Genomic DNA, 230142 nt, shown 5'->3' with positions numbered 1-230142 from the left:
CGCCGATGCGTCCAGGCCTGGCGCATATCGAGCTCGACGCCGGCAATCATCACAAACAGCATCACCGCCCACCATGCGACCCCGTTGAGCGCATGGGTGACTTCCGGTGTGAACACAAAGGCGTGGTACGCGGGGAACCACTGTCCCAGCACGCCGGGTCCCAGCACAATACCCGCCAGAATTTGCACCACCACCAGGGGAGCCCAACGCTCGGTGCGACCCCATCGCCAGACCAGCCATGGGATGGTGAAGACGATGAGCAGGGCAATCAGGAATCGCTCAACCGTGCTCACGGCCGCGTTCCCGTGTACTCACGGAAAATGCCGAGGGTCACCCGGCAACGGACGTTGTCGAACCCCGCCCGCCGAAGGGCGTCCATCACCTGCGCCGGGTCAATGGCAGCCTCGATGGTGTCTCCGTAATAGGCCCAAAGGCGCTTCACATCCGCATGCCGGCCGCTCAGCCGGGCCAGCAGCGGTACCAGCACCCCGATGTGGAACTTCAGGGCCATGCGGCCGAGCCGGTTGCCGGGCCGGCTGATTTCCATGATGCAGGCACGACCGCCGGGCTTGAGCACACGCAGGTATTCGCCGAAGGCCCGGTGGATGTCGCCCACATGGCGCAGGGCATAGCCCATCGACAGGAAGTCCACCTGTGCGTCGGGCAGGGGAATGGATTCGGCATAGGCTTCGATCGTCTCGCAACGCAACTTGCGGCGCAGCTCTGACAGCATGCCGGGTGAGGGGTCCAGTGCCGTGACCTGGCCCTCAGGGCCGGCAAGCGCCAGCGCGGCTTCAGTCACCAGACCCGTGCCCGCTGCCACGTCCAGCACCCTCATGCCGGGCTGCAGACCCTCGCGCCGCAGCACCTCACGACGGTACCAACGCCCGCTGCCCAGGGCGGTGAGCGCCTCGGCCCGGTCATAGCCGGAGGCGGCCTCGTTGAACATGGTGCGCGTGACGGACTGCCGCTCGGCCTCACCATGAAAATAGTCCTCCAGCCGCTCACTGGCATTCATGGCGGCTTGTGCTGGTTTTGTTTGATCGGTCATGTCGGGATGTTTCAGGTGCTCAGCCCCGCAGGCGGCGCCACAGCAGGACAGGAAGACGCAGCAGGAAACCGAGGAACAGCCGCGTGTGCATCCAGGTCAGCAGGGTGTTGTCCCGCAGATACCGGAAGTGCGACACGCCGCCTTCATCGGCGCTGAGGTAGCGCACAGGGGCGTCGAGGTTGACGGGTTTGACGCCCGCCCAGCACAGCCGGACGACGGCTTCGGGGTCAAAGTCGAAGCGGCGCATGAAGCGTTGCGATTGCATCACGCGCATCAGGGGCTCGATCGGGTACACCCGAAAGCCATACAGCGAGTCGCCAATGCCCGCCCACAGGGTCTCCAGGTTGGCCCAGCCATTGGACACCTTTCGGCCGTTGACCCGCAGGGCCGGTGCTTCCGGGCCGAAGACCGGTTTGCCCAGCACCATGGACCCGGGTTCGGCCTGCGACGCAGCCATGAATGCCGGAATTCGATCCGCCGGGTGCTGACCGTCGGAGTCCATGGTCAGGGCGTGGGTGAAGCCTTGCGCTCGCGCCTGACGGATGCCTTCGAGCACGGCGGCACCTTTGCCCTGGTTGATGGGCAACACGACCACTGTCAGGCCCGGGTCCTGCCCGGCCATCTCTTGCAGCCAGACATCGCTGCCGTCGGTGCTGCCGTCCACCACGACCCAGACCGGGTTCCATTGACCTCGGGCGGCCCGGACCGTGTCGATCACGGCGCGACCGGGGTTGTAGCTGGGGATCAGCACCAGATGGGTGCCGGAGCGGACGGGTTCGGTCATGCGCGAGAGGCGGCCAGTTCGGTCCGCAGGTGGTCGTCCAGCAGGCGGGTGAAGGCCAGGTGGTCATCGGGGGGATTGAAGCGCTGGCCCAGGCGTGCCTTGCAGCGCAAGGGCAGGCAGGGCGCACGCCAGAGTGGCCAGGCTTTACCGAGGTAGGGTGTCGAGAATTCGAGCAACACCGTCTGGACAGGCGCGCGTGAGCGCTTGGCCATCAGACCCAGGGTCGGACCCAGGGGGTCCATCGGAAAGTCTCTGGTGCGTGAGCCCTCGGGAAACAGCACCACCTGGCTGCCCTCGTCCAGGCTCAGGCAGCCGCGTTTGACCAGACGGTGAGCGCCATCGTTGCGGACATAGCGGGCCAGTCGGGCGGCAGCGCCGAACAGCAGGTTGTCCATGAGGCTGGCCTTCATCACGCAGACCGCATTGGGCAGGCAGGACACCAGCAGCACCGCATCGAGCAGGGACGGGTGGTTGGCGGCGATGATCAAGCCCCGTTCGTGACGCAGGCTGTCGAGTTCCGAGAGGTCGAACCGGCAGGCGCACAGCAGGCTCAGGACGCGCAGGTAGTGACGAAAGCCGACCATGATCATGCGGCGCCCCAGGCGCTGTCCCAGTGGCCGCGGCAGCAGGGGGTGCAGCACCGCCGCAAACGGCAGCCAGGTCAGACACAGGATCGCCAGTGTGCCCAGCCCGATCACCATCGCCAGATGCTCATACAGGCGCCACAGGAAGCGATGGATGGGAGGCGACTCAGTCATCGACACTCACGCGTGTGGACGATTCACCCAGGATCCAGGACACGGCGATGCCGCCCGCCCAGTAGTCACGCGTGCGCACCAGCGGGCTGTCGGCAAAGCTGGCCCCCCGCAGGTTGTCGTAGCGCAGAAAGGCCCCGATCCAGTAACGGTCAAAGCGGCGGGATACCGCCGCCAGGTACTGCATCCCCGCATAGCCACCACTCGCACGGTACGTCGGTCGTTCGGCGGTGGCAAAGGCGGGGTCGACACCATAGAAGTACTGGTGCTGGCGCCGGTCTCCGAACAGCGGGCCCGCCTGCAGGCCCACATTCCATCGTTCCAGCCCTGGCACATCGCGCAGGTCGAGGTTGAGCTTCGGATGGAAGACCCAGCCGATGTTCTGCACATCCCGTGTCAGGGTGTGGGCCACCCGCAGGGGAAGGTACAGACGCAGCAGGCGTTCGCGGTCGGCCGAACGCCAAAGGGTCAGATCCAGTTCGGGGCCCACCTCGAAGTTGGCGTCGAGGTCGGGCATGCCTTCACGGGCCCTGATCCTGCGGCTGGGGGCTGGCGGGGACAGGGCGGCCGAGATGGTCAGGTCCACCCGGTCGGATTCGAACAGCTGCCCGCGCACGCCCTGCCGGTCGGCTTTCAGAAAGCGGCCGTGGTAGGTGACATACGGTGTCGGCAGGACGAACTGGCTGGACTGGTCGGATCCCCGGTAGGCCGGAAAGCTGACCGCACCCACCCCCAGCCCGACTTCCCACAGTGGCTTGTCGCCGGCATGACCGGGCAAGGGGCAGGTTGCCAGCATGCCGGCAACGGACAGGGCAAGTCGGGTGCGATGGATGGCCTTCACATGATGCCCCTCAGGCCTGGTAGAGCGCAGGATCGTCCACCTTGCGGATGTTGAAGCGCCGCTTCTGCCAGGCCATGAAGGCACGGCGCGGTTGCAGGATGTTGGCCGCGTAGTAGATGACCTTGAAGATGAACAGCGAGCGCCAGATGGGGGTCTTGCCGAAGACATCGCCCGCCAGCACCGACAGCAGCGCCTCTTTCACGCGGAACACATTTTTCGGGTACATGAAGAAGTCGCGCATGATCGGATTGGTGACCCGGTAGATGAACCAGGAGAACTCCTTCGGTCCGTGTCGCATCGCCCGGTCAAAGCGAGCGAGTGCGGATTTGGCCCGGGCCGGTTGCCGCAGGCAGGTGTCCACCGTGTCGGCACCGATGACGCCGCTGTGCATGGCCAGCCAGACGCCAGAAGAAAACACCGGATCGATGAAGGCGAACGCGTCGCCCAGCATGAGGTAGTTGGCGCCGTGGTTTCGCTGCGAAACGTAAGAGAAGTTGCCGGTGGCTTCCACCGGGGTGATGCGCTCGGCATTCACCAGCCGCTCCTGCAATTTGGGACAGGTGGCGATGTTGTCCATCAGGAACTGCTCCAGGGGGCGTCCTGCCCGTGTTTTCATGTGGTACGGCCAGGTCACCATGCCCACACTGGTGGTGTCATTGCTCATGGGAATGAACCAGAACCAGCCGTGGTCGAACCAGAAGATCGAGATGTTTCCCTCGGCGTCCCCCTCATGCCGGCGTGCGTGGCGAAAGTGGGCGTACACCGCCGAGCTGTTGTGGCGCGGGTTGCGCTCCTTGATGCGAAACCGGTTGGCCAGGAAGGTGTCCCGTCCCGACGCATCCACCAGGAAGCGGGCGTGCCACCGCTGTTCGGCGCCATCGTCCAGGCGCGCCGTCACCCGCACGCTGCCGTCGTCTTCAAAGACAACCCCCGTGGCCTTGCAGCCCTCGTGCACCCGTGCACCCAGGCGGGCGGCGTTGCGCAGCAGAACCTGGTCAAACTCGGCCCGCTTGACCTGGTAGGCATGGGGCATGGACTTGTCCCAGGCTTCGGCGAAGTGGAAGGTTTGCGTATGGTCATGGTGCGGGGAGACGAACTCGGCGCCCGGTTTGTACATGCCGATGGCCCGTATCTCTTCAGCCACCCCCAGTCGCTCGAACAGCGGCAGGTTGGCCGGCAGCAGCGACTCGCCGATGTGGAAGCGGGGATGCCGGTCCTTGTCCAGCACGACGACATGGTGTCCGCGTTCGGCCAGCAGGGAGGCCACGGTAGACCCCGCCGGACCGCCACCGATCACCAGCACATCGCAAGTGGACTCAGGGGCGGCGGACAGCGGGGTTTCGTTGGAGACCATGTGGGCGGGCGTGTCATGAAGAAAGTGTGATGCGATCATACCGGTGGTGACGGGCGTGTCGGGGTCATTCCCGCATCCCGGGATGTACCGGTGGCATGATCCCGGGATGTTTGTTCACTTGCGCCTGCACACCGAATTTTCTGTCGTCGACGGTACCACCCGCATCGATGACGTCGTCTCTGCCGCCGCCGCCGATGGCCAGCCGGCGCTGGCGATCACCGACCTGCACAACCTGTTTGGCGGCATCAAGTTCTACAAGGCCGCCAGGGGCGCCGGGCTCAAACCCGTGATCGGCGCCGAGGTGGCTCTGCAGGGATTCTCAGAAGAGGCGGCCGCCGGTGCCATGGGGCCCCACCAGCCACCCATGCCCAGGGTCCTGCTGCTGGTGCAGGACCGGCAGGGTTACCTCAACCTGAGCGAGCTGCTGGCACGGGCCTGGACGAAGAACGTGGTGCGTGAGCAGCCGCTGGTCAAGCGTGAGTGGTTGCAGGAACTCAACGCCGGTCTGATCATGTTGTCCGGCGCCCATGCAGGTCCCGTCGGCCAGGCCCTTTTGGCCGGTGACGACCAGCGTGCGGCCGATGTGGCGCTGCAGCTGGCGGGCATGTTTCCCCACCGCTTCTACCTGGAGCTGCAACGGGCGGGCAGGCCCGACGATGAGCGCCACGTGGTCGCCGCGGTGCGCCTGGCGGCCCGCTTGCGGCTGCCGGTGGTGGCCACGCACCCGGTGCAGTTCCTGGAGCCCGACGACTACGAGGCGCATGAGGCACGGGTGTGCATTGCCGAAGGCGAGATTCTGGGCAACAACCGCCGGGTGCGGCGCTTCACGCGCGAGCAGTATTTCAAACCTGCGGCCGAGATGGAGGCGCTGTTTGCCGACGTGCCCTCGGCCTTGGCCAACTCGCTGGAGATTGCCCGGCGCTGCAACCTGACCCTGGTGCTGGGCAAACCGCAACTGCCCAACTTCCCGATCCCGCCGGTCGACGGCCGCACCATGTCGGTGGAGGAGTATTTCCGCCACGTGTCCTACGAGGGGCTGGAAGGGCGCCTGAAGCACCTGTTCCCGGATGAGGCCCGGCGCGAGGAGCAGCGTCCCCGCTATGTCGAGCGCCTGGAGTTCGAGCTCAACACCATCCTCAAGATGGGTTTCCCGGGCTACTTCCTCATCGTGTCCGACTTCATCAAGTGGGCCAAGGAAAACGGCTGTCCGGTCGGCCCGGGTCGCGGCTCGGGTGCCGGCTCGCTGGTGGCCTATGCGCTGCTCATCACCGACCTGGATCCGTTGCAGTACAACCTGCTGTTCGAGCGCTTCCTGAACCCGGAGCGGGTGTCCATGCCCGACTTCGACATCGACTTCTGCCAGGCCAACCGCGACCGTGTCATTGACTATGTCAAGGACCGCTATGGCAAGGATGCAGTGAGCCAGATCGCCACCTTCGGCACCATGGCCGCGCGAGCCGCCATCCGCGACGTGGGTCGTGTGCTCGACTTCTCCTACGGTTTCTGTGACGGCATCTCCAAGCTCATCCCCAACAAGCCGGGCATGAGCGTGACGCTGCAGTATCCGCCGGTGCCGAAGAAGGAGGGCGACAAGAACAACTACGCCATCGAGATGGAGCCGGTGCTGGCCGAGCGCATCCAGAAGGAAGAGGACGTCAAGACCCTGATCGAGATGGCGCAGAAGCTCGAAGGCATGACCCGCAACATCGGCATGCATGCCGGCGGTGTGCTGATCGCCCCGGGCAAGCTGACCGACTTCTGCCCGCTGTACATGCAGCCGGGCAGCGAATCGGCGGTCAGCCAGTACGACAAGGACGACGTCGAGGCCATCGGGCTGGTGAAGTTCGACTTCCTGGGCCTGGCCACGCTGACCATCCTGGAGATCGCGCGCGAATTCATCATGAAGCGCCACAAGGGTCAGGAGAACTTCGACTTCGCCAACGTGCCGCTGGACGATCCCAAGGTCTACGCGCTGTTTTCCAAGGGCATGACCGAGGCCGTGTTCCAGTTTGAAAGCCGTGGCATGCAGGGCATGCTGCGCGATGCCAAGCCTTCCCGTCTGGAAGACCTGATCGCCCTGAACGCGCTGTACCGACCAGGTCCGATGGACCTGATTCCCAGCTTCGTGGCGCGAAAGCACGGTCGCGAGGTGGTCGAGTACCCGCACCCGCTGGTCGAGCCCGTGCTGGCCGAGACCTACGGGATCATGGTCTACCAGGAGCAGGTGATGCAGACCGCCCAGGTGCTCGGCGGCTACAGCCTCGGTGGCGCGGACATGCTGCGCCGGGCCATGGGCAAGAAAAAACCCGAGGAGATGGCCGAGCACCGCGTCATCTTCCGCAAGGGCGCGGCCGAGAAAGGCATCAGCCAGGAGAAGGCCGACGAGGTCTTCGACCTGATGGAGAAGTTCGCCGGCTACGGCTTCAACAAGTCGCATGCCGCCGCGTACTCCCTGCTGGCCTATCACACCGCCTGGCTCAAGGTCCACTACACGGCCGAGTTCTTCTGCGCCAACATGACGGTGGAAATGGACAACACCGACAAGCTCAAGGTGTTGTGGGAAGACGCGCAGAAGATGGGCATGGCCTTCGAGCCGCCCGATGTCAACCGCGGTGCCTACCGCTTCGAGCCGGTGACCGACAAGCTCATCCGTTACGGACTTGGTGCGGTCAAGGGCACCGGACAGGCAGCCATCGAGGCCATTGTGGCGGCCCGCGAAGGTCGGGGCGAAGGCCTCAACGGTGACCAGACGGGACCATTCACGAGCCTGTTCAATTTCTGCTTGCGGGTCGATCGCTCACGCATCAACAAGCGCACGGTCGAGGCCTTGATCAAGGCCGGCGCATTCGATGCCATCCACCTCAACCGGGCCGAGCTGCTGGCGTCACTGGACGTGGCTTTCGAGTACGCCGCCACCACGCAGGCCAACGCCAACCAGGGTGGCCTGTTCGACATGCTCGGCGGAGATGACCATGGCTCCAGCGCCCAGGAGCCCGATCTGGTCGCCACCTTGCCCTGGGGCGTCAAGGAGCGTCTGACCCACGAAAAGACCGCCATCGGTTTCTACTTTTCGGGGCATCTGTTCGACGAGGTCGAGCGGGAGGTGCGCCGTTTTGCCCGCACGCCGGTGGCCGATGTGGTCGACAGCCGCGATCCGGTGCTGCTGGCCGGCATCGTGGGCGATCTGCGCATCATCAATGGCCAACGGGGCAAGGTGGCCATCTTCAAGCTGGACGACAAGTCAGGGGTTATCGAGGCGACGGCCGACGAGAACCTGATCAACCAGCACCGCAACCTGCTCAAGGACGACGAATTGATCATCGTGCAGGCCCTGGCGCAGCCGGATCGCTTCTCTGGAGGATTGCGCCTGAAGATGCAGCACATCTGGGACCTGGCGGCAGCGCGTTGCCGCTTCGGCAAGTACCTGCGGGTGGCCGTCAATGGCCAGGCCACGGCGGTGTCGAGCCTGGTCAGGGACTTCCCGCCGAAAAGAGAGCAGACCGAGCAGGGCGAACTGGTGCGGGGTCTGCCGGTGCGGCTGCTGGTGCAGCGCCCTGGTGCCCGTTGTGAACTTCAGTTGGACGACCGCGCCTTGTTCTACCCCACGGATGCCGCGCTGGCCAGCTGGATGGCCCAGTCGCATGGACAGCAGGTCGAGATTGTGTTCGACTGACCGGAACAATCTCACGCTGTCCGGTTATTCACATTCTTTTGGGAGTTTTGTCATTTAATTGGGCGGCAAAAGTGACGATACTGCCTTGATATGAAACTCCAGCACAAAGCGTGGCTGCTGATCCTGGCGGCGGTCGGTGTCGTCACCCTGCTGGCCATCGTCGTGACGGGGCAGACCATCTCCCGTTCCTTTGCCGCCCTGGAGGACGAGAGGGCCTTGCACGAGGGGGAGCGCGCCAGACGCATCCTGTCCCAGCAGGCGCAGGAACTGCTGACGACCACCATCGACTACGCATACTGGGACGATGCGGTCCGCTTCGTTCGCGGCCAGGACGATGCCTTCCTCGATGACAACATCACCGAGGACAACATGAAATACCTTCGGCTGTCCGAGGTGCTGGTGCTGGATGGCACAGGACAGCCCAAGGCCGCCGCGAGGCTGGTGGATGGCGAAGAGCTGCAACTGGTGTCCTCCGGGCTGCTGCCCAAGCTCCTTCAGCTGGGGCAGCCACTGCTCGCTGACGCCAGCGGGATGAGCACCCTGCGGACCTTTGTGCAGCACGAGCAGCAACTCTACGTGGTGGCCGCCGCGGTGATCCGGGATCCGGGCGTGGTGGCCCAGGCACCATCCGGTGTCTTGCTGATGGTTCGCGCGATCAGCCACGCCGAGCTCGTCCGCATGAGCGATCTCATGCTGACGCAGGTTTCGTTGAGTTTCGACGGCATCGCCAAAGCGGGTGTCAAGGTCTGGACCCGCGAGTTGAGCGACCGCCGCATCGGCGTCCAGGCCGTGATCGATGACCATGACGGACAACCCGTCGCCACCCTGGACTTGAACCTGGTCCGGGAAATGGACGACGAGGCGCGGTCCCTGGCGGTCACCACCGGGCTTCAGGTGCTGTTGGCCGGACTGATCGTCGGCGCGACGCTGGTGTTCCTGCTCGATCGATGGGTCCTGCGGCGCCTCAGTCGCATGCATGACCAGTTGGGTGCCATCACGGCCGAAGGCCTGGCGGGTACCGAGCGCATTCGCATGGGGGGGCAGGACGAACTGACCGCAGTGGCCAACGGCATCAATTCCCTGCTCGATCGGGTGCGCATGGACGCCATCGAACAGAAAAACGCGCACGCCCGGCAGGAAGCCCTGCAGCTGCAGCTCATGCAGAGCCAGAAGATGGAGGCCCTGGGTCGCTTCACCGGCGGCATTGCCCATGACTTCAATAACTCCCTGGCGGGCATTTCCGGCTGGATGCGTTTGGCGCAGGAGGATCTGGCGGCCGATCATCCCAGCCGTGAGGCCGTGGACCAGGCGATCAAGGGCGCCCAGTACGCACAGGGGCTCATGCGCCAGCTGCTGACGTTCAGTCGTCAGTCCAAGCTCAATCTGGAGCCGGTGCATGTCGGCGCTCTGGTTGAGCAGACACGCAAGTTTGTGTCTTCCGGGCTGGTGCGCTCGACGCAGGTGCAGGTGGAGCAACTGTGTGAAGACGACCTGATCCAGGCCGACCCGACGCAGCTTCAGCAGGTCCTGGTCAACCTGATCATCAATGCCTCGGACGCCATGGACGGTGTCGGGCGGGTCCGTTTGCGCGTGGACCGTCTCAGCTTGCCGCTGCCGGCGGGACAGGCGTCGTGGCCGGGCGTGGCCGAGCTGCCTGAGGGGGACTATCTCCATGTGCAGGTTTGCGACGATGGGCCTGGCATCGCTCCGGAGAACATCGACAGGATCTTCGATCCGTTTTTCACCACCAAGAGCGTGGGCAAAGGGACGGGCCTGGGGCTGTCGGTGGCCCACGGTGTCATGGGGCGTCATGGCGGCAGCATCGGCGTGGTCAGCCAGCCCGGTCACGGCGCCTGCTTCCATCTCCTGCTGCCCGCTCAGGCCAGGCCCGAAGCGTCGGGCCAGACGCCGCTGGGCGCCTCCGGCGCTTCGTCGGGCACCCTTCGCATGCTGTTTGCCGATGACGACCAGTTGGTGCGTCACTCCTGGGGCAGCCTGCTGGAGCGTCAGGGTTGGGACGTGATCCGCGCCCGCGACGGCGAGGAGGCCTGGCAGCTGTATCAGGGCAGCGATCAGCGTTGGGACGTGGTCCTCACCGACCTGACCATGCCCAAGCTCGACGGTCGCAGCCTCATGCAGCGCATTCGCCAGACACCCGACGCACCGCCGGTGGTGCTGGTCAGCGGGCACGTGGGCGACGCCCAGCGCCAGGCCCTGCTGGACGACGGATTTGCCGAGGTGCTGTTCAAGCCGGTGTCCTTTGATGACCTCGGCCAGATCCTGCGGCAGGTGGCCGCCAAGGGTCGACCCGCTGATTGACAGACTGGCCCGGACTGGCCAGAACTGGTCAGTCGGTCGGTCGCACCACGATCACGATGGGCGAGGGCACCCGGCCGTCGGTGTCGCGCGGCAGCTTGGCGGTCCGGTCGATCGCCCGTAGCGCCGCGTCGTCCCAGTTGCGGTTGCCGCTGCTGCGCACGACCCGCCGGTCGGTGATGGTGCCGTCGGTCATGGCGCGCACCTCCACCTCGGTGCGCAAGCTGGCCGGGAAGTCTTCGCTGTAGATGATGTTGGGCCGAATGGCCGAAGCGACACGGCCCGCGTAACTCGACGACGGACCACTGGAACGCAACGCAGTGCCGGTGGCGTTGGGGCCACCGGTGGCGCCGGCCAGACCCTGGATGCGCCGCATCTGGTCTTCACGCGCCGCCCTCTGGGCTTCCGCGAGTTGACGCGCCTCTCGCTGTGCCTCTTCCTTCCGCCTCTGCTCCGCCAGTTTCTTCTGCTCGGCTTCCTTTTTCTTCTTCTCTTCCGCCAGCCTCTTCTCGCGCTCCTTCTTCTCCAGTTCGGCCTTGGCTTTTTTCTCCTGCTCGGCCTTCGCCTTCTTCGCACGCTCGTCGGCCGCCTTCTTCTCTTCGGCTTCCTTGCGCTTCCTGGCCTGCTCGGTCGCAATATCCGGCGCCTTTTTCACAGGCTCGGGCTCCGCCTTCGGGGTTGGCTGGGGACGGGGCTCCGGCTTGGTTTCTGGTTCCGGCGGCGGTGGGGGCGGGGGTTCCACCGCGCGTGGTGCTGCCTGCTGGGCCGTGGCGGACCAGAGCTCGGCTTCAAAAGTCGGGATCGAATCCTGCTGCCAGCTCACCCCCCAGGTGAGCGCAGCGATGAGCAGCGCATGGACCACCAGCGCCAGCCCCATCGGGCCCTGCCAGCGACCGGCCTGCGGGGGCTTGAAGTCAATCGTATCGACGCTTGGGTTCATGCCGGTGTTAGCGGGATGACTGCACCGACAGGCCCACGCGCTCCACACCGGCACGCTGCAAGGTGTCCATCACCTTCACCACGGTCTCGTACTTGATCGACTTGTCCGCACTGATGACCACCGGCACCTTGCTGCCTTCGCCGGCCGCCGTCTGCAACTGCTGGACCTGGGCCGCCAACTGGCCGATCGTCACCGTCTGGCCCTCCTTGCTGCTGTTGCCCTGGCTCACGCGGATGCGTTCTTCCTTGTCCACCACCACCTGCACATAAGTCTTGGGCGGCGCGCTGGCCTGACCGACGCTGGGCAGATCGATCTGGCTCGGCGTGATCAATGGCGCGGTCACCATGAAGATGATGAGCAGCACCAGCATCACATCGATGAACGGGACCATGTTGATCTCGTTCTTGGTACGGCGGGTGCGTCCGCGGGATGACATGGCAGCCATGCTTGTCGATCCTCAGTGACCCGACGGCGTGGCCTGCGCAGGCTGGTGACCCAGGTTGCGCTGCAGGATGTTGGAGAACTCTTCCATGAAGGTCTCCAGCCGGTTGGCCACGCGGTCGATGTCGGTCGCAAAACGGTTGTAGGCCACCACCGCCGGGATGGCGGCAAACAGGCCGATGGCCGTGGCCACCAGGGCCTCGGCGATGCCGGGTGCCACCGTGGCCAGGGTCACCTGGGCCAGCGATGCCAGGCCGGTGAAGGCGTGCATGATGCCCCAGACCGTACCGAACAGACCCACATAAGGGGCGACCGAACCCACCGTGCCCAGGAAGGAGAGGTTCACTTCCAGCGCATCCACCTCGCGCTGAAAGCTCGCCCGCATGGCTCGCCGGGCGCCATCCATCAGGGTGCCACTGTCGGTGATGCGCCGCTCGCGCAGCTTCTGGTATTCGCGCATGCCGCTGGCGAAGATGCGCTCCATCGGTCCACCGTGGCGGGCGTTTTGCGCAGCGGCTGCATACAGGTCGTTCAGGTTGGCACCTGACCAGAACTCACGCTCGAAGTCTTCGTTGTGCGTCTTCACCCGCTTGATGGCAAACACCTTGCGGAAGATGGCGGCCCAGCTGATGACGGACATCAGCACCAGCATGAGCACCACGGCCTGCACCACCCAACTGGCGTGCAACATCAACTGGACGATGGAGAGATCTTGCGGCATGGGGTCTCAGAGATGAAATGAAAAGGAAAGTTCGTGATCGACGCGCATCAGGCAGCAGAAGGAGCCAGCACCGCGAGGACGGCGGCGGGGATCCGCTGGGGGCGCAGGGTTTGTGCGTCCACCCAGCCGATGCGGATGCTGCCTTCGCACAGAAGCGTCGAGTCCTGATCTTCCTGCTGCGGTTTCAGGAGTGCCTGCTGTCGGATGGTAAGCGAGGCGCGGCCGGCTTCTTCGATACGTGCCGTAACCAGAAGCAAATCGTCCAGGCGCGCCGGGCGGTGGTACTGCACCTGGGTGGCGCTCACCACAAACATGCCGCCGACCTCGTCGCGCAGCTGCTGCTGCGCCACGCCCAGGTGCCGCAGCCATTCCGTGCGGGCACGCTCGAAGAACTTCAGGTAGTTGGCATAGAACACGATGCCACCGGCATCGGTGTCTTCCCAGTAGACGCGCACTGGCCAGGTGAAGGGCTCCCCCTTGCTCACAGCGCCGCCTCCAGCCGCGCAATCGCTTCCTGCAACTGCGCCATCGAATTGGCGGTGGAAAAGCGCAGGTAGCGGCCGGGCTCCGCCACCCCGAAATCCCGTCCGGGCGTCGCTGCCAGCTGGCAGCGCTTCATCAGCTCAAACGCCAGCGCCCAGCTGCCGCCGGGATGATCGGGTGTGCCCTGCATGGCGATGCCCCAGCGATCGCAAAGACGGGTCACATCGGCCCATGCATAGAACGCTCCGTCGGGCATCACCGGCACGTCCAGACCCAGCCTCTGCAACTGGGGAATGAACCAGTTGCGGCGCGCCTTGAACTCGGCGCGACGCCGTTCGTATTCGGTCAGGCTCTCGGGCGCAAAGCAGGCCAGGGCGGCATGCTGGGCGATCGTGCTGGCGCAAATGAAGAGGTTCTGGGCCAGCCGCTCCACGGCGGGCACCAGCGCCGGCGGCAACACCAGCCAGCCCAGGCGCCAGCCGGTCATGTTGAAGTACTTGCTGAAGCTGTTGATGCTGATGATGTCATCGCCCAGGCCATCGGGCAGTCCCAGCGCACTGTGACCATACTCGTCCTCGTAGCTCAGGCCCAGGTAGATCTCGTCGACCATCGTCACGCCACCGCGCGATTTCACCAGCCGGGCAATCCGCTCCAGCTCATCCCGCGCAATCGAGGTGCCGGTGGGGTTGGAGGGCGACGCGAGCAGAACGCCTCGGGTGGCGGGGGTCCAGGCCGCTTCCACCTGTGCCGCGCTCAGCTGGAATCGCTGATCCGGACCCGACGGAATCATCACGGCACGCGCCTCGGCCGCCTGCACGAACTGGCGGTTGCAGGGGTAACTCGGATCGGGCATCAGCACCTCGTCGCCCGCTTCGATCAAGGCCAGGCAGGCCAGGTGCAGGGCCATCGACGCGCCGGCGGTCACCACGATGCGGCCGGGGTCGATCGACAGGCCAAAGCGCTGCGCATACCAGCCGCTGATGGCTTCGCGCAGGGCCGGCAGACCCGTGGCCTGGGTGTACTGGCTGCGCCCTTCGCGGATGGCCCGCTCGGCGGCCGCCTGCACCAGGGGCGGCGCGGTGAAATCGGGCTCGCCGATGTTCAGGTAGATCATGCGCCGGGCGTCCGGCCCGGCCTGCTCGGCCATGGTCTGTGCCGCTTTGGCCAGTTCCATGACATAGAAAGGTTCGACCCGCTGGGCCCGCTGCGTGATGCGCATCGGCGACACCCTCAGGCAGCGTCGCTGCCGCCCTTGCGGGCACCGCTGCGGGCTGAGTCACGCGCCGGGGAGGCGGCTACCTCGACAGGGCGCAGTTGCGGCGCCAGCTGGTGCAGCACGCCATTGACGTACTTGTGGCCGTCCGTGCCGCCAAAGCTCTTGGCCAGCTCGATGCATTCGTTGAGCACCACCCGCCACGGCACGTCCGGGCAATGTCTCAGCTCATACACCCCTATCCACATGATGGCGCGTTCGATGGGCGAAATCTCGGCCAGCGACCGATCCAGGAAGGGTTTGATCAGTTCGTCGGCCTCGGCGGTCTGCGCCACGCAGCCGTGGAGCAGGGCGTCGTAATGGACGCTGTCGGCCTTGTGGAAGCCACTCAGATCGCGGGTGAACGCGTCCACCTCGCCGGCATCATTGCGTCCGACGATGAACTGGTAGAGGGCCTGCAGGGCAAACTCGCGTGCCCGGGTGCGGGCCGACTTGTCCGAGGCCTTGCGGCTCTTGGCGCCGTCCGGATTGGCTGTGGTCATAAGTCCCGCGTCCTTCAGCCGATCTGTTCGACCAGATGCGCCATCTCGATGGCCACACGGGCCGCGTCGCGCCCCTTTTCTTCCTGGCGGGCCACGGCCTGGGCCACGTTCTCCACCGTCAGGATGGCATTGGCAATCGGGGTGTTTGTGTCCAGCGACACGCGCGTCACGCCAGCGCCCGACTCATTGCACACCAGTTCAAAGTGGTAGGTCTCGCCGCGGATCACACAGCCCAGGGCGATGAGAGCGTCGTACTCGTCGCGCTCGGCCATGGCCTGCAGCACCAGGGGCACCTCCAGGGCGCCCGGCACCGTCACGCGGGTGATGTGCTTTTCCTGCACGCCCAAGGCCAGCAACTCGGCATGACAGGCCTCGTACAGGGCATTGGTGATACCTTCATTGAACCGGGCCTGGACGATGCCGATGACCATTTTCTTGCCATCGAGCAGGTTCGATGAGCCTTTGTCTGCGCCAAACATGGGGAATCCGTTTCTTCTGTTCGTTTGTGGGGCTCAGGCGTTGCGGCCGAGGAACCCGGTGATTTCCAGGCCGTACCCGGTCATGCTGGGCATGCGGCGCGGGTTGCCCATCAGCCGCATCTTCTGCACACCGCATTCGCGCAGGATCTGCGCGCCAATGCCGTAGGTGCGCAGGTCCATGCGCCCGCGTTCGGGCGCCTGGGCGGAGCGCGCTGTGCCCTCGAACTGCGCCAGCAGTTGCTCGGCCGATTCACCGCAGTTGAGCAGCACGGCCACGCCAGCGCCGCTGTCGCTGATGTGGCGCAGGCTCGCCTCCAGGCTCCAGCTGTGCATCGAGCGGCCCACCTCCAGCGCGTCCAGCACCGACAGTGGTTCGTGCACGCGCACATCCACGCTCTGCTCGGCATTCCACTGTCCCTTGACCAGGGCCAGATGCAGCGAGCCACTGGGACCGTCGCGGAAAGCATGCGCCGTGAACTCGCCAAAGGCGGTGTTCAGCGCCCGTGTGCCCACCTTCTGCACCAGGCTTTCAGTGCGGCTGCGGTGTTCAATCAGGTCGGCAATGGTGCCGATCTTCAGGCCATGCTCGGCCGCAAACAGCTGCAGGTCCGGCAGACGGGCCATCGTGCCGTCATCCTTCATGATTTCGCAGATGACAGCGGCCGGTGTGCAACCGGCCATGGCCGCCAGATCGCAGCCCGCTTCGGTGTGGCCGGCGCGCATCAGCACGCCACCTTCCACGGCCTGCAGGGGAAAGATGTGTCCGGGCTGCACCAGGTCATCGGCCTTCGCTTGGGCGGCTACCGCCACTTGCACGGTGCGGGCACGGTCGGCGGCCGAGATGCCGGTGGTCACGCCTTCGGCCGCCTCGATCGACACCGTGAAAGCGGTGCCCATCTTGGTACCGTTGCGCGGCACCATGGGCGGCAGCTTCAGCCGCTCGCAGCGCTCCTTGGTCAGCGTCAGGCAGATCAGGCCGCGACCGAAGCGTGCCATGAAGTTGATGGCTTCTGGGGTGACATGGTCGGCGGCCAGCACCAGGTCGCCTTCGTTCTCGCGGTCTTCCTCGTCCACCAGGATCACAATGCGGCCGGCCCGCATGTCGGCAACGATGTCCTCCACGGGGGAGATGGCCACCGGGGCCAGGGCTTGGGGCGCGTTCATGCGGTTTCCTTGGTTGGTGTCTGACCCGCCGTGAGCATGCGCTCCACGTAGCGGGCCACGGTGTCGATTTCAAGATTCACGGCAGCGCCCGCCAACAGGTCGCCCAGCGCGGTGCTCTGCACCGTGTGCGGAATCAGGTTGATGCTGAACTCGGTGCCGTCGGCGCTGTCCGCCACGCGGTTGACGGTCAGGCTCACGCCATTGACCGTGATTGAGCCCTTGTAAGCCAGGTACTTGCCCAGCGACAGCGGGGCCTGAATGCACAGTTCCCAGCTTTCGCCCACCTGGGCAAAGCGGGTGACGTGGCCGATGCCGTCCACGTGCCCGGAGACGATGTGACCGCCCAGGCGATCGTTGGCCCGCAGCGCCTTCTCCAGGTTGATCCTGCGCCCACTCTCGGCCAGGCCCGTGGTACGGGCCAGCGACTCGGCGGATATGTCGATGGTGAAACGGGAAGAGGGCAGGTCCAGCGTGGTGACCGTCATGCAGGCACCATTGAGGGCAATACTGTCGCCCAGGCCCACATCGTCCAGATAGCCGGGCGGCACCTCGATGGTCAGGCGCTTGCCGTGGTCCGGTGTGGACCCCAGGGGTTGGAAGGCGGCGATACGCCCTACCGCGGTGATGATGCCGGTGAACATCCTGCTATTGTCGCAGGGTTTGCCATCACCCCGCGGTCTGCACGTTCATCGGTGAGTCCAGGAACGCATCCCGCCCCTGCACCCGGGCCAATATGCGCAGGTCGTCCCCCACCTGGTTCACGCTTTGAAACCGCAACCGGATGCCTTGATCCAGCTGCTCCAGCGGCCCCAGGCTGGAGAGGCCGGCACCCGATCCCAGCAACAAGGGCGCCTGGTACAGCAAAACCTCATCGACCAGGCCTTCGCGCAGGAAGGAGCCATTGAGCTTGTGCCCCGCCTCCAGATGCAGTTCATTGACCTCCCGCTGCGCCAGATCGCGCAACATGGCAGCCAGATCCACCTTGCCACCCGAACCGGGCAGGGCCACCAAGGTAGCACCGCGTGCCTCCAGCGCAGGCGTCCGTGCCCTGGCCTGGTCTTCCGTCAGGGCGTGATAGATCAGGATGCGGCGCGACAGGCCACCAGCCGGTGCGGCCCACAGACGGGCATCCAGCGGCGTCTCCAGCCGGCTGTCCACGATGACCAGATGCGGCTGCCGGGTGGCCGGCACGGCCCGCACGTCCAGCATCGGGTCGTCTTCCAGCACCGTGCCAATGCCGGTCAGCACCGCACAGGCGCGCAGGCGCCAGGCATGTCCATCGGCCCGTGCGGCCTCCCCGGTGATCCACTGGCTGGCCCCATTGGGCAGGGCGGTCGTGCCATCCAGCGACGCCGCCATTTTCATGCGTACCCAGGGTGTGCGACGAATCATCCGGCTGAAGAAGCCGATGTTCAACTCCCGCACCGACCGCGCCACCTCGTGATCGTGCGGCAGCACCTCCACCTCAATCCCTGCCGCCCGCAGCCGCTCAACCCCTCGTCCGGCCACCAGTGGGTTCGGATCCAGCGTGGCCACCACCACCCGGGCCACCCCGGCAGCAATCAGGGCGTCGCAACAGGGTGGGGTGCGGCCGTGGTGAGAGCAGGGCTCCAGCGTGACGTAGGCAGTGCCGCCCCGCACATCGAGGCCCTGGTCTCGCGCTGCACGCAAGGCCATGACCTCAGCGTGAGGGCCGCCGGCTTGTTGGGTGTGGCCGTGTGCTTGGACGCTTTGAAGGTCACTTTGCAGCAGGCATCCCACCCTGGGATTGGGTTCGCTCAAACCGATAGATTGAGCTGATAGCGCAACCAGGCGCGACCAGATAGGGGTGGGGGACTCGGCTCGAGCGGCAAGCATGGGCATTCATTCGTGTATCTGCCCAGTATTCTGCCCTTGCTGCAGGGGGCCATGTTGGCAGTTGGCGTGTGCCACACTGTCAAACAATGCGAGGGTAGTGCTTGCCTGTTGGCTGCCGCCCGTCTGCGCCCCGCTCCCATTCGTCTTGATGACGTCCCTGGGTGTGCTTCGACGTCATATAGTCCAACCTAAGTAGTATTGAGGTATCTCCCCTATGCAACCTGTCAGTCATCCGGACGCCTCGCTCAATTGCAAGGGGTTCACGCTCATCGAGATGATGGTCGTTGTGTCTCTCTTGGGGATACTGGTGGCGGTCGGAGTGCCCTCGTTCAGGGCCATGATTCTCCAGAATCGGGTCACCGCCGTGACCAATGAACTTGTTGCCGCTTTACAGTTCGCTCGCAGTGAGTCGATCAGAACGGGAGCGAATGTCATGGTTTGCTCAACCAACGACCAGGCCACCTGTTCTGGGGTATGGACCAACGGGTGGGTTGTCAGAAATGCGGGTGGGCCTTTGAGGGTATGGCCCCCTGCAAGGGAAGGGGTGGCTATCGCTGTTCCCGGCACGGTGACATACACGCCGCTGGGCAATGTGACCGCGGCTAGGTGCTTCCAGCTGACGCTGGATGTTTATCAGCGTTTCGTTGGGGTATCCGCCGGTGGTCGCGTGGCTACCTCGGCAAATGCCTGCCCATGATTTAACGGATATGAAACCTGTGGGAAATCGCATATTCACAAGCAGGCGCCGGGCTGGGCATTCCTGCCGTGGCCAGCGGGGGGCGACTCTTGTAGAGATACTGGTCGCGGTTGTGTTGCTGTCTTTCGGCTTGGTTGGGTTGGCTGGGCTGCAATACAACGGTTCCAAGTTCAACCACGGCGCCTATCTTCGCTCTCAGGGAACGGCACTTGCCTACGACCAGCTTGATCGGATGAGATCAAATCTGGCCGCTTGCCCGACGCCAGACCTACCCGGACCTTGCGGCTACGCCACCACCTTTGCCAACGCATACGATGGGGCCTTGGGTGCTGCCGCCGTCGCTTGCCAGGTCGCCCTGCCTGCGCAGGCGAATGCTGTTGCCAATGCGGTGGCAGAGACCAATCAGTGGAAGAGCTGTATTGAGAACGTGCTGCCTGCTGGTCAAGGTCAGGTATCCCGGGTCGCGGCCGGCACGGCTTACGTCGATCAGTGCGGCGTAAATCATGCGGGGAGTCCGTTTTCAACCTTCGTGATTGAAGTCAACTGGGCCGAGGCGCGTTTAGCGACCGGAGGCGTCAATCAACGTGACTGCGTCGTGGTACGTGCTGAGGTGAATCCCCAATGAAAATGCAACGTTCCTCGCGGCCAGGATCCCTTGGTCTGTTGCCCACTCGGCAACGTGGTTTGACACTGGTCGAGCTGATGGTGGCCATGGCCTTGGGGCTCGTTATCTTGATTGCGGTGGTATATGTTTTCGCAGGTAGCAGAGCCTCACATCGTCATCAGGAGTCGTACTCGACCGTTCAAGAGTCTGGTCGCATCGCATTGGAACTGATGGGGCGAGACCTTCGTATGGCTGGTCATACCGGGTGCGGGAATCTTGGATTCCTTCAGCACATTTCCGCACCAATCAACAATCCACCCTTGCAGATGGACGTATCGTTTGACGACGCGACGACCATCACGGGAACTGATAATGCTGCGGGGACACCAGATCTCGTGACTCTTGTCGCGGGTAGCGCAGAGTCCACCGCCTTGTTATCCATGCCGGCCCCAAACGAAATGGAGCTTACATCTGTTGCAGCATTGGGGACGGTTAATCCCGGGGACTTGCTGCTGGTCAGCGACTGCGTGTTCACTGAAGTGGTGGCTGTGCAAGCTGTTGCGGGAAACACCCTTACATTGAACCCGCCACCGACCAGGCAATATCGTCCTGGGTCTGTGGTGATGCGACGCCAATGGACTCAATACACGGTCAACCCGGCAACACGCGAACTGCAGCGTAACGGAGTGGCGATCGCTGGTGGTGTGACCGATATGCAGCTTCGCTACGGTGTTGGTGATGCGACACGCTCTGCAACCAACTACGTGACTGATCCCTCCACTGTAGCTCCTACCAGCATTGTGGCCATCAAGGTGGATCTGACGATTGCTGATGGCAATGTGAATCGTCCGTTCTCTTCGACGGTCACCCTGCGAAATAGGGCGCCTTGAGGTCTTCAATTTCTCATGTCAAGGTTATGAGCTCAACATCTAGGCGAAACCGCTCGTTATCCGGATCCAGATCGGCCCGGGATCAGCGAGGGGCTGTGTTGATAGTCGGTCTGATTATTCTTGTGGTTCTCACAATGTTGGGTATTCAGGCCATGAGGACCAATCTGGCGCAGGAACGAATGGCTTCGAACATGCGGGAGCGGAATCTTGCCTTTCAAACCGCTGAATCTGCCCTTCGCGTGGCTGAGCGGCAGGGGCCCTACGACTCTGAGCGTGTTGAAATCGTCGGAGATTTGCGTGACTGGGATGGGGTAGTCAATCAAACAGGTGTTCTGGTTGGATTTGATGCCCTGTTGGCTCAAGATCCTTCATTTCACATCGGTCCACCGCAATATGTGCGCATTGGTCTTGAAATTCCACCCAAGTTTCGTCTGATCTATCCTGTGACATCGCGATCTGTTGGTGGGCAGGCCTCGAGTCCCATTGTCCTTCAAACTGGTTTTGAACCTCCAAACTAAGTGCGTTTCATCGTGTTTGATTCGTGGTGGCATGCGAGTTGTCCTTAATACGGTCAAGGTGAGAACATGATTAAAGAAAAAAATTATTTCAGGGTATGGTCGATCATGATCCGGAAGATGGCTTTCGGGTTGTCGACCGGCTTGTGTCTGGGTTCGGCTGTTGCTCAGGTAAATATGGCGCAAACTCCCTTGTTCCTGACGTCAAGCGCCGACCCCAACATCATGTTCGTTCTGGATGATTCCGGATCAATGCACTGGGAGGTCACGCCCGACGAGGCGATTGGTAACACGGGTTATTACATATTTCCGCGGGTTGCTGGCAACTACGGCGGGACGGATTACAACAACCGTGTGCCCAGTTTCAGGTCGGAGGCGGCTGATGGCGGAACTGCTGCAGAGCAGGCATTTGCCGCAATGATGCGCTCTCCGCGAATCAATAAAAGCTACTACGATCCCTCGGTCACCTACAAACCCTGGGCCAAACCCTCTGGAATGGCCATTGCCGCCACACCGGCAGTGGTCACGGCCAAAGGAGAGTTTGAGGCGGCCTCCATCACGGCGGCGCCGCACCACCCGGTTCGTAACACCGGTGTACGCAACTTGACGGCCAACAACAACGAGAACGCCACCTGGGTGTATTGCGGCAACTACAACAACGGCGCCGGTTGGACGACATGCAACGCGGTAACTGCCACCCGCAGCTTCTATCCAGCGGTGTACTTCCGTTACAACGCGGGCGCTGTCAATGTCAGGGCCAGTTACACCCGCATCGAAATTCGTCCCGAGGCGTCCCGTCCAGCGCCTTTCACCGGATTGCCATACACGGGTGAGGGTCGGACCAAACGGACCGATTGCGCATTGGCTGCTTTGGGCTCCTGCACTTACGCCGAAGAGATCCAGAACTTTGCCAATTGGTACACCTACTACCGTTCCCGTATGCTTGCCTCGCAGGCGGGTATTGGCAGAGCCTTCGTCACACAAGCGGAAAGCATGCGGGTGGGCTTCGGCGCCATCAACAGGGCATCTTCCACCATCGACGGTGTCGCCACCCGGACCGTCATCCGTGGTGTGAGACCATTCTCTGGTACGGACAGGAACGAGTTTTTCAATCAACTCTACACGGGTGTTTGGACGCCAGCCAACACCCCGTTGCGACGGGCTTTGGATGATGTGGGGCAGTACTTTTCACGAGCCGATAATGCCGGCCCTTGGGGTGCGATCCCTGGCACGAACAACACCACGGCTCACCTGACTTGTCGTCAGAGTTATTCCATTTTGATGACGGACGGCTACTGGAACTCTGATGCCGCCAGCACAACGGGCGCTAGAGCCAACGTCGACGGGAGCAACGGGCCGACCATCACCGGCCCAAACAGTCAGACCTTTACCTACAGTGCAGTCACGCCGTTTACCGATAACCGAAGTGACACACTGGCGGACGTAGCGATGTACTACTGGAAGAGGGACTTGCGTCCCGGCTTGGACAACAAGGTTCCGGTGTCACCTCGAAACCCTGCTTTCTGGCAGCATATGGTGACTTACGGCGTCGGGCTGGGGGTGTCGGGAAGTGTCGATCCGGCCACTGCCTTTGGTGCCATCGACGCGGTGCCCGCAGTGAACATCAACTGGGCCGACCCCAGTGCGACCAATCCAGCCAAGATTGATGACCTGCTGCATGCGGCGGTCAATGCAAGGGGGGGATTCTTTTCAGCCGCCGACCCGGACACCTTTGCCAAGCAACTGTCCGACGTTCTGAAGGACATTGTCGCGAGGGTTGCTGGGTCCGGAACCTCGGCGGCGACGAGTTCGGCCGTTCTCCAGACAGATACCTTGCTTTACAACGCATCGTTCCGCAGCAGTGACTGGTCAGGAACGATCGTGGCTCGCGAGGTTCAGAGCGATGGAAATCCCGGAGCCAAGAAATGGGACGCGGAAGAGAAGCTTGCAGGCTTGTCCGAGAGCAGTCGCAAGATCTTCACCCTGAAGTCGAGTGATGACTCTGCAGTTGCCCTGCAATTGGCCAACCTGAGTACTGCGCAGCAGGCTGCCCTGGCGATCAACCCAACAGGTGCCGCTGCGACGGCTGCCACGGCGGATGACCGTGTTGCATGGTTGCGTGGTGTGGAGAACCCCGGGCTCCGTTCGCGCGCATCGGCGGGTACGCCTTCAATTACCCAGAAGATTGGTGACATTATTGGATCGGACCCGCTTTTTGTGTCGAGAAGGGACTACGGATACAGCCTGATCCAGGGGCCAGAAAAATCCACTTACAACGCTTTCCGTGCCACATCTGCCTACAAAAATCGGCCCGATGTGATCTACGTGGGAACCAACGGCGGCATGCTGCATGCGTTTCATGCAGGAACGCCGTATGTCGGCACCCCGCCCTCAACATCGATGGATCCGGACGGCGGTTCCGAGTTGTTTGCCTATGTGCCGAGTGAATTGCTCTTGCCTGGGGCATCGGGATCTCATGCGCAGATCAACGAACTGATGCGATCCGATTACAACCATCGCTACTTTGTCGATGGTTCGGCAGAAACTTCGGACGCCCATTGGGATGGCTCGTGGAAGACGGTCTTGGTCGGTGCCATGGGTGCAGGCGGGCGGACCGTGTTCGCTCTGGACGTGACTGATCCGGAAAACTTCAATGCATCCAAGGTGTTGTGGGAGTTCCGATATGCGAATGTTCCTTGTGTTGCTGATCCGACTGGCGCGGCAGGCAGCAAGGCCTGTCGTGACATGGGCTACGGCGTCACCAAGCCGAAAGTCGTGCGTTTGCCGACAGGGCGCTGGGCGGCCGTGTTCGGCAACGGCTACAACAGTGCGGATCACCGTGCCAAGTTGATGGTGGTGGACATGAAGACGGGTCGGTTGCTTTATGTCGTGGACACAGCACAGGGTGCTGCAGCGACGCCCAATGGCATGGGGCCCGTGGAGACGACTGATTGGCCGGTCAACAACCTGAACCTGAGTCGTGTCTATGCAGGGGACCTCCTGGGAAACCTTTGGCGCGTGCAGTTTCCTTCCAACGGAGCGGCCCCCGTGCTCGCACGTGTGTTTACCGCCACTGATGGAAGTGGTAACCGCCAGCCGATCACGTCCAAGCCAAAGTTGGCGTTGAAACCCGGTTCCACCAGCGAGTTGGTGGTCACGGTCGGTACCGGAAGCTTCTTCCGGGTGGGTGATGACTCCATCATTTCTCCCCAGGTCCAGACTTTCTACGGCGTTTTCGACGACTCTGCAGCGACTGTTGCCAATGTGATCCGCAGTCAACTGCGCTCCCAAACCATTACATCGAACGCAGGTGATGTGGTTGTGGGATCAAAGACATGGTCAGCCGGCAGTCTCAGGTATGTGACCCAGAACAGCCTTGCACCCTCCGATAGGGGATGGAGGCTGGACTTGCCAGTAGCGGGGGAAAGGGTCATCAGTGAGGCAACGTTTCCTTCGGGGGCTTATCAGGAGCGTGTGAGATTCACCACCTTGATCCCTGACGATGACCCCTGCGGCAGTGGACGCAATGGCTTTGTGATGGATATATGCCTGGTCAATGGTGGTCGCTGCCTTGAACCCAACCTTGACCTGAACAATGATGGCAATATCGACAGCTCGGACACCACAGGGGCTGGTACACCGAGTGGCCTGGGCGGTACGACCGGTGAGACCTTGACCACCATCAGGGCTGGTGACAAGGCGACCGATTACATGTATGGCGGTGACGGCAACAAGGTGGGCGATAGCCGAAACACCGCGGGTCCCGCAGGGCGTCAGTCTTGGCGTCAGCTACGTTGAGGGTAACTGTCATGAGCATTTTTGGGCGGATTTCGGTCGGTGCACTTGTTTTGTGCACCGGAGCTATTGCATGGTCAAACGAGGGGCCGGAGGAGGATCTGCGGGCCACCATCGAACAATGGTCAGTTGGAGGGCAAACTCTCAGAGCATCAGGAAAGACCTATGTGGTGGCGCCTGATGTCCAAATCGTTGACCGAAATGCGCGGTTCGTCAGTGCTTTGCAACTGAAGCCTGGTGTACCGGTGCTGCTTACATTGTCTGGCAATGCTGTGACTCATGTGATCGTCAATCCAGGGCCCAGCAATCCTTTTGAGCGACCAGGTCAACGTTGACCTAGAAAACCGCAGGAGTATCAGTTCATGTCACGCAGACAAGCCGGTTTCACCTTGGTGGAACTGATGATCACTGTCGCCATCGTCGGGATTCTTGCCGCAGTGGCCTATCCCTCCTACGCAGAGTACGTCCGGAGAACCGCCCGTGCAGATGCGCAGTCGGACATGGCTGAGAACGTACAGTTTCTTGAGCGTGTTTACACCAATAACAACCGATACGATCGAACCATGAACGGTGGTGCGTGGGTAACACTCCCGGTAACTCAGAGCCCGCGCTCCGGTACCGCGAAGTACAACTTCGCAATTGTTTTCGGTGCGGGGGGGACTACCTATACGTTGACTGCTCTTCCGCAGGGATCTCAAGCGTTGGATAAATGCGCAGCGATGAGCGTCAACCAGGCGGGCGTCCAAGCACCTTTGGTGGGGACAGATGGTCGCCCGTGTTGGTGATGCGTCTCTTTTGTATTAGTTTTTTTGGGATTGAGTTGCCTGAAAGCCGATCCTATATTCCTCTTCCAGATCACCAGTTCTGGCGGAGGGCGAGTTGGAAGAGCGCAAACGGTTGTCAGGTGTAACGCTGATTGAAATGGTGGTGACGGTGAGTATCGTCGCCTTCATGAGTTTTCTTGCTATTCCTTCAGTGGGTCTTTGGATAGATGATCTGCGATCAAAGGCATTGGCTAACTCTTTGCTCGTTGACCTGAACCTCGCACGAAGCGAGGCTATCCGTCGAGGTCATCCTGTCGTTGCGTGTATAGCAGTCGGGTCAGCATGTCACCCAATTGGTAGATGGGAGCAAGGGTGGCTATTATTTGCGGACATCAATAACAACGCATTAAGGGACACCGGTGAGGAGGTGATCCGACAGACCAAGATCGAGTCGGACGGTTGGCGGCTCTGGGGTAATGGTCCTGTGCGATCTTATGTGTCCTACCACCCACTTGGTCAGACGAGGTTGGTCAACGGCGCGTTTCAGGCTGGTACCCTTACCATCTGCCTCCCTTCTCGGCCAAACGCCATGTCCCGGCGCATTATCATCAATAGTCGCGGCCGTCCTCGAATTGAGCGCGTCGATCAAGCAATCGCAGGTTGTGACTGAAAGCAAACCCTTGGTATTGACCGCTTTCTACTTTCTTACCTCATCGACAAGCGCCCGGAACTCATCGATGTCTTCAAAGCTGCGGTAGACGCTGGCAAAGCGGATGTAGGCCACCTTGTCCATCTTCTTGAGTTCGCGCATCACCATCTCGCCCAGCTTGTTGGCCGGGACCTCGCGCGCGCCCAGGTTGAGCAGTTTTTCTTCGATGCGTTCGATCGCCGCATCCACCTGTTCGGTGCTGACCGGGCGCTTGCGCAGGGCCAGGGTGAACGAGGCGCGGAGTTTGGCCGGCACGTAATCCACGCGCCGACCGTCTTTCTTCACCACCGCCGGGAAGCTGACTTCCGGCCGCTCGTAGGTGGTGAAGCGTTTTTCGCAGTGGCCACACTGGCGGCGGCGGCGGATGAAGTCCGCGTCTTCGGAGACCCGGGTCTCGACGACCTGGGTTTCCAGATGACCGCAGAAGGGGCACTTCATCGGATGCAGCCGCCGTGTGTCATCACTTGTAGACCGGGAAGCGAGCGGTCAGGGCGTTGACCTTGGCGCGCACCGCTTCGATGTTCGCCGGGTCGCGCGGGTTGTCCAGCACGTCGGCAATCAGATTGGCGGTCAGGCGGGCTTCCTCGTCCTTGAAGCCGCGGGTGGTCATGGCCGGGGTGCCGATGCGCACGCCGCTGGTGACCATCGGCTTCTCCGGGTCATTGGGGATGGCGTTCTTGTTGATGGTCATGTGGGCCTGGCCCAGCACTGCCTCGGCTTCCTTGCCGGTGATGCCCTTGGCGCGCAGGTCGACCAGCATGACGTGGCTTTCGGTGCGGCCCGACACGATGCGCAGGCCGCGCTGGGTCAGGGTCTCGGCCACGATCTGGGCGTTCTTGACCACCTGTTGCTGGTAAACCTTGAACTCGGGCGTCAGCGCTTCCTTGAAGGCGACCGCCTTGGCCGCAATGACGTGCATCAGCGGACCACCCTGCAGGCCGGGGAAGATGGCGCTGTTGATGGCCTTTTCGTGCTCGGCCTTCATCAGGATGATGCCGCCGCGCGGGCCTCGCAGGCTCTTGTGGGTGGTGGAGGTCACCACGTCGGCGAACGGCACCGGATTGGGGTACACGCCCGCGGCGATCAGGCCGGCGTAGTGGGCCATGTCGACCATGAAGATGGCGCCGATTTCCTTGGCGATCCTGGCAAAACGTTCGAAATCGATGCGCAGGCTGTAGGCCGAGGCGCCGGCCACGATCAGCTTGGGCTTGTGCTCGCGCGCCTTGGCTTCCATGGCGTCGTAGTCGATGGCTTCGTTCTTGTCCAGTCCGTAGCTGACGACGTTGAACCACTTGCCCGACATGTTCAGCGGCATGCCGTGCGTCAGGTGACCGCCTTCGGCCAGGCTCATGCCCATGATGGTGTCACCTGGCTTGAGGAAGGCGAGGAACACGGCCTCGTTGGCCGAGGCGCCGCAGTGGGGCTGCACGTTGGCGGCGTCGGCGCCGAAGAGTTGCTTGACGCGGTCGATGGCCAGCTGTTCGGCGACGTCCACATATTCGCAGCCACCGTAGTAACGCTTGCCGGGGTAACCCTCGGCGTATTTGTTGGTCAGCTGCGTGCCTTGGGCGGCCATCACGGCCGGGGAGGCGTAGTTCTCGCTGGCGATCAGCTCGATGTGGTGTTCCTGGCGGGCGTTCTCGGCCTGGATGGCGGCGAACAGCTCGGGATCAGTTTGCTCGATGAGGATGTTGCGGTCGTACATGGTTTGGCAGTCTCTGGTGACATGGACCCCGCGCACCGGAAAATGGTGGCAGGGACTGCCCAGGCGAACGGCTGAACACCCGCAATTCCGGGCGGTGCGCTTCCCAGTGGTTGTCCCGGTGTTCCAGAGGGCCGGGGGGCCACGTCAGCCCGTCGGCATCCGACCCAGTCGGACAACGGACCTATCGCCAGTCGCGCACAAGCCGGATTCTATCGGACGCGACTGACCAGAACCGGGGTCAAGGTCTCTTCAGGAGGCACGAAAGGAGCGCACCTCACCCGGTACGGGCGCGCCCGGTGCGGTGATGGGCGCCAGCGCTTCCTGCTCCTGGGGCACGGCCGGGACATTGTCGACCGGCGCGGTATCGGTCACCGGCAAGGGGGTGGGCGCGAAGTTGGGAAAGTCGCGGGGCATGGGCTTGCCCAGGGCCACACTCTGAATGCGCAGGTGTTCGGCCATCACCTTGTTGATGTAGTCGGCGCCGTCGGTGGTGACCGCGCCCACGTACAGGCGCAGCCCGCCCTCGATTGAGCCGGCACGGCGGATGCAGTCTTGCAGCACCTGGGCGCCCACCCTCAGGTTGGCCACCGGATCGAACGCCGCCAGCTTGCCGCCGAAGTCCTCATATTTGTCGGTATGGACCTTGGTGAGGACCTGCATGAGCCCCTGGGCGCCCACCGGACTCTGTGCGAATGGGTTGAAGCGCGATTCGATCGCCATGACCGCGAGAATGAGCGTGGGGTCGATCTTGACGGCTCGACCCACTTCGAATGCCTCGGACACCAGCACGCTCAGCGGCTCGGGGGCCACGCGGTACTTGCGGCTGAGCCAGTGCGCGACCTTGGCCTGTTCTGCGGGCAGGGTATGGGGCAGGGTGGCGGTGGCTCTTTCCGCTGCCTGCGGCTCCACCGGCAACTCGGGCTCGGCCGGGGACTGGGTTTGCTGGCGTTGCAGCAGCCAGCCCAGGGCGTGGTGCTCGACCTCCTGGCGCAGATCGGGTCTGGCCATCAACGTCACCAGGCCGATGGCGGTGGCCAGGCCAAGCATGGCCGCACCGCTGTGGGTGACCTTGAACAGTCCGAGCGCCATGTCGGACAGGATGGTGCGGATGATTGGTGTGGCCCGGTGCGAAGCCGGGTTGTTCTTGTTGTGCGCTGTCATGTCGTCGCTCCTTTCATGGCCTTTGCAGTGGTACACCGCGCGGGTTGGATTGGGACGCCATCGGTGGCAGTCGTCGTGGTTCTGCGCACCGACTTAGCCGAAGTCGGCAGCGTGTCGGGTTTACCCTAGTGGGCAAAGCTGGCGGATGTTAGGCACGAACTAATGTCAAGTCAAATATAGAAAACGACTTTTTATCTATTAATAGATATATAAAAATCGGGTTTCTTCGATCAGACTAGCAGCAACCTCAGGAATCATGCTGGTTGTCGGGAGGCGGGCGTGATCTCAGGAGGGTGGTCGTCCGTCTGTCGGCAAAAAGCACTCATCCGCTGTGCGGTCAGCGCTTTCGTGCGGCATTGCAGGAACAGAGCGCTGAGTGGCAATTCATAGAAATTTCCCATCGCTGACCGACGAAGGGGACTTGCCTGCACCACTTGCCAAGGCTAACCTAAAGGCGCTTGCTCTTCGCAAGCATCTTCGCCAGAAGGCCAACGTTGGCCGCCTGGCATTCATGGGAGCAATCTCTTGCTTCCAGGCCGGAAGGACATCAAACTCCCTCCGTCCAGCCCGACGGCCAGTGCAGATTGCCCGCCGTCAACAACCCCGGTGGGTTCAGCCCGCCGGGGTTTCTTGCTTTTGAGCCCACAACAGTGGCTGGTGGTGATCGGCGGCCGCCCGGGACGGGTGACAATACGGGTTGGATGTGCCGGTCAACTTGCCGGCCCACGCTGACCTTCCGTTCGGATTGCCCATCCCATGTCCCTGCTGCCCTGGCGCAAGAATGCGCCCCAGTCCCCAGTCAACGAGCCCGCTGTGAATCCTTCCTCCGCCAGTGCCAAGACCGCCCAGACCCAACACCCGCTGGATGCCGCCACGGGGGGGGTGTTCTCTGCCGCCACGTCGGGCGAGCGCCTGAGCCGTGTGAAGGAGTGGCTGGCTTCCGAACCTGCATGGGAGCTCATGAATGAGGTGTTCAAGGAACTGTCACACCGTGATCGTGGTGCGGCCAAACCCCTCAAGGAGAAGATGGACGAGGTACGGCGCCTTCGTACCCAGGAGCAGGCGGCTGTCGAATGGGCGGCCAAGGCGGAGTCGATGCTGGCGCAGCCCCGCATCAACCTGGCCGATGCCATGGCATGGCAGCGCGATGCGGCCCGGGCAGGTGCTCCCTTGTCCCGTGAACCACTGGCCAGTCTCAAGCAGGCTCTGGCCGAGCGGGTGAAGGCGATCGAGGATCTGCAGCATCAGGTGCAGGTGGAACGCGAGGCGGCGGTGCTTCTGGCCCAGCGCATCGAAGTCCTTTCGACCAAACCCTGGCGCGAAGCATTGGCCGCTGCGGATGCGTTGCGCGGCGATGTGCAGCAGTGGCAGGCGCAGTCCGGCACGTTGGTCAACCAGGCGCATTGGTCAAGTGTCGAGCCCAAGTTCCCGCCCATGCTCGAGGCGTCGCGCCAGCAGTTGCTGCTGGTGTGGGACGCCTTCGAGGCGGCGCTGGCACAGGCGGTGGCGGCCGAACAGGATGCCAGCGCACCGTTGCCCGCGGTGCCTGTTTGGGCCGATGAGCTGCGTGCCGCCCGAGGCGAATCGGCTCCGGCACCGGCTGTAGATCCTGCGGAGCGCGAAGCGATGCGTGCACGCGCTGTGGCGGAACTGGAGGCCCTGCTCAAGGTGCTGGCCACCGATCTGGAACAAGGTCACGGCAAGGCCACGCCCAAGGCGGCGGCCGATGTCAGGCAGTACCTCAAATCTCACGCACGACTCCTGCCCGCGGATGTGGAAGGCAAGGCCCAGGCCTTGCTGGCCCAGGCGGGCGAGATGGAAGGCTGGCAGCGCTGGCGTGCCGATCAGCTGCGGGAGGAACTGGTCAAGAAGGCTGAGGCGCTGACCCAGGTGCCCGAAGGCCAGCGGCTGGGGGGACGCAAGCTGCAGGAAACCCTGCGCCAGCTGCGCGCCCAGTGGAAGACCACCGATCAGGGTGGGGCACCCAACCATGCGCTGTGGAAGCGGTTTGACGAGGCGTGTAACGAGGCCCACAAAGTGGTCGAGGCCTGGCTCACCCAGGTCCGTCAGCAGGGCGAAGCCCATCGGGCGGCGCGATTGGCGCTGATCGAAGAAGTCAAGGCTTGGACATTGGCCCATGCGTCTGACAGCGACTGGAAAGCCCAGATCCGGGCTCTGCATGCGTTCTCCGAGCGTTGGCGCGAAGCCGGGCACCTGAGTGAAAAGCAGTTTGCGGAGCTTCAGCCGATGTGGAAGGCGGCCATGCACGATGCCCACGTCCGTCTGGAGACGGAACAGGCCGCCAGTGTGGCCCGCCGCAAGGCATTGATTGAGGAAGCACAAGCCTTGTCCACGGCGCCACAGTGGCGCATTGACGACGTCAAGGCGTTGCAGCAGCGCTGGCAGGCCGAGGCCCATGCGGTGCCGCTGGAGCGCAAGCAGGAGCAGAAACTCTGGGATGCGTTCCGCAAACCGATCGACGAGGCGTTTGCCCGCAAGAGTGTCGAGCGTGAGAAGGCGGCGTCGGCGGTGAGCGCCCACGATCAGCGTGTGCTGGCGGCCGCCAAGGCGCTGGATGAGGCGGTGGCTGCCGCCGATGCCGGACGAATCCACGACGCCCGTCGCGCGCTGGAGGAGGCCATGCGCGCTCCGGCAGAGGTGGCCGCCTCGGTGGCGGCACCTGTGGCGACCGAGGCTCCTGCCGACTCAGAGGAAGCCACGGCGGCGGATGCCTCTGTTGCCGCACCTGCGCCGCGCAAGCTGGTGGCCGTGCGTGGGGATGACCGACCGGGCCAGGCGCGCACGGTGGCGCCTTCCCGCGATGATCGGAGGCCCGGACGTGATGTGCGCGGCGGCCGCGAGCCTCAGGGCGCTGACCGCGGCCGGCGCGAGTCGCGTGACTGGCGCGAGGGCCGTGAGCCGCGCGTGCTCGGCCCCCGTCTCGGAGACGCGGCCTTCCGTGCCCAGCGACAGGCCATCGAGCACGCCGAGGCCGCCTTGCGGCGCCTGGCGGCACAGGCCCACGGCGAGGTCCTGACGCAGTTGCTGGCGGCCTGGGAATCGAGGGATGCCGCCGCCATGCCGGCCGCACAGGCGCTGGGGTCAAAGGTGCCCGCCAGCGCACGCACCGCGTGGACGCAAGCCTTGGGGAATGCGCCAGCAGGGCATGCGTCGGAGGCCTTGCTGCGGCTGGAGATGGCCGCTGAGTTGCCCACACCGGCGGAGCATCTGGACGCTCGCCGTGCCTTGCAGTTGCAGCTGCTCACACGTCGCAACGATCCGGCTCCTGCTCAAACCTGGGCCCAGGATGTGGGACGGGTGCTGGCATCGGCGCACGATGCCGCGGCGGCACGGCGACTGCTGGCGGCCTTGAAGGTGCTGGTACGGCGCTGATCAGGCCGGTGGTGCCGCCTGGCGTATGGCCGCGCTGCGGTAGAACCCGTCATACAGCGGCAGGAGTTCCGGAAATTCCTGCCCGAAGCGTGCGCGGTGAACGAAATAGGCCTCGCTGGTGACGGCGAAGAACTCGGCGGTATTGGTCGCCGCGTAGTCGTCCAGCCACGGAGCTTCTTCGCCGAAGCGTTCGGCCATCGACACCATCTCGCGAAAACGGTTGAACTGGGCGGTCATGGTCTGCTGCCAGTGCAGCCGTGCCGCGCTTTCGCTGACGGTGCCCAAGAACCCCGAGAACAGTGGGGGGACTCCATCCGGATGTTGTCCCATGGCCATATCGCGCATGTCCATCTTGTGAACAAATTCATGGATCACCACATTGGCGCCGCGTTCGGCGGCGCCACCCGCGTGGATGACGTCTTCCCAGCTCAGCATCACCGGACCGCGATCCATGGCTTCTCCGGCCAGGGCTTCACGGTAGCGGTGCACCACCCCGGCACTGTCGGTCACCTCGCGCTGGGCCAGGGCCGCACCAGGCTGCACCACGATCCCCACAAAATCGTCGTACCAGACCAGCAACTCGGCGGCTGACCTGGGGGCACGTCCGGAAGGCAGCGACATGTGCAGCAGAGGCAGGCAGGCCTGTGCGGCAATGGTCAGCGCCATGTGGTCATCCACGGGCAGGCCATGGGCTCCATGGAACTCTTTTTCCTGGAGGAAGTGACCGGCCAGCGTCCGCAGCCGATCCTGATCCGGTGCCGCCAGTTCGAGAAGAAACGGATGCGCGTCGACCACCCGACGCCAGAGCGCCGGCTCGATCTCGGGAGATGAGCGCCAGCGGCGGGGAAGCCAGGTTTGCAGGGCTTGAAGTGCGGTCACCAACATGGCCTGCAGGTGGGGGCAGTCAGGTCCGCTTCAACGGCAGACGGTGCAGTCCATTCGGGTCCAGGCGAAGCACTTCTGCCCTGGCAGGCGTGGCCTCGGCGTCCCAGTCTCCCAGCACCCATCGCTCCAAGTCAGTGGCCAGCGAATGCCGGGCGGGACGGTGGGTGTGGCCGTGAATGAGCGCGCGCGCCCCGGCATCCTGCAACCATTGCACCGCCGCGGCAGAGTCCACGTCAGCCCAAAGGGAGGGGTTGTGGCCCTGCTGCTGTTTGCGCGACTCGCTCTGCTGCCGAAGATCCCGTGCAATCGCTTCGCGATCGGTCAGCGGTTTTTCCAGAAAGGCCTTCTGCCACGCGGGGCTGCGCACTTCCTTGCGGAAAGTCTGGTAGGGCACGTCGGCCAGGCAGAGTTCATCGCCGTGGCTCAGCAGCCAGGCATCTTCCCGCCAGTGCAGCACCGTGGGATCGGGCAGGATGATCATCCCGCAGCGATCGGCGGCCTGGCGGCCCAACAGGAAATCACGGTTACCGGCCATGAAGTAGACCGGAATGCGTTCACCCAGTCGAGCGAGGGCGTCGGCACAAGCTCGCAGGAATGGCGCCTCGGGGCAGACCGCTTCGCTGGCATCCAGTGCGTCGTCGCCCACCCAGACCTCGAACAGGTCTCCCAGGATGAACAGAGCGTCAATGTTGGTGTGTTGGTCCCGCAGCCAGTCCAGCCAGACAGACGCGGTGGCCGCTGCGCCGGCGTGCAAGTGCACATCGGAAATGAATTCGACCGCTTGCCAGTGCGCAGGTATGCGCAACTGGGCGAAGCGGTCGGTTGGCCCCGGTGGGGTGGGGCAGGGGCGCTGTGCCCCGTTCATCAGAGGGCGACAGCCTTCTCGATGACCACGTCTTCTTTGGGCACATCGTCGTGGAAGCCCTTGCGGCCGGTGGCCACACCCTCGATTTTTTTGACGATGTCGGTGCCGCCCACCACCTTGCCGAACACCGCATAGCCCCAGCCTTGGGCGGAGGGTGCGGTGTGGTTCAGGAAGGCGTTGTTGGTTACGTTGATGAAGAACTGGGCCGTGGCCGAGTGCGGGTCGTTCGTGCGCGCCATGGCCACGGTGAAGGTCTCGTTCTTCAGGCCATTGTTGGCCTCATTGGCGATCGGCTTGTCCGTGGGCTTCTGATTCATGCCCGGTTCGAAGCCACCGCCCTGAATCATGAAACCAGGAATGACACGGTGGAAGATCGTGTTGTTGTAGTGACCCTTGTTCACATAGGACAGGAAGTTGGCGGTAGAGGCGGGTGCCTTGTCCGCATCCAGTTCCAGGGTGATCACGCCGTGGCCGGCGATGTGCAGTTCGACTTTGGGGTTGGCCATGTTCATTTCTCCAGGGTGGCTTTGATGATGGTCACGGGCGTGTTCGGCACGTTCTGGTGTCCGCCCTTGTTTCCGACGGGAACGGCTTTGATCTTGTCGACCACATCCATGCCGGTCACGACCTTGCCGAAAACGGCATAGCCGTAGCCATCGGGGTTGGGGGCGTTGAGCATGGCGTTGTCGACCACGTTGATGAAAAACTGGGCGGTGGCCGAGTTGGGGTTCGAAGTCCTGGCCATCGCGATGGTGCCACGGCCGTTGGTCAGGCCGTTTCGCGATTCCAGCGGGACGGGCGCACGCGTGGGCTTTTGCGTCATGTCGGCGGTGAAGCCGCCACCCTGGATCATGAAGCCATCAATCACCCGGTGGAAAACCGTGCCGTCGTAGTGCTTGTCCTTCACATACTGAACGAAGTTCTCCACCGTCTTGGGGGCTTTGGCCGCATCGAGTTCCAGCACGATGTCACCTGCGCTGGTGTTCAGCCGCACACGGGTGGCGTCGGCTGGCGCCTGAGCCCAGGCTGGAAGAACAAGCGCCGTGGAGGTGAGGGCCATGAACACGGCCGCGGTGCGGCGACGCATCTTCAGCGAACGGGGGGTCGACATCAGGTATTTCCTTCAAAAAAGATCTTCCACTGGCCGTTTTCCCGGGCCCAGTATTGGCGCCGGGTGACACCCCGGCTTTGGCCGGCGGCCACCTCCCCAAAGGTCACCACCATGGTTTCCTCGGTGTCCCGCCATTTGAGCAGACTGGTGTCCTTGAGTTCGATCGGCCGCGGGTTGCGCAACTCGGCGGCCAAACGCGGCCACACCTGTTCAAGGTCCTTTCCGGACTGTCGGAACCGATCGGAGTACAAGGCCCTCAGGCTTGCTTCGTCACCGGCGCTGCGTGCCTGACGCCAGCTTTCCAGGGCCTTGGCGAAATCCTCCCGGTCGGCGTCCAGTCCGTCCGGTGAAACCCATTCGAGCCGCTCTGCAATCACCACTGGCGTGGTACGGATCTGCACGGTGCGAAGGATGCGGCTCAGATCCTGGTTGGACAGCACGACACAGCCGTCTGAAGCTTGCGGGGCGCGGACAAACTGGTTGCTGGGGGTGCCATGCAGCCAGATGCCGCTGCCGGTCTTTCCGCGCTGCAGGTCGAGGGCGTTGGGGTAGTTGATGGGCAGCGCGCCCACGCCGTAGAGGTCGGGCAGTTTGTCCGGGTCCAGGGTGCTGGTGATGTAGTAGACACCCAGCGGGGTGCGCTTGTCGCCCTCGACCTGTTTTTCAATGCCTTGCAGGCCGACCGAGATGTAGTAGTCCGCGATCAGTCGCAAGTCTGGCGCGTGCTCTTCGCTGGTATTGGCCGGGGTGAGGTTCTCGAACAGGTACAGGCGGGAACGCGAGGCATCGATCGCGATGGCATGTCTGCTTTGCGGAGCCAACGACAGGAACTGCCTGGGCAGGTGGCCTGCCGGTGGACGCTCGGTCAGGGCGGCCAGGCGTCTGCGCGACTCCTCGCGCAGGGCCTTCAACTGGTCCGCAGCTGCCAGCGCGCTGGTATCGGGCACGTCACCCAGGGTGCGGACAGGGCGCGTCTGCAAGGTCAGCAGGTCGCCCAGCACCAGTTGCGCCAGCTGGAAGTTGGGATGGTCGCGCACCAGCGCCTCGGCCGCCTGCAATGCCTGACGATGTTCTGCCTGCCGGATGTGCTGGTAGATGCCAATCAGGCGCGCCTCTGCCTGGCCCAGCAGGGGCTTGACCTCGTGGAGCAAGTCGTCGGTCAGGGGAGCGCGACTGAGGCCATCGGTTGGCACGGTCGAACTCGGTTGAACTCGGGCATAGGCCGCATCGATCAGACCTGACCGGATGGCGGTGCCAACCGGTGCCTCTGACCCGAGGTCGATCGCGGTGGTCACCATTGCCTCACGGTGCATGGTCGACCACCAGTGTGCAGCACCCGCAGCCACACCCAGCACCAGCGCCAAGGCCACGAGAAGATGGCTGCGCTTGAACGGCCGTGGCTCGTCGAAGGCGGTGGGGAAACTGGCGTGTCCCCGCTGGAAATGCCGGGGAGAGGGCATCAGGACCCGGTGGATTCGCGCACGATCAGCCAGCGATCACCCTGACGGACCATGTCCAGAGTTTTGCGGCTCGTGACGTTGACGGCGTCAGACCGGTAGGCCTGACTGAACCGTGCCACGGCACGATTTCCATCCACGCTGACCTTGAGGTCGTCGATGTCGACATCGATCCGGTTGCGGGGAACGATGCGCGCACGGCGTTCAGACTCCCAGGCGGCCCGAGACTGGCCCCCTGCCGGGGTGAAATTTGGCGCGTAGGCACCCAGGTAGCCTTTCATGTCCTTCGAAGACCAGGCCTTGGCCCAGGCCTGAACCGCCGCCTCGACGGCGTCGTGGCCAGCGGCTGCCGGCGCCGCTGCGGTTTTGGCTGGTTCGGCCGGGGCCGCGGTGGGTGCAGATGTGACAGGCGCAGCGGCGGAAGGGGCCTTGGCCACTTCGGCAGGGGCTGCCACGGGCGCAACCGCCGATTTGCCGCCCGCAAACAGGTTGCGAATCAGGCTCAGCTTGGGCGCAGCCCCCGTGTTGTTGGCGTCGAGTTGCAGTGCCTTGCTGTAGGCCTGGCTGGCCAGCTTGGCGTACACGTCTCCCAGATTCTCATGCGCGGTGGCGTAGCTGGGGTTGGTCCGGATGGCCATCTCCAGCGCGGCGCGGGCCTTGTCGAACTGGCTCTGGCCGGCGTAAAGCACCGCCAGGTTGTTGTAGGGCTCCGGGAGTTCGGGGTAATCCTCGGTCAGCTTGGCAAAGGTGGTGATCGCGTCTGCCGTCTTGCCGCCCTCGGTCTGGATCACGCCCTTGAGGAACCGCATCTGGGGGTCCTTGGGCTTGCCTGCCAGGTATTGATCTGCCTTGGCCAGGGCATCATTGAGCTGTCCTGCCCTCACCAGTCGATTGACCTCGGCATAGGCATCCGTCTGTGCGGTGGCTCCCAGCGGAGCAGACAAGGCCGCCACCACGGCCGCCAGGGCCGACAGCCGTCGAAGTGGCAGAAGCGGGCCTTGCAGGGAACGGGTGGAGCGCTCGGTCGTGAACATGGTGCCTCGTGTTTTCAGGGACGGTGCGGATCGTCTGCCAGGATGACGTGCGCCGCCGGACGGCAACGGGGAGCCTCCGACAGGCTGGATATACTGAAGGCATTGTATCTGAGGGGCAGCCTCCGAATGCGTCAGCGCTCCCTCCCTCACCCTTCCATGACCCTACACATTTACAACACGCTGACCCGGCGGCTGGAGCCGTTTGAGCCGTTGGAAAAGCAGCACGTGCGCATGTACGTCTGCGGCATGACGGTCTACGACCTCTGCCACCTTGGCCACGCCCGTTCGATGCTGGCCTTCGACGTGGTGCAGCGCTGGCTCAAGGCCAGCGGCTACCGCGTGACCTATGTCCGCAACGTGACGGACATCGACGACAAGATCATCGCCCGCGCCGTGAAGAACGGCGAGACGATCACCTCGCTCACCGACCGGATGATCGATGCGCTGCACCAGGATGCCGACGCACTGGGCATCGAGCGGCCGACCCATGAGCCCCGCGCGACGGAGTACGTTCCGCGGATGCTGGACATCGTGCGCCGTCTCGAAGAGAAGGGCCTGGCCTACCGCAGCGCCAATGGCGATGTGAACTACGCGGTCCGCAAGTTCGCGGGCTACGGCAAGCTCTCGGGCAAGTCGCTGGACGACCTTCGTGCGGGCGAGCGCGTGGCGGTGGACGACGGCAAGCAGGACCCGCTGGATTTCGTGCTCTGGAAGTCGGCCAAGGCCGATGAGCCGGCCGAGGCCAAGTGGGACAGTCCCTACGGCAGCGGGCGGCCGGGCTGGCACATCGAGTGCTCGGCCATGAGTTGCCAGATGCTGGGCGAGAGCTTCGACATCCACGGCGGCGGCGCCGACCTGCAGTTCCCGCACCACGAGAACGAGATTGCCCAGAGCGAAGGGGCCACCGGGCAGCCATTGGCGCGTTTCTGGATGCACAACGGCTTCGTGCGGGTGGACAACGAGAAGATGTCCAAGAGCCTGGGCAACTTCTTCACCATCCGCGAGGTGCTGGAGAAGTACGACGCGGAGACGGTGCGCTTCTTTGTGCTGCGTGCCCACTACCGCAGCGCGCTGAACTACAGCGATGCCCACCTGGATGATGCGCGCTCGGCCCTCAAGCGCCTTTACACGGCGCTGGCGGCGGTGCGGGGCCAGGTGCCTCCGACCATCGACTGGAGCCAGCCCTTCGCGGCACGCTTCAAGGCGGCCATGGACGAAGACTTCGGCACACCCGAAGCGGTGGCCGTGCTGTTTGACCTGGCCAGCGAGGTCAACCGCACGCGTGACGCTGCGCTGGCTGGCTTGCTGCAGGCGCTCGGCGGTGTGCTTGGGCTGCTGCAGCAGGACTCCCAGGCCTACCTGCAGGCCGGTGGCGCCGCCGGTGGGCTGGATGAGGCCGCCATTGGCGAGCAGATCGCCGCCCGTGCCGCAGCCAAGGCGGCCAGGAACTTTGCCGAGGCCGACCGCATCCGCCAGGAGTTGCTGGCCCAGGGCGTCGTCCTCAAGGACGGCCCTGCCGGCACCACCTGGGAGCGTGCCTGATGGCGGCAGCGTCCCAGTTGCCGCCGGTGGGCGATGATGCGCCCCTGTACTGGCAGGAGGCCTGTCGTCACCTGATGAAACGCGATCGGGTGATGAAAAAGCTCATCCCCCAGCATGCGGGCGCTTACCTGCAGTCCCGGGGGGACGCTTTCGTGACCCTGGCGCGCAGCATCGTGGGGCAGCAGATTTCGGTCAAGGCCGCGCAATCGGTCTGGGACCGGTTCGAACAGCTGCCCCGCAAGATGACCCCGGCCCATGTGCTCAAGCTCAAGGTCGATGACATGCGCTCGGCCGGCCTTTCTGCCCGCAAGGTGGAGTATCTGGTCGACCTGGCCCTGCATTTCGCGAACGATCAGGTGCATGTCGACCAGTGGGTCGAGATGGACGACGAGGCCATCATCAAGGAACTGGTGGCCATTCGCGGCATTGGCCGCTGGACGGCCGAGATGTTCCTGATCTTTCACCTCATGAGACCCAACGTGCTGCCGCTGGACGACGTCGGCCTGCAAAACGGCATCAGCCAATGCTACTTTTCCGGGGAACCGGTCAGTCGCAGCGAGATGCGCGAAGTGGCCGCCTCATGGGCACCTTTCTGCAGCGTGGCGACTTGGTATATTTGGCGCTCGTTGGACCCGGCCCCCGTGGCCTACTGACCCGGAGAAACATCTTGGGCAAGAAGAACTTCCTGGATTTCGAGCAGCCGATCGCGGAGCTCGAAGGCAAGATCGAAGAACTGCGTTATGTGCAGAGCGAATCGGCGGTCGACATCTCTGCGGAGATCGAGCAGCTGGCCAACAAGAGCCTGCAGCTGACCAAGGATATCTACAGCAACCTGACCCCGTGGCAGATCACCAAGATCGCCCGGCATTCGGACCGCCCGTACACGCTGGACTATGTGCGCGAGATCTTCACGCACTTCGTGGAGCTGCACGGCGACCGCCACTTTGCCGACGACCTGTCGATCGTGGGTGGTCTGGCGCGCTTCAACGGGCAGCCTTGCATGGTGATCGGTCACCAGAAGGGCCGCGACACCAAGGAGCGCGGCCTGCGCAACTTCGGCATGACCAAGCCCGAGGGCTACCGCAAAGCCTTGCGCCTGATGAAACTGGCCGAGAAGTTCAAGTTGCCGGTGTTCACCTTCGTGGATACGCCCGGTGCCTATCCGGGCATCGACGCCGAGGAGCGCGGTCAGTCCGAGGCCATCGGTCGCAACATCTACGAAATGGCCCAGCTGGAGGTGCCGATCATCTCCACCATCATTGGCGAAGGCGGTTCCGGCGGTGCGCTGGCCATCTCCGTGGCCGACCAGGTGGTGATGCTGCAGTACTCGGTGTACTCCGTGATCAGCCCCGAAGGATGCGCATCGATCCTCTGGAAGACCAGCGATCGCGCCAGCGATGCGGCCGAAGCCCTGGGCATCACGGCCCATCGGCTCAAGGCCCTGGGTCTGGTGGACAAGATCGTCAATGAGCCCGTGGGCGGTGCCCACCGTGACCACAAGCAGATGGCGGCTTTCCTCAAGCGCGCGCTCAACGATGCCTGGCGCCAGGTGTCCGACCTGAAGGTCAAGGAACTGCTGGAGCGCCGCTACCAGCGCCTGGACAGCTACGGTCGATTTACCGACACCAAGGCCGAGGCGCGCGAAAAGCGCTGACGCGGCGCCTGGCGACGCAGCACAGGATGTCCCGTCTGTCGGATACCGGGGCTGGCGCCCTGACCGCATGGCGGTCCCGATGGTGTCCGCCTGACTTTTCCGGCAAGGTGGGTGTGGCCTACAGCGCGGGCGCGGACTCGACCGCCTTGCTGGCGGCAGCGGTGTCTGTCTGGCCCGGTCAGGTGGTGGCGCTGCACGTGCACCATGGCCTGCAGGCCGCGGCCGATGGCTTCGAGGCCACCGCGCGGGAGGTGGCTTCCCGGCTGAACGTGCCTCTGCAGGTTGGCCGCACGGATGCCCGGCATGCTCCCGGCCAGAGTCCCGAAGATGCCGCCCGGCAGGCGCGTTACCTGGCGCTGGCAGGCATGGCTCGCGAGGCCGATGTGTCGGTGGTCCTGTTGGGTCAGCATGCCGACGATCAGGCCGAAACCTTGTTGCTGGCCTTGAGTCGGGGTGCCGGTCTGCCAGGCTTGGCTGGCATGCCCGAGCGGTTCGTGCGCCATGGTGCGCTGTTCGGCAGGCCCTTTCTCGGCATTCCTGCAGCGACCTTGCGCGATTGGGTGCTTGAGCAGGGTCTGGCGTTTGTGGATGATCCGTCGAACACGGATCCACGGTTCACGCGCAACCGGATCCGTTCGCTTCTCATGCCTGCCTGGCAGGCGTGCTTTCCGGGGTTTCGTCAGGCGCTGGCGCGCAGCGCCCGCCACGCGGCACAGGCGCAGGTTCTGCTGGATGAGCTCGCTCTCGAGGATCTGCAGACCGTGGGGGTCCCGCCCAGGCTGTCGGCCCTGCAGGCGCTGTCCCGAGCCCGTCAGTCGAACGTGTTGCGCCACTGGCTCAAGCAGGAGGCTGGTGCAGCGCCTACCGAGGCGCAGTTGTCGGAGTTGCTTGATCAGGTCGATGCTTGCCGCACCCGAGGCCACCGCCTGCAGCTGCGGGCCGCCGGTGGCCGGGTAGAGCGGGCGGATGACCATCTGGTCTATCGGACCCTGTGAGGGTCAACCCTTATAATCTACCGGTTTTGCCCGATCCCGGCGAGCGGTCAGACACCCATTTCCAACCGTTTCTCCTCGCGGCCCGCGTCGCGACCATTCCGATGGCATTGATTGTTCACAAGTACGGCGGCACCTCGATGGGGTCGACCGAGCGCATCCGCAATGTGGCCCGTCGCGTGGCCAAGTGGCACAAGGCCGGCCACCAGATGGTGGTGGTCCCCAGCGCCATGAGCGGTGAGACCAACCGTCTGCTGGCCCTGGCCAAGGAAGTGGCGCCCGAGAAACCGGGCAAGGCCTACGGCCGCGAACTGGACATGCTGGCGTCTACCGGCGAGCAGGCCTCGTCCGCGTTGCTGGCCATTGCCCTGCAGGCCGAAGGCCTGGATGCGGTGAGCTACGCCGGCTGGCAGGTGCCGATCAAGACCAACGATGCCTACACCAAGGCGCGTATCGAGTCGATCGACGACGCCCGCGTGCGCGCCGATCTGGATGCCGGCAAGGTGGTGATCATCACCGGCTTCCAGGGCATTGACGATGGCGGCAACATCACCACGCTGGGTCGCGGTGGTTCCGATACTTCGGCTGTGGCCGTGGCCGCCGCCCTCAAGGCCAACGAGTGCCTGATTTACACCGACGTGGACGGCGTCTATACGACCGACCCGCGCGTGGTGCCCGAAGCACGTCGCCTGGAGCGTGTGAGCTTTGAAGAGATGCTGGAAATGGCCAGCATGGGTTCGAAGGTGCTGCAGATCCGCTCGGTGGAGTTTGCCGGCAAGTACAAGGTACCGCTGCGCGTCCTGTCGAGCTTCACGCCCTGGGACATCGATTTGAACGAAGAGGCCACTTCTGGCACCCTGATCACTTTTGAGGAAGACGCTGATATGGAACGAGCCGTTGTTTCCGGCATTGCCTTCAACCGCGACGAAGCGAAGGTTTCCGTGCTGGGTGTGCCCGACAAGCCGGGCATTGCCTACCAGATCCTGGGTGCCGTGGCCGAGGCCAACATCGAGGTGGATGTGATCATCCAGAACCTCTCCAAGGATGGCAAGACCGACTTCTCGTTCACGGTTCACCGCAACGATTTCCAGAAAACGGTGGACCTGCTCAAGGGCAAGGTGGTACCGGCTCTGGGGGCTGCCGACGTGGTGGGTGACAGCCGTATCTGCAAGGTGTCCATCGTCGGCATCGGCATGCGCAGCCACGTGGGTGTGGCCAGCCGGATGTTCAAGTGCCTGAGTGATGAAGGCATCAACATCCAGATGATTTCCACCTCGGAGATCAAGACCTCGGTCGTGATCGACGAGAAGTACATGGAACTGGCGGTGCGCGCCCTGCACCGCGAGTTCGACCTCGATCAAACGGCCGACACCATCGCCCGCTGAGACGGGTTGCACATTTGCCGAAGCGGCTGCTCAAACGGCCAAAAAGTTGAGGCATAATATGCAGTTCCGGAGTGATGACCGAGTGGCCGAAGGTGCTCCCCTGCTAAGGGAGTATGGGGTGTAGAGCCTCATCGAGGGTTCGAATCCCTCTCACTCCGCCAACTACCTGTCCGAAGACTTCCACCGAAGTCCAAAAGACAACCTGAAAAGCCCGCTTTCCCCTAGGAAGCGGGCTTTTTTCTTTACATGGGTGTCCAGAGGGGTTCATTGACAGCCAGCAATCTGCGGGGGTATTTTCGGGGGTATCGGCGCGGCGGGTTGGGGGTATCGTGTTTTTCCGCCCGCCAGGGGAGAAACCATGCCACTGACCGACACTGCCGCCCGACAGGCCAAGCCAGGCCCTAAGCCCGTCAAGCTCAGCGATAGCCATGGGCTGTATCTGTTGGTGAACCCCACAGGCTCCAAGCTGTGGCGCTGGAAATACCGCCACCTTGGCAAGGAGAAGCTGATGCCTCTGGGGCAGTACCCGGGCGTAACGCTGGCGCAGGCTCGCCAGGCCCGTGACAATGCTCGCCAGTTGCTGGCCCAGGGCTCCGATCCCATGGAGCTGCGCAAGGCCGACAAGGTAGCCGCCCTGGTAGCAACGGATGACTCCTTTGAGGTGGTGGCCCGCCAATGGTGGGCGCACTGGAAAGGCCCCCGCAGCCCACGCCACGCCGACTACGTGATCCGCCGTCTAGAGGCAGACGTGTTCCCCAAGCTGGGTGCAAGGCCCATTGCCAGCATCACCGCACCGCAATTGCTGGCAATGGCTAAGGCCATCGAGGCCCGCGGCGCCCTCGACATGGCCAAGCGGGCCTTGCAGACCTGCGCTCAGATCCTGCGTTATGCCGTGGCCCATGGTCTGATCGAGCGAAATCCGTCGGCCGACGTGCGTCCGTCTGACGCCCTCAAGCCCCGCGCCAAAGAAAACTATGCCCGCCTAGACGCGAAAGAGATGCCCGAGCTGCTGCGCAAGATTGAGGCATACCCCGGCGCACCCTACACGCGTCTTGCAATGAAGCTGATGGCTTACACCTTCGTGCGCACGGGCGAGCTGATCGGTGCCCGCTGGGAGGAGATCGACCTGACGGCGGCCGAATGGCGAATCCCGGCCGAGCGCATGAAGATGCGCACTCCGCACATCGTGCCCCTCGCACCCCAGGCGGTGGAGGTATTGCAGGCTCTGCAGACCCTTTCGGGGCACAAGCAGTTGCTGTTCCCGGGCGAGCGCGATCACAGCAAGCCCATGAGTAACAACACCATCTTGATGGCGCTGGCCCGGATGGGCTACAAAGGTCGTATGACAGGCCACGGCTTCAGGGGAGTCGCGTCGACCATCCTGCACGAGCACGGCCATCCGCACCACCTGATAGAACTGCAACTGGCTCATAGCGAGCGCAACCAGGTGGCCGCTGCCTACAACCACGCCACCTACCTGGAGCCGCGCCGCGCCATGATGGTCGCCTGGGCCGATCATTTAGACAAGATACGTAGGGGCGCAGACGTGATTGCACTGCCGAAGCGTGTGGGATAGAAATCACTTATTTCAGCTACTCACAAAGCATGAGATTCACTTCAGGTACGACCAGGTTACAGAAGACTTAAGGTGCGCTGCATTTAGGTGATGAAGTATCTAAGTAAATCTGGATTATGCAAAATCATTGCATGTTGTAACTTGCGATTGCGTTAGTCTAGCAGTGTTAATTTTGATATTCGTGTTTTAAGCAATTGGATCTACAATGAACAGTAAATCCCATAGTGGTGAAAAGATCCCCTTTTCGGAGCTGATGTCGAAGTTGGAAAGCAATCCTACTCCAGAAACTGTGAAGGGGCATCATTTCTTTGATGCTCTCAGAAAGAAGGATCATTCTGATAAAGAGCTTGCTAGTGATGTTTTTGTTAAAAGTTATCGTCGCTGGCTGGTTCCGTTGAATGATGCTGCTAAAGAGTTGGGGATTTCTGATGACGAGTTGATCGAGTTTGCTCATCATAGAATAACCTTCCTGATATTTCATCGCCCAGCAGGCGTCGAGGTGCGTAAGGTTGCTAGATATGTTGGAAGCGTCGAAGAAGTTGAAAAACATAATCAGCCGGATTTTCTGGTTTTCCCATCAGAAGCATGCTTTGATCTTCACTTCAAGGACGAGGTAGATCTTTTGGATGTGAAGATCGCGATGTCATTAAGTCCAACGCGTGGCCTGTCATCCATCCCTCTGAAATCCGACACTCCTGAGGCAAAAGAGCCGCTGAATCAGAACCTTGAGTTCAGCCTGAATGCCAGGCGAGAAGACTGGTTGAAGGACTGGGGTTGTTGGTCCTTTTTGCGCAACGGCCAGAAGTCAGGTGTGACGGTGGGCAAAAATTCACTATTTGTTCCAGCGGAGGAGGTTCAGTATTTAAGAGATCTCTTGCGTGAGGGCAATTTTCAGAATGTGGAGTCTTGTCATTCAAAATTTCTAATTGGCATGATTGAAGCATCTAGAGAGTTTTGGACTGATTTTGGGGTTGCGGATAGAAATGGTGCAAAAAGGCCAAAGCAGGATGAAATTAGGGATTGGCTGGTTAGAAATTATCAAATGCCCCAAACACTGGCCAAGCATGCCGCGACGTTAATTCGTCCGGAAAACGTGCCAAAAGGACGTCCGCCTGCCAGTTGAAGGCTAAAATGTTGGCGTACATACGGTCTTGACGAGTGGTGATGTGCCGGCGTTGTTTGTAACGTCAAAAGCATCGTTCGATGGCGTTGCGCTTACGGGAGTGCTTAACGTCGAAGGGCTTGTTTTATGCAGTCGCCAGAGTAACAGGCTTTGAGCCACAAACTTTCACAAACGCAACCAAGGTACGGCTCTTGCCGCCCTTGTCTGCTAGAGCGTGCGTAGGTGAAAAGCCTTGCAGACAAGTGATGTCGTTCACTTGTCCTGCCGTGAGGGTCAGTTTCAAGGAATGACCCTGTGAATCTTTGCACTCAACACACCTAGGGAACGCTCCAGAACTGCAGTCATGGCCCCCGTTGGTTTTGACGGCTGGTTGATGCGCTTGAACGATGCTGCTATCGATCAGCAGGTATGCGTTACCCTGGTCCTTTGCTTGCATGGCAAACACTTGCTCCCAGATTCCTGTCGCGGTCCAATGGGAGAAGTGCCTGTGCACCGTCTTGTACTGCCATGACGCTCAGACTGGTCGGTCCGTCCGGCTTCCGAATGCAGCACCCATGCTACGCCGTTGACGAGTACGAGGATATCCACGCGCTTCAAAACGGATCACCCGCTTTTCTGGACAGTAGTCCCCTCAGGCGATGCCCTTGGGCGTCAGTGATTTCGTAGCCTCAGGCGTTCCATGCGAGCTTGATTCCTCTGGTTTGCACCTTCTTATCCTTAATTAATAAAATGCTTCGCTCTCAACGCTTGATGGAATAGAGTTATCAAAACCAGAAGGGTGTTCTCTTTTCTTTGTTGCTAGGACTGTGCAGACTTGGCTTCTCAAATTCATTTGGAGCCAATAATGCTTAACTCATCACCCCTGAAGATACTGCGTTTGAAGCAGTTGATCGCACTGACGGGCCTTTGTCGTTCGTCCATCTATAACAGGCTCAATCCCCGATCTGCGAGCTACGACCACACCTTTCCGCAGCCTTTCAACCTGAGTGCTTGCCCTGGTAAGCGTGGTGCTGTCGGTTTTCTCGAGTCTGAAGTTCAGGCTTGGATTGAAGCTCGGGTCCAGACATCAAGAGGCCGCGCACAAAGCACTCAGACCTCTGCAGTCGCAACTGCAAGAACCGATTGCGCGAGTGCTGAAAGGAAGTGGGAGGTGCGCCGTGTTTGAATCTTCCTACTCTTTTGCAGCATATCTACATGTGATGCAAGTTCTGAATGTCGAGCGGAACATTCTCGCTCCACGCCCCGTGGGTAGGAGTGCTGCAATGTCCATTACGTCACTTGTCTGTCAGGGTATGCGCCGTGATCAGCGTCCGATCACGTTGCCATGTCCAATCTCGCATTGCCTTCTGTCTGTGGCAGAGAGTGATGCGATAAAGAGCGCGAACGATCGTTTCTTCCTTTGCCCTGTCAAAGATCTTGACTTGGAGCTCGAAATTAAATTGGCAAGAGAGGATGTTGAGGCGTGGCAGTACGGCCTCAAGAAGGGAGGTGCAGCATGAGCGATCTAACCCAAATCGACTTCGAAGGTGCGCAGAAAGCCCTTGAACAGGCCGTTCCAACGAAGAGCACTCTGAGGAAGGAGGCCTTTGCGAAGTTGCTTCCCATGATCGAAGGTGCGATGGCACGACGTGTCCCGCAAAAACAAGTGTTGAGCATCCTCGCACAGTTCGGGCTTACGCTGAGTGCCGGGACGTTCAAGATCTTGCTCAAAGAGGCTCAGGACAATCGATCTGGTGGAGGTGCCGCATGATGTATACCGATCCCTTCGATCCGTACCCGATCACTGCGTTGCCAGACATCGCCCGAGGTGCCGTTGAGGACATTGCCAACCTGGCGAAGGTCCCAAATGGCTTGGCTGGAGTGTCTGTTCTTACGGCCATGTCGGTGGCGATTCAGCGCAGCGTCAAGGTGGTGTTGCCTTCCACCCAAAGTGCGCGCCCGGTTGGCCTGTACCTGCTGACCGTAGCCTTGAGCGGTGATGGTAAGTCACCAGCCGACGAACAGGCGTTGAAGCCGATTCGTGAACACGAAGCATCTGCGCGGGAGCAACACGATGTACAGCAGAAACACTATCGAGCTCAGCACGCAATTTGGGCGAACAAGAAGCGCTTGCTGATGGCCAACGATGCCGAAGACGCGGACGCAATGGAACGCTTGCAGCGGCACTACGAGACGGAGCCAACGAGGCCAAAGTGCCCCACGTTCTTGAAAAAAGACATCTCGGAGCGTGCGGTACTTGAAGCCTTGGATGGCTCAGGCCGATCGCTGGGGATCATCTGCGATGAGGGCAAGATCATCTTCAATGACAGGTTCCAGGAAAAGGTGGGGGTGTTCAACTCTGCTTGGAGTGGCAGTGTCCTTCAGTTGGAACGCGCCAATGGAGTGAGGTTCGATGCTCAAGATCCACGACTGACGATGTCGGTCATGGTGCAGCCCAGTGTCCTGCAGGAGTTCATGGACAAGCGTTCCAACACCTCCTTGCGCGGATCGGGCTTCATGGCGCGATGCTTGGTGAGTGCACCTCAGTCGCAACAAGGGTACCGATGGCGAGACGCAAGTGTGCCAGCCAGGCATCGGCTCGATGCATTCCATGACAGGATCAGAGAAATCTTGCTTCAGGGTGATGCTCGGGAAGAGTCGCGCTCAGATGAGGTCCTCTTGGAGTTCGATGCAGATGCTGCGCAGCGCTGGCTCGATATTGGTAACAGCTACGAAGTTCAGATGCGGCCCATGAACAGCGGACACGTCATCTCTGACTTCCTCTCCAAGGCGTCGGAGCATATCGCTCGCATCGCTGCTCTCTTTCATGTCATCGGTAACCAGCCGGGGAAGATCACTGCTGACACTGTGGAGCGTGCTCGAACTTTTGTCGAGTACTACGCGAACGGTTATCGAGCGATGTTTGTTCCGCCTCCACCTCCACCGGCGTGGATCAATGACAGCAAAGCTCTCGACGAGTATTTGCACCGTGCGCACTGGAGTTCCGGCATGCTGTATGTTCCGAAAAATGAGATCCTCAGGCGCGGACCTGTGAGAGGCAGCGAGCGCTTTGAGCCTGCGCTCGCCGCGTTGATAAGGGAAGGTAAGGTCGGACTTTGCCGCGATGAAAAGCACAAGGTGTTCATCTGGAAAAATCCCTATCAGATGCAACCTGTGATGCAGCAACCCTCACTCATGTACCAAAATCAATGAGTCTCCGAGCCAGTCATCGTAGCTCATCTAGGCTAGGCCTCGAGAATCATGGGGCCTATACTCCAATCCGGGTGTGATTTCTGCGATTAATCGCAGGAATCACATGCCTTGACGCCCCCAACTCCCTCTGGACCTTGTGTCCGGTGGTGGGTCTGGGGGTTTTTTGTTTCCCATTGTTTCCAGTCCACCATATGGACTTTTATGAATACCGTGGTCTCTTGGTGCTTGATGGGATGCTCAACTTGCATCCATTTGGTGGCTCTGAGTGCAGTCTACCTTGATCAAATCATGGTCTATATGATTATTTATAGTTCGTTCATGGCTATGCTTGGCTGACGCTTCACGAACACGAGGCCTGCCTGCACTTGGCTTCTCTGGTATTCGACTCATCGCTACTACACGGGTCTTGGTGCAGTTCTTTTGCTTTAGATATTGATCTGATTTCATCAGGTATGCAAGATTCTTTCTCAAGGCCTCACGTTTTTCTGTGTCATGGTGGTTGATCTGACCGACACCATTACCATGCCCCAACTGCTTCTGTTTGATCTTTGACCTGTTGCTGTTCCAGTACTGACCCATTCCGTCGGTAATCATTGCTTCCCAATACTCACCGATCTTGTCTGCGATATAGATATCATGACTCGTGGTCGTACTATAGGCGATCAGGATATGGATGTGTAGTCCCGTCTTTTCTCCTTCCTCGATCTTCCAAACATATCCCTCAATACCCTTCAGAAGCGTGTTGCTTTTCCTGTTGTTCAGCAAGCGTTTGAGATGGTGTTGAACGTTATCGAGCGTGATCTCTGATCTGAATACCTCTTTGTAACTGAGCGTCAGGGACAGGATCAGGTGCCTTGATTTCCACTCAAAGAGCATCTTCTCCCAGTTTATTGCTCTTGCTTTCCTTCTCAACACATTGCGTTCATGCCTCTGCAGTCCTCGTCTGAACTCTCCTGCCTTGCACATGTGCCGGATGATCTTGATGAATTCGTTGAAGAGGTGTGCATAGGTTGTTTTTCCATCAGGTAGGCAGATATCCAGCGGTCTGTCAAAGCTCATCCACTCAGGGTCGAGATTGAGCTTTTTACATGCTTCATAGAACACAGCCACTTTCGGGCTGTAAACGTACTTCTGCGAGTATGCATGAAAGCATCGATTGATTGCGTGGTAGTGGTTTGCCAGCTTCTTGTTTTCGATCTTCAGATGATTGTTCAAGAGTTGTTCTTCATTAAAGGCCAGATCGTTGGATGATTTGATATCGTCTATGATGGTTTCTGCATTTGATAGTGCCGATGCAGGAAGATCGCAATCATGAATCGTGATGATTTTTTGACGTTTCTTGGTGGAAAATTCGATGTGGTGATCTGCTTCCAGGTTGACGTAGGTTTGCATGATGTCTTTCTTGTTTGGCATGGGTATTCTCTGTGTTGTTGTTTTGATATGTGGTTCGTGATTGGTTTCATGGTATTCATGGATGAGGAAATTCTTTCCTGAGTCAAGATGGGTGTGTTGTCTTTGTTTCTTTCTTGTTTTTGTTGAGTGTCTGTTCTTTGTTGTTATTCTTTCTATTGTTTATTTCATTCAATGCAATAATATTGTGATTCATGTGTGCCTGCTTGCAAAGGAAGATTGTTTGGATTGATGCTTGTTTCTGGAGGATTTCTTGTGTTCAGGCATGTGCAGACTTGTGACGCATACCATTGACGGTCTGATTGATTTCAGCAGGTGTGCGTTGAGAAAAAAATATCCCCGACCATGTGCAGAAGCCCACCTGATCGAGGTGAGCTTCTGCGGTCATGGTCAAAGGAAAGGTGCTGGATCACGCGGTGAACAGCGATCGCATGCTGGATCACTCAGGCTTTGCATTGACCATCTGATTGCGCTGGCGCAGTTTGGCCGCCAGGGCGTGGTTTTCTTTCCGATGCGGTGCGGAGGTCTGTTCTCCCGAGGCGCTCGACCCTGACCCGAGCGGGTCCGATCCGCCGTCTTGCGGATAGAACTCTTCCACCACCGCCAGACCTTCTTCGTCCGACTCTTCGAACGCGCCCAACGCCAGGCCCTCTTGGGCAGCCTGCTCGAGCAGGTCCTGGCGCAGGCCGCTGTCGATCCGCCGCTCCTGTTCTTCGCAGGCTTCGCGCACGATGTCAGCGAGGGTTGAGCCCTGGGGGATGGTCAGATCAACGTAGTAGATCGGTGCCCGGTGCGAGAGCGCGGTGCTCTTGCCTCTGAGCTTGAGCTCCAGTCGCATGCACGAGAGCTTGTCGCCCGAGACCGCCTGGAAGTACCGCAGGCGTGTCATCAGGGTGCGGATGCTGTTGAACCCGGTGGTGCGGAACACAAAGCAGCCGAGTTCATCGTCACCGCCGATGCGCACATGCAGGCGGCCGTAGGGCTTGCAGTGCCCTTCGATCCCGATGGTGCAACTCATCGGTGTGGGGCAGGGCAGGGTTTGAAAGCCTGCAGAAGTGGCTCGCCGGCAGTTCTGTCCATCTCCCACGCACAATGGACGTCCGCTGCTTCGGTCAAACATCGTGTAGTTGGCTCGGAAACTTAGGTCAGGATCGTCAAACAACAAGCGCACCGGAATGCTGCGCAGTTTCTGATCCGGGCTCTTTCGCAGGCTGGCATCCAATGGGTGTTTGATCCAGCCGTCCTTGCTCTGAATCTGCGTGGTGATGGTGAAACCATCGTCCTTTTCGGGAAGGCGCTTACCGTCGCGTTCAACGACACGACCGATGCTGATGCGGCCGATGACGGGAGGGGTTAAGGCTAATCCTTTGAGCATGGTGGATTTCTCCTGGGTGATGGGCCGGAAGCGTTGTCATGGCCCATCTGGTGAATCAAGAAAAAACCCCGGCCTTCACTGTGAAGGTCCGGGGTCAAGTTGTGTGAAGTGCTACTGGTGCAGCGTCGTGAAGGCTTCAGCTTGCCGGCATAGGCGCTTCGTCATGGTTGGCATCAGTAGTACCGATTTCGCGCACCTGCACTGAGAACCGCCGCCCGCCAGCCTTAGGCTTGCGGTAGCTTTCCACCAGATTCGGGTGATCTCGGGCCAGGCTCTCGCCATCGATCACCTGTGTATCCTTCACCTTCTTCCAGGTCACGCTGCCTTGCCCGAAGAGCAAACGAGTCGAATCACCCATGCGCTGCTGCAGACTCTGTCGAAGCTGCGCTTCCTGTGCCACGAATCGCTCCAGTTGCTGTCGGACATCGAGGTAATCGGAGAAAAGGGCAGACATCACCAGATCGTCGGACAGATCCAGTGTGGTTCCCTGATCGGTAGGAAACATCGACAGCAATGCTTTGGCCGATGACCCCGATCCATCCGCAGGAGGTGGGCAATCTTTTTGTACGTAGCGCCAGAAGGCTTCTTCCAGTTCCATCAGATGACAGATCATGTCTTCGTTGCGGTGGATGCGGTGGATCTGTACCTCCTGGCCTCCAAGCAAGACGGCCACATCGGCTGCTTGCTTGCCTGTCACGGCCAACTGATGAAGCACCTGCAACTGGACATACTCGGGAACACCGTCACTCCACATACGCGATCCTTGAATGCCGGCTGTTTTGCACTCAAGGATCTGAGCGTCTGATGCACCGATGACTTCTCGATCGATGTTGGCCAGCATCCAAGGTTTGTCCGGGTGTTGCAGGACCGCGTTGACACGTCGCACCCGGTGGCCTGTTCGCTTGGTGTAGTGCGCTGCTACCAGCGGTTCAAGAAGGGTGCCCCAGTACAGCGGACCGTCTTCAGGCATCTCGCTGAGACTGGGTTTTGCATGGCTCGAATCGGCTTGCTTGGTGCCCGAGGTGACCCGGCCTGTTTTTTCAAGCCATAGCTGAAGAGGTGATTTGTACGGATGGAGCCCGACCGCTGCAGCGGCGTCGGAGCTGCCGATACCTTGTTGGCGAACCTGAAGCCATTCTTCCCTTGGGAGTTGCTGGGTTTTGACAAGCTTGAGGGCAGGCCTTGCACGGGCAGGGCGAATTTTGGGGGCGGGTACAGACATGAGAGAGATCCTCCAGAGTGAAATTGAATCCGGCACAGCCGTGTGCACGAGATGTCAGGGACTGACAAAAGGAAACCCAGAAAAGGAAAAAAGCCCTTTCGGGCCAGTGAACGAGAACTCCCCATCCGGTGCTGACTTGCCGGATGGGGCTCTATGACGCCGATTTACGCAGATGGGCGGATTCACCTCACCAGTTGCAGCGCCTGGTCAAGTGCTCGCTGCTTGATGGCTGCACCATGACCGAACCAGGCACTGTCAAGCCGGTACTCGGCATTGCGCGCTCGACGCTCGTGATCGATGTACTCCGTCACGGCGCACAGCATTCCCCAGGCCGTGTTTTGTGAAGCCGACATCTCCGCTCCGCGCCCATTCCCCTCGAAGAGGGCTTGCACCTTCTTCAGAGCACGCTCATTGGTCAGGCGTGCGTTCGCGTCGGTTTTCTGATCGGGTTGGCACAGCACTTTGAGGAAGTAGTTCATCGACTCGTGTGTCTTGACCTTGCGTTCGGCCAGCGTCTTCATCTGATACATGAAGCTGTCCCACTGCGTCACGGCGACACCCAACTGCTGCTTGACAGCCTGGGCATCGAAGCTGGTGCTGTGCGGTACCTTGATCGCCTGGGCTGCACCATTGAGTGCGACCGCCAGTGTGTTGTTGCACACCACACGCACCGAGGTGGGGGTGGCGGTGGTCGCCAGCGTTCCGTCGCACGATGTGGCCAGCAGCAAATAGCCTTTGACCAGGTCATTGCCCTTGAGCACGGTTTCCTTGCCCGTGCGAGCCAGAGCCCAGAACTTGCGGCCGCCTTTGAGAACACCGGCCGTCTCCAGCTCGAAGCCGGACACTTCTGTGAGATCGCGGTAGAACTCGAGCACTTCTTTTGGCTGGACCACTTGATACCGGTCGCTGACCACAGACAGCGGTGTTTTGGTATCGCTGCGGTACAGCACCTTCTGCTCATCGAAGGACATGATTGAACCCAGAGTGCCGACCTCTTGCGCCATGTAGCGCACGGGGGTCTGGCAGATGGACCAGTTCATGCCGGCTTTCTCAGCCCAGACGTCGATAGATTGCTTGGGTGGCAACTGGTTGCCCAGTTCGTGCCAGGGGGCCTCGCCGGAGTAGGCCATGGAGTGAATTTGGTGAGCCATGAGGAAAAATCCTTTCTGAAAGGGAGGGGGTTAAGAGGAAGCAGGGCAGCTAGGCCCAGAAACGAAAAAGACCTCCAAAGAGGCCTGTGGTGGGTCGAGAGTGGTGACGAGAACGGCGCGGAAAGCCAAGGGTGGTGAAGTGCTTACATCTCGGGAGAGATCGAGGGTTCATCGTCCATGCCAGACCACCCGTCACGTTGAGGATCGGGATGGTCAAGTTGCGAGCGGCTGCCTATACCGAAGCTGAAACCGCAGGAATGGCAAGACCAGCGTTGGAACACGGTGTCATCCAATGCCTGACCCAGTGATGCCCCGATGTGGCAGCCCGAGGTGCAGCTGACCAGTGCTCCGATCAGGGCGCCTGCCACGGTTTGCGCGACCTGCCAGCCACTACTGTCCGCGTCCGATGCGAAGGCGCCGCCAAGGCCGCCTGAGATCGCTCCTGATGTCGCGCCGGCCATAGCCCCCAGTGCACCGCCGACACGTCGGGCGATGTACCGGGGGGCTGTATCAGGTGAGTGGCAGAGGGGACAGGAGGTGTCCGGGTGCATGGAGGGATGCGAGAACGTACGCATGGGTGATGGACGGGTTACGTGTCCTGATGCTCATCTGCGCTAGCTGCATGTCGGGCCGGTGGTGAGGCGTCGGGTGCGGCCCTGAGCATGCACAGGCTGGCGTTCCACAGATAAGCCGAGATTGCGCCCAGGGCAAAGACCAAAACAAAAGCAGTTAGGTGATCCAGTGGGGATGGGACGTCTTGCATGGTGATGAACTCCTTGTTCAGGGGGAGGTTGGGGGAAATCGGATGAGGAAAATGAAAGGCCCCTTTCGGGGCCTGTGGGTGAAAACATCGGGAAAGAGTTGCCACGGAAGTGGCCTGGGTTGGTTCATGGTCGTGATATATGCCTGAGATTTTTTTGAATCAAGCAGTGTGTTTGGTGGGCTGGTGAGGGGTGTTTTTTACGCACTCCCTCAATGAGTGCATGATGGAAACGTTGTGCGGTACTTTGTCTTTCCCAAGGCTCGAAAAGCAGGTTCGCCCATAGCGACTTTTGACGACACAGATGTTTGGTGTACTTGCTATCGGGTATGGGAAGGAACTGCCCATCATGAGGTTTATGACTTCCTCCCGATCATCTTCGTTGACTTGCTGTCCAGGAACGTACTTGTGCAGGATGTCCCGGAAGTAGAGGCGAGCTTGGTTGATGCTTCGGAAGTGCTTTTGCTCGATTTGGACTGGGATACTGGCTGGCATGATTGGCTCCAATGCTGGTGTGGATGATTTGTGAGTGTTTACAGATATATGTAAATCACTCATAGCATTGGGCCTGCTGAGTTAGTCGGCCCTTGCCCCGGTGCACGATGTGCACGCTGGTCAAGTAGGCATCTACCCCCCCCGGTAGCCCAGGTGGACAGCACTCAAGAGAGTCACCACGCTTGACAGAGTAGTGTTTGTTTCGGCACGTACGTCCAGGGCCTTGGTGGCTAGCCGCAGGGCGGCGATGCGATTGAGTTGAGTAACTCACGCAACCATGCTGCTCAGGGCTTGGACGCGCACTTTGGCCAAATCGACGAGATAGTTATGTCGCCACGGCACAAGTTGACACCGATGTCTGTAGTCGGTGTTCTGCTGAGCGCGGGCAAGGTACCCGGCACAAACGTCGGACTTGTAGCTTCAATCTCGGACCACATCGATAGGCGACGCTGCTTGCGGACGCGGTTGGCGTCTATGCCATGCGAGGGTGTCACGGAGTCTACCGATGCACCGGGCTGTGCCACACTTGGCAAATGCTATTCCTAGCCATCTCGGGACGGATCAGCCAAGCTGTTCGAGAACAACTGCTCTACGTTCCTCGACAGCGCCTCGTTTTCTGACTCCGGAAAGCCGCAGCTCTGAAAAATGAAGTTCACAGCGGAGAACGCTCGCTCCATAAATCGTTGCAAGCCCGCCGGGTCAATGTGTGCCAAGCCAGGCGCGACTTCCACTGTCGAAGACAAACAGGCTGCCACCAACATGATCGACTCATCCACCTGATTGAGAAAGAACAACCAGAACGGCCAATGCTCGTCAATGGACCGCAGGTAACGTCTGACTTCGGGGATCTCGAATAACTCACGCGGATCCGCGTCATACCCACTGATCCTCAACGACAGTCGCCCTTTGTTGGACCAGATACGCTGAGGGTTGTCGGTGGGCACCAGAGATCGGAGAAAGTCCAGCGAGCTCTGCGTATCCTCAGCCTCAACTTGTTGGCGCGTGATGATAAAGAAGACTGGGTCCGTGATGCCTGGTCGCAAATCAAAGAACCAGCCCTCAGAGCCAATCGCAGCTTGGCGGGTAGCAGCAGTTTCGCCTGTGGGCTCGGAACCATCGTCTAGGCTGGCGTCTTCGTCTTCGTCTTCGTCTTCGTCTTCGTCTTCTTCGTCCAGTTCGTCGTAGCCATCCTCATGACGAGCAAGAAACCGTTCGATTCTTTGATTGGAGAAGTCAGCCGCAGTAGCCAACAGTTTGTCCTTCAACATGTCGATGATGGCATCCATGTCCACCGGAACCTCTGCCGCACTTTCTTCATCAGCGTGGTGATCTGCGATGTAGTCCCATCCTGGATTGGTCACCGCCCACAATGCCATGCGCGCAGCTGGAGTTAACGATTCGGTATGGCCTGCCAACAGGCTCTCCATCGTTTCGACATAGGTGTCCCAAAAGAAAGACTGCTCGCCTTGCACCTGCACGCAGACCTCTTCCCAGACGTTCTTCAGTCCTGAATCGCCGGACAGCATCTCGGCAGAATCCATTTTCTGCAGGGCGTCAATAACGTCTTGATTCAGCTTTTCTGCCAACTGCTCAGCCCAAGCTGCGACGATGTTCTGCTCAATACGCATGGCGGTCTGCCGTCAGGCCAAATCAGCCTGGCGCTTCAGCAGGTCGTCGAACGTGCGTTCCAGTCCTGGATCTACCCCACGCAGGCCGTTGACCACACGGGCTGCCCAGTCAAAGTACGCTCGCTTTCGATCAGCACCCCAATCTGCCGGTGGCGATGCAAGGATATCCCGCAGGTTGCAAATCTTGTCGGCGAGCTTGACCAGCTTGGCTTCGGGAGAAATGTGTGGCGCGTGCCGAACCTGCTCCTCTTTTCGAACCGCCTTGTCCAAGCTCTTGTCATCGGTCACCTCGAGCACGATAGAAGCGACCTTCGATCCGAAGTGGGTTGAGAGTTCATCTGCGGTGGTGTTGGTGTCCTCGATGGTGTCGTGCAGCAGCGCCGCACAGATCACATCAGGGTTGTCAATGCCGCCCTCCGTGGCCAGTACATTGGCAAGAGCCAGGGGGTGGTTGATGTACGGAGATGCATCGGCATCTTTACGCCGCTGGTTCTTGTGCTTTTCTGAGGCGAACTGCGCGGCTTTCACTATGGCTGCAATGCTCATGCTTGGTCCTTTCGTTAGAAATCAATGTCGATCTTGAGGGCCTCACTCCACTGGTTCCAGCCCACTGGAACTCCCTTTTCCTGGCGAGTCTGCAGAGCCTTCATTACCCGGGTTCTGAAATCCGGGTGAACGCTCAGCGGCGCCAGCTGCGTCCTTGGGTACATGTCAAGTTGCTTGAGGGCGGCGCGCCATGTCACCACCCACGGTCGCTCGATTAATTCCACATCGTCCTCCTCTTCGAGCAGATCGACGGCTGTGGATTCGACCCGAAACGCCCAGCGTGCCGGCGACTCCATTCCGTAGAGCAACACAGAGCCACTTCCAGCGCCGGCGCGAGTCCGGAGGCTTCTTCGACGAGGACGGCAAGGTCAAGCCAGAATGGCAGAACCCCATGAGTTGATCTGGAGAGCAGGCTGCCACACAGCGACCGTGGGATGTCACAGGTTGGGTGGGGAAGGGCTCTCGTATGTGATCTCCTTGCTATCGACGGACCGACTCAGAAAAGACCAGGGTTTGGACGAGTGGCAAACCCGTACCGTCAAAATGGACCGTACACTGATTATTCATAGAACGCTGTGACAAGATAGCCCCACTCGCTGGCCTACTCAAAGTAAATATCTCCATCAAGCGAGTACTTCGTAAGGTCTGCGTTTTTCAGCGACCTATGTTGCACCTTCTCTCTTAATAGCCTTGATAACGAATGTCTGTGGGGCGCGTCCTGGTACTCTGAGCACAACAGTCTCTCCCACGGTGGCACCCATGAGGACCTCTCCCAATGGAGTGTTGTGGGCGACCAGTCCCGTTCCGAGGTCGGTTTGTCGCGCAGTGACCCGTACACGAACATCTTGTTCAGGTGACTCTTCATATGCAAAAGTCACCAAATCTCCTATCTCGATTTCAAGGTCCTCTTCGTCCTCATCGAAAACCAGTGTGTCGGATCCAGCTTCTTTAAAAAGAAGCTCTGTTTGGTTAGGTGAGGGAGCCACAGTCTCAGTAGCTCCTGCGGGTTTTGACACGGCTTCGTGAGCACTGAGGACGGAAGTGTCTTCAGTCACAGATTCATCAAGAGATTTAGCCTCCAGCTCCTTAAGAAACTGAAGCATGCGATGAGTCTCGGCAAGTGGATTGCGGAACCAGTCGGTTGACCAAATGCGCCAAATCTTGTCCCTCCAGCCAAGGCTCTCAAGAATCTCTTGCCTGATGCGGTCTCTGTCTCTGACCGAAACACCTGAGTGATAAGAAGCACCATCACACTCGACCGCCGCAAGATATCCGGACAAGTAACGAGGATGGCGAACGGCAAGGTCGATTCGGAAGCCTGCGACGCCAAGCTGGGGCGTCACTTCATAGCCCTTGCTGCGAAGCACATCCATGACTGCAATTTCAAAGTCACTATCTGGAGGGAGTCCCGTGTGCTTGTCAACTGGCAGTACCCCATCACGAGCGAACTCAAGGTAGTTGCGTAAAGCACGAGAGCCTTCTGGTGTCCGACTATCCGAAACAATGTCTTCAGGGCGCATCGAGCTGTACACCGCGACAGCTTTACGCGCTCTTGTGAAGAGCACGTTAAGCCTTCGCCACCCGCCTTCGCGACTGATAGGGCCGAAGTTTTGGCGTACGACCTCGGTGTCTTTGGCCTTGCCGAAAGTCGTGGATATCAAGATGCAGTCACGTTCGTCGCCCTGCACGTTCTCCAGATTCTTGACGAACAGTCCCATGCCCTCGGCTTCCCATGTCTCCTTGAAACGAGCCGCTTGTGGGACGTTGCGTAGTCGCTCTTCAAGCAGCTCTGCGACGAGGTCTCGCTGCTTGACGTTTAGCGTCACAATACCCAGAGAATCTTCGGCTCTGTTAAGAATGTGGTCTACGGCAGCGTCAACAATCCGTCGGGCCTCTGCATGATTCATCTGGTTCTCGTAAACCCCTTCCTTTACGTAGTGGTAGCTAAGACCCAAAGCCTTCCCCTTAGGAAAGGGTGAAGGAAACACTACAAGGTTGCCACGATAGAAGTGGTGGTTAGAGAACGCGATGAGTGACTCATGCCTCGACCGATAGTGCCACCGTAGCGTACGAACAGGTTGGAAGTGTGAAATGCATACGTCCAAGATGCTCTCTGCATCAGAGGTGGCCAGTTGCCCCATGCCCTCACTTTCGCCCTCGCTGTCAACCACCGACATACGGGAGAAGAATGACGTTGGCGGCAGCTGTTTGGGGTCACCAACTACAACGAGTTGGGACCCACGCGCAATGGCACCGATAGCCTGTTCAGGCTTGAGCTGAGAAGCTTCGTCCATCACAACGATGTCGAAGTGGAAGCGCCCTGGCTCAAGGAACTGGGCCACCGCCTGAGGGCCCATCATGAAACAGGGTTTGAGCTCCTGGATGGCCTTGCCGGCTCTTCGCATCATTTGTCTGACAGGCACACGTGGACGCTGCTGCGGAATCAAATGTTCAAGCAGCTTCATTTCCGTCTTGTCATCGACGCGCACTCCATGCTGGCCAGCGGGCGGACGACTGCGCTCTCTACATGCTCGTGCAACTTGCAGGCCTCTGAGCTCGATGATTTTCTTGTCTAGCTCTGCAAACTCTCTACGCACAGAGGTATGGCGAGCACCACTGAACTGTTTTAGCGCTGGGACCCTATCGAACACATTCTTCGCGATTGCTGCATAGAAGCGATAGGTGAACGCGTGCACGAGCTTGTCTGGCGAGACGGCACCACGTTCGAGTTGTTGCACGAAACCGTCCAAGCCCAACATTAGTGCTTGCTCACGAGCCGCAACGTACTGGACCCAACCAAGTAACCCACCGAGACTGTCGGCTGCCTTTTGTGTCTTGTCAGCTAGCTCCGCTGCATAGACAGAACTGGCCTTGTTCGTAGGGTCTACCCACAATGCTGGTTCGAACTTTGCGAAGGAAGCCATCGCTGTTCCAAAGTCGATGCTGTCCTGCCAACCCTGGTCGATGCATTCTGTGTACTGCTTTAGAAAAGCGTAGTTCTCAACACATTGCTCAGAAATCAGGACCTTCTCGATGACTTTGGGCAGCCCTGCTTTCTTCACGAGAGAGCCGTAGGTGTGGGCGGCGAGAAGCGGCTCCAGGTCTGTCTGAGAGCCACGGAAGCAAGAGCCAATCAGCGATTTAGCGCCTTCGTTTGCCTCAAGTTCGGCTTCTAGTTTGGGGACAGTTTGACTGGCCTCCAGTGCACGCAAACCTTGCTTTAGCGAGATACCACTCCGCAGGTTTTCCTTGGCGAAGCTGTACCCAGCCAACGCCACTTTTGCGGCGTGTTCCCAGGTCTCAATGCGAAGAGTCCACGCTGGGGAGTCCGCGCTCTTAAGAACACGGGGTTGAGCGTTCTTTAATGTCTCGCTTGCTGAGGAGTGCAGCCTATCAAGCAATGAAACACACTGGAATATTTCAGGTGCTCCGGTTCTAAGCGACTCAAGCACTGAACGCTTTGCTGTCAGTGGGTCAAAAACCACCGGGCGCACGTTGGCTGCTTCAAGACTGACGCGAGAACGTGCAAGCCACTCTGCGACTTGAAGCAGGCCACCAAAGGGAGTTTTCTCAACCTCAAACCAGCTACCAGAAACCTCTTTTAAAGAGTGGTCGCCCTGGAGTTCACTCTTGATGGTTTGGAGCTGAACCAGAAGTTCGAGGTCCTTCAAGCAATCAGCACCTGTCCTGCCGCCCTTGTTGCGGGACAGAATCTTGTGCAACCGCTTGGCTTTACGCCATCTACTTTGAAAAATGCGATACCACGCGTCACCTTCGCGGAATGTGCGGATGGCCTCAGAAAGCTCAGACTCTGAGGGCATAGCATCCAAGTACATCAGAGAGTCTGCTCGGCTTCTTGTAGTCTCAAGCAGTTCGCTCTTGGAGATGGCGTACTTGAGTTTGCTTACCGCAGTCGGCAGGTCAAGCCCAGCATGTCGGAAGTTCAGCGCCTCTAAAGGGGCATCGTTAGCAACTTCCGCAGCAATTTTTAGCGCGGCGATTTCACTGACTTGCTCAGTAAGCGGAATCCCGGCAGCTGAGGCTGCTTGACGCAGCTTTCTAAGAGCGTCTTCAGCCGCCCTGGCTGCTTCCGAGAAGCGTTTGTGCGTGTGCTCAAGGCTGGGCCACAACGCTTCCTCCAGACCAAAAATTCTTGCTTCCTCGACGCGCTGTTTGGCTGACTCTAGCGTGTTGACATCGACTGGCTGAGCCTTGAAAAGACACAGGGTAATTTGCTTGTTTAGGTCAGCTATCTGAGAAAGCTGAGTCTGAATGCTCTGCAAGGTAGCCAGACTCCTGTGCCCCGTCGGGTCATCGCCTGGGAACAGTCTTGGCAGACTGCCGAAGTCGACTTCCTCTGCTCTGGCTGGGGCGATGTTGTCGAGGACAGTCAGCAGGTTCTCTGCCCCTTTTGCACTCATGTTGAGTTGTCCACCGCCCAAGAGGTCAGAGGCAGCCTTGATAGCTTCGGAGAAAGTCTTGAATCGGCTTGCGTACTCTCTAAGGACACGTTGAACCGCTAAGTCTTGCTCTGGAGAAAGCTCTTTAGGAAAGAACCCCCAAAGCGGGCTCTCTGGTCCGTAGGACCCAATCAAACCAAGTTGTGTGGCGAGCTGCCGAAGGCGGTCACATATGTCTGCAAACTGAATTTGACTCGTCCGTGGGGCAGCAAAGTAGTCCAACTCCTGCACTGCTTCTGCAGACGGTCCTGCCTGTAGGCGATGTCTCTCTGCACGCCACATCACTTGGTGTAGCGTGAGGTCCAGTTCGTTTCCGACCTTGGTGTTTATCAGGTCTGCGTAGGCCTTGAGTTCCTTTCGCTTCTCTTCATGACGTGCAAGAAGGTCAGGGAGTTCGTTCGCCTGTGCGACGCGCATGCTTAGTCGGGCGGCAATGTCCTCCAGCACACGCTTCTTGTTCGTCTTGTTACTGTGCAGTTCTAGGATGAATGGGGACAGGCCTGCTTGGTTTAGTCGAGACTTCACGACTTCCAGTGCAGCCAGTTTCTCGGCAACAAACAGGACCTTCTTCCCAGCCTGTATAGCTGCCGCTATCAGGTTTGTGATGGTCTGAGATTTGCCTGTGCCTGGAGGCCCCTCGATGACGCGACTGTGGCCTTCAATGACATCTATGAGAGCACTGTGCTGCGAACTGTCGGCGTCAAAGATAAGAGGCAAGTCGCCCTTGGGGTGCTCGTCAATAGGGTATTCGCTCGCGTACTGAGTATCCCCATTGGAGGGCTTACCTTCAAACACTTGCTTGACCAGTGGATGCTCTAGCAGTGAGTTGAAAAGTCCCTCTTGCTGCCACTTGCTAGGGTCTAAATCACGGACCAGAAGCATGTTCGTGAACGACAGCAGTGTCAGTGAAAGCATCGGCTTGACGCTCCACCCGGGCTGACGTTCCACGGCCTTGGCGACTCGCTTGAGGTAAGCCTCCGCGGACTCATCTCCCTCTGGGTCGAACTCTGGTAGGTTGAAACCAAAGTCCCGCCTGAGCTTCTCCCGCAGTGACAAGTTGTCCGATAGCTCTTCTCCCGTATAACTCAGGTAGAAGTTGGAATACTGCCCTTCGTCCACCTTGGACATCACCACCGGTACGCAAAGCAGCGGAGCCTGGTACAGCTTCTCGCTGGCGGGCTTCTCCGGATACTCCAGAAAACCTGCTACCAAGTAGAGCATGTTGGCGCCAGTTTCCTCGATGGCCAGCTTGGCCTCACGTTCAAGCTTACGGCAGTGCTTGCCCAGGTCTTCAGGGAAATAGAGGGTCCGCAAGTCTGTCGCGCTGATGGGATGGGCTAGTCGCTCTGTCCCGGCTTTAGGCTCTGTCAGCAAATAGCTTGTTGATATCCCGAGGCGGTTGGCCCACTCCTTTGGTTCGGGCCTGGCAAGCCGACCATTCTTATGGACCCATTCACTTCTCTCAGGGTCAGGCAGCGGAGTGATGGCGACTCGGTTGCCCTGGTCAACAAGCCGCTTGAATGCACCGTCGATGGTGCTGTGCACAAACTGCAGAGACTTACCAGGGCTGTGCTTGAAATTGACCAAACGATTTCGTCCGGTCATATCAAGCAAACGCAGGCGCAACTCGTTGAGTGCTACCTCAATAGGTACTTTGCCTGAGAAGAGACCTGAGGGCTCTATCTGCTCAACGGATTTTTCGGTTTCTAGAATCCCTGACATTTAGTCGGCGCTTTCATTTTTGAGTTGTTCTATGCGTTAGCTGGTGGAAACCACGTTTTAACGATACATCAGTTGCAGTTTCAAATTGCCTTGGAGGCATTAAGTGTGAGTTGACCTGCTGTAAATTTCATAGAACCTCTCGCTCGGTGAAAGACAAAACGGCTAGGGAAAAATAAAAACCCTTGACGCCTGATGCTTGAGGTGCATCAGGCGTCAAGCTTGTACAGTACGCTGCTCTTGCGTAGACACAAGAGACTTGCATGGTTTTACAGGCCTGGCAGCTGTCCAGCTAGGGGTGGTTTAGGTCGGTGGATACTTCATTCGTCATCGAATTGAACCCCGTCCTCTACTTCGTCAAACTCTTTTCCTAGCAGGTCCCATCCAATTTCAGTTTCTGTGATTGGGATAATTTTTTGTTGCTGCATCCCTCCGAAGCTGATGGAGGATGATGTTGTGACCAATGCCAATGCAACAACAGGCCTTCTGTCCTTGAAGGTCACTAGCTTTGGAGGGGCGGATGTAATCGAGGTGACGCTGATGACATAGTCGCCCGAAGTGGATTTTGGTGTACTCATGATGTGCTCCTGTTTGGTTTGAGAATAGTTACTTCAATGCCTGGATTGGTTGTGAGATTCAATATTGTTGAGGGGGGAAACCAGATTTGAACTTCTTGAAAAATACTAGGCCACCGCACGTTCACGAATGTCTACCAAAACCTGAACAATCGCTGTCACCTTTGCCGGTGGAAACACCCCCAAAGGTCCGTGTGCGCTGACATCCGTGAACGGGGACTCGAACAAGCGCCCTGGCTCCATCACTCCGGTCTGAATCAGTTCCTCAACGATGAGGTTGATGAATTCCACTTGGTTGGCGGTAGCAGTGCTGCCTTGCAAGAACTCGCTGAACGCATGCATGGCTGCTTCACGGTCCAGGCCGACCAGGGAGCGAATGAACAGGCCGAGCCCTTTACTCTTTTCCTTGGCCTCCGCAATCAGCGCTTGGTTTCCGCCCGCCTGCAGCAGCATCTTCTCCAGTTCACCCAGGTCCATAGCCGTCAAAGGCTGGTTGCGTCGCAAGCGCTGCAGGGCCAGATGCGATTCGTGCTCCTTCAGGAACACCCTCGCCTTTTCCTTGAACTTGGCCATGTTCAGACCGGCAGTCACTTGGGGCAGGTCGATAGGGGTCAACTCGCCAATGGCGTCTTCAAAGTCCGTGTAGACGACCCATTTCTGCCCTTTGGGGATGAGCTTGACCAGTGCACGCAGCCGCCTTCGGACCAATTCCAGCATAGGCACCGTGATGTCCTCCCACCACTCGTCACTGGCTACCGCCTGTATCAGCACCATCTCCGACTTGATGGCGGGGATGGCCATCTGCTCTTCGAGGGCGCTGGCAATCTTCTGTGCTTTGTCTTTGAGGCTGGCGAAGTCAGCTCCGGCCTGCAGCACCGACAACTGGATGCGCAGCATCAACATGTCAAAGCGCTTTGCCTCTTCGTCATCATCGACCAACGCCGTGGGCAAACCCGCAATCTGTGTTTCCAGCTCATGCTTGGCTTCGGCAGATAGCGATTGCCAAGCATCCGCTTTGGCGTAGCGCTCCACATATTGCCGCTTTGGCCGAACAATGAAGTTGTCTAGATTCATCGCGGCCACTTGCTCATGCAGCAGACCAGCGGTTGCTTCCCGGACGTCCTTTAGCGTGAGGCTCGTGTCCCATGGCTTGGGCGCCACGTCACCTGCAGGCTTGTCGGGCGTGGAGCCGTCGGATATCCGGGCATCCAGCTCGGCCACCATCTCCAGGCGTGCCTTGAACACGCGTGTGCTCAGTGGTTCTGACCCAGGCCCTTCTTTGAAGTCCGCGTTCTGGCTGAAGAACTCAAGGTTCTGACAGTAGTCGAAGATGAAAAAGTTCTTCTTGTTTTCGCCAGGCCCGAACAGGTCTGGCCTCAAACGCGTGCCGCGCCCGACCATCTGCCAGAACTTGGTCTTGCTGCGCACCACCTTGAAGAACACCAGGTTCACCACTTCCGGCACGTCGATGCCTGTGTCCAGCATGTCCACCGAAATGGCGAGGTGTGGCGCCTTCTCTGGCTTAGAGAAGTCGTCAATCAAACTCTGGGCGTACTCCGTCTTGTAGGTCACCACCCGAGCAAATGCACCTTTGTAGTGGGGGTAGTTGGCGTCGAACCGTTGAGCGATGTAGTCGGCGTGGGAGTTGTTCTTCGCGAAGATGATGGTCTTGCCCAGCCGGTCGCCACCGGCCACCTTCTGGCCGTGCACCATCAGGGTGGCCAGCACCTTGTCCACTGTGTCTTCGTTGAAGAGCCACTTGTTCATGGCCTCGGCGTTCACCTCGTCGGGCACGTTGCCTTCGTCATCCCACTCCAGCTCGTCCCACTGGGCTTTTTCTTCCTCGGACAGGTCGGCATATCGGATGCCCTCGCGCTGAAACTTCAGCGGCACCGAGATGGCCACCGGCGGGACCAGGTGGCCATCTGCCACAGCGTCGTCCAAGCCATAAGCGTCGGTCGGCACACCGTCTTCTAGACCGAACAGGCCATAAGTGTTGTGGTCGATTTCGTCTTTCGGTGTCGCGGTCAAGCCGACCAAGAGCGAGTCGAAGTAATTGAAGATGGCCCCGTACTTCTGGTAGACAGAACGGTGCGCTTCATCGATGACGATAAGGTCAAAGTGGCCCACACCGAAACGGCGCTGCCCACTCGCTACATCGTCAATCAAACCCATCATGGTGGGATAGGTAGAGACAAACACTCGGCCGTCGGTGTGCTTGTCGGTGACCAGATTCACCGGTGATGCATCGGGCAGGTGAGTCTTGAAGGCGTTAACCGCCTGGTTAACCAAGGCCACTCGGTCTGCGAGAAACAATACTCGCTTGGCCCAGTTGCTCTCCATGAGCACCTTAACCAGTGCGATGACCGTACGGGTCTTACCCGAGCCTGTGGCCATCACCAACAACGCGCGGCGCTGGCGGTCAACTTCGAAATGATGGCCAACCTTGCGCACAGCGCGTGTCTGGTAATAACGCTCCACGATGGACGAATCAATCACCACCTCGGCTGGACTCTTACGGCTACTGCGCCGTTGGACGGCCAGTTCCAGCTCGTCCTTCTTATAGAAGCCCTGCACCGAACGCGGCGGGTAAGCGGTGTCGTCCCACAGCCAATGCTCGTAGCCGTTGGAATAGAAGATGACTGGGCGCTGGCCGTACCTCTGCTCCAGGCAGTCGGCATAGAGCTTCGCCTGCTGTTGCCCGACGCTTGGACTTTTGGTTGTGCGCTTAGCTTCTATCAAGGCCAGTGGCTTGCCGTCGTCTCCCCAGAGCACATAGTCGACATAGCCCTTGCCCTCGTTGTTGGGCATGCCCGTGACTTCCACTTCGAAGTTCACCGCCGGATTCAGGTTCCAGCCCGCTTCCTTGAGCAGTACATCAATGAACGCCTTGCGGGTCTCGGCCTCGGAGTAGTCGTGGGTGTCGGGTATCGCTGCGCTGGCCTTCTTGGCGGCGGCGACTTCTTCCTGGAGCTTCTTGAGCTCATCTGACAGGGCCGCCTTGTCCTTCAAGGCCGCGGCCAGCTTTTCGTCGCGTTCCTTGAGGCTGCTTTCCAGCTTCTGCAGCTGTTCAGCAGATTGCCGCGCAACAACCGTCGCCACTGGCAGCAAGCTGACGGAAAAACCCAGGCCCGGCGCGGGGCGCTGGGTGCGACCATAGGTGCGAGCGAGCCAGAAACAAAAATGGAACAGCTCCCGGATGGCGTTGACCGCATCGGTCGGGGCTACCTTGCGTGTGCTGTGGACGGCGAGATTCCCAAGGTCCTTGATGAGCCGGGCCTTGGTGAACAGTGCGTCACCTATCGTGGCCTTGAAGCTGGGCTCATGGATGAAGGCGCTCAGGTTGTCCTGATAGGGGCGTCGCAGAGAGGTGTCGTGCGCGTACATCCATGCAACCGCCAGCTCCAGCGTGCGGCGCGTGTAAAAGCAGGCTGCGCGGGCATCGGCGTTCGCCAGTCCCTCAGCCTTGGTGGCGGCTTCGAAAAGCGGGGACCATTCGGACTGAAGGAAGGCGAAGTTGCTCATGTGCCTGATTTCTCCCTGATGAACGCATTCATTCTGTGTGCCAGCGCTTCTCGCCGCAGTTTGAGGAAGTCGCGGTAGCGGTCGGTGCTCCACAAGGTCTCGTCGACGGGCACGCAATGGCTCTGCAGGGCTTCCTCCCCCTGCTTGGCCACCACCTCGCGCAGGTAGTTCACAGCCTCTTTGTTGCTGATGCGCCGATTGGTCTGGCCGGTGATGAAGACCATGTTAGCGATTTCGTTGATTTCGCCGGTCTCGTAGCCCTTGCCGATGGGGATGTTCTGCTGCTGCATGCTTACAGCGCTTCGTGGAAGGCTCGATGTTGTACAGACTGAAAGAGGGCTTTCGTTTGTGATTCGCTCTCTGCCAGTCGCGCTTTGACCTCGCGCACGGCACGCACACGGTGAGCGAACTCTCGCTGCAGCTCCAGCGGAGGGCAAATCAGCTGAGTCTCGCAAATCTGCTTGATGTTGAGAGTTGGCTGGCTGACTGTTCGTAGCTCTTGGGTGAAGTAGCGCTGGACTGCACGCGTGCCTAGCTGAGCAGCAATGAACTCCCTGTCAGCCCTTTCGCCTATCCGGATTCGCGCCACCGCCCGCGCTATGTTGAAGCCGCGTTCTCGCTGGCTCGCTAGCGCAACGACACCCACAGAGCCCACACAACTCACCAGAATCTCATCCCCCTTCAGACGGGACCGCTGATACGCCAGCTCAACCTGCGGCGCGATGCGCTTGAGAGCATCGTGTTGGACTTCGCCAGCCACGAGGTCGCTGACCCGAACAAGGGGGACGCCATTCTCAACATCTTCTCCGGGTTGAACAACTCCGTAGTTGATGGAGTCACCTTCAACGACCAGTTCATCCAGTCGCCTGCGCTCCCAGCCTTTGGGGTTAGCTGAGGGGTCCCCAAACATCTCCAGAAAAATCGACTGCGCGAGGCGGTCGAGTTGGACCAAGGCCTCGCGGCGCTTGGTGCGCAGGGCGTCAGCTTTGTCGAGGATGGCGGCGATGCGGCGTTGTTCGTGGATTGGAGGCAGCGGGACCTGATACTTCCAGAACTCGCTCATCACCATTCGCGGCATCTTGGCGCCAGCTACGACAGTGTTTGCAAAGCTCAAGAACTCGGCTGACCTCAGAAAGTAGGCGATGTATGAAGGCACAGCCTTCTGGGGCATGCAGCGCAGCGGCACAAGCTCTGTCGTGGCAAAGCCCGGTTCATCGGCAACAACCACCTTGTTCAGATATGGCCGAAGTTTCGAGTACAGGACCGTTCCAGCCGCGAATGGATACGTCGATGGGCCAAGGTCAAATTGAGGTATTCGAACGCGCTCCAAGACGCGACCAGTATCGGGCTCTATCTGGTCCAGGTTGAGATTCCAGACGAGCACATCAGATTCGCTCCGTTGAGGTCGCTCTTCAACCACCAAGTCTCCCAGTGGAACGCGAGGCCAGCTGCTCACTTCAGCATCCCCTCTAGTTCCGCCATCCCAGCCTGAATCTCCGCATCCAACTTCTTCAGCTTCGCCAGGATGGCCGTCGGCGATTCATGCGCCACAGCCTCGTGCACCACCTCTTTGTAGCGGTTCAGACTCAGATCGTAGCCCTGTGCGGCAATGTCGGCCTTGGGCACGCAGAAACTCTGTGCTGTGCGCGGTCGAATCTTCTCGTTGCCGTCTCGCTGTGCCCAGCGCGCAAGCGCATCGGGCAGATTGTTCTTGGCATGTTCAGCCGTCGTGAGCGCTGAGGCCGGCGTCGGGCCGAGCTTGGACTCGTCGAGCAGCGGCTGGCGCTTGTCGTCCAGGCTCCAGCCGTCGACCTGCATGTCGTAGAACCACACGTGGTCGGTGCCACCGGAGTTGGTCTTAGTGAACAGCAGGATGGCGGTGGACACGCCGGCGTAGGGCTTGAAGGCGCCGGCCGGCAGTGAGACCACGCCGTCGAGCTTGTGGTCTTCCACCAGCATCCGGCGCAACTCCTTGTGGGCCTTGCTGCTGCCAAAGAGCACACCGTCTGGAACGACCACCGCCGCGCGGCCGCCCGGCTTGAGCAGCCGCAGGAACAGCGCCAGAAACAGCAGCTCGGTCTTCTTCGTCTTGACGATGGCCAGCAGGTCCTTGGCCGTGTTCTCGTAGTCCAGGTTGCCGGCAAAGGGTGGGTTGGCCAGGATGAGGCTGTACTTCTCCTCGTCGCTCGCGTGGTCCTGTGCCAGTGAGTCCTTGTAGCGAATGTCGGGGTTTTCGACGCCGTGCAAAGCCATGTTCATGCTGCCGATGCGCAGCATGGTGTTGTCGAAGTCATAGCCATGGAACATGCCATGGTGGAAATGCGCGCGAGCCGAACCGTCGTTGAACAGCTCAGGGTGTTGTTCGCGGAGGTACTCGCCGGCTGCGACCAGAAAGCCGCAGGTACCGCTGGCAGGGTCACAAATCACGTCCTTGGGCGTCGGCGCTGTCAGCGCCACCATGAGCTTGATGATGTGTCGCGGCGTGCGGAACTGGCCGTTTTGACCGGCCGCCGCAATCTTGCCCAGCATGTACTCGTAGAGGTCGCCCTTGGTGTCCCGGTCCTCCATAGGTACGTGGTCCAGCATGTCCACCACCTTGGACAGCAGACCCGGGGTGGGAATCGTGAACCGCGCATCTTTCATGTGCTGGCTGTAAGTGGAGCCATCACCCCCCATCTCGCGCAGGAAGGGGAAGACGTGTTCACCCACCACTTGGTACATCTCGGCGGGCGCGAAGTTCTTGAAGCGTGACCAACGCAGGTCATCGAAGGGGCGCCCCTTGGCGTCCTTGCCCGCCGGGAAGACCCGACGAGTCATCGGAATCTTCAGCAGCTGTGACTTGCTCTCTTCCAGCGTGTGCGCGTCATCTAGACGGCGGATGAACAGGAGGTAGGTAATTTGCTCCAGTACCTCCATCGGGTTAGAGATGCCGCCGGACCAGAAGGCGTTCCAGATAGAGTCGACTTGGTTACGGATTTCGCCTGTGAGCATGCATATCCCTGCGTTCGTGTTGACCCGGGACGACGCTGACATCCCGATGTTTGTCAGCAATGGTAACGAACTGGGCTGCTGCCGGTTTCAAAGACACCTTGTTAAGGTGGAAGATGAAACCGGCAGCAGCCCATTGATGGGAAACCAACCCTCCCTTGCTAGGCTGGCTACCGACCGATGCCCAGCGATCGCTGCATCCAGGCTGCCATGGGTCTGTCGGATGCGAGCACTTGTTCGATGGACGCTCGGGCTTGTTGAGTTTGCTGGGTTGCCGCTGCTGCCTCGATGGCGTATCGGTGGGCCTCCAGTACGTCCAGGCCAGTGAGTTCGTAGCCGTGGCCCATCGACATCCAGTGCAAAGAGGCCAGCGCACATTGCATGGCGAAGTCTGGTTGCGTCTTCAGGTGGTCACGTGCGGCCCGGTTCAGGGTCTTGGGGTCGCAAGGTGAGGCCCAAGCCAGGCGGGTTGCCTGCTCTAACAGTTTCAGGGTCTTGGCGGTGGCAAACCACTTGCCGGGCTCAGCGGGTGTGGATGCGATCAGGTGGTTCAGCAGCTTGTCTTTGGCGAGTTCCGGGTACTTTTTGGTGAGGGCTCTAAAGGTCGAGAGGTGGGTGTTGGCCTGATTGGCGAGCAGCGCGTACTGGTTGAACGCTGCGGCGCGGCGACCGGCCTTGAGCAGTTCTTCTTCAGCAAAACGGGCGAAGGATGTCTCGCTGGTGGTGCTGCCTGCGCGCTCGCGCAGGTAGGCGATGGCTTTATCGATCTGGCCTCGGCTTGCCAACACTTTGGCGCCCCAGACCAGGTAGGGCCAGATCGGGTGCGGGTCCATGTCCAGCAACTCCAGGATCTGATCGTGCCGCTCGGCTTTGAACAGGGCGCTGTAGCAGAGGGTGGCGCCGGAGAAGAAGGCGTAGGTGCCGCGCTTGCGCTCTCGCAGGACGTTTTTCAGGGTCGGCAGGAGCTGGTCAGCCCAGACGGAGGCCAGTTCTTTTGTAGCGCACAGATCGCCCCAGTGATCACCGAGGGATTCGATGGAGGGGGGATCGTCTTCCTGAATGGCCTCGAACAGGCGGTCCAGCCATTGCTGCCGCACCTTGGTGCTCACGGGTGCTTGGCTGATCAGGGGCGCCAGTTCCTGGACCGCGGCGTAGGTGGCGTTGCCCAGGGCGCCCGAGGAACTGTCAATCTGGCACAGGGCAGGGGAGAGCTTTTCCAGCAGCAGCACGGCACCTTCGGCGGCACGGGCGGGATCGTGGCGGGCCACGGCTCTGATTTCGGTCAGGGCTTCGTTGATGCGGCCGATAGCCAGCTGAGTGCCTTTCCAGCCGAAAGCGCCCCGGCGAAACCGGGTACGGAAGGCCCAGGCAGTGGTTTCAGTTCTGGTAGCAGTGCTCATAACCCGAGAAAGGATTGATAGCTTGTTCCCTGAACAACCTTGCTATCCCGAGATAGGTATCAGTCAACAGGCAGTGAGCATGTGTTCCATGCTCGCGAGAATTCAGACGATGTGCAAAAAGTGCTTCCTCAGCATTAGCTTGCTTGATGAGCACTTGGGACAGCGAAGTGATTGGTCTTGGCGCAATGTCCCTCCACATTCACAGTTAAATGCCAACTCATCGCCATCAAAAGCACGGTAGTCAATCGCTGAACACTTGTCACATTGGCAGAGATGGCCTCTCAGTTCTTGATCCTTCCCAATGAGCACCCAGTCAGAGATTTGAAAGCTATGACGACACAGTGGACAGCTGACGTCAAAGGTCATGTCGATATCCGAGATGTGTACGTCCGGCCACTTGGCTACCACATCCACCAAGGATTTATTTGCTTCATCGTTGGATGGATATTCACTCTTCATTTGGGGTTGATCCTTTAAGTGGGGATTCCTACGGAAAGTTCAGGAATTCACCGCGAGTTCTCAAGAAGGGCGATGCTGCTGAGTATGTTTCGCACATTTTGCCCCAGTTGCCCCCGCTTTTTGCGTTGCATTTGTTCAATTCAATCGCCTTTGCTGGCGGCGTTGGGCCATGTGTGCGTCCCGGCGTACCGCCGTCGGGCTCTGCGGGCTGCGCCCCGTGCCAGGTCGCGGCCATTCGGCTTCGATCCCTGACGCCTCCGGCCAAGGGCAAGCCCCCGGCCTGCGCGCTGCGCTTGCCATTCTCACGCCTGCAGTTGTGGTGGGGCTGGCTTGCTGTTCCCTTCATCCTTGCACACCGTTCTCGCCGTCAAGGTCTGCGCGCCCTGTGGGCGCTGGCGGCCTCTCGGCCGTCTTCGAACCTGTGACCGCTGCGCTGCGGTGTGCCGGTTCCGGTCTCGGGCAATCCCGCCCGATCACCGGAGTTGGTCATGCAGCACGATCTGTTCTCTTCCCTCGATTTCTTCCTGTCGGTGCCCGCTGGTTCGGGCGGCTTGCTCATCCGCGATGTGACCGGGCAGTACCATCCGGCCGAGGCCGACGAGGTGCTGCTGGATTTGGGCTGTTTTCCAGCACATCCGCACCGTGCGAGGTCTTTGTGTGCTGGGCGCGCTGAAAAAAAGAAACCCGGCGCGAAGGCCGGGCAAATTCAAAGTCGCTGTCACACGACTTTTCAGGGAGGAGGGCCGACTGTTCAGGCCGGCCCGGAACCATTATCGATTCAGCTCGCTTGAAACGTCTACGAAAAATTGAGCCTGATGCACAGCAGTGCCCATCATTTGGTGTACTTCACGTCCGCACCACAGGCATGTCTTCCCATCGCGTTGTGTACTGCGGCGTGCGCCGCTCCTGTTTCATCGACCAGCGCCTGCGATCTCCCTCCAGACCGGTACTGCCCAGCAGGACCGTGCCCCGGCCATAGCGGCGGTTGAGCCCATCCAGGGCGCCCATCAACCGGCCTTTGTCCCGTCCCTCTCCAGGCCCTTCTTCCAGCGCCAGTTCACCCTGGTGCACCGAAGCCGGTTGCAACGCCATCAGCATCACCCCGGCCTTGGCGTACAGGAAGTCCGGCTTGTAGATGGAGCGCAGGCCGGTCAGGGCCGCATCGGCGATCAGCGAACTGTCGGCAGTCGGTCTTCGTAACGGCACCACGATGGACCGGCTGTACTGGGGATCAGGCCGGAACGGACTGGTCCGCACAAAGGTCAGCACCTGGTTGGCGAGACCTTCTTGGCGCCGCAACTTCTCGGCCGCCCGGCTGGCGAACTCGCTGACGGCTTCGCTGAGGTCTTTCAGTGCAGTCACCGGGCGACCAAACGACCGGGTGCAAGCGATTTCCTGTTTGTCTGGTGCCGCGTCTTGCAGATCCACACAGGACTGGCCCTGCAGCTCACGCACCGTGCGCTCCAGCACCACCGACCAGCGCTGGCGTATCGTGGCCAGGTCCATGCGGGCGAGATCAAGCACCGTGAGGATGCCACCCTCTTTTAGCTGCGCCGCAATGCGACGGCCCACGCCCCAGACTTCCTCGACCGGTGTGGCCGCCAGCACCGCATCCCGTGCTGTTGGCTCCAGTGCAGCCAGGTTGCAGATTTGTGCCAGTTCGGCGGGGTAACTGCCGGGTTTGCGTTCGGCCGTCTTGGCGATGTGGTTGGCCAGCTTGGCCAGGGTCTTGGTCGGCCCGATGCCGATGCAACAGGGGATGCCCACCCACTGCAACACCCGCTCGCGGATCACCCGGCTGCGTTGGACCAGATCACCCCGGATGCCCGAGAGATCCACAAACGACTCGTCGATGGAATAGATCTCCTGCCGGTGACCGAGCCCGGCCACCAGGCTCATCATGCGGTCGCTCAGGTCTCCGTACAGCGGGAAGTTCGCCGAGAGTGCGACCAGCCCCTGGGATTCCGCCAGATGCCGGATCTTGAACCAGGGCGCCCCCATGGCAATGCCCAGCGCCTTGGCCTCGTTGGAGCGGGCAATCGCACAACCGTCGTTGTTGGAGAGCACCACCACCGGTTTGCCGTTCAGGCTGGGGCGGAACACACGCTCGCAAGAGACGTAGAAATTGTTGCCATCAACCAAGGCATACAGCGGGGAATCCATGCAGCACACGCAACCAGGTTCGCCAGCTTCAGCGCTTGAACTGTTTGATCGCCGCGATCACCACGCCCCACACCTCGACCGTCTGGCCTTCGGTGGGCACGATGTCGGCGAAGGTCGGGTTGGCCGCCTTGAGCTTGAGCCGCCCCCCGCGTTGCCAGAGCTGCTTGCAGGTGAAGTCCCCATCGACCACCGCCACCACAATTTGGCCGTGGCTGGGCTTGATCGCCCGGTCCACCAGCAGCACATCCCCATCGAAGATGCCCGCCTCACGCATGGACTCACCCCGCACCGTCATGCTGTAGGTGGCCTGAGGGTGCTTGATCAGGTGTTCGAGCACGTCGATGCGTTTGGCCTGGAAATCCTCGGCCGGCGACGGAAAACCTGCCCGAATCCGGGACTCAAGTTGGAAGGCGGGAAGGACGCATTCGGCCAAGGGCCTCGGTGGGCTGCAGCTTTCTGACGCCGCACCAGGGAACAGGGGTGACAACGGGGGAGCTTCTACAATACTGGACATAATAACAGTATAGAAGCCAAGCCCATCCCTTGGGGATCGCCTTACAAAAAACCGGCGTGCATCCGCGCATAGGATGGAACCATGTGCAGTCACTACGAAGGCGTGAGGGACTCCTAGGTCTTGCGAAAGGTGTTCCAGGTGGTGCCACCGGCCGACTTAGGCAAAACCGATCTCTGGCCGGGATACCCCGGCCTGCTGATCCGCCGCCCCAGGGGAAAAAGACTCGGGGGATGACGCAGTGCCTGATCGGGAAGCGTTACTGGCCTGTTTGGCCTGGTGCCCCACTGGGCGACCGACCTGAAGATCTGCCGCAGTACCTACAACGCCCGAAGCGAGACGGTGGCCACTAAACCGAGTTTTCGGGAAGCTTGGAAGAGGGCGCAGCACGCATCATCCCGACCCAAGCCATCTATGAATCCGCCTTCAAAAAAGCAATTGTCACTTGAAATTCATAATACCAGGAAAATCAGGGCATGCAATAGCAGTATTGCCCTTTTGCGAGGGGTCTGCGTTTTGAAGGTCGGATTTTTCGATAATCAGTGCCAAGCTTGGATCACACGGCACAAGGCGCAAGGCACTCAGGTAAAGAATTATTTGCGCCGTCCATGCCCGAAACTGCCTGGAAGTCTCGCAGGATGATCCAAAGCATCGACGTAGTTCTTTTTAAAATTATTTTTTTCGGAATTTCGTATCTTTGATACCCTGTCTTTATAAGCAGGTTTTGAGTCGGACGAAAACTTGGCAAAAGTCATTTCCTTGTGCGTATTTGCAACCACTGAAGCTGATTTTAAAACGGACACCTTGACTTTTCCGTTTTCTCTTGACACTTGCACGCTGTGACGCACTCGCAAATAGTTTGCAAGCAAATCCCTGTACTTTGTATCATCAAGCAGGGCCAATAACCTCTCGAAAGGGCCTGTATCGCGGTGGCGATCAAAGTGATCGTCATAATATTGAATCGAGCTTAAAAATTGCTCGGATTTAATCACCTTCTCCCACGAGATGAAGGGCCGAACGACGGGCAAGGATAAGGCTTTAATGAAGTTTCTTGGATCAGTGTCAGTTGTCATGATATTACTCATCAGAACAATCTTGGATTTCGACTCAGTCAAGCGATAAATTTTATCACCCCAGATTACTTAACCATCACCCACTTGTTCTCTGGTACCCCGTATTAACTTGAAGATTGGGCGCTCTATTGCAGCCCTCCAAGATGCCTCATCCGGAATTTGACTTGGGATCATGGCGGCTCGCGATCCGCTAAATAATTGTGAAACCGGGCTCAACTGAGTAAAGCATTGCATCTGCCGCATCCATACAAAGCGCAGAAGCAATCTTGTTCGCCATTGTAGATGCCGTGTTGTTTGGCGATGGCTCGCTATGCCACTGGATTGAGCTAATTGCATCGAAAAATCGGGTGCCAAAATGCATGCGAGCCATGTTCTTGATGGTGTTTGCATCTGGGGTTTTCATTCCGCACAACATCTCCACTAAGCTTTGCGATAGATTTCCATTGGCTTGTTCATTTCCATTGGAAATTTCTGAACCCTGCGATGGTGCATTGTAGGCGGTTAATAGATATCTGGCTAGATCCTCTGAAAATTCGTCAAGTTCGCTTGGTTGCATGCATTCTATCGCGATGTAGTGCCCAAATCCTAAAGCCAGCATATAGTCATAATTCGTGGCTAATGCATTCATGTTCAGAAGAAGAAAATGATTTCCGCCTTCATTCATGCGAATGCTCATGATGTCTGAAAATTTGTGTTCCTGCGTTCCCCAGTATACCGGCACGATCTCAACACCTTCTCTACGAAAGAAATTGATCAGATTTTCCGAATCAAGTCTGTCTGCTGAGGGGATCCCAAAGATAAACTGTTTTGCCTCGATCGATAAAATCTCAGTATCGCAGGCAGAGCTCTTTAGTTGTCGCCGAGTAAAGTAGGATGTGGTTTCTTTGCTTGCACCAAACACCTTGAACTCAAAGTGTCGTAGCGCCTTTATCACTTGAATCTTCTGTGTCACATATTCATCGGATGTTGACAGCTCGTTGGTGTCATGCAAATAAATCGTAGAGCATTCAATATTTCGCATAAGTAAATTTCAATACTTTCTAGATTTGGGTCATGAATGAAAAATCGTGGGTGCACCTGCACCATATAATGTAAACATCAGCTGGTAAAGGGTAGCACCCGACCTCTTTGCCCACGATGGGCACGGGTAGGACATCTATGTTGCATGCGGGCCATTCAAAAGATTTGAACTTGCTCTGAGCGGGCGGTCCAAGCGCTTAAGATGTCATTCATGATCTTGTGCAGGAATCGACCGGCTGCTTCGAGCCTTGAACCGACATAGCCACTACGACAGGCAGGAGTGCAGCGAATGCTGCCCATCACGGTCATACCGTCAGTTCGCGGTTGATTTCCCGAAGTTGTCGTTCGGGGCTCCTAACCCTAGTGGGCTCGTTCGCCGGTTTGAAATGAACAGCTGACGCTGATGTGTGCGCTGCATCGCAGTGGCATCTGAAGGTCTGCTGCGCGCGGTTGCGAACAGGTATTCCCGACACGTTGCGGTTATTCAGGACCGGTGAAAGTGGCTGCGCAGCGCATGAGACTCATGAACGTCTAGTATCCCAGGGCGACTCATAGTTCCTTTACCCTTGCGCGCCCCGCGCCACTCAACCGGTACCAGTGCTCTTTGCCTTCTTGGCGTTCTTCCAGCAGGCCGCTTTGCCAGCATAGGAAGAGTATGTGCTCCAGCTTATCTTGGGCAAAAGAAGGACTATTGATGCCAATCGCAGGGGAATAGCGTTCCAATCCGCGGTCCCCGATGACAAACCGGAAACGATTCTTCCCGTCACCTGTCGTCTGGGCGCGGCTGCTGGCAATCTGGAAGTGGCGAAGGATTACCCAGTTCTTGACGATATAGCCCATGAAGGTTGCCGGACTTAGCTCGGCGAATTTCTTTACCGCGTGCGTCATAGCAATCATCGAGGTCATGTCGGTGTCCGCGGTCCGCAACGTCCTTTCGCACAGAGGATTCCCGAGCAGGTTGGACGCCTCAAGTGCGCAAAATACCAGGGCCTTGTAGGCTAGGACCACAGCGGCATTCCCACCTTCTTCCGAAAACTCATAAGAGCAGGCCAGCAAGTCGTTGATAAGTCCAAAGGCATCCGCTTCTTTGACTTCCTGATGCACACTGGCGGCGGCATACAGAGTTGGTTCATCCCCTTGGATTTTACGAAAGTGAGCATGCAGCTTTGAGACTTTGGCAAGAAACGGATTTTCTAGCTCAGGCTCGCAACTACGCCCGATGATTTCCACGATTTCGTTTATCGAGTTGTTGTTATCCGGATCCCGTTCCTCAGCCAGCCAGGTTTCGACCACAGTGAAAAGCGTATCAATTGCCAATCTGTGCAACTGGCGCAATTGCAAGACCATCCACCACGACTGCAGTGTCTCGACCCCTTTGATGCTGAATGGCTCTCCGCCCGGGGCTCGTGCTGTCGCCATGGCAATTCGCACGGTCTGCTCGTCCACAAATCCATTCCGCGCTTTTCCGACAGTTGACTTGGATGCGGCATCAAGAGCTCGAAGTACCAGATGGATCGCGAACCAGCGGTAACGGTCAAACTGTTCTACAGGCATAGCGCCGGCCGGAAAGAACTTCCCGAGGAACGCCTGCTGTTCCGCCGATGTTGCGCCCCCTAGATCGAACAGTTCCTCCAGCTGAAACACTTCGTTGCGCGTCGTGGTCAGGCGGGTGACATCGGCCAACCATTTGTACTTCGCAAATGAATGGGCGTGCTCGTCGAAGGCCATCGCTAGGCCCTTGCCTGCCTCGGTACATCCAAAGGTACCGTTGGATCTACGTTCCAGAAATCCAAGTCCGCTGGTGAGACTGGGGCCATAGGTACCGGCATCGAATAGGCTGACTGTGCTGTTCGAGAAATGGTCGAACACCAGCTCTACTTTCACGTTTCCCTGTGGAAAGATTCGCTGGCTGCCTGCAAGATTCATATAGTTCTTGTGCTTGTTCACCCATATAAGCACGAGCTGTACTTTTTCGTAGGCATTGCGGGCCAGCTGCGTCGCCTCCGCCTTCGTGAGCTTGGCACCTTTTGACTCCAGATATTTCTCCACTTGATAGACGACCCAGCACATGGCGCTGTAAACGCGGACATATCGGACAAAATTGTTGATGCCAGGGAAGACGGCGTTGTACAAACGTTCATTGACCGGGGCTGTGCCCAATGGATCATCACCTGAGATACCCGAGTTCAAGGGCGCGGTAAAGATGGGTCCCTCAAGCATTATTGAGTCGCTCCCTGACTCGTTGAGCCGTCAGTTCGTCCGAAAAATAGAAAATAGCTTTTCGGCAGCTCGAATTCGGGCACACGATGATGTGGTTGGCCCGCAACTTGCCCAGCACGTTCTCGCTGAAGGCTTGAAAGCAGTGGGGGCATCCTCGACTGTTAAGTTCGCGCTCGGTTTGCAGCAGACCGTGGTAGCGCCGATTGGGATTCGTGCGCTGAATCAAGCGTATGGCCTGAACGCCACCTGGGAACGTCGCTTCATCCTCGTCGCTCGCCTTGTATTCGGGCTGCAGCGCATGCTCAACAAGCTCCTCAATACGTTCATCCAATGATTTAGCCTGCCACAGCTCCCTGAGTGCCAAGACAGCCGCGGCTTTCATGGACTCGCTGACGTATAGAAAGAGTTCTTTTTGGAGTACATCCTCGATGTCCTTTTGCGAGGGCGCATTGTTGCGCAACCCACCATCAAACCGCAGCAGCAGGTCCTTGAGCGCGGAGTACGGCGCCGTCAAGCCACGTTCCTTGGCCATGGCCACGATGAGGCAGGCAGCCCCAAGCGCAAACTTTGACAAGTCCGAACGCCCATCGTGCGGATACTCAAACTCACTGTAGATTTCCAGCCAATGCCTGAGTCGCTGGTACGCCCGATCGTCATTCCAAGGCGACTCTAGAGACAAGTTAAAAGCATGCGACCCGGCCACCAACGCTAGGACGGGACCTTCCGCTATCGCAGGATGGTCACGCAACAGCACCGGAATTTTCTCCAGCACGTTGCGCAGGCATTCTGCGAGTTTCTGGTCAATCAGATCTTGGGCTGCGTTATCGTCCTGGGGCAGGTCTATATGCAAATGAGGCGTTTCCTCCGCATGCGGTGTGTTGGCGTGCACGTGGGTGCCAGGCTCCTTGCCTGGAGCTTGCTTCTTGGAATTAAGCCAATGCACAAAGGCTCGTAAGGCATCGTGGTGTCCCTCTGCCAGTCCTGCGGCTCCTTGCCGCAGTTGTGCGGACGACCCGGCCCAGCCGGCGAAGGAGAAAGGCTCGTCTCGTCCAGCCAATTCTTCATCCTTCCGCTCCGCTCTTGGGGGCGACACGGGCCGCTGCGCGAGCGGCGTAGCCGCGCGAACAAAGATTTGTAGTAGCTCAAGCAAGTCATCGTTCTTGAACTCTCCTCTAAGGATGCGTCGTACTGCCTGCTTCTCACGTCGTTGCTGGTCGGTCGCTGACAGCTCATCTTCGACGCTGAGCCAGCAGCGTGCGGTAAAGCCAGGGCCTTGGAGGTTCAATTGGACCGAGCCGATCAGATCAACGCCTGACGGAAGCCGAAATGAGAATCTCCCCTGCGGATTTAGCCGTACAGGCACGTCAGGGCATGGCGGTTGTTCCGGGAACTGATCGACGGTAGCAAGGGCAGATACGGGCAAGGCGCGCGTGCTCCAGACCGAGCCCTGGACGAAACCTTCCTGATTGAGCACCGCGTCCATGTACGCCCGGTTATTGTCGCGTGCGGCCGGCTCATACTTGTTCGGGACGAATTCCTGCGGTACGCAATCCTCCCATTCGAATGGAGACTTCGGAAGCACCCGAGCCAGAGAGACTTCGATGTTCTTCTTGGATTCGAGACTTTGCTCGGTGGCGTTGACGGAGCCAGTGACGACCAAGGCCATCCCCTTGGCTTGCACTTCAAATATCTTGGCGTGCAGGTGCCGCTCCCTGTCGGCAGAACGCGGAACGACGAAAGAGAACTTGCAGGCTGCATCGTTTGCTGGTTTTCCCGGTTGCCTTAATGGCGCAATTAGCGTGACAGGGTCCAGCCCTACTTGAATCTTGCGCACAGCCAGGGCATTACCTAACCTTTGCACTGGGCCGGCGTCGGGCGCATGAAACGGAGCCAGGGCAACCAAGGAGTTAGCCTGAACGCCTTGTTGCCGCCAAAATTCGGTGATTTGACTGCTGGCAGGGCTTTGCAGGGTGTGGACAAGCCGTACCGCGGCTTGCTGTTCATGCGTCAGGCGTGAGGACGCGCCACTTGCCGTGCGCGCTCTCTTCTCCAGTAGTTTGAGCAGAGTAACCGCTTGTTGTGATTCGCTTGGAATCATGTACGCCAGACGCGAGGCGAAGTCGGCAAGGTCCGCAAAGACGTCCGGGTAGTCTAGGTTGGAAACCGAATCGAGGCACTCTAGCTGACGATGCTGGCCCGGCGTCGTCAGGTTGCCACTGCCTACCGTCAGAATGTCCTGGTCCTTGCACGCAAAGTAGGCCAACTTGGGATGAAAGACGCCTCTTCCAGGCGCCTGTACCGCAGCCAAACGGTACGTGCGTCCGGCCCCATGTGCTTGCGTTTCGACAAGGCTTTCGTCGAGCTCGTCAGCGTCTACCAGGATGGCCACCTCTTTGCAGCCCGCTTGCCGTAACGTGGGAAGTAGCGCGCTTTCGATGAAACTTAGACTGAGGGTATAGGTGGTGAACAGTGCCGACCGCGGCCGTACTTCCGATATCAGTTCAACAAGATTTCTTGGATTCATCCCTCTCCCACTTCCTCACGACCAAAGCCAAGTGCTCTAGGCGGACGTTAAGGTAGTAGGTTCTTGTTGTCAATTAATGCAGATCTGCAGAATGTAGGTCTGCGAAGAATGGAGGGAGACGTGCAGGTCGAGCTACATACCGGGGATATCCCATCGGTCTTTGAACGTTTCAGCGACCTGATTGGTGCCCAGCACTGGAGGAAGCGCGTCGATCTTCTCAAGGCCGAAATCAAGGGCAATCGGCTGCTGAAAGAACACCTGACTCAAGAGAATGAGATCGCTTTCAGCCTTCAGGCATCGACCGAACTCACGAAGAGGTTTGGTCGGTTCCCCGTGCATCAGGTGGATTGCAGCCCGTTGTACCCGTGCATGGCTTTTGCCGCACAGATTCTATCCATCGCAGAAGCATCGGGAAGTGCCCAACGAGCCCAACTGGTGCGCCGTGTTCATGGTGCCTTGAAGAACCCGGACGATATGAGGGGACTGCGTCTGGAGCTCACGGCCGCAACCCATTTCCTTCGCCGGGGCCTCGGCGTTCAATGGCCAGAAATGATTGGGGGCGGCACCATGGACTTGGTGGTTCCAAGACTGGGGCCACAAGGGCTTGAGATTGAGTGCAAGTCAATCTCTGACGACAAGGGACGCAAGATACACAGGCGAGAGGCCTTGGAATTCTGCTCACTTGTTGCGCCCCAGCTGAATGATCTTGGCAAAGGGTTAAAAGCGGGCGTTGCTGCTGTGCTCACTCTTGATGGGCGCATGCCAGGGAACTTCACAGACAGGAGGAAACTAGCACAGTCGGTAGTGCGCAATGTGCTCTCAGGCTCCAGCAACTGTCAACTGGAAGGCGCGAATTTGCGAATCCATGAGTTTGATCCCGCTCTTCTGGGGGAACTCGGGGAAGATGGCCTCCCTACGATCTCAAGGGATCGCATTGATTCGATCACCGACACTACAAATCGGCAGGCAATGATCGTTGGTCGCAAGAGTGGAGGTGCGATAGTCTTTGTGCTTCAGAGTGCACAGGACGACTCACTGCTGACCTATGCCTTCGACACCCTGTCGAAGTCGGCCAGTAAACAGCTCTCCGGAGAACGAGCAGGGATGTTCTTGGTTGGCCTTGAAGGACTTGAGGCTGAGTCTTTGATGGAGTTGGCTCAGCAGGATTCGACGGGGGATCAACTGCCTACAGCACTTCGTGTGCGAGTCAGCGACTTTTTGGCCAGCCAAAGCCGCGATCATGTTGTAGGAGTCGGCTTCATAAGCAAGGGGGCGTTGCGCCCTGCTTCCGGTGGCGTGACCGACAGCGGTGGCTCCGCCTATGTCTTCCCGAAGCGAGAGAGCCCTTTTTGGAATTCAGACTTCTCGGGGTTATTCTCGGAATGAGTGTGACTGGCCACCTGGTTGCGTTATTGCTTTAGATCGGCAGTGTCAGAACGTTCAGCACAAGACCAGTCGTTCACATTTGGATAACCAGGCCCGCACATCGAGTGCCCGGTATCGGTGGTATGACGCCCATACGAGCCGCAAACCGCCGAAAGTCCGGTAGTGATCTTCGTGCCTCATTGAACCGCGTGGAACGAATGACTCAGATCAGCCTGAAGCAGTCAGGCTGGAGGACGGATGTGCAGCGGATCAGGGTGGTCCCCCGAGCGGGTCATGCTCACGCTTACCGCTGTTTGGCCGGGCTTCATCAAAGCGGCGGTCCAGTTACGAACGTCAGGGGATGGCTGGGCCGCGAGGAGCAGCATTGTCCCCTGGCGCCACCACAAGCAGCCCATGACTGGTGCTGTGAATGGAACGGGGCGTGGGCGGCATACCCGAAGCAGGCAAGTTCGCGTCCAACTGCCACCTCTCACGCGACGCGCTCACGGTACCGTTCAGCCAATCGTGAAGTCTGCGCAGACTGCTGAAGGGTCTGTTGGGCGGTGCAGCCAGTTCGATCAGCAGGTCGGCAGCCCAGACTTCTACCAGCACATCGGTCCATTTCAGATCTGCGTGCCCGTCTTGTCCTAGTTTCTGCAACAGTCGGCTCAACCGTAGCCAGGCCCCTTGCGCGCGTTTCTCTGAACTGGCCAGCCGCCGTGCTTCGGTAGCTAAGCGCCGCAGACGGGGGATTACCCGCTGTGCCTCTCGTTCAGGCTGTCGCAGTGCTGAACGACGCCACCGACCTAGCCTTGGCACGAGCCAACTCAGCACCTCGACGCCAACAGCAAGCGCGTGGCTTGCGGAGAGCAGTGCTTGGGGACCTCCGATTTGAATCTCCGGGTGATCGGGCCAAGACGCCCAGACTAATTCTTCATCCCACGACGCATCCGCATCGCCGCCCAGCAGCGCCCGAAGCTGATGGCCAGCCTCGATCCAACCTAGAAACTGCCCTGCCTCCAAGAGGAATATCGGAGCTGCACCATCGGACGCGGCTAGGGCTTTGGCGTTGCCGGGAGGATCGAGGTGCAAGACCTCCAGCGTCGGGGTGAAGTAGGCCATGGTGCAGACGGCGTCCACTGGAATCGCCTGAACCAAGGCGCCGTTAACCGGGTTTACCCAACTGATTTGTTGAAGCTTCTCGGCCTGTAGCATCCCACCCTTCAGCTCTGCGTGTTTAAGTCCGCCCCACGTTCCTTTGGCTTCTACGCAGGCCCAATTGCCGTTGCCGTGGCGCACCAAAAAGTCAGGGTTCATCACTTGCAGCAAACCCAGTGCGTTGAAATTCATCGCGCTGTGCTTAAGAACGTTGAAATGCCAGAAGTGTTGGAGGGCGCCCCAGCCGCTGGCCGTGGCCCATTCCTCCGTCGCGACGCGAGCATAAAGCATGCCCAGCGCATAACTCTCGTCTGACAGCGCAGTCGCATCCAGGATGGACGCGAAGGGCTGTGCAACCCAGTCGCCGTTGGCATCCTGGTGGAGCAAAGACAGCGTCAAATCAAGGCGACGTTGAAGAAACTGCTGCAGGGCCAACTGATCGGCCAGCCCCAGAATCGGCATCGGTGGGATTAGATTAGACCCGTAGCCGCCGTCGAGCGCTGCAGCGATAAGGGCTGCCACACCCGCAACCTGTCCCGGATCAGGCAGATTCACAATCCCGGGAACGGGCGCAGCCGGGGCAGCGAATTGCGCGATGAAGGGAAGGGGCGCGAGGCCATAGTTGACTGCAGCGCTAACCTTAAACTCGATATCGTTGGGCATGAGATGTCAAGCAAGAGACCCACCTGATAAGTATAGGCAAGCTGATGGTCAGGTTGGTTGAAAGCATTCCAAGAAGTGTGGGCGGTCCGAAAATGCAGCCACCAGCAGCCTTAGGTTGAAGCTGCCATTAGAGGACAGGAACACTGCCTTGGCGTTCGCCTGATACGGCATGGACTGGCGGCGCTCATCCGTTTAGCCTTCGCTCAATTGACCGCTGTCGGACAGAGCAGTCATAGGGATACCGGAGCTGGCTGTCTGCACCCAGCCTTGAAACGACATAGCCACTACGACAGGCAGGAGTGCAGCGGAAGCACCCGCTCGTCCCAGATGCACGCGTTCGTTGCCCGCTAACTCGCCGCAGATTGACTGCGAGCGCCACGCTTCGAAGGTCAACGGTCCTTCTCAATGTCGAATGCCGAATGCCCCTTGTGGGCAGCAGCGGTCATCTGGCCCGCCGGCTGCGACTGACTCCGTTCAGCCTTAACCATGACACTATGGTGCCAAGGACGGAGTGCAGCGTTTGCCGTCGATGAACGCGGCCAAGGAGACCCACGGCGGTTGCCTCGAAGCGGTTGTTCAGTTTGATGAAGTTCAGTAGGCCAAGTGGCAGCTATGCGGGATACCACGGTCATGCGTTTCGCAACATGGCTTGCGCAGCTTGATAGACCGCTTCTGTAACACTTGGACTGGCGGTTTGACCCGGAGGAGACCTTCGCCACTCGAAGTTATCAGCCTGATACCAGCCTTTTATATTTGCACCTACAGTCGAATCAAGGTATGCGTCCGGTGAACCCATCTTGAGGCGATGACGGTAATCGACGATCGTCCCCACGAAGGAGATCGTGGGGACGATGGAACGATTGATCGATGGACAGCGCCGACTGCGGCGCGAGTACAGCGCTGATTTCAAGGCGCTGGTACTGACTCAAACCCGTGGGCCTGGTGCATCTGTGGCCGGTGTAGCCTTGAGTCACGGCCTGCACCCGAACATGGTGCACCGCTGGTTACGCGAAGATCGCTTGACGGGAACACACATCCAGCAGCAACCGCCGGCCTTTGTTGCCCTACCTGTTCCGACGGGCGTCAGCGATGTTCGCGCTGCTCAGACGGCAGGGGCTGCCTCGGGCGCGGAGGGCGAGTTCATTCGTATCGAGCTGCAGCGTACCGGTACCACCATCACGATTAACTGGCCGGTGACGGCGGCTGCTCAATGCGCCCAGGCACTGCGTGAGTTGCTGCGATGATCCGTATTGATGCCCTGTGGCTGGCAACCGAGCCGCTGGACATGCGCGCCGGAACGGAATCGGCCCTGGCCCGCGTGGTGGCGGTCTTCGGTGCTGCGCGCCCGCATCACGCCTACCTGTTTGCCAACCGGAGAGCCAACCGGATGAAGGTGTTGGTACACGACGGCATTGGGGTGTGGCTGGCGGCGCGGCGCCTGAACAGCGGCAAGTTCGTCTGGCCGCGTGACGGAGCGTTGACCACCATGCTCAGCCGCTCGCAGTTCGACGCTCTGGTGCTCGGGTTGCCTTGGCAGCGCCTGGGCGATGGTGGCCTCATCACCGTGCTCTGAATCTGATCGCAGGCCTGCTGCCTGCCAATCGGTGCATGTGCCAATGGCGTGGCGTTACCGGCACTGGCACAGTCATGCCCATGGTCGTAGAGCCGCAATCCCTGGATAGTCTGAGTCCCGAGCAATTGCGCTCGGCGCTGCTGTCCATGCTGCAAGCCGCTGCTGCCAAGGACCAGGAGCTTGCCTTCAAGCAGACCCTCATCGACAAGCTCACGCACGAGAACGCGCTCTTGAAGCGCATGAAGTTCGCCGCCCAATCAGAGCGCTTCAGCCCTGAGCAGAAGAGCCTGCTCGACGACGAGATCGAAGCGGACCTGGCGGCCGTGGCCAGCGAGATCGACGTGCTGTCGCAGGCGCAAACGCCGACCACCAAGAAGCAAGCCAAGCGCTTGCCTCTGCCCGCGCACCTGCCTCGGCGCGAGATCCGCCACGAGCCCGCGTCCACCACCTGCTCGTGTGGCTGCCAGATGAAACGCATCGGGGAGGACGTAGCAGAGAAGCTGGACTATGTGCCCGGCGTGTTCAGTGTCGAGCGCCATGTCCGCGGCAAGTGGGCCTGCGCCCAGTGCCAGAGCATTCAACAGGCGCCGGTCGAGGCGCACGTCATCGACAAAGGTATCCCCACCACCGGCCTGCTGGCCCAGGTGCTGGTGGGCAAGTACGCCGATCACCTGCCGCTGTACCGGCAGGAGGCTATCTTCGGCCGCGCCGGCCTGGCCATCCCGCGCTCGACCCTGGCGCAGTGGGTGGGCACCTGCGGGGTGCGTCTGCAGCCGCTGGTCGATGCCCTGAAGACCGAGATCCTCAGTCACCGGGTGCTGCACGCCGATGAGACTCCGGTGGCCATGCTCAAGCCCGGCGATGGCAAGACGCACCGCGCCTACCTATGGGCCTATGCGCCGGGGGCGTTCGAGAGCATCAAAGCCGTGGTTTACGACTTCTGCGAGTCTCGATCGGGCGAGCACGCCCGGCGCTTCCTGGGCCACGATACCGAGAGGGCCTGGAAGGGAAGCCTGACCTGCGACGACTTCAGCGGCTACAAGGCCCTGATCGCCAGTGGCGTGACCGAGGTGGGCTGTCTGGCCCACGCCCGGCGCAAGTTCTTCGATCTGCACGCGGCCAACCAAAGCCAGATCGCCGGGTTCGCGCTGCAGCAGTTCACCCGGGTCTATGACATCGAGCGCGAGGTCAAAGAGCTGGGCGCCGAACAACGGCAAATCGTTCGACAGCAGCAGACAAGGCCGATCCTGGACGCCCTGCACGAGTGGATGACGCTGCAACGGCGCCAGGTGCCCGACGGATCAGCAACCGCCAAGGCGCTGGACTACAGCCTGCGGCGCTGGGTGGCGCTCACACGATTCATTGATGACCCGCAACTGCCGGCGGACAACAACTGGATCGAGAACCAGATCCGGCCCATTGCCATCGGGCGCAACAACTGGCTATTTGCCGGCAGCCTGCGCGCGGGCCAGCGCTCGGCCGCCGTCATGAGCCTGATCCAGTCGGCGCGCATGAACGGGCATGACCCGTACGCCTACCTCAAGGACGTCCTCACGCGACTGCCCACGCACAAGGCCAGCCGCATCGCAGAACTGCTGCCACATCGCTGGCAGAGGGCCCGGCCTGATGCTGCGACACTGGCGGCATGAGTAACAAATTCCAGCGCGTACAGGTCCATACCGTCTACCAGTTGCGCATCGAGCTGCAGCACATCGAGCCGCTGATCTGGCGACGCATCCTCGTGCCCAATACGCTTAAGCTCAGCAAGCTTGATCGGGTTGTGCAGGCCGTAATGGGCTGGACTAACAGCCACCTGCACGACTGGCACATCGGATCGCAGCACTACGGTGTTCCCGACGAAGAGTGGATCGGCAATAGCGCGATGCTCGATGAGCGCAAGTTCACCATCGGCCAGGTGTTGGGCGAGCTGGTCAAGACCTTCGCCTACAGCTACGACTTTGGCGACGGGTGGGATCACCGGATCACGGTGGAGAAACATCTACCCGTTCAAGAAGGACGCAACGACTGGCCAATGTGCCTGGCCGGTGAGAACGCCTGCCCACCCGAAGATGTGGGTGGGCCACCGGGCTACATGAACTTCTTGCAGGCCATGCGCGACCCGAATCATGAGCAGCACGCCGACTACTGGCGCTGGTGGGGCGGCCCGTTCGATCAGAACACCTTCAGCATCAATGCGGCCAACATGGCGATCCGCAAGCTGCGCTAAGTTCGGCGGACCGCGGTCAAGGTGGGTTTGCTGGACGCTTACGAATCAAGGCTCTGTAGAGCCATCTTGCTTGTTGAAGCTTGTCTTCTGGCGGGAGTAGGTCAGCTCCACGAACGAATCAAACTGTGGCGTGTGGCGATGTCGCCTCGTTTGAACATCGGTGGGCAAAGTTGGACAGCACCGCTAAAGTCGGGCTCGATGCAGCAAAGGGACGTGGGCTTGTTGAGCAGTTCGGGGCACGCTGCTCGAAGAAAACCTGGATGACTTCCTCTGTGAGGAAGGTATTATTTCGAGCTCCTGTATTTGATGTTGTATTTTTGCATCATCACGGCAGAGGTAGGCCAAGTTGCCTTTGAATCAACGGTGCAAGGACGAACGGCTGTCCTGATAGTCCCTAGCGGCTCAGCTCTGGGGGTATTTTTGGGGGTATTCTTTTCAACCTAATCCAAGATCACAAGGTTTTATGAGGCTTTTTGGCGATGATGGGAACTCCTCTCACTCCGCCAATCAGAAACCCCCAAGTGACTTGTTTGCTTGGGGGTTTTTCTTTACCTGATCACTGTCTCCATGGCCACCTCCCACGCTGTCCGCCCACTGTCGGGACCCGCATTCGCGACACTGCTGCTGATCGCTCTGATGATGGGCGCGAATCACGTCGCCGCACGCTTTGCCTTTGACCATGGGGTCTCGGTATCCACGGCCGTGGCGTTTCGCAGCGGTGTGACGGCGCTGGTGGTGTTGGCGATCCTGCGCCTGTCGGGGGCTGCCCTGCATGTGCCTGCGGGCCAGCGCCGAACGCTGTGGCTGATCGGACTGCTGGTGGCGGTGCAGAGTCTCTGTCTGTACTCGGCTGTGGCCCGATTGCCGGTGGCGCTGGCCTTGCTGGCTTTCAATTCCTATCCCCTCTGGACCGCGCTGTGGGCACGTGCGCTGTATGGCGAGCGGCCGGATCCTCTCGTGCTGCGCGTCATGCCGGTGATGCTGCTCGGCCTGGCGATGGCTCTGGATGTGGCGGGTGCCACATCCGGTCTGGGGGCCGTCGAGCACTGGGGGCGCATCGGGGCGGGCGTGGCCTTTGCCCTGGTGGCTGCCGCCACGTTCGGCTGCGCGCTCGTGCTGACTCAGCACGGCACCGCCGGGCTGGATGGAAGACTGCGCACGGCATGCACCATGGGCATTGTTGCCGCGCTGGCTTTGGTGGGGGTCGGCTTTCAGGGGGGCTTGCAGTTGCCTCAGGCAACGGTGGGCTGGTGGGGTCTGGCGGGCCTGACCGTGCTGTACGGCACTGCATTCACCATCATGTTCACCGTACTGCCGCGCCTGGGCGTGGTGGGCAACTCGGCCATCATGAATGTGGAGCCCATTTTTGCGCTGGTGCTGGCTTGGTTGCTGCTGGGTCAGACGATTGCGCTGATGCAGGTGGCCGGTGGCCTGATCGTGGTGGGGGCGGTGATGTGGCTGGGGTTGCGGCGGCGCTGAGGACCCCGCGCTGTTCAGTCGTCCAGCGACGCGCTCCAGCGCTCGTTCCACTGACATCCTGAGGGCTGTCTGAGCCTTTCGATGGAGCGACGGTCTTTCTTGCTGGGTCGACCCTGATTCAGACTCAGTGCGGGTTCGGGTGCCAGGCGTCGCTGCTCGGCCGCCATCGCCCGTGCAGCCACCGACTCGGTGGTTTCCCGATACAGCAGCGCGGCGACCGGGGCGGGCCCTCGCACGCCGCTGAGCGCCACCACCTCCACGGTGCGGGTGACGTAACCGGTGCGGATGTCGATCCGATCACCGACGCGAACCTCCTTGCCCGGCTTGGCGGGTTGGCCGTTGACCTGGATGCGTCCCTTGTCGATCTCCTCGCTGCTCAGTCCCCGTGTCTTGAAGAACCGCGCGGCCCACAACCACTTGTCCAGCCGTACCCGGGCGGCATCGTTGGAGGGCGAGGAAGGCAGCTTGCTCATGCGGTCGGGGACGAGGGAGGGGAGGAGGGGGCCAGTGGCAGTTTCACCACCGCGTTCAAGCCTTGGACTTGGGCGCGGTCACGCCGGTTTTCAAGGTGGATGCTGCCATGGAGCGACTGCACGATGCCATGGCAGATGGTCAGGCCCAACCCGACACCCTGGTGTGAGCCGGTGTGCGGGCGCTCGGTGGAGAAGGGCTCGAACAGCCGCACCCGCAATGCGTCGGAAATGCCGGGACCGCTGTCACTGATGGTGAGTACGGCCATGCCTGCCACGTTTCGCAGGCTCATCCCCAGGGTCCCTTGCGACGGGCAATGGCCGATGGCATTGTGCAAGAGGTTGCGCGTGAGTTCGCGCAGGGCCCAGGTGTGGGAGTGAACCGGCGTGGCCTCGGTCTCGATGGAGAAGTCGAGGTCACGCTGCGCCATCAGCGGTGCCAGGTCAAGCGCCACCTGCCGGGCGATGTCGGCCCAATCGCTGACAGGGACGTCCTTGTCCTGACGAAGCTGTTCCACTTTGGCCAGGGCCAGCATCTGGTTGGCCAGTTCGGTGGCGTCCTCGACGGTGCGGGCGATCTCCTGGAGGGCCTGGCCAGGTTCGATGTCACCACGGCGGGCCGACTGCACCTGGGTCTTGAGCACGGCCAGAGGTGTTCGCAGTTGATGGGAGGTATCCCGTACAAATCGCTTCTGGTGCTCCAGCAGATGGGACAGTCGCTGCATGTGCTGGTTGGTGGCCGCAATGAGCGGTTGCAGTTCCAACGGTGCATCGTCCACGGGCAGCGGATGCAGGTCGTTCTCGCTGCGTTGCGCCAGTACCTGGCTGATGGCCCTGACGGGTCTGGTGGCCCACTGGACCACCAGCACGACCACCAGCGCAATGACCATGACCAGGCCTGCCTGTCGCCACAGGGTGTCGATGAGGATCTGGCGTGCCAGTGTCTGGCGCAGCTCCAGTGTTTCGGCCACCTGGATGGTGGCCATGCCCTGGCCCGCCGCACCGGCCACCGGCTGAAGCAGCACGGCCATGCGAACCGGGACATCCCGGTAGAGGTCGTCGTAGAAATGCACGAGGGCGGCGTAGATTTTTTGCTCGGGCAGGTGTTCGCGAACCGGGGGAAGATCGGGAAAGCCCGACACCATCACGCCACGGAAGCCATTGACGCGGTAGAACAGGCGACTGCGGTTGTCGGCCTCGAAGGCCTCCAGCGCCGAGTACAGCAAGGTCGACCGGACTTGTGCGCCGGAGGCGCCCGACACCACGTCCAGCTGTTCGCCCAGTGATTTCGCGGTCGCCAGCAGCGTGCGGTCATAGGCCGTGTCCGCCGAGGAGAGTGCCTGGCGGTACAGCACCACGGTGTTGACGATGAGAAACAGGAACACCGGCAGCAGGATGCCCAGCAGCAAGGTGCGCCGAAGCGACAGGCTCCGGCCCCGGGCGGCGGTGGATTTCATGCCGGCGCGGTTCGCAGCAGGTAGCCAAGGCCACGCAGGGTCACCAGTTGCGCGCCGGTGTGCGCGATCTTCTTGCGCAGGCGGTAGGCGACCACCTCGATCGCTTCCGGTTGGACATGGTCCTCGCCCGCAAACACCTGCTCGAACAGCCGCTCCTTGGCAATGGCCTGTCCGGGGCGGGTCAGGACGGCGCGCAGCATGGCCAGTTCCCGGGGCGCCAGCTCCAGCGGCTGCCCGTCGTGATACACCGCACCGCTGTCGGGATCGATGCGCATGCCGCACCAGCCCTGGGGCGGATCGCCGGGCACCACTGCCGAACCGCTGGAGCGGCGGGCCAGGGCGCGCACCCGGGCTTCCAGTTCGTCGAGGTCGAACGGTTTGGGCAGGTAGTCGTCGGCGCCGGCATTGAGTCCGAGGACTTTGTCGCCCACCGTGCCTCGCGCCGTGAGGATGATGACGGGCGTGGTGAGCCCCGCAGCGCGGGCGTCGTCGAGCACCTGCAAGCCGTCACGACCGGGAAGACTGAGATCCAGCAGCACCACATCGGGTTGGCAGCAGCGCCACTGCGACAGCGCGGCGGCGCCGTCATCGCAGGCGAATACCTGCATGCCGCGCCTCTCCAGGGTGCGCTGCAGTGTGGTTCGCATCAAGGAGTTGTCTTCCACCAGTAGAAGCTTCATGACGACGATTATCGGTACCTGTGTTGACGTGGTGCGTGTTCGGGTTTCCCCTAGGTGTTTGGACAGCCGTTTGACAGCGCCTGACAGGAAGATCGGACACGTTACCCAACCAAGGAGACATGCATGCGTCGTGATACTTTCCTCAAGTCCCTGGCGGCACTGGCCGCTGCCGGTGCGTTGCCGCACACGGCGTGGGCGAGCGCTTCGGTCAAGATGATGATTCCCGCCAACCCGGGCGGCGGCTGGGATGGCACTGGTCGGGCACTGGGGGAGGCCTTGCGCGATGCCGGCGTGGCGTCCAATGTGAGCTTCGAGAACAAGGGTGGTGCGGCCGGTGCCATCGGTCTGGCGCAGTTCTACAACGGCAGCAAGGGTGATCCGAACGCCCTGATGGTGATGGGGGCCGTGATGCTGGGCGGCATCATCACCGGCAAGCCGCCGGTGTCCATCACCCAGCTGACACCGATTGCGCGTCTGACCACCGAATACAACGTGTTCGTGCTGCCGGCCAGTTCGCCGCTGAAGACCATGAAGGATGTGGTCGAGCAGCTCAAGAAGGATCCGGGCAGTGTGAAGTGGGGCGGTGGCTCCCGTGGCGCCACCGAGCACATTGCGGCCGCACAGATTGCCCAGGCCGTGGGCGTGCCTGCCTCCAAGATCAATTACGTACCCTTCCGTGGGGGCGGCGAGGCCGTGGCGGCCATCCTGGGCGGCAACGTCACGGTGGGGGGCAGTGGATTCAGCGAGTTCCAGCCCTACATCGAGAGCGGCAAGATGCGCGCCATCGGCATCACTTCGGGCCAACGCATCAAGGGCATCGATGTGCCGACGCTCAAGGAGCAGGGTATCGATGTGGAGATCGGCAACTGGCGCGGCGTGTATGGTGCGGCAGGCATCACCCCCGCCCAGCGCGATGCGCTGACCGAGATGGTCATCAAGGCCACGAAGAGCAAGGCGTGGCAGGACGCGCTGGCCAAGAACAACTGGACCCCGGCCCTGTTGACTGGAAAGGCGTTCGACGAGTTCGTGGATCGCGACTTTGCTGCCCTGCGTGCGACCATGGTCCGCGCCGGCATGGTCTGACCCCATGATGCAGGCACACGAGACACCACCGGCCGCACCGCGTCCGGATCACCGGCCGGGGCAGGTGGCCATGGGGCTGGCTGCCCTGGCGGTGGCCGGGCTGCTGGCCTGGGGCGCTGCCGCGATTCCGTCGGATGCCGGTTATGCCGGCGTTGGGCCCGACTTCCTTCCCTGGGTGGTCTGCGTGGCCATGGCCATCTGCGGAGCCCTGCTGGTGTGGGAGGCCTTGACCGGCGGTTACCGTGACATGGAGGAGCCGTCGGGTGCGCCCCGCGGGGACTGGCATGCCATGGCCTGGGTGTCGGCGGGTGTGCTGGGCAACGCGGCGCTCATCACCACCATCGGTTTCATCCTCAGTTGTGCCCTCTGTTTTGTGCTCGCGGTGCGCGGTCTGCGCATCAGCGAGGGCAAGGCTGGTGGCGGGTTGATGCAGGTGGTGCGCGATGTGGTGACCGGCATGCTGATCGCTGCGCCGACCTACTGGCTGTTCACCAAGGTGCTGGCGGTGAGCCTGCCGGGCCTGACGGCCACGGGATGGATCTGAAGGGGCCGTGACATGATGGACATCCTCAACCAGTTGCTCGGTGGTTTTGCCACCGCGGCGACACCTGTCAACCTGCTGTGGGCGCTGGCCGGCTGTGCGCTGGGTACCGCCATCGGCGTGCTGCCCGGCCTAGGGCCGGCCGTGACCGTGGCGATGCTGCTGCCGATCACCGGGCAGGTGGAGCCCACCGCCTCGATGATCTTCCTTGCCGGCATCTACTATGGGGCCATGTACGGCGGCTCGACCACCTCGATCCTGCTGAACACGCCGGGTGAGACCGGGACCATGGTGACGGCCCTGGAGGGCTTCAAGATGGCCAAGAGCGGGCGGGCGGGCGCGGCGCTGGCCACCTCGGCGATCGGCTCTTTTGTGGCCGGCACTTTTGCCACGGTGCTGGTGACGCTGTTCGCCCCTTTCCTGGCCGAGTTTGCGGTCACGCTGGGGCCGCCGGAGTATTTCTGCCTGATGCTGCTGGCATTCACGACGGTCAGCGCCGTGCTGGGGCAGAGCACGCTGCGTGGTCTGACCGCGCTGTTTGCGGGCCTGGCCATGGGGCTGGTGGGCATCGACCAGATCACCGGGCAGGTGCGCTACACCGGCGGCGTCATGGAGTTCATGGACGGCGTGGAGGTGGTGCTGGTGGCGGTCGGCCTGTTTGCGGTGTCCGAAGCACTCTACAACGCGCTGTATGAGGGACGGTCGGTCACCAGCATGAACCGGATGAACCGTGCGCACATGACCCGTGCCGAGTGGCGCCGGTCGTGGCCGGCCTGGCTGCGTGGCACCGCCATCGGCTTTCCCTTCGGCACCATTCCTGCCGGCGGTTCGGAGATCCCGACCTTCCTGAGCTACGCCACCGAGCGCAAACTGGCCGCTCCCGAGCACCAGAAGGAGTTCGGCACCACGGGGGCGATCGAGGGAGTGGCCGGCCCCGAAGCGGCCAACAACTCGGCCGTGACCGCCACCTTGGTACCCCTGCTGACCTTGGGCATCCCGACCTCGGTCACGGCCGCGATCCTGCTCAATGCCTTGCAAAACTACGGCATCAACGCGGGACCGCAACTGTTCCAGACCTCGTCGGCCCTGGTGTGGGCGCTGATTGCGTCGCTCTACATCGGCAACGTGATGCTGCTGGTGCTCAACCTGCCGCTGGTGGGGTTGTGGGTCAAGCTGCTGAAGATTCCCAAGGCACCGCTGTACGCCGGCATCCTGATCTTTGCCACGGTGGGGGTCTACGGCATGCGCCAGAGCAGTTTCGACCTGTTCCTGATGTACGGTCTGGCCCTGCTGGGCGTGGCCATGCGGCGATTCGACTTTCCGGTCGCCCCGGTCATTGTCGGGCTGATCCTGGGGCCGCTGGCCGAGGCGCAGTTCCGCAATGCGATGTCGATCGGGCAGGGCAGCTGGATGGTGTTCGTGGAGCGGCCCCTGTCCGCGACCCTGCTGGTGGTCATTGCCCTGGTGCTCATCACGCCACGCGTGCTGGCCTGGCATCGCAGGGCCTGAGGCCCGGTGGTCGGCGCTAACATGCGGGCATGAGCGCCGACAACCGACTACCGCGCGACGCGCAGAGCATTCTGGAGCTGGCTGCGCGGTCGATGTTCGACCTGTTTGCCAACGCCAGCGAAGGGATGATGCTGGTGGACCGCAATGCCCGCGTGGTCTGGATCAACGATCAGTACCGTCGTTTCCTGCCGGCACTCGGGTTCGAGCGGGAGGAGGATTTCGTCGGACACCCGGTGTCCAGCGTGGTGCAGAACACCCAGATGCATCAGGTGCTGGCCACGGGCAAGCCGATCCTGATTGATCTGCTGAACAACCGTGCCGGCACGTTTGTGGTCTCGCGCATTCCCCTGCGGGATGACGGCGGCGAGGTGATCGGGGTGTTGGGCATCGTGCTCTTCGATCACCCGGAGACGACATTGCAGCCGCTGATCACGAAATTTGCGCGGCTGGAGCAGGATCTGAACGAGGCGCGCCGGGAACTGGCGAGCCAGCGGCGGGCCAAGTACACGTTTGCCAGCTTCGTGGGCACCAGCGCGGCGGCGCAGGAGGTCAAGCGGCAGGCACGGCGGGCCTCACAGTCGCCCAGTCCGGTGCTGTTGCTCGGAGAGACGGGGACCGGCAAGGAGTTGCTGGCGCACGCCATCCACGCAGCATCACCCCGTGCGGGGCGCCCGTTCGTCAGCGTCAACATGGCTGCGGTTCCCGAGGCCCTTATGGAGGCCGAGTTCTTCGGTGTGGCGCCCGGGGCCTACACCGGTGCCGACCGCAAGGGCAGGGACGGCAAGTTCAAGCTGGCCGATGGCGGCACGCTCTTCCTGGATGAACTGGGCGACATGCCCATGGCGGTTCAGGTGAAGTTGCTGCGGGCCCTGCAGGACGGCGAGATCGAGCCACTGGGCTCCAACCGCATCGTGCGCTGCGATGTGCGCGTGGTGGCGGCCACATCGCGAGACCTGCAGCGGCTGGTGCGCGATGGCCAGTTCCGTGAGGATCTGTACTACCGCCTCAATGTGTTGCCGGTGCGTGTGCCTCCCCTGCGGGAACGTCGTGATGACATCCCGCTGCTGGTGGAGGCCCTGAGCGAGGACATTGCCGCACGTGGTGCTCAGGCGCAGCTGGAGGTGGCGCCGGATGCCATGTCCCTGCTGCAGGCCCAGACCTGGCGCGGCAACATCCGTGAGTTGCGCAACGTGCTGGAACAGCTGGCGCTTCGCAGCGAGTCCGGGCGCATCGCGCGCGCTGCGGTGGAGCAGGTGTTGCGGGAAGCCGGCCTCGATCGCATCGAACCGCCACTGTCGTCGGCCATGGACGACGCTGCCGCCTCGGCAGATCCGGTCGCACGGCCCGGACTCACGCTGGCTGAACAGGTGCGAGCGGTAGAGCAGCGGGCGGTGAAGACCGCGCTGTCACAGACGCAGGGCAACCGGGCTGCCGCTGCCCGCTTGTTGGGCATGTCGCGCGCCAGTTTCTATGACAAGTTGCATGAATGGGGTTGGATGTCTGAAAATCAGACATATGTCTGAAAAATAAACATACCTGAACACAAATGTGTGTCTAGAAATCAGACATATAACCTCGATCTCTGAAAGAATCTTTGAAATTCAACGGGTTTTGAGCTGGCATGACTTCTGCTGATGAATGAAGGCATGGCGCACCGCGTCAGCAGATTCACCCCAACAGGAGACAAGTCATGATCCAGACCACCCGCCGTCTTGCGGTGCTGGCCCTTGCCTGCACGGCCGCTACCCTCTCGTTCGCCCAGTCCAAATCGGGTGAGATCCGCATCGCGCACATCTACAGCAAGACCGGTCCGCTGGAGGCCTATGGCAAGCAGACCCAGACCGGTCTCATGATGGGCCTGAATCACGCCACCGGCGGCACCATGACCGTGGGCGGGAAGAAGATCGTCGTCATCGAGAAGGACGATCAGGGCAAGCCTGACCTGGGCAAAAGCCTGCTGGCCGCGGCGTACAGCGACGACAAGGCCGATCTGGCGATCGGCCCGACCAGCTCGGGTGTGGCCCTGGCCCTGCTGCCCGTGGCCGAGGAATACCGCAAGATCCTGCTGGTGGAGCCCGCCGTGGCCGACTCCATCACCGGTGACAAGTGGAACAAGTACATTTTCCGCACCGGCCGCAACAGCAGCCAGGACGCCATCTCCAACGCGGTGGCGCTGGACAAGCCTGGCACGGTGATTGCCACCCTGGCGCAGGATTACGCATTCGGCCGGGATGGCGTCAAGGCCTTCAAGGATGCCATCAAGACCGCCAAGCTGGTGCATGAAGAGTACCTGCCCACCAACACCACGGACTTCACCGCCGGTGCCCAGCGCCTGATCGACAAGCTCAAGGACCAGCCGGGCCGCAAGGTGATCTTCATCATCTGGGCAGGCGCGGGCAACCCGTTCAAGATCGCTGACCTGGATCTCAAGCGCTATGGCATCGAGATCGCCACGGGCGGAAACATCCTGCCGGCCATGGCCAACTACAAGAATTTCCCGGGCATGGAGGGGGCCACCTACTACTACTTCGGCATCCCGAAGAACCCGGTAAACGAGGCCCTGGTGGCCGAGCACTACAAGCAGTTCAAGTCGCCGCCGGATTTCTTCACTGCGGGTGGCTTCAGCTCGGCCATGGCGGTGGTCACGGCGCTGAAGAAGACCAACGGCGACACCAAGACCGACACCCTCATCAAGACCATGGAGGGCATGAGCTTCGAGACGCCCAAGGGCACGATGACCTTCCGCAAAGAAGACCACCAGGCCATGCAGAGCATGTACCACTTCAAGATCAAGGTGGATCCTGCTTTCCCCTGGGGTGTGCCGGAGCTGGTGCGGGAGATCAAGCCCGAGGAAATGAACGTGCCGATCAGGAACAAGCGCTGAAAGCGCTTGACCCCCTGCGCCGCTGACGCGGCTTCCCCCTGACAGGGGGACCATGCCTGTGGCCCGGCATAGCCGGTTCCACGGCATGTCTGGAAGGTTGCGGCACGGGCCGCAACTGCTCGCGCACTTGCGCTGCGCGTGGAGAAACTTGATGCTTGAAACCACTGATCTCACGGTCCGCTTCGGTGGGCACGTGGCGGTGAATGCTGTGTCCTGCGCGTTCGAGCCGGGCACGCTGACCGCCATCGTCGGCCCGAACGGTGCGGGCAAGACGACCTACTTCAACCTCATCTCGGGCCAGATCAAGGCCACGGCCGGGCGGGTCAAGCTCAATGGGGTGGACATCTCGGCGCGGGGCGCGCCGGCGCGGGCGCAGGCAGGGCTCGGGCGGGCTTTCCAGTTGACCAACCTGTTTCCCAACCTGACCGTGCGTGAGAACGTGCGGCTGGCGGTGCAAGCCAGGGCGGGAGCCGGGCTGAACCTGTGGCGCATCTGGAGCGACCGGCGTGACCTCGTGGTGCGCGCCGATGAGGTGCTGGAAGCCGTTGCCTTGTCGGACAAGGGCGATGCGCTTGCATCGAGCCTGCCCCATGGAGACCAGCGCAAGCTGGAGGTCGGCATCCTGATGGCGCTGGAGCCGCAGGTGTTCATGTTCGACGAGCCCACCGCCGGCATGAGTGTGGACGAGGTACCGGTGATCCTGAACCTTATCCGCCAGCTCAAGGCCGATCGCACCAAAACCATTCTGCTGGTCGAGCACAAGATGGATGTGGTGCGCGAACTGGCCGACCGCATCATCGTGCTGCACAACGGCGAACTGGTGGCCGATGGCGAGCCGGAAGCGGTGATTGCCTCGCCGGTGGTGCAACAGGCCTACCTCGGCATCAACCCCGAAGAGAGGGACCAGGAGGTGGCTGCATGAGCGAAGTGCTGCTGAAGCTCGAAGGGGTGCACACCCACATCGGGGCCTATCACATCCTTCATGGCGTGGATCTGGTCGTGCCCAAGGGGCAGCTGACCATGCTGCTGGGCCGCAACGGCGCGGGCAAGACGACCACGCTGCGCACCATCATGGGCCTATGGCACGCCAGCCAGGGCCGGATCACACTGGCCGGGCAGGACATCACTGCCCGCCAGACCCCCGACATCGCCACCAGCGGTGTGGCCTACGTGCCCGAGAGCATGGGCATTTTTTCGGACCTGTCGGTCCGTGAGAACCTGCTGCTGGCCGCGCGCAGTGCGCGCACGCTCGACGACATCGACACCACGCGGCTCGAATGGATCTTCGGCCTGTTCCCGGCCATGAAGAAGTTCTGGAACCACCCGGCCGGCAAGCTCAGCGGCGGGCAAAAGCAGATGCTGGCGGTCTCCCGGGCCATTGTCGAGCCGCGCCAACTGCTGCTGATTGACGAACCGAGCAAGGGGCTGGCGCCGGCCATCATCCAGAACATGATCGCGGCCTTCCGCGAACTCAAGGCCGCGCAGACCACGATCCTGCTGGTCGAGCAGAACTTCAACTTTGCCAGGCAGCTGGGCGACAGCGTGGCCGTCATGGACGACGGGCGCGTGGTGCACAGCGGGTCCATGGCTGAACTCGCGGCGGACGAATCGCTGCAAAGCAAACTGCTCGGCCTGAGCCTGGGAGCGCATCAGTGACTTCATTCAAAGACCTTGACTGGAAGCCCATGGCACTGGTGCCGCTGCTGGCATTGGCTGCCTTGCCAGCGGTGGGCAGCCCCTCGACCTGGCTGACGTTGACCGTGGCAGGCCTGGCGATGGGCATGATCGTGTTCATCATCGCCTCGGGCCTGACGCTGGTGTTCGGCCTGATGGATGTGCTGAACTTCGGCCATGGCGTGTTCATCGCGCTGGGCGCCTTCGTGGCCACCACGGTGCTGGCCAGCATGGGCAGCTACACGGCCGCCGACAGCCTCTGGCTGAACCTGCTGGCGCTGCTGCCGGCCATGCTGGTGGCGATGGCGGTGGCTGGTGCGCTGGGACTGGTGTTCGAACGCTTCATCATCCGCCCCGTCTACGGCATGCACCTCAAGCAGATCCTGATCACCATGGGCGGCATGATCATCGGCGAGGAAATGATCAAGGTCATCTGGGGCCCGGAGCAGATTCCCTTGCCCTTGCCCGAGGCCATGCGCGGGGCCGTGCTGCTGGGGGACGCTGCGGTGGAGAAGTACCGGCTGGTGGCGGTGCTGGTGGGCACCGCGGTGTTCGCCGCCATGGTCTGGACGCTCAACCGCACCAAGGTGGGCCTGCTGATCCGCGCCGGTGTGCAGGACCGGGAGATGGTGGAGTCGCTGGGCTATCGCATCAAGCGTCTGTTCGTCGGGGTGTTCGTGGCGGGAAGCGCGCTGGCCGGGCTGGGTGGTGTGATGTGGGGGCTGTACCAGCAGAGCGTGATCCCGCAGATGGGTGCACAGGTCAACGTGCTGATCTTCATCGTCATCATCATCGGCGGGCTCGGTTCGACGCTGGGCGCGCTGATCGGTGCGCTGCTGGTGGGCCTGATGGCCAACTACACCGGATTTCTGGTGCCCAAGGTGGCGCTGTTCTCCAACATCGCGCTGATGGTCGCCATCCTGCTGTGGCGGCCGCAGGGCGTCTACCCGGTGACCAGCCGTTGAGAGGTTGAACATGCTGCAACGACTGCTCTCCAAAGACCTGCCGCGCAGCCGCTGGCTGGCGATGCTGCTGCTCATCCTGGTCCTGGGGCTGGCCTTTGCCCCCTTCCTGTTCCCGGGCGTCAAGGCCCTGAACGTGGCGGCCAAGATCCTGATCTTCGTGGCGCTGGTGGCCAGCTTCGATCTGCTGCTGGGTTACACCGGCATCGTGAGCTTTGCACACACCATGTTCTTTGGCATCGGCGCCTATGGCGTGGCCATTTCGCTCAGTTCGGTGGAGGAAGCCTCCTGGAGCGCGATCTTCATCGGGGTGCTGGCCGCACTGCTGGTCTCGGTGCTGCTGTCGCTGCTGATCGGGCTGTTCTCGCTGCGGGTGCGGGCGATCTTCTTTGCCATGATCACGCTGGCGGTGGCCTCAGCCTTCCTGACGCTGGCGTCGCAGCTGTCGGAATTCACCGGTGGCGAGGACGGTCTGACCTTCCGGGTGCCCGAGCTGCTGTCACCGGGCTTCATGCTGCGGGAAGACCCGCTGGTGCTGCCCTGGGCCGAGGTGGACCTCAATGGCCGGCTGATCACCTACTACCTGATCTTCGGCAGTGTGTTGGCCATCTTCCTGACACTGCTTCGCATCGTGAACTCGCCCTTTGGCAGAGTGCTGCAGGCGATCCGGGAAAACGACTTCCGAGCGGAGGCGCTCGGTTACCGCACCGTGGTCTACCGCACCTTGTCCAACGTGCTGTCAGCCCTCTTCGCCACATTGGCCGGGTGCCTGCTGGCGCTCTGGCTGCGCTACAACGGGCCGGATACATCGCTGTCCTTCGAGATCATGCTGGACATCCTGCTCATTGTGGTCATCGGCGGCATGGGCACGCTGTATGGCGCGCTGATTGGCAGCGTGCTGTTCGTGGTGGCGCAGAGCTACCTGCAGGATTTGCTGCGCCTGATCGGCGAGGCCACTGCAGGTATTCCGCTGCTGCCCGCCCTGTTCACCCCGGACCGCTGGCTGCTCTGGCTGGGCCTGCTGTTCGTGCTGTCGGTCTACTACTTTCCCACCGGCATCGTCGGCAAGCTGCGCGAGCGCGCCGTGCTGGCCCGTCTGAAGGAGCTGCGATGAATACCACGGCACTGTCGCGTTATCTCTTGTGCGAGGGGCGCGAGATCCATTTCATGGACTGGGCGCCGGCGGCCGGCGTGCCGGCACAGGGCACGGTGGTGGCCTGGCACGGACTGGCTCGTACGGGCCGGGACATGGACCCGCTGGCCATTCATCTGGCGTCGCTGGGCTACCGGGTGCTCTGTCCTGACACCATCGGACGGGGCCTGTCGCAATGGAGTCCGGTGCCCCAGAACGAGTACTGCCTGGCTTTCTACGCGAAGCTGGCGCGTTCGCTGGTCGATCAGCTGGGTCTGGAACGATTCCACTGGGTGGGCACATCGATGGGCGGTGCCATCGGCATGGTGGCGGCCGATGGTCTGCTGCGCGGCCGGATTCTGCGCCTGGTCCTCAACGACAACGGCCCCAAGCTGGCGGACGCGGCCATCGAGCGCATCCGGACTTACGCAGGCAATCCGGCCGCTTTCGCCACCGTGACCGAGCTGGAGCAGTACTTCCGCACGGTCTACAAACCCTACGGCTACCTGCCGGATGCACAGTGGCGTCTGCTGACCGAGAGCTCGACGAGGCGCCTGCCCGATGGCCGTGTCACGCCGCACTACGACCCGGCGATGGTCCAGCAGTTCATCCACCACCCGCAGGACTACGACCTTTGGCCGGTGTACGACCGCCTTGACATCCCGGTGCTGTGCCTGCGGGGGGCAGAGTCGGATCTGCTGCTGGCCGACACCGCCGAAGCGATGCGCGATCGTGGTCCGCGCGCGCTGGTGGTGACCATCGCCGGCTGTGGCCATGCACCCGCCCTGAATGTGCCTGATCAGGTGGACCTGGTGAGCCGCTTCCTGGCCGGCTGAGGCTCAGTCCTTGGCGCCCATGGCCAAGGCGCGGGCACGGCTCTCGGTCCAGGCCATGGGGTCATCGGCCTGCTGCGTCGGCCAGCCTTGCAGGTGGCGCTCAGTCAGGTCGGTCAGGGCCCGGATCCAGTCGGGACTGTCGTTCAGGCAGTCGATGTACTGAAACTGCTGTCCGCCGGCGTGCTTGAAGGCTTCCTGCGCTTCCATGCGGATTTCTTCCAGCGTCTCCAGGCAGTCGCTGGTGAAGCCGGGGCAGATGACATCCACGCTCTTGAGGCCAGCCTGTGCCTTGGCCACCAGCGTGGGCTCGGTGTAGGGCTCCAGCCACTTGGCTTTGCCAAAGCGCGACTGGAAGGTGACCGTGTAACGGTCCTTGGACAGCCCCAGGCGTTCGGCCAGCAGGCGGCCGGTCTTGTGGCATTCACAGTGGTAAGGGTCACCCAGCATCAAGGTGCGCTCGGGCACACCATGAAAGCTCATGATGAGGTGATCGCCCTGGCCCTGATGCATCCAGTGCTGCCTGACGCGTTTGGCCAAGGCCTCGATGTAGCCCGGGTCGTCGTGGTAGCGGTTGATGAAACGGAACTCGGGCAGGTGGCGGGTCTTCAGGCCCCAGTGCGCCACCGCGTCAAAGACGCTGGCCGTGGTGGTGCCACTGTACTGCGGATAGGCGGGCAGGATGAGGATGCGTGTGACGCCTTGGGCCTTCAGTTCGTCGAGCACGGCCGGCATGGACGGGTTGCCGTAGCGCATGGCGTAGCGCACGGTGACCTGATGCCCGCGTTCACCCAGATAGCCGCGCAGCAGGGTGGCCTGCTTTTCCGTCCAGGCTTTGAGCGGAGAACCCTCGCTTGTCCAGATGCTGGCGTATTTGACGGCCGACTTGGCTGGACGCACCCGCAGGATGATGCCGTGCAGGATCAGCGCCCAGATCGCCTTGGGAATTTCGACCACACGGCCGTCGCCGAGGAATTCGGCCAGGTAGCGGCGCAGGGCGGGCGCGGTGGCTTCGTCGGGGGTGCCCAGGTTGCACAGCACAACAGCCGTACGCGGCGCCTGGCCATGGGAATATCGTGGTTCGGTGTTGAAAGCCATGCGCTATTCTCTCCCAGACATGAATACCCCCGGACCCCATCCAGTTCCCACCTTTGATCCTGATCGCGTGCAGGCCATCACGCTGGATCTGGACGACACCCTGTGGCCCATCTGGCCCACCATCGCCCGTGCCGAACAGGTGCTGCAGGCATGGCTGGGCGAGCACGCCCCGGCAACGGCAGCACTGGCCACCGATCGTTCAACCCTGCGTGCCGTGCGGGAGCGGGTGGGGCGTGAGCGTGCGGATCTGGCTCATGACCTCAGTGCCTTGCGGCGCGAGAGCATTCGCGTGCTGCTTGAGCAGGCTGGCGATGACCCGGCACTGGCGGAACCGGCATTCGAGGTGTTCTTTGCCGAACGGCAGCGGGTGGAGTTGTTTGAGGACGCCCTGCCGGCGTTGGAGCGCCTTAGCGCCCGTTATCCGGTGGTGGCGCTGTCCAACGGCAACGCCGATGTCCATCGCGTGGGGATTGGCGAGCACTTCCGGGCGTCCATCAGTGCGCGTGAATTTGGTATCGGCAAGCCCGACCCCCGGATCTTCCACGCGGCAGCCCATGCCGCTGGCGTGATGCCGGAGGAGGTACTGCACATTGGCGACGATGCGCATCTGGACGGCGTCGGCGCCCTGCGGGCCGGCATGCAACTGGCCTGGGTCAACCGTGCCGACCATCCCTGGGAACACGAGCCTCTTCAGCCCCACATCACCATCAACGATCTGCGCGATCTCTGTCGCGCCTTGTCCATCTGAAAACAGGAGACATCTTGAGCATCACCATCCACGGCATCGCCGCCTCCCGCGCCATCCGCCCCTTGTGGGTGGCCACCGAACTGGGCCTGAGCTTCGACCATGTCCCGACCCCGTACCAGGGCGGCGCGACCCGCACACCCGAGTTCCTGGCCCTCAACCCCAACGGGCACATCCCTGTGGTGGTGGATCGCCAGACCGAGGGGCAGGAAGTGGTGGTCTGGGAAAGCATGGCTTGCGCCCTGTATCTGGCACGTCATCTCGGCAAAGCCGACGGCGCCGGGATCACGCCTTCCAGCGCGCGCGAGGACGCCGAGGCCCTGCGCTGGAGTTTCTGGGTGGTCAACGAAGTGGAGGCCGATGCCCTCACGGTCCTGATGCACCGCGTGGCCATGCCGGCAGATCGGCGAAAGCCGGAACTGGCCGAAGCCGCCGAGCAGCGGCTGAAGGTGCCCATGCGGGTGCTCGAAGACCATCTGGAGCGGCAGCAGCAGGCCGGTGAGGACTGGCTTGCTGCCAAGCGCTTCACTGTGGCCGACCTGTGCGTTGCCAGCGTCGTCAACTGGGCACGTCCCGCTCGGGGACTGATGGATGCGCACCCCCTGGTGCACGAATGGGTGGTGCGCTGCATGGAGCGTCCCGCCTACCACCAGGCCAAGGCCTTGGGGTGACTCACCAGCCCCAGAGCAGACGCTTGGCCACCCAGCCCTGGCCGAGCTCCTGATGCTTGACCTTGACCCAGGACCCCTGTTTCGCGACAGTGCGCACGGTCTCGCCGTATTCCAGGCGCCCTTTGATGCGATGGCCCGTTCCGGGGCCAGTGCGGAGGTTGGCCACCGGTGACTTGATCACATGGTATGGGGTGGTGGAGGTGAGTGAGCGGGCCACCCATCCATCGTCACCTTCGAAGTCCCGGACCTTGATCCACTGGCCTTGCCGCTGAACGACCTTGAGCGGATAGCCACGGCTGAGTTTCCACAGAACCGGGCTGTTCGTCCCGGGGGCTTCGCGCATGTTCAGCGTGCCGGCTTTGACGCTGACCATGGTTTGGGCGGTGGCCTGGGTACTGAGCAGCACCAGCAGGGATGCGGTGGCAGCCGAAAAGCATTGGCGCAAGAAAAGGCGGGTGCGAGTCATGGCGCGCAGGTCTCCTACTCTGGTGAACAAGACCTCGGTGGGAGCCCACCGGGTCGTCAAGGTTCCCCAGAGGACGAGGCTGTTCGTCAGTCGCTGCTGGTGCCCGGGCTGCGGGTGGCCTGCCGGCAGGCCTCCCGGAACTGGCGCAACTGCGCCTCGCAGCGGGCCAGCACACTGCCGGCAGGGAAGGGGCCGTGGGTGGCCAGCGGATCGCTGATGCCGCTGGGCATGCCGGTCAGCAAGGCCAGACCTTCACCCGCATGGGAGGCGGTGTAGATGTGGAACTGCCCGGCGGCCACGGCATCGACCACGGACTGATCCAGCATCAGGTGGCGCAGGTTGCGCCGGGGCAGCAGCACGCCCTGCTGTCCATCGAGCCCGGCCGCCTCGCAGACGCGGAACCAGCCCTCGATCTTCTCGTTGACGCCACCGACCGGCAGCACCTCGCCGTGCTGGTTCAGCGCCCCGGTGACGGCAATGCCCTGACGCAAGGGCACGCCCGACAGGGAAGAGAGCAGGGCGAACAGCTCCGCACACGACGCGGAGTCGCCTTCGACGCCGTTGTACTCCTGCTCGAACACGACGGAGGCATTCAGCGCCAGCGGTGCGAGGTGACCGAAGAGCGCAATCAGGTAGCTGTGCAGGATCAGCACGCCCTTGTCGTGGATGGGCCCTGACATCTCCACCTCGCGCTCAATGTTCAGCAGACCCTGACCACCCGCGTGGGTGCGCGCGCTCACCCGTACCGGCAGGCCGAAGCGCCAGTCGCCCAGGTCGATCTGGGTCAGGCCATTGATTTGCCCGATGCGGCTGCCGGCCAGTTCGATCAGGCGCTCGCCCTCGGCAATCGACTCGCGCAGCCGCTGTTCGGGGTAGTCGTGGCGCAGGCGCCGAGCTGACAGGGCTGCGGCGATGTCCCGCGCCTCCACCACACTGCCACCCCTGTCGCGGCACAGGGCAGATCCTTCGACCACCAGCGCTTCGGTACGCGCAAACAGGGCGCTCTGGCGCGACTGATCGTCGGTCTGGCGATGCGAGTCCTCAATCAGTGCGGCCACCGCATCCGCCGTGAAGGGCGGCAGGCCGCGGCGCCTGCAGGTATGGGCCACGAACAGTGCCGTGGCCATGCGCGTGTCGTCGGTGGCGCGGAAGCTCTCGGCAAAATCCACCTTGACGCGAAAGCGCCGGGCGAACTCGGGGTCGGCTTCCTGCAGCTCGTAGTACTGCGTGACCGAGCCGATGAGCACGATCTTGACGTCGGCGTCCACCGATTCAGGCCGCAAGGAAACCGCCGGGATCGGCATCAGCCCCATGCCAGGCTCCTCGATCTGGACCCGGCCACTGCGCAGGAATCGCCGCAGCTTCTCCCAGGCCAGGTCCTCGGCCAGCAGGTCGCGCAACTGCAGGATCAGGTAGCCGCCGTGGGCACGCAGCAGGCTGCCGGCGCGGATGCGGGAAAAATCGGTGTGAAGGACATCCTCTTCGGCCTGGTAGTCGACGCTGCCGAACAGGGCGTGCGGTGTGGGGTTGTCCTCCACGATCACCGGCGCCCCGCGCAAGGGGCTGTTGTCCACCACCAGGTTGACCTGGTACTGTGCCAGCAGCGACTCGAGCGCCATCTGCCGTTCCTCGTCGTCGGCCTCCTGTGGCTCAAACAGCTCGATGTGCTCCAGGATGTCGTGGGCCACCTGCTCCAGGTAGCCGCCGAGCTTGACACTGTCCTTGATCTGCTTCTTGAGGCTGACGCGGATTTCCTGCAGTTCATGGTCCAGCAGGGGCTTGATGACCTGTCGCCGCAGGGCCGCCAGGGCCTCATTCATCACCCGTGCCATGGGACGCGTCTTCTCCAGGAAGTGCGAGATCTGCTCTCGCACCTCGATCTCGGCCTGGCTGATCTCGGCCCGCCGTTCGCGGGGCAAGGTACGCGCCTCGTTTTCGGTCAGCGCGTTGCCACCGTCGCCCACCAGGGTGAAGACCAGATGGCCGGATTCCCGGAACAGGTTGAAATGCCGCTCCTCGGCGAACTGCTCCAGCTCGGCAAACGCCTTGCTCTCCTCATCCTTGTAGGCATCCTGCAGGCGCTCGCTTTCGGCCTTGAAGTCGTCGCGCGCCAGGCGCTGGGGAATCTCTGTCTGCAGCGTGCGGCACAGGCGCTGCATCAGTTGCCGCAGCTCGCGACCCTGGCCAGCAGGCATGCGCAAGGCGCGGGGACGTTCGGGATTGTCGAAGTTGTGCAGGTAGCACAGATCGGGTGGAACCGGTCGGTCGGCGGCGACCGCTTGGGTGAGTTCGCGCAACAGCGATGAACGGCCACTGCCGACCTCCCCGAGCACGAACAGGTTGTAGTCGGGGCTGTCCATTGACAGGCCGAAGCGTGCCGCCTGTTCGGCCCTTTCCTGGCCGATCCAGGGCAGGGACTGCACGTGCAGTTCGCTGGTGTCGGCAAAACCCAGGCTGGCCGGGTCCACGGTCAGGCGCAGTTGCGAAGGAAGGAGGCGGGGCAATTCGGTCATGGAGTCAGCGCCATCATGCAGGGGGAAAGTCTTCAGGGCAAGCGGTGGTCCGACGACAGCAGCGATGCGGCGTGCTGACCACTGCGGATCGCTCCTTCCAGGGTGGCGGGGTAAGGGCCCTCCACGTAGTCGCCCGCCGCGGTCAGGCCATCGGTGATGCGCGCGGCGGGCCGGACCAGTCCGGGGATGCAGGCAAAGGTGGCGCGACGTTCAATCACCGTGCGAATCGGCTCCAGCCGGTCCACTCCCAGCTGCTGTCGACCTTGCGCCAGCACCGCAGCCTCCAGGATCGCCCGGTCGTCGGGGCTGGCGCTCACGACGAAGGCCAGCACGCCCTGCATGCCGGGGTCGTCGGGCTGGAGTTGCCCCCGGTCGAACACGAACTGGGCCGAGAAGGCGGGCTCACCGGATGCCGGGCGCAAGGCGAGCATCGGCGCACTCAGGCGCGCGCCGGGTGCCTTGGCGTACACGGTCGCGATGGCGGTGTGGGGCAGCCCCAGCGCCTGATCGGCCCAGGCCTGCAAGGAAGACTTCTCACCATGCGTCATGCTGGCTGCCGCGCCCCTGATCAGCTGGCCCGCAACCTCGGCAGAGGTAGCCAAAACCACCTGATCGGCATGGCCGGTGCGTTCCAGTCCGTCTGCCCGAAGCGTGATGTCCCAGCCGCCGGGGCCGGGCCGAAGCGCAGTGGCACGGGTACCCGTCTGCGTGGTTGCCCCGTGCGCCCTGAGCCAGTCGACCGCCTTCGCTGGCATCAACGACCCCAGGTCCTGGCGCGGGATCAGCAGATGGGCTGGACGCAGGGTGCGATGCCCCTGACCGAACAGCGCATCGCGCAACACCCGCAGGAACACCTGACCGCTGGCCTGTGCAGCGGGCAGGTTGAGCGCGGAGACGCACAGGGGCTCGATCAGGTCCTGCATGGGCCGGGTCGGCAGACCGCGGCACACATCGGCGACCGTGTCCCCGGACGGGCATTGAAAGCCCGACAGCCGCCAGCGCAGTGAGCGCTGCATCAGGGCCAGGCGGTCATGCCATGACCAGCCCCGCGCCGTGAACATGGCCGCCAGCGCATCCAGGGGGGCCGGCCAGCGCGCCGCCCAGGGGGGCGTGCTCATGCCCTGGCCATCCGGGTAAGGCAGTCCCAGTGGCAAGTCCAGCAGGGCTTGGGACAGATCGACACCCACGGTCTCCATCAGGCCCAAGGTGGCGGTGTAAGCCCCGATCAGGATGTGCTGGCCGTTGTCCAGCGGCAAGGACGTTCCGTCCGTTGCCTGTAGCGTGAGAGCGCGCGCCCGACCACCCCAGTGCCGGGTGGCTTCGATCAAGGTGACCTGGTGGCCCTGCTGGGTGGCCTGTGCGGCCGCCGCCAGACCCGCCCAGCCCCCGCCGACAACGCAGACCTTCACAGGCGACCCAGTGCCTGCACCTTCCAGGCGAGCCAGAACTTGCGCAGCGGCGTCAGGCTCACGCGCTGCGTGAGCACCAGCATGGGGTCGGCCGCAATCTCCTGCAGCAGCGTGCGGTAGATGCTGGCCATCATCAGGCCGGGCTTCTGCGCCTGGCGGTCAGCCGCGGGCAGCAGGGCCAGGGCCTCGTCGTAGGTACGCAGGGCGCGCTGGCACTGGAAGTCCATCAGCGCGCGGAAGCGCCGTTCAAAATCGGCCGGATCGCTGCCGGGCACCGCACCGCGCTTGAGCAGCTCATGGGCCTTGAGGTCGAAGCGCTGCAGGTCATTGACCGGCAGGTAGATGCGCCCACGCACTGCATCTTCGCCCACGTCACGGATGATGTTGGTGAGCTGGAAAGCCAGGCCCAGGCGATGGGCGTACTCGGTGGTCGCAGCCTCTGTCTGGCCGAAGATGCGGGCAGCGACCTCGCCGACGATGCCTGCCACCAGATGGCAGTATTGCTGCAGGTTGGCAAAGTCCAGGTAGCGGTTCTGATCCAGGTCCATCTGGCAGCCATCAATGACGGCCAACAGGTGCCGGGCCTCGATCCCGTAGACCGGGCAGTGAGGCATCAGGGCCTGCATGGCCGGATGGCTGGGTTTGCCGGCGAAGGCTTGCGCCACTTCCTGCCGCCACCAGCCCAGCTTGGCCTGCGCCACACCCAGGTCCTGCACCTCGTCGACCACGTCGTCCACCTCACGGCAGAAGGCATAGAAGGCGGTGATGGCCGCACGGCGCGGCGCTGGCAGGAACAGGAAGGCGTAGTAGAAGCTGCTGCCAGAGGCAGCGGCTTTTTGCTGGGCGTATTCTTGGGGGCTCATGTCTCAGGTGTTTGGGTCCCGAGTGTAATCAGGCCGCCGCCCTTGTTGCCTGCCGCCCGCGCATGAACATCAGGTACATCAGCGGGACCGCAAACAGCGTCAGTACCGTCGATACCGCCAGGCCCCACACGATGCTGGCTGCCACGGGTCCCCACAGCAGGCTGTTGCCGCCCAGACCGAAGGCCAGCGAGAACAGCCCACCGATGGTGGTCGTGGTCGTGATGATGATGGGCACCACCCGCCGGCGCGAAGCCTGGACGATGGCGTGGATGGTGTTGATGCCGCGCGAGCGGCGATCGTTGGCGGCATCGATGAGCACGATCGCCGAGTTGACCGCGATGCCCGTCAGGGCAATCACGCCATACAGCGTATACAGCGACAACGGGTTGCCCGAGATGGCCAGGCCGAAGGCGACGCCGGTGAAGGCCAGCGGGACCGTCACCAGAATCATCAGGGGTTGCCAGTAGCTACGGAACTGGGCCGCCAGGATCAGGTAGATCAGGCCCAGACCGAGCAGGAACAGGCGCTGCATGGCCGAGAGGCTTTCCTCGATGTCCTCCAGCTCGCCGGAGAAGTCCAGGTCGATGCCGGGATGCCGCGCGCGCATGTCGTCCCAGGCGGCCTGGATACGCGTGTTGGCCTCGCGGGTATCGGTCACTTCCTTGTCCAGGTTCGCTTCCACCGTGATGGTGCGGCGCAAGTTGTAGTGGCGGATGAAGCCGCGGCCCGGGCTGGCCTCGGCGGTGACAAGGTTGCCCAGACGGGTCGTCTGACCGTTGGGCAGCGCCACCGGCTCGTCGAGCAGCGCCGCCGGGTCGGCGCGCAGTTCATCCGGCCCGCGCAGGGCCTGGTCTGATCGCACCCGCAACTCGATGCGGTCACCCGCGTCCCGGGTGAAGGCCACCACCTCGCCGTCGACCGCCAGGCGCACGATGCGCGCCACCTGGGCGGCATTCAGCCCGGCTTCACGCAAGGCCGCGTGGTCCAGTTGCAGCTGCAGGCGGGCCCTGCCCGGCAGGTTGTCGTCTTGAACGTCCTTGGTGCCCTCGATGCTGGCCACGATGGCCTTGAGGTCGTCTGCGGCGGCCTGGATGCGGTCGAAGTCGTCGCCCCGCACCTTGATGCTGATGGCCTTGCCGGCAGGCGGTCCCCCCGAGAGCACGGTGAAGCTCTTGCGCCCCGGACCCGGCAGCGATTCGATGGTCTGGCGCATGTCTTCCACCACCGTCATCACTTCGCGGGCACCGGGCTGGCGCGGATTCAGGGAGACGAAGACCTGCCCATACAAGTCGCCATAGACCGGTTCGGTCTCGGTGAACTTGAGGCCTGCCGTGGAGGTCACGGCACGGGCCTCGCCATCCGCGCCTATGCCGCGCAGTTGCTCCCGCACCGCGGCCTCCACGCGCTGGGTTTCTGCCAGTGTCTCCTCCAGGGAGGCGGTCTGGGGCATGTCCACGTTCACGTAGAAGGCGCGGACCGGGTCGAAGGCGAAAAACTGGACCCGGATCACCCCGGTGGCCAGCAGGGCCACGGCGGCGGCCACACAGGCCATGCCCAGTGCTGTGAAGCGGCGTGGCCGCCTCAGCACATAGCCCAGGGCCTGACCGTAGCGCAGCCGCAAGCGACGGTTGAAGCGCTCGCGCCAGGCCTGCATCCGCGAGGGACGGTCAAAGCGCACGCCGATGACCCCCACATGAACCGGCATCATCCAGAACGCCTCGATCAGCGAGATCGCCAGCGCCAGCGTCACGACAAAGGGGATCACGAACATGAACTTGCCGACGATGCCCGGCAGCAGCATCAGCGGCAGGAAGGCGGCCATGGTCGTGGCGACCGAGGCCAGCACGGGTTTCCAGGTCTCCTCAATTGCATCCAGGCTGGCTGACAGTGCCTCCTGGCCCCGCTGCATCCGGTAGTAGATCGACTCGACGACCACCACCGCATCGTCGACCAGCATGCCCAGGGCAATCACCACCCCCAGCAGGATCGACACATTGACCGTGTAGTCCAGCGCTCCCAGCACGGCAAAGGTGCCCAGCAGCGAAAACGGGATGCCCAGCGTCACCAGGACCCCGATACGCCAGCCCAGGAAGACCCAACAGATCAGCAGCACCAGCACCATGCCGAACAGCGCGTTGCTCTGCATCACGCCGATGGCCTCGCGTGTGGCGATCGTCTGGTCGTCGGCCAGGGTCAGCTTCAGGCCAGCGCTGGCGAGCACCTCGTTCTGCTGGTCCTGATAGGCCTTGAGACGGTCAACCAGGTCCAGCGTGTTGGTGCGGGACTTCTTGGTCACGGCCATCGACACGGCCGGCTGGCCACCGGTGGCGGCGTACTGGGCCGCGGGCGCCCGGGCTCGTTCGATCCGGGCGACGTCACCCAGGCGAACCACGACCTCAGGATTGAGACTGGCGCGCACCGGCAGGTCGGCCAGCTGCTGGGGGTCGGTGTTGACGCCCTGGACACCGATCGACCAGGCGCCGTTCTGGGTCTTGAGCGTACCGCCGCTGGTGTCGCGCCACCAGGCCGACAGGGCGTCGGCCACGTCGGTGAGCAGCAGGCCCCGGCCGGCCAGCGCCTGCACGTCCGGGCTGACCAGGATCTCCGGGTTGCGCAGGCCCGAGGCATAGACCTGATCCACGCCGGCCATCCGCTCCAGATCGTCCTGGATTCGGCGGGCGTTCAGGCGCAAGGTTTCGTCGTCGGCCTGACCGGTCAGCATCAGCACGGCGGTCGGAAACCCGTTGCTGGTGGTGATTTCCAGGATCAGGGGGTCCTCGGCGCTGGCGGGCAATTCGCTGGAAGCCTTGTTCTGGATCTCCCGGCGCAGGTCATTCATCCGCTTGTCGAAGTTGCGTTCGCTGATTTCACGAAAACGCACCAGGATGCTGGCCGAGTTCTCCCGCGAGTTGGACACGACAAAGCGCACGTCCGCCACGCCCTTGATCGCATCCTCCAGCGGATTGGTCACCAGCCGTTCGACCTCCTCGGCACTGGCGCCGGGCAGGGCCGCTGTCACGCTGACCCAGTTGAAGTTGATCTCGGGGTCCTGTTCGCGCGGCATGGCCAGGTAGGCCATCACGCCCATGATCATGACCACCGCGAACGCGATGTTGGCCAGGGGGTGGTTGGTCAGCAGGGAACGCAGCAATCGCATGGTGCTTCTCCCCGTTCAGCGTCCGGCGGCCGCTGCCGGGTGGGTTGTCTTCAGCTGCTGGCCGTCCTTCAGGGCGTACTGTCCCTGGATGACTACCCTTGCGTCCTGACCCACAGCGGCAGGCAGCGGTGCGGCCCGACCTTCCTGCGCCCCGGGCAGCGGCACAAATTGCGCCCCCTGCGCTTGGGTCATCACGAAGATGCCCAGGGTGCCGCCACGGCGAACCATCAGGGCCGGGGCGATATGGGGCTGGCTCTCCCGCCAGCGCAGGGTACCGCTGGTGCCTGGGGCGGGCGCAGCCTCCGGGAATCCGAACCACGCCAGGCGGGTGCGCGCCGGACTCTGGACCACCGATCCCACTCGCAGCACCTTCACCGGGAAGATGCGGCCATCGGCCAGAAACTCGGCAGCGGGGCGTTCCTGAAGACTCTGGGCATCCGATGCGCCGATCGTGGCCTGCAGTTCGGGGTTTCCGGTTTCCACGAGCACATAGGCGGGTGTGCCTGGGGCCACCGTTTCACCAACCTGGACCAGACGTTCGCTGACCTGGGCGTCGAAGGGCGCACGCAACGTGGTCTTGTCCTTTTGCCGCTGGGCGGATGCCAGCTGCGCACGCGCGGAAGCCGCATCGGCCTGCGCCAGGGCGGTCTCGGTCTCGCGCTGGGACAGGGCCTCGCGGGAGATGAATCCCTGGGCCACCAGTTCGCGGGCCCGGCGCAGCTGCTCCCCGGCCAGCTTGAGACGCGTCTGCGCCGACTGGAGGGCCGCCTGTGCCTGTTGCAGGGCCAGATCGGCATCCCGGGGGTCCAGCTGCACCAGCACCTGTCCGCGACGTACGCTGGTGCCGGCTTCGGCGGTCCAGCGCAGCACCTGCCCCGCGGTCTCGGCTGCCAGTCGTGACGTGTTGCGTGCCCGGACGACCGCCGGCGCCTCCCGCTCCGGATAGACCGTCACGTCCTTGACGGAAGCCGTCTGGACCTGCGGCAAGGACTCCGCCGCTGCGGGTGATGCAGCGGGCTGGGCATGGATGATCGGGGTCAGGGCCAGAACCAGCAGGGCAGCGGTGATGCGTTTCATGCGAATGACCTTGTGTGACGTATCTAGACAAGAGGCGAGGAGGGCATGCGGCCGGCACGCCAGAGCATCAGGGGAAGATCCGTGGCCCGCAGGCGGGGTCGGGCCAGCCACGTCCGGAAGTCCAGCGATGCGCAATGATCCAGGATGCGCAGGCCGCCCTGCACGACCAGCCGCAGTTCCCAGCCGGCACGTCCGGGCACCCGGGTCGCCAGCGGGGCGCCGGTGTTCATGAGCGAGCGGGCGTCGGTGCACAACTCGGCCACGGCGGCCGCGCACCGTTGCCGGACCGCTTCATCCGCCACCAGAGGCGAAAAGTCTTCCAGTCGTACCCCATGGCGAGCGAGCACATCGCCGGGCAGGTAGTGGCGTTCGCGCGCATGGTCGCGTGAGATGTCCTGCCAGAAGTTGATCAGTTGCAGCGCACTGCACACCGCATCGCTCTGCCGGAGCGACACCTCGTCATCGATCCCGTACAGATGCAGCAGCAGACGGCCCACCGGATTGGCCGACAGCCGGCAGTAGTCCAGCAGCTCGGCCTGGCTGGCGTAGCGATGCTGTGCCTCGGTGTGGCGAACGTCCTGCTCGAACGCACACAACAGGTCGTCCAGCAGATCCACCGGCAGCCGGTGTGTGGTGATGGTGGTGGCCAGTGGGTTGAAGACCGCTGGCCATCGACCGCCTGCGGTGGTGCCTGCGGCAGCAGCCCGCAGCTCGGCGCGCATGGCCGACAGCTGGTCCAGGCGCCAAGCCGCAGGGGCGTCGCCTTCGTCCGCCAGGTCATCCGCCGTCCGTGCAAAGTGGTAGATCGCCACGACGGCCGGCCGCAGCGCCGGTGGACACAGCCACGAGGCCACCGGGAAGTTCTCGTAGTGCCCCACGGCGCCTGTCAGGGTGGCCTGCACCTGCTGACTGGTGCGAACTCCGGGTGGGGCATCTGGCCGCATGGACATGAAGTTTGGGAAGGAGTGAAGGCATTGCCAACTGGCGCACAACGGCCACGCAATTGAACTACAATTTGATTACTAACCGGTCAGTCAGTAATTTTCAGCGATGTGTTGCGCCGCCGCAAGCGCGATTGTCATGCCTCCCGGGTGATCGCAACGACAGACCGACCGTCATTCATGCTCATTGATGGGGACCTGCTCGCCATGAAGTTCTTGCGCCTCTCGCTCGCCGTCCTGTTCACTGCGGGACTCGCCGCCTGTTCGAAGACGCCGCCACCGGCCGAGCCCGTGCGGTCCGTCAAGCTGATGGCGGTGGCTCCGTCTGCGCTGTCGGCGCAGGAAGCTTACGCGGGCGAGGTCAAAGCCCGCGTCGAGTCCGCCATGGGATTCCGGGTGGGCGGCAAGGTGTTGCGCCGGCATGTGGAGGTGGGCCAGCGTGTGCTCGCCGGGCAGCTGCTGGTGGAGCTTGACCCGGCCGACCTTCGTCTGGCGGCAGAGGCCGCCCAGGCCCAGGTGGCTGCCGCGCAGACGCAGCGTGACCTGGCGATGGCCGATCTCAAGCGGTATCAGGATCTTCGTGACAAGGGGTTTGTGAGCGGGGCCGAGATCGAGCGCCGCAGCGCCACCCTGAATGCCGCCGAGGCCAGCCTGCGGCAGGCCCTCGCGCAAGCCGGCGTCCAGGGCAACCAGGCCAGCTACGCGCAGCTGCGTGCCGGTGCTGCCGGCGTGGTGGTGTCGGTGGCCGCAGAGCCCGGTCAGGTGGTGGCCGCCGGTGCGCCGGTGGTGAAGGTCGCTCAGGACGGTCCGCGGGACGTGGTGTTCGCCGTGCCGGAGCGCCGGGTCGCGTCGGTACGCACCGGTCAGGCGGTCGAAGTCAGCATCCTGGCCGCCGGTCCTGAAGCCTTCCCGGCCACCGTCCGGGAGGTGGCTGCCAGCGCCGATACCGCCAGCCGCACCTACCAGATCCGGGTGGCGTTGGCGCCCGAGGTGGCGGCGCCCCTGGGCGCCACAGCCAACGTGAGCTTTGCGGCGTCCGGTAACCAGGTCCAGGCGATTCGCCTGCCCAGCGCTGCGCTGGCCAAGGTCGGTCAGGACACCGTGGTCTGGGTGTTTGATGCCGCCGCCAGCACGGTGCAGCCGCGCCCGGTCAAGGTGCAGGCGGCCGACGGCAACCAGGTGGTCGTCACCGATGGCATCCAGGTGGGCGAGGAAATCGTGGCCGCCGGTGTTCACGTGCTGTCACCGGGTCAGAAGGTGGTGCGCTTTGACGGATCGCGCGCGCAGGCCGAATCCCTTGGCGCCCAGGCGGCACGCTGAGGTCATCCATGGCAGCACAACCGAATCACAACGCCAGCCAGGGCGGCACGCGGGGCTTCAACCTTTCGCAATGGGCCATCGATCACCCGGCGCTGACACGCTACCTGATGATCGTGCTGATGGTCCTGGGCGTGGCTTCCTATTTCCAGCTGGGGCAGGACGAGGACCCACCCTTCACCTTCCGCGCGATGGTGGTTCGAGCCTATTGGCCGGGCGCGACGGCGCAGCAGATGGCCGACCAGGTCGCCGATCGCATCGAGAAGACGCTGCAGGAGGTGCCGTACGCTGACAAGATCCGCAGCTACTCCAAGCCGGGCGAGAGCCTGATCATCTTCCAGCTCAAGGACTCGTCGCCGCCGCAGCAGATCGAGCAGCTCTGGTACACCGTGCGCAAGAAGGTGGGCGATGTCCGTGGCACCCTGCCACAAGGGGTGGTCGGCCCCTTCTTCAACGATGAGTTCGGGGACGTCTATGGCGTGATCTACGCCCTGCAGGGCGAGGGCTTCACCCACGCCGAGCGCAAGGAGGCCGCCGACCGGGTGCGTCAGTCTCTGCTGCGCGTCAAGGATGTGAGCAAGGTCGAACTCTTCGGCGTACAGGACGAAAAGCTCTACGTCGAGATTTCCCAGAAGCGGCTGGCCGTGCTCGGCCTGGATCTGCAGCAGGTGCTGGCGTCCATCGGGCAGCAGAACGCGGTGGAGTCCGCCGGCGGGGTGCAGACCCCGCAGGATGTGTTCCAGGTGCGCGTGGCTGGCGCCTTCAACTCGGTGGAGCAGTTGCGTGCCATGCCGGTGCGCGCCGCCAGCGGTGCCCAGTTCCGGCTGGGTGACATCGCCGACATCGGCGTGGCCTATGTCGATCCGCCGCAGACCCTGGTCCGGCACGATGGTCTTGACAGCATCGCACTGGGTATTTCCATGGCCAAGGGCGGCGACATCATTGCCCTGGGCAAGGCGTTGAACGCTGCCATGCCGGCCATCGAGGCTTCGCTGCCGGTGGGCATGCAGCTGGTGCAGGTGCAGGACCAGCCAGCGGCGGTTTCGCGCTCGGTCAACGAGTTCGTCAAGGTGCTGATCGAAGCCGTGGTGATCGTGCTGGCGGTCAGCTTCCTGAGTCTGGGGCTGCACCGCAAGGACGCCAGCGTCCCGGCCTGGCGCTTCTGGAAGGCCTACACCCTGGACACCCGTCCGGGCCTGGTGGTGCTCATCACCATTCCGCTGGTGCTGGCCATCACCTTCCTGATCATGAAGTACTGGGGCATCGGCCTGCACAAGATCTCTCTCGGGTCCCTCATCATCGCGCTGGGCCTGCTGGTGGACGACGCGATCATTGCGGTGGAGATGATGGTGCGCAAGCTGGAAGAGGGCTACACCATGGTGCGGGCAGCGACCTTCACCTGGGAGGCCACCGCCATGCCCATGCTGACCGGCACGCTGATCACCGCTGCGGGCTTCCTGCCGATCGGCATGGCCAACTCCGCCGTGGGTGAGTACACCTTTGCCATCTTCGGTGTGACCGCCGCTGCGCTGGTCATCTCGTGGATCGTGGCGGTGATGTTCGTGCCTTATCTGGGCGTCAAGCTGCTGAAGGTCAAGCCGCATGTCGGCGCAGCCGATGAGGTGTTCGATGGCCCCTTCTACGACCGGTTCCGCGCCATGGTGGACTGGTGCGTGGAGCACCGCTGGATCACCATCGGTCTGACCATCCTGACCTTCGTGCTCGGCATGCTGGGCATGGGCAAGGTGCAGCAGCAGTTCTTCCCGGACTCCAACCGTCCCGAGATTCTGGTGGATGTGTGGCTGCCCGAGGGCAGCAGCATGGCCGCCAACGATGAGGTGACCCGGCACATCGAGCAGCGCCTGCAGCAACAGGCCGGCGTGAGCAGCGTTTCGGTGTGGGTCGGCTCGGGCGTGCCGCGCTTCTACCTGCCGCTGGACCAGATCTTTCCGCAGAGCAACGTCTCGCAGATCATTGTGCTGCCGAAGGATTTGCCTACCCGCGAATCGCTGCGCCACGATCTGCCCAACCTGCTGGCGGCCGAGTTCCCCGAGGTGCGCACCCGCGTCAAGCTGCTGCCCAACGGACCGCCGGTGCCCTATCCGGTGCAGTTCCGGGTGGTCGGGCCGGATCCGGCCACCTTGCGTACCCTGGCCGATGAAATCAAGCAGGTGATGCGGCAGAGCCCGCACACCCGTGGGGTGAACGACAACTGGAACGAGTCCGTGAAGGTGGTGCGTCTGGAAGTGGATCAGGACAAGGCGCGCGCCCTGGGGGTGTCCAGCCAGTCGATTGCCCACGCGTCGCGCACCATCCTCAACGGCACCACCATCGGCCAGTACCGAGAGGGGGACAAGCTGATCGACATCGTGTTGCGCCAGCCACTGGACGAGCGCGATGCGATCACCGATCTGGCCAATGCCTACCTGCCCACCGCCAGCGGGAAGTCGATTCCCCTGCTGCAGATTGCCCGCCCGGTGTTTGACTGGGAGCCGGGTGTCATGTGGCGCGAGAACCGCGACTATGCCATCACCGTGCAGAGCGATGTGGCCGAAGGCATTCAGGGCGCGACGGTCACTGCGCAGCTGCTGCCCGAACTCAAGACCATCAGCGATGCCTGGCCGCAGCGGGGCCTGTCGGGCTACCGGGTCGAGGTCGCTGGCGCAGTGGAAGAGAGCAGCAAGGGCTCCTCGTCCATCGCGGCGGGCATGCCCGTCATGCTGTTCATCGTCTTCACCCTGCTGATGCTGCAACTGCAGAGCTTCAGCCGCTCGTTGCTGGTGTTCCTCACCGGCCCGCTGGGCATGGCCGGTGTCGCCGCCGCGCTGCTGGCGCTGAACCGACCCTTCGGTTTCGTGGCCCTCCTGGGCGTGATTGCCCTGATGGGCATGATCCAGCGCAACTCGGTGATCCTGATTGACCAGATCGAGCAGGACCGCGCCCGGGGTGTGCCCGCGTGGGAGGCCGTGGTGGAGTCGGCCGTGCGCCGGATGCGGCCCATCGTGCTGACCGCCGCCGCCGCGGTGCTCGCCATGATTCCGCTCTCGCGCAGCGTGTTCTGGGGGCCGATGGCCGTGGCCATCATGGGTGGCCTGATCGTGGCCACGGTGCTGACGCTGCTGGCCTTGCCCGCCATGTACGCCGCCTGGTTCCGCGTCCGCCGGGAGCCTGCCGCCTGAAGCTGCGCTGACGCACAATGGCGGGCATGCGCCTGCGCCATATCGAAGTCTTCAACGCCGTCATGCTCACCGGCAGTGTCAGTGCTGCCGCGCGCATGATCAATGTCACCCAGCCAGCGGTCAGCCGCACGCTGCAGCACGCCGAGCTGCAGCTGGGGTTTCCGCTGTTCCAGCGTGTGGGCGGGCGCCTGCGGCCCACGGTCGAGGCGCAGACGCTCTATCCGCATGTGGAGCGCCTGTTCGCCCAGCTCGATGAAGTCCAGCGGTTGTCCTCCAACCTTCGCGCGGGTCGCAGCCAGGGTGAGTTGCGCGTCCTGACGGTGCTGGCCCTGAGCTACGAGGTGATGCCCCGCGCGGTGCAACTTTTCCGGCAGAAGCACCCTCAGGTGCTGGTTCACCACCAGGCGCTCCATTCTCCTCAGATCGTGTCCTCCCTGGTCCTGCAGGAGGCCGATATCGGCTACGTGTTCAGCGCAGTGCCGCACCCTGCGCTGACGCAAGAATCACTGGGTCTGCATCACGTGGCTTGCGTGGTGCCCAAGGGGTTGCTGCCGGCCAGAGCGGTGCGCAGCGGCCAGATCACGCTGACCCAGCTGGCGCGCCTGCCCACCATTGCGCTGGACGGTCAGGATCCGTTGGGGATGCTGCTGGCGGCGGCGTTGCGCGACAGTGGCACAGGTCTGGACGTGGTGATGACCGTCCAGACCTACCACGTGGCGCTGGCGCTGGCCCAGCATGGGGTGGGGGTGGCCATGGTCGATGCCTGCACCGCCGCGTCGGCCGACCTGTCGCGGGTGGATGTGCTCAGGCTCGATCCCGCCATCGACGTGCCGGTGCAGGCCCTCAGACCCACCGCGCGCCCCAATTCCACGACCGCTCGGTTCTTCACCCGCTGCATGCAGCAGGCTCTGGAGCAGATCGGCGTCAGGCCGGCCGCCTGAGTTCCCGGGCCAGGCGCGCCGCGCTGCCAAAGGCCAGTGTGAAGCCCAGCGCGCCGTGCCCGGCGTTGAGCATCAGGTTGACGGGGGCGTCCGCCACCCTGCCCACCAGCGGCAGCCCGGTGGGTGTGGCCGGCCGCAGGCCAGCCCACGGGGCGGCATCGGCGCTGGTGTCCACCTGCGGGAACACGTCCCGGGTGGTGGCCAGCAGCGAGTCGATCCGCTCCGCAGTAACCTGACGGTTCTCGCCCACCAGCTCGGCCATCCCCGCCACACGCAGGCGGTCGCCCAGGCGGGCAAACACCACCTTGCGGGCAATGTCGGTCACGCTGACCTTGGGCGCCTGTCCCGGGGTATCCCCCACCGGCAGGGTCACGCTGTACCCCTTGAGTGGATACACCGGCACGTCCAGCCCCAGCGCCCGTCCCAGACGGGCCGACGATGTGCCCGCCGCCAGCACGAAGGCGTCAGCGGCCATCTCGCCCGCGTCGGTGACGGCGGCCACCACGCGGTCGCCCCGTTTCAGCAGTCTGGTCACTTGCCGGTTGAGCTCGAACCGCACGCCGCGTGCCTTGAGGCGCTCATACAGGCCCAGACAGACCTTCAGACAATCGGCCGCGCACTCGCTGGGGGTGTGGATGCCGCCGGCGAATCGCTGGGCGTAGTGCGCCAGCGCCGGCTCCACGTCCACACACTGCGATGGCGACAGGGCGGCCTGAGCCTGTCCGCCCAGGGCACGCTGAAGGTCAAGCTGCCGCCGTGCGCTGTCGAATGACGCCGCGTCGGGGTAGACCACCAGTTTGCCCGTGGTCGAGAAATCGCAGGACAGCTCTTCCTGAGCCAGCATGGCTTCAAACGCCTGCCGGCTCTCTGCCGCCAGTGCCAGAAGGCGCGCGGTGGTGTCCCTTGAAACGCCTGTCCGGCAGGCGGCCAGGAAGCGCATTCCCCAGGACCACTGGTGCGGATCCATCTGCAGTCGGAACTTCAGCGGCGAATCATCTGCCAGCAGCAGCTTCGGCAGTTGGCGCCAGATGGACGGATCGGCCAGCGGCTGCACGTACGAATAGCTCAGTTGGGCGCCATTGCCGCCACTGGCGCCAGCCCCCGGCTGCTCACGGTCAATCACGGTCACCTGCCAGCCATCGCGCTGCAGTTGCCAGGCGGTGCTCAGGCCGACAATGCCGGCGCCGATCACCACCACATGTCCGGGAGAAGAAGAGGCATTCATGAGCGCTGACTCTAGCCGGGCCCACTCGGCCTGGGAAATGCCAAACGCGCCGCCGCTCATAACCGGAACTCATGGATCGCCCCGATATTGGCATTTCCGGCCGCCGCCGGGTCTGCCTAGACTTTCGGCTGTCGCTTCTACAGGTTAAGCCCATGTCGCAGTCCACCCACGTCTTTCATCGCCAGCTTGCCAAACGTCCTCCGGTGGCCGTCAGCGGGCAAGGCATCTGGTTGCGTGATGCCGAAGGCCGTTCCTACATCGACGCCAGCGGTGGTGCTGCGGTGTCCTGTTTGGGCCATGGTCATCCCGACGTCATCGCGGCCATGCACCGCCAGATCGATCAGCTGGCCTATGCCCACACCAGCTTCTTCACCACCGAGGTGGCCGAGCAGCTGGCCGACCTGCTGGTCGGCTCCGCACCCGCCGGCATGAGCCACGTGTACTTCGTCAGTGGTGGCTCCGAGGCGGTCGAGGCGGCCCTGAAGATGGCCCGGCAATACTTCGTCGAAATCGGCCAGCCCCAACGTCGCCACTTCATCGCCCGACGCCAGAGCTACCACGGCAATACCCTGGGCGCACTGGCGGTGGGTGGCAACGAATGGCGCCGCGAGCAGTTCCGTCCGCTGCTGATCGACGTGACCCATGTGTCGCCCTGCTACGAGTACCGGGGCCGTCTCCCCGATGAGACGCCCGAGGCCTACGGTCAGCGGCTGGTGGCCGAACTGGCCAGGACCATCGAGGAACTGGGGCCGGACAACGTGATGGCCTTTGTGGCAGAGACCGTCGGTGGCGCGACGGCAGGCGTGCTCACGCCGGTGCCCGGCTATTTCAAGGGTATCCGCGACCTGTGCGACCGGCATGGCATCCTGCTCATCCTGGACGAGGTCATGTGTGGCATGGGTCGCACCGGCACGTTGCACGCCTGCGAGCAGGAAGGTGTGGTGCCGGACCTGCTGACCGTGGCCAAGGGGCTGGGCGGGGGCTATCAGCCCATCGGCGCCGTATTGGCCCAGGGCCGCATCGTCGAAACCATGCGCCAGGGCAGCGGGCTGTTCCAGCACGGTCACACCTACCTGGGGCATGCCGTGGCGTGTGCGGCGGCGCTGGCTGTTCAGCAGGTCATCCAGCGTGACCACCTCCTGACCCAGGTGCGTGACCGGGGGGCTTACCTGGCGTCCCGTCTGCGCCACGAACTGGGGGATCATCCCCACGTGGGCGACATCCGGGGACGGGGTCTCTTCTGGGGCCTGGAACTGGTGCAGGATCGTGCCATCCGTCAGTGGTTCGAGCCCTCCCTGAAGCTCCATGCCAGGCTGAAGTCGGCCGCCATGGAAGAGGGCCTGATGATCTATCCCATGGGCGGTACCGTCGATGGCCGCTGCGGCGACCACGTGCTGCTGGCGCCCCCGTTCATCAGCTCCGAGGGGGAGGTCGATCAGATCGTCACCCGCTTGCGTCGGTCTCTGGACCGTGTCGTATCTGACATCGGCCTGACTTCATGAGGATTTTTCATGGCCCTCTAGGGAAAATCCGAGGGGGCAGGAAAAGGGCTTACGTGAAGCTTGCATTACGATTGATGCCTTTCGAGGCCGGTCGCCCAAAAGGACGATGGCTTTTGTTCAACCACGCAGACCCCTGCAGGAGAAGACCAACATGAAGAAGATCACCGCCTACCTGAGCGCCGTGGCCGCTGCCGCCGCCATGATGGCGCCCGTGGCACCCGCCCAGGCCCAGCAGAAGTTCATGACCATCGGCACCGGTGGCGTGACGGGTGTGTACTACGCGGCCGGTGGCGCCATCTGCCGTCTGGTGAACAAGGACCGCTCCAAGCACGGCTATCGCTGCACGGTGGAATCCACCGGAGGCTCCGTGGCCAACATCAACACCATCAACTCCGGTGACCTGGACTTCGGCGTGGCCCAGTCCGACGCCCAGTTCAACGCCGCCAAGGGCGTCAAGGCGTTTGAAGGCAAGGCCGTGGGCGACCTGCGCGCCGTGTTCTCGCTGCACCCCGAGCCGCTGACGCTGGTGGCCCGCAAGGAAGCCAACATCAAGTCCCTGGCGGACCTCAAGGGCAAGCGTGTGGCCATCGGCAACCCCGGCTCGGGCACCCGCTCGTCGGTGGACGAACTGATGGCTGCGACCGGCATGAAGGGCAGCGACTTTGCCGCGGTCTCCGAGCTCAAGGCCGACGAGCACGGCGCTGCCCTGTGCGACAACAAGATCGACGCCTTCTTCTACGTAGTGGGTCACCCCAGCGCCAACATCCAGGACCCCATGACCACCTGCGGTGCGCAGCTGGTCAACGTCACGGGCGCCGCAGTGGACAAGCTGGTGGCTGCCAACGCCTTCTACGCAACGGCCTCCATTCCCGCCAAGACCTACCCCTCGCAGGCTGCCCAGCTCGACACCTACGGCGTGCTGGCCACGGTCGTGACCTCGGCCAAGAAGTCCGAGGACGAGGTCTATGTGTTCACCAAGGCCGTCTTTGACAACTTCGAGGACTTCAAGAAGCTGCACCCTGCCTTTGCCGGTCTGCAGCCGGAAAAGATGATCAAGGCGGGCCTGTCGGCACCCCTGCACCCCGGTGCTGTCAAGTACTACAAGGAAAAGGGCTGGATGAAGTAATCCCGTCCGCCTGAGTCCACGCCCCATGTTGGTCGGCCAGCATGGGGCTTTTTTGATGCGCCGCCGCCATCCCTGACGGTGCATCCGAGCCGAACGAGTTTCACCAGACTCCCAAAGGAAACCTCCCGTGAACGCCAAATCCAACGTCGCGGACATCGACGTCAACCAACTCGTCGAGGACAACGACACCGGTGGCCGCCAGCCAGGCCCCGCCGTCGCCCGCCTGCTCATGGGCATCGCGCTGGCCTGGTCGCTGTTCCAGTTGTGGATCGCCTCGCCGCTGCCCTACATGGTGTCCAACCTGATCCCGGTGCTCAACGACACCCAGACCCGGGCCATCCACCTGGCTTTTGCCGTGTTCCTGGCCTTCATGGCCTACCCGGCGTCCAAACGATCACCGCGTGACCGCGTTCCGGTGCTGGACTGGATCTTTGCGCTCGCGGGTGCATTCTCCGCCGCCTACATCTTCGTCTTCTACCGCGAGCTCGCCACCCGTCCCGGTCAGCCCACCGGCATGGACGTCTGGACGGCAGTGGTCGGTATCGTCCTGCTGCTGGAAGCCACCCGGCGCGTGCTGGGGCTGCCCATGGTGGTGGTCGCCATCCTGTTCCTGGGGTACACGTTCGCGGGTCCCTACATGCCCGATCTCCTGGCACACAAGGGGGCTTCGCTGGATCGCGCCATGACCCACCAGTGGCTGACCACCGAGGGCGTCTACGGTGTGGCGCTGGGGGTGTCCAGCGGCTTCATCTTCCTGTTCGTGCTGTTCGGTTCGCTGCTGGACAAGGCGGGCGCAGGCAACTATTTCATCAAGTCGGCCTTTGCCCTGCTGGGGCACATGCGCGGTGGCCCCGCCAAGGCGGCCGTGGTGTCGTCGGCCGCCACGGGTGTGATCTCCGGTTCGTCGATCGCCAATGTGGTGACCACAGGCACCTTCACCATTCCGCTGATGAAGCGGGTGGGCTACCGTGGTGACCAGGCTGGTGCGGTCGAGGTGTCCTCCTCCGTCAACGGCCAGATCATGCCGCCGGTGATGGGCGCTGCCGCCTTCCTCATGGTCGAGTACGTGGGCATCCCCTATGTCGAGGTGATGAAGCACGCCTTCCTGCCGGCCATTATTTCCTACATTGCGTTGTTCTACATCGTCCACCTGGAGGCCCTCAAGGCCGACATGAAGGGGCTGCCGCGCCGTGGCAACAGCACTGGCACGCAGCGTCTGCTCTCCTTCCTGACCACGGTCACCGGTTTCATCGTTCTGGCAGGCATCACCTACTACGTCATCGGCTTCCTGAAGTCCTTGCTGGGCGACGCCGCCATGGTGGCCATCGGACTGGGGCTGATGACCATCTATGTGGGGTTGCTGTGGCTGGGTTCACGCCAGCCCGAACTGCCGCTGGACGACCCGAATGCCCCCGTGTTCGAACTGCCCGAGACCGGCCCCACCGTGAAGTCCGGCCTGCATTACCTGCTGTCGGTCGTGGTGCTGGTCTGGTGCCTGATGGTCGAGCGCCTGTCGCCCGCGCTGTCGGCTTTCTGGGCCACGGTGTTCATGATCTTCGTGATGCTGACCCAAAAGCCGATCATTGGCTACTTCCGGGGCGACCACCGTTTCGGCGATCACCTCAAGGCTGGCTGGCACGATCTGATCGACGGACTGGTCACCGGGGCCCGCAACATGATCGGCATTGGCGTGGCCACGGCCGCCGCCGGCATCATCGTCGGCACCGTCTCGCTCACCGGTGTCGGCCTGGTGATGACCGAAGTGGTGGAGATCCTCTCGGGCGGCAACCTGATGCTCATGCTGGTGCTGGTGGCCGTCATCAGCCTGATCCTGGGCATGGGTCTGCCCACCACGGCCAACTACATCGTGGTGTCCACGCTCATGGCGCCGGTGATCGTGGAACTGGGGGCCCAGAGTGGGCTGATCGTGCCGCTGATCGCCGTGCACCTGTTCGTGTTCTATTTCGGTCTCATGGCCGATGTCACGCCGCCGGTCGGCCTGGCCTCGTTCGCGGCGGCTGCCATCGCCAAGCACGACCCGATCAAGACCGGCATCACCGCGTTCTACTACAGCATGCGCACGGCCATCCTGCCGTTCCTGTTCATCTTCAACACCCAGCTGCTGCTGATCGGATTGGATGGCCCTTTGCATGTGGCGCTGACCATGGGCTCGGCCCTGGTGGCCATGTTGGTGTTTGCGGCAGCCACCTCAGGCTATTTCTTCGCCCGCAACCGGTGGTACGAAACCATCCTCATGCTGCTGATCTGCTTCACCCTGTTCCGGCCCGGTTTCTGGATGGACATGATCAAGCCCCCCTTCGAGGAGCTCAAAGGCCAGGCCATGGTCACCGCCATCGAGGCCGCCCCGGCGGGCACCGAAAAGCGCGTCTGGATCGAGGGCATGAACATCGACGGCGATGAGGTGCGCAAGGGGGTCTTGCTGCCGCTGGGCGAGACCGGTGATGTGAAGGCACGGCTGGCCACCGCCGGCCTGACCGTCATGGCCGACGGCGATGCGCTCATGGTCATGGGGGTGAAGTTCGGCAGCACGGCCGAAAAGCTCGGCATCGAGCAGAGCTTCCGCATCACCTCGATCGAGATGCCTTCCGACCGACCCGCCAAGGAATGGTTCTTCGTTCCTGCGCTGCTGCTGCTGGCGGGCATCGTTGCCCTCCAGCGACGTCGGTCGGCCAAGGCCTGAAGCCAGCGATGACGACGACACCCCGCATCGCCCTGATCCACGCCCTGGCCCATTCGGTCGAGCCGATCAACGCCGAGTTTGAACGGGCCTGGCCCGAGGCCATCCGCATGAACCTGCTGGACGACAGCCTGTCGGCGGATCTGGCCCGGCAGGGCAGGGGGCTGGACGCGGTCATGCACCAGCGGTTCGAAACCCTGGCCGCCTATGCCGAGGGCACCGGTGCACAGGCCATCCTCTTCACCTGTTCGGCCTTCGGGCCGTGCATCGAGGCTGCGGCGGCCCGGCGCCCGCACATGCCGGTGCTCAAGCCCAACGAGGCCATGATCGCCGATGTGGCTTCGGTGGCGGGCCCGGTGGGGCTGATCGCCTCGTTTGCCCCGACACTGGCCTCCATGCCGGCCGAGTTTCCCGCCTCGGTCGAGCTGAAAACCGGGCTGGTGGCCCAGGCCATGGATGCGCTCAACCGTGGGGACACGGCGACGCACGATGCCCTCGTGGTTCAGGCGGCCCGTCAGCTGGCGGACCAGGGGTGTCATGCCATCGCACTGGCGCAGTTCAGCATGGCGCGTGCAGCACCCGCCGTGACCCAGATGACCGGACTGCCGGTCTTCACCACGCCCGGCAGTGCCGTGCGCCTGCTTCGGCGGCGCTTGAGCGCCTGAGGAGGGCGCCGCCAGCAGCTACAATAGAAGGTTGCCGTCAAACGGTGCCCATGGTGACGTGCTGCGATCCGATCGCGGCAGAGAATGCCCTGGCAACCGGCGCGCGGGTGGCGAAATTGGTAGACGCACCAGGTTTAGGTCCTGACGCCAGCAATGGTGTGGGGGTTCGAGTCCCCCCCCGCGCACCACGGTACCGTGGAACAGATCCTTACCGGTCGGCCAGAGAGTCTGGCAGGCCGACATCCTTTTGGAGATTGACATGACCGTCACCGTTGAAACCCTGGAAAAGCTCGAGCGCAAGATCACGCTGACGCTGCCTGCCGACGTGATCAGGAACGAGGTCGAGAGCCGCCTCAAGCGCCTGGCCCGCCAGGTCAAGATGGACGGTTTCCGTCCTGGCAAGGTCCCCATGAACGTGGTGGCTCAACGCTATGGCTACTCCGTGCACTACGAAGTCATGAACGACAAGGTGGGCGAGGCGTTTGCCCAGGCCGCCAACGAGGCCAAGCTGCGCGTGGCCGGCCAACCCCAGATCACCGAGAAGGAAGGCGCCCCCGAAGGCCAGCTGTCCTTCGACGCCGTGTTCGAGGTCTACCCTGAAGTCAAGATTGCCGACCTGGCCACCGCCGAGGTCGAGAAGGTGACCGCCGAGGTCAGCGACGCCGCTATCGACCGCACCCTGGACATCCTGCGCAAGCAGCGCCGCACCTTCGCCCAACGCGCCAAGGACGAGCCGGCACAGGACGGTGACCGCGTCACCATCGATTTCGCCGGCAAGATCGACGGCGAGGCCTTCGAAGGCGGCAAGGCCGAAGGCTTCCAGTTCCTGGTTGGCGAAGGCCAGATGCTCAAGGAGTTTGAAGATGCCGTGCGTGGCATGAAGGCGGGCGAGTCCAAGACCTTCCCGCTGGCCTTCCCTGAGGATTACCACGGCAAGGACGTGGCCGGCAAGACCGCCGACTTCCTGGTGACGCTGCACAAGATCGAGGCGGCCCACCTGCCGGCCGTGGACGAAGCGCTGGCCAAGTCCCTGGGCGTGGCCGAAGGCACCGTTGAGGCCCTGCGTGCCGACATCAAGAAGAACCTGGAGCGCGAGGTCAAGTTCCGCGTGATGGCCCGCAACAAGCAGGCCGCCATGGACGCCCTGGTGGCCAAGGCCGAGCTCGACCTGCCCAAGTCGGTGGTTCAGGCCGAGATCGACCGCCTGGTCGAAGGTGCCCGTGCCGACCTCAAGCAGCGTGGCATCAAGGACGCCGACAAGGCACCGATCCCGGCCGAGCTGTTCCAGGAGCAGGCCGAGCGTCGCGTGCGTCTGGGTCTGGTGGTGGCCGAGCTGGTCCGCACCAACGAACTGCACGCCAAGCCCGAGCAGATCGAGTCGCACATCCAGGAGCTGGCTGCCTCGTACGAGAAGCCGGCGGACGTGGTTCGCTGGTACCACAGCGACAACCGCCGCATGGCCGAGATCGAGGCCGTGGTGATCGAGAACAATGTGGCCGAGTACGTGCTGTCCAAGGCCAAGGTGACCGACAAGACCCTGAGCTTCGAAGAGCTGATGGGTCAGGCCTGATCGCCCCAGGCGATCGCCGGTCGCAAAAAGAGGGCGGGGCAACCCGCCCTCTTTTTTTGTCGCTGGTCTTGCACATGGCGGCTTTGCCGCCACCTCTGGCAGGCTGGTCATTCCGGCCCCCGAGCCGGTCAATGTCGAGGTTGGTTACAGTAGCGGCATGGCAATGCATCAATACATGGAGAAACGCATGAGCGCAATGGACATCCAGGGTCTGGGCATGGTGCCCATGGTCATCGAGCAATCGGGCCGCGGTGAGCGCGCCTATGACATCTATTCGCGTCTGCTCAAGGAGCGCGTGGTGTTCCTGGTCGGCCCGGTCAACGACCAGTCGGCCAACCTGGTGGTGGCGCAGCTGCTGTTCCTGGAGAGCGAAAACCCCGACAAGGACATTTCCTTCTACATCAATTCCCCGGGTGGTTCGGTCAGTGCCGGCATGGCGATCTTCGACACCATGAACTTCATCAAGCCGGACGTCTCGACCCTGTGCATCGGCATGGCCGCCAGCATGGGCGCCTTCCTGCTGGCCGCCGGTACCAAGGGCAAGCGGTTCGCACTGCCCAACAGCAAGGTCATGATCCACCAGCCGCTGGGCGGCACCCAGGGTCAGGCCACCGAGATCGAGATTCACGCCCGCGAGATCCTCAAGACCCGCGAGCAGCTCAACAAGATCCTGGCCGAGCGCACCGGCCAGCCGCTGGAGAAGATCGAGCGCGATACCGAGCGCGACTACTACCTCAGTGCCGCCGAATCGGCCGAATACGGCCTGATTGACAAGGTGATCGACCGCCGCGCGTCGGCCGCCTGATTCTTGCCAGGCTGTCCTGTCAGTCGAAAGACCGCGCAGATGCCGGTCTTTTCTGCTGATCGGCAGCCTCTGTCCTTGTTCTATCATTGAACCCGGTTTCCCTTCCGACACGCACGACCCCAATCCATGGCCGACAAGAAAGCCGCTACCGGTGAGAAAGCGCTCTACTGCTCCTTTTGCGGCAAGAGCCAGCACGAGGTCAAGAAGCTGATCGCGGGCCCCTCCGTGTTCATCTGCGACGAGTGCATCGACCTGTGCAACGACATCATCCGCGACGAACTCCCCGGTCTGGATGCGGTCAAGAGCACCGGAGACGAGCTGCCCACCCCCGCCCAGCTCAAGAACAACCTTGACAACTACGTCATCGGCCAGGAAGCCGCCAAGCGTGCGCTGGCTGTGGCCGTCTACAACCACTACAAGCGGCTGCGTCACAAGCAGGCGGCTCACAAGGACGGTGTTGAGCTGTCCAAGAGCAACATCCTCCTGATCGGCCCGACCGGCTCCGGCAAGACCCTGCTGGCCCAAACCATGGCCCGTATGCTGAACGTGCCATTCGTGATGGCGGACGCCACCACACTGACCGAAGCCGGCTACGTGGGGGAAGACGTCGAGAACATCGTCGCCAAGCTGCTGCAAAGCTGCAACTACGACATCGAGCGTGCCCAGCAAGGCATCGTCTACATCGACGAGATCGACAAGATCACCCGCAAGTCCGACAACCCGTCCATCACCCGTGATGTGTCCGGCGAGGGTGTCCAGCAGGCCCTGCTCAAGCTGATCGAAGGCACGATGGCCAGCGTGCCGCCCCAGGGCGGGCGCAAGCACCCCAACCAGGACTTCCTGCAGGTCGATACCACCAACATCCTCTTCATCTGCGGTGGTGCGTTCGCCGGGCTCGAAAAGATCATCGAGAACCGGACCGAAGCCTCCGGCATGGGTTTCGGTGCCGTCGTTCGCAGCAAGAACCAGCGCAGCCTGACCGAAGCCTTCCGCGACATCGAGCCCGAGGACCTGATCAAGTTCGGCCTCATCCCCGAACTGGTGGGGCGTCTGCCCGTGATCGCCAGCCTGGCGGAACTGAGCGAAGACGCACTGGTCGAAATCCTGACGGCACCCAAGAATGCCGTGGTCAAGCAGTATGCCCAGTTGCTCGGCATGGAAGGCGTCGAGTTGGAGGTTCGTCCGGCGGCCCTCAAGGCCATTGCCCGCAAGGCCCTGGCGCGCAAGACCGGTGCCCGCGGCCTGCGGTCCATTCTCGAGAACGCGCTGATCGATACCATGTTCGATCTGCCAGGCATGAGCAATGTGGAAAAGGTGGTGGTGGACGAATCCACCATCGAGGAAAACAAGGCGCCCCTGCTGGTGTTCCGCGAAGCGGCCAAGCAGGCCTGAGATAGGTACGGCTGAGCGCCATCTGCATGGTGCCAGCCCCTGGTTGGCGTAGCCGCCCGCTTGATTCGGACGGCTCCGGCCCCAACTGCCGTTTTTGTCGAGGTTGAATATGTCCGGACAAACCCCATTGCCCAGCATCCCGGTGGATCTGCCACTGCTGCCCCTGCGCGACGTGGTGGTCTTCCCCCACATGGTGATCCCGCTGTTCGTCGGCCGGCCCAAGAGCATCAAGGCGCTCGAGTCGGCCATGGAGGCCGAGCGTCGCATCATGCTGGTGGCCCAGAAGGCCGCCGCCAAAGACGAGCCTTCGACCGACGACATGTTCGAGATGGGCTGTGTGGCCACCATCCTGCAGATGCTCAAGCTGCCCGATGGCACGGTGAAAGTGCTCGTCGAGGGCCTGCAGCGCGCCAAGGTGCTGGGCATTCGTGAAGGCGAGAGCCATTTCATCGCCCATGTCGACCCGATCGATCCTTCGCTTGAGCGGGCTGACGTGCGGGCCACCGAGCTCGAAGCCCTGCGCCGGGCGGTGATGCAGCAGTTCGACCAGTACGTCAAGCTCAACAAGAAGATCCCGTCCGAGATCCTGACGTCCATCTCCAGCATCGACGATCCGGGTCGGCTTGCCGACACCATCGCAGCCCACCTGCCGCTCAAGCTGGAGAACAAGCAGGTGGTGCTGGACCTCGATCCGGTGACCAAGCGGCTGGAGAACCTGTTCGAGCAGCTCGAGCGTGAGGTGGACATCCTCAACGTCGACAAGCGCATCCGTGGCCGCGTCAAGCGCCAGATGGAGAAGAACCAGCGCGACTTCTACCTGAATGAGCAGGTCAAGGCCATCCAGAAGGAACTCGGCGAAGGCGAAGAGGGGGCTGACCTCGAAGAGATCGAGAAGAAGATCAAGGCCGCCAAGATGCCGGCCGAGGCTCGCAAGAAGGCTGAGGCCGAGTTCAAGAAGCTCAAGCTGATGTCGCCCATGTCGGCAGAGGCCACCGTGGTGCGCAACTACATCGACGCCCTGGTTGGTCTGCCGTGGAGCAAGAAAACCAAGATCAAGCACGACCTGGCACATGCCGAGGACGTGCTCAACGAAGACCACTACGGTCTGGAGAAGGTCAAGGACCGTATCCTCGAATACCTCGCGGTGCAGCAGCGGGTCGACAAGGTCAAGGCGCCGATCCTTTGTCTGGTGGGGCCTCCAGGCGTGGGCAAGACCTCACTCGGCCAGTCCATCGCCAAAGCCACCGGGCGCAAGTACGTCCGCATGGCCCTGGGTGGCATGCGCGACGAGGCCGAGATCCGCGGCCACCGTCGCACCTACATCGGGGCCATGCCGGGCAAGGTCTTGCAGAGCCTGAACAAGGTCGGCACGCGCAACCCGCTGTTCCTGCTCGACGAGATCGACAAGCTGGGCACCGATTTCCGCGGTGATCCGTCCTCGGCGCTGCTGGAGGTGCTCGACCCCGAGCAGAATCACACCTTTGCCGACCACTATGTCGAGGTCGACTTCGACCTGTCCGACGTGATGTTCGTGGCCACGTCCAATTCGATGAACATCCCGCCAGCGCTGCTGGACCGGATGGAAGTCATCCGCCTCTCGGGTTACACCGAGGACGAGAAGACCAACATCGCGATGCGTTACCTGCTGCCCAAGCAGCTCAAGAACAACGGTATCAAGGATGGCGAGCTGGAGGTCACCGAGTCCGCGGTTCGCGACATCGTTCGCTACTACACCCGTGAGGCCGGTGTGCGCTCGCTGGAGCGCGAACTCTCCAAGATCTGCCGCAAGGTCGTCAAGGGTCTGCTCCTCAAGAAGTACGAGCCCACCGTGGTGGTGACCGCCGACAACCTGCCCGATTTCCTGGGCGTGCGCAAGTACACCTATGGCCGTGCCGAGCAGCAGAACCAGGTGGGGCAGGTCGTTGGCCTGGCCTGGACCGAGGTGGGTGGCGATCTGCTGACCATCGAGGTGGCCATCATGCCGGGCAAGGGCGGCACCATCCGTACCGGTTCGCTGGGCGACGTCATGAAGGAGTCGGTCGAGGCCGCCCGCACGGTGGTGCGCAGCCGCGCCCGCGCGCTGGGCATCAAGGATGAGATGTTCGACAAGCGCGACATCCACATTCACGTCCCGGACGGAGCGACCCCCAAGGATGGCCCGAGCGCGGGCATCGCCATGACCACGGCACTGGTGTCTTCGCTCACGGGGATTCCGGTGCGGGCCGACGTGGCGATGACCGGTGAGATCACGCTGCGGGGTGAAGTCACCGCCATCGGCGGCCTCAAGGAGAAACTGCTCGCGGCGCTGCGCGGCGGCATCAAGACAGTCATTATCCCGGAGGAGAACGTCAAGGACCTCGCCGAGATCCCTGACAACGTCAAGCAGGGCCTGGAAATCGTGCCGGTCAAGTGGATCGACAAGGTGCTTTCCATCGCTCTGGAGCGCCAACCGGTGCCCCTGACCGACGAAGAGGTGGCTGCCCAGGTGGCCGCTGCCGCGTCGACCCCGGCGGCATCGTCCGATGCGGTGAAACACTGATCGAAAAATTTTCGGGGTCTTGAAGAAGGGCGGATTTTTACGCTATAATTTCAGCTTCTGACGAACACTAGTGATTGTCAGAAAATGCGGGAATAGCTCAGTTGGTAGAGCGCAACCTTGCCAAGGTTGAGGTCGCGAGTTCGAACCTCGTTTCCCGCTCCAGATTCCACAAAAGGGAAGCCAAGCTTCCCTTTTTTGTCGGATGCGGTGCGCTGGCTTTGCCGGTGCGTTGCATGAGGCGCGATAGCAAAGCGGTTATGCAACGGATTGCAAATCCGTCTAGTCCGGTTCGACTCCGGATCGCGCCTCCAGCCACCTCGGTGGCGCACCGGCATGAAAAGTTGTTGCGGGAATAGCTCAGTTGGTAGAGCGCAACCTTGCCAAGGTTGAGGTCGCGAGTTCGAACCTCGTTTCCCGCTCCATTCATCCACAAGGGAAGCCTCGGCTTCCCTTGTTCGTTTCTGCCCTCGCACCGGCGGTAGGCGCTGGCAGACCTGCGACAATCACCGATCCGCCTCGATGGTGAAATTGGTAGACACAGCGGACTTAAAATCCGCCGACCCTAACCGGTCGTACCGGTTCGATTCCGGTTCGAGGCACCAGCACTGCGCTGCCCTAGGCTTTTTCCGGTTTCGCCGGTACAGTGAGTTTCCATGACCCGTTTCAATGCCCCTTTCGAAATCCACGTCCATGGGGACGTGCCGCTGCGCGAGGATGTCGGGTATGACCAGATCCAGGAAGCACTCAAGCCGCTGTGGCAGTACGCCGGTGGCCGCTCGCTGGCAGCGGCGGCGGAAAGCAGCTACGAAGACGAGCCCGGCATCCGCTTCGACGCTCATACCCACCTCCTGCAGATCTGCTGGACCGTGCCCGGCGATGAGGACTTCCGCCAGGTGATCGAGGAAGCCTGCATGGGCCTCAACGACATCGCTGCCACGGGAGCACCCCTGGAGGTGTCCTTCTACGACACCGAGTTCGACGAGGATGAGGCCTCCGAAGAGGCGGAAGCGCGTGACGATTTCATGATGTGCTTTGTCGGACCGACCCCGGCGGCCATCATGCAGGTTCAGCGAGACCTGCTGGTCGAGGATGTGGTCCACCTCATGGAGCGTCATTTCGACGCCTCCGAACTGGGGGAGGTCGTGTCCGCCATCGACGGGCTGTTCAACCGCCGGTTCAACGACCTGGTCAGCTCGATGCAACTGGGTCGGCCGCCCAGAGGGCACGGCCCGTCCGGCCACGGTGGGCCGCGCAAGCCTCGCCACCTCCACTGACTGACCCCAGCGCCGTCGATCCGCAGGCGCTAGACTGCCGGCATCGGGCCTTTTCTGCGCCCGGGAGATGCCATGGCACTGTTCTCTTCCGACGCGCTCAACCCCGGCGTCCAAAAGCGGGAAGTCTTCGGATGGGCGATGTATGACTTCGCCAACTCCGGCTACACCACGGTGGTGCTCACGGCGGTGTTTGCCGCCTACTTTGTCGGTGCGGTGGCCGGCGGGGCCAGCTGGGCCACCTTTGCCTGGACCGCATCGCTGGCCGCGTCCAATGCGCTGGTGATGCTCAGCATTCCTGTGCTGGGCGCGTGGGCGGACCAGCATGGTGCCAAGAAACGGCTGCTGATGCTGAGCACCCTGGGGTGCGTGCTGTTCACTGCAGGCCTGGGGTTTGTGAAGCCCGGTGCCCTGGCGATGGCCGTGATCCTGATCATCTTGTCCAACCTGTGCTTTTCGTGGGGAGAGTCCCTGATTGCTGCCTTTCTGCCGGAACTGGCACGCCCTCAAGCCTTGGGCAGGGTCAGTGGTTGGGGCTGGAGCTTCGGATACCTGGGCGGCATGCTCACCCTGGGTCTGAGTCTGGCCTATGTGTTGCAGGCGCAGGCGCAAGGTGCACCCGCTTCGGAGTTTGTCCCAATCACCATGTGGATCACGGCCGCCGTGTTCGGTGCAGCGGCCATGGTGACCCTGCTGCTGGTCCATGAGCGACCGCCACTGGGCAGGGCCGCGCAGCAGCGCCACCGCGGTAGTGGGCTGGCCTCATGGCACCAGTTGCGCCAGAGCCTGGGGCGTGCTACGGCGTTCCCGGACTTCATGTGGCTGTTGGGCTGCGCCGTGGCTTACCAGGCCGGCGTGGCGGTGACGATCGCGCTGGCGGCCATCTATGCCGAGCAGGTCATCGGGTTCGCGCCGCAGGAAACCATGGTCTTGATCTTCGTGCTGAACATTGCGGCAGCGGCTGGGGCATTCGTCTTTGGCTATGGGCAGGACCGCATCGGGCACAAGCTGGCGTTGGGCCTGACCCTGATCGGCTGGACACTCACCTGCGTCCTGGCTGCCGTGACCACGACCAAGGAGGGGTTCTGGTACGCCGCTGCCATTGCAGGTGTCTGCATGGGGGCGAGCCAGTCGGCCGGTCGCGCCATGGCAGGACTTCTGGCGCCGGCCTCTCATCTGGCAGAGTTCTACGGCCTCTGGACATTTGCCACACGGCTGGCCAGCATCCTGGGACCGTTGACCTATGGCCTCGTCACGCTGGTGACCGGGGGCAACCAGCGCATGGCGATCCTGGTGACCGCCGTGATGTTCCTTCTTGGGCTCCTGCTGCTGTATCCGGTCAATCTGGCGCGGGGGCAACGCAATGCGCAGGTGTTTGACGGTGGTCAGTAGTCCAGCATCCGCGGCAACTTTTTGGCCTGTTGCACCCAGCCTGCCACTTCGGCATCGGTCGGCAGGCGGCGCACGAGTGCCTTGTCCGCATTCAGGGCCGCGATGGTCTTGCAGAGATTCTCAGGGCGACGGCGGGCCAGTTCGGGAACGGTATCCACGCCGGCCGCTTCGAGAAGTTCGGCATACTCCGAGCCGATGCCATTGACGCGGTACAGGTCCACCATGTTGGCGAACCGCAGCACCTGTCTGGCACTCAGACCCGTTTTTTCGGCCAGTGCCTTGCGCTGGGACGCTTTGCGGGTGGCAGCCAGCAGTGCGTCCGTGTCCGCAATTCCCGCAAGACGCAACTGATTCCCAATGGCGGGGCCGATGCCCTCGACATCTTCGATCGCTTTCCTAGCCATGAGCTTTCCCCTTGTTTTCAAAGCCAGCCACCTGCTGTGGCCTCCTTGAAATGTAGTGAGAAAGTCTTTGCTTGAACAGTCCCTGTGGTGGGGGTCAGCAGGCCCAGGTCTGTGGCTGCAGGGGCAGACCGAGCCAACGCTGGGCCAGATGGGCCAGTGCCGCCGGTTGACCTGTGGTCAACAGGGTGGCCGACTGTGCCGGCCGTGTCGGCGACAACGCTGTCAGGCGCAAGACCTCGCGGGTGCGGCGCGCCACGGGCACACCGGTTTCCACCAGCCGAACCCCAGGGCCGGCTGAGGCTCGCAGGGGCTCGGTCGCAAACGGATAGTGCGTGCAGCCCAGGACCAGGGTGTCAACCGGTTGTCCAGCAGGTGCCATGCCCATGATGTCGCCCACATAATGTCTGCAGAGGGTCTCGATGGCTGCCTGGTCGTCCCGTTCGATCGCATCCGCCAGCCCGTCGCACGCCACGCAATGGAAATCGACCGGTGGCTGTCCATGGTGCTCAAGCCGCTGGCGCAGGGCCGCGAAGCGCTCGCTGCCGAGGGTACCCCGGGTGGCCATCACGCCCACCTGTCCGGTGCGGCTTTGCAGGGCAGCGGGCTTGAGCGCCGGCTCGACGCCAATGAAGGGCAGATCGTGGTGAGCCTGTCTCAGATGGTCAATGGCCAGCGCGGTGGCCGTGTTGCAGGCCACCACGATGGCATCGGGAGCGAAGGATTCCCGAAGACGGTTGACGATCCTCTCGCTGCGTTGCCGAACCCAGTCCGCTCCCCGTTCGCCATAGGGCGCATGGGCGCTGTCGGCCAGGTAAATGAACCGCACCTCCGGCATGTCGGCCAGCAGGGCGCGAAGGACACTCAGCCCGCCGACCCCGCTGTCGAACACGCAGACGGTCTTCAAGCGCTGGCGACCGGGATGCCCTTGAACTCGCCGCTGGCGATTCGCTTTTCCCACTCGGCCGGGCCGGTGATGTGGGCGCTGGTGCCGCCGGCGTCCACCGCCACGGTCACCGGCATGTCGACCACGTCGAACTCGTAGATCGCTTCCATGCCCAGGTCTTCGAAGCCCACCACCTTGGCGCCCTTGATGGCCTTGGACACCAGGTAGGCGGCGCCGCCGACCGCCATCAGGTAGGCCGACTTGTGCTGCTTGATCGACTCGATGGCGACCGGGCCGCGCTCGGCCTTGCCGATCATGGCGATCAGGCCGGTCTTCTCCAGCATCATGTCGGTGAACTTGTCCATGCGGGTGGCGGTGGTCGGGCCGGCCGGACCCACCACCTCGTCACGCACCGGGTCGACCGGGCCGACGTAGTAGATGACGCGGTTGGTGAAGTCCACCGGCAGTGGCTCGCCCTTGGCCAGCATGTCCTGGATGCGCTTGTGCGCGGCGTCGCGGCCGGTGAGCATCTTGCCGTTGAGCAGCAGGGTCTGGCCCGGCTTCCAGCTGGCCACCTGTTCCTTGGTCAGGGTGTTCAGGTCCACGCGCTGGCTCTTCTCGGTATCGGGCGTCCAGTTGACGTTGGGCCACAGGTCCAGGCTGGGGGCTTCCAGGTACACCGGGCCGGAACCGTCCATCACGAAGTGCGCGTGGCGGGTGGCGGCGCAGTTGGGGATCATGGCCACCGGCTTGGAGGCCGCATGGGTCGGGTACATCTTGATCTTGACGTCCAGCACGGTGGTCAGGCCGCCCAGGCCCTGTGCACCGATGCCCAGGGCGTTGACCTTCTCGTAAAGCTCCAGGCGCAGTTCCTCGACCTGGTCGAGTTTCTCGCCCTTGGCGGCCTTGGCCTGCAGCTCGTACATGTTCAGGTCGTCCATCAGGCTTTCCTTGGCCAGCAGCACGGCCTTCTCGGCAGTGCCGCCAATGCCGATGCCCAGCATGCCCGGCGGGCACCAGCCGGCACCCATGGTGGGCACGGTCTTGAGCACCCAGTCCACCAGCGAGTCGCTGGGGTTCATCATGATCATCTTGGACTTGTTTTCCGAACCGCCGCCCTTGGCCGCCACGGTGATGTCCACTTTGTCCCCGGCCACGATCTCGGTGAAGATGACCGCCGGGGTGTTGTCCCTGGTGTTCTTGCGGGCGAAGTGCGGGTCGGCCACCACGCTGGCGCGCAGCTGGTTGTCCGGGTGGTTGTAGCCACGGCGCACGCCTTCGTTGACCGCATCCTCCAGGCTGCCGGTGAAGCCTTCCCAGCGCACGTTCATGCCCACTTTGAGGAACACGTTGACGATGCCGGTGTCCTGGCAGATGGGGCGGTGGCCCAGGGCGCTCATCTTCGAGTTGGTCAGGATCTGCGCGATGGCGTCCTTGGCGGCCGGGCTCTGCTCGCGTTCGTAGGCGCGGGCCAGGTGCTGGATGTAGTCGGCCGGGTGGTAGTAGCTGATGTACTGCAGCGCGGCAGCGATGGATTCGATCAGGTCTTCCTGGCGGATGGTGGTCATGTGGGGCTCCGTTGTTGGGCCCGACAGACGCCGTCCGCCAGGCCGGTGATTTGAGTCAATGGTCGGCCTTTTCGGCCACGGGATGCATGATGCGGTCGGTGGCGGCAATCGCCATCGCGCTGAGCAGGAAAACGACGTGGATCACGGTCTGCCACAGCAGCACCTTCTCGTCGTAGTTGGCCGCGTTGATGAAGGTCTTGAGCAGGTGGATCGAGCTGATGCCGATGATGGCCGTGGCGAGCTTGACCTTGAGCACCGATGCATTCACATGGCTCAGCCACTCGGGCTGGTCGGGATGGTTCTCCAGGTTCATGCGGCTGACGAAAGTCTCGTAGCCACCCACGATGACCATGATCAGCAGGTTGCTGATCATCACCACATCGATCAGCGCCAGCACCACCAGCATGATGATGGTCTCGTTCAGGCCGGTGAGCTGCACGTCCGACTTGTAGCCGATGCTGGTCACCAGCTTCTGCAGTGCGTCCTGGTTGCCGAAGGCGGCCTCGATCAGGTGGACCAGCTCCACCCAGAAGTGGAAGACATAGATGGCCTGTGCAGCGATGAGGCCGATGTACAGCGGCAGTTGCAGCCATCGGCTGGCAAAAATCAGGTTCGGCAGGGTGCGCGCACCGCTGACGGAAGGTTTCGGTTGGGTCATGTTGGGGGGAGAGGCGGGCTGCGATGGCTTGAATGCCGGACGGCAGCTATTGTAGGACGCGCCATTCGCACGCGTGACAGCGCGGTGTGTGCTTTCCATGTAAGTGGCTCGTAAGAGCCCTTGCGCACATTCGCACAGTTCGTCGAATCCCATACACCAAGGAGACTGCACATGTCCGCACCCTCGTCCGCCATCCAATCCACCCTGGTCGAGAACCGCGTGTTCGAGCCCAGCGACGCGACGGTCAAGGCCGCCCGCATCTCCGGGATGGATGCTTACAACGCCCTTTGTGCCGAAGCCGAGCAGGACTTTGAAGGGTTCTGGGGCAAACGTGCCCGCGAGGTCCTGACCTGGCACAAGCCTTTCACCAAGGTGCTCGACGAGTCCAACAAGCCCTTCTACAAATGGTTCGAGGACGGAGAGCTCAACGCCTCCTTCAACTGCCTGGACCGCCACATGGGCACCCCGGTCGAGAACAAGACCGCGATCATTTTTGAAGCCGACGACGGTGCCGTGACCAAGGTCACCTACAAGGAACTGCTGGCCAAGGTCTCCCAGTTCGCCAACGCCCTCAAGGCCCGCGGCGTCAAGAAGGGTGATCGTGTCGTCATCTACATGCCCATGACCATCGAAGGTGTGGTGGCCATGCAGGCTTGCGCCCGCATCGGCGCGACGCACAGTGTGGTGTTCGGTGGCTTCTCGGCCAAGGCGCTGCAGGAGCGTATCCAGGACGCCGGCGCCGTGGCCGTCATCACCGCCAACTACCAGATGCGCGGCGGCAAGGAGTTGCCGCTCAAGGCCATCGTCGACGAGGGTATCGCCATGGGCGGCTGCGAGTCGATCAAGACCGTGATCGTCTTCCAGCGCACCCAGACCGCCGTGAACATGGTGGCCGGCCGTGACATCACCATGGCCGATGCCATGGCGGGACAGTCCACCGACTGTCCGGCCGAAATGGTCGGTGCCGAGCATCCCCTGTTCGTCCTGTACACGTCGGGGTCCACAGGCAAGCCCAAGGGCGTGCAGCACAGCACAGGCGGCTACCTGCTGTGGGCCAACCTGACCATGAACTGGACCTTCGACCTGAAGGACAGCGATGTGTTCTGGTGCACCGCCGACATCGGCTGGATCACCGGTCACAGCTACGTGGCCTACGGCCCACTGGCGGCCGGCGCCACCCAGATCGTGTTCGAGGGTGTCCCGACCTACCCGAACGCCGGTCGCTTCTGGCAGATGATCGAGAAACACAAGTGCACGATCTTCTACACCGCGCCCACCGCCATCCGCTCGCTGATCAAGGCGGCCGACACCGACGAGAAGGTCCACCCGAAGAACTGGGACCTGTCCAGCCTGCGGATTCTGGGCTCGGTGGGTGAACCCATCAACCCCGAAGCCTGGATGTGGTATTACAAGCATGTGGGCGGTGAGCGCTGCCCGATCGTGGACACCTTCTGGCAGACCGAGACCGGTGGTCACATGATCACCCCGCTGCCCGGCGCCACGCCGCTGGTACCGGGTTCCTGCACGCTGCCGCTGCCGGGCATCATGACCGCCATCGTCGACGAGACGGGCAACGATGTCGCCAATGGCGCCGGCGGCATCCTGGTGGTCAAGAAGCCATGGCCCTCCATGATCCGTACCATCTGGGGCGACCCGGAGCGCTTCAAGAAGAGCTACTTCCCCGAAGAGCTCAAGGGCTACTACCTGGCGGGTGATGGGGCTGTGCGCAGCGCCGACCGCGGCTACTTCCGCATCACCGGTCGCATCGACGACGTGCTCAACGTCTCCGGCCACCGCATGGGTACCATGGAAATCGAATCGGCCCTGGTGGCCAAGTCCGACCTGGTGGCCGAAGCCGCCGTGGTGGGCCGTCCCGACGATCTGACCGGTGAGGCCATTGTGGCGTTTGTGGTGCTCAAGCGTCCGTTGCCGACCGGCGACGAGGCCAAGGCCATTGCCAATGAGCTGCGCAACTGGGTGGGCAAGGAGATCGGCCCGATCGCCAAGCCCAAGGACATCCGCTTCGGCGAGAACCTGCCCAAGACCCGTTCGGGCAAGATCATGCGTCGCCTGCTGCGTTCGATCGCCAAGGGCGAGACCATCACCCAGGACACGTCCACGCTGGAGAACCCGGCCATTCTGGACCAGCTGGCCAAGACCAACTGAGGAAGAGGGGGCCCGTGGCCTTCGGGTCTACGGGCGCAAGCGCCCAGCAAAAAGCCCGCTGTGAAGCGGGCTTTTTGTCGTCGGGGCGGAGAAGTGTTACTTCTGGCCCAGCACCCAGGCGGCCAGCTTCTTGGCATCCGCATCGTTGACCTGCGGGTTCGCGGGCATGGGAATCGCACCCCACACACCCGAGCCGCCCTTCTGGATCTTGGCAGCGAGCATGTCGGCGGCCTTGGCGTCACCGGCGTACTTCTTGGCCACGTCCTTGTAGGACGGACCCACCAGCTTCTTGTCGACGGCATGGCAGGCCATGCAGTTCTTGCTCTTGGCCAGGGCTTCGTCGGCCATGGCGGGTGCGGAGACAGCGGCCACAGCGGCCATAATCAGCAAAGCGCGTTTCATACGAAGGTACCTCGTGGGGTGGAAGTGAAAAACTCACGGAGTCAATTCTAGCCAGACGTGACGTCTGTCGGGAAACGTACACAGATTCTTGCGGGCTTCACCCGCGCTTTACCGGAGGTTGTGATGTATTTGCTGGTCATTGGTGTGGTTCTGACACTCCTGAAGTACCTGGAAATCGGTTTCGTGGCCAACTGGTCCTGGTGGTGGGTGCTGGCACCCTATGCCGGCGCTGCACTGTGGTGGGCTTGGGCCGATACCACCGGCTACACCAAGCGCAAGGCCGCCGAAAAGATGGAGCAGCGCAAGCAGCAGCGTATCGACAAGCAGCGCGAGTCACTTGGTCTTCGCTCCAAGACCCCCCGGCGTTGAGAAGCTTTCCTGCCGATCCGCGTCAGCCTTGAGTCCGGACTGCCCGCAGGCCCATTGGTGCTTTGCCCCGGACGGTCGGAGATAATTTCCGTCAGCCATTTCATCTCTCCCAACCGAGCCTCACGATGCCTGCCTACCGATCCAAGACCTCGACCTCCGGCCGCAACATGGCTGGCGCCCGCGCCCTCTGGCGGGCCACCGGCATGAAGGATGGGGACTTTTCCAAGCCCATCATCGCCATCGCCAACTCATTTACCCAGTTCGTGCCGGGGCACGTGCACCTCAAGGACCTGGGGCAGCTGGTGGCGCGTGAGATCGAAGCAGCTGGTGGGGTGGCCAAGGAGTTCAACACGATTGCCGTGGATGACGGCATTGCGATGGGCCACGATGGGATGCTGTACTCGCTGCCCAGCCGTGATGTCATCGCCGACTCGGTCGAGTACATGGTCAATGCGCACTGTGCGGATGCCCTGGTCTGCATATCCAACTGCGACAAGATCACCCCCGGCATGCTCATGGCGGCCATGCGGCTGAACATCCCCGTGATTTTCGTCTCCGGGGGGCCAATGGAGGCTGGCCGTGTGCGGCTGGCCGTGCCCGGCGAGCAGACCGTCAAGATCAAGAAGATCGACCTGATCGATGCCATGGTCATGGCGGCTGATGACAAGGTGGATGACGCCACGGTCGCCGAAGTCGAGCGTTCGGCCTGCCCCACCTGCGGTTCTTGCTCGGGCATGTTCACCGCCAATTCGATGAACTGCCTGGCCGAGGCCCTCGGCCTGGCCCTGCCGGGCAATGGCACGGTGCTGGCCACCCATTCGGACAGGGAACAACTGTTCAAGCGCGCAGGTCGCCGCATTGTCGAGATGTGCCGCGAGTACTACGAGCAGGAGAACGAGCGCCTGTTGCCGCGTGCCGTGGGCATCAAGGGGTTCGAGAACGCGATCGCGCTGGACATCGCCATGGGAGGCTCGACCAACACGATCCTGCACCTGCTGGCCATTGCCCAGGAGGCCGAGATCCCGTTCACCATGGAGGACATCGACCGCATGTCCCGGCACGTGCCCCAACTTTGCAAGGTCGCGCCCAACACCGACAAGTACCACATCGAGGATGTCCATCGCGCTGGCGGCATCATGGCCATCCTGGGCGAGCTCGATCGCGCGGGCAAGCTGCACACCGATGTGCCGACGGTGCACGCGCCGAGCATGAAGGACGCGCTGGACCGATGGGACATCGCCCGCCAACCGGCCGACGATGTCAAGACCTTCTACATGGCCGGACCGGCGGGCATTCCCACCCAGGTGGCCTTCAGCCAGAGCACCCGCTGGTCCAGCCTGGACACAGATCGTGCCGCTGGCTGCATCCGCTCGTACGAGCACGCCTTCAGCAAGGAAGGCGGCCTGGCGGTGTTGCGCGGCAACATCGCGCTGGACGGGTGTGTCGTCAAGACCGCGGGCGTGGACGACAGCCTGCTGGTGTTTGAAGGGCCCGCCCATGTGGTCGAAAGCCAGGACGAAGCCGTCGATCACATCCTGAACGATGAGGTCAAGTCGGGCGACGTGGTGGTGGTGCGGTACGAGGGCCCCAAGGGAGGGCCCGGCATGCAGGAAATGCTCTATCCGACCAGTTACATCAAATCCAAGGGCTTGGGCAAGGCCTGCGCGCTGCTGACGGACGGGCGCTTCTCCGGCGGCACCTCGGGCCTGTCGATCGGGCATTGTTCGCCCGAGGCGGCTGCGGGCGGTGCGATCGGCCTGGTCCGCAACGGCGACCGCATCCGCATCGACATTCCCAATCGCTGCATTGACGTGCTGTTGAGCGACGATGAGCTGGCCCGCCGTCGGGCTGAGCAGGACGCCAAGGGCTGGAAACCGGCCAAGCCCCGGGCGCGCAAGGTGTCCGCTGCGCTCAAGGCCTATGCCTTGCTGGCCACATCGGCCGACAAGGGTGCCGTGCGCGATCTCTCCCAGTTGCAAGGCTGATTGCTGACATGATGGGCCGGCAGGGTGTCCTCACCCTCCGGCACAATGCGGGGCATGATCCAACATCCCGCCATCGATCCCGTGGCCTTGCAGCTGGGCCCGCTCGCCGTGCACTGGTACGGCCTGACCTACCTGGCTGCGTTTGGGCTGTTCTTCTGGCTGGGCACGCGTCGCCTGCGCCACGAGCCCTTCGCCTCCATTGCCACGCCTTCTCCCTGGTCGCGACGAGACATCGAGGACATCCTGTTCCTGGGTGTCCTCGGGGTGGTTGCCGGGGGACGCATCGGCTATTGCCTGTTTTACAAGCCGGCCTACTACCTGGCGCACCCGCTGGAGATCTTTGCGGTCTGGCAAGGCGGCATGAGTTTTCATGGGGGCTTGCTCGGCGTGTTGCTGGCCATGGTGTGGTTTTCACGCTCGCGCCGGCGTCCCTGGTTGCAGGTGATGGACCTGATCGCGCCTTGCGTGCCAACCGGGCTGGCGGCCGGCAGGGTCGGCAACTTCATCAACGGTGAGCTGTGGGGGAGGGTGGCCGATCCGTCGTTGCCCTGGGGCATGGTGTTCCGTGGGGCCGGTGATCTGCCCCGGCATCCGTCGCAGGTGTATCAGTTCCTGATGGAGGGGCTGCTGCTGTTCATCCTGCTCTGGCTGTATGCCCGCCGGCCGCGGGCCACGGGTCAGGTCAGTGGTGCCTTCCTGTTGGGCTATGGCGTGTTCCGCTTCATCGCCGAGTTTTTCCGTGAGCCCGATGCCCACCTGGGGCTGCTGTCGCTGGGCATGAGCATGGGGCAATGGCTGTGCATCCCCATGATCCTGGCCGGCGCAGGTTTGTGGTGGTGGGCCACCAGGCGATCGGAGGGCAGGGCATGAGCGGTATGGTCCGCTGTGACGTCGAATCGGGCGTCGCGTGGGTGCGCATCGACAATCCTCCCCGGTTCAACGCCATGTCCCGAAGCATGTGGCGCGACCTGCGCCAGGTGTTCGAGTCACTCAGCCAGCAAGCCTCGCTGGTGGCCGTGGTGGTGGTAGGTGAGGGCGGCCACTTTTGTGCTGGCGGGGATATCTCGGAGTATCCCTCGTTCCGGTTCGAACAGGCGCAGTTGCGGTCCTTTCACGAAGACGAGGTCTGGGGTGGATTGCAGGCCGTGCTTGAATGTGACATTCCGGTGATTGCGGCGATCCGGGGCAATTGCATGGGCGCAGGCGTGGAGATTGCCAGTGCCTGTGATGTGCGTCTGGCGACGGAAGGGGCGAAGTTTGGCGCCCCCATTGCCCGGCTGGGCTTCCCGATGGCGCCCCGAGAGGCACAACTGGTGGGGCGGGCGGTGGGTGACCTGACAGCGCGGGAGATGCTGCTGTGCGCTGCCGTGCTGACCGCCACCGAAATGAAAGAGCGCGGATTCCTCAACCGGGTGGTGCCCGAGGACGATCTCGGCCACGATGTCGAGCGTTTGCTCAAGGGCATGAGCCAGCTCAGCCCACTGGCGGCCCGCCGCAACAAGCAGACGCTGCGGGCACTGGCGGCGGGAGCGCCCATGGAGGCCCTGCTGGCTCGCGCCTACGACTATGCATCCCACCCGGAGCACCGGGAAGGGGTGGCCGCTTTCATGGAAAAACGACCTCCTGTCTTTCGCTGATTCGCCTTCATCCATGGACAACCAGAACCTGTTCTCCTTCCTTCGTCAATGCTTTCCAGCCGATATGGACCGCACGGCCGTCGAGGTGATCGATGGCCCTGGGGCGGGACTGCATTACAGCTGGCGCGACATTGAGCGGGCCACGGCCATGATGGCCAATCTGCTGGTTTCGCTGGATCTGCCCGAAGGTGCCAGGATTGCGGTTCAGGTCGAGAAGTCCGTGGAGTCGTTGATCCTCTACCTGGCCACGCTGCGGGCGGGGTATGTCTATCTGCCTCTCAACACGGCCTACCAGAGCGCGGAGATCGCGTACTTCATTGGTAACGCCGAACCATCGGTGGTGGTGTGCAGTCCGCAGAATCACGGATGGGTGTCCAAGATCGCGTTCACGGCGGGAACCCGCCATGTGTTCACCCTGGGCGAGAACCGGACCGGCAGTCTGCTGGACCGTGCCGCCCACCATGCCGACGTGCACGAGCCGGTGCATCGAAAGGCCGATGATCTGGCGGTCATCATCTACACCAGCGGCACGACCGGGCGAAGCAAGGGCGCGATGCTGTCGCATGGCAACATGCTCTCGAACGCCCTCGTGCTCAAGGACTACTGGCGCTGGCAGCCCGATGACGTGCTGATCCATGCGTTGCCCATTTTCCATGTCCACGGCCTCTTTGTCGCGATTCACGGTGCGCTGATCAACGGCAGTCCGATGCTGTGGCTCAACCGCTTCGATCCGCAGGCCGTGATCCGTCTGATGCCGCGCGCCACGGTGTTCATGGGGGTGCCGACGCTGTACGTCCGCTTGTTGGGCGAACCTTCGCTCACGCGTGAGCAGGCGGCGCGCATGCGGCTGTTCATTTCCGGGTCGGCACCGCTGCTGATCGAGACGTTCAGGGAGTGGGAGCGCCGCACAGGGCACACCATCCTGGAGCGATATGGCATGAGTGAAACCATCATGCTGACCTCCAACCCCTGTGATTCCGATGCCCGGTTCGGCGATGCCCGCGAGCGTCGTGGAGGCACAGTCGGCTTTCCCTTGCCGGGGGTGGATCTTCGCATCATGGATGATACGGGCGCGGTGGTGCCCGTCGGTGAGGTCGGTGGCATCCAGGTGCGCGGACCCAACGTCTTCGGTGGCTACTGGCGGATGCCGGAGAAGACAGCCGAGGAGTTCACCGCAGACGGCTTCTTCCGGACGGGCGATGTGGGTCGCATCGATGCCGATGGTTATGTGACCATCGTGGGCCGGAGCAAGGACCTGATCATTTCCGGTGGTTACAACGTCTACCCGGCCGAGATCGAAGGCTGTATCAATGAAATGCCCGGGGTGGCGGAGAGTGCCGTCGTCGGGGTGCCGCACCCGGATTTCGGGGAAGTGGGTGTCGCGGTGGTGATTCCCAGGTCGGGTGCACGACCGGATCCGCAGGCGCTGATCGCGGACCTCAAGTCACGCCTGGCGAACTTCAAGGTGCCCAAGCACTGCTTCATTGTGGACGAATTGCCCCGCAACACCATGGGCAAGGTGCAGAAGAACCTCTTGCGGGAAACGTACCAAGGGCTGTTCCGCTGAACAGCCCCGGTCCCAGGCTCAGCGCAGAACCAGCACCGGAATGTGCGAATGGGTCAGCACCTGCTGGGTCTCGCTGCCCAGCAGGAGCCGCTTGAGACCCTTGCGACCGTGGGAGGCCATCACGATCAGGTCGCACTTGTTGCGCTTGGCGGCCGAAATGATGGCTTCGGCAATCAGGTCCGACTTGGCGGTGACCGGCTTGACCTTGACTTCCCGTTTCTGGCCGGCAGCCTTGACGGCGTTGACCGCCTCCATGGCTTCTTCCTGCCATTGCTTCTCGATACGGGCGACTTCCGACGCCGCCAGTGCGACGCCGCCTTCGAAGTAGGTCTGCGGATAGCGAGGGACAACCTTCAGGGCAACCACCTCGGCGCCGGTGATGTCGGCCAGTCCGATGGCGTGGTCGACCGCCATCTTGGACAGTTTCGAGCCGTCGGTGGCCACGAGGATTCGCTTGTACATGGGTTTCTCCTGCCAATAGTTGTTGGAAAGACAATAGCCTACGCAAGGCGTGCCTGAGTACGCTTGATTTATGTCAACCGCATGAGCCACCCTGTCGATTACCCTCGCCGCATGAACCAGGCAGCCACCGCGCCCCCGGTGGGGTCCCTTGCTCCAGCTTCGTCGGCCGACGAAGGCGCTGGCCTGTTCGGCGCTCATCGAGGCCCGCTCACCGTTACTGACGACTTCCAGGTGCTGGACGACCCGGTCGAGCAGAAGGAGTTCACCGAACTCCATGAGGAAGACGGTCAGACCACGGCCGAGTCCGTGCTGATGGTGCAGGGCATGTACTGCGCCGCCTGCGCGGACACGGTGGAGTGTGCGTTACAGGGCCTGCCCGGTGTGCACAGCGCGCAGGTCCATGCTGCCACTCGCCGGTTGACCCTGCGCTGGGATCCTGCCAGCACGCGGATGTCCGAGCTCGCCCAGATCGTGGGGCGGACCGGCTACCGTCTGCTCCCAATGCAGCAGGCCATGTCCATCAGCGAACGCCTGCGTGAGACGCGCCAGATGCTGTGGCGCCTGTTTGTGGCCGGTTTCTGCATGATGCAGGTCATGATGTATGCATGGCCTGCCTACGTGGCCGAGCCTGGGGAGATGCCACCCGATATCGACCAGCTCCTTCGCTGGGCCAGCTGGGTGCTGAGTGTTCCCGTCGTGACTTTTGCCAGCGGCCCTTTCTTTCGCAGCGCGTGGCGAGATCTGCGCCAAGGCCGTATCGGTATGGACACGCCGGTGTCCATCGGCATTCTGGTGACCTTTCTGGTCAGTTCGGCCGCCACGTTTGATCCCACGGGTCTCTGGGGCCATGAGGTCTGGTTTGACTCCCTGACCATGTTTGTCTTTTTCCTGTTGGGGGGGCGGTATCTGGAGCTCAAGGCCAGGGATCGCACCGCAGGCGCTCTGGATGCCTTGATGAACCGTCTGCCGGAAGTCTGTGACCGTCAGCGCAAGGATGGCAGTTTCGAGTCCGTCTCGGTGCGCCGTCTGGGGACTGGTGACCTCGTGCGTGTGCAGGCCGGACAGGCGTTTCCGGGCGATGGCCTGATCGAGTGTGAGTCGGCCACGGTGGATGAAGCCCTGCTGACCGGGGAGTCACGTCCGCTGACCCGCCTGAGGGGCGAACCGGTCGTGGCGGGTAGCTTCAACCTGGCCGGACCCGTGTTGATGCGGATTGAGCGCCTCGGCCGGGACACCCGTTTTGCGCAGATTGTCAGTTTGATGGAGAAGGCGTCCACCGAGAAGCCTCGCCTGGCCATTTTGGCGGACAGGATTGCTGCGCCCTTTCTCGTGGTGGTGGTGCTGGGCGCCCTGGCGGCCGGCGCTTTCTGGTGGCAGACCGATCCCGGCAAGGCGGTGGCGGTGGCCGTGGCGGTCCTGATCGTGACCTGTCCCTGTGCGCTGTCGCTGGCCACACCGTCGGCCATGCTGGCGTCTGCCGGAGCGCTGGCCCGCCGTGGCGTGCTGGTCCGACGGCTCCAGGCGTTTGAGACGCTGGCGGGCATCAACACGGTGGTGTTTGACAAAACAGGCACCCTGACCCGAGATCGGCTGGAGGTGCGAGAGCTCTCGATGCGCGACGGTGTTGCCCGCGAGCAGGTGCTGGCCTTGGCCGCGTCGCTGGCGCAGGGTTCGCTTCATCCGGTGTCCAAGGCAATTGTCGAGGCCGCCCGTCAGCAGTCGGTCACGCCGACCAGGCCCACTGGCGAGGTGACCGAGCAGGCAGGGCAGGGCATGGCGGCCACTTTTGAGCGCCACGGCCATGTCCGCCTTGGCTCGGCGGCCTGGGCTGGCGTGGTGACCGTGGGCACGTCTGATGGCCCGCGGGCCTACTTGTCTGACGAGCAAGGCTGGCTGGCCACCTTCGAAATGGAGGAGCAGCTGCGCGAGGATGCCATCACGGCAGTCAGTGCGCTGCGCCAGCAGGGCATTCGCACCCTTTTGCTTTCCGGCGATCGCGAAGGTGCGGCCCGACTGGTGGCTGGCGAATTGGGGATCCATGAGGTCATTGCTGGTGCCACGCCTGAGCACAAGCTGGCGGAGGTGGTTCGGCTGCAACAGAACGGCAGAACCCTGGCCATGGTGGGTGACGGTCTGAACGATGGTCCCGTGCTGGCGAGGGCCAACACCTCGTTCGCCCTGGGGCATGCGGCGGCACTGGCGCAGGCGCAATCCGACTATGTGATCCAGGGGGGGCGGCTGATGGATGTGGTCGACACCCTTCAGCAGGCCCGAGACACCATGCGCATCGTGCGGCAGAACCTGATCTGGGCTGCGGTCTACAACGCCATCAGCATTCCGCTGGCCATGGTGGGCTGGATGCCCCCGTGGCTGGCGGGTCTTGGGATGGCGGGCAGCTCGTTTCTCGTCATTGCCAACGCGGCACGCCTGGCCCGTCAACCGGGTCGCGCTGCGGCTTGATGCCGTTTTCTATTTGAAGTGAGTGCTTCATGGATATTCTTTATTTGCTCATCCCCGTGTCCATCGTGCTGGTGTTCTTGATCATCGGGGTCTTCTGGTGGGCCTTGCAGTCGGGGCAGTTTGACAACATCGAGCGCGAGGCTGAGCGGGTTCTCAAGGGTGATTGACTTAAGTCAAGGCGGTGGGAGAAGGCAATACGCACACTCCCGGCAGTGACATTGATGAGGAGTTCTTTATGTCCGTGACAACAAAGACCGGCCACCCGGCGGTCTACAACGACAGCGTGGTCCGCTGGTTTGCCATCACGTCCGTGATCTACGGTGTGGTGGGCATGCTTGTGGGCGTGATCATTGCGGCCCAGCTCACCTGGCCCGAACTCAACATGGGGATCGAATGGATCACCTACGGTCGTCTGCGACCGCTGCACACCAATGCGGTGATTTTCGCGTTCGGGGGCTCCGTGCTGTTTGCGACCAGCTACTACGTTGTCCAACGGACGTGTCACACACCGCTGTTCTCCAACGCGTTGGCCTGGTTCACCTTCATCGGTTGGAACATCGTCATCATCAGTGCTGTGATCACCCTGCCCATGGGTCTGACCCAGAGCAAGGAATATGCTGAACTGATTTGGCCGGTTGACCTGCTCATTGCGGTGGTGTGGGTGGCCTATGCCATCGTGTTCTTCGGCACGGTCGGCATCCGCAAGGTCAAGCACATCTACGTGGCCAACTGGTTCTTCGGTGCCTACATCATCGCGGTGGCGCTGCTGCACATCTTCAACAACATTCAGCTGCCCACCAGCCTGACGCACTCCTATTCGGCCTATGCCGGTGTTCAGGATGCCATGATGCAGTGGTGGTACGGCCACAACGCGGTGGGCTTCTTCCTGACCGCCGCCTTCCTGGGCATGATGTATTACTTCATCCCCAAGCAGGCCGAGCGTCCGGTGTACTCGTATCGCCTGTCGATCGTCCACTTCTGGGCCCTGATCTTCACCTACATGTGGGCCGGCCCACACCACCTGCACTACACCGCGTTGCCGGATTGGACCCAATCGGTCGGCATGGTGTTCTCCCTCATTCTGCTGGCCCCCAGCTGGGGCGGCATGATCAACGGCATCATGACCCTCTCGGGCGCCTGGCACAAACTGCGTGACGATCCCATCCTGCGCTTCCTGATCGTGTCCCTGTCGTTCTACGGCATGTCCACCTTCGAAGGCCCGATGATGTCCATCAAGACCGTCAATGCGCTGTCGCACTACACCGACTGGACCGTGGGCCACGTGCACTCCGGCGCCCTGGGTTGGGTGGGTCTGGTGTCCATGGGGTCCCTGTACTACCTGATCCCACGCCTGTTCGGCCAGAAGAAGATGTACTCGGTGCCCGCCATCGAACTGCACTTCTGGATCGCCACCATCGGCATCGTGCTGTACATCGCCGCCATGTGGATTGCCGGTGTGATGCAAGGCCTGATGTGGCGCTCGGTCAACCCCGACGGCAGCCTGACCTACACATTCGTCGAATCGGTCAAGGCCACCTTCCCGTTCTACGTGATCCGTCTGCTCGGTGGCTTGCTCTACCTCAGCGGCATGATCGTGATGCTGTGGAACGTTGTCATGACTGCACGCCAGGGTCGCGCCATCAACGCGCCTGTGGTGGCCGTGAACCCTGCCCACGCCTGAGGAGAAGAACAACATGGCTAGCAACGAAAAACTCACCGGCCACGCCCGGATCGAGACCAGCAACTTCCTCATGATCGTCCTGATCACCCTGGTGGTGGCCGTGGGCGGTCTGGTGGAGATCGTGCCGCTGTTCTTCCAGAAGTCAACCACGCAGCCGGTCGAGGGACTCAAGCCCTACAGCGCACTGCAGCTGGCCGGTCGCGACGTCTACGTCAAGGAAGGCTGCTACAACTGTCACTCGCAAATGGTCCGTCCCTTCCAGGCCGAGACGCTGCGTTACGGTCCGTACTCGGTCGCTGGCGAGTTCGTCTACGACCGTCCGTTCCAGTGGGGCTCCAAGCGGACCGGTCCTGATCTGCACCGTGTGGGTGGTCGCTACAGCGATGAATGGCACCGTGTGCACCTGAACAACCCGCGCGATGTGGTGCCCGAGTCCAACATGCCCGCGTATCCCTGGCTGGCCAACAAGCAAGTGAAAGCTGAAGAGTTGCCCAGGCGCATGGAAGTGCTGCGCACCCTCGGCGCTCCCTACACCGACGAAGAGATCGCCAAGTCGGTGGACGAAGTCAAAGGCAAAACCGAGCTGGAGGCTGTGATCGCCTACCTGCAGGTTCTGGGTACTGCCCGCAGCGCCGCCAAGGTGGCACAGCAATAACGGAGGTCGCATGGACATCAATGACCTGCGAAGCATCGTCACCACGGTCAGCTTTCTGACCTTCGTGGGGATCGTGGTCTGGGCCTGGTCCAAGAGCAACCAGCCCGACTTTGATGAGGCAGCCCAGCTGCCCTTCAAGGAAGACTGAACCGCGGCACGACAAAGAGAAACATCATGAGCGATTTCACTAGCGATTTCTGGCACCTTTATGTTGCCATTGCCACCCTGGTCAGCATTCTTGCCTGCGCAGTGCTGCTCTGGATCAGCGGCACGACCAAGGCGGCTACCCATGCCGACAACACCACCGGTCACGTCTGGGATGAAGACCTCAAGGAGATGAACAACCCGCTGCCCAAGTGGTGGGTGTACCTGTTCATCATCACCGTGATCTTTGGCCTGGTGTACGGTGCCATGTACCCGATGTTCGGCAAGTTTCAGGGTGCCCTGGGCTGGTCTTCAACCGGTCAGCACACGGCCGAGGTCAAGAAGGTGGATGCAGCCATCGCTCCGGTGTACGCCAAGTACAACGGCATGGCGCCGGAGCAGATTGCCGCCGATGCTCAAGCCATGGCGATTGGTGAGCGACTGTTCATGAACTATTGCGCCCAGTGCCACGGCTCTGACGCGCGTGGTGGCAAGTCCTTCCCCAACCTGGCGGACACCGACTGGCTGGGTGGTTCGGACCACGCCTACATCAAGACCACCATCGCGCAAGGTCGCACCGGCGTGATGCCTCCCATGGCCGCTGCCGTGGGTGGCCCGGAAGACGTTCGCAACCTGGCTCACTATGTTCTGAGCCTGTCCGGCAGCCCGCACGACAGCGTGCGCGCCACCGAAGGGAAGGGCAAGTGGGGTGCCTGCGCGGCCTGCCACGGACCGGATGGCAAGGGCATGCAGGCCATGGGTGCACCTAACCTGACCGACGGTGTCTGGCTGCATGGTTGGGGTGAAGAGGCCATCGTTCGCGCGGTGACCAACGGCTTCACCAACCAGATGCCTGCACAGGCCGCCCTGCTCAACGAAGCCCAGATCAATGTGCTGGCTTCCTATGTGTGGGGCTTGTCCAACAAGGCCAAGTAAACCGGACGTCTCCTGACGTCCCGATCCAGCCAGGACCTTAAGTGACCCAGCCAGCTGCCGACCCTGCGTTGACACCACAGCCCACGGCTTCCGCATCGTCAGACGCACCGCCCGCCGGTGTGCCTGCCGATGACGAGGTGATGGTCTCCTTGTACGCCTCGCGCAAGAAGATCCAGCCCCGTTCCGTGTTCGGCCTGTTCACCAAGTGGCGGTGGGCCACGGTCTGGCTCACGCAGCTGGTCTTCTACGGCCTGCCCTGGCTGGAGTGGAATGCCCGCCAGGCGGTGCTCTTCGATCTTGAAGCGCGCCGCTTCTTCATTTTCGGCTTGGTCCTGTATCCCCAGGACTTCATCTACCTGACCGGACTGCTGGTCATCTCCGCGCTGGCCCTGTTCCTGTTCACCGCGGTGGCGGGGCGGTTGTGGTGCGGCTACGCCTGCCCGCAAACCGTCTACACCGAGATTTTTCTCTGGATCGAGAAAAAGGTCGAAGGCGACCGCTCGGCGCGCCTGCGTCTGGACCAGGCGCCACTGTCGCCCAGCAAGTTCGGCAAGCGCGGCCTGAAACACCTCCTGTGGGTGTTGTTTGCCCTGTGGACCGGTTTCACTTTCGTCGGGTATTTCACCCCGATCCGGGAACTGGCCACATTGACCCTGGCCGCGTCCCTGGGGCCATGGCAGACCTTCTGGGTCTTTTTCTACGGTTTTGCCACCTATGGCAATGCCGGCTGGATGCGTGAGCAGGTGTGCAAGTACATGTGCCCGTATGCGCGATTCCAGAGCGCCATGTTCGACAAGGACACGATGATTGTGACCTACGACAAGGCGCGCGGCGAGCCGCGAGGTGCCCGTTCCAAGAAGGCGGATCCCAAGGCGCTTGGACTGGGTTCCTGCGTGGACTGTTCGCTGTGCGTGCAGGTGTGCCCGACCGGGATCGATATCCGGAACGGCCTTCAGTACGAGTGCATCGGTTGCGGCGCCTGCATCGATGTTTGCGATGAGGTGATGGACAAGGTGGGCTATCCCCGCGGTCTGGTCAAATACTCCACGCAGAACGGCATGGCCCAGGGATGGACTCGCCAGGAGATGATCCGGCACGCGTTCCGTCCCCGCGTGCTGGTGTACACCACCATTCTGGCGGTCATCACCATCGCGGTATTTACCAGCCTGTTCCTGCGCACCCCCCTCAAGGTGGACGTGATTCGCGATCGCGGATCCCTGGCTCGAATGGTCGAGCACGGCCGCATCGAGAACGTCTTCCGTCTCCAGATCATGAATGCCACCGAGGAGAGGCAGGTCTACCGTGTCACGGTGGAAGGACTGGACGGTATTGCCATCGCGTCGGAGACCGAGGTGGAGGTGTTGCCCACTGAGGTTCGCTCCGCTCCCATGGCGGTCCAGATTCCGCCGAATGCGGCATCACCGGGCTCACACCCCATCCGGTTCACCATCCGCTCCACCGGCGACTCGGTGGACGAGGTGGTCGAAAAGGCCGTGTTTCTGGTTCCCCGCTAAACTGATCTTCCCAAGGTACTCCATGGACCACGTCATGTCGTCAGATTCTGCTCCGTCAAGCCGCCATCCCGTGCCGACCGCGTGGTGGCGTGTCCCGCACATGTGGCTGGTCGTCGGCGGTCCGCTGCTGGTGGTCGTGGCGGGCATTGCCACGGTCATCCTGGCGGTGCGCAACCCCGACCCCGTGCTGGACAAGGTCGTGTACGAGCGGGACCTGGCGGCCGCCAAGGATCTGGAAGGCAAGGCGCGGGAAGAGGCGCTCATCCGGATGCAGCCCGCCCATCAGGCGCGCAACCACGCCGCGTCGCCGGTGGTGCCTGCGGGCAAGTGACGGTTCGTGCGCCCAGACTTGGGCGCACACCGTATGAATGCCGGGGATCCGTTCACCAGTCAGTCAGGAGAGCAGACGATGGGAAAAGCCCAAAGATGGATGTGGATTGCCTGGCCAGCTTTTCTGGTCGCTGGTGTGATGGAAATGCTGGTGTTCGCGGTGGTCGACCCGGGTGATCTCCACTGGTTCGGCGAGCCGGTGGCCATGTCCCGTCAGGCGGTGTACACCTTGGCGTTCTTTGTCTTCTGGGTGTTTGCCATGGCGTCCAGCACACTCACCACCATGCTTGCGATGTCCCCGTTTGAGGTCAACCGCTGTCCCGTGCCGCCCGACGAACGACCCAGGGACTGCGCCCGCAACGGTTGCAACTGACTGATACCGGGGCGCGTTGCTTGCGCCTCGGCAAACCCTCGACTCAGCGGCAGGGCTGAGGGTTGACAATCTTTCGCAGGGCGTCCGTGTCCTTGATGTGCACGTAGCGCTGCTTCACCTCGATGATGCCTTCCTCCACGAACTTGGAGAAGGTGCGACTGACTGTCTCCAGCTTCATGCCCAGATAGCTGCCAATCTCCTCGCGGGTCATGCGCAGGATGAGTTCCGACTGGGAGAACCCGCGCGCGTGCAGGCGCTGCACCAGGTTCAGCAGGAAGGCCGCCAGACGCTCTTCCGCCCGCATGCTGCCCAGCAGCAGCATCACCGAATGATCGCGGACGATCTCTCGGCTCATGATCTTGTGCACGTGGTGCTGGAGCGTGGTGAACTCGCGGGAGAGTTCCTCCACCTGATCAAAAGGCATTACACAGACTTCGGCATCCTCCAGCGCGATCGCATCACAGGAGTGCCGATCGTTGACGATGCCATCCAGGCCGATGATCTCGCCCGTCATCTGGAAGCCGGTCACCTGATCCCGGCCATCTGCCGTGGTGATGCAGGTCTTGAAGAACCCTGAACGGACCGCGTACAGCGAGGTGAATTTGTCCCCGGTGTTGAACAGTGACGTCCCGCGTTTGATCCGCCGGCGTGTGCTGATGACGCTGTCGAGCTTGTCGATTTCGTCCGCGTTGAGGCCCATCGGCAGACACAACTCCCGCAGGTTGCAACTCGAACAGGCGACTTTGATGCTTTGGATGTCCATGCTTTTTGCGAGTATTTCGCGCGCAAGCTTAACCCAAAGGATTGTCGGGTGTCGAGAAACACAGTGCTGGCGCGGATTTGATGACGGTGGTTTCCCCAGTAGTCGCCAGGCGCTTGATGAAGATCAAGGGGCGCAGGCATGCGTTCGTGCACAGTTCCAGACAAGTTTGGAGAATCTTCCGTGAGTCATGCCATTTCAGACGAACTGCTCAAGCGGTTCGATGTGCCCGGTCCCCGTTACACCTCCTATCCCACCGCTGATCGGTTCGTGGAGGCGTTTGTTGAAAGCGACTACATCCAGGCACTGGAACAGCGTGCGGCCGGGTCCATGGCGCTGCCGCTGTCGATTTACGTGCACATTCCGTTCTGCGAGTCTGTGTGCTATTACTGCGCCTGCAACAAGGTGATCACCAAGCACCACGAGCGGGCGGCCGAGTACCTTCGCTATCTCAGCCGCGAGGTCGAGCTTCAGGTCCAGCACTTCGGCAAGGGCCATGCCGTGTCCCAGCTTCACCTGGGGGGCGGCACACCCACCTTCCTCTCGGACCCCGAGCTGGAAGACCTCATGACCATGTTGCGCCGCAATTTCACGCTAGTGCCCGGGGGGGAATACTCCATCGAGGTGGATCCCCGCACGGTGACCGACCAGCGGTTGCAGACACTGGCGCGACTGGGCTTCAACCGGCTCAGTTTTGGCGTGCAGGACTTCGATCCGGCGGTCCAGAAGGCGGTTCATCGTGTGCAACCGGCCGAGCAGGTGTTCAAGCTGGTCGAAACCGCCCGCAAGATCGGGTTCGAATCGGTCAATGTGGATCTGATCTACGGCTTGCCTCTTCAGACGCCCGAGTCCTTCCGCCGGACCCTCGCTCAGGTCAGCGAACTCAGACCGGACCGGATCGCGCTCTACGCGTATGCACACCTGCCCAGCCGGTTCAAGCCGCAGCGTCGGATCATCGCCGCCGAGTTGCCCAGCCCTGGCGACAAGCTGTCGATGCTGTCCATGTCGCTGGACGCCATGAGCGACGCCGGGTATGTCTACGTTGGCATGGATCACTTTGCCTTGCCGACCGACGCGCTGGCGGTCGCCAAGCGCCAGGGCCGCCTGCACCGCAACTTCCAAGGTTATAGCACCCAGCCGGATTGCGATCTGATCGCCTTGGGGGTATCGGCCATCGGCCGCATCGGAGCCACCTACAGTCAGAACGCGAAGACGCTGGAGGAGTACTACGACGCGCTCGATCAGGGGCGTCTGCCCATCGTGCGCGGATTGGCTCTCACACGTGACGACCTTCTGCGCCGTTCGGTGATCATGTCGATCATGTGCCAGGGTTCGGTCCAGTTCGAATCCATCGAACTCGGGCACCTGATCGACTTCCGGTCCTACTTTGCGCGCGAACTCGAGACCTTGTCCGGCTTGTCCGAGTTCGGGCTGGTCACGGTCGACGGCCAGGGTATCCAGGTCACTTCCACCGGGTGGTATCTGGTGCGAGCGATTGCGATGGTGTTTGACCGATACCTTCAGTCCGACATCGACCGCGCCCGTTTTTCCAAGATCATCTGACGGTGACCTTGCCGGCTGCGCTGGTGTTCCTGGGCCCTTAAAGTCACGCCATGCAGACTTCCATGGCGATGACGGCACTGGTGATGGGTGTGGTGGGCGGACCGCACTGTGTGGCCATGTGCGGTGCTGCCTGCGCCGGCATCAGCCGTGCGGCGGGGCAGCAAGGTGCCCGTGCACTCTGGACGTTTCAGGTCAGCCGGATGCTGGGCTACGCGCTGATGGGTGCGTTTGCCGCGGGTTCGGTGCAGGGACTGGCCTGGCTGGGGACGAATACCTCCGTCATCCGTCCCGTCTGGACCATGTTCCATGTGGCAGCCTTGTTGCTGGGCCTGGCATTGGTGCTGCGCGCTCGGCAGCCGGCCTGGATCGACGACCTCGCCCAAGGCGTCTGGCGCCGAGTGCGGCCGGTGCTGGTCCGGCTGGGGGCCAAAGCGCCCGTGGTGCTGGGCGTGGCTTGGGCGCTCATGCCCTGCGGTCTGCTGTATTCGGCCTTGCTGATGGCCTCGCTGTCAGCCAGCGCCCTGGATGGTGCCTTGATCATGGCCCTGTTCGCACTGGGAACCTCCGTCTCGCTGACGGCGGGTCCCTGGCTGCTCCTGCGTCTTCGCGGCGGCGCTTCGGGCGCGTGGGCCATTCGTCTCGCCGGTCTGGCGCTCATGGGCACGTCCGGTTGGGCCCTGTGGATGGGCATCACCCAACCCACCGGACTGTGGTGCCTCTGAACCAGCCATCAGCTTGAAGCGGTGCCTGCGGTGCGCCCCGGCAAGGTCGCCAGCAGGAGGCCCATCAGCGCGATACCGAACGCCAGCATCTGCAATGCCGTCAGGGTCTCGCCCATGAACAACACCCCGATGGCCGCCGCACTGACGGGCAGCATCACGGTGAACACCCCTGCACGGGATGCCGGGACGGTCTTGAGGCCGGTCATCCACAGCCACACGGTCCATACGCTGGCAGCGAGGGCGTAGAACACCAGCAGGCCCCAAAGGGTAGGGGTCACTTGGCTGAAATCGAAGTGCCACGCGGTCCAGATGCCCAAGGGGGTGACCAGTGCAAATCCCCAGAGGTTGATGATTGACGAGATACGCCTGGGCCCAAGGCCGTCGGTCAGGCGCTTGCCGATGACAACGTAAGACGCTTCGCAGACGACCGCCGCAAAGACCAGCAGATTCCCCCAGACCGCCAGAGACACCCCCAGAAACTCCCCGCCCGAGGCTGTACTGCTGTCTGCCGGAGGCTTCTGCAGGGAAAAGAGCCCGATACCTGCGGCGGCACACACGATGGCGGCGGCCGTGCGCTTTCCAATCTGCTCCTTGAGGAAAAGGGCGCTCAGGATGGCGACCACCGCCGGGATGGAGGACATGACCACGCCTGCCGCCACGGCGGTGGTGAGACTCACACCGAAAAGCATGCAGATGGAGAACATGAAATTTCCCAGAAAGGACTCCAGGAACAGCAGCCAGCGCGTTCTGGTCGTCAGGGGCGGTTCATCGGCAGGTTTGCGAAGCCACGAGATCATGGCCAGGCCTCCGATGCCAAAACGCAGCCACGCCAGCAGAAACACCGGGATGACGGCGACCAGTGGTTTTGACAGCGCCACGTAGCTGCCGACCAGGGACATGCTTAAGGCAAGACAACTGTAGGCCAGCCATGGGGATGGCGAGGAGCGGGGTAGAGCGCGTGTCATGGCCTGGATCATGCCTGATGACCGCAGGCTGTCTTTCTGTTGACAGCAGGTGGCTGTCGCAAAGGCACGGGGAATTTCATGATGGAAGATTTTGTTTTTGAATGATGAAATCAGGTAATGCTGCGGTGCGCCAAAATTTCTCGATTCAAGAAAAATCATTTCATATTGAGGAATATAAACGAATAAGTATTGATTTTTAATGAGAAAATATTTTGTCTTCTATAAGACATAAGAGCTTCACGAGGTCTTGTATAAGACTTAAAGTACGTCCATCGGCCACGAAAAACCAAGCCCGTCGCCGCAGTCCTCACCATCAACCTCACGGAGTGTTCTCATGACCAAAGCCCTGAATGCGCAGCTGAGCCGCCAACAGCAGATCGAAGCCCTGGAAAAAGACTGGGCCACCAACCCCCGCTGGAAGCTGGTCAAGCGCGGTTACTCCGCCGCTGACGTGGTGCGTCTGCGCGGCTCCATGCAGCCCGAGTACACGCTGGCCCAGCGTGGCGCCGAGAAGCTGTGGGAGAAGGTCAACGGCGGCGCCAAGAAGGGCTACGTCAACGCCTTCGGCGCCATCACCGCCGGTCAGGCCATGCAGCAGGCCAAGGCTGGTCTGGAAGCTGTGTACCTGTCGGGCTGGCAGGTCGCTGCCGACGGCAACACCAGCGAAACCATGTACCCCGATCAGTCGCTCTACGCCTACGACTCGGTTCCGACCATGGTCCGCCGCATCAACAACACCTTCAAGCGCGCTGACGAGATCCAGTGGAGCCGTGGCATCGAGCCGGGCAGCCCTGAGTTCATCGACTATTTCCTGCCGATCGTGGCTGACGCGGAAGCCGGTTTCGGCGGCGTGCTCAACGCCTTCGAACTGATGAAGAACATGATCGCCGCCGGTGCTGCTGGCGTGCACTTCGAAGACCAGCTGGCCGCCGTGAAGAAGTGCGGCCACATGGGTGGCAAGGTGCTGGTGCCCACGCAGGAAGCCATCGAAAAGCTGATCGCCGCCCGCTTCGCCGCCGACGTGATGGGCGTGCCCACCATCGTGCTGGCCCGCACCGATGCCGAAGCCGCCAACCTGATCACCAGCGACCACGACGCCAACGACAAGCCTTTCCTGACCGGTGAGCGCACGCAAGAAGGTTTCTACCGCGTCAAGAACGGTCTGGAGCAAGCCATCAGCCGTGGCGTGGCCTACGCACCCTACGCCGACCTGGTGTGGTGCGAGACCGGCGTGCCCGACATCGGCTTCGCACGTGAGTTTGCCCAGGCCGTGCACGCTGCCTGCCCTGGCAAGCTGCTGTCCTACAACTGCTCGCCCTCGTTCAACTGGAAGAAGAACCTGGACGACAAGCAGATCGCCAAGTTCCAGGACGACCTGTCCGCGCTGGGCTACAAGTACCAGTTCATCACGCTGGCCGGTATCCACATCAACTGGTTCAACACCTTCCAGTTCGCCCACGCCTACGCCCGTGGCGAAGGCATGAAGCACTACACCGAAATGGTGCAGGAGCCGGAATTCAAGGCGCGCGAGAAGGGCTACACCTTCGTGTCGCACCAGCAGGAAGTCGGCGCCGGCTACTTCGACGACGTGACCACCGTGATCCAGGGCGGTTCTTCCTCCGTGAAGGCCCTGACCGGCTCGACCGAAGAAGAGCAGTTCCACTGATCCCCAGGCCCGAAGAGGCCGAGGAGACACGAAGCCCGGGCGCGCCCCGGGCTTTTTTGTGGGAAAATCGCAGCTGAACCAGATACAAGAGCGAGAAAGGCACCTTGGTTATGACACCGCGAACTACTTCGGAGATCCTTCCGGCCTGCTGAGGCCTGCAGTTCGCGCCTGCCTTTTCCTTCCCACCCTCAAGCGCGGCTTCGACCGCGCTTTTTGTTTTCCGGACCTGACATCATGCTCAACATCACGCTTCCCGACGGCTCCCAACGCCAGTTCCCCGGCCCTGTCACCGTGGCCGAAGTGGCTGCGTCCATCGGGGCGGGGCTGGCCAAGGCGGCCCTGGGTGGCAAGGTCCACGGCAAACTGGTGGACACCAGTTACCAGATCACGGAGGACGCGCCGCTGGCCATCGTCACCGCCAAGGATGCCGACGGCCTGGACATGATCCGGCATTCGACCGCCCACCTGCTGGCCTACGCGGTCAAGGAACTGTTCCCCGACGCCCAGGTGACCATCGGACCGGTGATCGACAACGGCTTCTATTACGACTTTTCCTACAAGCGACCCTTCACGCCCGAGGACCTGGTGGCCATCGAAAAGAAGATGGCCGAGCTCGCCGCCAAGGACGAGCCGGTGGTGCGCCGCGTGCTGCCGCGTGATGAAGCGGTGGCGTACTTCAAGGGGCTGGGCGAGCACTACAAGGCCGAGATCATCGCCAGCATCCCCAGCAACGAGGACGTGTCGCTGTACCGCGAAGGCGCCTTCGAGGACCTGTGCCGTGGCCCCCACGTGCCCAGCACGGGCAAGCTCAAGCACTTCAAGCTCATGAAGGTGGCCGGTGCCTATTGGCGCGGTGATCACCGCAACGAGATGCTGCAGCGTGTCTATGGCACCGCCTGGGCTTCCAAGGAGGACCTGCAGCAGTACCTGACGATGCTTGAAGAGGCCGAGAAGCGCGATCACCGCAAGCTCGGCAAGGAACTGGATCTTTTCCACATCGACGACCACGCCCCGGGGCTGGTGTTCTGGCACCCCAATGGCTGGACGGTCTGGCAGCAGGTCGAGCAGTACATGCGCCGTGTGTATCGCGACAACGGCTACCAGGAGGTCAAGGGGCCCCAGATCCTGGATCAGACGCTCTGGGAGAAGACCGGGCACTGGGACAAGTACCGCGACAACATGTTCGTGACCGAGTCCGAGAAGCGCGACTATGCGCTCAAACCCATGAACTGCCCGGGTCACATCCTGATCTTCAAGCAGGGCATCAAGAGCTACCGCGATCTGCCTTTGCGGTACGGCGAGTTCGGCCAGTGCCACCGCAATGAGCCGTCGGGTGGCCTGCACGGCATCATGCGCGTGCGCGGCTTCACGCAAGACGATGGCCACATTTTCTGCACGGAAGATCAGATCCTCCCGGAATGCGACACCTTCACCAAGGTGCTCAAGCAGGTGTATGCCGATTTCGGTTTCACCGAGATTCTCTACAAGGTTTCCACGCGCCCGGCTGCCCGCATCGGCTCGGACGAACTCTGGGACAAGGCCGAGAAGGCGCTGATGGACAGCCTGCGGCACTCCGGCTGCGAGTTCGTGATCTCCGAGGGAGATGGGGCTTTCTACGGACCCAAGATCGAGTACACCCTCAAGGACGCCCTGGGCCGAGAGTGGCAGTGCGGCACGATTCAGGTGGACTTCAACCTGTCGGAGCGGCTGGATGCCGAATATGTGGCAGAGGATGGCAGCCGCCAGCGCCCGGTGATCCTGCACCGCGCCATCGTGGGCAGCCTGGAGCGCTTCATTGGCATCCTGATCGAACAGCACGCGGGAGCGCTGCCCGTCTGGCTTGCGCCGGTGCAGGTGGTGGTGGCCGGAATCACCGATGCCCAGGCCGACTACGTGCAGGAAGTGGCGAAAGCGCTGCAAAAACAAGGGCTTAGGGTAGAGACCGACCTGCGCAACGAGAAAATTACGTATAAAATACGGGAGCACGCGTTGCAAAAGCTGCCCTACATCCTCGTCGTGGGCGACAAGGAGAGGGCTTCTGGCGCGGTGGCCGTGCGGGCCCGAGGCAACAAAGACCTCGGAGTCATGCCGCTGGAAAAGTTCGCTGAGCTGATCCAGGCTGACGTTTCATCCCGGGTTTGATCGACAAACGCAGCGGTGATGCCCGTCTGGCTGCCGTGATGGTGGCGCGACGGCATCCCTGAATCTGCCCACGCAAAGGAACAACCATAGCTACCAACTTTCGCGACCGCCGCCAGCGTGAAGAGCGTGCACACCGACTGAACCGTGAAATCATGGCCCCTGAGGTTCGCCTCAATGGACCGGAAAACGAGCCTTTGGGCATCGTCAGTCTGCAGGAAGCGCTGCGCATGGCCGGGGAACTGGACGTTGACCTGGTCGAGATCGCGGCCACCGCCAACCCGCCGGTGTGTCGCCTGATGGACTATGGAAAGTTCAAGTACCAGGAGCAGAAGAGGGCGGCGGAAGCCAAAGCCAAGCAGACGGTGATCGAGATCAAGGAAATCAAATTCCGTCCCGGCACCGACGATGGCGACTACAACATCAAGATGCGCAATATCCGGCGCTTCCTTGACGATGGTGACAAGTGCAAGATCACGCTGCGGTTTCGCGGTCGTGAGATCACCCACCAGGAACTTGGACTGGCGTTGCTCAACCGCATCCGCGATGAGCTCGCCGACAGCATTGTGGTGGAGCAGTTCCCCAAGCTGGAAGGTCGGCAGATGATCATGATGATCGCTCCCGGCAAGAAGAAGGCGGGCGGTGGCGCGCCCAAGGCAGCCGAGCCGGCTGCCCAGTCTGCCCCTTGAGGGCGGGCACTGGCCAGAATTGAGATGGCAGGTTCAGTCTTCCTGCCATCTTGAGGCAGTCGCCCTGTGCGGCTGACCGAATCCGGTGAACCGAAAGGTAAGCCGACCAAAAGTGGCTCGGGGCCAACAAGTCTGCGGCAAGGTGACCGCAGCGCCTCACGAGCACAAATGAAAAAGGAGCATGAGAATGCCCAAGATGAAGACCAAGAGCAGCGCGAAAAAGCGTTTTCGCGTTCGTCCGGGTGGTACCGTCAAGCGCGGTCAAGCCTTCAAGCGTCACATCCTGACCAAGAAGACCACCAAGAACAAGCGCCACCTGCGCGGTGCGGTGACTGTTCATGAGACCAACATGGGTCACATGGCACAGATGCTGCCCATGGCTGGCCTGTAATTACTGACGAACAAGGAGAACACACATGCCTCGCGTCAAACGTGGTGTCACGGCTCGCGCCCGACACAAGAAAGTTCTGGCTCTGGCCAAGGGTTTCCGCGGCCGTCGTGGTAACGTCTTCCGCATCGCCAAGCAGGCGGTGATGAAGGCGGGCCAGTACGCCTACCGTGACCGTCGTACCAAGAAGCGCGTGTTCCGCCAGCTGTGGATCGCCCGTATCAATGCTGGTGCCCGTGCTTGCGGCCTGACGTACAGCCAGTTCGCCAATGGCCTGAAAAAGGCCCAGATCGGTATCGACCGCAAGGTGCTGGCTGATCTGGCTGTCAACGACTTTGCTGCGTTCAACAGCATCGTGGAGCAAGTCAAAGCCAAGCTGGCCGCCGCTTGATTCACGACGGATGACCCTGGCTGTCGCCGGTCAGCGGTCATCGCCGTCGCTCAAAGGGGTTGAGGCTGGAGGGGGAACCCCCGGTGGCTTCAGCCCCTTTTTTATTGCATCAGCGAAAGAGACACATGAACGAGTTGGACGCACTGGTTGACAGCGCGCGCGACGCATTCGCGCGGGCGGGCACACCGGCTGATCTTGAGAATGCCAAGGCCCAGTACCTGGGTAAGTCGGGTCAGATCACCGAGTTGATGAAGGGCATGGGTGCCCTCTCGGTCGAGGATAAGAAGACCCGCGGTGCCGCCATCAACCAGGCCAAGCAGTCCATCGAAGCGGCCTTGACCGCGCGCCGTCAGGCACTGGCCGATGCAGAGTTGCAGTCCCAACTCAAGGCCGAAGCGCTGGACGTGACCCTGCCGGGTCGTCAGCGCGGGCAGGGTGGATTGCACCCGGTGTCCCTGACCATGGAGCGTCTGGAGGCCATCTTCGGTTCCATGGGCTTCGAGGTCGCTCAAGGGCCCGAAATCGAGGCCGACTGGTTCAACTTCACCGCGTTGAACACCCCCGAGGATCATCCGGCCCGTTCGATGCACGACACCTTCTACGTCGAAGGCGGCAGTGAGCGGGCCCCCAACCTGCTGCGCACGCATACCAGCCCGGTGCAGGTGCGACACGCGCTGGAACATGTGAAAAAGCACAAGGCGCTGACCGATGCGGGCCAGCCGATGCCCGAGATCCGCGTGATTGCCCCGGGGCGGACTTACCGCGTCGACAGCGATGCCACCCATTCGCCGATGTTCCACCAGTGCGAGGGCCTGTGGATCGGAGAGAACGTGAGCTTCAAGGACCTGAAGTACCTGTTCACCGAGTTCTGCCGCACCTTCTTCGAGACCGACGACCTGGTGCTGCGCTTTCGCCCCAGCTTCTTCCCCTTCACCGAGCCCAGCGCCGAAATCGACATCCAGTTCCAGCAGGGTCCGTTGGCTGGCCGATGGCTCGAGGTGGCTGGCTCCGGTCAGGTGCATCCGACGGTGGTGCGCAACATGGGGCTGGATCCCGAGAAGCACATCGGCTTTGCCTTCGGCATGGGGCTGGACCGCTTCACCATGCTGCGTTATGGCGTCAACGATTTGCGCCTGTTCTTCGATGGAGACCTTCGTTTCCTGTCGCAGTTCCGTTGAGCGTCACGCTCCCGACCAGAAAAGAGACTGATCATGCAATTTCCGGAATCGTGGCTGCGCGAATTCTGCAATCCACCGCTGAACACCCAGCAGATCGCCGACACCCTGACCATGGCGGGCCTGGAGGTGGAGGATCTTCGTCCTGTCGCCCCGCCTTTTGCCAAGGTGGTGGTCGGCGAAATCAAGGAAGCGGTTCAGCATCCCAACGCCGATCGTCTGCGGGTCTGCCAGGTGGATGTGGGGCAGGGTGGCCTGCTGAACATCGTCTGCGGCGCGCCCAATGCGCGAGTGGGCATCAAGGTGCCTTGTGCCTTGGTAGGGGCTGAGCTGCCCCCGGGTGAGGATGGCAAACCCTTCCAGATCAAGCTGGGCAAGCTGCGCGGGGTGGAGAGCCAGGGCATGCTGTGTTCTGCCCGTGAGCTCAAGCTGTCGGAAGACCACGGCGGTCTGCTGGAGCTGTCGGTAGATGCGCCGGTGGGGCAGGATATCCGTCAGCACCTGAACCTGGATGACACGCTTTTCACCCTCAAACTGACCCCCAACCTGGCGCATTGCCTGTCGGTGTACGGCGTGGCGCGGGAGCTGTCTGCCTTGACGGGCGCTCCTCTGAAGACGCCGGTGTTTGCACCGGTCGAGGTTGGCTTGGCTGAGAAGCTGCCGGTCAAGGTGAGTGCACCCGATCTCTGCGGACGTTTTTCCGGCCGGATTGTGCGCAACGTCAATACCCGGGCAGCCACACCAGCCTGGATGGTGGACCGATTGGCCCGCTGTGGTCAGCGCAGTGTCACCGCGCTCGTGGACATCTCCAACTACGTGATGTTCGAACTGGGCCGACCCTCCCACATCTTTGACCTTGAGAAGATCCACGGCGGTCTGGATGTGCGTTGGGGCCAACCGGGCGAACAGCTCAAGCTGCTCAATGGCAACACCGTCACGGTGGATGGTGATGTGGGTGTGATTGCCGATGACCAGGCCGTCGAGTCTCTCGCAGGCATCATGGGGGGCGATGCCACGGCGGTGTCTGATGACACCCGTCATGTCTATGTGGAAGCGGCGTTCTGGTGGCCGAAAGCGGTAGCAGGGCGCTCGCGTCGCTTCAACTTCTCCACCGATGCCGGTCACCGCTTCGAACGCGGCGTGGATCCGCAACTGACCGTCGAACACATCGAACGCATCACCCAACTGATTGTCGACATCTGCGGCACCCCCGACACGGTGTGTGGTCCGATCGATGACCAGCAGGTGAAGATGCCGACTCCGCAGCCGGTGACGCTGCGCGTGGCACGGGCCGCCAAGGTGATCGGCATGCCGGTCACGCAGGCGCAGTGCGTTGACGCACTGACCCGACTGGGCCTGCCCGTGGCCGAGCAGGATGGCGTGGTCACGGTGGTTCCGCCGTCTTACCGCTTTGACCTGCAGATCGAGGAAGACCTGATCGAGGAGGTGGCCAGGCTGGTGGGTTATGAGCGCCTGCCGCACACCCCGCCGGTGGCGCCGGTGGTGCCCAAGGCGCGTGAGGAGGCTCGCCGCGGCGCGTTTGCCGTCAGGCGTCAGCTGGCAGCCCTGGGTTATCAGGAGACGATCAACTACAGCTTCGTCGAAGAGCGCTGGGAGCGCGAGCTCGCGGGCAACGCCCAGCCGGTGCGCCTTCTCAACCCCATTGCAAGCCAGATGAGTGTCATGCGCTCGTCTCTGCTGGGCAGCCTGTTGGCGGTGCTCAAGTTCAACCTGGACCGCAAGGCGGCCCGGGTGAGGGTGTTCGAGCTGGGGCGTGTTTTCTTCAAGGACCCCAGTGTCTCCAACAGCGACAGCACGGTCGCCGGTTTTGACCAGCCGATGCGGGTGGCTGGGCTGGCCTATGGCGCACTGGACAGCCTGCAGTGGGGCTGCACCGATCGCGCGGTGGATTTCTTTGATGTCAAGGGAGACGTGCAGGCCTTGCTGGCACCGCTTCAGCCGGAGTTCCGACCAGCCGAGCATCCTGCCATGCATCCGGGGCGTTGTGCCAGTGTGTGGCTTGCCGGGCGGTGTGCAGGTCATGTGGGCGAGTTGCATCCCAAGTGGCGTCAAGGCTACGAGCTGGCACAAGCGCCTGTTCTGTTCGAACTAGACCTTGACGCGGTGCTTGCCCGGCAGGTGCCGTCCTTCCGGACCGTGAGCCGCCATCAGGCCGCGGAACGGGATATCGCCATCGTGGTCAAGGAAGCCGTCACGCATGCTGCAGTGATGCAGGCCATTCGCTCGACCGGCAATGCCCTGCTGCGGGATGCCATTCTTTTCGATGTCTACCGGCCCAGAAAACTTGCTGACGGCAGCATCAGCGGCGGTCTGTCTGCAGACGAAAAGAGTCTGGCTGTCCGTCTGACCCTCAGCCGCGATGACGCTACACTGACCGACGAAGAAATCGACGGTGCGGTTCGGTCGACCGTGGAGGCCCTGACGGCCCACGTCGGTGCAAGACTGCGCTGAAGCGGGCGAATCGATAACAACACTCACGGAGAACGCACATGGAACTGGCTGTCGAAAGCCTGGAAACGCCTGCCCTGACGAAGGCGCAACTGGCGGAGATGCTGTTTGACCAGATTGGCCTAAACAAGCGCGAGTCCAAGGACATGATCGATGCCTTCTTCGATCTGATCACGGACAGCCTGGTGGAGGGGGGCGATGTGAAGATTTCGGGTTTCGGCAATTTCCAGATCCGCACCAAGGCGGCCCGCCCTGGCCGAAACCCGCGCACCGGGGAGCCAGTTGCCATCGAAGCCCGTCGGGTGGTGACCTTCCACGCCAGCCCCAAACTCAAGGACGCGGTCCAGGCGTCAGGCGGTGCCCCAGAGCCTTCGGGCGGTTGAGTGGGTGTTTTTGTCCCGCTTACCAAACAGGCCCGGCCAACTGATGCCGGGCCTTCTTACTTAATTCGGCAACATTTTGCGTGCCTGATAGTTATCTGCAACAGTTTGTACGGATTTTCGACGGTTGTGCGTGCAGCAGGTCCATTGTTCGAGTAAATTTCAAGGTTCGGTTTCTACCGCCTTGATTTTCATGGAGAAAATCCTTCCCCCCATTCCTGCCAAGCGCTACTTCACCATTGGTGAGGTGGGGGACTTGTGCGGCGTCAAGCCGCATGTGCTCCGATACTGGGAGCAGGAGTTCACGCAGCTGCGTCCGATGAAGCGCCGGGGCAACCGGCGGTACTACCAGCACCACGAGGTGCTGATGATCCGGCGCATACGTGAACTTCTGTATGACCAGGGGTTCACGATCAGCGGGGCGCGCAACAAGCTCCAGGAATTTGCGCAGTCCGAGCGCGAGCGTCGAAAAGGCGAGGGGGTTGACTCGGGTGATTCGGCGTTTCCCGATACGGTCATGGATGGGGCTGACAGCGAGTGGCCGTCGTCGGAGTTTGGTGGTGCGGCGATGGTGGAGGCGGGCCGACTCGAGGCTGAGCGGCAACAGTGGCAGAGCTTGCGCAAGGAACTTCAGGAAATCCGAGAAATGCTTTCGCTCAGTTTCTGAAACCAAATTTTCACGCTATAATTTAAGTCTTGTCGGCGTGTAGCGCAGCCTGGTAGCGCACTTGCATGGGGTGCAAGGGGTCGCGAGTTCGAATCCCGCCACGCCGACCAAAAACGCGGAAAGCCCGGAGTCTCACGACTTCGGGCTTTTTTGTTTTTGCGACGCCGGGATGGTGACACCAATGAATGCGGCTTGATGTGGCACAAGCTCCGAAGACTGCAGACAGAAGAGAATCGCCGCTTCGTCCGTCTGGTGTTCGCACCTGGTCCTCTGGATTCTTCATGTTCCGATTGCTTCCCGCACCCGTTCGTGGCGTGATTGCCGGCCTTCTCCTCGGGGTCAACACGCTGGTGACTTTCTCCCTGATGATTCCGCCAGCGCTGGCCAAGCTGGTGTTGCCGTTGCCCGCCGTGCGTCGTCTGGCCGACAGGATGCTCAATGGATTGGCCGGCGGCTGGGTACGTCGCAACAGCTGGTGGATGCTGGCGGTGGGCAATGTGCAATGGAATGTGATCGGAACGCAGGGCCTGCATGCCCGGGGCTGGTACCTTGTCTCACCCAATCACCGTTCATGGGTCGACATCCTCGTGTTGCAGCGGGTGTTTGACCGGAGGATTCCGTTTCTGAAGTTCTTCCTGAAGCAGGAGCTGATCTGGGTGCCGGTGATCGGTCTGGCCTGGTGGGCGCTGGACTTTCCGTTCATGAAGCGGGGCAAGTCCCGGGGAGCCCAGGCCAGCGACATGGCAGCGACACGGCGTTCATGCGAGAAGTTCAAGACATTGCCGACATCGGTGATCAACTTTGTCGAAGGCACCCGCTTCACCGATGCGAAGCGTGCGCAGCAATCCAGTCCCTATCGGCACCTGCTCAAACCCAAGATTGGTGCATTGAGCGTGGCACTGGCCTCGATGGGTGAGTACTTTGAGTCGTTGCTGGATGTGACGCTGGTGTATCCGGATGGCACGCCCACGTTCTGGGACCTGATGTGTGGTCGGGTGGGCGCGGTGGTGGTTCGCGTGCAGGAGCGCCCCATTCCGGCCGATCTGGTCGGTGGTGACCCGGGCGTGGACAAGGCTCTGCGGGTCAGGATTGGCCGCTGGATGCAGCACCAATGGGCCGAGAAAGACCAGCTGATCGAGCAGATTCTGTCCGACCACCGTGCAGGTTGCTCAGCTCAGACGATATCCCGCACGTGAAATCCGTAGGTGCCCTGGCGCCGGTCTGAGAAGTAGCACTCCAGGGTCTCCCGAACCGTTCGGAACGCGATCTCGTCCCAGGGGATGGTGGCCTCTGTAAAGAGGCGCGCTTCCAGCGTTTCATGGCCCGGATTGAAATCCGTGCTCAGCAGACGCGCCCGGTAGTACAGATGGACCTGTCCCACGCGCGCCACATTCATCAGGGTGAACAGTTCTCCGAGTTCGATGAGGGCTCCCGCCTCCTCGTCGGTCTCGCGTTGGGCGCCTTGTGCCGTGGTCTCGCCCAGTTCCATGAAGCCGGCTGGCAGTGTCCACTTGCCCCAGCGTGGCTCGATGTTTCGCTTGCACAGCAGAACGTACTCACCGGTGTCGCCCCAATAGGGGACGGTGCCGACGACATTGAGCGGGTTCTCGTAGTGGATGGTCTGGCACTGGGGGCATACCGCCCGCTGGCGGGTATCCCCATCGTCTGGCAGTCGATAGACCACGGGCGAGCCGCATTCCCGGCAGTGTTTGATCTGATGGCGCTGCATACCCGAAGTGTAGGGGGCAAACAGAAAGGGGTCCTTGTCGGACCCCCGGGATGCCGAGTGAGCAAGGCAGGTATCAGGCCTTCTTGCCGTGCTTCTCGATCAGGGACTTGGCGGTCTCCAGCAACTGCTTGCCGTTGAATCCCCGCTTATCCATGTCCTGCATCCACTCGACCTCGACCAGGCGGGCCTTGCGGCGGAACTCCTGGGCTTCGGCCGCGGGAATGGTGTGGATCGTGTTTCCATTCTTGACGGCGGCTTCGCGTCCGGGCACATCACCACCCTGCTGCACCTTGCCCAGCCAAGCGGATGTCTCCAGCCCCGAGTTCTTGTCGATCACGGCCTTCAGATCCGGGGGCAGTGAGTTGTACTTGGCCTTGTTCATGGCCATGATGAAGTGGTGGTGTAGAGGGCGCCACCGGCGGGATCGAACTCGCTGTGGAACTTGGCCAGTTCGTGAACCTTGACGGACGGGACGACTTCCCAGGGGATCACGCACCCGTTGATCACGCCTTTGGACAAGGCATCAGGGATCTGGGGCAGCGGCATGCCCACCGGCGTGGCACCCAGGTAACCCAGCATCTTGGTGATCTGGCGGGTCGGGCCGCGGACCTTGGAGCCCTTGAGGTCATCCGCGGTCTTCACCAATTTGTCCCTCATGTGGAACATGCCGGGGCCGTGGACCTGCAAGGCGATGGGCTGAACCTCGCGGAACTCGTCCTTGGCCACGGTTTGCACGTACTCCCAGAAAGCCTTGGAGGTGGCTTCGGCGTTATTCATCATGAAGGGCAGCTCGAAGACCTCGATTCGCGGGAACCGTCCCGGCGTGTTGCCCGGCAGGGTCCAGACGATGTCCACAACGCCGTCCTTGGCCTGGTCATACAACTGCACGGGCGAGCCGCCCAGTTGCATGGCCGGATAGCCTTCGAACTTGATGCGCCCTTCGGAGTCTTTGGTGACCTTGTCCATCCAGGCCTTGTGCATGTTCAGCCAGACATTGGACTGGGGCGCCATGAAGGTATGGAACTTGAGCGTGACGCTCTGCTGTGCAAAGCCGACCAGCGCGGGTGCGCCCAGGGCAATGGCGGCACCGGACTGGAGGAGGGTGCGGCGTTGGATCATTGGATGTATCTCCGGTGAATTGAAGGTCGGACAGCGCGGGCGCTGTCATGCATGCGACAGTATCGTCAGTGAGCCGGCGATCGCCATCGGGGCAATCCCTGCCGTCAGGCAATCCGTGTGGTCAGTGGCGGCAGGCCATCCACATGGGCTAGCAGGGTGTCCCCAGACACCACCGCCGCCACGCCCTCGGGGGTGCCCGTATAGATCAGGTCACCGGCCTGCAGATCCCACGCAGCCGACAGATGCTCGATCGTCTCGGCGATGTTCCAGATCAGCTTGCTGACGTTGCTGCGCTGGCGGTCCTGTCCGTTGACCTGCAACCAGATGTCGGCGCGTTCGATATCGCCGGCACGTTCCTTGGGCATGATGGGGCCGATCGGTGCGGACTGGTCGAAGGCCTTGCCAATGCACCACGGGCGCCCCTGCTTCTTCATGTCGTTCTGCAGGTCGCGCCGCGTCATGTCCAGTCCCACCGCATAGCCGAAGACGTGGTCGAAAGCATCTTTGGCCGCGATGCACCGTCCGCCCTTGCCGATAGCCACCACCAGTTCCAGCTCATGGTGGAGGTTGCCGGTCAACCTGGGGTAGGCGATCTCGATGGCCTGCCCCTCTTCGGCGGCCACGACGGCGTCAGCGGGTTTGAGGAAAAAGAAGGGAGGCTCGCGCCCGGTAAACCCCATCTCCTTGGCATGTTCTTCGTAGTTTCGGCCCACACAGTAGACGCGATGGGCCGGGAAACGCTCGGAACGCCCGACAACGGGGACCGAGACCACAGGAGAGGGAGGAAAGACGTAGTTCAAATCTGCCTCGATGGATGGGGGTGTCAACAAGAAACCAGAGGGTGCCCGCAGGGCTGCTGACACTCAATGCTGGGCCGAGGGTAGTCGCACGGTCAGACCGTCGAGTTCGGGCGTCAGGCTGATCTGGCAGCTCAGGCGGCTTCCATTTTCCCGGGGTGTGGCGGTGAAATCCAGCAGTCCCTGCTCGTCTTTGCTGGCGGCTGGCAGACGTGATGCCCACTCAGGTTCCACAAAAACATGGCAGGTGGCGCAGGTGAGGCTTCCGCCGCAGTCGGCGTCAATACCGTCGACATTGGCGTCCACGGCCACCTGCATGAGGCTATGGCCTGTCCGGGCCTGGAGCGTCTGGCGGTTGCCGTCGGGGTGGATGAGATGGATCTGGATGGAGGTCATGACAGTGAGGGGTCAGGTACGGGCGAAGTATTCGCGGCGCTCGAAGTCATTCTTGTCTTCCGCCGCTTCGTGCCGGACGATCTCATGGCGCTTGATCTGGTTGAAGTACCGCAGGAAATCGGCACCGAAACCATCACTGAGCACCCGATCGGACAGCAGGGCGACCAGGGCGCCAGCCAATGAGGTTGGCAGTGCCGGCAAGTCCGGACTGTAGGGATTGTCGCAGGCAGGCGGCGGCGCCAGCGCGCGGTCCAACCCATCCAGTCCCGCATGGATCTGCGATGCCATGTAGAGGTAAGGGTTGGCGGCGGGCTCGCCGACGCGGTTCTCGATGCGTGTGGACGGATCGCCGGCAGACCCGACCACCCGCAACATGGCGCCGCGGTTGTCCTTGCCCCAGATGACCGATTGCGGTGCCAGCGCGTTGGGGCGAAAGCGGCCAAATCCGTTGACCGTGGATGTGCACAGCGGCGTCATGCCCGGGGCATGGGCCAACAGCCCAGCCAGCCACTGGGCGCCTGTGTCAGACAGTGTGTGTCTCGCGTCATCCGGTGATGTGTCACCGGTGCTGTCTCTGGCAAAGACGTTCTGACGGGTCTTCAGATCGAACGCCGACTGGTGCAGGTGCCAGCCACTGGACATGATGCTCGGGAACGGCGGCCGGCACATGAAGGTGGCGTGATAGCCGGCCCGTCTGAGGGCTTGGCGAACGCCGTTGCGGAACAGGACCATCTGGTCGGCGGCGGTCATGGCGTCCGTGGCATCGAACACGGCCTCGACCTGGCTGGGGCCCAGTTCAATCTCCAGGGATTGCAGGGGAAGCCCCATGGCCTGCGCGGTTCGCATCACGATGTCCAGCGGCTCGTCGGCCATGTCGATCATGGCTTCGGACTGGAGGTTGTAGCCGGGATGGATCATGCGCACCTCGGGCGGGAGGCCGGGCCAGGACGCCTGCATCGGGTCGAGCTGGTCGGACTCGTCAACGATGCGGTAGATATGGAACTCCACCTCCAGTCCCGTCTTCAGGCCAAGACCTCGGCTCGCCAGGCGGTGCAGTGCCTGTTCCAGTTGAAAGCGTGTGTCCAGCGGGACTGGCGTCCCGTTCATGAACCAGGGCTGGCAGCGCAGCCAGGCCGTGCGCGATTGCCAGGGCAGGACGGTCAAGCTGCGCGGGTCCGGCAGAAGGATCAGGTTCGAGGCACCGGCAAAGCCGGGCAGGTCGTCCGTTCCATCTGGCTCGAAGACCTTCCATGCGGTGCGATCGGATGTGTCCTTGAGCATGAGCGTGCCGACCATGCCGATGCCATCGCGCAATGCCCGCACAGCCGCCTTGGCCATGAGCGTCTTGCCGCGCAGCATACCGTGGGCGTCGCACCAGCCCATGCGCACGCGCTCGATGCCGAAGGCATCCAGCCGGGCGGCCAGTTCCACGCACGCTTCTTCCCGGTCGGCGTCATGTACGCCGCATCGATGGGCGAAATGGGTCATGTGACCGCCTTGTCTTCGGGCTGGCTGGCCAGTGGATTGCGCCAGGGTGCCTTGTCCCGCTTGTGTTGCACCGCCGCCTGCCACCAGGTTTGCCAGTCCTGCGCCGGGGCAATGCCGTCAACCGTGTCGGGCCCGTGGATCTGCTCATGGAGCACCGGGTTGCCGATGCCTGGTACGGGTTCTCCGCGCGTCAGGGCCTCCATGGCCTGGAGCATCAGGCGCCGGTGGGCCATGATGACCTTGTCGGTCGTGCCCAGGTGCTCCCGGGTGCGGTCCTGGATCGCGCCCATGCTCTCGCAGGCCCACTGGTCATGCACGTTGATGTCGTCTTCGCCCATGCCCAGGTAGGTGCGGGTCTGCTGCTCCTGCGGGTTGAAGCCCCACTGGTTGTGACGTCCGGCTTTGGGTATGTAGTCGGGCAGGGTGACCGCCTGCAATCGCTGGTCGCGCATGGTCTTTTTGTCCACGGGCGCATCGAAGCTGGTGAAGAACGCATACCAGTAGTTGTGGGTGTCATCCACAGGCACATGCATCTGGGTGATCGTCATGGTCTCGGACAGGGGAATGACGAAGGTCTGCGGAAACACCGCGTTGGTGATGCGCACATGGGTCAGGTCGTCGGTCATCGGGCGCAAGGCGGTCAGCCGCAAGCCCCAGGGCATGGCCTCGAAAGCGATGTCCGGACGCGCGAACTCCCGCATGACCTTGGTCATGGGCCAGCGTTCACCCTGTACGTCGCCGGCACTGGCGCCACGAAACTGCTTGCCGTAACTGTCTTCCAGTGACGCATCGTTGAAGAATCGGTGCAGGTAGGAGGCGTGCGCCGGATCGATCCCGACCTCGAACGACTGCAGCCAGTTGCAGTGCCACAGTCCTTTGAGCACGAAGCTGTGCGAGGCTGGCGCTTCAAAGCAGTCCAGGGCCGGAAAAGGTGGCGGTGTTTGTTCCTCGGGGCCCAGCCAGGCGAAGAGGGCGCCCGCCCTCTCGATCAGCGGGTAGCTGCGTTGCCGGATGCGGGTGCACAGGGTGCTGCCCACCGGTTCGGCAGGTGTCTCGGTGCATTGACCGCTCACATCGAACTTCCAGCCGTGAAAGGGGCATCGCAGGCCGTCACCTTCGTTGCGTCCGTAGGCCAGATCGGCACCCCGATGCGGGCAGTCGCGATCGAGCAGGCCAAAACGGCCTTGCGCGTCCCGGAACAGCACCAGATCCTGACCCAGCAGGCGCACCGCCTTGACCGGGCGAACACCCATGGCGGGGTCCAGCGCCGGATCGAACTCGTCGAGCAGTGCCACAGGTTGCCAGTAGCGGCGCAGCAACTCGCCGCCGGGGGTGCCTGGCCCGGTTCGGGTCAGCCTTTCGTTCTGTTCGGCTTTCATGTCCTGTCTCCATTCCTGGGTGTCACGGTACACCGGTTTTGCGCTATCAGTGTAGTCATGGTGACACCCGATCCGCCGCCGGTGTATTGTTGAGGGCATATGCAGACCTCTCAAGAAAAAGACCCTGAACCAACCGCTCCTTGTGCCGCCGCTGCGCCGGTTAAAACCAATGGACTGAAGCTCAGGCGTGTGGCCATCGACACCTATCATGAGAACGTGGCCTACCTGCACCGCGACTGCGCGGTCTACCGGGCTGAAGGGTTTCAGGCGCTGTCCAAGGTGGAAGTCAAGGCCAATGGCCGCGAGATCCTGGCGACCCTGAACGTCGTGGATGACACGTCCATCGTCGGGTGCGATGAGCTGGGGGTGTCGGAGGATGCGTTCGCCCAGCTGGAAGTACCTGACGGGCATCCCGCGTCGGTGTCCCAGGCCGAGCCGCCCGAGTCGATTCCCGCGCTGTTTCGCAAGATCAATGGCGAACGTCTGGGGCGAGAGGATTTCCGATCCATCGTGCAGGACATCGCCGATCGGCGCTATTCGAAGATCGAGCTGACCGCGTTTGTGGTGGCCAGCAACCGCAGCGAGCTGGACCGTGAGGAGGTGTATTTCCTCACCGAAGCCATGATCGCCAGTGGCCGTCGCCTGGATTGGCGCGAGCCCCTGGTGGTGGACAAGCACTGCATCGGGGGCATTCCGGGCAACCGGACCTCGATGCTGGTAGTGCCCATCGTGGCGGCCTACGGCCTGGTGTTCCCCAAGACCTCATCGCGTGCGATCACCTCGCCCGCGGGCACGGCCGACACCATGGAGGTGCTGGCCAACGTGGAGTTACCGTTTGACCGCATGACCGAGATCGTGAGGCAGCATCGGGGTTGTCTGAGCTGGGGCGGCACGGCCGATCTTTCGCCGGCCGACGATGTGCTCATTTCGGTCGAGCGTCCGCTGTCCATCGATTCACCCGGGCAGATGGTGGCCTCCATCCTGTCCAAGAAGATTGCTGCGGGCTCCACCCATCTGGTGCTGGACATTCCGATCGGACCCACCGCCAAGGTCCGTTCGATGCCCGAAGCCCAGAAGTTGCGGCGCCTGTTCGAGTACGTCGCGCAGCGCCTGCACTTGTCGCTGGATGTGGTCATCACCGACGGGCGCCAGCCCGTCGGACGTGGAGTCGGTCCAGTTCTGGAAGCCCGGGATGTGATGCAGGTGCTGGAGAACGACCCCGACGCACCCAACGATCTGCGGCAGAAGTCCCTGAGGCTGGCGGGGCGGCTGATCGAATGCAGTCCGGACGTGCGGGGAGGGGATGGTTTTGCCATTGCGCGGGACATTCTGGACTCAGGACGCGCCCTCGCGCGGATGGAGGCCATCATCCACGCGCAGGGCGACAAGGCGTTCGACTGGAAGCATCCCTCCCTGGGCAAGCTCCAGTTGGAAGTCAGGGCTCCTCGCGCAGGTGTGGTCACCGGCATCGACAACCTGCAGGTGGCGCAAATTGCCCGGTTGGCCGGTGCACCCAAGGTGAGAGCGGCCGGTGTCGATCTGCGCTGCAAGCTGGGGGACGTGGTGTCGGAAGGGGATGTGCTCTATCGCGTGCATGCCAGCTATCCGGCCGATCTCGAATTTGCACGCCAGGCCACCGTTCGCCACAGTGGGTACCGCATCGGCAGCGCCGACGAGGTACCCCAAGTCTTTGTGGAGTTCTGAGGATGCCCGCACACGACGCCACGCCAGGGATGGTGCTGTCATTTGAAGAGGATCGCGAAAGGGCCGTCAGCTTGGCGCAGACCTGCGGGATGGCGCACGCGACAGTGGCCCGGCACCGTTTCCCGGACGGCGAGATCAAGCTCACCTTGCCCGCTAGCTTGCCGCCCTGTGTGGTGCTGTGGCGAGGCCTGGAGTACCCGAACGAGCGGCTGACCGAAATTCTGCTGCTGGCGGGCGCCGCGAGGGACCTCGGTGTCCGCAAGTTGACCCTGTTGGCACCCTATCTGGCCTACATGCGACAGGACATCGCCTTCTCCCCGGGAGAGGCGGTCAGCCAGCGCATCGTCGGTCGTTTTCTCGCGGGGCTGTTTGACGCCGTGGTGACGGTGGACCCGCATCTGCACCGTGTCGCCACTTTGCAGGAAGCCGTACCGGTGCCGGTGGCCGTCGCGCTCAGCGGCGCGCCGGTGCTGGCCGCCCATGTGGCGCAGCGGCGCAGCGATGTGGTGCTCATCGGTCCGGACGAAGAAGCCATGCAGTGGGTGGAGCAGGCCGCCGCCGGTCACGGCTGGGCCTACGGCGTGTGCCGCAAGGTGCGGCATGGCGACCGAAACGTGAGCATTGCTTTGCCCGAAGACCTCGATGTGGATGGGCGTGCGGTGGTGCTGATGGACGACGTGGCCAGCTCCGGCCATACCCTGGTCAAGACGTCACACGCCTTGTTTCAGGCTGGTGCGCGTTCGGTGGATGTGGCGGTCACGCACGCCCTGTTTGCCGGGGACGCGGTGGAACGTATCCGCGAAGCCGGCGTCGCGGAGATCTGGAGCACCGACTGCATCCCTCATGCCACCAACGCGGTCAGCATGGTCCCTACGCTGGCCCGGGCCTTGCAAGCGCATCATCTGAACGCCTGATTTCATCTCCACCTGTTCATCACAGATCATGAAGCTCTACAACTATTTCCGCTCATCGGCATCGTTTCGTGTGCGCATCGCGCTGGCCCTGAAGGGCCTGGACTACGACTACGTGCCCGTGCACCTGGCCAAAGGCGAGCACCGTCAGGCGGCCTATGCCGATCTGGCCGCCGACGGTCTGGTACCTTTGCTGGAACTGGACGACGGAACTCGGCTGTCCCAGTCCATGGCCATCATCGAGTTCCTGGATGAGCGCTATCCCGAACCCGCCCTGCTGCCGCCGGATGCGCTGGGGCGGGCCCGTGTGAGGGCGCTGTCGCAGTCGATTGCCTGCGAGATCCATCCCATCAACAACCTGCGCGTGCTCAAGTACCTGTCGGGCACCCTGAAGCTGGATGAGGACACCAAGAACGCCTGGTACCGCCACTGGGTCCGCACCGGATTGGAGGCATTCGAGCGCCAGCTGTCGCAGCAGCCACCATCACGCTACTGTGTTGGCGACACACCGTCCATGGCCGACTGTCTGCTGGTGCCCCAGATTTTCAATGGTCAGCGCTTCAACACCCCGCTGGATGGTCTGCCCCGCACCATGGGTGTTTTCGAGGCCTGCATGGCTTTGCCGGCGTTCCAGAAGGCGCAACCGTCGGCCTGTCCCGACTTCGAGGCCTGATGCGCTGGCCCGACTCCTGGCTCGTGCCGCAATGGCCGGCGCCCGACGGTGTCCGTGCCGTGTTCACCGGTCGGGAGGGTGGTGTGTCCCTGCCACCCTTTGATTCGTTCAATCTGGGGGATCACGTGCGTGACGACCCCCGGCATGTGCAATCGAACCGGACTGCCTTGCGGCGTGGCATCGGCGCGCGGCCCGTCTTTCTGCAGCAGGTCCATGGCACCCGGGTGATTGCCCTGGACGCCCACACGGCCGATGGCGCTCAGGCTGATGCCTGTCTGACGACCGAGTCGGGCGTGGCGTGCACCGTCATGGTGGCGGACTGTCTGCCCGTGCTCCTGACCGACTCGCTCGGACAGGTGGTGGCAGCCGCGCATGCCGGCTGGCGTGGGCTCGCAGGGGTGGATGGCCTGGGGGTGCTGGATGGCACGATACAGGCCATGCGCGACGTGCAGGCAAAGCAGGGGAGCACATCGGACCTGATGGCCTGGCTGGGGCCGTGCATCGGCCCCGACCACTTCGAGGTGGGGGACGAGGTGCGGCAAGCGTTTGCCGATGCGCGGTTCGATGTGTCTTCCACCTTCCGGCGGGGAGAGAAGCCTGGCAAGTGGATGGCCGACTTGCCGGGGCTGGCGCGTCAGCGTCTTTGGCGGGCCGGGGTGTCCGCGGTGTATGGCAATGACGGGTCTCTGAACTGGTGCACGGTGCACCAGGCGTCACGGTTCTTTTCGCACCGGCGGGACGCTGCCCGGTTCGGCAGCACCGGGCGCATGGCTGCCTGCATCTGGCGTGGTGAGTGATTCCCCTGGCACGGCATTTGCAGACTGCAGCGCTGCAAGTTCGGCCGCTTCCCGGGCCTTGATGGCTTTGCGGCGCTGCGGGGTGCGCATCAGGTAAACCACCAGTGCGACCGGCATCAAACCGTAAAGAAAAAACGTCACAATGGCCCCAAGCAGGGTGCCTGTGGTGTTGGAGGCTTCGGCCACCGACATCATCAGCACCACGTAGAGCCAGCCGATCACGACGAGGTACACGGACTCTCCTGCGCAACGAAGTGGAAAGGAATGTCAGCTTGCTGGAAGCCAACCAACAGACACTAGGGAAAACCCGGGGTCGCATCCAGACTGTCCGGATCATAAGCCCCAGGCAACAACCTCGGAGACAAGCATGACATCAGCAAAAGACCCTCAGCAGGGCTGGGTGGAGGCTGCCCAGCAGCTCCAGCAGCAGTTCATGGGTCAGTGGGCCCAGATGGCCCAATCCATGGCGCCGGCCGGTGGCGCAGCATCAGACCCTCTGGCCGTCTTCAAGAACTTCATGCCACCGGCGGGAGCTGCCCATCCTCTGGGCATGCCGTCCATGGCGGGCATGGGCAGCATGGCCGATCTGGGTGATGTCCTGAGCAAAGCGGCGGGGCATCAGGTTCGCATGGATCCTGCGCGGCTCCTCGAGATCCAGAACACCTACCTCAAGGAAGCGGTCGAGCTCTGGAACCAGGGCCTGCTGTCCCCCAAGCTCCAGGATCGCCGTTTCGCGTCGGAGGCCTGGAAGACCAATCCGGTCGCTGCATATGCCGCGGCGGTCTATCTGCTCAATGCCCGCACGCTGATGGCGATGGCCGAAGCGGTCGAGGGCGATGCCAAGACCAAGGCACGGGTGCGGTTTGCGGTCCAGCAATGGATCGATGCGACGGCACCCAGCAATTTCCTGGCATTCAACGCCGAGGCCCAGAAGAAGGCCGTTGACACCCAGGGCGAAAGCATCGCCAAGGGCGTGGCCAATCTGCTGCACGACCTCAAGCAAGGCCACGTTTCGATGACCGACGAGAGCGTGTTCGAGGTGGGCAAGAACGTGGCGACCACCGAGGGTGCCGTGGTCTTCGAGAACGAGCTGTTCCAGCTGATCGAATACAAGCCGTTGACACCCAAGGTCTATGAGAAGCCGTTCCTGCTGGTGCCACCCTGCATCAACAAGTTCTACATCCTCGACCTTCAGCCTGACAACTCCTTCATCCGCTACGCCGTGGAGCAGGGGCACCGCACCTTTGTGGTCAGCTGGCGCAACCCGGACCAGTCCATGGCCAACAAGACTTGGGACGAGTACATCGAGGATGCGGTGATCAAGGCGATCGGTGTGGTGCAGGACATCACCGGCGCACCGCAGATCAATGCGCTGGGTTTCTGTGTGGGTGGGACGATGCTGGGCACCGCGCTGGCGGTCATGGCGGCCCGTGGCCAAGAGCCCGTCGCCAGCGCGACCTTCCTGACCACCTTGCTCGATTTCACCGATACCGGTATTCTGGACGTGTTCATCGATGAGAACTTCGTCAAGTTCCGCGAGATGCAATTTGCCCAAGGCGGGCTGATGCCGGGGCGCGATCTGGCCACGACGTTCAGTTTCCTGCGGCCAAACGATCTGGTCTGGAACTACGTGGTGGGCAACTACCTCAAGGGCGAGACGCCTCCGCCGTTCGATCTGCTGTACTGGAACAGTGACAGCACCAACCTGCCGGGCCCTTGGTACGCGTGGTACCTGCGCAACCTGTATCTGGAGAACCGCTACACCAAACCCGGGACCGCCACGGTCTGTGGCGAGAAGATCGACTTCCGCCAGGTGAAGCTGCCGGTCTACATCTACGGCTCGCGAGAGGACCATATCGTGCCCATCGGTGGGGCCTATGGCAGCACGCAACTGCTGCCTGGCAAGAAGCGCTTTGTGATGGGCGCATCAGGCCACATCGCGGGTGTGATCAACCCGGCGAGCAAGGGCAAGCGAAGCCACTGGATCGGGCCGGCGAACAAGTTTCCCGCATCGGTGAACGACTGGATCGCCAGCGCCACCGAGCATCCGGGCAGCTGGTGGACCGACTGGTCCGACTGGCTCAAGACCCACGCCGGCAAGCAGGTCGCCGCGCCCAAGACCTACGGCAAGGGCAAACAGTACGCAGCCATCGAACCCGCGCCGGGCCGCTATGTGAAGGCGAAGGCCTGACAACCACCACCGGCACGCTCTGCCACCACCCATTTTCCTGATCTGAAGAGGAGCACACACATGGAAGACATCGTCATCGTTTCAGCCGCCCGGACCGCGGTGGGCAAGTTTGGCGGCACGCTGGCCAAGACACCCGCCACCGAACTCGGCAGCGTCGTCATCAAGGAACTTCTGCGCCGCACGGGACTGCCAGCCGATGCCGTGGGTGAAGTCATCATGGGACAGGTGCTGGCGGCTGGCGTGGGTCAGAACCCGGCCCGTCAGGCCATGATGAAGGCCGGCCTGGCCAAGGAGACCCCCGCGCTGACCATCAACGCCGTCTGCGGTTCGGGCCTGAAGGCCGTGATGCTGGCGGCACAGGCCGTGGCCTGGGGCGACAGCGAGATCGTGATCGCCGGCGGTCAGGAAAACATGAGCGCCAGCCCGCACGTGCTCAATGGCAGCCGCGATGGCCAACGCATGGGCGACTGGAAGATGGTCGACACCATGATTGTCGATGGCCTGTGGGACGTCTACAACCAGTACCACATGGGCATCACGGCCGAGAACGTGGCCAAGGCCCACGGCATCACGCGCGAGATGCAGGACGCGCTGGCGCTGGGCAGCCAGCAGAAGGCCTCGGCGGCGCAGGACGCCGGCAAGTTCAAGGACGAGATCGTCGGCGTAAGCATTCCCCAGCGCAAGGGCGACCCGGTCGTGTTCGACACCGACGAGTTCATCAACAAGAAGACCAATGCAGAAGCGCTGGCCGGTCTTCGTCCTGCCTTCGACAAGGCGGGCACCGTGACCGCCGGCAACGCCTCGGGCATCAACGACGGTGCCGCGGCTGTGATGGTCATGAGCGCCAAGAAGGCGGCGGCCCTGGGCCTGACGCCGCTGGCCCGCATCGCCGCCTTTGGCACCAGCGGTCTGGACCCGGCCACGATGGGCATGGGGCCGGTGCCTGCGTCGCAGAAGGCGCTGGCCCGCGCGGGCTGGAAGGCGGCCGATGTCGATCTGTTTGAACTCAACGAGGCCTTCGCCGCCCAGGCTTGCGCCGTCAACCAGGCGCTGGACATCGATCCGGCTAAGGTCAACGTCAACGGTGGCGCCATCGCCATCGGTCACCCCATTGGCGCTTCCGGATGCCGCATTCTGGTCACGCTGCTGCACGAGATGCAGCGCAGCGGTGCCAGGAAAGGCCTGGCCGCGCTGTGCATCGGCGGCGGCATGGGCGTGTCGCTGGCTGTCGAACGCGCCTGACCCCATTCAACATATTTTTCCGCCACACGGCACCACCTAGAGGAGCATCACAATGAGTCAAAAAGTCGCTTACGTCACCGGCGGCATGGGAGGCATCGGCACCGCCATCTGCCAGCGCCTGCACAAGGACGGGTTCAAGGTCATCGCCGGTTGCGGCCCCACCCGCGATTACCAGAAGTGGCTGGACGAGCAGAAGGCGCTGGGCTACACCTTCTATGCCTCGGTCGGCAATGTGGCCGAATGGAACTCGACCGTGGAGGCCTTCACCAAGGCCAAGGCTGAACACGGCTCGATCGATGTCCTGGTCAACAACGCCGGCATCACGCGCGACCGCATGTTCCTGAAGATGACCCGCGAGGACTGGGACGCGGTCATGAGCACCAACCTGGACTCGATGTTCAACGTGACCAAGCAGGTCGTGCCCGACATGGTCGAGAAGGGCTGGGGCCGCATCATCAACATCTCGTCGGTGAACGGCGAGAAAGGGCAGGCGGGCCAGACCAACTACTCGGCCGCCAAGGCGGGCATGCACGGTTTCTCCATGGCGCTGGCCCAGGAACTGGCCACCAAGGGCGTGACGGTCAACACCGTGAGCCCGGGCTACATCGGCACCGACATGGTCCGGGCCATCCGTCCCGACGTGCTGGAGAAGATCGTCGCGACGGTGCCGGTCAAGCGCCTGGGCGAACCCTCGGAAATCGCGTCCATCATTGCCTGGCTGGCCAGCGAAGAGGGCGGCTACGCCACCGGTGCCGACTTCTCGGTAAACGGCGGCCTGCACATGGGCTGAAGGCGTCTTCAGACGGTCAAGCCAACCCGCTTCGGCGGGTTTTTTTGTGGGCGCTGGGATAATCCGGGCATGTCTTCCGCTTTTTCTCCCTGGCGCATGTCCGTGGCCCCGATGATGGGTTGGACCGACCGCCATTGCCGTTACTTCCATCGGCTGCTGACCCGACACACCCTGCTGTACACCGAGATGGTGACGACGGGGGCACTGATCCATGGCAATGTCGACCAGCTCTTGCGGTTCAACGAGGAGGAGCACCCGGTGGCCCTGCAGCTCGGTGGCAGCGATCCGGCGGATCTGGCCCGCGCGGCGCGCATCGGGCAGGAACGAGGCTATGACGAGATCAACCTCAACTGTGGCTGCCCGTCCGAGCGCGTGCTCAAGGGCTCGTTCGGGGCGTGCCTGATGGGGGATCCGCGGCTGGTGGCCGATGGGGTGAAGGCCATGCGCGATGTGGTCGATGTGCCGGTGACGGTCAAGCACCGGATCGGCATCGACCGCGAGGAAAGCTACGCGTTTGTGCGCGACTTTGTCGGAACCGTGGCGGAGGCAGGTTGCGAGGTGTTCATCGTCCACGCACGAAACGCGTGGCTCAAGGGGCTGTCACCCAAGGAAAACCGGGAGATTCCGCCGCTGCGTTACGAACTGGTCCATCGCCTCAAGCAGGAGTTCCCGCACCTGACCATCGCCATCAATGGTGGCATCACGCAGGACGAACAGATCGCCGCACATCTGGAGCGGGTGGATGGTGTGATGGTCGGCCGAGAGGCTTACCACAACCCCTGGATCATGAGCCGCTGGGATGCCCTTTTCTTCGGGGATGACCGTCAAGCGGCGCTGACGCCCGAGGCGGTGGAACTTGCGATGCTCGACTACATGGAGCGCGCCCATGCCGAGGATGGCGCGCCGTGGTACTCGATTGCCTCTCACATGCTGGGGCTGCGCCATGGCCTGCGCGGTGCGCGCAAGTGGCGCCAGGTCTGGAGCGACCACCGCCTCAAGTCGCGGCCGGCCAGAGAGGTGTGGGCCATGGCCCGGGCACATGTTTCGGACGAGCCTGAGCCCGAGGCCGTGACCGGTTGATGGCAGGCCGTGGCGTTCAGGTGGCGGCTTCGAGGCCGTTGAGGAAGTGCTCCTGCATGCGCCGGGTGGCCTGGTCCCTCTGGTGAGCGAGGAGGGCGGCCATGATGGCCCGGTGTTCTTTCAGAGACTCGTCGATTCGGCCGGTCTTGAGCAGGGAGTTGTGCCGGTTGAGTTTCATGACCTTGCGCAGGTCGGCGACCATCTGTTGGCGCCAGCGGTTGTCGGCCATCTCCAGCAGCCGCATGTGGAACTGCTCGTTGATGGCGAAAAATCGGTCACGGTCGTTGACAGCGGTCTCCAGATCGTCATGGAGTGCCTTGAGCTCCTCTAGTTGTATAGCGGTGGCCCGTTCAGCGACGACACCCGCAGCGTCCGACTCCAGCAGCGACAGGAGGTGGTAGACATCGGCCAGATCCTTGTCGGACACTTCGGTCACGTAGGCGCCGCGGCGAACCTTCATGGTGACCAGGCCCTCGGCAGCCAGCACCTTCAGGGCCTCCCGCAACGGCGTGCGGCTGATCCCCAGCTCTTCGGCGATCTTTAGTTCATCGATCCAGCTGCCGGGCTCCAGTTCACGGCGGAAGATGCGTTGCCGAAGGAGTTCGGCCACCTCTTCATACAGGGCTCGGGGAGCGAGGGAAACACTGGACATGGTATGCGTGGCAGATGGGCTGGGGCGATTGTAAGCTGGTCGGAATATTTTGCATCAATAATTATGAATGATGTAAACTTACCAAGTTGTTCCCACCCGCCAAAACTGCGTCCTGACCATGACCGAGAAATCTCCTGAATTCGCTCCCGCCTGCCTTGAAGCCTGGGTCAAGGCTGCCCAGAAGTCAGCACCGGGTGGCGATCTGAGTGCCCTGAACTGGGTGACACCCGACGGCATCAGCGTCAAGCCGCTGTACACGGCCGAAGACACCAAGGACCTGCCGTACACCAACACGCTGCCGGGTTTCGAGCCTTATATCCGCGGCCCGCAGGCCACGATGTACGCGGTGCGGCCGTGGACCATCCGCCAGTACGCCGGTTTTTCCACCGCCGAGGAATCCAATGCCTTCTACCGCAAGGCGCTGGCGGCCGGCGGGCAGGGCGTGTCGGTGGCCTTTGACCTGGCCACCCACCGTGGCTACGACTCCGACCACCCGCGTGTGACCGGCGACGTCGGCAAGGCCGGCGTGGCGATCGACTCGGTGGAGGACATGAAGATCCTGTTCAACGAGATCCCGCTGGACAAGGTGTCGGTCTCGATGACCATGAACGGCGCGGTGCTGCCCATCCTGGCCGGCTACGTGGTGGCGGCGGAAGAGCAGGGCGTCTCGCAGGACAAATTGAGCGGAACCATCCAGAACGACATCCTCAAGGAGTTCATGGTCCGCAACACCTACATCTACCCGCCCGAGCCGTCGATGAAGATCATCGGCGACATCATCGAGTACACGGCCAAGCACATGCCGAAGTTCAACTCGATCTCGATCTCGGGCTACCACATGCAGGAAGCCGGCGCCAACCAGGCGCTGGAGATGGCCTTCACCCTGGCCGACGGCAAGGAATATGTGAAGACCGCCATCGCCAAGGGCATGGACGTGGACGAGTTCGCCGGTCGCCTGAGCTTCTTCTGGGCGGTGGGCATGAACTTCTACCTGGAGATCGCCAAGATGCGCGCGGGCCGCCTGCTGTGGTGCCGCATCATGAAGGGCTTCAACGCCAAGAACCCCAAGAGCCTGATGCTGCGCACGCACAGCCAGACCTCGGGTTGGTCTCTGACCGAGCAGGATCCGTACAACAACGTGGTGCGCACCACCATCGAGGCCATGGCTGCCGTGTTCGGCGGCACCCAGTCGCTGCACACCAACTCCTTTGACGAAGCCATCGCGCTGCCGACCGAATTCAGCGCCCGCATCGCGCGCAACACGCAGTTGATCATTCAGGAAGAGACGCACATCACCAACGTGGTCGACCCCTGGGCCGGCAGCTACATGATGGAGTCGCTGACCCAGCAGATGGCCGACGAGGCCTGGAAGATCATCGAGGAGGTCGATGCCATGGGCGGCATGACCAAGGCGGTGGACTCAGGCTGGGCCAAGCTGAAGATCGAGGCCGCCGCGGCCGAGAAACAGGCGCGCATCGACTCCGGCAAGGACGTGATCGTCGGCGTCAACAAGTACAAGCTCAAGCAGGAAGACGCCATCGACATCCTGGAGGTGGACAACGTCAAGGTGCGTGAGGCACAGATCGCCCGCCTGCAGGCCATCAAGGCCGGCCGCGACAACGCCAAGGTCCAGGCCGCGCTGGATGCGCTGACCGCCGCCGCCGAGTCTGGCCAGGGCAACTTGCTGGACCTGTCCATCCAGGCCATCCGCCTGCGCGCCACCGTCGGCGAAGTGTCCGACGCGCTGGAGAAGGTTTACGGGCGCCACCGCGCCGACACACAGAAGGTGACTGGGGTGTACGCCGCTGCTTACGACTCTGCCGAGGGCTGGGAACAGCTCAAGAAGGAAATCAGCGATTTCGCCGACGCGCAGGGCCGTCGCCCGCGCGTGATGATCGCCAAGCTCGGCCAGGACGGCCACGACCGCGGCGCCAAGGTGGTGGCCACGGCCTTTGCCGATCTGGGTTTCGATGTGGACATGGGCCCGCTGTTCCAGACGCCGGAGGAGTGTGCTCGCCAGGCGATCGAAAACGACGTGCACGCCGTGGGTGTGAGCACGCTGGCCGCCGGTCACAAGACCCTGGTGCCTGCCATCATCCAGGCCCTGAAGGACCAGGGCGCCGACGACATCGTGGTGTTCGTGGGTGGCGTGATCCCGCGCCAGGACTACGATTTTCTGTACGAGGCCGGCGTCAAGGGCGTCTATGGCCCAGGCACGCCGATCCCGGCCAGCGCCAAGGACGTGCTGGAGCAGATCAAGAAGGCGGTTGACGCCGCCTGACCGTCCGGACGCATCCGTGACCCCCGAACAGATCCAGACGGGCATCGTCGGCGGTGCGCCGGCCGTCCAGCGCCGCGCGATGGCCAAGGCCATCACGCTGCTGGAGTCCACCCGCCCCGACCACCGCCAGCAGGCCGATGCACTGTTGACCGGGCTGCTGCCGCACACCGGTGGTGCCTTTCGCCTGGGTATCAGCGGCGTGCCCGGCGTGGGCAAGAGCACCTTCATCGAGGCTTTGGGCCTGTACCTGATCGGCCAGGGCCACCGCGTGGCGGTCCTGGCGGTTGACCCTTCTTCCTCCGTATCCGGTGGCTCCATCCTGGGCGACAAGACGCGCATGGAGCACCTGAGCGTGCACGAGCGCGCCTACATCCGGCCCAGCCCGAGCAGCGGCACGCTGGGCGGCGTGGCTGAGAAAACACGTGAGGCCATGTTGGTCTGCGAGGCCGCGGGCTATGACGTGGTGATCGTCGAGACCGTGGGCGTGGGCCAGAGCGAGACCGCAGTGCACGGGATGACCGACATGTTCTGCCTGCTGCAGTTGCCCAACGCCGGAGACGATTTGCAGGCGATCAAGAAGGGCGTGATGGAACTGGCCGATCTGGTCGTCATCAACAAGGCCGACATCGATCCCGACGCCGCCACCCGCGCCCGAGCGCAGATCACTTCGTCGCTGCGCCTGCTGGGCCTGCACGGCAACCCGGATCACATGCACCACGACCAAGCCATCTGGCACCCGCAGGTGATCCAGATCAGCGCGCTGCACGGGCAGGGCGTGGACAACTTCTGGTCGGCGGTGAGCGAATTCAGACGCCTGCAGACCTCCAATGGCCGACTGGCCGGGCGTCGCCAGCAGCAGGCCCGAGCGTGGATGTGGGAACGCATCGACGCCGGCCTCAAGCAGCGCTTTCGCGAGCACCCGCGGGTGCGCGAGCGGCTGGACCTTTTCACACAGCAGGTGCAGGGGGGGCAGCTGGCCGCGTCCACCGCCGCCCGGCAACTGCTCGAACTGTTTGACTGATCGGGCCTGGCCCGACAACCGTTTTCACCGGAGACCACCATGCAAGACATCCTGGACCAACTGGAAAAGAAGCGCGCCGCGGCGCGCCTGGGCGGGGGCGAGAAGCGCATCGCTGCCCAGCACAGCAAGGGCAAGCTGACCGCACGTGAGCGCATCGAGGTGCTGCTGGACGAAGGCACCTTCGAAGAGTGGGACATGTTCGTGGAGCACCGCTGTGTCGACTTCGGCATGCAGGACCAGAAGATCCCGGGCGATGGCGTCGTGACCGGCTACGGCATGATCAATGGCCGCCTGGTGTTTGTGTTCAGCCAGGACTTCACCGTCTTCGGCGGCGCGCTCTCTGAGGCACACGCCGAGAAGATCTGCAAGATCATGGACCAGGCCATGAAGGTCGGCGCGCCGGTGATCGGCCTCAACGATTCGGGCGGCGCCCGCATCCAGGAAGGCGTGGCCTCGCTCGGTGGCTATGCCGAGGTGTTCCAGCGCAACGTGATGGCCTCGGGCGTGATCCCGCAGATCAGCATGATCATGGGCCCCTCGGCCGGTGGCGCCGTGTACTCGCCGGCCATGACCGACTTCATCTTCATGGTCAAGGACTCAAGCTACATGTTTGTGACCGGCCCCGAAGTGGTGAAGACGGTGACGCATGAAGAAGTGACCGCCGAAGAGCTGGGCGGTGCCGTGACGCACAACACCAAGAGCGGCGTGGCCGATGGTGCCTTCGAGAACGATGTGGAGGCGCTGCTGATGCTGCGCCGCCTCTACAACTACCTGCCGCTCAACAACAAGGAAAAGGCGCCCGTGCGCCCCAGCGGCGACCCGATCGACCGCGCCGACAGCAGCCTGAACACCCTGGTGCCAGACAACCCGAACAAGCCCTATGACATGAAGGAGCTGATCCTCAAGACGGTCGACGACGGCGACTTCTTCGAGATCCAGCCCGACTACGCCAAGAACATCATCATCGGCTTTGCCCGCATGGACGGCCAGACGGTGGGCATCGTGGCCAACCAGCCGCTGGTGCTGGCAGGCTGCCTGGACATCAAGAGCTCGATCAAGGCCGCGCGTTTCGTGCGCTTCTGCGACGCGTTCAACATCCCCGTCATCACCTTCGTGGACGTGCCCGGTTTCATGCCTGGCACCAGCCAGGAGTACGGCGGCATCATCAAGCACGGCGCCAAGCTGCTCTACGCCTACGCCGAGTGCACCGTGCCCAAGATCACGGTGATCACCCGCAAGGCCTACGGTGGCGCCTACGACGTGATGGCCTCCAAGCACCTGCGTGGTGACGTGAACTTCGCCTGGCCCAACGCCGAGATCGCGGTGATGGGTGCCAAGGGCGCGGTGGAGATCATCTTCCGCGAAGAGAAGAAGGACCCGGCCAAACTGGCCGAGCGCGAGGCCGAGTACAAGGCCCGGTTCGCCAACCCCTTCGTGGCTGGCGCGCGCGGCTTCATCGACGACGTGATCCTGCCGTCGGAGACCCGCAAGCGCATCTGCCGCAGTCTCGTGATGTTGAAAGACAAGAAGATCGAGAACCCCTGGCGCAAGCACGGCAACATCCCGCTCTGATCGCCCGAGGAGAAAAGAACATGTTCAAGAAAATCCTGATTGCCAACCGCGGTGAGATCGCCTGCCGCGTCATCGCCACCGCCCGAAAGATGGGCATCGCCACCGTGGCCGTGTACTCCGAAGCCGACAAGGAAGCGCGTCACGTACGCCTGGCCGATGAGGCCGTGCTGCTGGGGCCGGCGGCCTCGCGCGAGTCCTACCTGGTGGCCGACAAGATCATCGCAGCGGTCAAGCAGACCGGCGCCGAGGCCATTCACCCTGGCTACGGCTTCCTGTCCGAGAACGAGGATTTCGCCAAGCGCTGTGAGGACGAGGGCATCGCCTTCATCGGCCCCAAGCACTACAGTATCGCGGCCATGGGCGACAAGATCGCCTCCAAGAAGCTGGCCAACGAAGCCAAGGTCAACACGATCCCTGGCTATAACGACGCGATCGAGTCGGCCGCCAAGGCGGTCGAGATCGCCAAGGGCATCGGTTATCCGGTCATGATCAAGGCCTCGGCCGGTGGCGGCGGCAAGGGCCTGCGCGTGGCCTTCAACGACAAGGAAGCACTCGAAGGCTTCACCGCCTGCCAGAACGAAGCCCGCAACAGCTTCGGCGACGACCGCATCTTCATCGAGAAGTTCGTCGAGCAACCGCGCCACATCGAGATCCAGATCGTCGGCGACAGCCACGGCAACGTGATCTACCTGAACGAGCGTGAGTGCTCGATCCAGCGCCGCCACCAGAAGGTGATCGAGGAAGCGCCATCGCCCTTCATCAGCGAAGCCACCCGCAAGGCCATGGGCGAGCAGGCCGTGGCCCTGGCCAAGGCGGTGAAATACCAGAGCGCTGGCACGGTGGAGTTCGTGGTCGGCAAGAACCAGGACTTCTACTTCCTGGAAATGAACACCCGTCTGCAGGTCGAGCACCCGGTGACCGAGTGCATCACCGGCCTGGATCTGGTGGAACTCATGATCCGCGTGGCCGCCGGCGAGAAGCTGCCCCTGACCCAGGCCGACGTCAAACGCGACGGCTGGGCCATCGAGTGCCGGATCAACGCCGAGGATCCGTTCCGCAACTTCCTGCCGTCCACCGGCCGCCTGGTGCGTTTCACGCCCCCGACCGAGACCATGTGGCAGGCGGACACCGCCCACAAGCACGGCGTGCGCGTGGACACCGGCGTGTTCGAGGGCGGTGAAATCCCGATGTACTACGACTCGATGATCGCCAAGCTCATCGTGCACGGCAAGGACCGAAACGACGCCATTGCCAAGATGCGCGAGGCGCTCAACGGTTTCGTCATTCGCGGCATCAACAGCAACATCCCGTTCCAGGCAGCCTTGCTGGCCCACCCCGACTTCGTCTCGGGCAACTTCAACACCGGATTCATCGCTCAGCACTACGCCGGCGGCTTCCGGGCTGAGGACGTACCGCACGACGATCCGGACTTCCTGGTGGCCCTGGCCGCCTTCGTGCGTCGCAAGAGTCGCGAGCGTGCCACCGGCATCTCCGGCCAACTGCCGGGCTATGGCGTCAAGGTGGGCAAGGACTATGTGGTGATCAGCCTCGCGGCCGATGGTCAGCACGGCTACACACCGGTGCACGTCGACGAATTCGTCGGTGAAACGGGCTATGCGTCCGTCACTGTGGGCGAGAAGCGATTCAAGATCAGCTCGCCCTCGCGCCTGAACGACATCGTCATCAGCGGCGAGTGCAATGGCCAGCCCTTCACGGCCCAGATGGAGCGCGGCTCGGCCAAGAACCCGCTGGCTCTGGTGGTGCAGCACAACGGCACCAAGCTGGAGACCATGGTGGTGTCGCCCCGCATGGCCGAGCTGCACCAGCTCATGCCCTTCAAGGCGCCGCCGGACATGAGCAAATACGTGCTTTCGCCCATGCCGGGCCTGCTGGTCGGCGTGGCTGTGCAGGTCGGCCAGAAGGTGCAGGCCGGCGAGCGCGTGGCCGTCATCGAAGCCATGAAGATGGAGAACGTGCTGTTCGCCGCGGCCGACGGTGTGGTGGCCAAGGTGCTGGCGGCCAAGGGCGAGTCTTTGGTGGTCGACCAGCCGATCGTGGAGTTCGAGAAATGAGCGGCCCCCACGCTCCACCGCTGCGCGGGTCGCTGCCCCCCGAGGGGGCTGATCCGGCTTGGGGCGGCCCGGCGCCGGATCTCCGCGGCACCCCCCGTCCTTTCAAGGTGCTGGGCGTCCAGCAGATCGCCATCGGCGGCCCGGACAAGCTGCGCCTGCAGACCCTCTGGGTCGACATGCTGGGTCTGGAGAAGACCGGTACCTTCCAGAGCGAGCGCGAGAACGTCGACGAGGACATCTGTGCCATCGGCAGCGGCCCGTTCAAGGTCGAGGTGGATCTGATGCAGCCCATGGACCCGGAAAAAAAGCCTGCGGTCCACGCCACACCGCTCAACCACATCGGCCTTTGGATCGATGATCTGCCCAAGGCGGTGGAGTGGCTGAGGGCCAATGGCGTGCGTTTTGCCCCCGGCGGCATCCGAAAGGGGGCGGCGGGCTTCGACATCACCTTCCTGCACCCCAAGGCGAACGAGGAGTTTCCGATCGCAGGGGAGGGTGTGCTGATCGAACTGGTTCAGGCGCCCCCCGAGGTGGTCAGCGCCTTCGCGAAGCTGTCGGCGTCATCCACCTGACACACAAGAGGTCGAGGAGACAGACCCCGCCGGGTGGATACACGAGCGGGGTTTTTTCATGCCTGCGAAGGACCTACTCGCAGATCATGTAGGTCTTGGTCAGGTGCTCCAGCACCTCGAACTCGCCTTCGAAGCCGGGGGGGATGTAGATGCCGTCGCCAGGGCCAGCCTCCTCGTGACCGCCTTGGGCATCGTGCACGCGGCAGCGCCCATCGACGACGGTGAACAGCTCCCGCTCAGTGGGGCCCATGGCGATGCGCCAGCGACCGGGTTCGCAGCGCCAGACGCCGCAGAACACCTGTCCGGCCGGCAGCGCTTCGTCGATCAGGTTCCAGGTTTCGCGCAGCGGATTGCCGCGGATCAGGCGCTCCGGCCGGGGACGGTCGGTTTCGGGTGATCCAGCAGGCTGGGCAGTGAGTTTGATCAGGCGCGTGGAAGGTTCATTCATGGCCCGGATTGTGCCTTGCGTCACGCTTTCTCATCGCGCAGGACCAGCGGTCGGCAGACAGGATCAACGGCCAGCGGTGAAAACTGGTCGGTGAATCGCCTGCATATCCGGGGCATGGGCGCCGTCCCGATCCCCTAAATTGGCAGACATCGACCTAACCCATCGGGACACTGCCATGAATGCACATCAAGAGAGCGATCCCTCTGGCCATGCTTCCGGTGCCTTGAGCCAACTGCTGGCGGGCGGCGACAGCCGCTGGACCCTCCAGCGCCGCCAATGGCAGGAGAGGCAGCTCGCGTTGCCTTGGCCTTCGGATCTGCTGCAGTCGTTCTGCCTTTGCATGTCCAGCCGCGGCATGTGTGTCAGTCAGGCCATGATGCTGTGCGACCGGCGCTATGCCCTGGAGCAGTTGGGGCATGCGCACAACATGGGCGATGAAGCTCTGCGCCAGATGGCCATGGAACTGTTCCGTCATGACGAATCCCGGCAGAACATCGCCGCGCGACGAGAAGGAGTGCACTGATGCGGGGGGAAACCCTGAGTCACGGCGCCGATTTCATACTCAAGACAGAGGATGAATGCACCGATATAAATCCAAATGGATAAGGTCTCACCCACTCAGCCGTCGTCATGAAAGAATTCACTGTTCTGCGCCCCGGGGTTTCGCTGATGCGGCGCATGCGCCTGTCGGCAAAGCTCGGCCTGTTGGCCGCGGTTCTGATCCTCCCCTTGGTGCTTATCAGTGCCATGCTGATCCACCGGCTGCATGCGGATGTGCAGGATCACCGGGCGGAGCTCTCCACCCTGGCGGGTGCGGCCTCAGACTCCGACGCCGTAGCCCGGGTTGCTTCTCTGGAGAAAAGAATTGCTGCCGACGAGCGCTTGCTGATGGCAACCTACGCCGCCACGGGGCTTGGCGTGATCCTGGTGGCCTACCTGTTTGCGGCCCTTCGAACCAGCTTCATCCTGGATTTCCGTCGCGTGATCGAGGTCATGCGCGAAACCGCGGGCGGCAACCTTCGGGCACGTGTGCACATCAACGGGCGGGACGAGTTGGCCGAGCTGGCCCTTCTCGTCGAGCGTCTCAATGCCAGCCTCTCGGCGACGGTGGCCGAGGTGCGCAGCAACTCGGCCCTGGTGGCCTATGCCGGCAGGACATTGGCCGCTGGCAACCGAGATCTGGCGGACAGGACCGAGCAACAGGCCGCCAACCTGGAGCAGACGTCGGCCAGCGTCCAGGAACTGTCTTCGACCGTGCACCAGAACGCCCAGACGGCCCGCGAGTCAGATGAGCAGGCCATCAAGGTGCGATCAGTGGCGGAGTCCGGCGCCTCCGCCATGGAAGGCGCCATCGGATCGGTGGAAGTCATCCAGCGCAGTGCGCAGCAGATGAATGAAATCATCGGGGTGATTGACAGCCTGGCCTTCCAGACCAATATCCTGGCGCTCAATGCGGCGGTGGAGGCCGCCCGTGCAGGCGAGGCGGGCAGGGGATTTGCCGTGGTGGCCAGCGAAGTGCGAAACCTTGCCCAGCGTTCCGCCGCATCGGCCCGGGAGATCCGCCAGCTGATTGAAGCATCGACCCAGCAGGTGGACTCCAGCGTCCGCCAGATCCGGACGGCGGGCAGCAACATTTCCCAGATCGTCAATGGCGTGCGAGGCGTGGCCGCCAACATGTCCCTGATCTCCTCAGCCAGTGCCGAGCAGAGCAGTGGTTTGAGCGAGATCTCTTCCGCCGTCAAGCAGCTGGACGAAATCACCCAGCGCAACGCGCAGATGGTCGAACGTGCGGTGCAGCAGGCGAATCTGCTGGAGCATCGCGCTGAGCATCTCTCACAGGCAGTCTCCTCCTTCCAGTTGCAGCAAGGTACCGCGCAGGAAGCGATGGAGATGGTTTCGCGCGCCCTGGCGTTCCGCAGGCAGACGGGCAAGGAAGCGTTCCTGCAGGGCATCACGTCGGCCACTGGCGAGTTCTTCGATCGCGACATGTACGTGTTTGCGCTCGACAGCCAGGGCTCCTACCGGGCGTTTGGTGGCAAACCTGAGAAGGTCGGCTCACGCGTGCAGGACATCCCCGGCGTCGATGGGGCCTCCTTGCTGGCGTCCATCATTGCCCAGGCCGAACTCGAACCCGGCTGGGTGGAATACGACATCGTCAACCCGGCCACTGGGGCCGTCCAGACCAAAATGTCCTACGTCACCAAGGTCGATGACCTGTACGTGGGATGCGGGGTGTACAAGAGCGCTCCCCAGCCAGCCTGAGACAGTGGCCGTGAGGAGGCCCCTCAGCTCTCGCTGGCTTGCTCGCGCCGCTGCCGCGCCCTGGCCAACGCGGCCTCAATCACCGCACGTTTCCTGTCAAGGACTGCTGGATCGGTGTGCAGGGAATGGGCGGGCAGGTCGGCCAGTTTGGCGCGGGCTTTGGCTTCCAGCCTGGCCTCATGTTCAGTTTTCTCCCGGGCGAGCCTTGACTTGCGTGCGTCGTAGCGATCCCTGGCCTGCCGAGCCAAGGCATCTGGCCAGGCAGACCACCCGGTCTTGCTGCCGCTGACGGGCTCCAGCGAGATGCAGTCGACCGGACAGACCGGAATGCAGAGCTCACAGCCGGTGCAGTAGGACTCGATGACGGTGTGCATGTGCTTGTTGCTGCCGACGATGGCATCGGTCGGGCAGGCCTTGATGCACAGGGTGCATCCGATGCACCAGCTTTCATCGATGATGGCGACGGTGAGCGGGCCTTCAATGCCGAACTCGGGATTCAACGGCGACACCGGCCGACCGGTGATCGCCGACAAGCGCTCCACACCCTCGGTGCCACCGGGTGGACATTGGTTGATGTCGGCCTCGCCCGAAGCAATGGCCTGGGCGTAGGCCGCACAGTCCGGGTAGCCGCAGCGTGTGCATTGCGTCTGGGGCAGGGCCGCATCAATGCGGCGGGCGAAGTCATTCATGCCGGAACTATAGCCGGCGCTGCACTCAACCCCGGTCAGACACCGCCAACGGCAGTGCGGTCAGGCTGCAGTCTTGCGGTTGCGACGCGCAGCGGGGGACGTGGTGGGCGCAGCGCTGTTCACCTGGGCCGATTTGGACGGTTGGTGGTCCAGGATGAAGGCCTTGACCACCGGGTACACCATTTCCCGCCACCGGCGTCCGCTGAAAATGCCGTAGTGACCAGCGCCGGGTACCTCAAAATGCTTGTGCTGCGACGTGGCGATGCCGGTGCACAGGTCATGGGCCGCGGCCGTCTGTCCGGAACCGGAGATGTCGTCGAGTTCGCCCTCGATGGTCAGCAAGGCCGATGTCCGGATGTCCTGCGGCCGAACGCGCTCGATCTTGCCCTTTTCGTTTTTCACGTCCCAGGTGCCCTTGACCAGCTTGAACTCCTGGAAGACCGTCTCGATCGTTTGCAGGTAGTAGTCGGCATCCATGTCCAGTACCGCGTTGTACTCGTCGTAGAACGCACGGTGGCTTTCCGCGCTGGACATGTCGCCCTTGATCAGGTCCTGGAAGTAGTCGTAGTGGCTGTTGGCATGCCGGTCAGGGTTCATGGCCACGAAACCGGCGTGCTGGAGGAAGCCAGGGTAAACGCGCCGACCAGCGCCAGGGAAGTTGGTCGGTACGCGGTAGATCACGTTGTTTTCGAACCAGGCGTGACTGCGTTGCGTGGCCAGGTTGTTGACGGCGGTGGGGGACTTGCTCGCATCGATGGGGCCTCCCATCATGGTCATCGACAGGGGCGTGGTTTCCCCCCGGCTGGCCATCAATGAAACGGCGGCCAGCACCGGCACGGTGGGCTGGCAGACGCTCATGACGTGGCAGTTGCCATAGGTCTTCTGCAGGTAGCGGATGAATTCCTGGACGTAGTTGATGTAGTCGTCCAGGTGGAACTCGCCGTCGGACAGCGGCACCAGCCGAGCGTTCTTCCAGTCGGTGATATACACCTTGTGGTCCTTGAGCATGGTGCGCACCGTGTCGCGCAACAGCGTGGCGTAGTGGCCCGACAGGGGCGCCACGATCAGGACCACCGGCTGTCCCTTGAGCTTGTCCAGCGTCGGCAGATCGTCCGAAAAGCGCTTGAAGCGGCGCAGCTCGCAGAAAGGCTTGTCAATCTCCACCCGCTCGTGGATGGCGACTTCCACCCCGTCCACGTCCACGGTGCGGATGCCAAAGACCGGCTTCTCGTAGTCCTTGCCCAGTCGGTGCAGCAGGTCGAAGTAGGCCGAGACCCGTTGTGCCATGGGAATCTGGCCCAGAGGGGACAAAGGGTTGGCGTAGAGCTTGGCGGCCACCTCCGCCAGATCGGCGAAGGGTTCCATCAAGGATCGCTGGGTTTCGTAGATCTGGTAGAGCATGGGACGACCTGAAAATGGTTATGTTGCAGTGCACAATATATCAGCAAGTCGGCATGTCTGTTCTGGGAAAAACACCTAATATCTCGCAACAACTGTCACGTTCGTGAAAGGTTTGGATGCGCCTGGTCATGTGTGGGACCAGAGATTGCCAAACAAAAAGGGCCGCACTAGGCGGCCCTTCGAAGGTCTGCAACGGCGGGCGTCAGATCACCTTGGCAATCGCCTGACACACGTAGTCAATGTTCTTGCTGTTCAGGGCGGCGACACACATGCGACCGGTGTCCGTGCCATAGACACCAAATTCGCTGCGCAGGCGCACCATCTGGTCTTTGGACAGGCCGGAGTAACTGAACATGCCGATCTGGGTGGTGATGAAGCTCATGTCCTGCTGCACGCCGGCCGCTTTCAGGCCATCCACCAGCTTCTGGCGCATTTCCTTGATGCGAACGCGCATTTCACACAGCTCTATTTCCCACAGGGCACGCAGTTCGGGGTTGTTCAGCACCGCAGCGACCACCGCACCACCGTGGGTGGGCGGGTTGGAGTAATTGGTGCGGATGACGATCTTGAGTTGGCTCAGCACACGGGCGGCTTCGTCCTTGTCGGAGGCCACGACGGACAGGGCGCCGACGCGCTCACCGTAGAGGCTGAAGCTCTTGGAGAAAGAGGTGGACACGAAGATGTTCAGGCCAGCGGCCACGAACTTGCCGATCACGGCCCCGTCTTCAGCGATGCCGTGACCGAAGCCCTGGTAAGCCATGTCCAGGAAGGCGGTCAGGCCCTTGGCCTTGACGACGGCAATCACCTGGTCCCACTGGGCAGCGGTGATGTCGTAGCCGGTGGGGTTGTGGCAGCAGGCGTGCAGGACCACGATGGTGCCGGGGGCGGCAGCGTTCAGGTCGGCCAGCATGCCCTCGAAGTTGACCGAGCGGGTCGCGGCGTCGTAGTAGCGGTAGCTGCCCACTTCGAAGCCGGCGTTCTGGAAGATGGCGCGGTGGTTTTCCCAGCTCGGGTCGCTGATCAGCACCTTCGCATCCGGGCTGACCTTCTTGAGGAAATCGGCGCCGATCTTGAGACCGCCAGTGCCGCCGATGGCCTGCACGGTGGCGACACGGCCGCTCTTGACCACATCGGATTCGGCACCGAAGACCAGCGCCTTGACCGCGTTGTCATAGGCAACGATGCCATCAATGGGGAGGTAGCCACGTGGAGACGGCTTGTCCATCATGGCCTTTTCGGCCGCCTGCACACACTGCAGCAACGGCAGTTTGCCGTTGTCGTCGAAGTACACGCCCACGCCCAGGTTGACCTTGTTGGGGTTGGTGTCGGCAGCAAACTGCTCGTTCAGACCCAGGATCGGGTCGCGGGGGGCCATTTCGACGGCGGAAAACAGAGACATGTCAGGCGTCCTGAAGGGTTGGTTGCTCGGCGGCGGAGGTGATCGGTTCAACCCACCCAGCGCATCCGGTTTGCGGTACGCTGTCGGGTTAACCCGCAATTTTATCCGCCATGAACGCTGTGTCTGCTGTTCCCCTGACATTGGTCGACGACGTCGCTGCCCAGGCGGGTGAATTTGTGCGCTTTCCGGGTTCGCCTTTTGAACTGTTTCAGCCGTACCCGCCCGCTGGTGACCAGCCTACCGCCATTGCCGGTCTGGTCGAAGGCATCGAGGATGGCGAGGTGTTTCAGACCCTGCTGGGTGTGACTGGCTCGGGCAAGACCTTCACCATGGCCAATGTGATCGCCCGCATCGGGCGTCCGGCCATCGTGTTCGCACCCAACAAGACGCTGGCAGCACAGCTGTATTCGGAGTTCCGCGAGTTCTTCCCCAAGAACGCGGTCGAGTACTTCGTCAGCTACTACGACTACTACCAGCCAGAGGCTTATGTGCCGCAGCGCGACCTGTTCATCGAGAAGGACAGCGCGATCAACGAGCACATCGAACAGATGAGGCTGAGTTGTACCAAGAGCATTCTGGAGCGGCGCGACGTGGTGATCGTGGCCACCGTTTCGGCCATTTACGGCATCGGCAAGCCCGAGAGCTACCACCAGATGGTGATGACCCTGCGCGTGGGCGACAAGGCGGGACAGCGGGACATGATCGCGCAGCTGGTGCGCATGCAGTACACCCGCAATGAGCAGGACTTCTCCCGTGGCAAGTTCCGGGTGCGGGGCGACACCATCGACGTCTTCCCGGCAGAACATTCCGAGATGGCGATTCGCATCGAGCTGTTCGACGACGAGATCGAGAGCCTTCAGTTGTTCGATCCCCTGACGGGCAAGGTGCGGCAGAAGATCCCGCGCTTCACCGTGTTTCCCAGCAGCCACTACGTGACGCCGCGCGAGCAGGTGCTCAACGCCGTCGAGTCGATCAAGGCCGAGCTGGAGCAGCGGCTCAAGGAACTGGTGGGCATGGGCAAGCTGGTCGAGGCCCAGCGGCTGGAACAGCGCACCCGCTTCGATCTGGAAATGCTCAGCGAGGTGGGGCACTGCAAGGGCATCGAGAACTACTCGCGTCACCTGGCCGGCAGCCAGCCCGGCGATCCCCCGGCGACGCTGACCGACTACCTGCCGCGCGACGCGATCATGTTCCTGGACGAGAGTCACCAGATGATCGGCCAGCTCAATGCCATGTACAACGGCGACCGCCAGCGCAAGACCACGCTGGTCGAGTATGGCTTCCGTCTGCCCAGCGCGCTGGACAACCGCCCGCTGAAGTTCGAGGAGTTCGAGGCGCGCATGCGCCAGTGCATCTTCGTGTCGGCCACACCGGCCGACTACGAAAAGCAGCACGCCGGCAAGGTGGTCGAGCAGGTGGTGCGGCCTACCGGCCTGGTGGACCCGGCCATTGAGGTACGCCCCGCCACCCACCAGGTGGACGACGTGCTGCAGGAAATCCGCATCCGCGTGGAGAAGAACGAGCGGGTGCTCATCACCACGCTGACCAAGCGCATGGCCGAGCAGCTGACCGACTACCTGACCGAAAACGGCGTCAAGGTCCGCTACCTGCACAGCGATGTGGACACGGTCGAACGGGTCGAGATCATTCGCGACCTGCGACTGGGCGCCTTCGACGTGCTGGTGGGCATCAACCTGCTGCGCGAAGGCCTGGACATTCCCGAGGTGTCGCTGGTGGCCATCCTGGATGCCGACAAAGAGGGCTTCCTGCGCGCCGAGCGCAGCCTGATCCAGACGATTGGCCGTGCGGCGCGCAACCTCAACGGGCGTGCCATCCTGTACGCCGACCGCATCACCGACTCGATGAAAAAAGCCATTGACGAGACCGAGCGGCGGCGCACCAAACAGCAGGCCTTCAACGAAGCGAACGGCATCACGCCCAAGGCGCTGAACAAGCGCGTCAAGGACCTGATCGACGGGGTGTACAGCGAAAAGGCCGGCAAGGAGGCCGACCGTCTGGCCAACGAGGCGGCGGCGCGCGAACAGGCCGAGGCCATGAGCGAGAAGGACCTGGCGCGAGAGATCAAGCGGCTGGAGAAGCTGATGCTGGAGCATGCCCGCAACCTGGAGTTCGAGAAGGCGGCCCAGGTGCGCGACCAGTTGCACAGCCTCAAGGAACGGGTGCTGGGTGCCCCGGGTCTCGACCATGTCGCCTGAGACGCTCTGTCCGCTGGGTACCATCGGTGTATGTTGTCCGCCGTGACCCCACATGCACGTTGAAGCACGCATCTACCTGATTGAAGACGATCCCACCATCCTGTCCTTTGTGACGCAGGCCCTGGATGGACGTCCTGGTTGGCAACTGGTTGGACACGCGGGCAGCGTGGTTCAGGCGCTTCAAATGGCGCCAGTCAGTGGTGCCAATGTGTTCCTGGTCGACCTCGGCCTGCCCGACGGACGAGGTGAGGATCTGCTGCGTCAGCTCGCGCGAGCCTGTCCGGATGCCGAATTGCTGGTCTTTACGGTGTTCGGTGAGGAGTCCCGCCTTCTCGAGGCCTTGCAGTCGGGCGCCACGGGTTACGTGCTCAAAGGCTGTACCCACGACGAACTCCTGTCGGCCATCGATCAGATCCTCGCCGGTGGCGCCCCCATCTCGCCCATTCTGGCCAGACTGCTGCTTCGGCAATTCCGCCCGGAAGTTCCGAACGCCTCGATCACCGCCAGTCCTGAGCATCAACTGTCGGAGCGGGAAACCGAGGTCCTGAAGCTCGTTGCACAAGGGTACGTGAACAAGGAGATCGCCACCAGGCTTTCGATCTCGCCTGCCACGGTCGGCACCCACATCAAGAACCTCTACCGCAAGCTGTCAGTGCACAGCCGGGTCCAGGTGCTTCGGGCAGCGCAGGAGCGGGGGTTGCTGTGAAGCGGGATGCTGTCCGTGCGTGGATGCGGGTTCCCGCCTGGCTCTGGGCGGCAGTCCTCGTCAGCCTGATGTTGTTGACCATGGCACTGGTGACGCGGGTGGCTTCCGTGGAGGGGGCTGTCCCGATCACAGAGGCCAGGGTGTGGCAATCCGGTGAGTCCGCAGAAGATGCGTCCACCGTGTCGCTGCCCCATTCCTGGGACAACAGCCACCGCCGCTGGACTGGCGAGGCCAGTTACCGCATTGAGCTGCCTGCCGCATTGACCGAGGCGGCTCATAGCGACCCGGGCGTGGCCCTGCTGCTGCCGCGGGTGGGGGTGCACTTCCGGGTGCTGCTCAACGGGCACGAAATCGCGGGTGAAGGCTGGCACAGCAATCCCGGCTACAGCGATGCCGGTACCTATGCCCACGTGGTGCCGATCCTGCCCGGACTGCTCAAATCCGAATGGGACCGCAATGAACTGGTCGTCCAGGTCAGAGGCGAGGCCTTGCGCATCAGCGGTCTGTCGCAGGTCTGGCTCGGTCCGCAGGATGCGATCTGGCAACGACACCACTGGCTGCACTGGTGGCAGGTCGATCTCACCTGGATGGTCACCTCGGCCGCGCTGTTGCTCGGTCTGCTGTCCCTGCTCATCTGGGGCCAGACCCGGGAAAGGCTCTTTGGTCTGCTGGCGGGTGGACTGCTGGTCCTGGTTGTCCGGCTGTTCCTGTCCGTGCAGGTGCAGTTGCCCGGTTCCTTTGCGTTCTGGGATTGTGTCCACAAGCTCAGTTTCACCTGGTACTGCGGGTTTGTGTACCTGTTCATGTGGGAACTGTTCGACTTCCGTCAAGGGCTTTTCCGCAAACTGGTCAATGCCATGATGCTCGTCGCCCCCATCTGGATGCTGGTGCTGGTCCTGGCCGAGGACTACGTGCTCTACCGCGCCTGGATGACCGTGGTGATCGGGATCTGTGTCATGGCCCTGCTGGGGGTGATCCATCGCGCGCGCTGGGGCATCGATGCGAGCCAGCGGCTCATGGTCGTGGTGGGGCTGGCCGTGATGGTGACCGGTCTGCGTGACTATCTCGTGGTCCAGCTGGGTTTTCCGGGGGATATCGACATTCGCTGGATGACCCCGGGCAGCCTGGTGCTGATGTTCGCCATGGGCTGGGTGTTGCTGCACCGCTCGGTGCTGTCGCTGGAGCAGGTCGGCGCCCTCAACGCCGAACTGGCCCAGCGCGTCCGGGAGCGCGAGCAGGAGCTTCAGACCATGTTTGACCGGCTCAGGTCGGTGGAGCGGCAGCGCATCATCGAGGCCGAGCGACGGCGGCTGACGCGCGACATGCACGACGGCTTGGGCAGTCAGCTCGTGCAGGCACTCAACCTGGTCCGTGCGAGCGGCGAGAAGGTCGACAGCGCGGCGGTGGCCGGCATGATCGGGCATGCGCTGGAGGATCTGCGCATGACACTGGACTCGCTGGAGCCCATGGACGGGGATCTGGCGACCATTCTGGGCACCCTTCGCATGCGCATTGCGCCAGCGCTGGAAGCCGCCCACATCGAGCTGGACTGGCAGGTCCAGGAGGTGCCCGCCGTGCCTGGCCTGGAGGCGAGGGGGGTCATGCACCTGTTCCGCTGTCTTCAGGAAGTGTTTGCCAACGTGGTCAAGCATGCCCATGCCAGTCGGGTGACCGTCAGCACGTATACCGAGGGTGACGCGGTCGTGCTCAGCGTGTGTGACAACGGCGTCGGTCTGGGGCGTTGGGCCGCGCCGGTGGCGGGCATGGGTGGCAGGGGGATCGGCAATATCCGCATCCGGGCGGCCGAGATCGGGGCGGAGGTCCTGTTTGAACCCGCCCGCCCGGGCACCTGTGTCCGCCTGAAGTTTCGGGGCGCAGCCGAACACCAAGAAAACGGCTTTGAAGATTGATTTGTCTTGGACAAATGCGCTACACTTGCGCTAAGCCGATAAAAATACTCGGTTTTTGAGGTATACTCGACGAAAACAGTCGGGAACCATCGGCAACAGCATCACCGCAGGTGATCGGGTGGGTGGAGAAACGTCGGCTTGCCTCTGGCGGTGCCGATCCCTTTGACAGTCAAGCCATGCCCACAGGAGCTTGAAATGCGCCTCACGACCAAAGGCCGCTTTGCGGTCACCGCCATGATCGATCTGGCCCTGCGCCAGAACAACGGTCCCGTCACGCTGGCCGCCATCAGTCAGCGTCAGCAGATCTCCCTGTCCTATCTGGAGCAGCTCTTTGGCAAGCTGCGTCGCCATGAACTCGTCGAGTCCACCCGGGGGCCGGGCGGTGGCTACACCCTCGGCCGCAAAGCCCGCGACATCACGGTGGCCGACATCATCGTGTCCGTGGATGAGCCCATCGATGCCACCCAGTGCGGTGGCAAGGAAAACTGCCTCGGTGAGGGCAACCGCTGCATGACCCACGATCTGTGGTCCCAGCTCAACGCGAAGATGGTCGACTTCCTGGACTCGGTGTCCCTGCAGTCCTTGGTTGACGAGCAGATCGCCAAGGGTGTAGTGGTGGAGAATGCGCCGCTGATCAAGCGGGCCATCTCCAGTGCTCCGGTGGTCAAGCCCATCCGCGTCAACGCTCCCAATTCGGTTTTCGCCCTGGGTGGAGCCGCCTTGTCCAAGTAAACCAGACCGTCGGACGCCAGGCCTGGCAGGGGCAACGACTCCTTGAGCGTTTCCCCGGGTTCCAGGCGTGCAGCGGCCGTCTGCAGACACGTACCCACGACACACCACAATGACCACTCCTCACTTTCCCATCTACATGGACTACAGCGCCACCAACCCGTGCGATCCGCGGGTGGTGGATGCCATGATTCCCTGGCTGCGCGAGCATTTCGGCAACCCGGCCTCCCGCAGCCATGCCTGGGGATGGGAGGCGGAAAAGGCCGTGGAAACTGCACGCGAGCAGGTCGCGGCCCTCATCAACGCCGATCCGCGCGAGATCGTGTGGACCAGCGGCGCCACCGAGTCCAACAACCTGGCGCTCAAGGGGGCGGCCCACTTCTACCAGTCCCGGGGCAAGCACATCATCACGGTCAAGACCGAGCACAAGGCGGTGCTGGACACCTGCCGCGAGCTGGAGCGGCAGGGCTTCGAGGTCACCTACCTCGATGTGAAGTCGGACGGCCTGCTTGATCTGGACGTGTTCAAGGCGGCCATCCGTCCCGACACCATCCTGGCGTCGGTCATGTTCGTCAACAACGAGATCGGTGTCATCCAGGACATCGCGGCCATCGGTGCGATCTGCCGTGAAAAAGGCGTGATTTTCCATGTGGACGCGGCCCAGGCCACCGGCCGTGTGGACATCGACATGCAGCAGTTGCCGGTGGATCTGATGAGCCTGACCAGCCACAAGACCTACGGCCCCAAGGGGATTGGCGCCCTGTTCGTGCGGCGCAAGCCCCGCGTGCGCATCGAGGCGCAGATGCACGGTGGCGGCCATGAGCGCGGCATGCGCTCGGGCACGCTGCCCACCCACCAGTGCGTCGGCATGGGCATGGCCTATGCCATTGCCAAGGCCGAGATGCACGAAGAGAACAAGCGTATCCGTGCCCTGCATGACCGTCTGGTCAACGGCCTGAAGGACATCGAAGAGGTGTTCATCAACGGCCACGAGACGCAGCGCGTGCCGCACAACCTCAACATGAGTTTCAACTATGTGGAAGGCGAATCGCTGATCATGGGCATCAAGGGGCTGGCGGTGTCTTCGGGCTCTGCCTGTACCTCGGCCAGTCTGGAGCCCAGCTACGTGTTGCGCGCCCTGGGACGCAGCGATGAGCTGGCCCACAGCAGCCTGCGCATGACCATCGGCCGCTGGACCACGGAAGAAGAAATCGATTACGCCATCCGCACGATCCGCGAAAACGTGGCGAAGCTGCGTGAACTCTCACCCCTGTGGGAGATGTACAAGGACGGTATCGACCTGTCCACCATCCAGTGGGCTGCCCACTGAGTGTCTGAAGGAGAACAACCATGGCCTATTCCGAAAAAGTCGTTGACCACTACGAGAATCCCCGCAACGTCGGCTCCTTTGACAAGGGAGACGAGACCGTTGGCACCGGCATGGTCGGTGCCCCGGCCTGCGGTGACGTGATGAAGTTGCAGATCAAGGTGAACCCGCAGACTGGCGTCATCGAGGATGCCCGCTTCAAGACCTACGGCTGCGGCTCCGCGATCGCCTCCAGCTCCTTGGTGACCGAGTGGGTCAAGGGCAAGACGCTGGACGAGGCGGCGGCCCTCAAGAACAGCCAGATTGCCGAAGAACTGGCCCTTCCGCCCGTGAAGATCCACTGCTCGATCCTCGCCGAAGACGCCATCAAGGCGGCTGTCGACGACTACCGCAAGAAGCACGTGAACTGAAGCTCCCTGATCCATGGCCATTTCCATCACTGATGCCGCCGCGCGGCATGTCAATCGGTACATCGCCAAACGCGGCAAGGGCGTGGGTGTTCGTCTGGGCGTCAAGACCACCGGCTGCTCCGGTCTGGCCTACAAGCTGGAGTACGCCGACGAGATCGCTCCCGAGGATGTGGTCTTCGAGGAAAACGGCGTGAAGGTTCTGGTTGATCCCAAAAGTCTGGCATACATCGACGGCACACAGCTTGATTTCGTCCGTGAAGGGCTCAATGAAGGCTTCCGCTTCAACAACCCCAACGAGCGTGACCGTTGTGGTTGTGGCGAGAGCTTCCGCGTCTGAATCTGCAACCCCTTGCAGGCCGCCAGTGCTCACCGTGCTGGCGGCCTTTTGACTTGTGATGAACCTGCAATCGAACGACTTCGAGATCTTCGGCCTGACGCCTTCCTTCGGACTGGACAGAATGAAGCTCGACGAGCGCTGGAAACAGCTCCAGCGTGAGGTACATCCCGACCGGCACGCGTCTTCCGATGCCCAGTTGCAGCGCCAGGCGATGCAGTGGTCGGTCAGGGTCAATGAGGCCTACCAGCGTCTGAAGGACCCGATCAAGCGGGCCGCCTACCTGTGCGAGCTGCACGGTGCATCCGTCGATGCCGAGAACAACACCCGCATGCCCTCCGATTTTCTGATTCAGCAGATGGAGTGGCGTGAAGCGCTGGAGGAGGCGTCCTCGGCCGGTGATCTGGAAGACATGGCCGATGAGGTCGCGGAGAAGCGTCGCCGCATGATCGAAGAGGCCCGTCGCCTGGCCGATGATGAGTCCGACTATCCAGCGCTGGCCCAGCAGGTCAGAGCCCTCATGTTCGTTGAGCGTTTTGCGCGCGATGTCGAGGCTCGACTTGAGCAACTGGGACAATAGCGTCTGCCCAACGCTCCGATGACACCGCGGTCCGACCGCCCGGCACCTTCTAACCATGGCACTACTGCAGATTTCCGAACCCGGCCAGTCCCTGGATCCCCATCAACGACGAGTGGCGGTGGGCATCGACCTCGGCACCACCCATTCGCTGGTGGCGGCCGTTCGTCACGGCGTTGCCGAGTGCCTGCCGGACGAGCAGGGTCGTGTCATCCTGCCCAGCGTGGTGCGCTACCTGGCTCCAGGCACCCAGGGGGCAGGGCGACAGATTGGTCATGAGGCCTTGGCGGCCCAGGTTTCCGATCCCGTGAACACCATCAGTTCGGTCAAGCGCCTGATGGGCAGGACGCGCGCTCAGGTGGTGGATGTCGACAAGCTGCCCTATCGCGTTGTGGACGAGAACGGCATGGCGGTGGTCGACACCGTGGCCGGACGCAAGACACCGATGGAGGTCAGCGCGGAGATCCTGGCCACCCTGCGCTATCGGGCGGAGGACAGCTTTGCCGATGACCTGTACGGTGCGGTCATCACGGTGCCAGCCTATTTTGATGATGGCCAACGTCAAGCCACCAAGGATGCGGCCCAATTGGCCGGCATCAACGTCCTGCGCCTGATCAACGAGCCTACCGCTGCGGCCATAGCCTATGGCCTGGACAACGGAAGCGAAGGGGTGTACGCGGTTTACGACCTGGGTGGTGGCACCTTTGACATCTCCGTGCTTCGTCTCACCCAGGGGGTGTTCGAGGTCATGGCCACTGGCGGCGACTCTGCGCTGGGCGGCGACGACTATGACCATGCCCTGGCCACGCTGGTGCTTCAGCGCCAAGGCATTGAGGCGCCCGGCGATGCCGTCGCTCGTGCCGTGCTCCACAAGGAGGCACGTCGCGTCAAGGAAGCGCTGACCGATCGGTCCAGCGAGACCTTCCGCGCAGAATTTGACGGTCGCACCATTGAGCAGGTGGTGACCGTGTCCGATTTCGAAGCCTGCACCACCGCGCTGACCGCGCGTACCATCAGCGCGGTGCGCAAGGCCTTGCGCGATGCTGGTGTCAGCCGCGATGACGTTCAAGGCGTGGTCCTGGTGGGGGGCTCGACCCGCATGCCGGTGATCCGCCGTACCGTCGGTGAGTTCTTTGGCCGCGATCCGCTCATCAACCTCAATCCCGATGAGGTGGTGGCTCTGGGCGCCGCCATTCAGGCCAACGCGCTGGCGGGCAACAGCCGAGATGGTGAGCTTCTGCTGCTGGATGTGATCCCGCTGTCGCTGGGTATCGAGACCATGGGCGGTCTGGTCGAGCGCATCGTGCCGCGCAACAGCACCATCCCGACGGCCAGGGCTCAGGACTTCACCACCTATCAGGACGGCCAGACGGCGATGTCCTTGCATGTGGTGCAGGGTGAGCGTGATCTGGTGGCCGACTGTCGCAGCCTGGCGCGATTCACGCTGCGCGGCATCCCACCCATGGCCGCCGGTGCCGCCCGAATCCGCGTGACCTTCACGGTCGATGCCGATGGCCTTCTGGCGGTGACGGCCAGGGAGCAAGTCTCCGGCGTCGAGTCCCACATCGAGATCAAACCCTCCTATGGCCTGTCCGACGAGCAGATTGCCGCCATGCTCCAGGACAGCTTTGCCACCGCCCAGCAGGACATGCAGGCGCGGGCCCTCGTGGAAGCCCGTGTGGACGCCGACCGGATGATCGCGGCCACCCGCAGTGCGCTGGCCGCCGACGGCGATCTGCTGGATGCCGCCGAGCGACAGGCCATCGACACCCTCATCGAGCGACTGTCCCAGGTGGCCACATCGGATTCTGCCGCCGATATCGAAGCGGCGACCGACGCCCTGGCCAAGGGCACCGAAGCGTTCGCCGCCCTGAGAATGAACCGAGGCATCCAGCAGGCGCTGGCGGGCCGCAAACTCGAAGAAGTCTGACAACACATCATGCCCACGATCAAGATCCTGCCCCACCCAGAGTACTGCCCCCAGGGCGCAACCATCAGCGCGGCGCCCGGTACCACCATCTGCGAGGCCATGCTCGACCACGACATCAACATCGAGCACGCCTGCGACATGAGCTGCGCCTGCACCACCTGCCACGTGGTCGTCCGCGAGGGTTTCCGAAGCCTCAATGAGATGGAGGAGGCCGAGGAGGACCTGCTGGACCGTGCCTGGGGTCTGGAGCCCAACTCGCGTCTGTCCTGCCAGGCGATCCTGGCGCAGCAGGACATCACGGTGGAGATTCCCAAATACTCCATCAACCACGCCAAAGAGAACCATTGATGAGACAGATTGTTCTGGACACCGAGACCACCGGTCTATCGGCCGAGAACGGCGATCGCATCATCGAGATCGGCTGTGTCGAGCTGCTGGCCCGCAAGCTCACCGGCAACAACCTGCACCACTACATCAACCCGGAGCGCGACAGCCACGAGGACGCGCTCAAGGTGCACGGCATCAGCAACGAGTTTTTGCGCGATAAGCCCAAGTTCGCGCAGATCGCCGACGAACTCCTGGCCTATCTTGAGGGTGCAGAACTCATCATCCACAACGCGCCCTTCGACATCAGTTTCCTGAACAAGGAACTGGAGTTGCTGGGGCGTCCGCCGATCACTCAGGTGGTCTCCGGTGTGATCGACAGCCTGGTCATGGCCAAGGAGATGTTCCCGGGTAAGCGCAACGGGCTGGATGCCCTGTGCGACCGCCTGGGGGTGGACAACTCGGGTCGCACCTTGCACGGCGCCTTGCTGGATGCCGAGCTTCTGGCCGACGTCTACATCAACATGACGCGCGGGCAGGATGCCCTGCTGATCGACGCCTCAGACAGCAATGGCGAGGCTGGCAGTGTCGAAGCGGTGGACCTGAGGCAGTTCGATCTGCCCGTGCTGACCGGCAACGAGGCCGAGCTGGAGGCCCACCGCGCCCTGCTGGCAGACCTCGACAAGGCCAGCAAAGGGAAAACGGTTTGGCGGCTCCTTGAACCTGCGTGACGGTGATTTCCGAAAAAGTTCAGGCACCGATCGAATCCGCTAAAAACCTTGCTATAATCTGAGGCTTCCGAATGATCGGAGATGTTGAAGAAAAACACTTCGCATCCAGAGATTTCGGGCGGTTAGCTCAGTGGTAGAGCACTGCCTTCACACGGCAGGGGTCGCAGGTTCGAACCCTGCACCGCCCACCAAATCAAGCCCCGTGAGCTTCTTGCTCCCGGGGCTTTTTCTTTGTCTGGCGCGGTACGGATGAGGGCCGCAGGTCAAATGCAAGGAGCGCACATGGACAGGGTGGATACGGTGGTGATCGGGGCTGGTGTGGTGGGCTTGGCCGTGGCACGGGCGCTGGCCGCCACCGGCCGTGAGGTGCTGGTGCTGGAACAGGCAGATGCCATTGGCACCGGCACCAGCTCGCGCAACAGCGAGGTCATCCATGCAGGCATCTACTACCCGACTGGCTCCCTCAAGGCCCGCCTGTGTGTCCAGGGGCGAGAGCTTCTGTACCGATATTGCGCCGAGCGTGCCGTTGCTCACCAGCGCTGCGGCAAGCTCATCGTCGCGACAAGCCCCAGTCAGCGCGATGCCTTGCCTGCCATCGTGGACAAGGCCCTTGCCAACGGGGTGACTGACCTGCGACTGCTGTCCCGTGACGAGGCGCGTGCCATGGAGCCTGCGCTGGAGTGCCTGGGTGCTGCCTACTCGCCATCGACAGGGATCATCGACAGCCATGCGCTCATGCTCGCACTTCAGGGTGATCTTGAACACCACGGCGGGCTGGTGGCCTTTCACGCATCGGTCGACCATATGCGCGCCACGGCTGCTGGCATCGAGGTTCATTGTGCCGACGGCTCGGTGCTGCAGGCCCGACTGGTGGTCAACGCGGCAGGCCTGGGCGCCTGCGCGCTGGCCGGTGCCACGCAGGGATTGCCATCCTCCCATGTGCCGCGTGCCCATTTCGCCAAAGGCAGCTACTTCACGCTGTCGGGTCGCTCTCCCTTCAGCCGGTTGATCTATCCGGCACCCGAACCCGATCGGCATCTGGCAGGCCTCGGAGTTCATCTCACCATTGACCTGGGTGGCCAGGCCAAGTTTGGCCCGGATGTCCAGTGGGTCCATGACCCTCTGGATCTCCAGGTGGACCCGTCACGCGGGGTGGTGTTCTATGACGAGGTGCGGCGATACTGGCCCGCCTTGCCCGATGGCGCCTTGCAGCCAGGTTACGCAGGGATGCGGCCGAAGATCAGTGGTCCCGATGAGCCCGCCGCCGATTTCCGGATCGAGGGACCTGCACAGCACGGAGTGCCCGGACTCATCAACCTTCTGGGCATCGAGTCCCCGGGCTTGACCAGTTGCCTGGCCATCGCCGAGCATGTGACCGCCATGACCTGACGCCGTTGGGTGATCAGCGGCGGGCCGCGCGGGCCTTCAGTGCCAGTGCCGATGTCTTGACCAGGGCAGGCCCCTGGTAGATGAGGCCCGTATAGATCTGAACCAGATCCGCGCCGGCCTCCATCTTGCTCACCGCATCGACGGCGCTCATCACACCGCCCACGCCAATGATCGGAAATCTGGGGCCCAGGGCCGTACGCAGGGCCTTGATGACACGGTTGCTGGCCGCCAGCACAGGAGCACCCGACAGTCCGCCGGTTTCCTCGGCATGCGCAAGTCCTTTGACGGCCTCGCGGCTGAGGGTGGTGTTGGTGGCGATCACGCCCAGTGAGTTCGTGGGCTCCCCTTGGGTGTCCGTGCCGTAGCGGCGCAGCGTCGCGGCAATCACCTCGATCTGCCCGTCGTCCAGGTCCGGTGCAATCTTCAGGAATACCGGAATGCGCCGTCGCGTGCGCTGCACCAACAGTTCCCGCCGTTCGCTGACGGCACCCAGCAGCGCATCCAGGGCTTCGTCGCTTTGCAGGCTGCGAAGGTTCTTGGTGTTGGGGCTGGAAATGTTGACCGTGACATAGTCGGCATGTGGGTAGACCCCTTCCAGGCAGGTCAGATAGTCATCGGTGGCCTGCTCGATCGGGGTCGCCGCGTTTTTGCCGATGTTCAGCCCCAGCCGCATGCCTTCGCTGCCCGCGGTCTGCCGCAAACGGGAACGCTGCACATTGGCCAGGAAGGCCTCCAGTCCCTCATTGTTGAAGCCCAGCCGGTTGATCAGGGCTTGGGCTTGCGGCAGCCGGAACATGCGCGGCTTGGGATTGCCGGGCTGGCCCTTGGGCGTGACCGTGCCGACTTCCACGAAGCCGAATCCCATGGCGGCCAGTCCGTCGATGCAGCGGGCGTTCTTGTCCAGCCCGGCCGCCAGGCCCACGCGGTTGGGAAAGCGTACCCCGGCCACCGTCACCGGGTCCTCGATCCGGGCTTCGCTGAACAGGCAGGCCAGCGGCGTGTTCTGGAACCGGGCAATGGCATCAAGCGTGAGCTCGTGCGCGGCTTCGGGGTCCATGCCGAACAGGAACGGACGGGTGAGGGCGTAGGGCAGCAGAGACATTGACGGGATAATGGTTGTATTCGCGTAATCCCGGATTGTCTCAAATGACCCAAGACGAACTCAAAGCCCTGGTCGGTCAGGCCGCTCTTCAGTATGTGGTGCCCGGACAAATTGTCGGCGTTGGCACCGGCTCGACTGTCAACAAGTTCATTGATGCGCTCGCCTCAATGAAGGACAGCATCCCCGGTGCGGTGTCCAGCTCGGAGGCTTCCACCGCCCGTCTCAAGGCACTGGGGATACCGGTGTTTGAAGCCAATGCCGTCGGCGAGCTGGCGGTGTACATCGACGGTGCCGACGAAATTGACGCCCGCGGTTATATGGTCAAGGGCGGTGGTGCGGCGCTCACACGCGAGAAGATCGTGGCGGCGCAGTCCCGCCAGTTTGTGTGCATCGCCGACGAATCCAAGCTGGTCAAAGCCCTTGGCGCCTTTCCCTTGCCGGTCGAGGTGATTCCCATGGCCACGGCCAGAGTGGCCAGGCAGTTTGCCGCACTCGGTGGCAAGGCCCAGGTCCGGCTCAAGGATGGGCAACCACTGGTAACCGACAACGGACAGCACATCATCGATGTCACAGGGCTGTCCATCGATGATCCCTTGGCTTTTGAAACCATGGTGAACCAGTGGGCCGGTGTGGTCACCGTCGGCGTGTTCGCCCACCAGAAGGCCAACGTCTGCCTGCTGGGCACCAGTGCTGGAGTACGCACCTTGAGCTTCTGAGCGTTCTGTCGGCCGCTCGCCGGCAGGTGGCAGTCCTTCGACTGCCACAGCCCTCAGAACCGGATGCCTGCGGGGTTGTTGCTGGGGGGCGTGACCGGCACCGGAACCTCTGCGGGCGACGCCGCTTGGGCGGGCGCAGCCGGGGAAGAGGGCGTCGGCGCCGCGACGGCATCCACCAGCGCAGAGGCGGCGGGACGGCGGTACCCTGGCGGCAAAGCGGATTTCATCGGGTAACCCGCCACGTCCAGGTAACGTGACCATTCGGTGCTCGAATACCCTTTGATCTGCTGGGAACCCACCGTCAGCAGCGGGAGGCTGCTGTCGCCGCTCAGCCGTTTGAGGGCTTCGGCGTCGTTGGCGGTCGTGACCGTCTTTTCGGTGAATGGAATGCCACGCGATTCCAGCAGACTGCGGCCGCTGTTGCAGGGTGCACAGTCTGGCCCGGCGTACAGGGTCACGGGAAAGCGATTGACGATTTGCCGCAGTTCGAAAGGCAATTGCGCATTCGCACTGGCAGCCGATCCCCTCGTGGCCGAACCGACCGGTTGCGCCGAGGTGTTGGCCGGTGGCGGCTGGTCAGAGAAAGTCACCTTGCCGTCGGGGCCCACAATCCGGTAGACACCTTGTGCTTGTGCAGACAGAACCAGGCCCAGCAAGGACAGGGCAATCAAAGGGCGCATGCATTCCTCCTCATTATTGATCTCGGATCTTGTGGTGTGTCAGGCCATGCCCTGATGACGCAGCAGGGCATCAATGCTGGGCTCGCGACCACGAAACGCTTTGAACGACGCCATGGCCGGACGGCTGCCACCAGCCTCCAGAATGGCTTGACGATAGCGCCGGCCGGTGTCGACGTCCAGCGTGGACCGCCCACTGGCGCTGGCGGCCTCCTCAAAGGCAGCATAGGCGTCCGCCGAGAGTACTTCCGCCCATTTGTAGCTGTAGTAGCCGGCAGAGTAGCCTCCCGCGAAAATGTGGCTGAAGGTGTTGGCTGTGCGGCTGTAGGCCGGCGGCTGCAGCACCGCTACTTCGCTGCGAACGTTCTGGAGCAGCGTCAGAATGGCGTCGCCTGTCGATGGAGGTTGTGGCTGGCTGTGCAGCAGCATGTCGAACAGTGCGAACTCGACCTGACGAAGCGTCTGCAGCCCGCTTTGGAAGTTTTTGGCCGCCAGCATCTTGTCATAGAGGGCGCGAGGCAGCGGTTCACCGGTGTCCACATGGGCGGTCATGTGCTTGAGGACGTCCCACTCCCAGCAGAAGTTCTCCATGAACTGGCTGGGCAGCTCCACCGCATCCCATTCGACCCCGCTGATGCCGGATACATCCCGCTCGTTCACCTGCGTGAGCATGTGGTGAAGGCCGTGCCCGAACTCGTGGAAGAGGGTGATGACGTCGTCGTGGGTGAGCAGCGGCGGTTTGCCGTTCACACCCTCGGCAAAGTTGCAGACCATGTGCGCCACGGGCGTCTGCAGTTGGCCGGTGTCCGGTCGCAGCCATCGGGCACGGACGTCATCCATCCAGGCGCCGCCTCGCTTGCCGGTGCGCGCAGAAGGATCCAGATAGAACTGGCCGACCAACTGGACACCTGCCGGGGTGCTGCGTTCAATGCGATAGAACTCGACAGACGGATGCCAGGTCGGCGCCTGATCGCGCCGGATCGCCACTTCGAACAGGGTTTCGACGATCTGGAACAGACCTGCCAGCACCTTGGGGGCCGTGAAATAGGTCTTGACCTCCTGCTCACTGAAGGCGTAGCGCGCTTCCTTGAGCTTCTCACCGATATAGGGCCAGTCCCAGGGCTGGGGGGCTTTCAGGTTCAGGTGTTCTGCCGCAAACGCGCGCATGTCGGCCACATCCTGCTCGGCGAACGGACGGGCCTTGGTGGCCAGATCGCGCAGGAAGGCGATGACCTGTTCAGGTGACTCGGCCATCTTGGCCACGAGGGAGACATCGGCATAGTGACGGAAGCCCAGGAGCCGGGCTTCTTCATCGCGCAACGACAGCAGTTCGGTCATGATGGCCGTGTTGTCGTACTTCACCGCATCGCCAGAGGCTTGGTCGCTGGCACGCGTCACATAAGCTCGGTACAGCTGCTCACGGAGTGAACTGCTGTGGGCAAACTGCATCACCGGCAGATAGCAGGGCATCTTCAGCGTCAGCTTGTGGCCTGGCTTGCCTTCGGCAGCAGCGGCAGCGGCGGTGGCTTCCTTCACGTCGTCGGGCACACCGTCCAGTTCATCGACGGCCACATGAAGGGCAAAGGCATCGGTGGCGTCCAGCGCGTTCTCGCTGAATTTTTGTGCCAGCTCGGCTTGGCGCTCCTGAATGGCCGCAAAGCGCTCTCTGGCGGCACCCTGCAACTCGGCTCCCCCAAGCACGAAACCACGCAACGCGTTCTTGCGAGCCTGCAGTTGCTCGGGATTCAGCTCAGCCGGTTCAAGGGCCTTGTACTTGGCATACAGGCGTTCATCGGCTCCAAGCCGGGTCCAGAATTCTGTGACCTTGGGCAGTGCTTCGTTGTAGGCGGCCCTGAGCTCCGGCGTGTCAGCCACGCTGTTGAGGTGGCTGACTGCGCCCCAGGCTCGGCCCAGCCGGTCGGTGGCCGTGTCCAGCGTCCGCGCCAGATCTTGCCAGCGCGCAGGAAAGTCGGCTTGTGTCACCGTCTCCAGCGCATCGACGGCTGTGCTCAGAAGACTGTCGATGGCCGGCCCCACATGTTCGGGCCGGATGGCATCGAACAGGGGCAGGTCGTGGAAGTCCAGCAGTGGGTTGTCGGCAATCAGGCGGGTGTCGGTGGGTGCGGCAGCGTTCATGAGGGATCAGATGGGGTGAGCCGATGAAAGTTTCAACGCCCGCCGGTTGGGTTCAACCTGCTGCGGATTTCTTGACGCTCTTTTTGAAGGTCTTGGCCCGCTTGATCTGCCCGCCGGGCGTCAGGCGCTGGTTGCCCAACACCTTGACCACCTTGATTTCGGGCTTCTGCCCGCCGCGCTTGCTGAACTTGAGGACCTTGACCTCCTTGGGGCCAGGCTTGCGGTCCTCATCGATCGCTTTGGCCTTCTCAGGAACCGGGCGCCAGAGCACGAGCAGCTTGCCGATGTGCTGAATGGGCGCCGCATCCAGTTCGTCGGCCAGCGACTGCAGCATGCCCTCGCGGGCCTCGCGGTCATCGCTGAGTACGCGGACCTTGATCAGGCCATGCGCTTTCAGTGCGGCGTCGATTTCCTTGCGGACGGCCGGGGTCAGACCATCGGATCCGATCATGACCACGGGGTCGAGGTGATGGGCATCGGCGCGGTGAACCTTGCGCTGGGCGGGGGTAAGTTGTATCTGGGGCATGGGACAATTATCGTTTAACCCTGCGGTTTGCGCCGCGCCGTCTTCGCACCACGCATCCATGGGCATCAAGGTCAACACCCAGAGCAAGAAGGTCAACAAGGCCTGGCTGAACCAGCACGTCAACGATCCTTATGTGCGGCTGGCACAGAAAGAGGGCTTCCGAGCCCGGGCGGCCTACAAGCTCAAGGAGATCGACGAGAGCCTTGGCCTCATCCGCCCCGGCATGTGCGTGGTCGATCTGGGATCCACCCCCGGCGCCTGGAGTCAGTACCTGCGCCGGCGTCTCAGTCCTTCCGGTGCTGCCTCAGGGGCACTTCAAGGCAGCATCATCGCGCTGGACATCCTGCCCATGGATCCAGTCGAAGACGTGCATTTCATCCAGGGGGACTTCCGGGAAGACGCCGTCCTGGCGCAGCTGGAACAGAAACTGGCCGACCTCGGGCACCAGCAGGTCGACCTGGTGGTCTCCGACATGGCGCCGAATCTCTCCGGGATCGAGTCGGCCGATGCCGCGCGCATTGCCCACCTGGTCGAGCTGGCGGTGGATTTCGCCAGCCGGCATCTGCGTCCGGAGGGAGCCCTGGTGGCCAAGGTGTTCCACGGTGGCGCCTACGATGAACTGGTGGCCCTGTTCCGTCAGACCTTCAAGGTGCTCAAGGTCATCAAGCCCAAGTCATCCCGGGTCAAGTCGTCGGAAACCTTCTTGGTCGGACTGGGTCTGAAGAAGGCCGACAAGGGCTGAAACCGGTGCAATTCCGGCTTTTTAAGATATTTCCTAACCCTACGATTGACATTGCCTCGTCATTTGTCAAGAGCATGGGGGCTTGAAACACCTAAAATGGGTTCAATATGACGAATTCAGTCTTTGTTCCCGTCAGGAGCCGTACTTGAACAACCAGTGGTTCTCGAAAATTGCCGTGTGGATGGTCATCGCCATGGTGCTGTTCACCGTATTCAAGCAGTTCGACGGTCGTGGAACGGCTGGCGCGGGCTATGTGGGCTACTCCGACTTTCTGGACCAGGTCAAGGCCCAACAGATCAAGAGTGCGACGATTCAGGAGGGGGCGAGTGGCACCGAGATCGTGGCGCTCACCCAGGACGACCGCCGCATCCGCACCACCGCCACCTATCTGGACCGCGGTCTGGTGGGTGACCTGATCAACAACAACGTCAAGTTCGATGTTCGTCCTCGCGAAGAGGGCTCACTGCTCATGACCCTGTTGGTCAGCTGGGGTCCCATGCTGCTGCTGATTGGTGTGTGGATCTACTTCATGCGCCAGATGCAGGGCGGCGGCAAAGGCGGTGCCTTCAGCTTCGGCAAGAGCAAGGCACGCATGCTGGACGAGAACAACAACACCGTCACCTTTGCCGATGTGGCCGGGTGCGACGAAGCCAAGGAAGAGGTCAAGGAGGTCGTTGACTTCCTCAAGGATCCGCAAAAGTTCCAAAAGCTTGGTGGTCGAATCCCCCGTGGCCTGCTGCTGGTCGGCCCCCCAGGTACCGGCAAGACGCTGCTTGCCAAGTCCATCGCTGGTGAAGCCAAAGTGCCGTTTTTCAGCATTTCCGGTTCCGACTTCGTGGAAATGTTCGTTGGCGTTGGCGCAGCCCGCGTGCGGGACATGTTCGAGAACGCCAAGAAGAACGCTCCGTGCATCATCTTCATCGACGAAATCGACGCCGTCGGCCGCCAGCGCGGCGCAGGCCTGGGCGGCGGCAACGACGAGCGTGAGCAGACCCTCAACCAGATGCTGGTCGAGATGGACGGTTTCGAGACCAATCTGGGCGTGATCGTGGTCGCTGCCACCAACCGCCCGGACATCCTGGACGCCGCGCTGCTGCGCCCGGGACGTTTCGATCGTCAGGTCTACGTGACGCTGCCTGACATCCGCGGTCGCGAGCAGATCCTGAATGTCCACATGCGCAAGATTCCGCTGGGAACCGATGTGAACGCGGCCATCATCGCTCGCGGTACGCCCGGCATGAGCGGTGCCGATCTGGCCAACCTGTGCAACGAGGCCGCCCTGATGGCTGCGCGCCGCAACGCACGTCTGGTCGAGATGCAGGACTTCGAGAAGGCCAAGGACAAGATCATCATGGGCCCCGAGCGCAAGACCATGGTCATGCCCGAGGAAGAGCGCCGCAACACGGCGTACCATGAATCCGGGCACGCCCTGATCGGCAAGCTACTGCCCAAGTGCGATCCGGTGCACAAGGTCACCATCATCCCACGCGGCCGAGCCCTGGGGGTGACCATGAGCCTGCCCGAGCAGGATCGGTACAGCTACGACCGCGAATACATGCTCAACCAGATCAGCATGCTGTTCGGGGGCCGGATTGCCGAAGAGGTGTTCATGAACCAGATGACCACCGGAGCCAGTAACGATTTCGAGCGCGCCACACACATTGCCCGCGACATGGTGATGCGTTACGGCATGACCGATGCGCTGGGCCCCATGGTCTATGCCGAGAACGAAGGTGAAGTCTTCCTCGGCCGCTCGGTCACAAAGACGACCAACATCTCGGAGCAGACCATGCAGAAGGTGGACAGTGAGGTCCGCCGCATCATCGACGAGCAGTACGCTCTGGCGCGCCGGCTCATCGAGGAGCACTCGGACAAGATGCACGCCATGGCCAAAGCCCTGCTGGAGTGGGAAACCATCGACGGAGATCAACTGGACGACATCATGGCAGGCAAGCCGCCGCGTCCTCCCAAGGACTGGACACCGCGCAATCCCTCCGTGGGAGGTGGTGGTAGCGGTGGATCACCGGCGGTGGGTACCGACACGGCGCCGACGGCCGCCTGATCCCGGCGACTGATCGCCTGCATGTCCACGGGGCCTTCATGGCCCCGTTTCCTTTTTCTGCCTCTCCACCATGCATATACCTGTCTGGACCACCTCCCGTTTTGACCTTGATCTGTCGTCGCCCAAGGTCATGGCCATTGTTAATGTGACGCCGGATTCGTTTTCCGACGGGGGGCAGCACGCCAACACCTCGGCAGCGCTGCGCCACTGTGAGCAGGTGATGCGGGACGGCGCACACATCCTGGACATCGGTGGAGAGTCGACAAGGCCTGGCAGCCCGGCCGTCTCTCTGGAGGATGAACTGGCGCGTGTCCTGCCGGTGGTGAAGGAGGCCGTCAAGCTCGGTGTGCCGGTGTCGGTGGATACCTACAAGCCCGAGGTGATGCAGGCGGTGCTCGATGCTGGCGCCGACATCATCAATGACATCTGGGCGTTGCGACGAGGCAATGCTCTGGATATCGTCGCCGCGCATCCGCGCTGTGGTGTATGCCTAATGCACATGCACCGCGATCCTCAGACCATGCAGGTCGCGCCGATGGAAGGCGACGTGCTGGCGCCGGTGTCTGCTTTCCTGGGGCAACGGGCGGAAGCACTCCAGCAGCGGGGCGTGGCCGCTACGCGCATCATGCTCGATCCCGGTATCGGATTCGGCAAGACCGTCGAACAGAACTTCAGCTTGCTGGCCAGGCAATCGGAGCTTCTGTCGGCAGGCTACCCGGTCCTTGCCGGCTGGTCACGCAAGTCCTCGCTCGGTGCCGTGACTGGACGCAATGATCCCCGTGATCGGGTCGCTGCCAGCATTGCAGCGGCCTTGGTGGCCGCCCAGAGAGGGGCATCTGTCCTCAGGGTTCATGATGTGCGTGAGACAGTCGATGCCCTGGCGGTGTGGTCTGCGGTCCATTGAACGCTGCCTGACCATCCTGCCGAAGGGGGGCGTACCGCTGATTTCGCCCCCTCGCAGGGGAGCCATACATGAAAAACGGACCCGTGCTCTGGCGTTGACTCGGCCCAGATCCTTCCGTCGTGCGACTGCACAATGCGCCTGCACAGGGCCAGGCCAATGCCGTCACCCTCGATATTGGCCGGGTTCTTCAGCCGGCCAAACATCTCGAAGACATGGGCCTGCTCGGATGCATCGAAGCCGCACCCATTGTCACGAAGCGACACCGTCCAGCCGTCATCCAGTGGACATGCATTCCACTCAAGGCGGGTTACTTCGCGCATACCCGAGTACTTGAAGGCGTTGTCCATCAGGTTGCACGAGACCTCCTGGATGAGTACCGGGTCGGCCCACACCGTGGGAAGCCGCTCGATGCCAATGACTTCATACGGCTGAGTGCTGAAGGACGACGCCGTCTCCTCCAGCCATTCGGGCATGCGCAGCGCCAGATCGATACGGGACGGGTGCAAAGCTCCGCGTCCAAGGCGTGAGAAAGCAAGCATGCCGTCGATGACGGATTGCAGTCTCAAGCCTGCAGCCACCACCTTCGCACTGTAGTGTCTTGCTGCGTCTAGATCGCCCTCACTCATGGCACTCCTGGCGATCTCCGAGTAGCTCACCATGTGACGAATCGGCTTCTTGAGGTCGTGTGACAGTCCGTGGGAGAAGGCCTCCAGCGATCGGTTGGCTTCCTCCAGATGACGGGTGCGATCCGCCACCATTTCTTTCAGCCTCTCGTTCGTCAGCCGCTTCTGTTCAATGAGTTCACGGTAAACGGTGACATCCTGAATGGTCCAGGTTCCCGGTGGGCGAAAGCTGGTGACATGTCGCTCTGGCATGCCTCGACACCTTACCCAGCGTCGATGACCTTGGCTGGTCAGGATCGGGAACTCATGGTCAAACACAGTGCCCTCGGCCAGGGCGTCGGCGATCCTTTGCCGCAGTTCCTCCTGGGCTTCTTCTGCCACGAAGCTGAGCAGTTCACTAAACCCCTGGCGTATCTGGCCGGGCGCCAGTTCCAGTATGTCAAACACCTCCGGTGACCACCTCAACAGTCTGGTGTCAGGGTTGAAGTCGATGCGTCCCAACCGTGCCAGTTTCTGCGCCTCCTGAAGGTGGTGCTGGAGCTCACGGTTTCTGTGCTCCAGCGCCCGGCGATCGGTGACGTCACTCTGGATCGAGAAGTAGGCGACCACCTTGCCGCCAGTGTTGCGGCCTTGATCGACGGCATCGCTTTCCAGACCAACATACTGGCGCTGAACGCTGCCGTAGAGGCTGCCCGCGCCGGGGAGCAGGGCAGGGGATTCGCGGTGGTGGCAGCGGAAGTCCGGAGCCTGGCTCAGCGCAGCGCGGCCGCCGCGAAAGACATCAGGCACCTGATCGAGGACAGCGTCGAACGGGTCACTTCCGGTGGCGCTCTCGTGGGTCGGGTCAACCGCACCATGCGCGACATTGCCCATCAGGTCACGCAGGTGGGTGGATTGATTGAGGAGATTGGCGCGGCAACCCGGGAACAAGCCCAAGGCATCTCACAAGTGGATGTCGCAGTCAGTCAACTTGACCAGTCCACCCAGCAGAACGCCGCTTTGGTCGAGCAGAGTGCCGCTGCGGCAAACAGCTTGAAGTCCCAGGCCACCCGCCTGGCGGACGCGGTGGGGGCCTTTCGGTGTTGAGCGGCATGGATTCATCTGCAATGCTTTGTCGCTGACGTAACGGCCCGTGTCATTCTGCGCCTTGGGGTTACTTCGGGATACATCTTAAGCAGTACTTCCCCTGATTTTGTGTGTTTTGTATTAACACGCAAGTTAGACTTGCGGCTACAAAAGTACATAATTTCAGGAGGAGGTGGCCGAATGGCTGCTTACAAAAGAACTCGTTTTGCTGTCACACCGTCAGGTGCGGTTCATGCATGGGCCTTCTCTAGCCTCCGGCTATTGATGGCCCATGCTTGACTGTCCTGATCTCGCTGTTCCCGTTGAGATCATGCACCACGTGGTACACGTGGAGTCGGCCCGCAACCCGTTTGCGATCGGCGTGGTGGGTGGGCGTTTGAGCAGGCAGCCGCGCTCGCTAGATGAGGCGCTCGCAGCGGTTCAGACCCTCAAGGAACAGGGCTACAACTTTTCTGTGGGCATCGCCCAGGTCAATCGCTACAACCTGGCGCGATATGGCCTGTCAAGCTACGCCCAGGCATTCGAGACCTGTCCCAACCTCAAGGCCGGATCGCAGATCCTCAAGGAGTGTCACGACCGGGCCAGGGATTGGGGCAAGGCTTTCAGCTGTTACTACTCAGGCAACTTTGTCACTGGCTTCGAACATGGCTATGTGCAGAAGGTGTTTGACTCCATGCAGCGCGCAGCGCCCTCGGGTGTTCGGGTGGCCGACATCACGGTCATTCCCCGCACCGACAGGTCGGTCAGGCGCTCCGCTCGCGACGACGGCGTGCCGCTGAGAGCAGACGCTGCGCCTCCAGCGTCTACCTCAATGGCGCCGAGCACTGAGGCCGCCATTGGTGCGGGCAACGTGTCGGCATCAGGTGGTGTGCCGAGGAGCGTTGGTCAGATACCGGTCCAGCTCGTGGGTGCTCAAGGAGACCCTTACCGAGTCACGGTGCAGCCCGCACGGTCATCAAGCCGTCCGGCTTCACGGTCGTCCCCCAAGGGGGAGTTTTCGATGTCTCCTGCCAACCCTCGCGAGGCTTCAACCGAGCGAGGGGTGTCGCCTGCGGTGGCATCCCCCAAAGAAGACCAGTCATTCGTGTTTTAGCCAACTACTTTTGAAAGGAATGTATGCGTTTCTCCCGACTTGAGCTGCAAACCATCGCGACCATGGCATTGGCGTTCTCGCTGCTGGCTCTTGCCCCCGATGTCATGGCCAACACGGGCTCTGCGAAATTCGCGGATGCCTGCAAGAAGGTCTCAGGCTTCTTTGCCAATTTCGAGACCATTCTTCGAGTGGCTTCAGTGTCCATCGTGACCATTGCCGTCGTTTTTGCGGGCTATCAGATCGCCTTTGCGCACAAACGCCTGTCTGATGTGGCGCCTGTTCTGGTGGGAGGTCTCCTGATCGGCGGCGCAGCCACGATTGCAGGTTGGTTTGTGGGTGACTGGCAGGCCGCCACCCATGTGGGCGTGGCCAATACCTGCTGAACCAGGCTCATTTCCGTGAAGAAAGATGTGCTTTTCAGAGGGTGCACCCGCCCTCCAATGATTTTGGGCGTGCCCTACATACCCTTCCTGGTCGGGGCGGGCTTGCCTTTGCTGCTGGCCATGTACCTCTCGCTCTACATCCTGCTGACAATTCCCCTTTCGGTACTGGTGATGCGCTTGATGGCCAAGAAGGACGAAATGATCTTTCGCCTGATCGGCTTGAACCTGGTGTTCCGTTTTTTGCCACGGAATCATGGGCTGTATGGCTCGGCGTGGGCGTTCAGTGCGGCCCGATATCGCTCGAAGGCCGATCGCATTCGGCCCTACCGCGAATACCTTTGATCATCTGACGCACGGAGCCGCGTACGCATGTTCACCGCCGACGCCAGTTACAGCAACTTCGTCCCGTTCAGCACCCACGTGGATACCCACGTGGTCAAGACACGCGAGGGAGACTACCTGATCACCTGGATGCTCAGCGGCTTTCCCTTTGTGGGGCGGGAAGACTGGGAGCTGGAGCACCGGCACCGCACCTTCAATAACCTGCTGCAAAGTCTTCGAGCGCCCGACTTCGAGAACCTGGCTTTCTGGGCGCACGACATCCGCCGCCGGCGACCCATATCCACCAGCGCTCGATTCCCTCATCAGTTCAGCCAGCGTCTGCACGACCTGTACATGGAGCGCCTGTCCACCAAACGGCTCATGCAAAACGAGTTGTATCTGACGATGGTGTACAGGCCGGTGGTCAGTGGCAAGCGGTTTACCGCCATGGCCCGGGACATCGAGGTGCTGCGCAAAGAAGAGAAGGCGTGCCTGGAGAAGATCTATGAACTGGCCGGCAATGTCGAAGCGCTGCTCCAGGACTACGCCCCCTACCGGCTGGGCCTGTATGAAAGCATCCACAAGCAGGTGTTCTCCGAGAACCTCGAGCTGTACGGCTACCTGCTCAATCACGCCGATGAGCCAGTGCCGGTGCTTTCAGCACCGATCTACGACTATCTGCCCACCAGCCGTCACATCTTCAATCCTGGCAGCGGCGATTTTGCGGTTCGCACCAGCAACGGTGACAACCACTACGGGGCGATGCTGAACATCAAGGAGTACGCCGACAGCAGCTGGCCGGGCATTCTCAACGGGCTCAAGTACCTCGAATTCGAGTACGTGGTGACGCATTCGTTCACCCCCATGAGCCGGTACGACTCCATGAAGGCTTTGCAGCGCACCAAGGGTGCCATGCTGTCGTCGGAAGACAAGGCCGTCAGCCAGATCGTGGAACTTGATTTCGCCATGGACCAACTGGCATCTGGCAACTTCGTACTGGGCCAGTACCACTTCAACATGGCCATCTACGCCGCCACGCAAGAGGACCTTTACCTCAATGTGGCCCAAGCGCGCGCCCAGCTCTCCGGCGCCAGCTTCGTCACCGTCAAGGAAGACGTGGCCGTCGCCGCCGCCTATTACGCGCAGTTGCCCTGCAACTGGCGCTTCCGGCCCCGCATTGCCAACCTCAGTTCCTTGAACTTTCTGGGCTTGTGCC

At 62.3% G+C, this 230142-nt stretch carries 198 protein-coding genes, 8 tRNA genes, 2 pseudogenes and 1 riboswitch (2 of these 209 cut by a window edge); of the genes and pseudogenes, 125 read left to right on the top strand and 83 right to left on the bottom strand.

Annotated elements, in window-relative coordinates; genetic code table 11:
• The 6 genes in view from ACFQNJ_RS01585 to ACFQNJ_RS01560 are tightly spaced (at most 19 nt apart) and all read right to left on the bottom strand, a layout consistent with a single transcriptional unit that may run on beyond the window.
• Positions 1-293 carry the beginning of a cation:proton antiporter gene (locus tag ACFQNJ_RS01585; RefSeq protein WP_382253305.1) on the bottom strand. Its footprint begins 895 nt before the window's first position, so only the first 293 of its 1188 coding nucleotides appear in the window; the start codon lies at positions 291-293; the stop codon falls past the left edge of the window.
• The gene (locus ACFQNJ_RS01580) at positions 290-1051 is read right to left on the bottom strand and encodes a class I SAM-dependent methyltransferase (RefSeq protein ID WP_382253303.1); all 762 of its coding nucleotides are present in this window, start codon (positions 1049-1051) and stop codon (positions 290-292) included. The genes ACFQNJ_RS01585 and ACFQNJ_RS01580 overlap by 4 nt, the downstream gene beginning before the upstream one ends.
• Positions 1052-1070: 19 nt before the next feature.
• Positions 1071-1835 (bottom strand): glycosyltransferase family 2 protein, encoded by a 765-nt coding sequence (locus ACFQNJ_RS01575; protein ID WP_382253302.1) that lies wholly within the window; start codon positions 1833-1835, stop codon positions 1071-1073.
• Positions 1832-2593 carry a lysophospholipid acyltransferase family protein gene (locus tag ACFQNJ_RS01570; protein WP_382253300.1) on the bottom strand — a complete coding sequence of 254 codons (762 nt, stop codon included), beginning with the start codon at positions 2591-2593 and terminating at the stop codon, positions 1832-1834. The genes ACFQNJ_RS01575 and ACFQNJ_RS01570 overlap by 4 nt, the downstream gene beginning before the upstream one ends.
• A complete protein-coding gene (locus ACFQNJ_RS01565; RefSeq protein ID WP_382253298.1) occupies positions 2586-3431 on the bottom strand; it encodes a MipA/OmpV family protein in 846 nt (281 codons plus the stop codon). The genes ACFQNJ_RS01570 and ACFQNJ_RS01565 overlap by 8 nt, the downstream gene beginning before the upstream one ends.
• 10 nt (positions 3432-3441) lie before the next feature.
• Positions 3442-4785 carry an NAD(P)/FAD-dependent oxidoreductase gene (locus ACFQNJ_RS01560; RefSeq protein ID WP_382253296.1) on the bottom strand — a complete coding sequence of 448 codons (1344 nt, stop codon included), beginning with the start codon at positions 4783-4785 and terminating at the stop codon, positions 3442-3444.
• A gap of 106 nt (positions 4786-4891) precedes the next feature.
• Between ACFQNJ_RS01560 and dnaE the strand changes: the two genes are divergently transcribed.
• Positions 4892-8458: a DNA polymerase III subunit alpha gene (gene dnaE, locus ACFQNJ_RS01555; protein WP_382253294.1), complete on the top strand. Its 3567-nt coding sequence runs from the start codon at positions 4892-4894 to the stop codon at positions 8456-8458.
• A 90-nt stretch (positions 8459-8548) separates the two neighbouring features.
• Positions 8549-10777, top strand: a complete 2229-nt coding sequence (locus tag ACFQNJ_RS01550; protein WP_382253292.1) for an ATP-binding protein — start codon at positions 8549-8551, stop codon at positions 10775-10777.
• A gap of 28 nt (positions 10778-10805) precedes the next feature.
• Here ACFQNJ_RS01550 and tolA read toward each other — a convergent pair whose 3' ends face one another.
• Genes tolA through ribD form a run of 10 tightly spaced genes read right to left on the bottom strand, consistent with a single transcriptional unit; the run spans position 10806 to position 18614 of the window.
• On the bottom strand, positions 10806-11714 hold the full coding sequence (gene tolA / locus ACFQNJ_RS01545; RefSeq protein ID WP_382253290.1) for a cell envelope integrity protein TolA: 909 nt from the start codon (positions 11712-11714) through the stop codon (positions 10806-10808).
• Positions 11715-11721: 7 nt separating this feature from the next.
• On the bottom strand, positions 11722-12159 hold the full coding sequence (locus ACFQNJ_RS01540) for a biopolymer transporter ExbD (protein ID WP_382253289.1): 438 nt from the start codon (positions 12157-12159) through the stop codon (positions 11722-11724).
• 12 nt (positions 12160-12171) lie between these two features.
• Entirely contained in the window at positions 12172-12876 is a 705-nt protein-coding gene (gene tolQ / locus ACFQNJ_RS01535) for a protein TolQ (RefSeq protein WP_374638989.1), read from the bottom strand.
• A gap of 47 nt (positions 12877-12923) precedes the next feature.
• Positions 12924-13361, bottom strand: coding sequence for a tol-pal system-associated acyl-CoA thioesterase (gene ybgC, locus ACFQNJ_RS01530; protein WP_382253287.1), 438 nt, complete (start codon positions 13359-13361; stop codon positions 12924-12926).
• A complete protein-coding gene (locus ACFQNJ_RS01525; RefSeq protein WP_382253285.1) occupies positions 13358-14578 on the bottom strand; it encodes a pyridoxal phosphate-dependent aminotransferase in 1221 nt (406 codons plus the stop codon). Before ACFQNJ_RS01525 ends, ybgC begins: the two co-directional genes overlap by 4 nt.
• Positions 14579-14589: 11 nt before the next feature.
• Entirely contained in the window at positions 14590-15114 is a 525-nt protein-coding gene (gene nusB / locus ACFQNJ_RS01520) for a transcription antitermination factor NusB (RefSeq protein ID WP_382253283.1), read from the bottom strand.
• Positions 15115-15128: 14 nt separating this feature from the next.
• Entirely contained in the window at positions 15129-15593 is a 465-nt protein-coding gene (gene ribH / locus ACFQNJ_RS01515) for a 6,7-dimethyl-8-ribityllumazine synthase (protein ID WP_382253282.1), read from the bottom strand.
• A 33-nt stretch (positions 15594-15626) separates the two neighbouring features.
• A complete protein-coding gene (gene ribBA, locus ACFQNJ_RS01510) occupies positions 15627-16757 on the bottom strand; it encodes a bifunctional 3,4-dihydroxy-2-butanone-4-phosphate synthase/GTP cyclohydrolase II (RefSeq protein ID WP_382253281.1) in 1131 nt (376 codons plus the stop codon).
• On the bottom strand, positions 16754-17398 hold the full coding sequence (locus tag ACFQNJ_RS01505) for a riboflavin synthase (protein ID WP_382253280.1): 645 nt from the start codon (positions 17396-17398) through the stop codon (positions 16754-16756). Before ACFQNJ_RS01505 ends, ribBA begins: the two co-directional genes overlap by 4 nt.
• 25 nt (positions 17399-17423) lie before the next feature.
• Entirely contained in the window at positions 17424-18614 is a 1191-nt protein-coding gene (gene ribD, locus ACFQNJ_RS01500; RefSeq protein ID WP_382253279.1) for a bifunctional diaminohydroxyphosphoribosylaminopyrimidine deaminase/5-amino-6-(5-phosphoribosylamino)uracil reductase RibD, read from the bottom strand.
• 214 nt (positions 18615-18828) lie between these two features.
• Here ribD and ACFQNJ_RS01495 point away from each other — a divergent pair, with 214 nt between their 5' ends.
• From ACFQNJ_RS01495 to ACFQNJ_RS01460, 8 genes are all read left to right on the top strand, one after another.
• Entirely contained in the window at positions 18829-19311 is a 483-nt protein-coding gene (locus ACFQNJ_RS01495; RefSeq protein WP_382253277.1) for a GspH/FimT family pseudopilin, read from the top strand.
• Positions 19241-19936 (top strand): type IV pilus modification protein PilV, encoded by a 696-nt coding sequence (pilV, locus tag ACFQNJ_RS01490; protein WP_382253275.1) that lies wholly within the window; start codon positions 19241-19243, stop codon positions 19934-19936. The genes ACFQNJ_RS01495 and pilV overlap by 71 nt, the downstream gene beginning before the upstream one ends.
• A complete protein-coding gene (locus tag ACFQNJ_RS01485) occupies positions 19933-20805 on the top strand; it encodes a PilW family protein (RefSeq protein ID WP_374639000.1) in 873 nt (290 codons plus the stop codon). The genes pilV and ACFQNJ_RS01485 overlap by 4 nt, the downstream gene beginning before the upstream one ends.
• A 26-nt stretch (positions 20806-20831) precedes the next feature.
• Positions 20832-21323, top strand: coding sequence for a pilus assembly PilX family protein (locus tag ACFQNJ_RS01480; protein ID WP_382253274.1), 492 nt, complete (start codon positions 20832-20834; stop codon positions 21321-21323).
• Between the two features lie 66 nt (positions 21324-21389).
• Positions 21390-25118 carry a pilus assembly protein gene (locus tag ACFQNJ_RS01475; protein ID WP_382253273.1) on the top strand — a complete coding sequence of 1243 codons (3729 nt, stop codon included), beginning with the start codon at positions 21390-21392 and terminating at the stop codon, positions 25116-25118.
• A gap of 11 nt (positions 25119-25129) precedes the next feature.
• Positions 25130-25450 (top strand): hypothetical protein, encoded by a 321-nt coding sequence (locus tag ACFQNJ_RS01470; RefSeq protein ID WP_382253271.1) that lies wholly within the window; start codon positions 25130-25132, stop codon positions 25448-25450.
• A 27-nt stretch (positions 25451-25477) separates the two neighbouring features.
• Positions 25478-25900: a type IV pilin protein gene (locus ACFQNJ_RS01465; protein WP_382253270.1), complete on the top strand. Its 423-nt coding sequence runs from the start codon at positions 25478-25480 to the stop codon at positions 25898-25900.
• A gap of 94 nt (positions 25901-25994) precedes the next feature.
• Positions 25995-26549, top strand: coding sequence for a GspH/FimT family pseudopilin (locus ACFQNJ_RS01460; RefSeq protein WP_382253268.1), 555 nt, complete (start codon positions 25995-25997; stop codon positions 26547-26549).
• A 27-nt stretch (positions 26550-26576) separates the two neighbouring features.
• On the opposite strand, the gene nrdR is transcribed toward ACFQNJ_RS01460, so the two are convergent.
• From nrdR to ACFQNJ_RS01445, 3 genes are all read right to left on the bottom strand, one after another.
• A complete protein-coding gene (nrdR, locus tag ACFQNJ_RS01455) occupies positions 26577-27026 on the bottom strand; it encodes a transcriptional regulator NrdR (protein WP_374639005.1) in 450 nt (149 codons plus the stop codon).
• 22 nt (positions 27027-27048) lie between these two features.
• Positions 27049-28293 carry a serine hydroxymethyltransferase gene (gene glyA / locus ACFQNJ_RS01450; RefSeq protein WP_382253267.1) on the bottom strand — a complete coding sequence of 415 codons (1245 nt, stop codon included), beginning with the start codon at positions 28291-28293 and terminating at the stop codon, positions 27049-27051.
• 50 nt (positions 28294-28343) lie between these two features.
• Positions 28344-28498, bottom strand: a riboswitch (ZMP/ZTP riboswitch).
• 44 nt (positions 28499-28542) lie between these two features.
• The gene (locus ACFQNJ_RS01445; protein ID WP_382253265.1) at positions 28543-29454 is read right to left on the bottom strand and encodes a lytic transglycosylase domain-containing protein; all 912 of its coding nucleotides are present in this window, start codon (positions 29452-29454) and stop codon (positions 28543-28545) included.
• Between the two features lie 756 nt (positions 29455-30210).
• Between ACFQNJ_RS01445 and ACFQNJ_RS01440 the strand changes: the two genes are divergently transcribed.
• Complete coding sequence (locus ACFQNJ_RS01440; RefSeq protein ID WP_382253263.1) at positions 30211-32847, top strand: DUF349 domain-containing protein; 2637 nt, start codon at positions 30211-30213, stop codon at positions 32845-32847.
• On the opposite strand, the gene ACFQNJ_RS01435 is transcribed toward ACFQNJ_RS01440, so the two are convergent.
• From ACFQNJ_RS01435 to ACFQNJ_RS01410, 6 genes are read right to left on the bottom strand one after another with little or no spacing between them, the layout of a single operon-like run.
• The gene (locus ACFQNJ_RS01435) at positions 32848-33726 is read right to left on the bottom strand and encodes a M90 family metallopeptidase (RefSeq protein ID WP_382253262.1); all 879 of its coding nucleotides are present in this window, start codon (positions 33724-33726) and stop codon (positions 32848-32850) included.
• Between the two features lie 25 nt (positions 33727-33751).
• Positions 33752-34597 carry a UDP-2,3-diacylglucosamine diphosphatase gene (locus tag ACFQNJ_RS01430; RefSeq protein WP_382253261.1) on the bottom strand — a complete coding sequence of 282 codons (846 nt, stop codon included), beginning with the start codon at positions 34595-34597 and terminating at the stop codon, positions 33752-33754.
• Positions 34597-35103: a peptidylprolyl isomerase gene (locus ACFQNJ_RS01425; RefSeq protein WP_374639011.1), complete on the bottom strand. Its 507-nt coding sequence runs from the start codon at positions 35101-35103 to the stop codon at positions 34597-34599. The genes ACFQNJ_RS01430 and ACFQNJ_RS01425 overlap by 1 nt, the downstream gene beginning before the upstream one ends.
• Before the next feature lie 2 nt (positions 35104-35105).
• Positions 35106-35708 (bottom strand): peptidylprolyl isomerase, encoded by a 603-nt coding sequence (locus ACFQNJ_RS01420; protein WP_382253259.1) that lies wholly within the window; start codon positions 35706-35708, stop codon positions 35106-35108.
• A complete protein-coding gene (locus tag ACFQNJ_RS01415) occupies positions 35708-37168 on the bottom strand; it encodes a L,D-transpeptidase family protein (RefSeq protein WP_382253258.1) in 1461 nt (486 codons plus the stop codon). The genes ACFQNJ_RS01420 and ACFQNJ_RS01415 overlap by 1 nt, the downstream gene beginning before the upstream one ends.
• Positions 37168-38199 (bottom strand): nuclear transport factor 2 family protein, encoded by a 1032-nt coding sequence (locus tag ACFQNJ_RS01410; RefSeq protein WP_382253256.1) that lies wholly within the window; start codon positions 38197-38199, stop codon positions 37168-37170. The genes ACFQNJ_RS01415 and ACFQNJ_RS01410 overlap by 1 nt, the downstream gene beginning before the upstream one ends.
• 156 nt (positions 38200-38355) lie before the next feature.
• On the opposite strand from ACFQNJ_RS01410, the gene cysS reads away from it, so the two are divergent.
• The 11 genes from cysS to ACFQNJ_RS01355 all read left to right on the top strand — a co-directional run bounded on the left by cysS (position 38356) and on the right by ACFQNJ_RS01355 (position 49663).
• Entirely contained in the window at positions 38356-39741 is a 1386-nt protein-coding gene (gene cysS / locus ACFQNJ_RS01405; protein WP_382253254.1) for a cysteine--tRNA ligase, read from the top strand.
• A complete protein-coding gene (locus tag ACFQNJ_RS01400) occupies positions 39741-40394 on the top strand; it encodes a DNA-3-methyladenine glycosylase family protein (protein ID WP_374639016.1) in 654 nt (217 codons plus the stop codon). The genes cysS and ACFQNJ_RS01400 overlap by 1 nt, the downstream gene beginning before the upstream one ends.
• A 14-nt stretch (positions 40395-40408) precedes the next feature.
• The gene (locus ACFQNJ_RS01395; RefSeq protein WP_374639017.1) at positions 40409-41395 is read left to right on the top strand and encodes an acetyl-CoA carboxylase carboxyltransferase subunit alpha; all 987 of its coding nucleotides are present in this window, start codon (positions 40409-40411) and stop codon (positions 41393-41395) included.
• A gap of 26 nt (positions 41396-41421) precedes the next feature.
• Entirely contained in the window at positions 41422-42390 is a 969-nt protein-coding gene (gene tilS, locus ACFQNJ_RS01390) for a tRNA lysidine(34) synthetase TilS (protein ID WP_382253253.1), read from the top strand.
• A gap of 101 nt (positions 42391-42491) precedes the next feature.
• Positions 42492-43772: an aspartate kinase gene (locus ACFQNJ_RS01385; protein WP_374639020.1), complete on the top strand. Its 1281-nt coding sequence runs from the start codon at positions 42492-42494 to the stop codon at positions 43770-43772.
• A 68-nt stretch (positions 43773-43840) separates the two neighbouring features.
• A tRNA-Ser gene (locus tag ACFQNJ_RS01380) sits at positions 43841-43933 on the top strand.
• A 197-nt stretch (positions 43934-44130) separates the two neighbouring features.
• Positions 44131-45348: a tyrosine-type recombinase/integrase gene (locus ACFQNJ_RS01375; RefSeq protein WP_382253252.1), complete on the top strand. Its 1218-nt coding sequence runs from the start codon at positions 44131-44133 to the stop codon at positions 45346-45348.
• A gap of 205 nt (positions 45349-45553) precedes the next feature.
• Positions 45554-46471, top strand: coding sequence for a hypothetical protein (locus tag ACFQNJ_RS01370; protein WP_382253250.1), 918 nt, complete (start codon positions 45554-45556; stop codon positions 46469-46471).
• Between the two features lie 844 nt (positions 46472-47315).
• Positions 47316-47636 (top strand): helix-turn-helix transcriptional regulator, encoded by a 321-nt coding sequence (locus ACFQNJ_RS01365; RefSeq protein WP_382253627.1) that lies wholly within the window; start codon positions 47316-47318, stop codon positions 47634-47636.
• A 330-nt stretch (positions 47637-47966) separates the two neighbouring features.
• Positions 47967-48221 (top strand): hypothetical protein, encoded by a 255-nt coding sequence (locus ACFQNJ_RS01360; RefSeq protein WP_382253249.1) that lies wholly within the window; start codon positions 47967-47969, stop codon positions 48219-48221.
• Complete coding sequence (locus tag ACFQNJ_RS01355; RefSeq protein ID WP_382253247.1) at positions 48218-49663, top strand: YfjI family protein; 1446 nt, start codon at positions 48218-48220, stop codon at positions 49661-49663. The genes ACFQNJ_RS01360 and ACFQNJ_RS01355 overlap by 4 nt, the downstream gene beginning before the upstream one ends.
• Positions 49664-49900: 237 nt before the next feature.
• Here the strand turns inward: ACFQNJ_RS01355 and ACFQNJ_RS01350 are convergent, their stop codons facing one another.
• The 14 genes from ACFQNJ_RS01350 to ACFQNJ_RS01285 all read right to left on the bottom strand — a co-directional run bounded on the left by ACFQNJ_RS01350 (position 49901) and on the right by ACFQNJ_RS01285 (position 72917).
• Positions 49901-51055, bottom strand: a complete 1155-nt coding sequence (locus ACFQNJ_RS01350) for a hypothetical protein (protein WP_382253245.1) — start codon at positions 51053-51055, stop codon at positions 49901-49903.
• A 457-nt stretch (positions 51056-51512) separates the two neighbouring features.
• Positions 51513-52448, bottom strand: coding sequence for a recombination directionality factor (locus ACFQNJ_RS01345; protein ID WP_382253244.1), 936 nt, complete (start codon positions 52446-52448; stop codon positions 51513-51515).
• 136 nt (positions 52449-52584) lie between these two features.
• Positions 52585-53670 (bottom strand): YqaJ viral recombinase family nuclease, encoded by a 1086-nt coding sequence (locus ACFQNJ_RS01340; protein ID WP_382253242.1) that lies wholly within the window; start codon positions 53668-53670, stop codon positions 52585-52587.
• Positions 53671-53852: 182 nt separating this feature from the next.
• Positions 53853-54821, bottom strand: a complete 969-nt coding sequence (locus tag ACFQNJ_RS01335) for a DUF932 domain-containing protein (RefSeq protein ID WP_382253240.1) — start codon at positions 54819-54821, stop codon at positions 53853-53855.
• Between the two features lie 1797 nt (positions 54822-56618).
• Positions 56619-57704: a hypothetical protein gene (locus ACFQNJ_RS01330; protein WP_382253238.1), complete on the bottom strand. Its 1086-nt coding sequence runs from the start codon at positions 57702-57704 to the stop codon at positions 56619-56621.
• A gap of 12 nt (positions 57705-57716) precedes the next feature.
• Complete coding sequence (locus tag ACFQNJ_RS01325) at positions 57717-58244, bottom strand: HD domain-containing protein (protein ID WP_382253626.1); 528 nt, start codon at positions 58242-58244, stop codon at positions 57717-57719.
• 20 nt (positions 58245-58264) lie between these two features.
• Positions 58265-58561, bottom strand: coding sequence for a hypothetical protein (locus tag ACFQNJ_RS01320; protein ID WP_382253236.1), 297 nt, complete (start codon positions 58559-58561; stop codon positions 58265-58267).
• Positions 58562-58912: 351 nt separating this feature from the next.
• Positions 58913-64432, bottom strand: a complete 5520-nt coding sequence (locus tag ACFQNJ_RS01315; protein WP_382253235.1) for a DUF4011 domain-containing protein — start codon at positions 64430-64432, stop codon at positions 58913-58915.
• A gap of 317 nt (positions 64433-64749) precedes the next feature.
• Complete coding sequence (locus tag ACFQNJ_RS01310) at positions 64750-65007, bottom strand: hypothetical protein (RefSeq protein ID WP_382253233.1); 258 nt, start codon at positions 65005-65007, stop codon at positions 64750-64752.
• Between the two features lie 105 nt (positions 65008-65112).
• Positions 65113-68529: a DEAD/DEAH box helicase family protein gene (locus ACFQNJ_RS01305; protein WP_382253231.1), complete on the bottom strand. Its 3417-nt coding sequence runs from the start codon at positions 68527-68529 to the stop codon at positions 65113-65115.
• Entirely contained in the window at positions 68526-68819 is a 294-nt protein-coding gene (locus tag ACFQNJ_RS01300; RefSeq protein ID WP_382253230.1) for a hypothetical protein, read from the bottom strand. Before ACFQNJ_RS01300 ends, ACFQNJ_RS01305 begins: the two co-directional genes overlap by 4 nt.
• A gap of 2 nt (positions 68820-68821) precedes the next feature.
• Positions 68822-69985 carry a restriction endonuclease subunit S gene (locus ACFQNJ_RS01295; RefSeq protein ID WP_382253228.1) on the bottom strand — a complete coding sequence of 388 codons (1164 nt, stop codon included), beginning with the start codon at positions 69983-69985 and terminating at the stop codon, positions 68822-68824.
• Positions 69982-71520, bottom strand: coding sequence for a type I restriction-modification system subunit M (locus tag ACFQNJ_RS01290; RefSeq protein WP_382253226.1), 1539 nt, complete (start codon positions 71518-71520; stop codon positions 69982-69984). Before ACFQNJ_RS01290 ends, ACFQNJ_RS01295 begins: the two co-directional genes overlap by 4 nt.
• 167 nt (positions 71521-71687) lie before the next feature.
• Complete coding sequence (locus ACFQNJ_RS01285; protein WP_382253225.1) at positions 71688-72917, bottom strand: hypothetical protein; 1230 nt, start codon at positions 72915-72917, stop codon at positions 71688-71690.
• A 947-nt stretch (positions 72918-73864) separates the two neighbouring features.
• Here ACFQNJ_RS01285 and ACFQNJ_RS01280 point away from each other — a divergent pair.
• A complete protein-coding gene (locus ACFQNJ_RS01280; protein ID WP_382253223.1) occupies positions 73865-74167 on the top strand; it encodes a hypothetical protein in 303 nt (100 codons plus the stop codon).
• A gap of 55 nt (positions 74168-74222) precedes the next feature.
• Here ACFQNJ_RS01280 and ACFQNJ_RS01275 read toward each other — a convergent pair whose 3' ends face one another.
• Positions 74223-75527 (bottom strand): Y-family DNA polymerase, encoded by a 1305-nt coding sequence (locus tag ACFQNJ_RS01275; RefSeq protein WP_382253624.1) that lies wholly within the window; start codon positions 75525-75527, stop codon positions 74223-74225.
• A gap of 40 nt (positions 75528-75567) precedes the next feature.
• Positions 75568-75972, bottom strand: a complete 405-nt coding sequence (locus tag ACFQNJ_RS01270; protein WP_382253221.1) for a LexA family protein — start codon at positions 75970-75972, stop codon at positions 75568-75570.
• Between the two features lie 357 nt (positions 75973-76329).
• On the opposite strand from ACFQNJ_RS01270, the gene ACFQNJ_RS01265 reads away from it, so the two are divergent.
• Positions 76330-76692, top strand: a complete 363-nt coding sequence (locus ACFQNJ_RS01265) for an SOS response-associated peptidase family protein (RefSeq protein ID WP_382253219.1) — start codon at positions 76330-76332, stop codon at positions 76690-76692.
• Here the strand turns inward: ACFQNJ_RS01265 and ACFQNJ_RS01260 are convergent.
• The 4 genes from ACFQNJ_RS01260 to ACFQNJ_RS01245 all read right to left on the bottom strand — a co-directional run bounded on the left by ACFQNJ_RS01260 (position 76644) and on the right by ACFQNJ_RS01245 (position 82887).
• Positions 76644-77123: a hypothetical protein gene (locus ACFQNJ_RS01260; RefSeq protein ID WP_382253217.1), complete on the bottom strand. Its 480-nt coding sequence runs from the start codon at positions 77121-77123 to the stop codon at positions 76644-76646. The genes ACFQNJ_RS01265 and ACFQNJ_RS01260 overlap by 49 nt on opposite strands.
• 190 nt (positions 77124-77313) lie before the next feature.
• Positions 77314-78114: a hypothetical protein gene (locus ACFQNJ_RS01255; protein WP_382253215.1), complete on the bottom strand. Its 801-nt coding sequence runs from the start codon at positions 78112-78114 to the stop codon at positions 77314-77316.
• 578 nt (positions 78115-78692) lie between these two features.
• The gene (locus ACFQNJ_RS01250) at positions 78693-80363 is read right to left on the bottom strand and encodes a hypothetical protein (protein ID WP_382253214.1); all 1671 of its coding nucleotides are present in this window, start codon (positions 80361-80363) and stop codon (positions 78693-78695) included.
• Positions 80356-82887, bottom strand: coding sequence for a phospholipase D-like domain-containing protein (locus ACFQNJ_RS01245; protein ID WP_382253213.1), 2532 nt, complete (start codon positions 82885-82887; stop codon positions 80356-80358). The genes ACFQNJ_RS01250 and ACFQNJ_RS01245 overlap by 8 nt, the downstream gene beginning before the upstream one ends.
• A 120-nt stretch (positions 82888-83007) precedes the next feature.
• On the opposite strand from ACFQNJ_RS01245, the gene ACFQNJ_RS01240 reads away from it, so the two are divergent.
• Positions 83008-84273 (top strand): hypothetical protein, encoded by a 1266-nt coding sequence (locus ACFQNJ_RS01240; RefSeq protein WP_382253211.1) that lies wholly within the window; start codon positions 83008-83010, stop codon positions 84271-84273.
• A gap of 333 nt (positions 84274-84606) precedes the next feature.
• Here ACFQNJ_RS01240 and ACFQNJ_RS01235 read toward each other — a convergent pair whose 3' ends face one another.
• Complete coding sequence (locus tag ACFQNJ_RS01235) at positions 84607-86073, bottom strand: hypothetical protein (RefSeq protein WP_382253210.1); 1467 nt, start codon at positions 86071-86073, stop codon at positions 84607-84609.
• Positions 86074-86924: 851 nt separating this feature from the next.
• Here ACFQNJ_RS01235 and tnpA point away from each other — a divergent pair.
• The 5 genes from tnpA (at position 86925) to ACFQNJ_RS01210 (ending at position 91352) form a co-directional block, all read left to right on the top strand.
• Positions 86925-87317, top strand: a complete 393-nt coding sequence (tnpA, locus tag ACFQNJ_RS01230; RefSeq protein ID WP_382253208.1) for an IS66-like element accessory protein TnpA — start codon at positions 86925-86927, stop codon at positions 87315-87317.
• A complete protein-coding gene (tnpB, locus tag ACFQNJ_RS01225) occupies positions 87314-87646 on the top strand; it encodes an IS66 family insertion sequence element accessory protein TnpB (RefSeq protein WP_382253206.1) in 333 nt (110 codons plus the stop codon). The genes tnpA and tnpB overlap by 4 nt, the downstream gene beginning before the upstream one ends.
• Positions 87647-87726: 80 nt before the next feature.
• Positions 87727-89295: an IS66 family transposase gene (gene tnpC / locus ACFQNJ_RS01220; protein ID WP_382253622.1), complete on the top strand. Its 1569-nt coding sequence runs from the start codon at positions 87727-87729 to the stop codon at positions 89293-89295.
• Positions 89292-89873 carry a plasmid pRiA4b ORF-3 family protein gene (locus ACFQNJ_RS01215; protein WP_382253204.1) on the top strand — a complete coding sequence of 194 codons (582 nt, stop codon included), beginning with the start codon at positions 89292-89294 and terminating at the stop codon, positions 89871-89873. Before tnpC ends, ACFQNJ_RS01215 begins: the two co-directional genes overlap by 4 nt.
• Positions 89874-90440: 567 nt before the next feature.
• Complete coding sequence (locus ACFQNJ_RS01210) at positions 90441-91352, top strand: EamA family transporter (protein WP_382253202.1); 912 nt, start codon at positions 90441-90443, stop codon at positions 91350-91352.
• 14 nt (positions 91353-91366) lie between these two features.
• On the opposite strand, the gene ACFQNJ_RS01205 is transcribed toward ACFQNJ_RS01210, so the two are convergent.
• From ACFQNJ_RS01205 to ACFQNJ_RS01195, 3 genes are read right to left on the bottom strand one after another with little or no spacing between them, the layout of a single operon-like run.
• A complete protein-coding gene (locus ACFQNJ_RS01205; protein WP_382253200.1) occupies positions 91367-91825 on the bottom strand; it encodes an RNA-binding S4 domain-containing protein in 459 nt (152 codons plus the stop codon).
• Positions 91822-93279, bottom strand: coding sequence for a sensor histidine kinase (locus tag ACFQNJ_RS01200; RefSeq protein ID WP_382253199.1), 1458 nt, complete (start codon positions 93277-93279; stop codon positions 91822-91824). Before ACFQNJ_RS01200 ends, ACFQNJ_RS01205 begins: the two co-directional genes overlap by 4 nt.
• Positions 93276-93959 (bottom strand): response regulator transcription factor, encoded by a 684-nt coding sequence (locus ACFQNJ_RS01195; protein ID WP_382253198.1) that lies wholly within the window; start codon positions 93957-93959, stop codon positions 93276-93278. Before ACFQNJ_RS01195 ends, ACFQNJ_RS01200 begins: the two co-directional genes overlap by 4 nt.
• A gap of 123 nt (positions 93960-94082) precedes the next feature.
• Here ACFQNJ_RS01195 and ACFQNJ_RS01190 point away from each other — a divergent pair, with 123 nt between their 5' ends.
• From ACFQNJ_RS01190 to ACFQNJ_RS01145, 10 genes are all read left to right on the top strand, one after another.
• The gene (locus tag ACFQNJ_RS01190) at positions 94083-95042 is read left to right on the top strand and encodes a Bug family tripartite tricarboxylate transporter substrate binding protein (RefSeq protein ID WP_382253197.1); all 960 of its coding nucleotides are present in this window, start codon (positions 94083-94085) and stop codon (positions 95040-95042) included.
• Positions 95043-95046: 4 nt separating this feature from the next.
• Positions 95047-95586: a tripartite tricarboxylate transporter TctB family protein gene (locus ACFQNJ_RS01185; protein ID WP_382253195.1), complete on the top strand. Its 540-nt coding sequence runs from the start codon at positions 95047-95049 to the stop codon at positions 95584-95586.
• A 15-nt stretch (positions 95587-95601) separates the two neighbouring features.
• Positions 95602-97092 carry a tripartite tricarboxylate transporter permease gene (locus tag ACFQNJ_RS01180; protein WP_382253620.1) on the top strand — a complete coding sequence of 497 codons (1491 nt, stop codon included), beginning with the start codon at positions 95602-95604 and terminating at the stop codon, positions 97090-97092.
• 29 nt (positions 97093-97121) lie between these two features.
• Complete coding sequence (locus ACFQNJ_RS01175; protein ID WP_382253193.1) at positions 97122-98615, top strand: sigma-54 interaction domain-containing protein; 1494 nt, start codon at positions 97122-97124, stop codon at positions 98613-98615.
• A gap of 167 nt (positions 98616-98782) precedes the next feature.
• A complete protein-coding gene (locus ACFQNJ_RS01170) occupies positions 98783-99976 on the top strand; it encodes a substrate-binding domain-containing protein (RefSeq protein ID WP_374639028.1) in 1194 nt (397 codons plus the stop codon).
• Between the two features lie 151 nt (positions 99977-100127).
• Positions 100128-100898 (top strand): ABC transporter ATP-binding protein, encoded by a 771-nt coding sequence (locus ACFQNJ_RS01165; RefSeq protein ID WP_382253191.1) that lies wholly within the window; start codon positions 100128-100130, stop codon positions 100896-100898.
• Positions 100895-101632, top strand: coding sequence for an ABC transporter ATP-binding protein (locus ACFQNJ_RS01160; protein WP_374639030.1), 738 nt, complete (start codon positions 100895-100897; stop codon positions 101630-101632). Before ACFQNJ_RS01165 ends, ACFQNJ_RS01160 begins: the two co-directional genes overlap by 4 nt.
• A gap of 29 nt (positions 101633-101661) precedes the next feature.
• On the top strand, positions 101662-102615 hold the full coding sequence (locus ACFQNJ_RS01155; RefSeq protein ID WP_374639050.1) for a branched-chain amino acid ABC transporter permease: 954 nt from the start codon (positions 101662-101664) through the stop codon (positions 102613-102615).
• A 10-nt stretch (positions 102616-102625) separates the two neighbouring features.
• Entirely contained in the window at positions 102626-103726 is a 1101-nt protein-coding gene (locus ACFQNJ_RS01150) for a branched-chain amino acid ABC transporter permease (RefSeq protein ID WP_382253189.1), read from the top strand.
• Positions 103723-104580, top strand: coding sequence for an alpha/beta fold hydrolase (locus ACFQNJ_RS01145; protein ID WP_382253187.1), 858 nt, complete (start codon positions 103723-103725; stop codon positions 104578-104580). The genes ACFQNJ_RS01150 and ACFQNJ_RS01145 overlap by 4 nt, the downstream gene beginning before the upstream one ends.
• A gap of 3 nt (positions 104581-104583) precedes the next feature.
• On the opposite strand, the gene hemH is transcribed toward ACFQNJ_RS01145, so the two are convergent.
• Positions 104584-105675 (bottom strand): ferrochelatase, encoded by a 1092-nt coding sequence (gene hemH / locus ACFQNJ_RS01140; RefSeq protein WP_382253185.1) that lies wholly within the window; start codon positions 105673-105675, stop codon positions 104584-104586.
• Between the two features lie 19 nt (positions 105676-105694).
• On the opposite strand from hemH, the gene ACFQNJ_RS01135 reads away from it, so the two are divergent.
• On the top strand, positions 105695-106423 hold the full coding sequence (locus ACFQNJ_RS01135; RefSeq protein ID WP_382253183.1) for an HAD family hydrolase: 729 nt from the start codon (positions 105695-105697) through the stop codon (positions 106421-106423).
• Between the two features lie 14 nt (positions 106424-106437).
• Positions 106438-107091 (top strand): glutathione S-transferase family protein, encoded by a 654-nt coding sequence (locus ACFQNJ_RS01130; protein WP_374639035.1) that lies wholly within the window; start codon positions 106438-106440, stop codon positions 107089-107091.
• Position 107092: 1 nt separating this feature from the next.
• On the opposite strand, the gene ACFQNJ_RS01125 is transcribed toward ACFQNJ_RS01130, so the two are convergent.
• From ACFQNJ_RS01125 to hpnC, 7 genes are all read right to left on the bottom strand, one after another.
• Entirely contained in the window at positions 107093-107557 is a 465-nt protein-coding gene (locus tag ACFQNJ_RS01125) for an SH3 domain-containing protein (protein WP_382253182.1), read from the bottom strand.
• 86 nt (positions 107558-107643) lie between these two features.
• Positions 107644-110070 (bottom strand): Lon protease family protein, encoded by a 2427-nt coding sequence (locus ACFQNJ_RS01120; RefSeq protein WP_382253180.1) that lies wholly within the window; start codon positions 110068-110070, stop codon positions 107644-107646.
• A gap of 32 nt (positions 110071-110102) precedes the next feature.
• Complete coding sequence (gene hpnE, locus ACFQNJ_RS01115; protein ID WP_382253178.1) at positions 110103-111479, bottom strand: hydroxysqualene dehydroxylase HpnE; 1377 nt, start codon at positions 111477-111479, stop codon at positions 110103-110105.
• The gene (gene hpnD, locus ACFQNJ_RS01110; protein ID WP_382253176.1) at positions 111476-112342 is read right to left on the bottom strand and encodes a presqualene diphosphate synthase HpnD; all 867 of its coding nucleotides are present in this window, start codon (positions 112340-112342) and stop codon (positions 111476-111478) included. The genes hpnE and hpnD overlap by 4 nt, the downstream gene beginning before the upstream one ends.
• A 28-nt stretch (positions 112343-112370) precedes the next feature.
• Complete coding sequence (locus ACFQNJ_RS01105; protein WP_382253174.1) at positions 112371-115499, bottom strand: efflux RND transporter permease subunit; 3129 nt, start codon at positions 115497-115499, stop codon at positions 112371-112373.
• Between the two features lie 15 nt (positions 115500-115514).
• A complete protein-coding gene (locus ACFQNJ_RS01100) occupies positions 115515-116576 on the bottom strand; it encodes an efflux RND transporter periplasmic adaptor subunit (protein WP_382253172.1) in 1062 nt (353 codons plus the stop codon).
• Between the two features lie 23 nt (positions 116577-116599).
• Complete coding sequence (hpnC, locus tag ACFQNJ_RS01095; protein ID WP_382253170.1) at positions 116600-117526, bottom strand: squalene synthase HpnC; 927 nt, start codon at positions 117524-117526, stop codon at positions 116600-116602.
• Positions 117527-117724: 198 nt separating this feature from the next.
• On the opposite strand from hpnC, the gene ACFQNJ_RS01090 reads away from it, so the two are divergent.
• From ACFQNJ_RS01090 to ACFQNJ_RS01080, 3 genes are read left to right on the top strand one after another with little or no spacing between them, the layout of a single operon-like run.
• Positions 117725-118837, top strand: coding sequence for an efflux RND transporter periplasmic adaptor subunit (locus ACFQNJ_RS01090; protein WP_382253168.1), 1113 nt, complete (start codon positions 117725-117727; stop codon positions 118835-118837).
• Positions 118838-118845: 8 nt separating this feature from the next.
• Positions 118846-122013: an efflux RND transporter permease subunit gene (locus ACFQNJ_RS01085; RefSeq protein WP_382253166.1), complete on the top strand. Its 3168-nt coding sequence runs from the start codon at positions 118846-118848 to the stop codon at positions 122011-122013.
• Positions 122014-122039: 26 nt separating this feature from the next.
• Positions 122040-122954, top strand: a complete 915-nt coding sequence (locus ACFQNJ_RS01080) for a LysR family transcriptional regulator (protein WP_374642814.1) — start codon at positions 122040-122042, stop codon at positions 122952-122954.
• Here the strand turns inward: ACFQNJ_RS01080 and ACFQNJ_RS01075 are convergent.
• Positions 122938-124179, bottom strand: a complete 1242-nt coding sequence (locus tag ACFQNJ_RS01075; protein ID WP_382253164.1) for a D-amino acid dehydrogenase — start codon at positions 124177-124179, stop codon at positions 122938-122940. The two genes, ACFQNJ_RS01080 and ACFQNJ_RS01075, sit on opposite strands and share 17 nt — an antisense overlap.
• A 152-nt stretch (positions 124180-124331) precedes the next feature.
• On the opposite strand from ACFQNJ_RS01075, the gene ACFQNJ_RS01070 reads away from it, so the two are divergent.
• The 15 genes from ACFQNJ_RS01070 (at position 124332) to ACFQNJ_RS01000 (ending at position 139139) form a co-directional block, all read left to right on the top strand.
• Positions 124332-125681, top strand: coding sequence for an aspartate aminotransferase family protein (locus tag ACFQNJ_RS01070; protein WP_382253162.1), 1350 nt, complete (start codon positions 124332-124334; stop codon positions 125679-125681).
• A 151-nt stretch (positions 125682-125832) separates the two neighbouring features.
• A complete protein-coding gene (locus ACFQNJ_RS01065) occupies positions 125833-126807 on the top strand; it encodes a TAXI family TRAP transporter solute-binding subunit (RefSeq protein WP_374642820.1) in 975 nt (324 codons plus the stop codon).
• Between the two features lie 127 nt (positions 126808-126934).
• Entirely contained in the window at positions 126935-129508 is a 2574-nt protein-coding gene (locus tag ACFQNJ_RS01060; protein WP_382253160.1) for a TRAP transporter permease, read from the top strand.
• An 8-nt stretch (positions 129509-129516) separates the two neighbouring features.
• Complete coding sequence (locus ACFQNJ_RS01055) at positions 129517-130170, top strand: aspartate/glutamate racemase family protein (protein WP_374642824.1); 654 nt, start codon at positions 129517-129519, stop codon at positions 130168-130170.
• Positions 130171-130271: 101 nt separating this feature from the next.
• Positions 130272-130358, top strand: a tRNA-Leu gene (locus tag ACFQNJ_RS01050).
• Positions 130359-130429: 71 nt separating this feature from the next.
• Positions 130430-131740, top strand: coding sequence for a trigger factor (gene tig / locus ACFQNJ_RS01045; RefSeq protein ID WP_374642825.1), 1311 nt, complete (start codon positions 130430-130432; stop codon positions 131738-131740).
• Positions 131741-131927: 187 nt separating this feature from the next.
• Positions 131928-132545, top strand: coding sequence for an ATP-dependent Clp endopeptidase proteolytic subunit ClpP (clpP, locus tag ACFQNJ_RS01040; protein WP_374642826.1), 618 nt, complete (start codon positions 131928-131930; stop codon positions 132543-132545).
• Positions 132546-132671: 126 nt separating this feature from the next.
• On the top strand, positions 132672-133937 hold the full coding sequence (clpX, locus tag ACFQNJ_RS01035; RefSeq protein WP_374642828.1) for an ATP-dependent Clp protease ATP-binding subunit ClpX: 1266 nt from the start codon (positions 132672-132674) through the stop codon (positions 133935-133937).
• Between the two features lie 109 nt (positions 133938-134046).
• Positions 134047-136476, top strand: a complete 2430-nt coding sequence (gene lon / locus ACFQNJ_RS01030; RefSeq protein ID WP_382253158.1) for an endopeptidase La — start codon at positions 134047-134049, stop codon at positions 136474-136476.
• A gap of 86 nt (positions 136477-136562) precedes the next feature.
• Positions 136563-136638, top strand: a tRNA-Gly gene (locus ACFQNJ_RS01025).
• Positions 136639-136713: 75 nt separating this feature from the next.
• Positions 136714-136787 (top strand) — tRNA-Cys (locus ACFQNJ_RS01020).
• Between the two features lie 35 nt (positions 136788-136822).
• A tRNA-Gly gene (locus ACFQNJ_RS01015) sits at positions 136823-136898 on the top strand.
• 91 nt (positions 136899-136989) lie between these two features.
• Positions 136990-137078 (top strand) — tRNA-Leu (locus tag ACFQNJ_RS01010).
• A 51-nt stretch (positions 137079-137129) separates the two neighbouring features.
• On the top strand, positions 137130-137750 hold the full coding sequence (locus ACFQNJ_RS01005) for a DUF6806 family protein (RefSeq protein WP_374642831.1): 621 nt from the start codon (positions 137130-137132) through the stop codon (positions 137748-137750).
• A gap of 72 nt (positions 137751-137822) precedes the next feature.
• Positions 137823-139139, top strand: coding sequence for an MFS transporter (locus ACFQNJ_RS01000; RefSeq protein WP_382253156.1), 1317 nt, complete (start codon positions 137823-137825; stop codon positions 139137-139139).
• Here the strand turns inward: ACFQNJ_RS01000 and ACFQNJ_RS00995 are convergent.
• The 4 genes from ACFQNJ_RS00995 to ACFQNJ_RS00980 all read right to left on the bottom strand — a co-directional run bounded on the left by ACFQNJ_RS00995 (position 139133) and on the right by ACFQNJ_RS00980 (position 142652).
• On the bottom strand, positions 139133-139543 hold the full coding sequence (locus tag ACFQNJ_RS00995; RefSeq protein ID WP_382253155.1) for a DUF4332 domain-containing protein: 411 nt from the start codon (positions 139541-139543) through the stop codon (positions 139133-139135). The two genes, ACFQNJ_RS01000 and ACFQNJ_RS00995, sit on opposite strands and share 7 nt — an antisense overlap.
• A gap of 94 nt (positions 139544-139637) precedes the next feature.
• The gene (gene murI, locus ACFQNJ_RS00990; protein WP_382253154.1) at positions 139638-140447 is read right to left on the bottom strand and encodes a glutamate racemase; all 810 of its coding nucleotides are present in this window, start codon (positions 140445-140447) and stop codon (positions 139638-139640) included.
• Complete coding sequence (locus ACFQNJ_RS00985) at positions 140444-141994, bottom strand: fumarate hydratase (RefSeq protein ID WP_382253153.1); 1551 nt, start codon at positions 141992-141994, stop codon at positions 140444-140446. The genes murI and ACFQNJ_RS00985 overlap by 4 nt, the downstream gene beginning before the upstream one ends.
• 55 nt (positions 141995-142049) lie before the next feature.
• Entirely contained in the window at positions 142050-142652 is a 603-nt protein-coding gene (locus tag ACFQNJ_RS00980; RefSeq protein WP_374642841.1) for a TIGR00645 family protein, read from the bottom strand.
• A gap of 171 nt (positions 142653-142823) precedes the next feature.
• Between ACFQNJ_RS00980 and acs the strand changes: the two genes are divergently transcribed.
• A complete protein-coding gene (acs, locus tag ACFQNJ_RS00975; protein ID WP_374642843.1) occupies positions 142824-144818 on the top strand; it encodes an acetate--CoA ligase in 1995 nt (664 codons plus the stop codon).
• 96 nt (positions 144819-144914) lie between these two features.
• Here the strand turns inward: acs and ACFQNJ_RS00970 are convergent, their stop codons facing one another.
• On the bottom strand, positions 144915-145220 hold the full coding sequence (locus tag ACFQNJ_RS00970) for a c-type cytochrome (RefSeq protein WP_382253151.1): 306 nt from the start codon (positions 145218-145220) through the stop codon (positions 144915-144917).
• A gap of 123 nt (positions 145221-145343) precedes the next feature.
• Between ACFQNJ_RS00970 and ACFQNJ_RS00965 the strand changes: the two genes are divergently transcribed.
• The 5 genes from ACFQNJ_RS00965 (at position 145344) to ACFQNJ_RS00945 (ending at position 150778) form a co-directional block, all read left to right on the top strand.
• Positions 145344-145589 carry a TIGR04438 family Trp-rich protein gene (locus ACFQNJ_RS00965; RefSeq protein ID WP_382253150.1) on the top strand — a complete coding sequence of 82 codons (246 nt, stop codon included), beginning with the start codon at positions 145344-145346 and terminating at the stop codon, positions 145587-145589.
• 125 nt (positions 145590-145714) lie between these two features.
• Complete coding sequence (gene ilvD / locus ACFQNJ_RS00960; protein ID WP_382253148.1) at positions 145715-147574, top strand: dihydroxy-acid dehydratase; 1860 nt, start codon at positions 145715-145717, stop codon at positions 147572-147574.
• 54 nt (positions 147575-147628) lie between these two features.
• A complete protein-coding gene (lgt, locus tag ACFQNJ_RS00955) occupies positions 147629-148444 on the top strand; it encodes a prolipoprotein diacylglyceryl transferase (protein ID WP_382253146.1) in 816 nt (271 codons plus the stop codon).
• Positions 148441-149211, top strand: coding sequence for an enoyl-CoA hydratase/isomerase family protein (locus ACFQNJ_RS00950; protein WP_382253145.1), 771 nt, complete (start codon positions 148441-148443; stop codon positions 149209-149211). The genes lgt and ACFQNJ_RS00950 overlap by 4 nt, the downstream gene beginning before the upstream one ends.
• A gap of 13 nt (positions 149212-149224) precedes the next feature.
• Entirely contained in the window at positions 149225-150778 is a 1554-nt protein-coding gene (locus ACFQNJ_RS00945; protein ID WP_382253143.1) for a malonate--CoA ligase, read from the top strand.
• Positions 150779-150796: 18 nt separating this feature from the next.
• Here the strand turns inward: ACFQNJ_RS00945 and ACFQNJ_RS00940 are convergent, their stop codons facing one another.
• On the bottom strand, positions 150797-151240 hold the full coding sequence (locus ACFQNJ_RS00940; RefSeq protein WP_374639231.1) for a universal stress protein: 444 nt from the start codon (positions 151238-151240) through the stop codon (positions 150797-150799).
• A 111-nt stretch (positions 151241-151351) separates the two neighbouring features.
• On the opposite strand from ACFQNJ_RS00940, the gene ACFQNJ_RS00935 reads away from it, so the two are divergent.
• The 9 genes from ACFQNJ_RS00935 (at position 151352) to ACFQNJ_RS00895 (ending at position 159333) form a co-directional block, all read left to right on the top strand.
• Complete coding sequence (locus ACFQNJ_RS00935; RefSeq protein ID WP_382253141.1) at positions 151352-153700, top strand: heavy metal translocating P-type ATPase; 2349 nt, start codon at positions 151352-151354, stop codon at positions 153698-153700.
• A 29-nt stretch (positions 153701-153729) separates the two neighbouring features.
• Positions 153730-153867, top strand: coding sequence for a cbb3-type cytochrome oxidase assembly protein CcoS (ccoS, locus tag ACFQNJ_RS00930; protein ID WP_382253140.1), 138 nt, complete (start codon positions 153730-153732; stop codon positions 153865-153867).
• A 68-nt stretch (positions 153868-153935) separates the two neighbouring features.
• Positions 153936-155381 carry a cytochrome-c oxidase, cbb3-type subunit I gene (gene ccoN / locus ACFQNJ_RS00925; RefSeq protein ID WP_382253138.1) on the top strand — a complete coding sequence of 482 codons (1446 nt, stop codon included), beginning with the start codon at positions 153936-153938 and terminating at the stop codon, positions 155379-155381.
• 13 nt (positions 155382-155394) lie between these two features.
• Positions 155395-156036 carry a cytochrome-c oxidase, cbb3-type subunit II gene (gene ccoO, locus ACFQNJ_RS00920; protein WP_382253136.1) on the top strand — a complete coding sequence of 214 codons (642 nt, stop codon included), beginning with the start codon at positions 155395-155397 and terminating at the stop codon, positions 156034-156036.
• A 10-nt stretch (positions 156037-156046) separates the two neighbouring features.
• Positions 156047-156184 (top strand): cbb3-type cytochrome oxidase subunit 3, encoded by a 138-nt coding sequence (locus tag ACFQNJ_RS00915; protein WP_382253134.1) that lies wholly within the window; start codon positions 156047-156049, stop codon positions 156182-156184.
• Between the two features lie 26 nt (positions 156185-156210).
• Entirely contained in the window at positions 156211-157116 is a 906-nt protein-coding gene (gene ccoP / locus ACFQNJ_RS00910; RefSeq protein WP_382253132.1) for a cytochrome-c oxidase, cbb3-type subunit III, read from the top strand.
• A gap of 140 nt (positions 157117-157256) precedes the next feature.
• Positions 157257-158630, top strand: coding sequence for a cytochrome c oxidase accessory protein CcoG (gene ccoG / locus ACFQNJ_RS00905; RefSeq protein WP_382253617.1), 1374 nt, complete (start codon positions 157257-157259; stop codon positions 158628-158630).
• Between the two features lie 34 nt (positions 158631-158664).
• Positions 158665-158961 (top strand): FixH family protein, encoded by a 297-nt coding sequence (locus ACFQNJ_RS00900; RefSeq protein ID WP_374639224.1) that lies wholly within the window; start codon positions 158665-158667, stop codon positions 158959-158961.
• A 78-nt stretch (positions 158962-159039) separates the two neighbouring features.
• Positions 159040-159333 carry a hypothetical protein gene (locus ACFQNJ_RS00895; protein WP_374639223.1) on the top strand — a complete coding sequence of 98 codons (294 nt, stop codon included), beginning with the start codon at positions 159040-159042 and terminating at the stop codon, positions 159331-159333.
• Between the two features lie 43 nt (positions 159334-159376).
• On the opposite strand, the gene fnr is transcribed toward ACFQNJ_RS00895, so the two are convergent.
• Positions 159377-160096: a fumarate/nitrate reduction transcriptional regulator Fnr gene (gene fnr / locus ACFQNJ_RS00890; RefSeq protein WP_374639222.1), complete on the bottom strand. Its 720-nt coding sequence runs from the start codon at positions 160094-160096 to the stop codon at positions 159377-159379.
• A gap of 180 nt (positions 160097-160276) precedes the next feature.
• Here fnr and hemN point away from each other — a divergent pair, with 180 nt between their 5' ends.
• Positions 160277-161656: an oxygen-independent coproporphyrinogen III oxidase gene (hemN, locus tag ACFQNJ_RS00885; RefSeq protein WP_382253130.1), complete on the top strand. Its 1380-nt coding sequence runs from the start codon at positions 160277-160279 to the stop codon at positions 161654-161656.
• Positions 161657-161706: 50 nt separating this feature from the next.
• Positions 161707-162378, top strand: coding sequence for a sulfite exporter TauE/SafE family protein (locus ACFQNJ_RS00880; protein ID WP_374639220.1), 672 nt, complete (start codon positions 161707-161709; stop codon positions 162376-162378).
• Between the two features lie 8 nt (positions 162379-162386).
• Here ACFQNJ_RS00880 and ACFQNJ_RS00875 read toward each other — a convergent pair whose 3' ends face one another.
• Positions 162387-163343, bottom strand: coding sequence for a DMT family transporter (locus ACFQNJ_RS00875; RefSeq protein ID WP_382253615.1), 957 nt, complete (start codon positions 163341-163343; stop codon positions 162387-162389).
• A 334-nt stretch (positions 163344-163677) separates the two neighbouring features.
• Between ACFQNJ_RS00875 and aceA the strand changes: the two genes are divergently transcribed.
• From aceA to ACFQNJ_RS00820, 11 genes are all read left to right on the top strand, one after another.
• On the top strand, positions 163678-165009 hold the full coding sequence (gene aceA / locus ACFQNJ_RS00870) for an isocitrate lyase (RefSeq protein ID WP_374639219.1): 1332 nt from the start codon (positions 163678-163680) through the stop codon (positions 165007-165009).
• Between the two features lie 234 nt (positions 165010-165243).
• Positions 165244-167151 (top strand): threonine--tRNA ligase, encoded by a 1908-nt coding sequence (thrS, locus tag ACFQNJ_RS00865; RefSeq protein WP_382253128.1) that lies wholly within the window; start codon positions 165244-165246, stop codon positions 167149-167151.
• An 86-nt stretch (positions 167152-167237) separates the two neighbouring features.
• Positions 167238-167837 carry a translation initiation factor IF-3 gene (gene infC / locus ACFQNJ_RS00860; RefSeq protein WP_374639248.1) on the top strand — a complete coding sequence of 200 codons (600 nt, stop codon included), beginning with the start codon at positions 167238-167240 and terminating at the stop codon, positions 167835-167837.
• Positions 167838-168024: 187 nt separating this feature from the next.
• Positions 168025-168228, top strand: a complete 204-nt coding sequence (gene rpmI / locus ACFQNJ_RS00855; RefSeq protein WP_374639246.1) for a 50S ribosomal protein L35 — start codon at positions 168025-168027, stop codon at positions 168226-168228.
• 25 nt (positions 168229-168253) lie between these two features.
• Entirely contained in the window at positions 168254-168616 is a 363-nt protein-coding gene (gene rplT, locus ACFQNJ_RS00850) for a 50S ribosomal protein L20 (protein ID WP_382253126.1), read from the top strand.
• A gap of 125 nt (positions 168617-168741) precedes the next feature.
• Positions 168742-169794, top strand: coding sequence for a phenylalanine--tRNA ligase subunit alpha (pheS, locus tag ACFQNJ_RS00845; protein WP_382253124.1), 1053 nt, complete (start codon positions 168742-168744; stop codon positions 169792-169794).
• A 33-nt stretch (positions 169795-169827) separates the two neighbouring features.
• Positions 169828-172263 (top strand): phenylalanine--tRNA ligase subunit beta, encoded by a 2436-nt coding sequence (gene pheT / locus ACFQNJ_RS00840; protein ID WP_382253123.1) that lies wholly within the window; start codon positions 169828-169830, stop codon positions 172261-172263.
• A gap of 38 nt (positions 172264-172301) precedes the next feature.
• Entirely contained in the window at positions 172302-172643 is a 342-nt protein-coding gene (locus ACFQNJ_RS00835) for an integration host factor subunit alpha (protein WP_382253121.1), read from the top strand.
• A gap of 190 nt (positions 172644-172833) precedes the next feature.
• The gene (locus tag ACFQNJ_RS00830; protein WP_374639212.1) at positions 172834-173307 is read left to right on the top strand and encodes a MerR family transcriptional regulator; all 474 of its coding nucleotides are present in this window, start codon (positions 172834-172836) and stop codon (positions 173305-173307) included.
• Positions 173308-173340: 33 nt separating this feature from the next.
• Positions 173341-173417 (top strand) — tRNA-Pro (locus tag ACFQNJ_RS00825).
• Between the two features lie 171 nt (positions 173418-173588).
• Positions 173589-174503, top strand: coding sequence for an acyltransferase (locus ACFQNJ_RS00820; protein WP_374639210.1), 915 nt, complete (start codon positions 173589-173591; stop codon positions 174501-174503).
• Here ACFQNJ_RS00820 and ACFQNJ_RS00815 read toward each other — a convergent pair.
• The 6 genes and pseudogenes from ACFQNJ_RS00815 to ACFQNJ_RS00790 all read right to left on the bottom strand — a co-directional run bounded on the left by ACFQNJ_RS00815 (position 174482) and on the right by ACFQNJ_RS00790 (position 180215).
• Entirely contained in the window at positions 174482-175036 is a 555-nt protein-coding gene (locus ACFQNJ_RS00815; RefSeq protein ID WP_374639209.1) for an NUDIX hydrolase, read from the bottom strand. The two genes, ACFQNJ_RS00820 and ACFQNJ_RS00815, sit on opposite strands and share 22 nt — an antisense overlap.
• A 73-nt stretch (positions 175037-175109) precedes the next feature.
• Positions 175110-176155, bottom strand: a pseudogene (locus tag ACFQNJ_RS00810) (TRAP transporter substrate-binding protein).
• A 104-nt stretch (positions 176156-176259) separates the two neighbouring features.
• Positions 176260-176955, bottom strand: coding sequence for a fumarylacetoacetate hydrolase family protein (locus ACFQNJ_RS00805; RefSeq protein WP_382253614.1), 696 nt, complete (start codon positions 176953-176955; stop codon positions 176260-176262).
• A gap of 63 nt (positions 176956-177018) precedes the next feature.
• A complete protein-coding gene (locus ACFQNJ_RS00800) occupies positions 177019-177348 on the bottom strand; it encodes a 2Fe-2S iron-sulfur cluster-binding protein (RefSeq protein ID WP_382253118.1) in 330 nt (109 codons plus the stop codon).
• A gap of 12 nt (positions 177349-177360) precedes the next feature.
• Positions 177361-178836, bottom strand: a complete 1476-nt coding sequence (locus ACFQNJ_RS00795) for a glutamine synthetase family protein (protein WP_382253116.1) — start codon at positions 178834-178836, stop codon at positions 177361-177363.
• Entirely contained in the window at positions 178833-180215 is a 1383-nt protein-coding gene (locus ACFQNJ_RS00790) for a Rieske 2Fe-2S domain-containing protein (RefSeq protein WP_382253114.1), read from the bottom strand. Before ACFQNJ_RS00790 ends, ACFQNJ_RS00795 begins: the two co-directional genes overlap by 4 nt.
• Before the next feature lie 174 nt (positions 180216-180389).
• On the opposite strand from ACFQNJ_RS00790, the gene ACFQNJ_RS00785 reads away from it, so the two are divergent.
• Genes ACFQNJ_RS00785 through pgeF form a run of 4 tightly spaced genes read left to right on the top strand, consistent with a single transcriptional unit; the run spans position 180390 to position 184300 of the window.
• Positions 180390-181919, top strand: a complete 1530-nt coding sequence (locus ACFQNJ_RS00785; protein WP_382253612.1) for a thymidine phosphorylase family protein — start codon at positions 180390-180392, stop codon at positions 181917-181919.
• 2 nt (positions 181920-181921) lie between these two features.
• Positions 181922-182833 carry a ribose-phosphate diphosphokinase gene (locus ACFQNJ_RS00780; RefSeq protein WP_382253112.1) on the top strand — a complete coding sequence of 304 codons (912 nt, stop codon included), beginning with the start codon at positions 181922-181924 and terminating at the stop codon, positions 182831-182833.
• A gap of 28 nt (positions 182834-182861) precedes the next feature.
• Positions 182862-183503 carry a maleylacetoacetate isomerase gene (maiA, locus tag ACFQNJ_RS00775; protein ID WP_374639202.1) on the top strand — a complete coding sequence of 214 codons (642 nt, stop codon included), beginning with the start codon at positions 182862-182864 and terminating at the stop codon, positions 183501-183503.
• The gene (gene pgeF / locus ACFQNJ_RS00770) at positions 183503-184300 is read left to right on the top strand and encodes a peptidoglycan editing factor PgeF (protein WP_382253110.1); all 798 of its coding nucleotides are present in this window, start codon (positions 183503-183505) and stop codon (positions 184298-184300) included. Before maiA ends, pgeF begins: the two co-directional genes overlap by 1 nt.
• Here pgeF and ACFQNJ_RS00765 read toward each other — a convergent pair.
• Positions 184217-184534 (bottom strand): hypothetical protein, encoded by a 318-nt coding sequence (locus tag ACFQNJ_RS00765; protein WP_374639200.1) that lies wholly within the window; start codon positions 184532-184534, stop codon positions 184217-184219. The genes pgeF and ACFQNJ_RS00765 overlap by 84 nt on opposite strands.
• A gap of 334 nt (positions 184535-184868) precedes the next feature.
• On the opposite strand from ACFQNJ_RS00765, the gene ACFQNJ_RS00760 reads away from it, so the two are divergent.
• The 4 genes from ACFQNJ_RS00760 (at position 184869) to dusA (ending at position 189603) form a co-directional block, all read left to right on the top strand.
• Positions 184869-186491, top strand: a complete 1623-nt coding sequence (locus ACFQNJ_RS00760) for a PHA/PHB synthase family protein (RefSeq protein WP_417449321.1) — start codon at positions 184869-184871, stop codon at positions 186489-186491.
• A 60-nt stretch (positions 186492-186551) separates the two neighbouring features.
• Entirely contained in the window at positions 186552-187733 is a 1182-nt protein-coding gene (locus ACFQNJ_RS00755; RefSeq protein WP_382253106.1) for an acetyl-CoA C-acetyltransferase, read from the top strand.
• A gap of 52 nt (positions 187734-187785) precedes the next feature.
• The gene (phbB, locus tag ACFQNJ_RS00750; protein ID WP_374639197.1) at positions 187786-188523 is read left to right on the top strand and encodes an acetoacetyl-CoA reductase; all 738 of its coding nucleotides are present in this window, start codon (positions 187786-187788) and stop codon (positions 188521-188523) included.
• A 69-nt stretch (positions 188524-188592) separates the two neighbouring features.
• Positions 188593-189603, top strand: a complete 1011-nt coding sequence (dusA, locus tag ACFQNJ_RS00745; RefSeq protein ID WP_382253104.1) for a tRNA dihydrouridine(20/20a) synthase DusA — start codon at positions 188593-188595, stop codon at positions 189601-189603.
• 16 nt (positions 189604-189619) lie between these two features.
• Here the strand turns inward: dusA and ACFQNJ_RS00740 are convergent, their stop codons facing one another.
• The gene (locus ACFQNJ_RS00740) at positions 189620-190255 is read right to left on the bottom strand and encodes a GntR family transcriptional regulator (protein WP_382253102.1); all 636 of its coding nucleotides are present in this window, start codon (positions 190253-190255) and stop codon (positions 189620-189622) included.
• A 118-nt stretch (positions 190256-190373) separates the two neighbouring features.
• Here ACFQNJ_RS00740 and scpA point away from each other — a divergent pair, with 118 nt between their 5' ends.
• From scpA to ACFQNJ_RS00715, 5 genes are read left to right on the top strand one after another with little or no spacing between them, the layout of a single operon-like run.
• Positions 190374-192536, top strand: a complete 2163-nt coding sequence (gene scpA / locus ACFQNJ_RS00735; RefSeq protein WP_382253101.1) for a methylmalonyl-CoA mutase — start codon at positions 190374-190376, stop codon at positions 192534-192536.
• A 16-nt stretch (positions 192537-192552) separates the two neighbouring features.
• Positions 192553-193557 carry a methylmalonyl Co-A mutase-associated GTPase MeaB gene (meaB, locus tag ACFQNJ_RS00730; RefSeq protein ID WP_382253100.1) on the top strand — a complete coding sequence of 335 codons (1005 nt, stop codon included), beginning with the start codon at positions 192553-192555 and terminating at the stop codon, positions 193555-193557.
• A 39-nt stretch (positions 193558-193596) separates the two neighbouring features.
• Positions 193597-195129 (top strand): acyl-CoA carboxylase subunit beta, encoded by a 1533-nt coding sequence (locus tag ACFQNJ_RS00725; RefSeq protein ID WP_374639191.1) that lies wholly within the window; start codon positions 193597-193599, stop codon positions 195127-195129.
• A gap of 20 nt (positions 195130-195149) precedes the next feature.
• Complete coding sequence (locus ACFQNJ_RS00720; RefSeq protein ID WP_382253098.1) at positions 195150-197201, top strand: acetyl-CoA carboxylase biotin carboxylase subunit; 2052 nt, start codon at positions 195150-195152, stop codon at positions 197199-197201.
• Positions 197198-197773 (top strand): VOC family protein, encoded by a 576-nt coding sequence (locus tag ACFQNJ_RS00715; protein WP_382253097.1) that lies wholly within the window; start codon positions 197198-197200, stop codon positions 197771-197773. Before ACFQNJ_RS00720 ends, ACFQNJ_RS00715 begins: the two co-directional genes overlap by 4 nt.
• A 73-nt stretch (positions 197774-197846) precedes the next feature.
• Here ACFQNJ_RS00715 and ACFQNJ_RS00710 read toward each other — a convergent pair whose 3' ends face one another.
• The gene (locus tag ACFQNJ_RS00710) at positions 197847-198221 is read right to left on the bottom strand and encodes a cupin domain-containing protein (protein ID WP_382253096.1); all 375 of its coding nucleotides are present in this window, start codon (positions 198219-198221) and stop codon (positions 197847-197849) included.
• A 175-nt stretch (positions 198222-198396) separates the two neighbouring features.
• Between ACFQNJ_RS00710 and ACFQNJ_RS00705 the strand changes: the two genes are divergently transcribed.
• Positions 198397-198744: a hypothetical protein gene (locus ACFQNJ_RS00705; RefSeq protein ID WP_382253094.1), complete on the top strand. Its 348-nt coding sequence runs from the start codon at positions 198397-198399 to the stop codon at positions 198742-198744.
• A 107-nt stretch (positions 198745-198851) separates the two neighbouring features.
• Positions 198852-200483, top strand: a complete 1632-nt coding sequence (locus ACFQNJ_RS00700) for a methyl-accepting chemotaxis protein (RefSeq protein ID WP_382253093.1) — start codon at positions 198852-198854, stop codon at positions 200481-200483.
• Positions 200484-200506: 23 nt separating this feature from the next.
• Here ACFQNJ_RS00700 and rsxB read toward each other — a convergent pair whose 3' ends face one another.
• The 3 genes from rsxB to ACFQNJ_RS00685 all read right to left on the bottom strand — a co-directional run bounded on the left by rsxB (position 200507) and on the right by ACFQNJ_RS00685 (position 203972).
• A complete protein-coding gene (gene rsxB / locus ACFQNJ_RS00695) occupies positions 200507-201172 on the bottom strand; it encodes an electron transport complex subunit RsxB (protein WP_382253091.1) in 666 nt (221 codons plus the stop codon).
• A gap of 60 nt (positions 201173-201232) precedes the next feature.
• Complete coding sequence (locus ACFQNJ_RS00690; RefSeq protein ID WP_374639184.1) at positions 201233-202573, bottom strand: polyhydroxyalkanoate depolymerase; 1341 nt, start codon at positions 202571-202573, stop codon at positions 201233-201235.
• 202 nt (positions 202574-202775) lie between these two features.
• A complete protein-coding gene (locus ACFQNJ_RS00685; RefSeq protein WP_382253089.1) occupies positions 202776-203972 on the bottom strand; it encodes an amino acid aminotransferase in 1197 nt (398 codons plus the stop codon).
• Between the two features lie 110 nt (positions 203973-204082).
• Here ACFQNJ_RS00685 and uvrB point away from each other — a divergent pair, with 110 nt between their 5' ends.
• The 13 genes from uvrB (at position 204083) to ACFQNJ_RS00620 (ending at position 216555) form a co-directional block, all read left to right on the top strand.
• Positions 204083-206188 (top strand): excinuclease ABC subunit UvrB, encoded by a 2106-nt coding sequence (gene uvrB / locus ACFQNJ_RS00680; protein WP_382253087.1) that lies wholly within the window; start codon positions 204083-204085, stop codon positions 206186-206188.
• A gap of 52 nt (positions 206189-206240) precedes the next feature.
• Positions 206241-206894 carry a LuxR C-terminal-related transcriptional regulator gene (locus ACFQNJ_RS00675; RefSeq protein WP_382253086.1) on the top strand — a complete coding sequence of 218 codons (654 nt, stop codon included), beginning with the start codon at positions 206241-206243 and terminating at the stop codon, positions 206892-206894.
• Positions 206891-208804 (top strand): sensor histidine kinase, encoded by a 1914-nt coding sequence (locus ACFQNJ_RS00670; RefSeq protein WP_382253084.1) that lies wholly within the window; start codon positions 206891-206893, stop codon positions 208802-208804. The genes ACFQNJ_RS00675 and ACFQNJ_RS00670 overlap by 4 nt, the downstream gene beginning before the upstream one ends.
• Positions 208805-208999: 195 nt before the next feature.
• The gene (gene iscR / locus ACFQNJ_RS00665; protein WP_382253083.1) at positions 209000-209536 is read left to right on the top strand and encodes a Fe-S cluster assembly transcriptional regulator IscR; all 537 of its coding nucleotides are present in this window, start codon (positions 209000-209002) and stop codon (positions 209534-209536) included.
• Positions 209537-209645: 109 nt separating this feature from the next.
• Entirely contained in the window at positions 209646-210863 is a 1218-nt protein-coding gene (locus ACFQNJ_RS00660) for an IscS subfamily cysteine desulfurase (RefSeq protein ID WP_374639178.1), read from the top strand.
• A 20-nt stretch (positions 210864-210883) separates the two neighbouring features.
• Positions 210884-211270 (top strand): Fe-S cluster assembly scaffold IscU, encoded by a 387-nt coding sequence (iscU, locus tag ACFQNJ_RS00655; protein WP_374639177.1) that lies wholly within the window; start codon positions 210884-210886, stop codon positions 211268-211270.
• A gap of 13 nt (positions 211271-211283) precedes the next feature.
• Positions 211284-211607 (top strand): iron-sulfur cluster assembly protein IscA, encoded by a 324-nt coding sequence (iscA, locus tag ACFQNJ_RS00650; RefSeq protein WP_374639176.1) that lies wholly within the window; start codon positions 211284-211286, stop codon positions 211605-211607.
• A gap of 58 nt (positions 211608-211665) precedes the next feature.
• Entirely contained in the window at positions 211666-212184 is a 519-nt protein-coding gene (gene hscB, locus ACFQNJ_RS00645) for a Fe-S protein assembly co-chaperone HscB (protein WP_382253080.1), read from the top strand.
• Between the two features lie 55 nt (positions 212185-212239).
• A complete protein-coding gene (gene hscA / locus ACFQNJ_RS00640) occupies positions 212240-214111 on the top strand; it encodes a Fe-S protein assembly chaperone HscA (protein WP_382253078.1) in 1872 nt (623 codons plus the stop codon).
• A gap of 9 nt (positions 214112-214120) precedes the next feature.
• Positions 214121-214459 (top strand): ISC system 2Fe-2S type ferredoxin, encoded by a 339-nt coding sequence (gene fdx / locus ACFQNJ_RS00635; RefSeq protein ID WP_374639173.1) that lies wholly within the window; start codon positions 214121-214123, stop codon positions 214457-214459.
• Entirely contained in the window at positions 214459-215166 is a 708-nt protein-coding gene (gene dnaQ, locus ACFQNJ_RS00630) for a DNA polymerase III subunit epsilon (protein ID WP_374639172.1), read from the top strand. The genes fdx and dnaQ overlap by 1 nt, the downstream gene beginning before the upstream one ends.
• Before the next feature lie 116 nt (positions 215167-215282).
• Positions 215283-215357 (top strand) — tRNA-Val (locus ACFQNJ_RS00625).
• Between the two features lie 91 nt (positions 215358-215448).
• Positions 215449-216555: an NAD(P)/FAD-dependent oxidoreductase gene (locus ACFQNJ_RS00620; protein WP_374639171.1), complete on the top strand. Its 1107-nt coding sequence runs from the start codon at positions 215449-215451 to the stop codon at positions 216553-216555.
• A gap of 13 nt (positions 216556-216568) precedes the next feature.
• Here the strand turns inward: ACFQNJ_RS00620 and ACFQNJ_RS00615 are convergent, their stop codons facing one another.
• Complete coding sequence (locus tag ACFQNJ_RS00615; protein WP_382253076.1) at positions 216569-217657, bottom strand: quinone-dependent dihydroorotate dehydrogenase; 1089 nt, start codon at positions 217655-217657, stop codon at positions 216569-216571.
• A gap of 44 nt (positions 217658-217701) precedes the next feature.
• On the opposite strand from ACFQNJ_RS00615, the gene rpiA reads away from it, so the two are divergent.
• On the top strand, positions 217702-218373 hold the full coding sequence (gene rpiA, locus ACFQNJ_RS00610) for a ribose-5-phosphate isomerase RpiA (RefSeq protein ID WP_382253075.1): 672 nt from the start codon (positions 217702-217704) through the stop codon (positions 218371-218373).
• 53 nt (positions 218374-218426) lie between these two features.
• On the opposite strand, the gene ACFQNJ_RS00605 is transcribed toward rpiA, so the two are convergent.
• From ACFQNJ_RS00605 to yhbY, 3 genes are read right to left on the bottom strand one after another with little or no spacing between them, the layout of a single operon-like run.
• Positions 218427-219053, bottom strand: coding sequence for a glutaredoxin family protein (locus ACFQNJ_RS00605; protein WP_382253074.1), 627 nt, complete (start codon positions 219051-219053; stop codon positions 218427-218429).
• A gap of 39 nt (positions 219054-219092) precedes the next feature.
• Positions 219093-221186: a M3 family metallopeptidase gene (locus ACFQNJ_RS00600; RefSeq protein WP_382253072.1), complete on the bottom strand. Its 2094-nt coding sequence runs from the start codon at positions 221184-221186 to the stop codon at positions 219093-219095.
• A gap of 52 nt (positions 221187-221238) precedes the next feature.
• Complete coding sequence (gene yhbY, locus ACFQNJ_RS00595) at positions 221239-221712, bottom strand: ribosome assembly RNA-binding protein YhbY (protein WP_382253070.1); 474 nt, start codon at positions 221710-221712, stop codon at positions 221239-221241.
• Positions 221713-221776: 64 nt separating this feature from the next.
• On the opposite strand from yhbY, the gene ACFQNJ_RS00590 reads away from it, so the two are divergent.
• The 3 genes from ACFQNJ_RS00590 to folP all read left to right on the top strand — a co-directional run bounded on the left by ACFQNJ_RS00590 (position 221777) and on the right by folP (position 225420).
• Positions 221777-222454 carry an RlmE family RNA methyltransferase gene (locus tag ACFQNJ_RS00590; protein WP_374639243.1) on the top strand — a complete coding sequence of 226 codons (678 nt, stop codon included), beginning with the start codon at positions 221777-221779 and terminating at the stop codon, positions 222452-222454.
• Between the two features lie 145 nt (positions 222455-222599).
• Positions 222600-224516 carry an ATP-dependent zinc metalloprotease FtsH gene (ftsH, locus tag ACFQNJ_RS00585; RefSeq protein WP_374639165.1) on the top strand — a complete coding sequence of 639 codons (1917 nt, stop codon included), beginning with the start codon at positions 222600-222602 and terminating at the stop codon, positions 224514-224516.
• A 70-nt stretch (positions 224517-224586) separates the two neighbouring features.
• Positions 224587-225420 (top strand): dihydropteroate synthase, encoded by an 834-nt coding sequence (gene folP / locus ACFQNJ_RS00580; RefSeq protein ID WP_382253069.1) that lies wholly within the window; start codon positions 224587-224589, stop codon positions 225418-225420.
• Here the strand turns inward: folP and ACFQNJ_RS00575 are convergent.
• Positions 225366-226652 carry a sensor histidine kinase gene (locus ACFQNJ_RS00575; protein WP_382253067.1) on the bottom strand — a complete coding sequence of 429 codons (1287 nt, stop codon included), beginning with the start codon at positions 226650-226652 and terminating at the stop codon, positions 225366-225368. The genes folP and ACFQNJ_RS00575 overlap by 55 nt on opposite strands.
• Positions 226653-226658: 6 nt before the next feature.
• Between ACFQNJ_RS00575 and ACFQNJ_RS00570 the strand changes: the two are divergent.
• The 5 genes and pseudogenes from ACFQNJ_RS00570 to ACFQNJ_RS00550 form a co-directional block, all read left to right on the top strand.
• Positions 226659-227129: pseudogene (locus tag ACFQNJ_RS00570) on the top strand (methyl-accepting chemotaxis protein); the annotation flags it as partial.
• A gap of 271 nt (positions 227130-227400) precedes the next feature.
• Positions 227401-228222, top strand: a complete 822-nt coding sequence (locus ACFQNJ_RS00565) for a lytic transglycosylase domain-containing protein (protein ID WP_382253065.1) — start codon at positions 227401-227403, stop codon at positions 228220-228222.
• 23 nt (positions 228223-228245) lie between these two features.
• Entirely contained in the window at positions 228246-228605 is a 360-nt protein-coding gene (locus ACFQNJ_RS00560; RefSeq protein WP_374639159.1) for a TrbC/VirB2 family protein, read from the top strand.
• A 15-nt stretch (positions 228606-228620) separates the two neighbouring features.
• Positions 228621-228947, top strand: coding sequence for a VirB3 family type IV secretion system protein (locus ACFQNJ_RS00555; protein ID WP_374639158.1), 327 nt, complete (start codon positions 228621-228623; stop codon positions 228945-228947).
• Positions 228948-228974: 27 nt separating this feature from the next.
• On the top strand, positions 228975-230142 hold the 5' end (the start) of the coding sequence (locus ACFQNJ_RS00550; RefSeq protein ID WP_382253063.1) for a VirB4 family type IV secretion/conjugal transfer ATPase. 1292 nt of this gene lie beyond the right edge of the window; 1168 of the gene's 2460 nt are visible here — the first part of the coding sequence; the start codon lies at positions 228975-228977; the stop codon falls past the right edge of the window.

Origin of the sequence: Hydrogenophaga bisanensis, assembly GCF_042665135.1 — a bacterium.
Taxonomy (GTDB): domain Bacteria; phylum Pseudomonadota; class Gammaproteobacteria; order Burkholderiales; family Burkholderiaceae_C; genus Hydrogenophaga; species Hydrogenophaga bisanensis.
This window is presented reverse-complemented; position numbering and strand designations above follow the sequence as displayed.

What these genes read in the sequence shown, in the direction of transcription:
- ACFQNJ_RS01580 (WP_382253303.1), bottom strand. Translation starts at nt 1,051, where the DNA reads ATGACCGATCAAACAAAACCAGCACAAGCCGCCATGAATGCCAGTGAG.
- ACFQNJ_RS01575 (WP_382253302.1), bottom strand. Translation starts at nt 1,835, where the DNA reads ATGACCGAACCCGTCCGCTCCGGCACCCATCTGGTGCTGATCCCCAGC.
- ACFQNJ_RS01570 (WP_382253300.1), bottom strand. Translation starts at nt 2,593, where the DNA reads ATGACTGAGTCGCCTCCCATCCATCGCTTCCTGTGGCGCCTGTATGAG.
- ACFQNJ_RS01560 (WP_382253296.1), bottom strand. Translation starts at nt 4,785, where the DNA reads ATGGTCTCCAACGAAACCCCGCTGTCCGCCGCCCCTGAGTCCACTTGC.
- dnaE (WP_382253294.1), top strand. Translation starts at nt 4,892, where the DNA reads ATGTTTGTTCACTTGCGCCTGCACACCGAATTTTCTGTCGTCGACGGT.
- ACFQNJ_RS01550 (WP_382253292.1), top strand. Translation starts at nt 8,549, where the DNA reads ATGAAACTCCAGCACAAAGCGTGGCTGCTGATCCTGGCGGCGGTCGGT.
- tolA (WP_382253290.1), bottom strand. Translation starts at nt 11,714, where the DNA reads ATGAACCCAAGCGTCGATACGATTGACTTCAAGCCCCCGCAGGCCGGT.
- ACFQNJ_RS01540 (WP_382253289.1), bottom strand. Translation starts at nt 12,159, where the DNA reads ATGGCTGCCATGTCATCCCGCGGACGCACCCGCCGTACCAAGAACGAG.
- tolQ (WP_374638989.1), bottom strand. Translation starts at nt 12,876, where the DNA reads ATGCCGCAAGATCTCTCCATCGTCCAGTTGATGTTGCACGCCAGTTGG.
- ACFQNJ_RS01525 (WP_382253285.1), bottom strand. Translation starts at nt 14,578, where the DNA reads ATGCGCATCACGCAGCGGGCCCAGCGGGTCGAACCTTTCTATGTCATG.
- nusB (WP_382253283.1), bottom strand. Translation starts at nt 15,114, where the DNA reads ATGACCACAGCCAATCCGGACGGCGCCAAGAGCCGCAAGGCCTCGGAC.
- ribH (WP_382253282.1), bottom strand. Translation starts at nt 15,593, where the DNA reads ATGTTTGGCGCAGACAAAGGCTCATCGAACCTGCTCGATGGCAAGAAA.
- ribBA (WP_382253281.1), bottom strand. Translation starts at nt 16,757, where the DNA reads ATGAACGCGCCCCAAGCCCTGGCCCCGGTGGCCATCTCCCCCGTGGAG.
- ACFQNJ_RS01505 (WP_382253280.1), bottom strand. Translation starts at nt 17,398, where the DNA reads ATGTTCACCGGCATCATCACCGCGGTAGGGCGTATCGCCGCCTTCCAA.
- ribD (WP_382253279.1), bottom strand. Translation starts at nt 18,614, where the DNA reads ATGCTTGCCGCTCGAGCCGAGTCCCCCACCCCTATCTGGTCGCGCCTG.
- ACFQNJ_RS01495 (WP_382253277.1), top strand. Translation starts at nt 18,829, where the DNA reads ATGCAACCTGTCAGTCATCCGGACGCCTCGCTCAATTGCAAGGGGTTC.
- pilV (WP_382253275.1), top strand. Translation starts at nt 19,241, where the DNA reads ATGTTTATCAGCGTTTCGTTGGGGTATCCGCCGGTGGTCGCGTGGCTA.
- ACFQNJ_RS01485 (WP_374639000.1), top strand. Translation starts at nt 19,933, where the DNA reads ATGAAAATGCAACGTTCCTCGCGGCCAGGATCCCTTGGTCTGTTGCCC.
- ACFQNJ_RS01480 (WP_382253274.1), top strand. Translation starts at nt 20,832, where the DNA reads ATGAGCTCAACATCTAGGCGAAACCGCTCGTTATCCGGATCCAGATCG.
- ACFQNJ_RS01475 (WP_382253273.1), top strand. Translation starts at nt 21,390, where the DNA reads ATGATTAAAGAAAAAAATTATTTCAGGGTATGGTCGATCATGATCCGG.
- ACFQNJ_RS01470 (WP_382253271.1), top strand. Translation starts at nt 25,130, where the DNA reads ATGAGCATTTTTGGGCGGATTTCGGTCGGTGCACTTGTTTTGTGCACC.
- ACFQNJ_RS01465 (WP_382253270.1), top strand. Translation starts at nt 25,478, where the DNA reads ATGTCACGCAGACAAGCCGGTTTCACCTTGGTGGAACTGATGATCACT.
- nrdR (WP_374639005.1), bottom strand. Translation starts at nt 27,026, where the DNA reads ATGAAGTGCCCCTTCTGCGGTCATCTGGAAACCCAGGTCGTCGAGACC.
- glyA (WP_382253267.1), bottom strand. Translation starts at nt 28,293, where the DNA reads ATGTACGACCGCAACATCCTCATCGAGCAAACTGATCCCGAGCTGTTC.
- ACFQNJ_RS01445 (WP_382253265.1), bottom strand. Translation starts at nt 29,454, where the DNA reads ATGACAGCGCACAACAAGAACAACCCGGCTTCGCACCGGGCCACACCA.
- ACFQNJ_RS01440 (WP_382253263.1), top strand. Translation starts at nt 30,211, where the DNA reads ATGTCCCTGCTGCCCTGGCGCAAGAATGCGCCCCAGTCCCCAGTCAAC.
- ACFQNJ_RS01430 (WP_382253261.1), bottom strand. Translation starts at nt 34,597, where the DNA reads ATGAACGGGGCACAGCGCCCCTGCCCCACCCCACCGGGGCCAACCGAC.
- ACFQNJ_RS01425 (WP_374639011.1), bottom strand. Translation starts at nt 35,103, where the DNA reads ATGGCCAACCCCAAAGTCGAACTGCACATCGCCGGCCACGGCGTGATC.
- ACFQNJ_RS01420 (WP_382253259.1), bottom strand. Translation starts at nt 35,708, where the DNA reads ATGTCGACCCCCCGTTCGCTGAAGATGCGTCGCCGCACCGCGGCCGTG.
- ACFQNJ_RS01415 (WP_382253258.1), bottom strand. Translation starts at nt 37,168, where the DNA reads ATGCCCTCTCCCCGGCATTTCCAGCGGGGACACGCCAGTTTCCCCACC.
- ACFQNJ_RS01410 (WP_382253256.1), bottom strand. Translation starts at nt 38,199, where the DNA reads ATGTTCACGACCGAGCGCTCCACCCGTTCCCTGCAAGGCCCGCTTCTG.
- cysS (WP_382253254.1), top strand. Translation starts at nt 38,356, where the DNA reads ATGACCCTACACATTTACAACACGCTGACCCGGCGGCTGGAGCCGTTT.
- ACFQNJ_RS01400 (WP_374639016.1), top strand. Translation starts at nt 39,741, where the DNA reads ATGGCGGCAGCGTCCCAGTTGCCGCCGGTGGGCGATGATGCGCCCCTG.
- tilS (WP_382253253.1), top strand. Translation starts at nt 41,422, where the DNA reads ATGTCCCGTCTGTCGGATACCGGGGCTGGCGCCCTGACCGCATGGCGG.
- ACFQNJ_RS01385 (WP_374639020.1), top strand. Translation starts at nt 42,492, where the DNA reads ATGGCATTGATTGTTCACAAGTACGGCGGCACCTCGATGGGGTCGACC.
- ACFQNJ_RS01375 (WP_382253252.1), top strand. Translation starts at nt 44,131, where the DNA reads ATGCCACTGACCGACACTGCCGCCCGACAGGCCAAGCCAGGCCCTAAG.
- ACFQNJ_RS01370 (WP_382253250.1), top strand. Translation starts at nt 45,554, where the DNA reads ATGAACAGTAAATCCCATAGTGGTGAAAAGATCCCCTTTTCGGAGCTG.
- ACFQNJ_RS01365 (WP_382253627.1), top strand. Translation starts at nt 47,316, where the DNA reads ATGCTTAACTCATCACCCCTGAAGATACTGCGTTTGAAGCAGTTGATC.
- ACFQNJ_RS01360 (WP_382253249.1), top strand. Translation starts at nt 47,967, where the DNA reads ATGAGCGATCTAACCCAAATCGACTTCGAAGGTGCGCAGAAAGCCCTT.
- ACFQNJ_RS01355 (WP_382253247.1), top strand. Translation starts at nt 48,218, where the DNA reads ATGATGTATACCGATCCCTTCGATCCGTACCCGATCACTGCGTTGCCA.
- ACFQNJ_RS01350 (WP_382253245.1), bottom strand. Translation starts at nt 51,055, where the DNA reads ATGCAAACCTACGTCAACCTGGAAGCAGATCACCACATCGAATTTTCC.
- ACFQNJ_RS01345 (WP_382253244.1), bottom strand. Translation starts at nt 52,448, where the DNA reads ATGCTCAAAGGATTAGCCTTAACCCCTCCCGTCATCGGCCGCATCAGC.
- ACFQNJ_RS01340 (WP_382253242.1), bottom strand. Translation starts at nt 53,670, where the DNA reads ATGTCTGTACCCGCCCCCAAAATTCGCCCTGCCCGTGCAAGGCCTGCC.
- ACFQNJ_RS01335 (WP_382253240.1), bottom strand. Translation starts at nt 54,821, where the DNA reads ATGGCTCACCAAATTCACTCCATGGCCTACTCCGGCGAGGCCCCCTGG.
- ACFQNJ_RS01330 (WP_382253238.1), bottom strand. Translation starts at nt 57,704, where the DNA reads ATGCGTATTGAGCAGAACATCGTCGCAGCTTGGGCTGAGCAGTTGGCA.
- ACFQNJ_RS01315 (WP_382253235.1), bottom strand. Translation starts at nt 64,432, where the DNA reads ATGTCAGGGATTCTAGAAACCGAAAAATCCGTTGAGCAGATAGAGCCC.
- ACFQNJ_RS01310 (WP_382253233.1), bottom strand. Translation starts at nt 65,007, where the DNA reads ATGAGTACACCAAAATCCACTTCGGGCGACTATGTCATCAGCGTCACC.
- ACFQNJ_RS01305 (WP_382253231.1), bottom strand. Translation starts at nt 68,529, where the DNA reads ATGAGCAACTTCGCCTTCCTTCAGTCCGAATGGTCCCCGCTTTTCGAA.
- ACFQNJ_RS01300 (WP_382253230.1), bottom strand. Translation starts at nt 68,819, where the DNA reads ATGCAGCAGCAGAACATCCCCATCGGCAAGGGCTACGAGACCGGCGAA.
- ACFQNJ_RS01290 (WP_382253226.1), bottom strand. Translation starts at nt 71,520, where the DNA reads ATGCTCACAGGCGAAATCCGTAACCAAGTCGACTCTATCTGGAACGCC.
- ACFQNJ_RS01285 (WP_382253225.1), bottom strand. Translation starts at nt 72,917, where the DNA reads ATGAGCACTGCTACCAGAACTGAAACCACTGCCTGGGCCTTCCGTACC.
- ACFQNJ_RS01280 (WP_382253223.1), top strand. Translation starts at nt 73,865, where the DNA reads ATGCAGCACGATCTGTTCTCTTCCCTCGATTTCTTCCTGTCGGTGCCC.
- ACFQNJ_RS01260 (WP_382253217.1), bottom strand. Translation starts at nt 77,123, where the DNA reads ATGACAACTGACACTGATCCAAGAAACTTCATTAAAGCCTTATCCTTG.
- ACFQNJ_RS01250 (WP_382253214.1), bottom strand. Translation starts at nt 80,363, where the DNA reads ATGCTTGAGGGACCCATCTTTACCGCGCCCTTGAACTCGGGTATCTCA.
- ACFQNJ_RS01245 (WP_382253213.1), bottom strand. Translation starts at nt 82,887, where the DNA reads ATGAATCCAAGAAATCTTGTTGAACTGATATCGGAAGTACGGCCGCGG.
- ACFQNJ_RS01235 (WP_382253210.1), bottom strand. Translation starts at nt 86,073, where the DNA reads ATGCCCAACGATATCGAGTTTAAGGTTAGCGCTGCAGTCAACTATGGC.
- tnpA (WP_382253208.1), top strand. Translation starts at nt 86,925, where the DNA reads ATGGAACGATTGATCGATGGACAGCGCCGACTGCGGCGCGAGTACAGC.
- tnpB (WP_382253206.1), top strand. Translation starts at nt 87,314, where the DNA reads ATGATCCGTATTGATGCCCTGTGGCTGGCAACCGAGCCGCTGGACATG.
- tnpC (WP_382253622.1), top strand. Translation starts at nt 87,727, where the DNA reads ATGGTCGTAGAGCCGCAATCCCTGGATAGTCTGAGTCCCGAGCAATTG.
- ACFQNJ_RS01215 (WP_382253204.1), top strand. Translation starts at nt 89,292, where the DNA reads ATGAGTAACAAATTCCAGCGCGTACAGGTCCATACCGTCTACCAGTTG.
- ACFQNJ_RS01210 (WP_382253202.1), top strand. Translation starts at nt 90,441, where the DNA reads ATGGCCACCTCCCACGCTGTCCGCCCACTGTCGGGACCCGCATTCGCG.
- ACFQNJ_RS01205 (WP_382253200.1), bottom strand. Translation starts at nt 91,825, where the DNA reads ATGAGCAAGCTGCCTTCCTCGCCCTCCAACGATGCCGCCCGGGTACGG.
- ACFQNJ_RS01200 (WP_382253199.1), bottom strand. Translation starts at nt 93,279, where the DNA reads ATGAAATCCACCGCCGCCCGGGGCCGGAGCCTGTCGCTTCGGCGCACC.
- ACFQNJ_RS01195 (WP_382253198.1), bottom strand. Translation starts at nt 93,959, where the DNA reads ATGAAGCTTCTACTGGTGGAAGACAACTCCTTGATGCGAACCACACTG.
- ACFQNJ_RS01190 (WP_382253197.1), top strand. Translation starts at nt 94,083, where the DNA reads ATGCGTCGTGATACTTTCCTCAAGTCCCTGGCGGCACTGGCCGCTGCC.
- ACFQNJ_RS01185 (WP_382253195.1), top strand. Translation starts at nt 95,047, where the DNA reads ATGATGCAGGCACACGAGACACCACCGGCCGCACCGCGTCCGGATCAC.
- ACFQNJ_RS01180 (WP_382253620.1), top strand. Translation starts at nt 95,602, where the DNA reads ATGGACATCCTCAACCAGTTGCTCGGTGGTTTTGCCACCGCGGCGACA.
- ACFQNJ_RS01175 (WP_382253193.1), top strand. Translation starts at nt 97,122, where the DNA reads ATGAGCGCCGACAACCGACTACCGCGCGACGCGCAGAGCATTCTGGAG.
- ACFQNJ_RS01170 (WP_374639028.1), top strand. Translation starts at nt 98,783, where the DNA reads ATGATCCAGACCACCCGCCGTCTTGCGGTGCTGGCCCTTGCCTGCACG.
- ACFQNJ_RS01165 (WP_382253191.1), top strand. Translation starts at nt 100,128, where the DNA reads ATGCTTGAAACCACTGATCTCACGGTCCGCTTCGGTGGGCACGTGGCG.
- ACFQNJ_RS01160 (WP_374639030.1), top strand. Translation starts at nt 100,895, where the DNA reads ATGAGCGAAGTGCTGCTGAAGCTCGAAGGGGTGCACACCCACATCGGG.
- ACFQNJ_RS01155 (WP_374639050.1), top strand. Translation starts at nt 101,662, where the DNA reads ATGGCACTGGTGCCGCTGCTGGCATTGGCTGCCTTGCCAGCGGTGGGC.
- ACFQNJ_RS01150 (WP_382253189.1), top strand. Translation starts at nt 102,626, where the DNA reads ATGCTGCAACGACTGCTCTCCAAAGACCTGCCGCGCAGCCGCTGGCTG.
- ACFQNJ_RS01145 (WP_382253187.1), top strand. Translation starts at nt 103,723, where the DNA reads ATGAATACCACGGCACTGTCGCGTTATCTCTTGTGCGAGGGGCGCGAG.
- hemH (WP_382253185.1), bottom strand. Translation starts at nt 105,675, where the DNA reads ATGGCTTTCAACACCGAACCACGATATTCCCATGGCCAGGCGCCGCGT.
- ACFQNJ_RS01135 (WP_382253183.1), top strand. Translation starts at nt 105,695, where the DNA reads ATGAATACCCCCGGACCCCATCCAGTTCCCACCTTTGATCCTGATCGC.
- ACFQNJ_RS01125 (WP_382253182.1), bottom strand. Translation starts at nt 107,557, where the DNA reads ATGACTCGCACCCGCCTTTTCTTGCGCCAATGCTTTTCGGCTGCCACC.
- ACFQNJ_RS01120 (WP_382253180.1), bottom strand. Translation starts at nt 110,070, where the DNA reads ATGACCGAATTGCCCCGCCTCCTTCCTTCGCAACTGCGCCTGACCGTG.
- hpnD (WP_382253176.1), bottom strand. Translation starts at nt 112,342, where the DNA reads ATGAGCCCCCAAGAATACGCCCAGCAAAAAGCCGCTGCCTCTGGCAGC.
- ACFQNJ_RS01105 (WP_382253174.1), bottom strand. Translation starts at nt 115,499, where the DNA reads ATGCGATTGCTGCGTTCCCTGCTGACCAACCACCCCCTGGCCAACATC.
- ACFQNJ_RS01100 (WP_382253172.1), bottom strand. Translation starts at nt 116,576, where the DNA reads ATGAAACGCATCACCGCTGCCCTGCTGGTTCTGGCCCTGACCCCGATC.
- hpnC (WP_382253170.1), bottom strand. Translation starts at nt 117,526, where the DNA reads ATGTCCATGCGGCCAGATGCCCCACCCGGAGTTCGCACCAGTCAGCAG.
- ACFQNJ_RS01090 (WP_382253168.1), top strand. Translation starts at nt 117,725, where the DNA reads ATGAAGTTCTTGCGCCTCTCGCTCGCCGTCCTGTTCACTGCGGGACTC.
- ACFQNJ_RS01085 (WP_382253166.1), top strand. Translation starts at nt 118,846, where the DNA reads ATGGCAGCACAACCGAATCACAACGCCAGCCAGGGCGGCACGCGGGGC.
- ACFQNJ_RS01080 (WP_374642814.1), top strand. Translation starts at nt 122,040, where the DNA reads ATGCGCCTGCGCCATATCGAAGTCTTCAACGCCGTCATGCTCACCGGC.
- ACFQNJ_RS01075 (WP_382253164.1), bottom strand. Translation starts at nt 124,179, where the DNA reads ATGAATGCCTCTTCTTCTCCCGGACATGTGGTGGTGATCGGCGCCGGC.
- ACFQNJ_RS01070 (WP_382253162.1), top strand. Translation starts at nt 124,332, where the DNA reads ATGTCGCAGTCCACCCACGTCTTTCATCGCCAGCTTGCCAAACGTCCT.
- ACFQNJ_RS01065 (WP_374642820.1), top strand. Translation starts at nt 125,833, where the DNA reads ATGAAGAAGATCACCGCCTACCTGAGCGCCGTGGCCGCTGCCGCCGCC.
- ACFQNJ_RS01055 (WP_374642824.1), top strand. Translation starts at nt 129,517, where the DNA reads ATGACGACGACACCCCGCATCGCCCTGATCCACGCCCTGGCCCATTCG.
- tig (WP_374642825.1), top strand. Translation starts at nt 130,430, where the DNA reads ATGACCGTCACCGTTGAAACCCTGGAAAAGCTCGAGCGCAAGATCACG.
- clpP (WP_374642826.1), top strand. Translation starts at nt 131,928, where the DNA reads ATGAGCGCAATGGACATCCAGGGTCTGGGCATGGTGCCCATGGTCATC.
- clpX (WP_374642828.1), top strand. Translation starts at nt 132,672, where the DNA reads ATGGCCGACAAGAAAGCCGCTACCGGTGAGAAAGCGCTCTACTGCTCC.
- lon (WP_382253158.1), top strand. Translation starts at nt 134,047, where the DNA reads ATGTCCGGACAAACCCCATTGCCCAGCATCCCGGTGGATCTGCCACTG.
- ACFQNJ_RS01005 (WP_374642831.1), top strand. Translation starts at nt 137,130, where the DNA reads ATGACCCGTTTCAATGCCCCTTTCGAAATCCACGTCCATGGGGACGTG.
- ACFQNJ_RS01000 (WP_382253156.1), top strand. Translation starts at nt 137,823, where the DNA reads ATGGCACTGTTCTCTTCCGACGCGCTCAACCCCGGCGTCCAAAAGCGG.
- ACFQNJ_RS00995 (WP_382253155.1), bottom strand. Translation starts at nt 139,543, where the DNA reads ATGGCTAGGAAAGCGATCGAAGATGTCGAGGGCATCGGCCCCGCCATT.
- ACFQNJ_RS00985 (WP_382253153.1), bottom strand. Translation starts at nt 141,994, where the DNA reads ATGACCACCATCCGCCAGGAAGACCTGATCGAATCCATCGCTGCCGCG.
- ACFQNJ_RS00980 (WP_374642841.1), bottom strand. Translation starts at nt 142,652, where the DNA reads ATGACCCAACCGAAACCTTCCGTCAGCGGTGCGCGCACCCTGCCGAAC.
- acs (WP_374642843.1), top strand. Translation starts at nt 142,824, where the DNA reads ATGTCCGCACCCTCGTCCGCCATCCAATCCACCCTGGTCGAGAACCGC.
- ACFQNJ_RS00970 (WP_382253151.1), bottom strand. Translation starts at nt 145,220, where the DNA reads ATGAAACGCGCTTTGCTGATTATGGCCGCTGTGGCCGCTGTCTCCGCA.
- ACFQNJ_RS00965 (WP_382253150.1), top strand. Translation starts at nt 145,344, where the DNA reads ATGTATTTGCTGGTCATTGGTGTGGTTCTGACACTCCTGAAGTACCTG.
- ilvD (WP_382253148.1), top strand. Translation starts at nt 145,715, where the DNA reads ATGCCTGCCTACCGATCCAAGACCTCGACCTCCGGCCGCAACATGGCT.
- lgt (WP_382253146.1), top strand. Translation starts at nt 147,629, where the DNA reads ATGATCCAACATCCCGCCATCGATCCCGTGGCCTTGCAGCTGGGCCCG.
- ACFQNJ_RS00950 (WP_382253145.1), top strand. Translation starts at nt 148,441, where the DNA reads ATGAGCGGTATGGTCCGCTGTGACGTCGAATCGGGCGTCGCGTGGGTG.
- ACFQNJ_RS00945 (WP_382253143.1), top strand. Translation starts at nt 149,225, where the DNA reads ATGGACAACCAGAACCTGTTCTCCTTCCTTCGTCAATGCTTTCCAGCC.
- ACFQNJ_RS00940 (WP_374639231.1), bottom strand. Translation starts at nt 151,240, where the DNA reads ATGTACAAGCGAATCCTCGTGGCCACCGACGGCTCGAAACTGTCCAAG.
- ACFQNJ_RS00935 (WP_382253141.1), top strand. Translation starts at nt 151,352, where the DNA reads ATGAACCAGGCAGCCACCGCGCCCCCGGTGGGGTCCCTTGCTCCAGCT.
- ccoS (WP_382253140.1), top strand. Translation starts at nt 153,730, where the DNA reads ATGGATATTCTTTATTTGCTCATCCCCGTGTCCATCGTGCTGGTGTTC.
- ccoN (WP_382253138.1), top strand. Translation starts at nt 153,936, where the DNA reads ATGTCCGTGACAACAAAGACCGGCCACCCGGCGGTCTACAACGACAGC.
- ccoO (WP_382253136.1), top strand. Translation starts at nt 155,395, where the DNA reads ATGGCTAGCAACGAAAAACTCACCGGCCACGCCCGGATCGAGACCAGC.
- ACFQNJ_RS00915 (WP_382253134.1), top strand. Translation starts at nt 156,047, where the DNA reads ATGGACATCAATGACCTGCGAAGCATCGTCACCACGGTCAGCTTTCTG.
- ccoP (WP_382253132.1), top strand. Translation starts at nt 156,211, where the DNA reads ATGAGCGATTTCACTAGCGATTTCTGGCACCTTTATGTTGCCATTGCC.
- ccoG (WP_382253617.1), top strand. Translation starts at nt 157,257, where the DNA reads ATGGTCTCCTTGTACGCCTCGCGCAAGAAGATCCAGCCCCGTTCCGTG.
- ACFQNJ_RS00900 (WP_374639224.1), top strand. Translation starts at nt 158,665, where the DNA reads ATGTCGTCAGATTCTGCTCCGTCAAGCCGCCATCCCGTGCCGACCGCG.
- ACFQNJ_RS00895 (WP_374639223.1), top strand. Translation starts at nt 159,040, where the DNA reads ATGGGAAAAGCCCAAAGATGGATGTGGATTGCCTGGCCAGCTTTTCTG.
- fnr (WP_374639222.1), bottom strand. Translation starts at nt 160,096, where the DNA reads ATGGACATCCAAAGCATCAAAGTCGCCTGTTCGAGTTGCAACCTGCGG.
- ACFQNJ_RS00880 (WP_374639220.1), top strand. Translation starts at nt 161,707, where the DNA reads ATGCAGACTTCCATGGCGATGACGGCACTGGTGATGGGTGTGGTGGGC.
- ACFQNJ_RS00875 (WP_382253615.1), bottom strand. Translation starts at nt 163,343, where the DNA reads ATGACACGCGCTCTACCCCGCTCCTCGCCATCCCCATGGCTGGCCTAC.
- aceA (WP_374639219.1), top strand. Translation starts at nt 163,678, where the DNA reads ATGACCAAAGCCCTGAATGCGCAGCTGAGCCGCCAACAGCAGATCGAA.
- thrS (WP_382253128.1), top strand. Translation starts at nt 165,244, where the DNA reads ATGCTCAACATCACGCTTCCCGACGGCTCCCAACGCCAGTTCCCCGGC.
- rpmI (WP_374639246.1), top strand. Translation starts at nt 168,025, where the DNA reads ATGCCCAAGATGAAGACCAAGAGCAGCGCGAAAAAGCGTTTTCGCGTT.
- rplT (WP_382253126.1), top strand. Translation starts at nt 168,254, where the DNA reads ATGCCTCGCGTCAAACGTGGTGTCACGGCTCGCGCCCGACACAAGAAA.
- pheS (WP_382253124.1), top strand. Translation starts at nt 168,742, where the DNA reads ATGAACGAGTTGGACGCACTGGTTGACAGCGCGCGCGACGCATTCGCG.
- pheT (WP_382253123.1), top strand. Translation starts at nt 169,828, where the DNA reads ATGCAATTTCCGGAATCGTGGCTGCGCGAATTCTGCAATCCACCGCTG.
- ACFQNJ_RS00835 (WP_382253121.1), top strand. Translation starts at nt 172,302, where the DNA reads ATGGAACTGGCTGTCGAAAGCCTGGAAACGCCTGCCCTGACGAAGGCG.
- ACFQNJ_RS00830 (WP_374639212.1), top strand. Translation starts at nt 172,834, where the DNA reads ATGGAGAAAATCCTTCCCCCCATTCCTGCCAAGCGCTACTTCACCATT.
- ACFQNJ_RS00820 (WP_374639210.1), top strand. Translation starts at nt 173,589, where the DNA reads ATGTTCCGATTGCTTCCCGCACCCGTTCGTGGCGTGATTGCCGGCCTT.
- ACFQNJ_RS00815 (WP_374639209.1), bottom strand. Translation starts at nt 175,036, where the DNA reads ATGCAGCGCCATCAGATCAAACACTGCCGGGAATGCGGCTCGCCCGTG.
- ACFQNJ_RS00800 (WP_382253118.1), bottom strand. Translation starts at nt 177,348, where the DNA reads ATGACCTCCATCCAGATCCATCTCATCCACCCCGACGGCAACCGCCAG.
- ACFQNJ_RS00795 (WP_382253116.1), bottom strand. Translation starts at nt 178,836, where the DNA reads ATGACCCATTTCGCCCATCGATGCGGCGTACATGACGCCGACCGGGAA.
- ACFQNJ_RS00790 (WP_382253114.1), bottom strand. Translation starts at nt 180,215, where the DNA reads ATGAAAGCCGAACAGAACGAAAGGCTGACCCGAACCGGGCCAGGCACC.
- ACFQNJ_RS00780 (WP_382253112.1), top strand. Translation starts at nt 181,922, where the DNA reads ATGCCCGCACACGACGCCACGCCAGGGATGGTGCTGTCATTTGAAGAG.
- maiA (WP_374639202.1), top strand. Translation starts at nt 182,862, where the DNA reads ATGAAGCTCTACAACTATTTCCGCTCATCGGCATCGTTTCGTGTGCGC.
- pgeF (WP_382253110.1), top strand. Translation starts at nt 183,503, where the DNA reads ATGCGCTGGCCCGACTCCTGGCTCGTGCCGCAATGGCCGGCGCCCGAC.
- ACFQNJ_RS00760 (WP_417449321.1), top strand. Translation starts at nt 184,869, where the DNA reads ATGGGCAGCATGGCCGATCTGGGTGATGTCCTGAGCAAAGCGGCGGGG.
- ACFQNJ_RS00755 (WP_382253106.1), top strand. Translation starts at nt 186,552, where the DNA reads ATGGAAGACATCGTCATCGTTTCAGCCGCCCGGACCGCGGTGGGCAAG.
- phbB (WP_374639197.1), top strand. Translation starts at nt 187,786, where the DNA reads ATGAGTCAAAAAGTCGCTTACGTCACCGGCGGCATGGGAGGCATCGGC.
- dusA (WP_382253104.1), top strand. Translation starts at nt 188,593, where the DNA reads ATGTCTTCCGCTTTTTCTCCCTGGCGCATGTCCGTGGCCCCGATGATG.
- ACFQNJ_RS00740 (WP_382253102.1), bottom strand. Translation starts at nt 190,255, where the DNA reads ATGTCCAGTGTTTCCCTCGCTCCCCGAGCCCTGTATGAAGAGGTGGCC.
- scpA (WP_382253101.1), top strand. Translation starts at nt 190,374, where the DNA reads ATGACCGAGAAATCTCCTGAATTCGCTCCCGCCTGCCTTGAAGCCTGG.
- ACFQNJ_RS00725 (WP_374639191.1), top strand. Translation starts at nt 193,597, where the DNA reads ATGCAAGACATCCTGGACCAACTGGAAAAGAAGCGCGCCGCGGCGCGC.
- ACFQNJ_RS00720 (WP_382253098.1), top strand. Translation starts at nt 195,150, where the DNA reads ATGTTCAAGAAAATCCTGATTGCCAACCGCGGTGAGATCGCCTGCCGC.
- ACFQNJ_RS00715 (WP_382253097.1), top strand. Translation starts at nt 197,198, where the DNA reads ATGAGCGGCCCCCACGCTCCACCGCTGCGCGGGTCGCTGCCCCCCGAG.
- ACFQNJ_RS00710 (WP_382253096.1), bottom strand. Translation starts at nt 198,221, where the DNA reads ATGAATGAACCTTCCACGCGCCTGATCAAACTCACTGCCCAGCCTGCT.
- ACFQNJ_RS00705 (WP_382253094.1), top strand. Translation starts at nt 198,397, where the DNA reads ATGAATGCACATCAAGAGAGCGATCCCTCTGGCCATGCTTCCGGTGCC.
- ACFQNJ_RS00700 (WP_382253093.1), top strand. Translation starts at nt 198,852, where the DNA reads ATGAAAGAATTCACTGTTCTGCGCCCCGGGGTTTCGCTGATGCGGCGC.
- rsxB (WP_382253091.1), bottom strand. Translation starts at nt 201,172, where the DNA reads ATGAATGACTTCGCCCGCCGCATTGATGCGGCCCTGCCCCAGACGCAA.
- ACFQNJ_RS00690 (WP_374639184.1), bottom strand. Translation starts at nt 202,573, where the DNA reads ATGCTCTACCAGATCTACGAAACCCAGCGATCCTTGATGGAACCCTTC.
- ACFQNJ_RS00685 (WP_382253089.1), bottom strand. Translation starts at nt 203,972, where the DNA reads ATGTCTCTGTTTTCCGCCGTCGAAATGGCCCCCCGCGACCCGATCCTG.
- uvrB (WP_382253087.1), top strand. Translation starts at nt 204,083, where the DNA reads ATGAACGCTGTGTCTGCTGTTCCCCTGACATTGGTCGACGACGTCGCT.
- ACFQNJ_RS00675 (WP_382253086.1), top strand. Translation starts at nt 206,241, where the DNA reads ATGCACGTTGAAGCACGCATCTACCTGATTGAAGACGATCCCACCATC.
- iscR (WP_382253083.1), top strand. Translation starts at nt 209,000, where the DNA reads ATGCGCCTCACGACCAAAGGCCGCTTTGCGGTCACCGCCATGATCGAT.
- ACFQNJ_RS00660 (WP_374639178.1), top strand. Translation starts at nt 209,646, where the DNA reads ATGACCACTCCTCACTTTCCCATCTACATGGACTACAGCGCCACCAAC.
- iscU (WP_374639177.1), top strand. Translation starts at nt 210,884, where the DNA reads ATGGCCTATTCCGAAAAAGTCGTTGACCACTACGAGAATCCCCGCAAC.
- iscA (WP_374639176.1), top strand. Translation starts at nt 211,284, where the DNA reads ATGGCCATTTCCATCACTGATGCCGCCGCGCGGCATGTCAATCGGTAC.
- hscB (WP_382253080.1), top strand. Translation starts at nt 211,666, where the DNA reads ATGAACCTGCAATCGAACGACTTCGAGATCTTCGGCCTGACGCCTTCC.
- hscA (WP_382253078.1), top strand. Translation starts at nt 212,240, where the DNA reads ATGGCACTACTGCAGATTTCCGAACCCGGCCAGTCCCTGGATCCCCAT.
- fdx (WP_374639173.1), top strand. Translation starts at nt 214,121, where the DNA reads ATGCCCACGATCAAGATCCTGCCCCACCCAGAGTACTGCCCCCAGGGC.
- dnaQ (WP_374639172.1), top strand. Translation starts at nt 214,459, where the DNA reads ATGAGACAGATTGTTCTGGACACCGAGACCACCGGTCTATCGGCCGAG.
- ACFQNJ_RS00620 (WP_374639171.1), top strand. Translation starts at nt 215,449, where the DNA reads ATGGACAGGGTGGATACGGTGGTGATCGGGGCTGGTGTGGTGGGCTTG.
- ACFQNJ_RS00615 (WP_382253076.1), bottom strand. Translation starts at nt 217,657, where the DNA reads ATGTCTCTGCTGCCCTACGCCCTCACCCGTCCGTTCCTGTTCGGCATG.
- rpiA (WP_382253075.1), top strand. Translation starts at nt 217,702, where the DNA reads ATGACCCAAGACGAACTCAAAGCCCTGGTCGGTCAGGCCGCTCTTCAG.
- ACFQNJ_RS00605 (WP_382253074.1), bottom strand. Translation starts at nt 219,053, where the DNA reads ATGCGCCCTTTGATTGCCCTGTCCTTGCTGGGCCTGGTTCTGTCTGCA.
- ACFQNJ_RS00600 (WP_382253072.1), bottom strand. Translation starts at nt 221,186, where the DNA reads ATGAACGCTGCCGCACCCACCGACACCCGCCTGATTGCCGACAACCCA.
- yhbY (WP_382253070.1), bottom strand. Translation starts at nt 221,712, where the DNA reads ATGCCCCAGATACAACTTACCCCCGCCCAGCGCAAGGTTCACCGCGCC.
- folP (WP_382253069.1), top strand. Translation starts at nt 224,587, where the DNA reads ATGCATATACCTGTCTGGACCACCTCCCGTTTTGACCTTGATCTGTCG.
- ACFQNJ_RS00565 (WP_382253065.1), top strand. Translation starts at nt 227,401, where the DNA reads ATGCTTGACTGTCCTGATCTCGCTGTTCCCGTTGAGATCATGCACCAC.
- ACFQNJ_RS00560 (WP_374639159.1), top strand. Translation starts at nt 228,246, where the DNA reads ATGCGTTTCTCCCGACTTGAGCTGCAAACCATCGCGACCATGGCATTG.